The sequence below is a fragment of the Streptomyces sp. NPDC041068 genome (assembly GCF_040647455.1).
Lineage (GTDB): Bacteria > Actinomycetota > Actinomycetes > Streptomycetales > Streptomycetaceae > Streptomyces.
In genome coordinates this window covers 55317-286002 of the sequence record NZ_JBEZCG010000013.1, presented here as the reverse complement: position 1 = coordinate 286002, position 230686 = coordinate 55317, and the positions used below count along the sequence as shown (strand labels likewise).

Genomic DNA, 230686 nt, shown 5'->3' with positions numbered 1-230686 from the left:
GGCGCGGTGAGGCCGTTGGACGCGCCGTCGGAGTTGACCGCGGACCCGCGGAGCACGGCCAGGACCGGGTGACCTGCCCGCCGCGCGTCGGACAGCCGCTCCAGCAGGACGAGCCCCACACCCTCGGCCCAGGCCGTGCCGTCGGCGGCCGCCGAGAACGACTTGCAGCGCCCGTCCGGCGCAAGGCCGCGCTGGCGGCTGAAGGCGACGAAGGGCTTCGGCGTCGCCATCACCGTGACCCCGCCGGCCAGCGCCAGCGAGCATTCCCCGGAGCGCAGCGCCCGCGCCGCCCAGTGCAGCGCCACCAGCGAGGAGGAGCACGCGGTGTCGACCGTGATCGCGGGACCGCGCAGCCCGTACACGTACGAGATCCGGCCGGAGGCCACGCTGCCCGTCGAGCCCAGGCCCAGGTGCGCCTCCAGCTCGTGGCGGTCGGGCAGTCGGGTGGCGTAGTCGGCGTACATCATGCCGACGAACACGCCCGTGTCGCTCCCGCGCAGCGACGCCGGGACGATCCCTGCCCGCTCCCAGACCTCCCAGGACGTCTCCATGAGCAGCCGTTGTTGCGGGTCCATGGCGAGCGCCTCGCGCGGTGCGATGCCGAACGGGCTCGCGTCGAACTCCGCGGCCCGGTGCAGGAATCCGCCGTGCCGGGTGTACGAGGTACCGATCCGGTCGGGGTCGGGGTCGTACAGGGCGTCCAGGTCCCAGCCGCGGTCGGCCGGGAACTCCGTGACGGCTTCCCTGCCCTGCGACACCAACTCCCAAAGATCCTCGGGGGATTCGACATCACCGGGGTAGCGGCAGGCCATCGCGACGATCACCACGGGATCGTCGTCCTCGAGGGAACGGCCCGGCGCGCCGTGCGAGCGCGGGTACCCGGCCGGCTCGCCCTCGAAGAGCGTGACGCACAGATATCCGGCCACTGCGGCGGGCGACGGGTGGTCGAAGACCAGCGTCGCGGGCAGGCTCAGTCCGGTCAGGGTGGCGAGGCGGTCCACCAGCTCGACCGCGCCCACGGACGTCATGCCGAGATCGACGAACGGGCTGTCCGCGGCGGGTGGTTCGCCCGGCACGCGGCGGCAGATCTCCGCCGTCTCGGTGAGCACCGTCTCGCTCAGTGCGCGCTCCCGCTCGTCGGGCGCAAGGCCGAGGAGCCGCTCGCGCAGAGCGGTGCCGGTCGTGACCGGGGCGGCCGGGGCAGGGGCGACCAGCCGGTGCCGGGCGATCTTTCCCGAGGCGGTGCGCGGGACGGCGTCGATCTCGTGGATGCGGGTGGGTACTTTGTGGTCGGCCAGCCGGGTACGGCACTCGGCGAGCACCTGCCGCGCGTCGACCCCGTCCGGGCCCGGCACGACGAAGGCGACCGGCACCTCGCCGAGTACGTCGTGCGACGCACCCACGACCGCGGCGTCCGACACTCCGGGGCACTGCAGCAGCGCCTGTTCGATCTCCGCCGGGTGGATGTTCTCGCCGCCGCGGATGATCAGTTCACTGACGCGGCCGGTGAGCCGGAGATGGCCGTGCTCGACGAGGCGGCCGAGGTCACCGGTGCGGTACCAGCCGTCCCGCAGTGCGGCGGCCGTCGCGTCGGGTCGGTCGTGGTAGCCGGTCATCAGGTTCGGCCCGCGCACCCAGACCTCGCCCTCGGCCCCGTCGCGGACGTCCTCGCCGCTCTCCGGGGCGACGACGCGAACGTCCACGCCCGGCACGGACGGCCCGCAGGACCCCTCGACCCTCGGCCCCTCAAGGCGGTTCGTCGTGATCAGACCGCAGGTCTCGGTGCTGCCGTAGGCGTCGAGCAGCGGCGCCCCCAGGCTCTCCTCGACGGCCGTGCGCAGCGCGGGGCCACTGGGCGCACCGGCCACGAGACACATCCGCAGAGCGTGCGGCATCTCGCCAAGACGGTCGGGGGATTCGCGAGAGCCGAGGGCACCGGGGGAGCCGGAGGAGATGGGGGAGTTGGGGGAGTTGGGAGAGTTGGGGGAGTTGGGGGAGCCGACCAGCCGGTGGTACGTCGCGGGCACCCCGGCCAGCACGGTGAACGGCCCGCCGAGCCCCTCGTGCGCTGTGTGCAGCTCCCGCCGCAGGCCGCCCGGCGCCGGCAGATCGCCGGAGATCCACGCGCTCGCGCCCACGGCCGTGACGCCCAGGAGGGCGAGCGAGTGGCTGAAGCTGTGGAACAGCGGGAGAGGCCAGAGCAGCCGGTCGTCGGGGGAGAGGCCGAGGACCGGGGCGTAGCAGGCGGCCACGGACCACAGCGCGGCCCGCTGTGTGGACAGCACGCCTTTGGGCCGGTGCGTGGTGCCGGAGGTGTAGAGCATCCAGGCCGGTTCGTCCAGCCCGAGCAGGTCGATCTCGGCGGCGCTGCCGTCGCGCTCGGCCGCACTGTCGTCGCTCCTGGCCGCACTTTCGAAGAGTTGCGCGCCGTCCGGGGCGGGGCCTGCCCCGGTGACCAGCACGCCCCAACGGCCGAACGGTGTGCCCGGGCGCCGTAGTTGTGGGAGGTGCGCGGTGTCCGTGATGACGAAGGCGGCGCCGCTGTCCTGGAGGAAGTGGACCAGCTCGGCATCGGAGGACCGCGGATCGAGCGGGACGCCGACAAGACCGGCCCGCAGCACGCCGAGGCAACTCTCCACCGTCTCCACGCAGTTGCCGAGACGGATCGCTACCCGGTCGCCGCGGCGGAGCCCTGTCCGGGTGAGGTGCGCGGCCAGCGCGCGGGTGCGGCGCTCCAACTCGGCGTAGGTGACACGGCGCGAGGAGTCGGCGTAGGCGACCCGTTCCGGCGTGCGCTCGGCGTGGCCCTTCAGCAGCTCCGCCACCGGCCGGATCAGCTCGTCACGCCTCATGTTCCCGCCTTTCATGTCCCTTGCCATGCGCTGTGGTTGAGCCTACGTGGACGCGTGTCCGCTCCGTTCGTCCCGACGCCCTGGGTGACTCGTCCCGACGCCCTGGGTGACTCGTCCCGACGCCCTGGGCGGCTGGTCCCGACGCCCTGGGCGACGGTCGGGAATCGGCCATCCGGAAACGTCCCGTAGCGGACCTGATGTCCGCGTGCGTACAGATGTATGTAAGGAGGAGGGGACGGGGGAGGAGGTTGCCGACGCCGTGAAAGAGGGCGACCGGGCGCTGCCGGTGCACCTCGCCGATCTCGCTCTCGTCGACGAGACGGTCGAGTGTGTCAGGACCGCCCGAACCGATGCCGTGGTGAGCCGGTGCATGCCGGGGCTGACCCCGTCCGAGCGGGCCGGCCTGGTCCGGCACTGCGCCGTCGCCCATGCCGCCGTCCTCGTCGGCGCCCCCTCGACGGACGCGCTGCGCGATGCCCTGCGGGCGCGTGGGTTCGAGGCCGGGAAGGCGACACCGAGCGTGATCGTCCGGCGGCGGATCGCCGAACGCCACGGGCGCGCGCCGGACAGCCTGCGGGTGGACATCCTCCGTGTGCCCGTGACCGCCGAGGACGGCACCGCGCGGGCGGTGGAGATCTTCGTCCTCGCGGTGCCGCCGGGCTCGGGCCTCGACGCGGTGGCCGCACGCGAGCGGGCCGCGCGCCACGAGTCGCACCTCGCGTTCGAGGTGGCCGCACCCGACGGCGTGGTCATGGCCGGGCTGTGTACGACGCTGGTCGAGCGTGGAGCGATGGTTCCCGACGGGGGCGGCTACAACCCGCACGAGGACGCGACCGCGCTCTACTTCCGTACCGCGCCCGGCGGAGTCCGTACCGCGCTCGGCGGAGTCCCTACCGTGCCCGCCGGATCCCGCGCCGTGCCCGCCGGATCCCGCGCCGCGCCCGGCGGACCGGTCCCCGCGGGCGCCGCCCCCGCGCGGGCCGAACGCCTCGAACTGCACGCCCGCGGCGACCACCGCCAGGTGCTCGCCGCACACCTGGCGGCGGGACCGAGCCGGGATCCCGCCCGGCGCCTGCTCGAACTGTGCACCGGAGCCTGGACGACCCAGGCGCTCGCCGCCGCCGTACGTCTCGGTCTGCCCGACGCACTGCCGACCGGCGACGAACCCGCGGCGGACGCGGCCCAACTGGCGGCGCGGACCGGCACGGACCGGGACGGGGTGGGGCGCCTCCTGCGGTACCTGGCGAGCATCGGCGTCGTCGCGGCGGACGGCGACCGCTACCGGCTCGGCGACATCGGCGCCGTGCTGCGATCGGACGCGCCGCACTCCATGGCGCCCCTCGCCGAGCTCTACGGCGGCCCCTTCTTCGCCTCGTTCGGCGAGCTGGACCACGCGGTGCGCACCGGAGAGGACGCCTTCAAACACCTCCACGGCGAAGGGCACTTCGCCTACTTCGCCGCCCGCCCGGAACTCGGCACGCTCTTCCAGCGGGCGATGGCTGCGGGCGCCGCGATGTTCGGGCCCGTCGCGGCGGCGGTGTCGGAGTCGGGCGCGCGGGTGGTCGTCGACGTCGCCGGGGGCAACGGCGAACTGCTGGGCCAGGCACTGGCGGCAGGACCTGACCTGCGCGGGGTGCTGCTGGAGCGCGGTCACGTCCTCGACGCGGCGTGCGCACGGCTGACGGAGGCCGGAGTCGCCGACCGCTGCACCCTCGTGGCGGGCGACTTCACGGAGGCGGTGCCGCCCGGCGGCGACGTCTACCTGCTGTCCCGGATCCTGCACGACTGGGACGACGACGCATGCCTGACGATCCTGCGCCGCTGCACCGAGGCCATGCCGTCCGACGCCGAACTCATGCTGGTGGAAAGGCTCTTGCCGCGGGACGGGTGCCCCTCGCTGGCGACCGCGTGGGACCTCCACATGCTGTGCAACGTGGGCGGCAGGGAACGGACCGCGGAGCACTACGAACGACTGCTCGCGACGGCCGGTCTCGCCCTCTCCTCGGTCGTGCCCCTGCCCCTGGACGGGTTCCTGCTGCGGGCGCGGAAGGCCGACGGGCGAGAGGGGTGAGCCGGCGGCGAGCGCGGTGCGCGGGTCGGGCCGGCGCTGGGCGGAGCCGTCGGAGTCGGGCACTGGGCCCGGCCCATCGCGTCGCCCCACTCGTCGAGCATCTCGAACAACGCCTGGTTCAGGCGCGCTTCGCGGGACCGAACTGCCCTACCTCTTCGACGGCATCTCCCTGGAACAGCCTTCGCTAGGGCTTGTCGACGCCTCCGCAGGACGCACGGACCACGAGCGTGGGCCACAACTGCACGCGGTGGACGGGGCGTTCCGTGGGGTCGGCCATGCGGGCCAGGGCCATCTCGGCGGCCAGGGAGCCGAGTCGGCGTTTCTGCGGGCGCACCGCGGTGAGGGGCGGGTCGGAAGCGGCGGCGACGTCGGCGTCGTACGACACGACGGCCAGGTCTCCGGGCACGGTGAGCCCTTGGTCCCTGGCCCGCTCCACCAGGCCCATGGCCTCACTGTCGGAGTGGACGGACAAGGCGGTCGCGCCCGCGTCACGGCAGCGTCGCAGCACGGGGTCGTAGGCCTCGGCCCAGCCTGCCGATCCGTAAGGGGGCACCTCGAACTGGAGGTCGTCGTGGGCGGTGAGCGACAGGGAGTCGATCGTGTCCTGCCGGCCCTCGCGCAGCGCCTGCGTGGTCGGGCTGAAGCGCGCGGTGACGAACGCGATGCGATGGTGTCCGAGCGTGACCAGGTGACGCACCGCCAGTCCGGCACCCAGGCCGTGGGCGGTGGTGGCCGCGTCGAGCGCCAGGGTGGGCAGCGCCGGCGGCGGAAGACGCTGGACGAGTACGACGGGGACGGTCAGGGACCCGAGCCAGCGCAGCAGGTCGAGCCCTGCCTCTCCCGTGGTCGTCGGGGCGATGAGCAGGGTGCGCACTCCGCGGTCGAGGAGAGCGGACACCTGGTGCCGGTCCTCCTGCGCGTCGTAGGCGGAGGCGCGCAGCGCGAGCCTGCCGTCCGCGGCGGCCACGGCCGCTTGGGCGCCCTGGATGACGGCACCGGCCAGTAGAACTCGACGGTGGGCACGACCATGCCGACCAGGGCCTGACCGGGCGGCCGTCCGAAAGGTCGTCGACCTCGGTCCCGCGGTGGTTCAGTTCTCCCTCATGAGCGCGGTGCTCGTCGGCGACACGCTCTGCATCGGTTCGCGCAACCTGGACCCGGTGAAGATCATCGCCCTGCACATGCCGACCGGCAAGGTCGTGGCGCAGACCGCGCTGGGCACCGGGCACTCCGTCCAGGCCCTCGCGGCCGACCCGACCGGCCGGTACCTGTACGCCGGTCTGCTCCAGAAGTCGGAGAGCGCGGCGAACCTCTACCGGTGGGACCTCACGGCGCCCGGCACACCCGCCAAGGCCCTCGGCAGCATCGGGGACCGCGACATACGCGACCTCACCGTGGCGCCGGACGGGTCCGTCTTCGCGGTGGGCAGTGCGGGCGCGGGCGGCCGCGCCCGCACTGTGGGAGTACGACCCGGCGAAGGGCGAGATCGTCGGGCACGGGGTCCCGAGCGCGAACGCGACCACCGCCCAGGCCGTCGCGGCGACGGACACGACCGTCTTCTTCGGCGCGGGCAGCATCCTGCACGGCGGTGGCGGCAAGAGTAAGGCGGCTCTGTACGCGTACGACCGTTCATCCCGCGAGTTCACCCACGTCACGCCCAGTGAACTGCAGCGCGACGCGTCCATCCGTGAACTGGCCGTCGTCGACGACAAGTTGATCGTCGGCACGGCGGGCCACGCGGCCCTCGCGCAGCTGGCTGTCATGGACCTGTCCGATCTCACGGCGTACAGAGTGGCCGAGTCGGACACGGAAGGCGGCGGTTCGCTGTGGACCTACGACCCCCGCACCGAGCGCTTCCGGTGCTACGTCGATCCGATCGACGAAGGGCAGTGCGTCCGCGGCGTGGCCACCAAGGACGGCGTGGCCTACCTCGGCAGTGACAACAACACCGGCGCCGGGCCCAAGGCCACGGCCGTCGCCTTCGACCCGGTGGCGGGCAAGGAGCTGTGGCGCGTCGACCCGCAGCAGTCGGCGGGCGTCGCCGCGCTCGCGATACGAGGACGCCACGTCTACGGAGTCTCCCGCAAGGGCGGTCTCTTCGTCGTCGACATTCCCCGGCGCAAGCTGCTCCACCGGGCGGACATCAGTGCGGTCAGCAACGGCTACGCGGCCATGGTGACCGATCGGGGTGTGGTCTACGGCGTATCCGATACCACCGTCTTCCGCTTCCACCCCAGGACCTTCGCCGTCTCCACGGTCGTCGCCGACATCAACGGCGGTTGGTACAGCGGCTCCCGCCTCACCAACGACGAGTCCGGCCGCCTTTACACCATGCGCGGACGCAACCTCGTCCAGATCACCGACCGCCCAGAGTTCTGATCCCAGGCCTGTACAACTCACCCCCCCCACCCAAGGAGTTCCCCCCATGCGCAAGCCACTGGTCAAACTGTCCGCAGCAGTCTGCCTGGGCGGCACACTGCTGGTGACCGGATACCTCGCACAGGAATCGGGCGCCACGCAGGTGCAGTCCAAGGCCCAGGGAAAGAAGTGCAAGAGCCTGCTCGACGTCGACCACGAGAGCGGCACCCTCGACTCCGGGATCCCGGACCTGACCACCACCCACGCCACGGCGCCGGACGCGTCCGACGTGGTGGACGACGGCGGCTACGTCTCGGACGGGGCGCCGCGCAGCGAGAGCGCCACCGACAAGGTGGAAGCGGCCCGGTTCAACGTGGGCGACGTGCGTCGCTACGAGTTCAGCGTGCTGCTCAAGGACTGGGAGGCGTACGAGGAGGGCGATGCCCTCACGGGCGACATCCTCTTCCAGGGCAAGCCCGCCAACTCCAACCCGCCGTCGTTCTACTTCGGCGCCAAGCGCAACGAGATCATCTTTCGCTCACCGGGCCTGGACCTGCAGTGGCCCGTCGTCGCCGACTAACGCCCGTACATCAACAAGTGGTTGAGGTTCCGCGTCGACGTCCGCTGGGCGGACGACAACACCGGCTCCTACAAGCTCTCCGCCCGGCTTCCGGGACAGAAGGACTTCGAGCTGAAGAAGGCGTACGAGGACATACGGACCTGGCAGCCGAATAATCCGTCCGAGTTCGGATACGTCAAGTGGGGCCTGTACCGGCCCGACTCGACCACCGGGAAGGGCGGCGTGAAGACGCGGATCGCCTACCACGACGACATTCGCATCAGCGCGCTGCCGACGCGGCGGTGACGAACGTGGCGTGGGCCGCGATGACCTTCCAGCCCGTCCGGCCCCGGACCCAGGTCCGGGTGTAGCGGATCCGGGCGGCCAGCGGCTGCCCTCCGACGGAGCCCTCCAGCGTGCCGAGGAACCATGTGACGCCGGTGTACGCGGTGGCCAGCACCTGGAGGTCTTCTTCGTCGAGCCGGGTCAGCACCTGGTGCCCGGTCGCGTGTGCCCGAAGGTCGTCCTGCTTCGAGTGGAGGTTTCCGTCCGGCCCGGTGAACTGCCCCGCGTCGTCGATGAGTTCGTCCAGCACATTGACATCGGAAGCCAACTGTGCGGCTTGGAGGCGTCGTTCGGCCACGCTGAGGCCCGCGGCGTGTTCGTTCTTCGTCGTCATCCCCTCATTGTGAAGGTCGTGTGATCGTCGCGCCCCGGGCTCTGCTGACGGCAGAGCCCGGGGCGCACCCACCCGCTCGCGCCGCCTTCCTGCGCGCCCCGGGAATGTTGAACAGGCCCTGAATTCAGCCTAGTTAGCGGGACCGTACGACTTGAAACCGCCGGTGCCGAGAGCCTCGGGAAATTCCGTCATCACAGGTCACAAGGCATGTCTTCGCCGTCTAGGCAACGCGGGTCGGCATCATTTGGTTGAACCGACTTCAAACCTTGAGCACAAATTGAACACATCCCCTCTCCAGACCGGCCGCGATGGTCTAGATTGACCGTGCTTCGCTTCAGATGGTTGGACACGAGGCGACAAAAAGTGATCTATAGGTCCGGTGCCATGGGGAGCCATGAGTCGCGTCCCCGGTGCCGGACGTGGGGGTGATCAGTTCTCTGGAGCCCGGGAGGGGGCCTTGGGTGCGGGGAGCATCCGAGGATTCGACGGGTTCCCATGCACCTCAAGAGCCTGGCAGGGCATGCCCGTTCGCCGCTGCCAGGGTGAGGTGTGCTCAAACAGCGCTGAAACAGCGAGATGTCGTGCGCGGGAGGCGGGGGCCTCTCGAGGGGAGGAACAGCGCGGCGCGGGGGGCAGGGGAGCCTCCCGGTGGACAAACAGTGTGAGGCGAACTTTTGAACCACTGCCGACCTGGGGGGTCCTGTGCAGCAGGGGGAATTAGTCAACCCGTTTTCGTCGGCGCGTGGGCGCCTGGTGAACGGGACCATCAGCCAGCCCGCGGTCGACTGGGAGCAGCGCTACCGCCGTACCGTGGTCACCAGCGATACCGTGGCCACAGCTTTCGTGGTGGCGTCGATCGGCATCTTCTTCGGGGCCAGGGACGCGGCCAACTGGCATGAGAAGTGGGGAATTCTCGCATTCGGCACCGAGCTCCTGGTGCTGGCTTCGCTCGCGGTGAGCCGCGCCTGGGCTCCGGCCGTGCTCGGTCAGGGCGCCGAGGAGTTCCGTAGGCTCGGACGCTCGCTGTTCACGGCGGCCGTCGTACTTGCCCTCGGAGGGATCGCCCTCACCTCGCGCAACATCAAGCTCTGGATCTTCGTCGCGATACCGGCGATCGCGCTCATCACCATGACCGCGCGGTATCTGCTGCGCCTCTGGCTGCACAAACAGCGCAAGGAAGGACGGTGCTTGAGACCGGTACTCGCCGCCGGGAGCCCCACCACCGTGGTCGACCTGATCACCCGGTCCCGCAAGCTCCCGCACCTCGGCTGGCGAGTGGAGGCGGTGTGCACGGCGGACGGTTTCGGGCTCGACGGTGACCAACTGGACGGAGTGCCTGTCGTCGGCCAACTGGCGGACGTCGCGGGCCACGTCCGCCGCGACGGCTACCGTGTCGTCGCGGTCACCCCGGACCCGCACTGGTCACCGGACCGCTTGCAGCGCCTTGCCTGGAACCTCGAAGGCAGCGATGCCGAGATGGTGGTGGCCCCCGTGCTGATGGAGGTGGCAGGACCGCGGTTGCACGTGGACGCGGTGCTCGGCATCCCACTGCTGCGGGTCAGCATGCCGACCTTCACCGGGGGGCGCCGGGCGATCAAGGGGGTCGTCGACCGGTTGGGCGCGGCGTTCCTGTTGATCCTGTTCGCGCCGTTGATGGTGATCGTCGGGCTGCTCGTCCTCGCGGACAGCCGGGGCGGGGCGTTCTATCGCCAGCGCCGAGTCGGCAAGGACGGCCGCGAGTTCACCATCTTCAAGTTCCGCACCATGGTCGTCGGGGCCGACTTGGCACGTGCCGAGCTCGCCCACCGCAACGAGGGCGCGGGACTGCTGTTCAAGCTCCGCCGGGATCCGCGCGTGACCCGGGTGGGAGCAGTGCTGCGCCGGTACTCGATCGACGAGCTCCCGCAGCTGTTCAACGTACTCACCGGATCGATGTCGCTCGTCGGCCCGCGGCCTCCGCTGCCGGAGGAGTCCGCGGCGTACGGACCGGACATCCGACGGCGGTTGCTGGTCAAGCCGGGCCTCACCGGCCTGTGGCAGATCAGCGGACGCAGTGATCTGCCGTGGGAGGAGGCGGTCCGCCTCGACCTGCGGTACGTGGAGGACTGGTCGCTCGCCCTGGACACAGTGATCTTGTGGAAGACGCTGCGTGCGGTGCTCCAGGGGCAAGGGGCCTACTGAATGCAAGGGGCCCACTGAATGTGTGGGGGGCGTCGTCCGACCGGCGCACGGAAGGCAGGCCGGAAGGGCATGCCTGGGGGGAGGAACGGAATATGAGGGTCAGTGTTTTAGGGCTCGGCTATGTCGGCTGTGTGTCGGCCGCGTGCCTGGCGAGTCTGGGCCACGAGGTCATCGGCGTGGACGTGAACCAGGTGAAGGTCGACCTGGTCAACGACGGCAAGGCGCCGGTGGTCGAGGAGCGGATCGGCGAGCTCGTCGCCGAGGTCGTGCGCAGCGGAGCGCTGCGCGCCACCCGTGACGTCCGCGAGGCGATCATGAACAGCGAGGTGTCGCTGATCTGCGTGGGCACGCCGTCGGAGCCCAACGGCAGCCTGTGCACCACGTACTTGGAGCGGGTCACCGAGGAGATCGGCGCCGCGGTGGCCGAGCGGGGCGGGCGGCAGACCGTCGTGTTCCGCAGCACCATGCTCCCGGGCACCTGCCTGAACCTGCTCGTGCCGATCCTGGAGAAGTACGCGAGCGGCACGGCAGGGGTGGACTTCGGGGTCGCGGTCAACCCGGAGTTCCTGCGCGAGGGCACGAGCGTGCGGGACTTCTTCGACCCGCCCAAGACCGTCATCGGCGAGCTCGACCGGGAGAGCGGCGACGTGGTGGCGGCGCTCTACGAGGGCCTGCCCGGCGAGGTGTTCCGGGTGCCGGTGCCGGCGGCCGAGGCGATCAAGTACGCGGACAACGCGTTCCACGGCCTCAAGATCGGCTTCGCCAACGAACTGGGCGCGGTGTGCCAGGCGCTCGGCGTCGACTCGCACCAGGTGATGGACGTGTTCCTGGCCGACCGCAAGCTGAACATCAGCCCCGCCTATCTGCGGCCCGGCTTCGCCTTCGGCGGCTCCTGCCTGCCCAAGGACCTGCGCAGCCTGGTCCACGCGGCACAGCGGGCAGATGTCTCGGTGCCCATCCTCGCCCATGTGCTGCCCTCCAACGCCGACCACCTGCAGCGCGCGGTGGACCTGGTCGAGCGCACCGGCAAGCGCCGGGTGGGACTGTTCGGCCTGTCCTTCAAACCCGGCACCGACGACCTCCGCGAGAGCCCGCTCGTCGAGCTGGCCGAGCGGCTCTTCGGCAAGGGGTACGACCTGAAGATCTACGACGCCAACGTGAGCCTCTCCCGGCTGCTCGGCGCCAACCGCGAGTACATCGAGACCCGCCTTCCGCACCTCGGGCAGCTGCTCGCGGACTCCGTCGACGAGGTGCTCGACCACGCCGAGGTGTGCCTGGTCGGCACCAAGGATCCGGCCGTCCTCTCGGCGCTGCCCCATGGCGAAGAACCGGTGATCGTCGACCTCATCCGCCTTCCCGACGCCGAGGCGCGTCGGACCGAATCGGGGTACGTGGGCCTTGCTTGGTAACACATCGTTCGGTGACACAGCCGGCGGCGGCCGACGGGGCCGCCGCGCGCTGATCCTGGTGGAGAACCTGTCGGTGCCGTTCGACCGACGGGTGTGGCAGGAGTGCACGACGCTGCGCGACGGGGGCTGGGAGGTCCACGTCATCTGTCCCCGCGGGGAGAAGCGGGACACGGAGCCGGAAGCGGTGATCGACGGGGTGCGGATCCACCGCTACCCGTTGCGCGCGGCCACCGGAGGGCCCGCGGGCTATCTGCGGGAGTACGGATCGGCTCTGTGGCACACGGCCCGTCTCGTCCGCAAGGTCGGCCCGGTGCACGTGGTCCACGCCTGCAATCCGCCCGACCTGCTGTTCCTGCCCGCACGGTGGCTGACACGGCGCGGCGCGCGGTTCGTCTTCGACCAGCACGACCTGGTGCCCGAGCTGTACCTCTCCCGGTTCGACCGGGGCAAGGACCTGCTCTACCGCGCCGTGTGCGCGCTGGAACGGCGGACCTACCGGGCCGCGGACATCGTGCTCGCCACGAACGAGAGCTACCGGGACGTCGCGGTGCGACGCGGCGGCAAGCGGCCGGAGGACGTCTTCGTGGTGCGCAGCGCACCCGACATCGACCGGTTCCACCCGGTGCCGCCCGAGCCGGAGTTGAAGCGCGGCAAGCCCCATCTGCTGTGCTATCTCGGCGTGATGGGGCCGCAGGACGGCGTCGACTACGCCTTGCGGGCCCTCGCGAAGCTGCGCGACGAGGACGGGCGGACCGACTGGCACGCGGTGTTCGTCGGCGCGGGCGACGCCTTCGACGACATGGTGAAGCTGTCCCGGCAGCTCGGGCTCAGTGAGCAGGTGCAGTTCACCGGGCGCATCCCGGACGCCGACCTGGTGCGCTACCTGTCCACCGCGGACGTGTGCCTCTCGCCCGACCCGCGCAATCCGCTCAACGACGTGTCGACCATGAACAAGGTCCTCGAGTACATGGTGATGGGCCGGCCGATCGTCTCGTTCGACCTCCGGGAGGCAAGGGTCTCCGCAGGTGACGCCGCCGTCTACGCGCCCGCCAACGATGAGGCCGAATTCGCCGGTCTCATCGCGCGGTTGCTGGACGATCCTGAGGAGCGGGCCCGCATGGGCAAGGTGGGTCAGGAGCGGATCAGCGGTCAGCTCTCCTGGCGGAACTCGCAGGCGTCGCTGCTCGCTGCCTACGCCGCCGCCTGCCGTGACCGTGCTCGGGTGCCGGCAGGTGACCCGGTCCGGGCACAGAGGAGGCAGCGGCGTTGAGTGATGACGCAATACGCCTGGTCACGATCGGGCGGATCTTCCGTCGGCGCTGGCGGCTTCTCGCCATCGTCGCCGTGGTGGGGGCACTTGTGGGCTATGGAACCTCTCTGCTGTTCCCGCCGAGCTACACGACGTCGACCTCTGTACTCCTCGCGGGGCAGTGGGAGGAGCGCGAGCTGCTGACCCAGGCCGAGATCGCGGCCAGTTCGGCGGTGGTCGACCGCGCGGCCGACACGCTCGACTGGAGCGGTGTCAGCGGCAGCGAGCTGAAGGACAGAGTGAGCGCCGAGGCCGCGGACGGGAACATCATCAAGATCTCGGGGACGGCCGAGACCCCGGAGCGCGCGCAGCGGCTCTCGGACCAGGTGGCCGAGCAGTTCGTCACCTTCGCCGCGCGGATCGCGGGCGACAACCCCGACGCCGACGCGGCGGAGGGGCCCGAGGAGCTGCGGGAGAAGGTGGCGCAGACCAACCGTCGCATCAGCGACCTGGCCAAGGCGGCCGATCCGGGCCGGACCGTCGAGAGCGTGCAGGCCCGTACCGAGCTCGAGAAGCTGCGCACCGCGCTGCAGAGCGCCATGAAGAAGCTGGACGAGGCCGACCCGGCGAGCAACAAGGCCAACATGGTCGTCATGGGCCCCGCGGCCCGGCCGACCGGCGAGGCGCCGCCGACGCGGATGCAACTCGTCGTCGCCGGCGCGCTGTTGTTCTTCCTGTGCGCGGTCATCGGCCATCTCGCCACGGCACGGGCGAGCCGCCGGCTGCGGACCGAGCCGGAGATCGCCGCGGCGCTCGGCTCGACGCTCCTCGGCACGGTCGACGTGCCCGGGGAACGGCCCGGCTACCGGCCGAGGGGCCTCGGCCCGCGGGCCTGGCTCCGCCGGCTGCTCGGGCTCGACACCCGGTGGGACGTACCGACCCCGCGGATGTCGGGTGACGAGGCCGACACACGGATCCGCTACCGGCGGGTGTGTGCCCGCCTCCGGGCGAAGCTGCCGGCCCCCCGGCGCCTGCTCGTGGTCGTACCGGAGGGCGACGAGATCGCCCGCCGGGCCGCGGGGCAGCTCGTCGCCGAGGCCGAGAGCGACCCGCTGCTGCGGGTGGTGGGGGTCTCGGTGTGCCGGCCCCTGGTGCCGGACCGCGGCACCGAGTCGGGCGTCCTGGTCGTGCTCAGCGCGGGCAGTTGGACGGCGGGGGAGCTGGCCGGCATCGCCGAGGCGTGCGCGGACGGCAGACATGAGGTCGTCGGCATCGTCCTGGCCGGTGCGGTCCGGGCCCGTCCGACGCGGCACGCCGGTCAGCCGGCGCCGCACGCCACACCGGTTCTCGCGGTGGGCGACGACGCGAGGGGAGGTTCGCTGTGACGACGTACGAGACGACGGACAAGACGTCGGAGTCGTCGGGCGCCACCCCGCTCTTCGACCTGCACGCGCTGGTGGCGGCGGTGCGCAGGCGTCGCCGCCTGTGGTGCTCCCTGGCCCTCCTCGGATTCCTGGTCGGCGCCGCGGTGGCGGTCCTGATGCCGCCGCCGCCGAGCGCGGCCACCAAGATCCTTGTGGCGCACGAGGACGACCAGCCGAACGACACCGGAACGCTGATCCGCACCGACGTCGAGCTGCTCGGGACCACACGGATCGCCGAGAAGGCCCTGCAGTCCCTCAAGTCCCCGGAAAAGCCCGAGGACTTCATGCAGGACTACCGGGGCACCGGCCTGACCAACAACCTGCTGCAGATCGATGTGACGGCCGACAGCGAACAGGACGCGGTGGCCCGCGCCAAGGCGCTGGCCGACGCGTTCGTCGCGGACCACGTGAAGCGGATGCGGGATGCCGCGAAGGCCGAGGCCAAGGCCCTGGTCGACCAGCGCGACCGCATGCGGAAGGAACTCGCCGAGGTCAACAGGACGATCGGCGACCGCTCGCCGGAGACCAGCGACCCGAAGGAGTCGGCGAGCATCGAGACGCTCTTCGCCCGCCGGGCCGAACTCAACTCGCGGATCGCCGACTTCGACCAGCGCGCCGAGGAGGCGCGCATCGGCACGCCCAAGCTCATCGCGGGCACCCAGATCGTGGACGCCCCGCGGGCGGTGCGGCACTCCTTGCCCAAGACCGCGGGCACCAACGCCGGGATCGGTCTCGTCCTCGGCCTGGTCCTCGGGCTCGCGGTGGCCGCGGTCGGCGCGGTGGTGGCGGACCGCCCCGTGCTGCGCCGCGAGATCGCGGCGCACCTGGGCGCCTCGGTCATCGCGGAGCTGCGCCGTCTGCCCCGCAGGCCGATCCTGCCGTGGCGGCTGCGGCGGACCCGGGTGGCACGCGAACGGCTCACCACGACCCTGGTCCGCACCGTGCGCGGCTCATCGCAACCGGTGTCGCTGCTCGAACTGGGCTGTGCGCACAGCACGGGCGTGATCGCCCTGAACGTCGCGAGGGCGCTGGCGACGGAGGAGCCGGTCGTCGTCATCGACGGTCTGCCGGGACTCCGGCTCGCCGACCGCAGAAGTCCGGGAGACCCGGACGTGGTCAGCGGCGAGCGTGCCGCCGCCGTGCCGCGTCAGATGCGCAGGATCGGCGTCGGCTCGGTCGCGCCCGGCACGGCGTGGACCGACCTCCAGTACCTCGGTGGTCAGACCGTGCTCGTCGTGCGTGCCGGGCACGGCAGCGCCGCATGGCTGCACACCGTGGCGCGGCAGCTCGCGGACCAGCGCATTCCGGTGATCGGTGTGGTGCTGATCGACCCCGATCCGCGGGATCGGACCGACGGCACGCTGTGGGACGGGCTGCACATCGCGCTGCGGGGCCACAGCGAGCGCCTCGCCCGGCAGAACGAAGGGGGTACCTCCCACGTCGCTGAGGCAGTGGGGGAGGGCCAGCTGAGGACGGAGCGGCCGTCATGGGCCGTACGCGTCCCGGACACCGACCAGGAGGCACGGTAAGACGTGTGTGGCATCGCAGGCACCTACCGGTGGCCGGACGGGAAGGTCGTGACCGACCGGCTCACCGACACCCTCGCCCATCGTGGTCCGGACGGGGCGGGCCGGTACAGCCATCCCGCCGGTGACGGCGAAGTGCACCTGGGGCACCGCCGGTTGGCCATCATCGACCTGTCCGAGACCGGCGCCCAGCCGATGGTCTCGGGCGGCCTCTCCCTCACGTACAACGGCGAGCTGTACAACGCGCCCGAGCTGCGGGCCGAGTTGGCGGCCGCCGGAGTGCGCTTTCGCGGTACCTCGGACACCGAGGTGCTGCTGGAGGCCTGGCGGCGCTGGGGCACCGACTGTCTGCCCCGGCTGCGCGGCATGTTCGCGTTCGGGATCTTCGACGAGCGCACCGGTGAACTGGTGCTCGCCCGTGACCAGTTGGGCATCAAGCCGCTGTTCCTGCTCCGGCGGGGCGAGGGTCTGGTGTTCGCCTCCGAGCTCAAGGCGCTCGCCACCGCGACCGGCGGTCGTCTGGAGGTGGACCACGCGGCCCTGGTGGCCTCGCTCCTCTACTACTGGGTGCCGGACTCGCGGTGCGCCTTCCGCGAGGCGGAGAAGCTGCCGCCGGGGAGCTGGCTGCGGTGCAGGCCGGACGGCCGGGTGGAGCGCGGCCGGTACTGGAACCTCCGGGACGTCGCCCATGAGGCCCGGGGCGCCGAGCAGCCGGACCTGGCCGCCGTCGTCGAGGAGTCGACCCGGCAGCACCTCCTGTCCGACGTACCCGTGGCGACCTTTCTCTCCGGCGGCCTCGACTCCAGCTATCTGACCGCGCTCGCGGCCCGCCACCGGCCCGGGATCTCCGCTTACACGATCGGATTCCGCGCCGAGGACGCCAAGTTCGAGGCGATGCCGGACGACCTGCGCTATGCCCGGCAGGTGGCCGAGCGGTTCGGTGTCGACCTGCACGAGATCGAGATCGCGCCGAACGTGCTCGACCTGCTGCCGCAGATGACGTACAGCCTGGACGAGCCGATCGGCGACCCGGCGGCGATCAACACGTATCTGATCTGCCAGGCCGCCCGGGAGGCCGGGGTCAAGGTGATGCTCTCGGGGATGGGCGCCGACGAGCTGTTCGCCGGGTACCGCAAGCACCTGGCCAACCTGATCGCGCTGCGCTACCAGCGCGTTCCGCGGCCCCTGCGGCGCGGCATCGCGGCGACCGTGGACCGGCTGCCGGTGGCCTCGGCCCGCCGGGGGTACCGGTCGGTGCGCTTCGCGAAGCGGTTCCTGTCCTTCGCGGAGCTGCCGGAGGAGACCGCGTTCCGGCGCAGCTACACCATGTACGACCAGGAGGAACTGCTCGCCCTTGTCTCCCCGGACCTGGCCGGGGCGGTCGACGACGTGCTGGCCGAACACGCGGACGTCTACGAGGACAACGACCTCGACGACTTCGTGAACCGCATGTGCCTGGGCGACGCCCGGATGTTCCTTCCGGGTCTGAACCTCACGTACACGGACCGCTCCAGCATGGCCGCCTCGACCGAGGTGCGGGTGCCGTACGTGGACGTCGAGGTGGTGAAGGCGGCGTTCGCGGTGCCCGGCGATCGCAAGATCGTCGGACGGCAGGGCAAGGCCGTCCTCAAGGAGGCGGCCACCTCGATCCTGCCCAAGGAGATCGTGTACCGGCCCAAGGGCCTGTTCAGCGCCCCGCTGCGGGCCTGGATGAGCCGGGATCTCGCGCCACTGGTGCGCGAGGTGGTCAACGACGGCGTGCTCGTGAGTTCGGGGCTCCTGCGCCGCGACGCGCTGGCGCGCATGGTCGCGGAGGACGCCGCCGGGCAGCGGGACTTCTCCAAGCATCTGTGGCATGTGCTGACCCTTGAGTACTGGTATCGCGACGCGACCTCTGGGTCCGGTCAGAGCACTCGGTTAACGGCTTAGGAATTCAGAGGAGTTCGGGTGAAGCAGGTTGTACAGAACTACAAGAGCGGCGAGCTGGCGGTGCTCGACGTTCCGGTGCCGGGGTGCAAGCCGGGTGGTGTCCTCGTCAGGACCGCCTACTCGCTGATATCCACCGGGACCGAGCTCATGAAGGTGTCCGAGGCCGGGATGTCGATGGTGGGCAAGGCCCGCTCCCGCCCGGACCAGGTGGCCAAGGTCATGCAGAGCGTGGCCACCAACGGGGTGCCCGCCACCTACCGCAAGGTGATGGGCAAGCTGGACTCCTACACGCCGCTCGGCTATTCGCTGTGCGGGGTGGTCGAGCAGGTCGGCGCCGGGATCGAGGATGTCGCGGTCGGCGACCTCGTGGCCTGCGCGGGCAATGAGCACGCGTTGCACGCCGAGGTGAACTGGGTGCCGCAGAACCTCTACACCCCGGTGCCGGACGGTCTCGCGGCGCGGCACGCGGCCTTCGGCACCGTCGGGTCGATCGCGATGCAGGGGGTCCGCCAGGGCGAGCCCCAGCTCGGCGAGGTGGCCCTCGTCATCGGCCTCGGCCTGATCGGCCAGCTGGTGGTGCAGCTGCTCACCGCCTCGGGAGTCCGCGTCGTCGGCGTCGACCCCGACCCGGTGCGCTGCGAGCTCGCCGAGCGCCTGGGCGCCGTGGCCTGCGGTGATCCCGACTCCGCGGCCGTGGAGGCCTCCGTCGCCGAGCTCACCGGCGGCCACGGCGTGGACCAGGTGTACCTGGCCGCCGGCGGCGGCAGCAACCAACCCGTCGAGCTTGCGGCCAAGTTGAGCCGGGACCGCGGCCGGGTCGTCGACATCGGAAAGTGCCGCCTGGACCTGCCGTGGAACGCGTACTACGAGAAGGAGCTCGACGTCCGGTTCTCCCGCAGCTACGGCCCCGGGCGCTACGACCCGGAGTACGAGCTGGAGGGGCGCGACTACCCGATCGGCTACGTCCGCTGGACCGAGCGCCGCAACCTGGCGTGCTTCCTCGATCTCGTCGCCCGCGGCCGCGTCGACGTGGACCCCCTGATCTCCCACGTCGCCGACTTCGACGACGCCGTCAAGACGTACCAGAGCCTGAAGGACGGCGAGTTGAAGGCCGTCGCCGTGCTCTTCCGGTACCCCGAGCACACGGCCGGGGCCGAGGCCCCGGCCGTGGCCGTGCCCGCGGTGAACGTGCGGGCGTCCACTCCTGCCCGCTCCGTCACGTCGCCGGTGCGCCTCGCGTTCATCGGCGCGGGGAACTACGCGACGTCGATGCTGCTGCCGCACCTGGCGCAGCGCGACGGCGTCGAGTTGTCCACGGTCGTGACCACCACGGCGCTCTCCGGGGTCAACGCGAAGCGGAAGTTCGGCTTCGCCGAGGCCAGCACCGATCTGGACGCCGTGCTCGGCGACAAGTCCGTCGACGCGGTGTTCGTGGTCACCCGGCACAGCTCGCACGCCGAACTGACCCGCAAGGCGCTCCTCGCCGGCAAGGCGGTGTTCGTGGAGAAGCCCCTGGCCCTCACCGAGGACGAACTGGCGGGCGTGCTCGCGGCGGTGGAGGAGTCCGGCAACGACCGGCTTCAGGTGGGCTTCAACCGCCGGTTCGCTCCTCTGCTGCAGGACGCCAAGAAGCAGTTCGGCGCCCGGACCGGTCCGGCGAGCCTGCGCTACCTGGTCAACGCGGGCCGGCTGCAGCACGGCAGCTGGTACCTCCAACAGGGCACCGAGGGAACGCGGTTCGCCGGCGAGGGCGGGCACTTCATCGACACGGCGAGCTGGCTCCTGGGCGCCGACCCGGTCTCGGTGTACGCGGTCGCCGCACCCGGCAACGAGGACCTCCAGGTCCTGCTGCGCTACCCGGACGGGTCCACCGCCACCATCAGCTACGTCACCACCGGGTCGCCCGGCTTTCCCAAGGAGACGCTCGACCTGGTCGCGGACGGCAAGGTGCTGCGGCTCGACGACTTCGTGCGCGCTTCGGTGTACGGGCGCAAGAAGTGGGTCAGTTCGCGGCTGCCCAAGGCCAGGGACAAGGGCCAGAACGCCGAACTGGCCGCGTTCGTCAAGGCCGTGCGGACCGGCGGCCCCATGCCCGTGCCGCTGGACTCGCTGGTCGCCACCACCGCTGCCACGCTCGCCGTGCGGACCGGCCTGGCCGGCGGCGCGCCCGTGACGTTGGAGCGGGCGCGATGACCGTGAGCTCGGGGAGTGCGGGCTGGTACCTGCGGCGGTTGTCCCGGATGGGGCCGCAGGAGGTCGGCGGCCGGGTGGGCGACGCGGTGCGCAGGCGGCGTTGGCGGTCGGCGCCGCCGGACTGCCCGAGCGTGACCGGCGCCCGGTTCACCGCGGTGCTGTCCGCCGAGACGTTCGCGGCGGTGCCCGCGGACGCCGCGAAACGCCTGATCGCAGAGGCGGACCGGCTGATGGCCGGGCACGCCGAGTTCTTCGGGGTGGAACGCGACGACCTGGTCGACCCGGACTGGTGGTACGACCCGAAGACCGGGCGCAGGGCACCATGGGGCTACGCCTTCGACGTGCCGTACCGCAACGAGGACGCGGTCGGGGACATCAAGCAGATCTGGGAGCTGTCCCGGCACCAGTACCTCACCGTGCTCGCCGCCGCCTACGCGATCACCGGCCACGAGCGGTACGCCGAGCGCGTGGCCGAGCACCTGCGGCTGTGGTGGGCGGCCAACGCCCCGCTGCGCGGCGTGCACTGGACCAGCGGCATCGAGCTGGGGATCCGGCTCCTGTCCTGGGTGTGGATCCGCCGTCTCCTCGACGGCTGGCCGGGAGCGGCCGGTCTCTTCGAGGGCAACCCGGTGGCGCTGAACCAGATCTGGCACCACCAGCGCTGGCTCGCCGCCTTCCCCAGCCGGGGGTCCTCGGCGAACAACCACATCGTCGCCGAGGCGGCCGGGCAGTTCGCCGCGTCCTGCGCGTTCGGCTGGTTCCCCTCGTCCGCGCGCTGGCGGGCCGGTGCGCTCAAGTCGCTCGAGCGGCATCTGCGGAGCAACACCTTCGAGTCGGGCCTCAACCGCGAACTGGCCACCGAGTACCACGGACTCGTCCTCGAGCTCGGCCTGGCCGCGGTGGCCGAGGCGGACGCCGCGGGTGTGTCGGTCCCCGTGTCGATCCGGCGGGTGCTGCTGCGCATGACGGACGCGCTCGCGGCGATCGTGGACGACCGCTTGCGGCCGCCGCGCCAGGGGGATTCGGACGACGGGCACGGTCTGATCGTGGACGGTGCGGGCACCGACCGCTGGGCCTCGCTCCTCGCCACCGGGGACGCCGTGTTCGGCCGGCTCGACTGGTGGCCCGAGGTGACCGGCACCGACGTGCGCACCCCGCTGCTCGCCGCGCTCGTCCGGCCGTACGCGAAGCACGGCACCGCACCGGCCGTGTCCCGCCCGGCCAGCAGGCCGGGCCACTTCGCCGACGCGGGCATGACCATCCTGCGCGGCCCGGAGGGAATCTGGTGCCGCTGCGACGGCGGTCCGCACGGCTTCCTCTCCATCGCCGCGCACGCCCACGCGGACGCGCTGTCCGTCGAGGTCCGGCACGACGGGGTCGACGTGCTCGCCGACCCGGGTACGTACTGCTACCACGGGCAGCCCGAGTGGCGGCAGTACTTCCGGTCGACCCTCGGCCACAACACCCTGCAGTTGGACGGCGACGACCAGTCCGTCTCCGGCGGCCCGTTCCTGTGGACCCGGCACGCCCGCAGTCGCGTCCTGGTCGCGGACGCGGCCGACGTCTCCGACGGGGGGACGGCCCGCTGGTGCGCCGAGCACGACGGCTACCAGCGTTCCGTGCACCGCCGCCGGGTGGAGCTGACCGCCACGAACCAGGAGCTGCGCGTGGTCGACGAGGTGCGGGGCCCGCGCAGGGCCGTGCGCCTGGCGTTCCACCTCGGCCCCGCGATCGCCGCGGACCTGGTGGGGAACTGGGCGGTCCTCACCTGGACGCGGGACGGCGAGGACCGTTCCGCGGTGCTCGACCTGCCCGGGCAACTGTCCTGGCAGGCACATCGCGGCGAGAGCGACCCGCCGCTCGGCTGGTACTCCGCGGGCTTCGGGCGCAAGGAACCCGCCACCACGCTCGTCGGCACCGGTTTCGCCGACGGCGCGGAGGGGTTCACCACCGTACTCAGGTTCTGCGGCTAGGGAGGGCGTGTGGGGATCAAGTGGCGGCACTGGACGTTGCCGGCGGCACCGCTGGCGCTGGTCCTGCTGGCGGCGACCGGCTGTGACAGCGCGCCGGACGACGCGCGGCCGAAGTCGGACGCCGCGCCGTCCAGGTCCGTGGCCCGGGTGTGCGCCAAGCCGGCGGCCGGTCCCGCGAAGGCGCCGGAGGGTGCGGTGACGGTCGACCCGGCGGTGGTCGGCGACCTGGCCGCGAAGACCAAGAGCAACCCTGCGAACACCACGTTCTGGCTCCGTCCCGGCAAGCACAGGCTCGATCCGAACCGCTACTCCCAGGTCGTCCCCAAGAAGGGGAACCGCTACCTCGGCGCGCCCGGCGCGGTCTTCGACGGCGGGAAGAAGAACCAGTACGCGTTCGGCGGTGCCGCCCCCGACGTCACGATCAGCCACCTGACCGTGCAGCGTTTCGTCGCGCCGCACGACCAGGGCGTGGTCAACCACGACTCGGCCGACGGTTGGGTGATCGAGCACGCGACGATCCAGCACAACTCCGCCGCCGGGCTGATGGCCGGCGCTCGCCAGCGGGTCCGCGCCAACTGCCTGCGTGCCAACGGCCAGTACGGCATGAACGCGTACAAGGCCAAGGGCCGTATCCGCGACCTGGTGGTCGAGGGCAACGAGATCGTGGGCAACAACACCGGCGACTGGGAGCGCAAGCGGAAGGGCTGCGGCTGCACCGGAGGCATCAAGTTCTGGGCCGTCAACGGCGCCGACGTGCGCGGCAATTGGGTGCACGACAACCGCGGAACCGGGCTGTGGGCGGACACCAACAACAACGACTTCCGCATCGAGGGCAACCTGATCGAGGCCAACGACGGTGCCGCGCTGATCTACGAGACGAGCTACAACGCGGTCATCCGGAAGAACACGATCCGGAAGAACAACTGGGTCGAGGGCCGCAGGGAGGCCGAGAGCGGCGACAACTTCCCGTTCGCCACGATCTATCTGTCCGAGTCAGGCGGCGAACCGCGGATCCGCGCCCGCACGGACAAGATCGACGTCGACCGGAACGTCCTGGAGAACAACTGGTCCGGGATCACCCTGTGGGAGAACGCCGACCGGTTCTGCAACAGCCCGGCCAACACCTCGACCGGTGACTGCACATTGCTGGTGAAGAAGGCCGACCGCTGCGCGCGGCCGAAGATCGCCACCGCGCCGCTCTACGCCGACTGCCGGTGGAAGACCCAGCGGGTGGACATCCACGACAACCGCTTCGTCCTGGACAAGTCCGTCGTCGAGTGCACGTCGCGATGCGACCGCATGGCGGTCCTCGCCAACTACGGAACCTATCCGGAATGGTCGCCCTACCAGGGCGAGCGGGTGGCCGACGCGATCACCCGCAAGCAGGACAACCGCTGGCACGACAACGTCTACCTCGGCCCGTGGAAGTTCGTGGCCCACAACCCGAGCAAGGTGCTCGACTTCGGGGAGTGGCAGGGCACGCCGTACCGGCAGGACAAGGGCAGCACCTTCCGCGCACGGGACGGTGGCTGAGATGGGCGCGCACCGCACGTCGAAGATCGTCGGGACGGTCTGGGGGCTGCTCGTCCTCAACACGCTCGGCTCCGCCGGGGCGAAGACGATCATCCCGTTGCCCCGCTCGCTCATCCAGATGGTCACGATGGGCGCGCTGGTCGCCGCGTTCGCGCTGGCCCTCGCCGTCAATCTGCGGCTGCGCATCCGCCCCAGTGCCTTCGTGTTCCTGCTCACCCTGCTGATCGTGCCCAGCGTGATCGCCAGCGCGGGTCTGGAGTCCGGGTTGGGCGCGCTGTTCCGCTGCGGACGTCTCGCTCTCTTCGTCGCCACGCTGTGGCTGCTCAGCCGCTGGTGGGACGGCAGCCTGACGTTCGTCAGGCACCACATCCGGATGTACTTCGTGGTGCTCGGCTCTGTGGTCGCGGGCCTTGCCATCTCGCCGGGCGCCGCCAGGCCCGAGCTCTACGGCGGGCGTCTTGTCGGCGCGTTGTGGCCGCTCACCCCGCCGCAGATCGGGCAGTACGCCGCGGTGATCATCGGGCTCACCGTGCTGCTCGTCCTCGGCCGCAGGATCGACAGGGCCGGCGCGGCGGTGGTCATCGTGCCGTCCCTCGTCCTGCTCGCGCTGACCCATACCCGGACGGCCACGCTCGGTCTGCTCCTGGGCCTCGCGGTGGCGATCGGCTCGCTCGTCCTGACCAGCGCCGCCGCCCGCCGGTTCTTCGCCTGGGCGGTGCTGATCGCCACGGTGGCCGCGGTGGGGTTCGCCTCCGCGCTGCAGGCGTGGTTCCTGCGCGGACAGACCGAGGAAGGGCTGTCCAGCCTCACCGGTCGGGCCAAGGTATGGGACGCGCTGCTCACCGCTCCCCGGACGACTTCTGAGCAGGTGTTCGGCATGGGCCTGGGCGACAAGTCGTTCGGCGGTCTTCCGATCGACAACAGCTGGCTGGCCGTCTACCACGAGCAGGGCCTGATCGGCTCCGCCATCGTGGCGACGATCCTCCTCGTGCTCGGCGGCGTCGCGTTGCTGCGGCCGCCGTCGCTGCAGCGGGCCTGCGCGATCTTCCTGATCAGCTACTGCGCGATCGCCTCGTACACCGAGGCGGGTCTCGGCGACGCCTCGCCGTATCTGCTGCACCTGGCCGTGGCCGCCTCGCTCCTCGCGGTACCCGCCGCTGCGACCACCCCCGTCCCGACGCCCGAAGCCCCTCGACGACGTGTCCCGCGATGGGCCCGGAGATCGGAGATGACCTGAGCATGCACGTCCTCGTGGTGCACAACCGCTACGCGTCGGCGCAGCCGAGCGGGGAGAACAAGGTCGTCGACCAGGAGGTGGAGCTGCTGCGCGCGGCCGGCCACCGGGTCGAGGTGTTCGAGCGGCGCAGCGACTCCATCGCCGACCGGTCCCTGCCGGGAAAGGTCGCGGTGCCGCTGCTCGTGCCGTGGAACCCGGCGGTCCGCTCCGAACTCGCCACCCGGCTCCGCGCCGAGCGGCCGGACGTCGTCCACGTCCACAACGTCTTTCCGCTTCTGTCGCCCGCGGTCCTCGCCGCCTGCTCCGACGCCGACGTGCCCGTCGTCGCCACGCTGCACAACTACACCCAGGTCTGCCCGCCCGGCACGCTGCAGCGGGAAGGACGGCCGTGCACCGAGTGCGTCGGCAGGACACCGCTGCCCGCCGTCCGGCACGGCTGCTACCGGAACTCCCGCCTCGCGACCGTGCCGTTGGCGGTCAGCCTGCAGGTCAACCGGCGGCGGTGGTGGTCCGGAGTGGAGCGGTTCTTCTGCATCTCCGAGGCGCAGCGCGACGTCCTGGTGCGGTCCGGCATGCCGGCCGAACGCCTCGCGGTGAAACACAACTTCGTGCCGGAGCCGTGCGCCCGACGAGCGGGTGACGGCGAGCACGTGCTCTATCTCGGGCGGCTCGCGGAGGCCAAGGGCGTACGCCTGCTGATGGCCGCGTGGGACGAGCTCTCGGCGAGCGGCGGTGTGGGTGTGCCGCTCGTGATCGCGGGCACGGGGCCGCTGGAGCAGGAGGTGACCGCCTGGGCGGCGGGCCGGGACGACGTGCGTTACGTCGGCCTGTACGACACGGCTGAGTGCCAGAAGGCCATCGCCCGGTCGGTCGCCGTGGTGGCTCCCTCGACTTGGCTGGAGGCGTTCGGCCTGGTGGTCGTCGAGGCGATGGCGGCCGGGGTCCCGACCGTCGCCGCCGGTCACGGAGCCTTCGTCGAGCTCGTCGAGGACGGGGTGACCGGCCTTCTTCACCGGCCGGGTGACGCGGCCTCGCTCGCGTCCCGCATACGCCGGATCGCGGCCGAACCGGGCCTGGGCCGGGAGATGGGCCAGGCGGCCCGGTGCCGATACGAGCAGGGCTTCAGCCCGGCCGTCGGCCTGGAGCGCCTGTTGGAGGGGTACCGCACCGCGATCGCGGTGCGGTCAGGCGGCGGGGACAGCCCGCTGCCGTCAGGTAATGGAAACACCGGCTCACGACGGGACACCCGCGTGAGCAGGGGGGATGGGGAAAGTAAATGACAGGATGCCGACTCTGCGGTTCGGCGACGCTGGCGAGCGTCGTCGATCTGGGGGCCACCCCGCCGTGCGAGAGCTTTCTCGCCGCGGACCGACTGGACGAGCCGGAGCCCGCGTACCCGCTGCACCTGCGGGTCTGCACCGACTGCTGGCTCGCGCAGATCCCGCCGCTGATCACGCCGGAGGAGACGTTCAGCGAGTATGCGTACTTCTCCTCCTTCTCGACCTCCTGGGTGGAGCACGCGCGCGCGTTCGTCGCCGACGCGGTGGAGCGGGTGGGTCTCGGCTCCGAAGGCGCTGAGGGCACTGAGGGCGCTGAGGGCGCTGAGGGCTCCGGCTCCTTCGTGGTCGAAGTCGCCAGCAACGACGGGTACTTGCTGAAGCACGTGGTGGACCGGGGAATCCGCTGCCTGGGCATCGAGCCGTCGGTGAATGTCGGCGCGGCCGCACGGGACGCGGGCGTACCCACGCTCACGGAGTTCCTGTCCCCCGAGACCGGCGCGGCCGTCCGCGCCGAGCACGGCCCGGCGGACCTGGTCGTGGCCAACAACGTGTACGCGCACATCCCCGACGTGGTCGGCTTCACCCAGGGGCTGCGCGCCCTGGTCGCCGACGACGGCTGGGTCTCCATCGAGGTGCAGCACCTGCTGACCCTGATCGAGGAGAACCAGTACGACACGATCTACCACGAGCACTTCCAGTACTACACGGTCGCCTCCGCGATCCGGGCGCTCGCCAGCGGCGGACTCGCGCTCGTGGACGTCGAGTTGCTGCCCACGCACGGCGGCTCCATCAGGCTGTGGGCCCGGCCCGCCGAGGTGGCCGGTGAGCCGTCCCGGCAGGTGGCCGACGTGCTGGCCCGCGAGAAGGCCGCAGGTCTCCAGGAGCTGTCCGGGTACACGGAGTTCTCCGCCCGCGTCGCCAAGGTGCGCAGGGACCTCCTCAAGTTCCTGATCACAGCGGCCGAGCGCGGTGAGACGGTCGTCGGCTACGGCGCCCCGGGCAAGGGCAACACCCTGCTCAACCACTGCGGCATCCGGCCCGACCTGCTCGCGTACACGGTCGACCGCAACCCCTACAAGCACGGCAGGTTCACGCCGGGCACCCGCATCCCGATCCTGCCGCCGGAGCAGATCGCCGCCGACAAGCCGGACTACGTGCTCGTCCTGCCGTGGAACCTGCGCGCCGAACTGACCGAGCAGCTGTCCTTCGTCCACGAGTGGGGCGGTCGCCTGGTCTTTCCCATCCCGGAACTGAGCATTGTCGAGGGCACGTCTTTGAAAGAGGGCACAGCATGAAGGTCGTTCTGTTCTGCGGTGGTTACGGGATGCGGATGCGCAACGGCACCTCCGACGACGTGCCCAAGCCGATGGCGATGGTCGGCCCGCGGCCGCTGATCTGGCATGTCATGCGCTACTACGCGCACTACGGCCACAGGGACTTCATCCTGTGCCTCGGGTACGGCGCCCACCACATCAAGGACTTCTTCCTCAACTACGAGGAGACGACGTCCAACGACTTCGTGCTGCGGGGCGGGAAGACCGAGCTCCTGTCCACCGACATATCCGACTGGACGATCACGTTCGCGCAGACCGGCATCGAGTCGCCGATCGGTGAACGCCTCCGCCGGGTGCGGCACCACCTGGACGGCGACGAGATGTTCCTCGCCAACTACGCCGACGTGCTCACCGACGCCCCGCTGCCGGAGATGATCGAGAACTTCTCCCGGCGCGACGCCGGTGCCTCGATGATGGTGGTGCCGCCGCAGTCCTCGTTCCACTGCGTGGACCTGGGCGAGGACGGCCTGGTCGGGGGCATCACCGCGGTCAGTGACATGCCGCTGTGGGAGAACGGCGGCTACTTCGTGCTCCGCCAGGAGGTCTTCGACCACATCCCGGAGAACGGTGACCTGGTCGCCGACGGATGCGCCCAACTGGCCAAGCGCGGACGCCTGGTGGCGCACCAGCACCGCGGCTTCTGGAAGCCGACGGACACCGTGAAGGAACGGGCCGCGCTCGACGAGTCGTACGCCCGCGGCGACCGCCCGTGGGCCGTGTGGGAACGGGACCGCGTCGGAGCGAACGCGTGATCCGGCTCGGGGCCGGACCCCTGAACGGGATCGTCGCGGTGGGCGCACACTGCGACGACATCGCCATCGGCGCCGGCGGCACACTCCTGACGATGTGCCGCGCGCACCCCGGCATCCGCGTCGACGCGCTGGTGCTCTCCGGCGGCGGCAGCGACCGGGAGCAGGAGGAGCAGGCCGCGCTCGCCGCCTTCTGCCCGGGGGCCGACCTGCGCCTCACCGTGCACAAGCTGCCGGACGGCCGACTCCCCGCCCACTGGGAAGAGGCCAAGGCCGCGGTGGAGGAACTGCGCGCGCGGACCGAGCCGGATCTGGTCCTCGCGCCCCGTACCGAGGACGCGCACCAGGACCACCGCGGCCTGGCGCGGCTGATACCCACCGCGTTCCGCGATCACCTCGTACTCGGCTACGAGATCGTCAAGTGGGACGGCGATCTCGGCCGCCCCTCGGCGTACCAGCCGCTGTCGGACCGGATCGCCGAAGAGAAGGTGCGGCTGCTGCAGGAGCACTACCCCTCGCAGCGGCACCGCCCCTGGTACGACCGCGAGGCCTTCCTCGGCCTCGCGCGGATCCGCGGCATCGAATGCCACGCGCGCTACGCGGAGGCGTTCGATGCCGCCAAACTCACGCTCGATCTCGGCACTTTCACTCTGGGGGAATGAACCTTGCGCGTACTGCTGACCGGACACCAGGGCTACCTGGGCACCGTGATGGCCCCGGTCCTCAGCTCAGCCGGGCACGAAGTCGTCGGCCTCGACGCCGGCCTGTTCGCCGACTGCGTCCTCGGCCCGCCGCCCGCGGACCCGTCCGGGCACCGGGTGGACCTGCGTGACGTCACGGCCGAGCACGTGGCCGGGGTGGACGCCGTGATCCACCTGGCCGCGCTGTCCAACGACCCGCTGGGAGCGCTGGCGCCGGAACTCACCTACGACATCAATCACCACGCGTCCGTACGCCTGGCCCGCCTCGCCCGCGAGGCCGGTGCGCGGCGCTTCCTGTACGCGTCGACCTGCTCCGTCTACGGCGCCGCGGGCGGCGACGAGCTGGTGGCCGAGGACGCTCCACTGCGCCCGGTGACGCCCTACGCGGAGTCCAAGGTGCGGGTGGAGGACGACCTGCACGCGCTGGCCGACGCCGACTTCAGCCCGGTGTACATGCGCAACGCCACCGCCTTCGGCTACTCGCCCCGGCTGCGCGCCGACATCGTGCTGAACAACCTGGTGGGCCACGCGCTCCTGTCCGGCGAGGTGTTGGTGCTCTCGGACGGCACGCCCTGGCGGCCGCTGGTGCACGCGGCCGACATCGCGCGGGCGTTCACGGCCGCGCTGACCGCGCCGCGGGAAGCGGTGCACGACCGGGCGTTCAACATCGGCAGCGAGGTCAACAACGTCACGGTCGCCGAGATCGCCGAGCAGGTCGCCGACGCGGTGTCCGGTTCGAAGGTGGTGATCACCGGGGAGACCGGCGCCGATCCGCGGTCCTACCGGGTGGACTTCTCCCGCTTCCGCGACGCGATACCCGGCTTCGACTGCGAGTGGACGGTGAAGCAGGGCGCGCACGAACTCGCCGACGCCTACCGGGAGCACGGGCTGACCCGGGAGGACTTCGAGCAGCGCTTCACCCGCCTCGCCGTGCTGCGCGCGGAGTCCGAGGCCGGCACCGTCGACGACACCCTGCGGCGGCGCCGATGACCACGCCGGGCGAGCGGATGCACGCCCTGGTGGAGCGGCTGTATCCGCTCTGCCGGAGCATCACGGGCGACGGTGTCCGCGCCACCCTGGAGATCGTCGGTGAGTACGTCCCGCTGCAGGTGCGCGAGGTGCCGACCGGGACGCAGGTGCTCGACTGGACGGTGCCGCAGGAGTGGAACATCCGGGACGCGTACGTCGCCGACTCCGCGGGCAACCGTGTCATCGACTTCGCCGCGTCGAGCCTGCACGTGCTCGGCTACAGCGTGCCGGTGGCGCGGACCATGCCGCTGGCCGAGTTGCGACCGCATCTGCACACCCTGCCGGACCACCCGAACTGGGTGCCGTACCGCACCAGTTACTACAAGCCGGAGTGGGGGTTCTGCCTGGCTCAGGACACCTTGGACGCGCTGCCCGACGGCGACTACGAGGTGTGCGTCGACTCCACGCTCGAAGACGGTCACCTCACCTACGCCGAGCACGTGGTCCCGGGGCAGGTCCCGGACGAGGTGATCGTCTCCTGCCACGTCTGCCATCCGTCGCTGGCCAACGACAACCTGGCCGGCATCGCGGTGGCGACGTTCCTGGCCCAGGCCCTGGCGGAGCAAACTCCGTACTACACCTACCGGTTCATCTACGCGCCCGGCACCATCGGGGCGATCACCTGGCTGGCGCGCAACGCGGAGCGCGTCGAGCACGTCAAGCACGGCCTCGTGCTGGCCTGCGCCGGTGACCGGGGCCAACTGACGTACAAACAGAGCAGGCGAGGCGACGCGGAGATCGACCGGGTGATGCGGCACGTCCTTGCCGCATCCGAACGCCCGCACCGCGTCGACGAGTTCACCCCGTACGGATACGACGAGCGGCAGTACTGCTCGCCCGGGTTCGATCTCGGCGTGGGCTCGCTCAGCCGGACCCCGTACGCCGGGTACCCCGAGTACCACACCTCGGCGGACAACCCGGACTTCGTCTCCCCGGAGGCGATGGAGGACACGCTCGCCGTCTGCCGCGAGGCGTTCGCCGTGCTCGACCGCAACCGGCGGTACGTCAACCTCAGCCCGTACGGCGAACCCCAGCTGGGCAGGCGCGGGTTGTACGACTCGCTCGGCGGGCGCAGCGACGCCAAGGAGGCCCAGATGGCCATGCTCTGGGTGCTCAGCCTCTCCGACGGCGAGCACGGTCTCCTCGACGTCGCCGAGCGGTCGGGGCTGCCGTTCGAGGCCGTCGCCGCCGCGGCCGACGCCCTGCACGGCGCCGGGCTGATCAAGGCATGACGTCGATGGCCACCGAGGGGGAGAAGCGGACCGCCAAGCGGGCCATGGCGGGCCGGCTCTCCTGGGGCCTTGCCGACCAGGCGGTCTGCAGCCTGAACAACTTCGCGGTGGGCATCTACGTGGCACGGTCGCTGGGGCTGACCGCGTTCGGTGTGTTCAGCCTGGCCTGGGTGACCTACGGCGTGGTGCTCAACGTCTCCCGCGGCCTTGCCACCGATCCGCTCGTGGTGCGCTTCAGCGGTGTGTCGACCGAGTCCTGGCGCGCGGCGGCGGCCCGGTCGACGGGTACCGCGCTTGGCGTCGGCGGCGCCATCGGCGCGGTGTGTCTGGTGGCCGGGCTCGCTCTCGGCGGTCAGGTGGGGCCCGCCTTCGCCGCCCTCGGCGTCGTCCTGCCGGGGCTGCTCCTTCAGGACGCCTGGCGGTTCTCGTTCTTCGCCGCCGGCACCGGGCGCAAGGCGTTCACCAACGACGTCCTTGCGACCGTCGCGCTCGTCCCGGCCATGGTGGTGGCGGCGCGTGTGGACACCGTGGCCGCCTTCGTGCTCGCCTGGGGCGCGGCCGCCGCGGTGGCCGCGGGGTACGGCTGCCTCCAGTCCGGCATCCGGCCCCGGCTGACCGAAGCGCGCGCGTGGCTTCGTGAGCAGCGCGACCTCGGCTACCGGTACCTGGTCGAGAACGTCGGCGTCAGCGGCGCGGCCCAACTGCGGGCTTACGGCCTCGGCTTGATCGTCGGGGTCGGCGCGGTGGGTGTGGTCCGGGGTGCCGAGCTCCTGCTCGGCCCCTTCCTCGCCGTACTGATGGGTCTTTCGCTGGTCACCGTCCCGGAGGCGGCACGGGTGCTGCGGCAGGCCCCGCACCGCCTCGCGAGGTTCTGCCTGCTGCTCGGCGCCGGTCTCGCCGCCGGCGCGGTGCTCTGGGGCGCGGCGCTGCTGCTTGTGCCCGACAGGCTCGGCGAGTTCGTGCTCGGCGACGTCTGGAGCTCCGCCTCCGAGCTCATCGTTCCGGCGGCGCTCGGCGTCGCGGGCGCCGGGCTCGGCAGTGGCGCGGCGGCCGGGCTGCGCGCGCTCGCCGCCGCCCGGCGCAGCCTGCGCGTCCAACTGTTCGCCTCCGCCTGCTACGTCGGCGGCGGGCTCGGCGGTGCGGCCGTGGGCGGCGCCGTCGGCTCGGCCTGGGGTGTCGCCGCCGCGACCGCCTGTGGCTCGGCCGTCTGGTGGCTGCAACTGCGGGCCGCCCTGCGCGAGCGCCACCGCAATTCCCTTTCCGAAGTGAGGACCACATGACCGGTTTTGGACGCATTCCCCGGTTGAGCATCGGCCTGCCCGTGTACAACGGCGAGGAGTACCTCGCCGAGTCGCTCGACGCCCTGCTCGGCCAGACGTACGAGGACTTCGAGCTGGTCATCACCGACAACGCCTCGACCGACGGGACCCAGGACATCTGCCGCCGGTACGCCGCGAAGGACTCGCGTATCCGCTACCTCCGGCTGCCCCGGAACATCGGCGCCGCGCCGAACCACAACTACGTGTTCACCCAGTGCCGCGGCGAGCTGTTCAAGTGGGCCTCGCACGACGACCTGTACGCCAGGGACCTGCTGCGGCGTTGCGTGGAGGTTCTCGACGAGCGGCCGGACGTCGTCCTCGCGCACTCCGATCAGGCGGTCATCGACGGCGACGGCAAGGTGAAGGTCCCGTACGAGTACACCCTCGCCACCGACTCGCCGCGCGCGCCGGAGCGGTTCCGCAGCCTGTTGTTCGAGCCCGGCGGCGACGACTTCTACGGGGTGATGCGCGCCGACGTGCTGCGCCGGGTGAAGCCGCACGACAGCTACCACCACGCGGACCGCACGTTCGTCGCCGAGATCACTCTGCACGGGCGGTTCCACCAGGTGCCGGAACTGCTGTACTTCCGTCGCGACCACCCCACCCGCGCCGAGCGGGCGAACCCCTCCAAGCGCTCCCGGTGCGTCAACCTGGACCCGCGCAGGGCAGGGCTGCTGCACCCGACGCCCCGGCTGCTCGCCGAGTACGTCTGGGGCTTCGCGTCGGCGATCCAACGGGCGCCGCTGTCCTCGGCCGACCGGCGCGCGTGCTATCGGCACCTGCTCACATGGATGACGAGTCGCGCCCGGCCGGGCGCGGGGGAGCGGGTCGAGGACCGCGCGCCGGTCGACCCGGGACTGCTCAGCGTCTCCCTCGACGACCTCGTCGCCGGACGTGAGGGGCGACGGACATGAGGTCGACGAGCAACGCCCCTGTGCGTGTAGGGGTGTTCGGCCTGCTCGGCTCCGGCAATCTCGGCAACGACGGGTCGCTGGAGGCCGTGCTCGGCCACCTCCGCGCCGAGCACCCGCAGGCGGCCGTGGACGCGCTGTGCGGCGGGCCCGAGGTCGTCGCGGCCCGGTACGGCATCCCCGCGACGCGGCTGCACTGGTACCGAGGGGAGTACCGGACCGCATCGCGTGCGGGTGCCATCGCGGCCAAGGGGCTCGGCAAGGTCGTCGACGCCGTCCGCACCGCCGCCTGGGTGCGCCGCCACGACGTGGTGATCGTGCCGGGCATGGGCGTCCTGGAGGCCACGCTGCCGCTGCGGCCGTGGGGCTTCCCGTACGCGCTGTTCCTGCTCTGCGCGAGCGGCAGGCTGTCCGGCACGCGGGTCGCGCTGGTCGGCGTCGGCGCCGCACCGATCGGCAACCGGGCGACCCGGGCCCTGGTGCGCTGGTCGGCGCGGCTCGCCACGTACCGCTCGTACCGCGACGACCAGTCCCGCGACGCGATGCGGACGATGGGCGTGAACACCGCGCGCGACGAGGTCTATCCGGACCTCGCCTTCGCCCTGCCGACGCCGACGCCCGCGCCGACAGCGACAGCGACGCAGGCAGGCGAGCCCGCGGCACCGGCGGGCCCGGTCTGTGTCGGCGTCATGGCCTTCCACGGTGGTGACGACGACCGAGCCAGGGCCGACGAGATCCACCGGCGCTACCTCGACGGGACAACTCGCTTCGTACGCAAGCTGGTCGAGGAGGGGCGGCCGGTCCGGCTGCTCACCGGCGACGAGTGCGACGCGCCGGTGGTCGCCGCGATTCTCGACGCGGTGGACTCGCCGCTGGTCACCGAGGCCAAGACGGCCTCGCTGGCCGACCTCATGAAGGAGACCGCGGCGGCCGACACCGTGGTGGCGACCCGGTACCACAACCTGATCTGCGCGCTGAAGGTCGGCACGCCGACGCTCGCCCTCAGCTATGCGGCGAAGAGCGACGCGCTCATGGCGCAGATGGGCCTCGGCGCGTACCGCCACCCGGCTCGCGAGATCGACGCCGACCACCTCCTCGAGCAGTTCCGGGAGGTGGAGCGGCGGTCGGCCGAGCTGCGACAGATCCTGGCCGAGCGGAACCAGGTCGTCGCCCGGCGCCTGGAGCGTCAGTTCACCGCCCTGACCGCGGCCCTTTTCCCGACCGCCGACCGCACCCACGCCCGGCAGGAGAACCCATGAAAGCGACCGAAGTCCCGGAGATCGCCGGCGCGTTCCTCTTCGAGTCGACACCGTACGCCGACGAGCGCGGCTTCTTCTGCCGCACCTTCGACGCCGAGGTGGCCCGCTCGGTGGGCCTCGACCCGCACGCTTTCATCCAGGACAGCGTGTCCCGCTCGGCCCGCGGCGTGCTGCGCGGCCTGCACCTGCGCTCCGGTGCCGGCGAGGCCAAGCTCGTGCGGTGCTCGTACGGGAAGATCTTCGACGTCGTCGTGGACCTGCGCACGGACTCGCCGACGTACCGCAACGCGGCCTTCTTCGAACTGTCCGGCGAGACGCAGGTGACCCTGTACATCCCGGCCGGGTGCGCGCACGGCTTCCAGGCGCTGACCGAGACCGCCGACACCTCGTACCGGATCGACCGGTCGCACGATCCGGCCGAGGACGTGACGATCGCCTACGACGATCCGGAGCTCGCCATTCCGTGGCCGCTGCCGGTCACGTCGATGTCCCAGCGGGACCGGGAGGCGCCGAGCCTCGCCGAGGTCCTGAAGCAAGAAGAAGGGTGAAGTACCCGTGGACGGTGAAGTACCCGTGGACTCCGAAGAGTTCCTCCTGCCCCGGTCGCGCAAGGCGAATGAGCGGCTGCACGCCCTGATCCCCGGGGGCGCGCACACGTACGCCAAGGGCGACGACCAGTACCCCGAGAACCTGGCCCCCGTCATCAGCCACGGCCGCGGCGCCCACGTGTGGGACATCGACGGCAACCGCTACATCGAGTACGGATCGGGGCTGCGGTCGGTCAGCCTCGGCCACGCCCATCCACGCGTGACCGAGGCGGTGCGGCGGGAGATCGACCGAGGCAGCAACTTCGTGCGGCCGTCCGTCGTGGAGGTCGAGGCCGCGGAGCGCTTCCTGGCCACGGTGCCGACCGCAGAGATGGTGAAGTTCGCGAAGAACGGCTCCGACGCCACCACCGCCGCGGTGCGCCTCGCCCGCGCCGTCACCGGACGCCCGCGGGTGGCCCTCTGCGGCGACCATCCGTTCTTCTCCGTCGACGACTGGTTCATCGGTACGACGCCGATGTCCGCCGGTATTCCGGCGGCGATCAACGACCTCACCGTGGCGTTCCCTTACGGGGACTTGGCCGCCACGGAGGAGGTCCTGACCCGCCACCAGGGCGAGGTCGCCTGCCTGATCCTCGAACCCGCCACCCACACCGAGCCCCCGCCCGGCTACCTCGCGGGGCTGCGCGAACTGGCCGACCGGCACGGCTGCGTACTGATCTTCGACGAGATGATCACCGGGTTCCGCTGGTCGGAGGCGGGCGCCCAGGGTCTGTACGGCGTCGTCCCCGACCTCTCCACGTTCGGCAAGGCGCTGGGCAACGGGTTCGCCGTCTCCGCGCTCGCCGGGCGCCGCGAGCTGATGGAGCGGGGCGGCCTTCGTCACTCCGGCGAGCGGGTGTTCCTGCTGTCCACCACGCACGGTGCGGAAACGCACTCCCTGGCGGCCGCGATGGCGGTCCAGTCCACCTACGTCGAGGAGGGCATCACCGCGCGGCTGCACGCTCTTGGCGAGCGGTTGGCCGCGGGGGTCCGCGAGGCCGCGGCCGGCATGGGCGTCGGCGGCCACGTCGTCGTCCGGGGGCGGGCCAGCAACCTGGTCTTCGCCACGCTCGACGAGAGCGGGCAGCCGTCGCAGCGGTACCGCACGTTGTTCCTGCGCCGACTCCTGGCGGGCGGAGTCCTCGCCCCGTCGTTCGTGGTGAGCAGCGCGCTCGACGACGCCGACATCGACCGGACCGTCGACGTGGTGGGGGAGGCGTGTGCGGTGTACCGCAAGGCGCTGGACGCAGGGGACCCCACGCCCTGGCTGGCGGGGCGGCCGGTGAAACCGGTGTTCCGGCGCTTGGCGTGAGTCAGGTGGAGTGAGGTGAGGTGGGATGGGGCGAGGTGGGATGGGGCGAGGTGAGCTGACCTGAGCTGAGCTGAGGTGGTGTGAGCGGGCGTGGCGTGGCGTCAGCGGCTCTCCTGCCGACCGGCGTCCGCCATCCGATCGGTCAGCCGGTCGGCCGTCCGGTCGACCAGCCACGCGGTCGCCGGTACCACCGCCAGCGCGGTGCACCAGCCGCCGAGGACGTCGGTCGGGTAGTGCGCGCCCAGGGCCACCTGCGCCCAGCCCATGGCGGCACCGGCGGCCGGCGCCGCGGCGAGCACGAGGAGCGCCCCGGACGTCCGGCCGAGCCCGAGCCGCCCCGTCACGAGCAGCGCCACCACCAGGGCGAGCGCGGTGAGGAAGGCGGTGTGCCCGCTCGGGTAGGACAGGTTGTCGTCGCCGTGGATGGTGCGTCCCACCAGGTACTTGAGCAGCGTCGCCGTCACCACGGTCATGGCGGAGGCGGCGACGACGAGCACCGCCGCGCGAGGCTGCCGAAGGAACAGGCAGCCCGCCACAAGGCCCACGACCAACACCGCGGCTCCGGCGGGCTCCCCCAAGAAGTCGATGACCAGAGCGACGTTCCGCCATGGGGGCCGCACGCTGTCCGCGGTGGGGTCGATGACCCACCTGTCCACCGTGCCGGGCTCGCTGTGTCCTGCGTACAGGATCCCGATCACGACGACCACCGGCGCGGCGAGGACCGAGACGAGCCCGAGCCACGCGCGCAGAAGAGAGGGCAGCACCAGAGGCCTCGGTTCCTGTTCCGGTCCTGCTCCGGCCAGGCGATCCAACGCGAGCCCCCCCGTCGTGTCCGACCCATCCATCAATGACCACAACTGCCCGAGAAACTAGCAGAGTTGAAGGAGGCCGGGGAATATCCAACGAATTCCCCCTGCTATGGTGCGCCGATGTCATCGATCAAGCAGTTCCAAGTCACCTTCGACTGCGCGGAACCCGAGCGCGTCGCCCGCTTCTGGTGCGAAGTGTTGGGGTACGTCGTATCGCCTTCCGAGGATCAGGGTTCGTGGTCTGCCTGCAGCGATCCCACAGGCGTGGGCCCGCGGCTGTTCTTCCAGCGCGTTCCCGAGGGCAAGGTCGTCAAGAACCGGGTTCACCTCGACGTACGGGTCGGCACCGGCCTCGTGGGCGAGGAGCGCCTCGCCGCACTCGAGGCGGAATGCGCGCGCCTGATCCCGCTCGGCGCCGTACGCGTACGGCTGCTGCCTGCCGATGACGAGAACGAGTCCTGCATCGTCATGCAGGACATCGAGGGCAATGAGTTCTGCCTCGACTGAGCACCATTGCCGCTTCAGGTGTGCCGATACGGCAGTTTGGAGCGGCCATTGTTGCCCGGCCGTGGAATCGATGCGGAATTCCGCATGTGCCAGGCTGCGGAGCAACATGGGCTGGACATTCAAATTGCACGGTGGTGTCGCGGTCGTACTGGGCTTTGTGCTCCTGGTACTGACCGCGCTCAGTTGGCTGCCGGGAACCTTCTCGTTGGCCGGGGCCAGGTGGTTGGTGGTGGCGGGTTTCGCGCTGCTGCCTCCGGTCTTCCTTTCCGCCCTGGTGCGTGGATTCCTGGCGCGCACGGACCGCCAGTCGCTGTGGCTGGCCTTCCGATGCCTTCCTGGCCAGGTCCAAGTGGGGCTTGCGGCCTTGTTCGTGTCGGGCGCCGTGATGGCGGTCGTCACCATGGGAGGCGGGACGAACCTGCAGGCTGCGGAGATGAGGGAAGGCCGGTACTTCGCCCTCGACACCACTCCGCACGCGCGCGGCAGGGTCGAGGTCTCCCGGAGCCGGTACGAAGCTGTCCTGGCGAGCGACCGGCGCCCCATGCTCGTGATCCCGGGGATGCTGTTCATCGGTGCCGCGTTCGTCGTCCTGACAGCCGGAGAAGTACGCCGAGCGGATCATGCCGCCACGCTTCGCACGCGGTGAACGACGACCACGGTGTGGTGTGGGAGAGGCCCGCGGTCTGCTGGTCGGCGACATGACCGCCGGTCCCGGCTCACGCAGGCCCTGCCGATTGGTGCGACCTGTTTCGACCTGGTTCAACCGGTTCAACCAGGTCCGACCAGATCTCCCGCGCGCCCGGTGGCGTCCCGGCCGACGCCACCGGGCGTCCGCGTGATGTGTGGTCAGCTCTCTGCGCGGTCGGCTCTCATGGCGGTCAGCCGGGCCACCTGCCGGTCAGACCGCGGGCGGCGCTGGCGCCCGCGCGGTCGACGGTGGCCTTGACCGCCGCGAAGATCGCTCCCTGCAACGTGGCGGCGAGCAGCACTTCGTGCCAGCTGCGTTCCTCGTCGGTGGCGTCCGGGGCTTCCTCGCCGTGACCGAGCACCTTCCACGCCTTCTTGAACATCGCCGCGGCGATCATGCCGCTGACGGCTCCCAGCGCGAAGCCGACCGGCTTGTAGGCGATGGTCGATGCCTTCACGAGCGTCCTCCCCTCCCGCGGCGGGAGACCAGCCACAGCACGAGCGCTCCGGTGGTTGCCGCGACCAGGAGGGCGGTGCGGTGGTCCCGGGCGGTTCGCGCGCCTCGGGCGGCCTGGTGCCGTACGGGGTCGGGCAGGGTGTCCTGCACCTGGTGCGCCACGTCGGCGGCCTTGGCCCTGACCACGTCGGCCTTGGCCGCGGCCTGATCCTTCGCCTCCGCGGCCTTGACCTCCGTCTGCTGCCTGACCTGGGCGGCCTTGTCCTTCACCCGGGCCTTCACGTCGGCCTTGGCCGCGAGCGCCTCGATCGTCTCCCCGAGCTCGGAACGGGTCTGCTCCACCTGCTCGCGCAGTTCCTCGGGACCGGCGGCGGTGGGTTCGTCATGCGGCGGCTGGGTCATCGCCTGGCACTCTCCTTGATCGTGGCCACATCGGCCTTGACGCTGTCGATGGCCTGTTCAGGGGCGGGCGGGGCCGCCTGGCCGACCTGCTTCTTGCCGGTCGCCGCCAGCACCGCGGCGAGCACGCCGAGCACGGCGGTGACGATCAGCGCCGCGGCCCACACCGGAAGCGGCACGGCGAGAGCCGCGATCGCGGTCGCCACCAGTGCCTGCAGCATCAGGAACCCGACGACGCCGGCGCCGCCGAACAGACCGCCGCCCCTGCCGTAGCGTTTGCCCTTCTCCTTCATCTCCGCCTGCGCCAAACGCAGTTCACCGCGCACCAGCTCGGTCAGCTGCTGCGAGGCGCGCTGCACCAGTTCGCTCACCGGCTCATGACCGGGGCCCCGATCCCGACCGGTGTCCCGATCCTGTGCGGTGACATGTGACTTCGTGCCTGACACGGCGATCACCTCCCGTCCTTCTCGACGTACCGGCCGGGAGCGCATCGCAGGCTTCCCGGTCCTTACGGACGCGCGGGTACCCCGGACAGGGCGGCTCGGAACCAAGGCGGTGTGCGGTGCTTCAGCGTCGTACGGCTGCCTCGCGCTCGGCCTCCGGCAGGTCGGCGACGGCGGCCGGGGCGTCGCGGAACATCGAGGCCATATGCCGGTCCTGCATCCGTGCGCCGCGCGCCTCGAGCCGCCTCCGGCCTCCGGGCAGGACCCCGAGGACCCTGTACCGGACGGTGTTGCTCGCGAGGGAGAGGAGCAGCGCCCAGGGGATCCGGCGGCGCAGCCCCAGGTCGCGCATGCCGTCCTTCCCCATGAAGGCGGTGAGGAGGCTCGCCTGACGGGCCCTCTCGTAGCGCTGGTGGAGCCGTTCGAGGGCAGGGCCGCGGTGGCCGAAGCAGCGTTCGGCCTGGGCGTCCAGGGTCTGTCGCGCCAGGTCCCGGCCGGCCTGGGTCTGCCCGGCGGCGGCCAGCAGGATGTGGTGGTTCCAGCGATGCCGGACGCTCTCGTCGTCGGTCAGCCACTCCGGTGAGACGCCCATCAACCAGCCGATGCAGCGCCACAGGTGCATGAGGTCGTCGCGCTGCGCGCGGGTGAGCCGCACACCGAGTCCGAGGCAGCCGACGATCACTGTGCTGTCGAAGAGCCCGAGCGTGCCCGCCTGGTCGGCCTGGTTGATCGGATATCCCCAACGCCCGGTGTCCCAGCGGGGTTCGAAGCGCGCGTTCACCAGGGCGTGCATGGCGCGCACATGAACCGTCAGGCGCCAGCCCTCGGCGCCGGGGCGCAGGCCCCCGGCCCGGGTGACGGCATGGGACCACTTGGTCGTCTCGCCCAGGCGTCGCAGCGTCGTGCCGCCGGTCAGCCCTCCGGTGAGGACGAGCAGGTCGGACGGGCCGCCGAAGCGGTAGCCGCCGATGAGGGACAGGAGAGTGAGTACGTCACCGGAGTTGCGGCCGAGATAGCGGTAGGCCGCGGCGCCCCGCTCGACGCGGTCCCAGTCCACCCAGTCGGGCACGGTCGTCGCGTGGTCGAGGAGGGCCCGCAGCGCGGGCGGCAGTTCCCTGGGCACATCGGGGGCCGCGGACAGCGCCTCGCCGATCTGCGCGTGTGTGACGCGATCCGGATCACCGGCGGGCAGCCGCATCGCCTCGGCGAGGGCGGCGCCCAACTCGTCGCGTTCGAGGAGCGCGTTCCCCAGACGCTCCATCAGCGTCTCGTCGACGTCCTTGTCGATGTCGGCGAAGAGGAAGATCGCGCGGGCGATCCTGCGACCGCGGTCCTCGGCCTCCCGGAAGCGGCTCGGGAAGCGGCCTGTGTCACGGACCTCGCTGATCTGCGTCATGCGACCCGTTTTAACGCGAATATTTGCTCGCATACAATTCGCGTTATGCGGAAGGAGCCCCGGCAGGAGCGGTCCCGCCAGATGGTGGAGCGGATCGTCGCGGCAGGGCGGACGGTGCTGGCACGCGACGGTTACGCACGCTTCGTGACCACGCGGGTCGCGGACGAGGCGGGCATCAGTCCGGGCTCCCTCTACCAGTACTTTCGCAACAAGGACGAGTTGCTGACGGTCCTCATGGAGCGGTTCTGGGCGGAGACGGGCGACCGGGTGACGGCGTCGTTGGCCGACCGTTTCACCGATCCGCCGGAGCGGCTGATCCCCAACGCGGTGGAAGCGCTGCTGTCCGCGATGGAGCACGATTCGCAACTGCTTCGCGTTGTGACCGAGGAGGTTCCGCCGCGGTACAGCGAGGACCATCTGCACGCGCTGCGCCGCCGCATCCAGGACCTGGGCTCCGCCTACCTCGCGGGGCGGGCGCCGGGGGAGCGGGGCGGGACCACGCGCTCGTGGGTGATCGTGTCCGCGATGGAGGCGCTCAGCGTCCGCTGGGTCCTGGAACGCCCCGCGATCCGGCGTGAGGAACTGGTCGAGGAGCTCACGACGTTGGTGACCAACTATTTGACCGGGACGAAGACGGTCTGACCCCCGACCGGTCACGTGGCGTACGGCAATTCAGCCATGGCGCGCAGGTGGTCGTTGACCGTTCGAAGGCCGCGTGTGACCGTCGACGCGCCAGGAACGGCAGGGGAGTTCACGCAGTCAGGGGAGGGACAGGGATGACGGTACGTTCGCTCAGACTCTCGTCGGTGGCGCTGCTCGCCGCGGGGGTGATGACCGTGGTCGGCGCCGTGGGGACGGCGCAGGCGACGGAACCCGCGGCCGCTCGCGCGATCGGCACCGCGGTGACGCTCCAGAGCGACCCGACGCCGGAGGAACAGGAGCGGCTCCGCGAGATCGCGGGGTCGATCTGGACCCCGGAGCTGGCGGCGGGCTGGAACATGAACGCCGATGTGGCGAACGTCCTGTCGGAGGTGACCGGCGGAATCCTGAAGTGCTCCGAGGCCTTCGCGCTGGTCCCCAGGCCGCCCGCGTTCATGCCCGGTCTGAGCTATCTGCGCCAGTACTGGAAGCAGATCAGGGACTACTTCCTGGTCGTCAAGGAGAACCGTACGTACCGGGCTTGTGTGGTGTCCGCCGCGGCCCACTACCGCTCGATCATCGAGATGGCCTCGGCGGGGATCTAGCGCTGCGTGGCCTTGGCGTAGAGGGCGGCCGCTTCGGTGCCGAGGATCACGCTGTACGACACGTCGGGGGTGTCGCCGCCCCCGTGGTAGCCGCCGAGGACACCGATGAGGTGGCCGTCGGCGGTGACCCACGGACTCCCGCTGGTGCCGTTGCTGAAGCCGGGGCAGCCGATGCTCTGTTGGCCCGCGCGGAAGCGGTTCGTGGTGCTGGTGCAGGTGCGCGGGGCGTCCTCGTCGGAGGGGTAGCCGGTGACGGTGACGCGGTGGTCGGTGCCCGCCACGGTGTCCAGGGTGTTGGCCCCCGTCACGTCCTCGACCCGTCGGCCGTCCAGGGGTTCGAGGACGGCGAAGGCGAGGTCGTGGTCCTCGTCCCCGTCGTGGGTCCAGTGGTCGTCGGCGTAGACGCGGTCGATCGTCCACAGGCCGTAGGGCGCCTTGCCGTCGTGATAGCCGGGGGCGAAGGTGACGCCCTCGCCGTCGCTGAGGCAGTGGCCCGCGGTGACGATGAGATCGCGGTCCTTGCTGTGCACCACGGAAGCGGTGCAGAAGTGGCGGCCGTCCAGACCGCCGTCGAAGAGGGCGCCGACCCGTGCCGTGGCGGCGGGCGACACGGGGTGCGCGGCCGGGGTGACGGCGTGGGGCAGCGCGTTGGCGTTCGCGAGCGCGAGGCACGAGAACAGGGCGCCCACGGCGAGCAGCGCCCGCAGGCGCCTGCGCCTCGTCCGTACGCGCTTCGTCATCCGCCGCTCACCTCGCTCACTCGGCACCTCGCGCACCTCGCACTTCACTCACCTCACACCTCGCTCGCTTGCCGGGAAGCATGCCCGAGGAATCTGAGGATTCTCTGTGACGCCACGCACAAATGATCTCGATGAGCGATGAATGCCCGCAGGCCGCCGCGTGAACGGCCGGAGGCGGGCGCGGAGCCCTCCTTCATGGGCCACCGCAACTCCTGCTTTGCGTGCGCCGGTTGATGCGCCGGTGGCGGCCACGCGCCCATCGGGAGCGATCTCCCCACCGTCGCGTCGGCCACCCTCGTATGGCGGGCCACAAGCAATCAACTCCCGTGTGCCACAGTCGAGTTGGGCCGAATTGGCCGGACGTCGAGTCAAGCTGAGGCAAAATCTCGTCGAGTTGGTCCAGTCCTTTACGGGCGCGGGAGCGCGGCAGAGGCACCCGGCACCGTGAATTGGTACGGCCCGGGGGCCTCCCCACCCGCGTTGACATGCCCACGGGTGGTGGTTCCCTGAGAGGTCTGTACCGCAGGAAGCGCGTCCGACCCCCGCCCCATCGGACCCGTTCCCCCATCCACCACTGCCCTCGTACGCCGCAGGCAGCGGCGGACACACGGACGCGAACCGAAGGAGAGCGAGCCTCGGACGCCTCACCTCCCCCAAGGAGAGCCGTGTCCCCACTCAGATCCACAGCCAGACCCCGCGAGGCCCTGGCCTCGCCCCGACGCCTCGTCGCACTCCTCGCCGTGCTCGCACTGGCGCTGGCCGGACTCACCGCACGTGCGGCCCCCGCCCACGCGGCCGCCAAGCTCACCGCGACCTTCGTCAGCGAGGGCAGCGGTACGTCCTGGACCGGCAAGTTCGTCGTGAAGAACAGCGGCGACACCGCCGTCGACACCTGGTCCCTGGAGTTCGACCTGCCCGACGGCGTCACCATCAGCGACCACACCCACGGCACCGCCGAGGTCAAGGGCAAGCATGTGGTCGTGACGCCCGCGTACTACAACGCCCGCGTCCCCGCGGGCCGTGACACCGAGCCGTACAGCTACAGCTTCCGCGGCAGCGGCCAGCTCAAGCCTCCGACGGGCTGCCTCATCAACGGCGACAAGTGCGACGGCACCGCGGCCGTGCCCCCGAAGGCCCCCACCGGGGTGAGCGTCGCCGACACCACCGCCCGTACGGTCGGCCTGAAGTGGACGGCGGCCGCACAGGGCGACTTCCCCGTCGCCTCGTACGAGGTACTGCGCGGCACCACCGTCGTGGCGGGCAGCGCCACCACCCAGGCCACGGTGCGCGGCCTGGAACCCGCGACCGCCTACCAGTTCAGCGTCCGCGCCAAGGACTCGCGCGGCAACACCGGCGAGCCCAGCGCCCCCGTCACCGCGACCACCGTGGACCCGGCGACCGACACCGTGCCGCCCACCGCACCTCGTAACCTCCGTGCCAGTGACGTCACTTCGAGCACCGTGAAGCTCGCCTGGGACGCGGCCACCGACAACCAGCGCGTCGCCGCGTACGACGTCTACCGCGGCACGACCCTCGTGGAGAGCCTGCCCGCCGACACCCTCACCAGCACCGTGACCGGGCTGACGCCCGACACGCAGTACTCCTTCACCGTCAAGGCGCGGGACGCCGCCGACAACGCCTCGCCCGCGAGCAACACCCTGTCCGTCACCACCAAGGAGGCCGTCGGCCAGGGCGGCTACGCCAAGGTCGGCTACTTCGTGCAGTGGGGCATCTACGGCCGCCAGTACTTCGTGAGGGACCTGGAGACGTCCGGCGCCGCGGGCAAACTCGACGTCATCAACTACGCCTTCGCCAACATCGACCCCAAGAACCTCACCTGCCTCAACGGCGTCACCAAGGGCACCACGCCGAACCCTCAGGACCCCAACCAGGGTGACGGGGCCGGGGACGCCGAGGCCGACTACGGCAGGGCCTTCCCCGCCGGGCAGTCCGTGGACGGCGTCGCCGACGACGGCTGGGGCAAGCTGCGCGGCAACTTCAACCAGCTGAAGAAGCTCAAGGCCAAGCACCCGAACCTCAAGGTGCTCGTCTCGCTCGGCGGCTGGACCTACTCCAAGTACTTCTCCGACGTCGCCAAGACGGACGAATCGCGGAAGAAGTTCGTCAAGTCCTGCGTCGACATGTACATCAAGGGCAATCTGCCCGCGTACAACGGCGCGGGCGGTGACGGCGTCGCCGCCGGCATCTTCGACGGCTTCGACCTGGACTGGGAGTGGCCGGGCTCGCCGGACGGTCACCCCGGCAACCACTGGAGCACGGACGACAAGGCCAACAACACCGCCCTGATCGCCGAGTTCCGCAAGCAGCTCGACGCGCTCGGCGGCAACCACCGGCTCCTCACCGCCTTCACGCCGGCCGACCCCAAGAAGATCAACGACGGCTGGGACCTCAAGGAGATCTTCACGTACCTGGACTTCGCCAACGTCCAGGGCTACGACTTCCACGGCGCGGGCAGCGACAACTCCTGGGAACCGAACCGCACCGGCCACCAGGCCAACCTGTACAAGGACGCGCAGAGTCCGTACGCCAATGACTTCAGCATCGACGACGCCGTGAAGGCGTACACCGATCAGGGCGTCAAGCCGCGCAAGCTGACCATCGGCTTCCCGTTCTACGGGCGCGGCTGGCAGCAGGTCGCCGACGGCGGCGCGCACGGCGAGTGGCAGAGTGCCAACGGCGCCGCGCCGGGCCAGTTCCAGGAGGAGGCGGGCACCCGCGGCTACGACAACCTCGTCGCCGCCTTCCCGAACCTGACCGTCTACCACGACGAGCAGTCCGTCTCCACGTACGGCTACACCGGGGCGAACGGCCAGTGGTGGTCCTTCGACGACCCCTGGTCCATCGAGAAGAAGACCCAGTACATCAAGTCCAGGGGTCTGCTCGGCGGCATGATCTGGGAGATGTCGGGAGACACCTCGAACAACATCCTGTTCAACACGCTGGACCGCGGCCTGAAGTGACCACCGCGGCACAGCGGCCGGGGCCGCCTCGGAACCCCCTCCGAGGCGGCCCTTCGCATGCGCGGCGCCTTCCCGTACGCGCGAGCACTGACGCGGGAGCGCTACTTCTCCCAGCCCACCGTCTCCGGCAGCGGGCTGTAGAAGATGGTCGCGCCCACGTTCGCCAGGCCCTTCTTGACGCTGTACGTCGACGGGCCGCTGAACATCGGGAGCCGGGCGTAGTTCTGGAGGGCCTTCTGCTCGACCTTGTTCGCCGCCGCTGCCTGCTTGTCCAGGTCGGCGATGTCCGACGTGGCGCGGATCTCCTTGTCCAGCTCCGGGGACCCGGCCCCCGTGAGGTTGGAGTCACGGTCCGAGCAGTACAGCTCGCACAGGTAGCGGGCCCCGTAGGGATCCATGGAGCGGTTGCCCGAGAGGAACAGGTCGAACTTCCGCTCGTTCAGGATGTTGGCGAAGTCCGCCTGGTCGGCCTTCTTGATGTCGAGGCGGATGCCGACCGGCTTGAGCATCGCGGCGAGGGCGCCCGCGGTGGCCTTCTCCAGCGGTTCGTCGCCCAGAATCGTGTAGCCGATCTCCAGCCTCTTGCCGCCCTTCTCCCGGATCCCGTCGCTCCCCGGCTTCCAGCCCGCCGCGTCGAGGTCCTTCTTCGCCTGGTCGGGCCCGTACTTCAGGACGGCCGAGACGTTGTCCTCGTATCCCTTCTGGAAGCTGTAGAGCAGGCCCGAGCCGGGCAGCGGCTCCTTGTAGTCCAGGCCCTGGAACTGGATCTTGGCGATCTGGCTGCGGTCGATGCTCTCCTGGATCGCCTTGCGCACCGCCTTGTCCCCGAGGACCGACGACTTGGTGTTGAAGTTGATCGCGTACCCGAACGGGCTGCCACCGCTCCGGATCTCGGTGCCCTTGAGCCCCTTCACCTGCTTCAGGCTCTCGGCGTCGACCGCGGAGACGTAGTCGAGCTGACCGTTCTTGAAGGCGTTGACCGCCGCGGTCGGCTCCAGGTTCACGTAGACGCGCTTGTCGAGCTTGCCCTTCTTGCCCCACCACTTCGGGTTGCGGACGAAGGTGATGTTGCCCGAGTGGGTGTCCCACTTGCCGACCGTGTACGGGCCGGCGCCCCACTCGGGGTGCGCCTTCTTCACGTACGCCTTGTTGAAGTTGTCGACCTTCGCCGCCTTCGGGTGCAGGAACGTCGTGAACAGGCTCGGCCAGGAGGCGTTGGCGCCCTTGAAGGTGATGACGGCCTGCTTGTCGTCCTTGCCCCGCGCGACCTCGGTGATCTGGTCGTAGCCCTCCGCGGTCTGGGCCGCGTACGCCTTGTCGGAACCGTTGTTGGCCTTCCAGGTGGCCTTGATCGCGGTCCAGTCGATCGGCGTTCCGTCGTTGAAGGTGGCCTTCTTGTTGATCGTCAGGACGACCTTCTGGTTGCCGTCCTTCACGGACACCTTCACATCGCTGAAGTAGTCCGGGTTGTACTGCACTTCACCGGTGGGCGAGAAGGTGATCGCGTTCGCGTTGTACCAGGCCCACACCCGGGATGCCGTCAGCGTGGCATTGACGTTGAACGGGTTGCCCTGGTCGTCGAACGTCCCCGCCGTCGTGTAGGTCCCGCCGTCCTTGAGCTTGTCGTACGCCGTCGGGTTGTAGTCGGCGGCTCCGGAAGCGGCGGACGGGGTGTTCTTCGCGTCCGAGCCGGCAGCGTCGTCACCGGACGAGGACTGGCACGCGGTGGCGGTGACGGAGATGGCTGCGATGAGGGCGACGGGCAGGGCCAGTCTTGCGCGCATGGGAAAGCGTCCTTGAGTCGAAGGTGGGATGGGAGTGAGAGCGGGAGTGGGAGTGAGGGCGGGAGTCGGTTACGCGGCGTGGCAGGCGTACTCGTGCCCCGGCTGCCCCGACACCGACCTGGCCGCGGGGCGCTCCGTGCGGCAGCGCTCCCGGACGTCGTCGTCGGCGAGGCGGTACAGCGGGCAGCGGTCGATGAACACGCAGCCGCGCGGCAGGTTCGTCGCGTTCGGCTGCTCGCCCTTCAGGACGATCCGTTCGCGGGTGCGTTCGCGCTTCGGGTCGGGTACGGGGATCGCCGACAGGAGTGCCCGGGTGTAGGGGTGCTTCGGGTGGGAGAAGAGCGTCTCCGTGTCGCCGGTCTCGACGATGTGCCCGAGGTACATCACCGCGATGCGGTCGCAGATGTAGCGGACCACGGCGAGGTCGTGGGCGACCATGAGATACGCGAGTCCCAGCTCACGCTTGAGCCGGCCGAGCAGGTTGATCACCCCGGCCTGTACCGATACGTCCAGGGCGGAGAGCGGCTCGTCGAGGGCGAGCAGTTTCGGGTCCGTGGCCAGGGCGCGGGCGATGCCGACGCGTTGGCGCTGGCCTCCCGAGAGCGCGGCCGGGAAGCGGTCGCTCACCGAGGCGTCGAGGCCGACGAGCGTGAGCAGTTCGTGGACGCGGGAGCGGATCGCGTCGCTGTCACGGCCGATGGCCCGCAGGGGTTCGGCGAGCAGTTGGTAGACGGGAAGGCGCGGGTCCAGGGCGCCCATCGGGTCCTGCATGACGATCTGCACGTCGTGCCGCAGGGTGCGTGCGCGCCCGCCGGAACCGGCCGACGCGCCCTGGGCGACGGTGGTGCCGACCGCGGCATCGGCGTCCTTGCCTGCGGCCGCCCCGACCTCCTGCCCGGCGATCTCGATCCGGCCGCCCTCGGGTCGCCTGAGCCGCAGGATCTCCATCAGCGTCGTCGTCTTGCCGCTGCCCGACTCGCCGACCAGCCCCAGCGTCTCTCCGGTACGCAGCTCGAAGCTGACCTGGTTGACCGCGTGCAGCGTGCCGACCCGGCGCTTGATGAACGCGCCCTTGGTGACGGGGAAGGTCTTGACGAGGTCCTCGACGCGGAGCACCACGTCGCCGTGCCTTGTGCCCACCTCCTGGTCGACGGGCGCGGCACCCCCGGTGGGATCCAGCGTGCCCTCGGCTATCTCCGCCGCGCGCAGGCAGGCCACGTCCCCGTGCCCCGTGACATGACGCAGCTCCGGTTCTTCGGAGCGGCACGCGTCGAGTGCGACGGCGCACCGGCTCGCGAAGGGGCAGCCGACCGGCAGGCCCGACATGGCGGGGGGCTCTCCGCCGATCGGGACGAGGGGGCGGCGGACACCCTCGTCCACGGTCGGCACCGCGGCCAGGAGCCGGGCGGTGTACGGCATCGTGGGCCGGCGGAACAGCGCGTGCACGTCCGCCTTCTCCACGAAGCGGCCCCCGTACATGACGGCGACGTCGTCCGCGTGGCCGGCCACGACGCCGAGGTCGTGGGTGATCAGGACGAGGCCGGCACCGGTCTCCCGCTGTGCGAGGCGCAGTACGTCGAGAATCTGCGCCTGCACGGTGACGTCGAGCGCGGTGGTGGGTTCGTCGGCCACCAGCACACTCGGACGGTTGGCGATCGCCAGGGCGATGACCACGCGCTGGCGCATGCCGCCGGAGAACTCGTGGGGGAAGGCCGAGGCCCGGCCCCGCGGGTCGGGGATGCCGACGAGGTCGAGCAGTTCGACGGCCTTCTCCCAGGCCGCCTTCTTGGACAGGTCCTGGTGGACCCGCAGTGCGTCGGAGAGGAGTCTGCCCACGGAGAAGATGGGGGTGAGCGCGGACAGGGGGTCCTGGAAGACCATGCCGATGGACTTGCCCCGTATGCGCGACAGCGCCCGGTCGTCGAGGCCGATCAGGTCCTGACCGCCGAGCAGGACCTGGCCGCGCAGTTCGGCGGTGGGCGGCAGCAGGCCCATGACGCCCATCGCGGTCGCCGACTTGCCCGAGCCGGACTCGCCGACGATGCCGAGGGTGCGGCCCGGCAGCAGATCGAAGCTGACGCCGCGCACCGCTTCGACGGTCCCGGACTCGGAGGGGAAGGAGATCCGCAGGTCCCGTACGGAGAGCACGGAGGTGGCGTCTGCGGGGGAGACCGGGTGGTCGTGCAGGGGGGTGGTGAGTGTCATCGTCGGCCTCCCGCCGCGCCGGTCACAGAGGTGGGGTCGAGGGCGTCGCGCAGCCCGTCGCCGATGAAGGTCATCGACACGGTGAGCAGGACGACGAGGCCCGCGGGAAAGGCGAAGAGCCAGGGGGCGCTGGTGACGGTGGTCGCGCCGTCGGCGAGCATCGTGCCGAGGGAGACGTCCGGAGTCTGGACGCCGAACCCGAGGAACGACAGGGCGGTCTCGCTGAGCACGGTCGCGACGACGCCGAGCGTCAGGTTGACGATGAGCAGGGAGCCGAGGTTGGGGATGATGTGGCGCAGGATGATGCGCAGCGGGCTCACCCCCATGAACTCCGCCGCCGTCACGTAGTCCCGTTCGCGCAGCGAGGTCGACACGGACCAGATGACCCGGGCGGTGGACATCCAGCCGAACACGGTCAGCACGAGGATGAGGGCGCGCCAGTCACCGGCCAGGCGGTTGGAGACCAGGGCGAGGATGAGGAACGAGGGGACGATCAGGAGGAAGTGGATGACGGCGAGCGTCAGCTTCTCCACCCGGCCGCCGAAGTACGCGGCGCTGGAGCCGATGATCGCGGCGAGGATGATCGTCAGGACGGACACGCTCACGGCGATCACCAGCGAGCGCCGCAGTCCGTGCACCGCACTGGCGTAGATGTCGTTGCCGCCCTGGTTGGTGCCGAACCAGTGCACGTCGCTCGGCGGCTGGGTGAGGGCGGTGAAGTCGGCGTCGGTGTGGGTGTAGGACGTGAACAGGCCGCCGAAGGCGCTGAACAGCACGAGCAGCGCGAAGATCACGACGCCGGCGACGGCGAGGCGGTTGCGCAGGAAGCGTCGCAGGTAGAGCCGGCCGCGGCCGAGGTCTCTGCGCGCCTCGACGGTGTCGGTCGCTGTCGTCATGTCAGCTCACCCGCACTCTCGGGTCGAGGAAGACCGTGGCGATGTCCGCGAGGATCGCGCCGATCGCGGTGAGCACCGCGGCGAACGCGGCCGTCGCGACCGCGCCGTGCACGTCGTTCTTGCTGATGGTCTGGACGAAGTAGCGGCCCATGCCGTTCCAGCCGAAGATCGTCTCGGTGATGACGGCTCCGGTGAAGATGGCGGGCACGCTGAACGCCACGGAGGCCGCCGTCGGGATCAGCGCGGCCCGCAGCGCGTGCCTGCGGACGGCCTGGCTGCGGGTGAGGCCGGTGGCCTGGGCCGTGCGCACGAAGTCGGAGTTGATCGTGTCGAGCAGGAGTGAACGCTGCGTCAGGTGGTAGCCCACGTAGCCCATCAGCGTCAGGGTGAGCGTCGGCAGGATCAGGTGGAGGAGGCGGTCACCGATCGTCGGGAGCAGTCCCTCGACGTCGGGTGAGTTCTCCCCGGCGACGTAGAGGAAGTCGAGCCCGGCGTGCTGGTTGAGCCAGATGGCGACGAAGACCACGGCGAGCGCCGCGACGGACGTCGGGACGTTGAACACCGCGATGGATATGGCCTGCGAGACACGGTCGGCCAGGCCGTACTGGCGTGCGGCGGTGTAGACGGCGAGCGCGACACCGATCACGACGGACAGGACGGTCGCCGTGACGACCAACTGGGCGCTGACGAGCGCGCGGTAGCCCACTTCGCCGTTGACGGAGACGCCGGTGGGTGACGTGCCCCAGTCGAAGTCGAGGGTCACCGAGGTGAGCCAGTGCCACCACCGCTGCACCAGTGGCACCCCGGGGTCGAGGTTGTACGGGGCGAGGGCCTGGCTGATCTGCGCATCGCTGCGGACGGGCCGCAGCTCCCTGTAGTTCGATCGCGGGTCGAGGAAGTAACTGGCCAGGAAGTACGTGGCGTTGGTCGCGACCACGATCATCAGGAGCCAGCCGCCCGCCTTGCGCATCACATAGCGCACGGTGCGGACCGCCCCCTCACCACACACGTGGGACGCGCCGGGACGGCGCCGGAGAGACAGGTCGAGTACATGCGTGGTGGGGCTTTCTGGGGGCGTGCGGGTACGGAACGGTGCCGCGAAGGGGCGAATGTCAGCTTGGTCCGGACTAGATGGCCGCACCAGGTTTCGGCTGGTTTCGCCATGAGGCCGCAATGTTGCTGTAGTGGCTGAAATATCGCCGTAGCAAAACGATCTCCGATACGGCGCAAAACGGACCCTCGGCGGCTCGGCGTGATGGAGGGATCGAACAGCGTGGTGGTTCGTGGCGATCTTGGCGGATGGCGGCGGGCGGCGACATCCGGACACGAGGCCGCGGGGCCGGTGCGGAGAGCGCTCTCCTGCTCCGCGAGGTCGAGGGTCGCATTGGTGCGAAACGACTACTCGTTCCGGCCCTGCCGCAACCCCGGGAGAGGCGAGAGGTCGCTGCTGCCGTGACTGTGGGCGTTCGACGGCCCGGCCTTCTCGCTGCTCAAGAACGCGGTTTGCTCGTCGCCGGGTGCTCTCGGTCACCTGAAGTCACGGCGGCGATGGCTCCCTGGCTGGCCGAAACTTCAGGTGGAATCCGGCCCTGATGACCGTGATCAACCGCGGTCACCGGTCGAAGACCATGGCTCGATGCCACCCTTGACCTTGACGAAACGCCCCAGCGAGTCTGTTCGAGTACCAAAGACCCAGAAACGTACTCCAGTTTCTTGTTCCACTCGCGTATGGAGGTTTCATGGACATCGAGATGAGCACGGAGGTCGACGGCGACCTCGGTGAACTTGAGGTACTCGAGATGGACGAACTGCAGGTCAGCGGCTCGTCCACGGCCTACAACTACATCGCCAGGAACGCCGACCGTTCCTCGGACATCACGGCCTGACCGCACCGCTTGACGAGGAGCTCACAAGAAGGACACCCCTGCGAGCTCGCGGCAGGTCCACTTGTGGGCTCCTTCGGTTCTGTCCCCGCGTCCGGATCAGGACGGATGGCATGGATCTCTTGCTGCTCTTTCCGCCGCTGACGGAGGCAACTCTCTTTCCGTATCTGAGCCTGCCCTATCTCACCGGTCACGTCCGCCGGTTCGGCTACAGCGCACATCAGGTCGACCTGAGCATCGAACTGGTCCATCGGCTTCTGGACGGCCCGGCGCTCACGCGGCAGGCCCACGCCCTGGACGAGGCGCAGGATCTGCCCACCTGGTACCGAGCGGCGGTGGCTGATGCCTCCCTGCAGCATCTCGATGAGATACGGGACTTCGTCCTGACGAAGAGCCCGGCGCCCGACCTCGGGCCCGTGCGCGCGGTGCGACTGGCCCGGCAGGCCTCCCAACTGACGCTGCGGGAATCGGCGTTGTCGCAGGTGTGGGACGACTTCGACTCCCTCGACCAGGCGGTGCGTCGGCTGTCCCGGTCACCGGTCGGTTCTCTCGACCTGGCGACCCGGAAACTGCACGGTCTGCTGACGGAGGCTCTTGACGAGTCCGTGCCGCGGGCGGTCGGCATATCCGTCGCGTTCTTCAGCCAGTTGGCGCCGGCCCTGCTGATCGCCCACTGGATCCGGCAGCTCCACCCGGGCATGCCCATCTGTCTCGGCGGACAGCAGATCATGCTGCGCCACGACGAACTGGCCGCGTTGGCCTCCGTGCGTACGGCGGTGGACGCGCTCTGCGTCACGGCGGGCGAAGAGCCCCTGGAGCGCTGGCTGGCCCATCTCACCGGGAACGCGCCGAGCTCCGATGTGCCGGGGATGAGGTGGCTGAGCCCCGGAGACGTGACAGCTCCCAGCCGACCGCCCACTCTTCGCTTCAAGGACGTGGGCGCGCCCGACCACGACGGTCTGAAGGTGCACTCCTATCTCAATGACACCGTTGTCCTCTCCATGGTGTCCTGTGTGGGCTGTTACTGGGGGCGCTGCGTCTTCTGTTCCTACGGCAACCGGTCTCTCGAACGCGGGGCCTATCAGCAGGCTTCTCCGGGGCAACTCGCGGACACGGTGCGCCGGATCGTGGAGAGCACCGGAATCGACTTCGTCACCGTCGTCGACGAGAACACCAACCTGCGACTGCTCGCCCGAGCCATGCGCCTGGTGCGCGAGAGCGGTCTCCATGTCCGTTTCAACACGCGCAACCGACTGGAGCCGATCCTGCTCGATCCGGCCTTCTGCAAGGAACTGGCCGAACTCGGCTGTGAGGGAATGGCTGTCGGCTACGAGGGCGTCACCCAGCGACTGCTCGACACACTGGACAAGGGCGTCGATGCCGCGGACTTCCAGGTGATCCTCGACAACCTCGCCGCAGCGGATATCCGGGTCAACCTCTCGATCATGGGGGGCCTCTTGGACGAGACCGAGGAGGAGTCCGAGCAGTCGCTCCGCTTCCTCGAACGCAACCGCGAGAAGTTCGCCATTGACGCGTTCGAACTCATGGTGGTCGAGCCAGGAACCCGTCTCGCAGACGATCCGTACCCCTTCGGCGTGGTCCTCGACAGCTCCGGCTCGTTCGCCGACAACCGCGAACTCAACTACCTGGGCGGCAGGGTGGGCAGGCGACATGCGGTGATCGACGGCCCCGAGCGTCCCGAGATGCTGCAGCGGCTGAAGCACGGCATGCGCCGGATCTCCGCGATCGCCGCGGGACCCGCCGCAGCCGCGGCACAGCCCCCGGTGAAGCGCAATGCGCTGCGCCCGCATCCGTGGATCCGGTGGGCCCCGGCAAGGTTCTCCCCGCACGGCCCCGGCGGCGGTTCCTCCCTGTTGGCCGATCCGGTGCGAGAACAGGTGTATTCACTGCCGAAGAATCATGTGACCCGAAGCGCAAGGCCCGGTGGGCACTTGATCGCGACCAGTGCGCACGGCCGGTCTCTGCTCGGCGAACTCGCCGCCGCGGATGTCGGTGTCATGTACGACGAACCGATACCGGAAATCCGTCCGTCACGCTGAAGGAGTCACACGGTGCACATCACCCTGGTCAATATGCCCTGGGCCTCGATTGACTTCCCTTCCCTGGCCTTGGGGATTCTCAAGCGTCGCGTCGCGGACGAGTTCCCCGGCAGCCGCGTCGACGTCGTGAACGCCAATCTTGACTACCTCGACTGGATCACCGAGCGAGCAGGTCTTACGCGCGAGGAGTACAACTTCTGCTGGGACTCCTACTTCACCGGCTACAGCGAGTGGATCTTCTCCTCCGCTCTGTACGACGACCCGCACTGGCGCAACTCCGAATTCGCGGACCTCGTCGAGGGATCAGTGCCGGGGGACATGCTCAACAAGGGGCGACAACTGCACGCGCTCGCTCCCGAGTACATCGAATCCCTCGTCGGTAGAATTCTCGCCGACCGGCCCGACGTCGTCGGCTTCTCGACGACCTTCGCGCAGAACAGCGCCGTGCTCGCCGCGGCCAAGCTCATCAAGAGGACCGCACCCCACGTGTGTGTGGTGCTGGGCGGCGGGAACTGCGATGGCGAGCAGGGTGCCGCACTCCACCGCGGCTTCCCGTTCATCGACTATGTCAATCGCGGTGAGGGCGAGGTGTCGTTCACGCAGCTCCTCGCCTGCCTGCGCGACAAGTCGAACCCTGCGGACATTCCCGGACTGTGCTGGCGCGACGCAGACGGCACTTCGCATGCCAATGCGATGAGGGCGGCCCCGCTGCCGGCGTCGGCACTGGTCACACCGGACTACACGGACTACTTCGAGCAGCACGCCGCCTCCCGCGCCAGCGCCATGGCCGAGCCTCACATCGTGGCGGAGAGCTCACGCGGCTGCTGGTGGGGACAGAAACACCACTGCACCTTCTGCGGTCTCAACGGTTCGTTCATGGAATTCCGCAGCAAGAGCCCGGACCGGTTCGTCGACGAACTGCTCACGATGACAGAGCGCTACCAGGTGCTGAATGTCGCCGTCGCCGACAACATCCTGGACATGACCTATCTGCGCTCGGTGGTCCCGAGGCTCGCGGAGGCCGAATGCGACCTGCGCATCAGTTATGAGATCAAGTCCAACATGCGCCGCGAACAGCTCGCCTCCCTTGTCGCCGCGGGCATTCACTACGTACAGCCCGGCATCGAAAGCCTCAACGGCCGTGTTCTGAAGTTGATGGACAAGGGCGTGACGGGCTGTCAGAACGTCCGCATGATGCGGGACGCGGAGTCGGTGAGCCTCGGCGTCGTGTGGAACTACCTCTTCGGTTTTCCGGGCGAGACCGAGGAGGACTACGACGCGGTGATCGACCAGTTCCCGGCCATCCATCATCTCGCTCCGCCGAACGGCGTCACCCGCATCGCCATCGAACGCTTCAGCCCCTACTTCAACCGCCCGGAACTAGGATTCGGCGACCTGCGGCCCGCCGCTCACTATGCGGTGATCTACGACCTCCCGGAATCCGAACTCCGAGACATGGCCTATGTCTTCGACGCGGCGCACCAAGGCATCTCCACCACGCATGCGGAGCGGTTGGAGAAGGCCGTCGAGATCTGGCGTCACGAGTTCCCTCGAGGGCGGCTGACGCAGTGCGACCTGACTGACTCCATCGTCCTCACCAACACCCGGCCCGGCTTCGCGTGGCGGACTCTGAGCATCGATGAACCCTGGGAGATGGCGACCTTCCGGCTCCTGGAACAGCCGTGCACAGACGATGTACTGGTGAAAAAGCTCCGGGCAGACGATCACGACATCGCCGCGGAGGACGTGTCGGCCTTGCTCGCCCGCTGGCGCACGCGGGGACTGCTCTTCGAAGACGGTGGCCAGACCGTGCACGTCGTACCGTATGCCGCCAACCAGGACCTCATGCGCTGGGTGACCAACGACGGCAGTCCGGCGCTGGTGCCCGCCCTGCTCCAGGACTCAGCGGGCCGAATTCCGGAAGCGAGCGCGGCGACGGGGCTCCGGTGCTGGCGGGAACGCCACGAAGAGGCACGCGAGAGGGACGGCATTTACCTGGGAGAGAGCCGGTACGAGGACACCTCCGTGGAAACCGCGGCGGACCTGGTCGCGCGGGGCACCCGGCATGTCGCCCTCCCCGAGCCCGTGATCCTCGGCCGTGGGGACGGTGAAAGCGACCGTCAGGCGGTCCGCGGGCTTACGCACGTCAGGGAGTTGACAGGGCACGGCGTCTCCGTCGACTGGGATCTGGACCTTGGCGAGGAGACCGGACAATGGCGGCTGTTCAGCCATCTGTATCCCCCGCGTTCGGTGGCGGGCCCCGACGGTGACGCCGTCCTCGACCAGTGGCGCACCACCTTCCACATGAACAAGTGTGGCTACCGGCGTGGCAAGAGCTTCGTCGAAGTCACAGATCTGCGCCAAGGAACACAACGGCGCGTCCGCATGCGCAAAGTGCACAAAAGGAAGCTGGCGTCCCTGCTGGACGGTGCCCCTGTCTCAGATTTCCGGGGACAAGAAATAGAAGCGTTCATGAAGGCGGGTCTCGTTCACCGGGTCGGCTCCCTTCTGTGGTGGGTGCCCTCCCGCATCAGCCGCTGGCCGGTCGTGGGGTGACGGAAGGAGGCACAACGGCCGCGCACCGGACCGGAACACGGCACAGAGAGGAACCAAGGACCATGCTCCATGGCGAAGCCGCCTCGCCGCTGCGCTCCCTCAACGCGGCTGAATGGGACCGCACTTACGCCTCCACGAACGCCGGATGGGACGAGGAGCCGCCACCGGTCCTCGGCGAGCTCCTCGCCGAGCACGCTCCGCCGCCGGTCCACATCATGGATGTCGGCTGCGGGCTCGGCACCACCGCGCGGTGGCTCGCCGACCGCTCCTACACCGTGACGGCCTGCGACTTCTCCGCCCGGGCCATCACAGAGGCCCAGCGCCGTACACCGCCCGGTTCGGCAGTGCGGTACGAGGTCCTGGACGTCACCGACCCAACACCCCCGCCTCCGCACTCGTACTCGTACTCGTTCCCGGTGGTCCTCGACCGTGGTGTCCTGCACACCTGCCCCACGCACCGTGAACGCCGGACGTTCGCCGAGGCGATGGCCAGGATGTGCCGGCCCGACGGATTGTGGATCCACGTCGGAGCCGCCGCGCTCAGCGCAGAGGACGCCCTGGACCAGTCCAGCGGCCCGTCCTGGACCACCGAGGAGGCTTTCCTCGACGCGGTGACGGCGTGGTTCACCGTCCTCGACCTTCGGATCGCTGATTTCGGCCGACAGAAGGGGATCACGGACTGGCCGGCGCGGTACGCGGTGCTCCAGAGAAGGAAGAACTGAAAGGACCCTGGTGCGTGGGACACCGCGTCCAGGAGAGCCTGCTCCACCCCGGCCCCGGGGGCTGTTCCCATTCCTGGGGACGGGCAGGTGTCCATACCGTTCAACTCATGACACCTGGCTACGAAAGCAGATCACGTACGTATACGTACGTGCTGGTCCACGGCACGCACAGCCAAGGAGCCTACTGGCTGCCTGTCGCACGGGAGTTGACCTCGCGAGGCCACCGAGTCATCGCCGTTGACCTCCCGCTCCACGGCTCGCAGGCATTCGTGCCGGAGTCCTACCAACGGCAGGACCTCGCCGCCATGGCCACCGAGCCGTCCCCGGTCGCGGCACTGAGCCTGGACGACTACGAGCAACACGTCACCCATGTCGTACGCCGGGCGGCGGCGCACGGTCCCGTCGTCCTGGTCGGCCACAGCCTGGGCGGTGCCACGGTCAGCCGGGTCGGCAACGCGGTGCCCGATCTTCTCCACCACATCGGCTACATGGCGGCCTTCTGCCCCAGCCCCGCACTGCCGACCCCCGACGCCTGCACGGCAGCTCCGGAGAACGCGAACGCACTCATCCCGTACGACCAGATCGTCGGGAACCCCGCACAACTCGGCGTGATGCGGCTCAATCCCCGCACCAGCGCGACGAACGATCTCAAAGCACTACGGGAAATGATGTGCGCCGACTATCCGCACAACGCGTTCCGCCAACGCCTCGGCAGCATGCAGACGGACGAATCGACCACGGCCTACGCGGGACGGGCCGTAGGCCGCACGGAGACCTGGGGGCGTCTGCCGCGCACGTACCTCCGCTTCGGAAAGGACCGCACCATCGCCACGGAGCTGCAGGACCGGATGATCGCGGAAGCGGACGCCCGCACACCCCATAACCCCTTCCAGGTCCACGACTTCCCCACCGCGTCCCACCTCGGCCCGCTCGCCCCCACACCGGTCGCCAACGCACTGGCGACGCTTGCCGCGTAGGCTGCTTCGGCGATTGCGGCCTGGCTGGCGTTCTCCAGCGGGCCTTGCCCTTCCGCGGAGCGTTCGGGGCGTGGAGGGTGTCAGGGGAGTGGCGCGGGCTGCTGCACCACGTTGAGTGCGGTCCGGCTGAAGGCTTGGATCCGAGCTGTGGCGGCGTCAGCGAGCCACACCAGGCCCCACTCCACCGGCGCGGCATCCTCGATGAGCACGTACGCGACATCGGGGCGGGCGAAGTAGCGTCGGGCGTGAGCGCCGACGGTGGCGACGCCTTCGCCCGCGCTGACGAGCGTGAGTATCTCGGTGAAGGTCGCAGCCGAGAGGCCATGTGCGCTGGGCTGTCCGGCGGGGGTCCGGCGGGGCGCGCGATCATCGGGCAGTGAGTCGGGCAGTGAGTCGTGCAGCGTCTCGGGGGTCTGGAGGACGGTGACGCGGGCCAGGTCCGCCATGGAGACGGTGGTGCGGCGGGCGAAGGGATGGCCCGCCGGTACGGCGAGCATGCGTGCTTCGCGCACCAGGACCGGTCCGAAGGCGACATCCTTCTCGTCCATCGGATGGCAGGTCAGCGCGATGTCCACCTCCCCGTTGCGCAGCCATGGCAGGACTTCCCGCGGCCGTGCTTCACGGAGCTGGACGTCGCAGTCGGGGTGCCGGGAGCGGAATGCCTGTGCCGTCCCGAGCAGCAGCTGGCTCGCGGCCGGCCCGTCGAAGGCGACTCGTAGCAGTCCGGTCAGGCCGCGTCCGGTATCGACGGCCCGTGCGAACGCGTCGGCGATCTGGTCCCAGGCGGGTCGTGTGTCCTCGTACAACTGTCGTCCCACCGGCGAGAGTTCCACTCGGCGGCTGGTGCGATGGAACAGCACAACGCCGATGCGGCGCTCCAGCTTGGCGATCGTCTGACTGACCCGGGCGGTGGACACGTGCAGCCGCTCGGCGCTGCGGCCGAAGTGCAACTCCTCGGCGAGCGTCAGGAACGCCTCCAGCTCATGTCGCTCCAGCATCCCCGCGCCCCTCCATCGTCAACCGGGGCTTCACGGTCGTTGCGCAGGTGCGCATTGATGCCCCTTTCGGCCCGCAGCAGGATCAGAGGCGTTGGAGCACCATCTGACCCGCATCGGAGAACATCATGTACGTCACCGGCGAGAGCGCCCTGGCCGCCCCCTCCACCGACACCACCGCGGTCGTCGAGGAACTCAGGGACCGTACGGAGATCACCGACGCGCTCTACCGCTTCGGCCTCGGCCAGGACCTCAAGGACAAGGGGCTGTTCGCCTCGGCCTTCGCTGCCGACGCCGAACTCGACTTCCGCCCGGCCGCCGCCAAGTGGGGAGCCAGGCCGCCGCTGATGTCCGGACGCGACACCATCGTCACCACGATCCTGGACATGTTCACCGGCCGGGTGGACACCACCCACCAGGTCACCAACCCGCGTATCACCATCGACGGCGACACCGCTCACCTCACCGCCCTGGTGGAGGCTCAGCACTTGCTCACCGCCGACCCCACCAAGCGTGCGCTGCTGAAGAACCCCTACGACGTCGAGCTGGTCCGCGATCGTGACCGCTGGGTGATCCGCCGGCTCGTCATCGACAACACCTGGTTCGACGGCGAACCCACCGCCATCTTCGGCTGACCCCTGATCCCTGACCTCTGATCCCTGACCTCTGATCCCAGTTCCCAGTTCCCAGTTCCCAGTTCCCAGATCCCAGTTCCCTGATTCCTGGGCCCGCACGAGCGTGCGAGGTCCGTCCTGTCGACCGCCCCCATGCCCCTCGCCAACCCCACGAGCCCCTTTGCGGGCTGATGGCGCGAATCTCCCGCAGAGGAGATCGTCGCTCGGCCGGGTTGAGTTCGCGGCGGCCGAAGCGGTCCGCCTGCGTCCTGAGGACAGTCGCGTTCACTGGCCGCTACGACTTCGGCCGGGCCCATCGCAGGGCGGTGACGGCCGCGAACGCCAGGGTGGTCAGGCCCAGTAGTGCTCCAGCTGCCGGGGGGAGGTAGGCGGCGTGGGCGGAGTTGTAGGCGAGGTGGGCGAGCATCAGGGGCCAGATGGCTCCGGTGCGGCGGTAGACGTACAGCCAGCCCGCCATCCATACGGCCACCGTCACGGTGGCGCCGAGCCCGTAGTACATGTGGTGCGGCAGGCGCAGAACCACCAGGACGGCCAGCTGGACGGGCCAGGTCAGGCCCCGGCGGGCCATCACCGCCAGCGGCAGGGCGAACAGGACGGTCTCTTCCACCAGTGCGGCGTTGAGATTCCACACCAGTTCCCAGCCGCTGCTCTGGGGTGCGCCGTATGCGCCGTCGGGAGAGGGGAACAGGCCCAGGAACTGAAAGCCCGTCCAGGCGGCGGCGTAGCCGAGAGCTGCGGCGCCCGGCCAGCCTCCGGGGAGCGGGCGCGGTCGGGCCAGGCCCAGCTCGGCCGGTGACAGGCGCAGCAGTGCGACCGCGGCGGCGAGTTGGGCCGCGGCGACGGCGAACGCCGTCACCACGGTGACGGGGAGCGCCGCAGCCAGCGGCTTGGGCAGGGTCTCGGTGGTGCCGGTGAACAGGATCCAAGTGGCGATGGTGCTGGAGAGACCGAAGGCCAGCAGCCAGCCGCCGAGGAGGAGGGGTACGGCGGCGCGTGGGCGGGACGGTGGCCTGGTGGTGCAAGGGATGGGGGCGTGGTGCATGCGGGGTCGTCCGTCAGAGGTGGGAGGGCGGGTGTGGTGGAGTCCGGAGCGGACAGGCCTGCCGGTGGAGGGCCGGTCGGCGGCGTGAGGCGGGGGCGTGTGGCGGGGCCGGCTCTGTTCAGGGCGGGCATGGGGGAGTGGACGCGGTGCAGGTAGCTCCCCACGGCGCGTCTGAGGGCGGCTGCGATCTCATCAGCCCTGCGAGCGGGACCGCGGAGTCGTCCCTGCTGCCTGGCGGCAATGCCTGTGTCCTCTCCTGGCCCACTCCCAATCCATCGACGCGTTCAGTACTAATGTACCGTTAAGCGTCACGGTGGGTCCTGCCGCCGGATGGGCCGATGTCTAGGCCTATATAACGGTCCACCCGGCGGCGCGCCCTCTCCATCGATGTCCAGTATCTCCCTATTGCCGGATCTACTCTTTCGAGCTACTGTACATATGTCTCGTACGAATGAACTCATCGTCTCGTACGCCGCGCCGGACCTCTGATCTCCGGCGCCGGGCCTCCGGTCACCTCACCGGCTGCGGCCCGCTCCCCCCTCCTCGCTGCTCCAAGGAGTGATGTGCCATGAAGGCTCCCGCCATTTCCCCGTGCCTGGGTGTCCCGGACACCCAGGCTGCCGTCGACTTCTACGAGAAGCTGGGCTTCACCGCTCTGTCCGGCGGCGACGACCCCGACGACGACATCCGCATCCTGCTCTTCGAGGGCGAGTTCGCCCTGATGGTCTACCGCGAGGAGCACCTGCGCGCCTGGCTGCCGAACCTCAAGGACACCCCCGTCGGGGCGTTCGGCATGTTCTACCTGGCCGTCGACGACTTCGACGCCTACGTCGAGAAGGTCCGCCCGCTGGTGAACGTGCAGAAGGACGTCATGGAGCACCACGGGCAGAAGCTCTTCTACTTCACCGACCCCCACGGCTACGTCATCGCCGTCACGCAGAAGCAGACCTGGTGACGCCCGCCATGACCAGCACGAGCATCAACCCCGCCGCAGGCCACGAGGGGGCGGCCGCGCAGGCCCCCGCCCCCACAGGTGTGTTGCGCTGTGCGTCCTACGGCGGCCACGACGGCCATGCGCTCGCCCGGTTCTGGGCCGCTGCCCTGGGATGGCAGGTCACCAAGACCTACGGCAAGGACGCCGCGATGATCGGCGACGGCAGTACGTCGTACGTCTTCTACACCGCCAGGAACCACCGGGCACCCCACTGGCCGCAGGACGAACTGGTCTTCCACTTCGACCTCTCCTTCGACGATGTCGAAGCGGCCCAGGAACGGCTGCTCGAACTGGGCGCCACCAAGCCCGACCACCAGCCCAGCCAGTGGTGGACGGTGCTGCTGGACCCCTCCGGACAGCCGTTCTGCATCAGCCCCCACTCCAACTGGAACCACTAGCCCGCGCGCGTCGACGACAAGGAACACGATGAAGATCGCAGTGCTGGGCACCGGGACGGTGGGCCCGTGCGCACGCCGCCCAGCTGACCGCCCTCGGGCACCAGGTGACCGTCGGCACCCGCGACCCCGAGTCCACGCCGGCCTGCTCGGAGACGGACTTCATGGGCAACGAGCCCTTCGCCGCCTGGCAGGCGCGCCAGGCGGACATCCGCCTGGCCGGTTACGCGCAGGCCGCCGCGGAAGGCGAGCTGGTGATCAACGCCACCGCGGGCGGCGCCACCCTCGACGCACTCGGCGCCGCCGGTGCCGGGGCCCTGGCGGGCAAGGTCCTCATCGACACGGCCGTTCCGAACGACTTCACCGCTCCGCTCCGGCGTCCGATGCTCACCGCCTGGGGTGGCCCGGCGCCCCTGCTGAACCCGGTCGCCACCGACAGCCTCGCCGAACAGATCCAGCGCGCCTTTCCCGACTCCAGGGTCGTCAAAGCCCTCAACACCGTGTCCGCAGCCCTCATGGCCGCACCTGCCTCCCTGGAGGGCGTGGACCACACGGTCTTCCTCAGCAGCGACTTCGCCGACGCCGAAGAGCAGGTGGCCCACCTGCTGGCCGCCTACGGCCGGCAGGACATCGTCGACCTCGGCGACCTGGCCACCGCCCGCGCCACCGAGATGATCCAGCCCCTCTACCTCGCCCTGGCCCGCCCCTTGGGCCACGAGCACTTCAACCTCAAACTCGTCCGCTGACCCGCTGACCCGCTGACCCGCTGACCCGCTGACCCGCTGACCGGCTGACCGGCTGACCGGCTGACCGGCTGACCGGCTGACCCGCCGCGCCCTGCCCCGCCCCGGCGGCCTGCCCTCCCCGTGCCTCGTGGCGGGCCGCCCCCCCCCGTGCTGAAAGCTGCCTGATGTCCACCACCCCGCGTCGTATCACTCCCGCCGAACGCCGTGCCCGCCTCACTCGGCGGCATCTGCTGGCCTCGCCCGCCCGGGTGGGCGAGGCCGACCAGGTGGCGCGGGCGCTGATCGGCCTGCACGCCACCGACCCGGCCACCGTCTTCCTCAGCGCCGCGGCCCGGATGCGCACACCCACCCCGCATGACATCTCCCGGACTGTGTACGACCCGTCGGCCATGGCGCGCATCCGGTGCATGCGCCGCACCATGTTCGCCGTCCCGGCCGCTCTGGCACCCATGATCCAGGCCGCCGCCGTCAAGGATCTGCACCGGCACCGCCCCGAGGCCATGAAACGGCTGAGCGAGGCGGCCGACTGGGACGAGGCCCGCTACCGCGAGGCGGAGCGCGACCTGCTGGCCGCCCTCGCCCGCTGTGGCGAGGCGACCGCCGCCGAACTCGCCGCCGACGTAGCCGACTTGAGGGAGCAGATCATTACGTTTCCCGGCAAGCCGTACGAGTCCCGGCAGCGGGTGTGCGCGACCGTCCTGGGGGTCCTTGCCGCCGAGGGCCGCGTCCGCCGGGCCCGTCCAGCGGGCTCGTGGACCTCCGCCCAGTTCCGCTGGGCCCCGGCCGAGCCGCTGCCCGCGCTGCCCGCGGCGCAGGCCCAGGCCGAGCTGGCCCGCCACTACCTCGCCGCCTTCGGGCCCGCCACCGCCGAGGACCTCAAGTGGTGGACCGGCTGGAGCATGACCGTCACCCGCAAGGCGCTCGCCGCGGCCGACGCCGTGGAGGTCGCCCTGGACGAGGGCACCGGATACCTCCTGGCCGAGGACGCCGGCCCGGTCCGCGCGCTCGAGCCCGCCGCGACCCTCCTGCCCGGCCTGGACCCCACCCCCATGGGCTGGCGCCATCGCGACTTCTACCTGGAACTCGACCACACCAAGGCCCTGTTCGACCGCAACGGCAACATCGGCCCCACCATCTGGTGGGACGGCCGCGTCATCGGCGCCTGGGCCCAGCACCGCGACGGCCACATCAACCACCACCTGCTCACCGACCCCGGACGAGAGGCCCGCACCGCCATCACTGCCGAGATCGCCCGCCTGACCGCCTTTCTCGGCGCGACCCGCGTCACCCCCTGCTACCGCACCCCTCTTGAACGCGACCTCGCCGCCCAGCCATCCCGCACCACCCCCGACAACCGCACCTAGAATCTGTACAGACGTACCGCAAAGACTCCCTGAAACGAGAAGAGCACCCGCCGCAATGGCCGCCGACCAGCCCGCCCGCCGTCGCGACCCACAACGCAGGATCACGGAAATCACCGACGCCACCGAACGCGTCATCGCCGCCCGCGGCATCGAAGGGCTGACCCACCGGGCCGTCGCCGAGGAAGCCGGCGTCCCGCTGGGCGCGACCACCTATCACTTCGCCGCCAAGGACGACCTCATCCAGGCCGCCCTGAAGCGGGCCTACGAGCGCTACGCCGCGATGTTGCGCGACTGGGTCGCCCAGCGCCCCGAACTCACCGTCAACCAACTCGTCGTGCTCCTGGCCGATGCCCTCATGGGCTGCTTCGGGCCCACCCGCGACTACGAAGTCGTCGAGCTGGAGCTCTACCTCGCCGCTGTGCGCCGCCCTGCCCTGCGCCCCATCGCCGACCAGTACACCCAAGCCACCACCAACGCCCTGCTGCCGTACGTCGATCCATCCACGGCCCGCGCCGCCGTCGCGGCGATGAACGGTCTCACCCTGCGCGGCCTCGCCACCTCCGAGCCGCCCGGCCGAGCCGAGGTCGAGGACATCCTCGCCCGCATCCTCACCCCCAACCCGGCGCTGCCCGCGGCACCTCCCACCACCCGGCCCTGAACGGCCCGCCGTGCGCGGCCCCAACCTGAATCCAGCGGCGGGCGGACGCCTTTGGGCGGGCGTCATCACGGCGGGGCGCTCGCCGAGACGGCACAAGAGACCCAGAACTGTCCGTCATGAGGGGCTGGTAAGTGCATTATCGGCCCGAAATCCATGGCCAATGTTTGCGCGGTAATTTTCCCCTGGAAATATGAGGCGTGGACTGCGCGCCGCGCTCCGACGGTTCTGAGTGGTTGCCCGGTGAAATATCTGCGTGCCGCAATGCCGATACAGGATGCGCTGATTCCGCATCTCCGGCCCCGGTGGCGATTTGGCGTACTGATCCGTTGCAGGTCTCGTGGCTACGGGATGATCGGCTCAAGAGGTCAATTCTCGGACTGTTGACACTCCATGAGGTGCCGTGTATATCCCATGTGACTGCAATCGGCGCAGCGGGGTGATCGAAAGAGACTTGAGGTTTCAGAGTCTCGGGGGATACCGGCCGGGGCAGTAGATTCCCCGGCAGCCTGCTGCTGCAAAATCGAGGGGGCAAGAAAATGCTTCGCATCACGGCGGATATCTTCTCCGGCCGTCCCGATCCGGTCTCCGACGTCGTCGACGAGAACGAAGTTCGGGCGCTGCTGCGTGAGGTGGACAGCAACCGGAGTCTGTTCCTTGGTGACGCGCCGGCCGACGGCGGGCTCGGCGTCAGGGGATTCTGGATCGAACCGATCAGCGACGAAGTCGGGAGTGACTTCGGCACCGAGTCAAGGCTGTACCTGCCGGTCGGCACACAGTCACGCGGTAGCCGCGCGGCCGAAATCGGCGAGCGGCTCATCACCTTGATGGAGCGGGGGGAGCCTGCCGCCTCCGATGAAGCGGCACGGCCGCTGGACGCCTCGCTGCGCACCCTGCTGATTCCGCAACTGACGGCTTCCACGCGGCTCACCGTTCCTGACCGGGCCGCTCAGGCGGAACCGGAAGCGAAAGCGGAACAGGAATCGGAAGAAGCCGCCGCCGCGGTCACCTGCACGATCGAGCTCGGAGCATTCAATCCGGGATTCTGGAACAACGACTCGACCGTCCGGCTGAACAACAACTGCTACAACTACGCGAGCAACTGGCGGACGAACACGTTCGCCCAGCCGGGCCGTGGCTGCGGCAGCATGTACAAATCCATCACGTCTGCCGAAATGACGCGAGCGTCACTGTGCGACGGAATGCACCACCGGTTCGACTGCTTCCCCGACGCCGAGAAACCGCGCTACCTGGTGGCGCTGGTTATCGCCCCCGGCCCCGGCTTCGTCGACTTCCACTGGTACCGAAAGCACCAGGAAGGCTTCTGGGGCCACAAGCCCGGCGGTACGGCCGCCCGAAACATCGACAACAGCGGCAACGTCATCTACAACCCGGAGACCGCGAACCGTGGTCCGTACACGGTCTTCGTCGGATACTTCTACGGGTGTAATTCGCAGCGCCAGAGGATACGGTAGCGCGCACGGCGCCTTCCGGATTCGGGACCGAGGCGGCATCGCCAACGGGGAATGACCGGTATGGACATCGAGATCGATCTCTACAGCGGACGGCGGAATCCGGTGTTCAGCCTCACGCCGGAAGCCGGGCAGGACCTGCTGTCCAGGATCGCCGCTCTGCCGTCGGCACCTGCCGGGGCCGCTCCACTCGAAGGTCTCGGCTACCGGGGGCTGCGGATCACCGACCCGGCGGTCGACATCATGGAGATCGTGGTGTCCGGCGGAGTGGTCCTCGTCCGTGACCGGAACGGCGCGGAGCGAGTGCTCGAGGATGCGGGACGCTCACTGGAGCGCTCGCTCGCCGACCTCGCCGCCGCGAGCCTGGATCCGGCCGAAATGTCGGTGCTGCGCCACGAGTTGGAAGGCTGACCGACCGGCTGGTCGGCACCCGTGGTGGTCGGCGCACTTCCCCCGGGGCGTGCGCCGACCACCGCGGGCCGCTGCGCAGCCAGGGGAAACACCTCTCGTCCACGGCCTCGGACGTTCCGCGTCCACGGCTTCCTGAGGCCCCGGCCGACGCCCGCACCGCCGCCGACAGGGTGAGGTCGAGGTGCACACGTGCCCCCGGCCGCCGCTCCGGGGCGAGCTCGCCGACCTCGTGGGGTGCCGACCACACACCCCCTCTGCACGGCAGTTCCCAAACGAAACAAAGGACGTGACGTCATGTCATCAGAGAGTGGAGATCCGACGACCGGGACAGCCGACTTCTCAACCGATCCCTTGGCTGAGTCGAGCCCGGCGGAGGAGCAGGAACCCGTCGCGGCACGGGAAGCCGTCGCAGAGCAGTCCGAGGCGGAGCCCACCGCGACCAGCGGCGTACAAGAACAGCCGGAGCCGGCGCAGCAAGGGATGGCGGCGGCCGCAGCCCTGCCCTACCGCCCCGTGAGCGGCCGGTACCGCAGCAGCGGAGGCGGCTACCAACTCGAACTGCGCGTCGACGTCGACCGCATCCGAAGCGGGTCCAAGGTCCTGCGCCGACTCAGCGGGGATTTCTTCGCCACCAACGGGGGTACGACGACGTACTTCGGGTCGTTCACCGTGCACAGCCCGACCGTCACCTGGTCGGCCACCCGGGTCGTGGTCAAGGGGCTCGGCACCTACACCTGGCAGGCCGGCGCTCCGGTCGTGCAGGTGACCATCCCGCGGCGCAGGGTCAACCAGCCGACGGGCGACGCCACCGCACAGTTCCTCACGGCGGGCGGGCAACCCGGCGCGAGCTACACCTGCCCCTACATCTCCGCCTACTTCCGTGACATCCAATGGGAGCAGGACTCGGTGGTCGGCAAGATACCGTTCCTCTCCTACAACACCGGCTCGCTGCCGCAGCCGCCCGGCAGCCCCGCCCGTGTGCTGAGCGTGCCGGGTGCGTACGCCGAGGCAGGCATCCAGCTGCTGGTGTCCGGCGCCACGAACGTCATCGCCGACAGCTCAGGCGGCTGGACCGACTCCGAGCTGCATGGCGCCATGCAGACCAACTTCAGCCTGTGGAAGAACGTCCCGCAGTGGAGGGCGTGGCTGATGGTGGCCAGCGCCTACGAGGGCGTGTCAGGGGTGCGCGGCATCATGTTCGACGCCGCCGACTCCTTCCAGCGGCAGGGCTGCGCCGTCTTCTACGACCTGATCAAGGGTACGGACGCCGAATCGCAGCGCGCCCAACTCCGCACGTACGTGCACGAGATCGGGCACGCCTTCAACGTGCTGCACTCCTGGCAGAAGAATCTGGCTCGGCCGCCGGCCCCGCTCGGCCCCAAAGGCGGCTTCGGTGATCTGTCCTGGATGAACTACCCGCAGAACTACCAGTCTCCCTCCGGTACGAGCGGTACGGCCGCGTACTGGGGTGACTTCCCCTTCCAGTTCACCGACAACGAACTGGTCCACCTGCGGCACGGTTTCTACCGCAACGTGATCATGGGGGCCAGCCCCTTCGCCACCGGCGCAGCCGACATCGAGCCCGAACTCTTCGACGAGCCGATCGCCGACGAATCGGGGCTCCGCCTGGGCCTGCGGATCGCCAAGAGCGGCCTGGCGTTCGGCGAACCGGTCGTCGTGGAACTGAAGCTGGAAACCACAGATCTGCGCGGCCGCTTCACCCACGGACATCTCCACCCCGACGACGAGCTCGTCAACATCGCCATCCGGCAGCCCTCCGGGCGCACGGTCCTCTACCGGCCGCTGCGGCTGCGGTGCGTCGACCAGGACGAGACCGTACACCTGGACACCAACCGCCCGGCGATCTACTCCAGCGCCTACATCGGCTACGGCCGCGACGGACATTACTTCCAGCAGCCGGGCACCTATCAGCTGCGCGCGTCCTACCAGGCCTCCGACGGCTCTCGCATCGTCTCGCCGGTGCTGCGCCTGACCGTGCGGCATCCGGTCAGCGCCAGCGACACCCAGCTCGCCGAGCTGATGCTGGGTGAGGAGCAGGGCAAGCTGCTCGTGCTGCGCGGTTCCGACGCGCCGTCGCTGCGCTCCGGCAACGACGCGTTGCAAGAGGTCATCGAGCGGCACGCCAACCACCCCTTCGCGGTGTACGCGCGGCTGGCGAAGGGCCTCAACGCCGAGCACGAGTTCAAGGCCCTGAGCCCCGACCGGGCCGGGCTGACCGTGCGCGCGCCGGACACCAAGTCCGCGATCGAGCAGCTGGCCCCGGTCGTGAAGGTCTCCGAGCAGGGCAAGGGCGTCGACAACCTCACCTTGAACCTGGCCACGCGGCGGCTGGCGCGCGCGTATGCGCGCCAGGGGGACCTGGAGGAAGCCGGCGCCACCCTCGATCGCCTGGTGCGGCACTTCGACACCCCGGCGTTCAAACCGTATGTCGTGGAGGCCGTGCGCGCGCAGGCGGACACCACCAAGGCCGAGCTCATGAATGACTTCGGCTCGGGCTGAGCCACGGACGCGGGCTGCTCACGAGCTCCGCCCGGTCCTCGTTCTGAAGTGGTGATGCTGAAAGAGCTCCCGACGGCAAGAGGAACGCTGACGCGCGGGACGGTCATGCGAGGGCGTCTTTCGAAGGTCAGTGGTGGAAGGCCAGGAGCCTGGCGATGCCGTTGCGCTGGATCTCGGAGGTACCGGCGAGGACCCGGAACATACGGATCTTGCGGAACAGGTACTCGATCTCGTTGCCCTGGGTGAGCCCTTCCTTGCCGTGGATCTGCACGGCCTCGTCGAGGATGCGGAAGGCGGACTCGGCGACGAAGAGCTTGCACATGAACGCCTCGGCGTGGACCTCGCGGCCTTCGTCGAGGGCGGCGAGCGCCGCGTACGTCATGGAGCGTGCGGCGTAGAGCTCGGTGGCCATGTCGGCGATCTTGTGCTGGATCGCCTGGAGCATGAGCAGCGGCTGGCCCGCGACCTGGCGGTTCCGGGTCCGGTCCAGGGTCAGTTTGACGGCTCGGCGGGTGGCGCCGAGCACGGTGGGGCAGTGCAGGAGGCGGTTGGTGGTCACGCGGCCGAGCGCGATGCGCATGCCCTTGCCCTCCTCGCCGAGGAGGTTGGCGGCGGGGACGAAGCAGTCGTCGAGGACGATGTCGCTCTCGATGCGCTCGCCGGACATCGGGGTCGCCCCGTCCTCGACGCGGCAGCCGGGGCTGTCGAGGTCCACGAGGAAGGCGGAGAACTGCGGCTTGTCGCCCTCCTGTTCACCGGTCCCGGCCATCCGGGCGACGATGATCGCGAAGTCGGCGAAGGGGCCCCCGGAGAAGAACACCTTGTGTCCGGTCAGCCGGTAGCCGTCACCCTCGCGTACGGCGACGGTACGCATCGAGCGGACGTCGGAGCCGGCGTCCGTTTCGGTGAGGGAGAAGCAGCAGGCGCGCTCGCCGCGGATGAGCGGCAGCAGGTACTTGTCCAACTGGTGCTCGGTGGCGTGCTTGAGGATGTCCCCGGCACGCAGGGGACCGCCCATGTCGCCCAGGACGCAGTGCGACAGGACCCGCGGTGATCTCTTGTGGACCCGCGGCTACACGGACCCCGCCTGGATCCGCCGCTTCACGTCCGCCGGCCGCGAACTCTCCCCCAGCCGCCGGGTATGGCGGGGTCCGGAACCCGCCCGGGCCCTGCCCGACCGGCCCGCTGACCTCGACGCGCTCGACATCGAGCTCGGCGGCACCATGACCGAGCTGGAGGACTTGTTCACCACTGCCCGGACGGACGCGTTCCTCGTGATGCACCGCGGCTCCGTCGTCCACGAGACGTACCGGCACGGCGCCGAAGCGCACACCCCGCACTTCAACGCCTCGGCGGCCAAGTCCTACGTCGGCCTGATGGCGGCGACGCCGGCGCACCAAGGTCTCCTGGACCGGTCGGCGCGGGTCCACGCGTACGTCCCCGAACTCACCGGTACAGCCTTCGGCGACGCCACGGTCGAGGACCTGCTGCACATGGGCACCCAAGTCAGCTACGCGGGCCGGCCCTTCGACAAGGCGATCGAGGCCCAGCGCTACTACGCCGTCATCGCCCCCCAGCTCCGGCCGTTCGGCTACAACGGTCCCACCACCATCCGCGAACACCTGGCGACCGCCCGCGCCACCGGCCTGCCGGGCACCGGGTTCCGCTACGAGAACGGCAACGTCGAGGCCCTGGCCGAGGTCCTGCGCGGGGTCACGGGCCTCACCACCTCCGCGCTGCTCAGCGAGATGATCTGGTCGAAGATCGGAGCCGAGGAGGACGCCTACTACGTCCTCGACGGCGACGGCGTCGAGGCGGCGTGCGGCGGCTTCGGTGCCACGGCGCGTGACATCGCCCGGCTCGGCGAGATGCTCCGCTGCGGCGGGGCGGTCGGCGACCGGCAGGTCGTGCCCGAGGAGGTGGCGACGACGATCACCAGCGGCATCCACGGCCAGCGACTCCTGGTCTCGCCCGGCCTCGACCTCGTCGCCGTCCACTTCGGCTCCCAGGTCATCTCTCCGGACGTACCGGTCGTGCCGCTCGTCCAGGCGTTCCTGCGGATGGGGGAGCATCTCGGGGCGTCTCGGTAGAGCCCCTTCTCCTGGCGTCAGGGAGCGGGGGCAGGCCAACCGCCTGATCGAGCGGTCCACGCGGGGGAGCGCGCTCTCGTATTCGATTTGGGTACAGGTGGCCCTGGGATCCGCAGCGTCCCCGCATGGCCCGAATCAGACACCAAATTCCGGGACAAGCCGTCAGGAGAAGACGGCTCCCAAGGCGGGCATCGTGGCGCGGCCGTGCAGGAACGTGCCAGACAACTTGCTGCACTGTATGTAGGTGGCCGAAGGGTCGACGAATTGTCAAGCTGGTCGAGTGGTCACGCCACATGAAAACCTTATTTGACGGGGTTGCCAGTGACGCCTGAATTCGATCCGGAAAAAATAGGAACGGCCCTTTGTCGACGTAGTGTTGCTGGCTGGGGTCTTTCTCGGCAGGCCCCTGTGGCAATCGGTGTGCCATCGGCGGGCGCTGGGTCAAGTTGTGGCGAATAAGGCGTGAGTTCCCGGCTGTGGGCTGCACCCAGTCGGCATCGGATGGTGCCTAAATTCGCCATCCGAATTCCTCGGACTGTGCGTCGTATTCCGGTGAGTGGGGCGGGGTGGGGTCGAACCCCATCTCGATCTGGATGAGCCCGGTCCGAATCCGATCAGAATCGGCTCTGAATACAGCAGCAACGGAGGAAGAAGCCATGTCAGTCCCGCGAGTTCCCGTACTCATCGTCGGAGGCGCCTACACCGGGCTCACCACAGCTGTGAGCCTTGCCGCACGCGGTGTGCGCCCCCTGCTGGTGGAGCGTCGGCCGAGCGCTTCCACACTGCCGAAGGCGTGGGGGCTCAACACACGTTCTCAGGAGCTGCTCAACACGCTGCCCGGCGTGGCGCAGCGTCTCCGCACCGCCCTCGGGGATGTGCAGTGGCCCCGTATCAGCCATGGCACCTCGCTAGCCGATTCCGGGCGACGCTACCTCGACCCGCTGGAGGGGCAGCCTGACCCGCAGGAGCTCTCGTCGGTGCCGCCGCTGGCGTGGGTATCTCAGGCCCAGGTCGAGGAGATGCTCCGCACGAGCGCCGAGGAGGCCGGCGCGGAGGTGCGCCTCGGCACCGAGATGGTCTCCTTCATCCAGGACGACGAGAAGGTCACCGCGACGCTGCGTGACGTGTCCACCGGCCGCGAGCATGTGGTCGAGGCGGACTACATGGTGGCGGCCGACGGGAACACGAGTCCGATCCGGGAGATGCTCGGCATCCCCGTCGAGGGCAGTGGCGTGATCGGCCACATGTACATCCTCACCTTTGAGGCCGATCTGACGCGCTACGTGGAGAAGGGCGCGGTCGAGGTCATCGGGATGCCCGGCAGTGGTTCCAGCTTCATCCTGGACGGATCCGAGCGGCACACCCTGTGGGTCGACTACTTCCCCGAACGGGGCGAGACGCCTGAGGACTTCACCGAGGCCCGCTGCCTGGAGCGGATCCGCGACGCTATCGGTGACCCCGGGATCGACGTCACCTTCGTCAACGCACGCTTCTTCGCCATCAACCACAAAATGGCCGCACGGTTCCGCGAGGGCCGTGTCTTCCTGGCCGGCGACTCCGCGCACGCCTGCCCGCCGAACGGGGGCCAGGGCGGCAACCTCGCCATTCAGGACGCCTACGACCTGTCCTGGCGGCTCGCGCTGGTTCTCACCGGACAGGCCGGCCCCGGCCTGCTGAACACGTACGAGGCCGAGCGGCGCCCCCTCGTCAACATCACTCTGGAGCGCGAGGTCGAACTGGCGAAGATCTCTGAAGGCCGGGTGCCCGCCAGCTACAACCCGGCCGATCCCGATGCCCCCGTCCCCATGGCCAAGGAGTTTCTGGGTTTCCGGTGCCACTCCGTCGCGGTCCGCACCGAGGAAGACGACGACGGCAGCCTCCAGGAGGATCCGTGGCACCCCACCGGGCGTCCCGGGGGACGGGCTCCGCACGTCGTCCTCACCGACGGCCCGCGGACGTTCTCCACCCACGACCTGTTCGGCCGCGGGTTCGTGCTGCTGGCAGGGAACGAAGCCCCGGAGTGGGCCGCCGCCGCCGAGAACGTCGCCCGCCGACTCGGCATCACCCTGGCCGCGTACCGGCTCGGCGATCGCTTCGTCGACGACGACAACGCCTGGTGCGACCGTTACGGGGTCGAAGCGACCGGTGCCACGCTGATCCGCCCCGACGCCGTCGTGGCCTGGCGCGGCAGGAAGGCCGCGGACGATCCGGAGGGTGAGCTCACGACGGCCCTCGCCGGGATGCTCACACGCTGATCCGAACGTTGCCGCAGCCGTGGTTCGCTTCCGGATGCGGCAACGTTCTCCCGTTGCGTCGGCCGTGCTCCGTCACGTCATGCCGTGTTCGCCACGGGCCTCTCGGGGGCGGACACGAGCATGTGGTCGCGAATGATCCAACCGGCCTGGAACCGGCTCTGTGCTCCCAGATCCCCGAACATCTCGGCGATGTACTTCCGGCACGTCCGCACACCGATACCCAAGCGCCTGGCCACCACTTCGTCCTTGTAGCCGGCGGCGAGCAGCTGAACGATCGCGGTCTTCGTCTCCTGGGTCAGCCACTCCGGGATCCTGTTGTTGCCGCCCGTCCCCTGGAAGGCCACGCTGGTCGCCCAGGCGCTCACCACCGTGTGCAGGATGAACTCCACTAAGGCTTCGTGCTTCACCATGTGTGCCTTGCCCGTTTCCTCGCCGTCCAGCAGGAACACGACCGAGCGGTCGAAGGCGATCAGCGCGGGCAGGGACGCGGCGGTGGTCCGGACCTCGCCGCCCGACGCCGAGATCCGTTCGACGCAGTCGCGCACCTCCGCGTCGTAGCGCGACAGATGGGGGAGCAGCACGCGCACGTCGACCGCCGACGTCAGCAGTCCGGAGTCCGCGCAGAGCACGCTCTGGGCGAGAGCCGGGGCTCCCCGCCCCAGGGACTGCACGGCGAACACCTCTTCGGCGCACCGTGCCGCGCGGTCCTCGAGCGCGTCACGGATGTCGGACACCCCCTCGATCGTGACCACGGGGCCGGGGCCGCCCTCCGCGCCGTCAGCGCACAGGCCGGAGAGCATGTTGAGCTGCTCGCGGAGCCCGTCCAGCTGCGCCTGCCACGCGTCGATGACGCCTGAGAGGGGCTTGGCGTACTGGAGCCTGACTGTTTCCGGGTGCACGGCGATCCAGTCGTCGCGGCCCTCCGACCGGGACCGCGCCAGCTTCATCTTTCTGAGTCGGGACAGCACTCGCTCCGTCTGTGCCGGACCCCAGCCCAGACTCCTCGCCAGCCTCTCAAGGGTGGACCCGCCGGTTGTGACGAGGAACTGGTAAGCCGCCAGATCCTCATCACCCATCAGCGGAACGATCTGGGCGATATCCACAGTCTCCCCCTACCTCTCCGGCATGACTACGTCCCAAGAATAGACATGAAGCTATAGATGGACGCAAGTTCAAAAGTCTTGGCGCAGATTCAAGTTCCTGTCAGTGTGCATAAGGGGCGAAAGTTTCCAGAACGGTCGCCCGTCTCTTCCTGGGCCCAAGGTTTCGTCAAGCTCCGATGAAGCGAAGGTGAAAAATAGTCGCGAGTCTATTTTTGGATCCAGTTTCTGACGATCATCTGTGTCGCTGCCCGTGCCGTGAAGCTTGGAGTCGTGCGTGCGTACAGAACCGTCGAACATGTCCCCCGTCGCGATAGTCGGCATGGGGTGCCGGTTACCGGGGGCAGAGAGTGTCGATGAGCTGTGGGGCGTCATCGAGGCCAACGCCGACACGGTGCTCCCGGTCCCCGCGGACCGCTTCGACGTGGGCGATTGCTACGACTCCACTCCCATGACCCGCGGCCGAACCGTGTCCCGGCACGGCGGCTTCCTCGCCGACCCCTTCGGCTTCGACGCGGCGTTCTTCGGCATCTCACCCGTGGAAGCACGCGCCATGGATCCGCAGCAGCGACTGCTGCTGCACGTGGTGTGGGAAGCACTGGAGTCGGCCGGAATACGTCCCTCCCGGCTCGCGGGCAGCCGCGGCGGCGTGTTCGTCGGGCAAGCGACGTCGGAGTACGCGGAGGCCGACCCCCGGACCCACGACCCCGATGTCCGCAGCATGGTGGGCAGCCGACTGCGCGCTGTCACGGCCGGGCGCGTCTCCTACGCCCTCGACCTGCGCGGGCCGAGTGTCGTCCTGGACACCGCGTGTTCCTCGTCGCTGGTCGCTGTGCACGCCGCACGCCAGAGTCTGCTCACCGGTGAGAGCGACCTGTGCATCGCCGCGGGTGTCAACGTCATCCTGTCTCCGCACGACTTCGTCGCCTACTCCCAGGGAGACATGCTCTCCCCCGGTGGCCGCTGCAGGTTCGGCGACGCCCGCGCAGACGGATTCGTGCGCAGCGAAGGCGTGGGCGCGGTGGTGCTCAAGCGACTGGACGACGCGCTCCGGGACGGTGACCCCGTACACGCGGTACTGCTCGGCAGCGCGACCACCAACGACGGCGTGGCGAGCGGACTCCTGCTCCACCCTTCCGTGGAGGGCCAGGCGGCCATGGTGCGCGAGGCGTGCCGCAGCGCCGGCATCGAGCCCTCGGAACTCGACTACGTCGAGGCGCACGGCACCGGAACGCGCGTCGGAGACGGGGTGGAGCTCCAGGCGCTCGCCGAGGCGGCCGGCCCGGGGCGGCGGGCGGACCGGCCGCTCCTCACCGGCTCGGTCAAGACCAACCTCGGCCACGCCGAGGCCGCGGCGGGCATGGCCGGGCTGATCAAGGCGGTGCTGATGCTGCGGCACGGTGTCGTACCGGCGTCGCTCCACCTCGACGAGTCGCACCCCCTGCTGACCCAGGAGGACTTCCCGGTGCGCGTGGTGACACGCAATCAGCCCCTGGACCCGGCCGGTGCCCGTGCCCTGCTCGGTGTCAGCTCCTTCGGCCTGTCCGGTACGAACGCCCATCTGGTCGTCGGTGCCCATGCCCCCGAGGCTGCGTCCGGCATCCCTCGCACCGTCACCGGGGCCGAGCCCTGTCTGCTGGTGCTCAGCGCGCGCACGCCAGGCGCTCTGCGTCGTCTGGCCGAGAAGTACGCGGCTTACCTGGGCCCCGCCGGGCCTGGGCGCCGTTACCGCCTTGCCGACATCTGCGCCGCCGCGGCCACCCGGCGCGACGCCCACCCCCACCGGCTGTGGGTCGTGGGCCACGACCACGACTCCCTGGCGCGGCGGCTGCACGCCCTCGCCGCGGGCGAGACGATTCCGGACGGCGGAACGGCGGAGGCGGGCCTGTCCGGTGACAAGCGCCTCGTGTTCACCTTCTCCGGGCAGGGGTCGCAGTGGACGGGCATGGCCCGGTCCCTGTACGGCTCCTCGTCCGCCTTCCGGACGGCCCTCGACGCGTGCGACCAGGCCGTTTCCAAGGAACTCGGCTGGTCGGTTCTGGAGCTGCTGGCGTCCGACGATGCCGAGTTCCCCGAAGACGTGAGCGTCGTTCAACCCGTCCTGTGGGCCGTGCAGGTGGCGCTCGCCGCCGCCTGGCGTGAACGCGGCGTGACACCGGATCTGTGTATCGGGCACAGCATGGGAGAGATCGCGGCGGCCCACACCTTCGGTGCCCTGTCGCTCGGAGACGCGGCCGCGGTGATCTGCGGACGCAGTCGGCTGATGCAGCGCGAGGCGGGCCGGGGCGCCATGCTCGTCGTCGAACTGTCGGCCGCCGGGGCCCGGCAGTACACCGAGACCCATGAGGGGGCGGTGTGCGTGGCGGCCGAGAACTCACCCACCACCACCGTGCTCGCGGGTGATCCCGCGGCCCTGGCGCGTCTCCGGGCGGAGTTCGAGGAGCGCGGCATCCTGTGCCGCTCGGTGAAGGTGAACGTGGCCTCGCACTCGCCGCAGATGGACTCCCTGCGCGACGACCTGCTGCAGGAACTGGCCGAACTCGCCCCGGTGCCCGGCACGACAGAGATGGTCTCCACCGTGTACGGGTGCGAGGTCAAGGGCCCGGAGTTGACGGCCGTCTACTGGATGGACAACCTGCGCCGCCCCGTGCGGTTCGCCGACACCGTACGAGAGGTGGCTCTCGCGGCGGACAGCGTCTTTCTCGAACTCAGCCCGCATCCCGTCCTCGTCGCCGCCATGAACGAGACGCTGGGCGGCGACCACGGTGATGTCACGGTGGCCTCACTGCACGCGGGGCAGGACGAACCCGCCGAACTGGTCCGGGCCGCCGGACGGATCTTCGCCCTGGGCGGGCGGGTGGACTGGCGGCGGTGGTACGGCGGAGACCCGCGGCACGTGCCGTCGCTTCCCACCTACTCCTGGGACGTGGTGCAGTTCCGGCGTGAGTCGGCCGGCTCCGTGAGCGCTCAGCGGCCGGCCGCCTCCCAGGTCCGGCGGATCGACCTCGGGTCATGGGGTGGGACCGCCGACGGGTGCGACGGCGCGGCACTCCACGGAGTCGCACCCGTGCCGCCCGTCGTCTATCTCACGGCGATGCTCGAAACCGTGCAACAGGCCGACCGCACCACGCCGTTCGAACTGCGGGACGTGAAGCTGGGCGACGCACACGTACCTCTCGAAGCGGCCGGCGACACGACCCTTCAGGTGAGCCTGGACGGGCACCGAGGAGAAGCCGGCGAGACCCGCACCGTCACAGCACTGGCATCGCTCCAGGGCGCCCCCGACCCCGTCTTCTGCGCGTGGGGGAAGGCCGTCGGGGCGGACGGCGACGATGCCGGCCCCCTGCCCGCGGGCGCCCTCGACGCCGCGCTCGCACGCTGCCGGGAGTACCTGGGGGCGCAGGACTTCCAGCGGCTCGCGCAGCGCAACGGCTACGACTCCGGGAAGCCGTTCCGGGCCGTGGAGCATCTGTGGCGGCGCGACGGTGAGGCCGTGGCTCGTGTCCGGCTGACGCAGCCCCTGTCCCGCGTCGGCTGGGAGGCGGGCCTGCAGCCGCTCCTCGCCGCCCGGCCGGGGGCTGTGTCGGGCGACGCCGACTTCGCGTACGTACCCGTGTCCTTCGACTCGGTCCGGTTCTCCGCGGAACTGGAGCCGGAGTTCTGGAGCCTGATCGACCTGCGGTCCGAGGACGGGGGAGCCTCGCTGCGGGCCGACGTCCTCCTGATCGCGCCGGACCGTCGCGTCCTGGCGCGGTTCTCCGGAATCCACCTGCGGCGGCTGGCGCGGCCGTCCCGGGCGAGCGGTCCTCTGTCGCCCGTGCCCGCGCTCGTATCAGGCCTCACCGAGCAGTGCGCGACGTCGTTGGCCGACCTGGCCAAGAAGGTCGCGGGCCCCTGCGGCGGCTTCCTCACCGGCCTCCTGCGCTCCGTCGTGTCACCTCCTGCCGACCGGCGACGGGAGCCGGCGACAGCGCGAATCGCCGTTCCTGAGGCGTCCGCGAAGGAGGCCGGGGCCCTGCCGCCCGCTCGTGGAGGCGCTGCGGAGGCGCTTGTCGAGCACTCCGCGGCGTTGTTGGGCATGGCGGCGCCGGACATCGACGAGCGGCGGTCGTTGCGGGAGCTCGGGCTCGACTCCCTCATGGCCTCCCAGCTCCGGCAGCGCCTGCGCCGCAGTGCCGGCCTGGAGGTCACCGCCGGGCGCCTCCTGGGGCCGGAGAGCATCGCGAGCCTGGGCAAGAGCCTTGCCCGGCACGGCGCGCCACCGCGTTTCGGCCAGACATGCCAGCAGGAGCCGTAGCAAACTTGCACTACAGTATAAAAACATGCGATAGATTGACAGTGGCCGGTGTGCCCTGCTGCCCCCGACAGGTCGACTGATTCGGGCGTGCCCCTCGCCGTCGGCTCACGTCACTCAGCCATCGCGAGAGCCATGGTGAGCTCAGCACACACAGGAGGGACGGAATGGACTCGAGCGCGACAACGCCGCCGGTCAGTCGCCGGGAACGCAACAAGCAGCGAGTCCGGGAGCGGCTGTATTCAGCGGCAGTCGAGCTCATCGTGGAGAAGGGATACGACCACACCTCCATCGACGAGATCGCCGAGCGGGCCGATGTGGCGCGTGGGACCTTCTTCAACTACTTCCAGCGCAAGGAAGACATCATCGGCGCCTGGGGAGACAGGAGACGTGCCGCACTCGTGACGGGCCTCGACGCGGACAACGTGTTCATCTCCAGTTCGGTCGCCCAACTCCAGGCGTGCATGGCGGTTCTGGTCCGCATCAACCAGGAGGAACCGCGACTCACGACCGCCATGCTCACCGCCTGGGTGAAGGCGGGGCGGCCGATCCTGGAGGACCCGCATGTCGCGGAGGTGTTCGCCAGGATCGTGGAGAACGGTGTGCGCCAAGGAGAGCTGAGCCCGGCCATGTCGCCGATCGGCGTCGGCAACGTGCTGCGCGATGTCTACCTCGGCGCCCTGTACCGATGGGCCCACCAGGAGTCGAAGGAAACCGAACCGCTGGCCGAGGAGTTGCAGCAGATCCTGCAGCTCCTCCTCAACGGCATGACTGTGACGGCACCGCGCTAGACGCCCCGGCCGACGACGGCACGCGCTCGGTGCCGTCGTCGGCCGGGGAGGGGCTCAGGGCGTGCCGAGCGTGGCGACGTCGATGACATAGCGGTAGCGGACGCCGGACAGGTTCTCCCATGCCTCGGGGACCCGGTCGGCGGGGATCACCTCGACCTCCGAGGCGATGTGGTGCTTCGCGCAGAAGTCGAGCGTGTCCTGGGTCTCCCGTATGCCGCCGATGGACGACCCCGCGATGCCGCGGCGGGCGCTCAAGAGGGAGAACACGTTGTACGAGGCGACCGGGTCGCTCGGTGCGCCCACGTTGACGAGGGTTCCCCCGAGGCCGAGCAGGCCCAGATGGGTGTCCAGGTCGAGGGCGGCGGGCACGGTGTTGATGAGCAGGTCGAAGTGGCCCGCGAGGCCGGTGAGTTCCGCGTTCTCGCGGGTGTCCACGAACCGTGCTGCGCCGAAGCTCAGCGCGTCGTCCTTCTTCTTCGGCGACCGGCCGAGGAGTGTGACCTCCGCGCCCATGGCCGCGGCGATCTTCACGCCGAGATGCCCGAGGCCGCCCATGCCGAGCACGCCGACGTTCGTGCCCGGACCCGCCTGCCACCGGCGCAGGGGCGAGTAGACGGTGACGCCCGCGCACAACAGCGGGGCCGCACCGGCGAGTTCGAGGTCATCGGGGATGCGCAGGACGAAGCGGTCCGCGACGACGATGGACTGGCTGTAACCGCCGAGGGTCACCGTCCCGTCGTGGTCACGGGACGAGTACGTCTTGACGAAGCCCTCGGTGCAGTACTGCTCCTCGCCGGATGCGCAAGGGACGCACTGCCCGCAGGAGTTGACCATGCAGCCCACGCCCACCCGGTCACCCACCCCGAACTCGGTGACGGCGTCGCCGACTTCCGAGACCACGCCGGTGATCTCGTGTCCGGGGACGAGGGGGAAGAACGTCCCACCCCAGTCGTCGTGGCCGAAGTGCAGGTCGGTGTGGCAGATGCCGCAGAATCTGATGTCGATCCGGACGTCGTTGTCGCGCAGCGAGCGCCGTTCAATGGTGGTCGGCGTGAACGGCGCGCCCTTGGCGGGCAGCGACAGCGCGCGGGTGCTGGGCATGGTGATCCTGTTTCCCTTGGCTCGGATAGGACGGGCGGAACGCCGCTGCGTCGTTCCCCGATTCGTCCGACTCGACGCGTGAGCCGGGGCGTTCTCGGCGCATTAATCGGATGGAGACGCCGCAGGGTTTTCCTCCATCAGAACGACCCAGTCGAGCAATCACATGGCAACCAAGGAAATAAGCTTGCCTTTCTGGGCGAGCGGTCCGCCACCACTGCCTCGTGCAGGAAACTGTGGTGCAGCTTCCTGCACATATCCGCACACCAGGGCGGTTCAGGCCAGTATCGCGACGGCATGGCCAGGGAACGGCCGCAAGCCTGTCCGGCCGGTTCCGGCGCGTGGATGCCGGTCCGTGCGAACCGCTGCAGCAATGTGCGGCGCACGTTGCTGCAGCAGGCGAACGGTGGCGGACGACGGCCGAATTGACGAAGCTGGCAGCGTCGTTGACGGCGCCGTACCCGAGGCGCACGAGAATTCTCCCTTAACCACCGCAGTTCCTCAGATCTGCCGAAGGGTGGTCCAGCCATGCCAAAATCCAGCTCCAAGACCGCAGGCAGCGGCCTGACTCTTGCTTATGTCGAGTTCTATGTACGTGACGCAGTCGCCACCGCATCAGATTTCCAGCACAAGTACGGGTTCGAGATATGCGCAACAGCCGGTACCGACAGTTCCGGAAGTGACCGCTACTCACTCGCCCTTCGGCAGGGAAGCATCACCCTGGTCGTCACCCAGGGAGAAGCGGCGAACGCCTACGTGGAACGGCACGGTGACGGTGTCGCAGACATCGCCTTCACGGTGGACGATGTCCGGTCGGCCTTCGCCGCTGCCGTGCGGGTGGGCGCCCGGTCTGTCCGTGAACCCGGGGATTCGGGCGATGCCGGCGCCGCGATCGCGGTGTTCGGTGACATCACCCATACGCTGCTGGACCGTGCGATGTCCCTTCCTCCGGAGTTCTCGGAGTTCTCGGCGGGCTCGGCGGGCTCGGAGTTCTCGGACCGCTCTGTCGACGCCACGGCGCGCACCGGCGGATTCGAGGAGCTGGATCACTTCGCGGTCTGCGTCGAGGCGGGAGAGCTCGGCGGTCTGGTGGAGTTCTGGCAGCGCGCGTTCGGATTCCGTTCCGTGTTCAAGGAGCACATTTCCGTCGGGGCCCAGGCCATGAACTCCGAGGTGGTCCAGAACGCCGAGGGGGATGTCACGTTCACCATCATCGAGCCTGATCTCCAGGCGTCTCCGGGGCAGATCGACGAATTCCTCCAGGCGCACCACGGCCCCGGGATCCAGCATCTCGCGCTGAGCACACGGAACATCGTCGAGACGCTGGACCGGCTGAGCACACAGGGCGTGGAGACCCTCAACGTGCCGGACATCTACTATGACGCGCTGCCCGAGCGCGTCACCGTGACCGAATACGCCGTCGACGTCCTCAGGAAGTCCCGGATCCTGGTGGACGAGGACCACAACGGCCGCTTGTTCCAGGTCTTCACCCGGTCCGTCCACCCGCGCAAGACCTTCTTCTTCGAAGTGCTTGAGCGGTGCGGAGCCGAGACGTTCGGGAGCAACAACATCCACGCGCTCTATACGGCTGTCGAGTCCGAGCGCCTCGCCTCCGCCCCGAAGGCCGCGGAGGAGGATGAACCGCCGGCCGCTCCGATGGTCTGCCTGGACGACCTGGAACAGTCGGCCGCCGCCCAATTGCCCGCGGGCGTATGGGACTTCATCGCGGGTGGCAGCGGCCGGGAGACGACGCTCGCCCACAACCGCGCCGCCCTGGACAGCGTCCGCCTCATTCCGCGCGTGCTGGCCGATGTGTCCCGCCCCCGCACAGCCACGCGCCTGCTCGGCGTCGAGGCCGCCATGCCGGTGGCGGTGGCCCCCATGGCGTATCACGCTCTCGTACACCCGCAGGGGGAGCCGGCAACGGCGCGGGCGGCCGCGGCCGCAGGGGTGCCCCTGGTGGCCGGCATGCTCAGCAGCCGCCCACTGGAGCAGATCGCGCAGGCGGGCGGGCCGCCATTGCTCCAGCTGTACTGGCTCCGTGACCGCGCCCAACTGCTGCGTCTGGTACGCCGAGCCGAGGAGATCGGCTGCCCGGGGCTGATGCTGACGGTCGACGTACCGCGCATGGCACGGCGGTTGCGGGACCTGCGCAGGCGGTTCGTGCTGCCCTCGCACATCAGGCCGGTCAATCTCGATGAGGACCTGTGGCCCGGCACCGGCCGCGCCGCGACCGTCGCGGAGCACACCGACGCCGCCTTCGACGCGTCCCTCGGCTGGCCGGACCTGGAGTGGCTCCGCGCACAGACCACGTTGCCGCTGATCCTCAAGGGCGTCCTCGACCCTGCTGATGCCGTCCGGGCGGCATCAGCAGGCGTCGACGCGGTCGTGGTGTCCAACCACGGCGGCCGCCAACTCGACGGCGCCATCGCCGCTGTCGGTGCTCTCCCCGCGGTGCGCGCGGCCGTCGGAGACGCCTGCGACGTCCTGCTCGACAGCGGCATCCGAAGTGGCACCGACGTACTGCGGGCGCTCGCTCTGGGCGCCACGGGCGTCCTGCTCGGCAGGCCGGTCCTGTGGGGTCTCGCCGTCGGTGGTGAGCGTGGAGTGGCTGATGTGTTCTCCCTGCTCAAGCAGGAGATCGAGGACGCCATGGTGCTCGCGGGCTGCCCGGTCCCGGAGGCCGCCCGCGGCCTTGCGACCGTTCTGGACGGATCCGTCATGAAGGAGGTGGCGCGCGCATGAAGGGCACCACGGTCGCCCGCCACGACCGTCGGCCGCAGGGCTGCGAGCTGCGCCTCGACGACCTGCACACCGCGTTGGCGGATCCCGTACTGGAATCGATGAACTTCCTGAACGAGATCTCGGGCACCTATCCCGACGCCGTCTCGTTCGCCGCGGGTCGGCCTTGCGACGACCTGCTCGAGACGGCGTCGGTCCAGCGTTGCCTGGACCGCTACATCCGGTATCTGGCCGAGGAGCAGGGCCGGTCCGCCGAGCGGATCCGCGAGACCCTGCTCCAGTACGGCCCCACGAAGGGCGTGATCGGCGAGCTCATCGCACGGAACCTGGCCGTCGACGAGGGCATCGACGTCCCCGTCGACTCCGTCGTCGTCACCGTGGGGTGTCAGGAAGCGCTCTTCCTTGTGCTGCGGGCGTTGTGCACGACAGGACGGGACGCCGTGCTGGCCGTGTCACCGACGTACATGGGGCTCACCGGAGCGGCCCGTCTCGTGGGCATGCCCGTCCTGCCCGTCGCGAGCGGGGCGGGCGGGGTCGACTTCGCGGATCTGCGCGCGGTCCTGGACCAGGCGCGCCGCACCGGCCTGCACCCCCGGGCCTGTTACGTCGTTCCGGACTTCGCCAATCCCACGGGGCTGAGTCTGAGCGTCGAGGACCGGCAGCGGCTGCTCCGCATCGCCGAAGAGGAAGACCTGCTCCTCCTCGAGGACAATCCGTACGGCCTGTTCCACGACGGCGGAGCACCGACACCCACGCTCAAGGCGCTCGACACCCGCCGCCGTGTCGTGTACTTGGGGTCGTTCGCCAAGACGGCCCTGCCAGGAGCGCGGGTCGGGTTCGTCGTCGCGGACCAGCGAGTCGCCGACGCCGCCAGCGGCCCGCTCCTCTTCGCGGACCACCTCGCCAGGATCAAGAGCATGGTGACGGTGAACACGTCGCCGATCGCCCAGGCGGTGATCGGCGGAAAGCTCCTGGAATCCGGGTGCAGTCTGCGGGCCGCGAACGCGCGCGCGATCGCGCACTACCGCCGCAATCGCCGGATCCTCCTCGCAGGCCTGGAGCGCCGCTTCGGCGGGACGGCGGCTTCCGGCATCCACTGGAACTCCCCGGCGGGCGGCTTCTTCGTGGTGCTCACCGTGCCCTTCGCCGTGGACGACCGGCTTCTGGAGAGGTCGGCCCAGGAGTTCGGGGTGCTGTGGACCCCCATGCGCCACTTCCACGACGGCGCCGATGCCCGCCGCCGGCTCCGGCTGTCCTGCAGCGCCCTGACACCCGAGCGGATCGAGGAGGGCCTCGACCGGCTCGCCGCGCTGGTCGCGGAGCGCATCACGACCCGTTCCGAATCCCGGGAGGAAGCATCGTGCACGGCGACCTACTGATCATCGGGGCAGGGGCCACGGGCGTGAGCGCCTTCGTCAACGCGGTGCGCACGGCACGTCATCGGTCCATCCGGATCGTCGACCCCCGCGACGTGGGCCGGGGCATGGCGTTCGGCGAGTCCCACCCCGACCTGTTGACCAACAGTTCGTGCGAGGCCAACTCCCTTGTGCCGGACGAGCCGTACGATTTCGTGGACTATCTGCGCGGCCGCGGCCTGTCCTGCGCTCCGCACGACGTCGTGCCGCGCGGCCTCCTCGGTGAGTACGTCGCCCAGCGCTTCGAGGAGTACTCCGCCCTGGCCGTCGCCCGGGGCATCCAGGTCGAGCGGACCCGTGCCAGGGCGCGGTGCGTCGGCAAGGGCACGGGCGGATACCGCGTGGAGCTGAGCGACGGCACCGCGGTGCGGGCCTCGGACGTGGTGGTCGCCGCGGGGCTCGAAAAGCCGCGCGTTCCGGAGCTCATGCGCGCCCATCAGGACGATCCGGCCTTCCTGCCGAGCCCGTTCCCCGCCGATCGCCTCTCGCGCCGCGTGCCGCCGGGGTCCCGAGTGCTCGTACTGGGATCGCGCCAGTCCGCCGTCGACGCGGCACTGCTGCTGTGCGGGGACGGCAGCCGCGTCACCATGGCCTCGCCCTCCGGGCAACTGCCCGCGGTCCGCACGGCGACGCCGCTGCTTCCCGCGTCGGTCACCGCGGCCAAGGGCATCGCGTCCCTCGATCCGTCGGACCCCCGCCTGGCGTCGAAACTCACGAGGATCATCGTCGAGTCCGTCCGCCAGCGCGACGCTCGTCCGCTGCGCGAACAGATCACGGGCGCGACCGATCCCGTCCACCGGCTCAGGGCGGAGATCGCCCTGGCCGAGAGCGGGGCCTGTGCGTGGCAGGACGTCGCCGTGGGCGTGAGCGCGGAGCTCGCCGCGTGGCTGCCGACACTGCCGCCGCCGGCGCGGTCGAGCGTCCTGAGGGCCTTCCACACCGTCGGCCGCAGATACGCCACGGCCTTGATCCTGCCCAATGCCAGAAAGCTGCTCGGGCACATCGATCGCGGAGCGCTGTGCCTGGCGCGGGACTACCCGGTGCGCGTACGGCGCTGCGGCCCGGTGTGGTCGGTGCAGTGGCCGGACGGAGACTCGAGCACCGTCGACCGTGTCGTCAGCGCGTGCGGCTACGAACCGCCCGCTCTGTGGCACGACCCCACGGACGACAGCATCCACCTGGAACACGCTCCGCTTCATGCCCTCCCGGTCGACCGGCTCGCGGCCGACCTGCGCATCCGCACGTCTGAGGAGGCGCCTCCCGAGAACATCTGGGTCGTCGGTGCCGCCACCCACGTCCGCGTCCTCTTCTTCGCGACGCTCCTCTACATCGCCGCGCACCAGGCCAAGGACGTCGCGCTCCAGCTCGGCGCCTCGCCGATGCCGGCCCTTCACGAACTCGCCGAGCTGAGCCACTGACGCACACGAAGAGACCGAAGAGACCGAAGAGACCGAAGAGAACGGAGTCGGGCCGTCATGCCCACCCACCCCCCAGCCCCTGCCCCCTCTTTACCCCAGGCGTTCCGCGCCCAGGCCGCGCGCACGCCTCATGCCGTGGCGGTCCGCTCACCCGAAACCCGGCTCACCTACCGTGAGTTGGACGAGCTGTCGGACCGTCTTGCGCGGGCGCTGCTGCGTACCGGTACCGGCACCGAGACTCCGGTGGCCGTGCTCCAAGGGCACACGCCCCTCCTCGTGGCCTCCCTCCTCGCGATCCTCAAGGCCGGTTGCGCGTACGTGCCGTTGCACCCCGGCTATCCGGTCGACCGCATGGGCACAGTGCTCGCAGAGAGCGGGACCGGCCGGCTGCTCGTGGACTCCCGGCACCGAGGGCTCCTCGCCTCCGACGGTCTGTATGTCATCGACGTGGACTCGGACGGTTGGCGGTCCGCGCCTGCGGATGCCCCCGATCTGCCGTTCACCGGCGACGAGTTGGCGTACGTGATGTACACGAGCGGTTCGACCGGCGAGCCCAAGGGAATCGAGGTGACCCACCAAAACGTCCTCGACCTGGCGCTCGACACGTGCTGGCACGGTGACGCCCACCGCAAGGTGCTGTTCCACGCGCCCTACGCCTTCGACATCTCCACCTACGAGGTGTGGGTGCCCTTGTTGACCGGCGGTGAAATCGTGCTGCCGCCCGGCGGACGGGTGGACGGCGGGCGCCTGCCTCAGCTGATCATGGAGTCCGGTGCCGACGCGGTCCATCTGACCGCGGGCCTGTTCCGGGTGATCGCGGAGGAGACGCCTTCCTGTCTGAAGGGCGTCCAGGAGGTGTTGACCGGGGGCGACGTCGTCGCCGCCGATGCCGTCCGCCGCGTACTCGAGGCGTGTCCGGGCATCACGGTGCGTGTGCTGTACGGGCCCACCGAGGTGACCCTGTGCGCCCTGCAGCACGAGATTCGGTCGCCCGCCGACATCGGGGAAGTCGTGCCCCTGGGGCGGCCCTTGGACGGTACGGATGTCCATGTGCTGGATGCCGATCTGCGGCCGGTGTCCGAAGGCGAGACGGGCGAGCTGTGCGTCTCCGGGGCGGGCGTGGCGCGCGGCTATGCCGGCCGCCCCGGCGAAACGGCCGCAGCGTTCGTGCAGGACCCGTTCGGTCCGCCAGGCACCCGTATGTACCGCACGGGCGACCTGGCACGCCGGGAGGCGGACGGCCGGATCGTGTTCGCGGGGCGCGCGGACGAGCAGGTGAAGGTGCGCGGCTTCCGGGTCGAACCCGGGGAGATCGAAGCCGCTTTGACGTCCCTCCCCGAGGTCATGGACTGCGTCGTCGTGGCCCTCGACGGCCCTGGCGGCAAGCGTCTCGTCGCCTACGTGGTCACCGCGGGCGGCACCGCGTTGTCGCCGGACGTCGTACGCGCGCATCTGGCGACGTCGTTGCCCGACTACATGATTCCCGCGGACGTCGTCTCCATCGACCGGTTGCCCCTGACGCCCAACGGCAAGATCGACCGCGGACGACTGCCCGAAGTCCGCGTCCGGTCCACTGCAGCGGGCGAGTCCGTCTCTCCCACGAGTCATCCGATCGGCGACCTCGTCGCCCAGGTGCTCGGTCTGGAGAACGTGGGTGCGCACGAGGACTTCTTCGACCTCGGCGGCACCTCCCTCCTCGCCATCCAACTGCTGACACGCATCCGTGCGGTGTTCGGCATCGAACTGGAGCTGTCCGCGATGTTCACCCGGCCCACCGCCGACGGGCTTGCCCGACTCGTCGACTCCCACACCGACGACGGCGGTCGCGAGAGCCCCGGCACCCTCCTGCCCATCCGTCCGGGCGGGACACAGGCCCCGCTGTTCTGCGTGCATCCCGGCTTCGGCCTGAGCTGGTGCTACTTCGCCCTCTCCCGCCACCTCGGCGTGGACCAGCCGATCTACGGATTCCAGGCGCGCGGGACGGCCGACCAGGTCACGCTGCCGTCCAGCGTCCGGGACATGGCCGCCGACTACGTGCACCTGCTGCGCGCCGCCCGGCCCGTCGGCCCCTACCGTCTCCTCGGCTGGTCCTTCGGCGCCGTCGTGGCCCAGGAGATGGCCGTCCAGCTGCAAGAGCTCGGCGCAGAGGTCGAGTTCCTCGCCCTGCTCGACGGCTACCCGCCGCAGGGCCGGGCGCCGTACGCGGGGGACGAACAGGAGATCGTCAGAAGCCTGTTGGCCGATCTGGGCGTCGACACCGGCGACCTGCCGGAGGGGGACATCTCGCCCGAGGCTTTCGCCGAGCGCCTGCGCGACGCCGACAACGGCGGCGTGCTGGGCGGGAGCGACCCCGGGGCACTCCTGCGGGTCTTCGGCAACAACCAACGGCTCGTGCGTGAGCACACGCCCCGCGCCTTCGACGGTCGGATCCTGTTCTTCACCGCCGTACGGAGCTGGCCTGCCGACGGCGACGAGGCCAGGTTCCGGTCCTGGCTGCCCTACGCGCGACAAGGCATCGACCACCACGGAGTGGACTGCCTGCACAAGGACATGCTGCGCCCGCTGCCGCTGCGGCGGATCTCGGCAGTCGTCCGGGAACACACCCTGCACCTCTACGAATCCCGCACCCCCTCCACGTCTGGAGCATCCTGATGACCGCACCGGAGCACGAGAACTTCGACGTCGTGGTGGTGGGCGGTGGGCCCGCGGGATCCACGGTCGCCACTCTTGTCGCGAACCAGGGACACCGCGTCCTGCTCATCGACAAGGAGACGTTCCCCCGCTACCAGATCGGCGAGTCGCTGCTGCCCTCGACCATCCACGGCATCTGTGCGCTCCTCGGCGTCTCCGACGAGATAGCCGAGGCCGGATTCATGCGGAAGCACGGGGGCACATTCCGGTGGGGCGCGAGTCCGGAGCCGTGGTCCTTCTCGTTCGCCGTCTCTCCGCGCATCGCCGGGCCGACGTCCCACGCGTACCAGGTCGAGCGGATGAAGTTCGACGAGATCCTCCTCAACAACGCCCGCAGGAAGGGGGTCGAGGTCCGGGAAGGCTGCTCGGCCGTCGAGGTGATCGACGGCGGACAGCGCGTCAAGGGCCTCGTGTACACGGACCGGGACGGCATCCGCCGTGTAGTGCACGCTGCCTTCGTCGTCGACGCGTCCGGCAACAAGAGCCGTATCCACCAGGGTGTCGGCGGTTCCCGCACTTACTCGGACTTCTTCCAGAACGTCGCCCTCTTCGGCTACTTCACCGGCGGCGACCGGCTGCCCGAACCGAGCGCGGGCAACATCTTCTGTGCCGCGTTCGACGAGGGCTGGTTCTGGTACATCCCGCTCAGCGATGAACTCACCAGTGTGGGAGCGGTCGTGAACCGCGACTCGGCCGCGGAGGTCCAGGGAGACCCCCGGCAGGCGCTGGCCCGGCTCGTCGACAAGTGCGCACCGATCCGCGACATGCTGAAGAACGCGGCTCCGGTGACCGAGGGACCCTACGGCCAGGTGCGCGTCCGCAAGGACTACTCGTACCTCAACACCCGCTTCTGGCGCGAGGGGATGGTGCTCGTCGGCGACGCCGCGTGCTTCGTCGACCCCGTCTTCTCCTCGGGCGTCCACCTCGCCACCTACAGCGCGATGCTGGCCGCCCGGTCCATCAACACCGTTCTGGACGGCCTCGTCGACGAGGAGCGCAGCTTCCAGGAGTACGAGGCCCGCTACCGGCGCGAGTACGGGCTCTTCTACGAGTTCCTCATGTCCTTCTACGACATGAACGCGGACGACGCGTCGTACTACTGGCAGGCCAAGAAGGTGACCAGGTGCGCCGACTCCGAACTCGAGTCGTTCGTCGGGCTCGTCGGCGGTGTCGCCTCCGGCGAGAGTGCCGTCCTCGGCGCCGAGTCGGTGCGGGGGAAGGTGGCCACCGCGTCGGAGGAGCTCGCGCGCTCCGCGGCCGCGGTCGGCGCGGCCGGGTCCGCGGACGACGCGACGCCGCTGTTCCAGTCGTCGATCGTCTCGGACGTGATGCGCGAAGGCTCCCGGACACAGGCACAGGCGCTGTTCGGTGAAGCGCTCGGCGACACCGCCCCGATGTTTCCCGGCGGCCTGGTGCCTACGGCCGACGGATCGCGCTGGGTCGTTCCCGAAGGGTGAGACACCCGCTGTCAGGGGTCGGGGGCCGGTGTCCGCACCGGTCCCCGACCCCTGCGCGGGCCCTCGCCCACCAGCTCCTGTCCGAACCAGCAAAGGGAGTCTCCATCTTGGCTGCCGATACGTCCGGTCACGCGCCGGGGCGGCGCTACCGCATGGCGGCCGCGGTCGCCTGGGCCGTGGTCGTTCCACTGGCTCTCATCGGCTTCCTCGTCGTACACGTCATGTCCGATGGTGCCGGGGAGCCCCTGCCGCAGGCTCGCACGCCCCACCGGGAGGACCTCACGGGTCACTTCCTGCTCGCGGCCGCCGTGGTTCTGGTGGCATGCCGCCTCGGCGGGACCCTCATGCGCAGGCTCCGGCAGCCTGCTGTCATGGGCGAAATCTGCGCCGGTCTGGCCCTGGGTCCCTCACTGCTGGGGCAGGCAGCTCCCGACGCCGCGCACTGGCTGTTTCCCGCCTCCTCGCTGCCCCTCCTCGACGGCCTTGCCCAACTCGGCCTGGTGCTCTTCATGTTCGAGGTGGGACGGGAACTCGCCCATGTCCGGATGCGGGGCGGCACACTCACCCGGGCCGTCCTGGTGAGCCACGCGTCGTTGCTGATCCCTTTCGCCGGGGGCGCCGCAGCGGCCGTGGCGCTCTGGGCGACGGGCTTCGGCACCGGCGACGTCCTGCCTGTCGTCTTCGTCCTGTTCGTGGGTTGTGCCTGCAGCGTCACCGCCTTCCCGGTGCTCGCCAGGATCCTCGCCGACCTGGGCAGGACGCGGACGGAGCCCGGCCGGCTCAGTCTCTTCGCCGCGGCGGTCGGCGACGGGGCCGGCTGGCTGGTGCTCGCCGCCCTGCTCGCCGGGGCCGGGGGCAGTGGCGCTCCGGGACGCCTCCTCTTCAACGCGCTCAGCTGCCTTGCTCTCGTCGCTCTGTTCCTGGGACCGATACGTCGTCTGCTCGCGTGCCTGCCCGCCCTCAACGACGGCCGCTCCGCGGACATCGGTACGACCACCGGGCTCGTCGCCGGGATCGCCGCGACGTCCGCTCTCACTGCCGCGCTCGGGGTGCATCAGCTGATCGGCGCCATGCTGGTGGGGCTCGCCTGGCCCGTGCGCGGCCGGCCGGCCGGTCCGGTCGCCCGGCGTCTGGGACGCTCGGCGACGTCGACGCTGCTGCCGTTCTTCTTCTTCGAGTTCGGTCTGCACACGGACCTGAGCACCCTGCGCTGGGACAGGCGGACCGTCCTGGTCCTCCTCGGTCTGACGTGTCTGGCCACGGTCACCAAGGTCGTCGGGCCCGCGGTGGCCGCACGCCTGACCGGGATGTCCTGGCGCTCCGCCTGCACGCTGGGAGTCCTGCTGAACGCCCGCGGCCTGACCGAACTCGTCGTCCTGCAGGCCGGCTACCAGGCAGGCATCATCGACGAGCGGCTCCTCGGCATCCTCACCCTGGTCGCTCTGGTCACCACGGCGATGACGAGTGTGCTGCTGCGCTGTGGCCCAGCGGCCTCGCGGCACGAGCACCGCAAGCTCCGCGGGCAGCGAGAACAGCATGCGTCAGTCGGTGACGAGGGCATGCGCACCGGCCAACCTGTCTGACGGCTCCGGCGGTGGACGACACGCGGCGCAGCCCGGCGCACAGTGCACCGGGCTGCGCCGCGACAGCTCACTTGTCCAACGTGATGCGGTACGTCTCCTTCGGAGTCTGGATGTCGTTGCACGTCAGCTCGCCGGTGGCACCGCGGTAGGCGCCGGTGCCACCGGTGATGGCCATCCGCACCGTGTCGCTGCCCTTCACCCACAAGGACTGCGCGGTGATCTGCCCCTTCGGCAGTCGCACCGACAGCACACAGTTGGTGGTGATTTTCGAGCCCTCCAGCTCGGTCACCTGGCAGGAGCTGCCGTCCTTGCCGATCTGCCGGCCGCCCTGGGACAGCTTGTCCGCGTACACGAACTCGTCCCCGACGCTCAGACCGGGGGTGCCGACATCGGTGTGCACGACTCCGTTGTTGCCCACGGCCAGGTCGATGACCTCCTTGGACGATGCCTGTGCCGGAACGGTGAGCGCGGCGGACATGCCCAGGGCCAGCAGCCCGCTCGCCGCACATCCGAACACGGCGCACGTCTTCTTCTTCAACACGCGTTTCAACCTCCTCAGTGACGCACCGCGCTCACCGCGGTGCTGCTCTCGTGATGCCGAATCGCCGCCCTTCCCCGGACGTCATCCGCGCGGCGTGAGGCCGGCGAGTTCCCGGCCCTCGGCGAAGTCCTCGTCCCCGAGCCCCGCGGCGCGCCGCAGGGCTCCGGTCTCGATCAGGCCGATCACGGCCTCGATGTCCTGGTCGAGGCGGCGGTCGTGCGTGACGAAGGCGCTGTGCTCCCTGATGAGCTCGTGGACCGCCCGGACGGCGGGCGACGCCTTGTCGATGCCGCGCTGCTCGACGGCCTGGGCGAGGGCGAGCAGATGGATGGCCGCCACTTCGCGCACCAGACCGTTGACGGTGCGCGCGTCACGGGCCGAGATGGTGCCCATGCTGACGATGTCCTGGTTGTGCGCCTCCGTGGAGCGCGAGAACACCGAGACCGGACCTGTCTGTTTGAGGGCTTCGGCCGTGATGGCCGAAGCCGCTATCTGCATGCCCTTGAAGCCGTGGTGCAGCCCCGCCTCGGGGTCGTCCGAGCGGCGTGCGGCGACCAGGTTGGGCGGCAGCCCTTCGTTGAACTTCTCGTCCACGACGAGCGCGAGCTGACGGTCGAGCAGGTTGGCCAGGCCCGCCACCGCGGTCTTCAGGCTGTCCATGGACTGCCCGACATGGCCCGCGTAGAAGTTCCCGCCGAGATGCAGCCCGGACCCGTCGACGTCGAACAGGGGGTTGTCGGTGGCGGAGTTGATCTCGGTGCCGAGCCAGCTCTCCGTCCAGTCGAGCGTGTCCCGGACGATGCCGATGATCTGCGGGGCGCAACGCACCGAGTACTTGTCCTGGATCCTCTCGTTCAGCCGGAGGTAACCGCGCCCGGCCAGCCTTTCGCGGCGCACCAGGATGTCGTCGAAGGACGTGGCGAGGCGCGACCCCGTCAGCAGGGTCCTGATGGCCCCGGCGGACTGGACCTGGCCCTGGTGCGGCTTGTTCTCGTGGACGAAGGGATGCAGCGCGGACGCATTGCCGTGCAGCGCCTCCAGCGTCATGGCCGTCGCGAGTTCGGCGACGAAGACGAGCTCCCTGGCGTCCGCGGCGGCGAGGACCGCGTACGCGGCGGCGAAGGAGGTTCCGTTGATCAGCGCGATTCCTTCCTTGGGGGCGAGCCGCAGCGGCTCGATGCCCTCGTCGCGCAGGGCCGCGAGCGCCGGGCGCACGGTGCCGCGGTGCAGGACCTGCCCTTCGCCGATCAGCGCCGCGGCCAAGTAGCAGAGCGGCACCAGATCGCCGCTCGCGCCGACCGACCCGCGTTCGGGGATCAGCGGCAGAATGTCCCGGCTCAGGCACTCGATGAGGGTCGTCACCGCCTGCGGCCGGATCGCCGAAACCCCCTTGGCCAGCGCGTTGGCCCGGATGAGCATCGTTGCCCTGGCGACCTCCGGCACGGCTTTCGGCCCCACCCCGTTGAGGTGGTAGAGCACCAGGTTGCGCTGGAGTTCGTGCGCCTTGTCCGGTGAGATCTGCCGTACGCAGCTGTCTCCGAAGCCCGTCGTCACGGCGTAGATGGGAACTTCCTGGGCAAGCAGCGCCTCCTTGAGGTCCACGGAGGCGTGCATCTGTTTGACGGCGGTGGGAGTGAGCGTGACCCGGGTGTCGCGGCCGCCGCGGCGCGCGGCCGCGGCGACCGCGCGGGGCGTGAGGCCGGTTCCGTCGAGTTCCAGGTGTGAGGCCGAGGTCATGGTCAGTAGACGCCCTCGATCATCTTCTGGCCGTCCACCTCGGCGACCGGATGGATGTTCCGCAGGGAGTCCCCGGCGCCCGTGGGGCTGGGTACCCGCGTGGCCAGGTCACGTTCGAGGCTGTTGGGCACGAGGCCGTACTTGGTGAGGTAGTTCATGACGACGGCTCCCTCCGACCCGAACTCGACCGGCCGGCCGGAGGAGGGGTCGACCACGCGGTAGATGACGAAGGGGGCGTACGAGTCGAAGACCGTGTCACCCGTGCCCTCCGGGTCGGGGCGCTGGACCGTGCCGCTGAGGACGGAGGTGCTGCCGTACGACCCCCGGAACCGCGTCTTGGGGAAGAGCTCCGTGGACAGGTAGTCGAGGGTGTCGGGGTCCATGTGCGCCCCCGTCCAGATCACCAGGCGCACCTTCTCCTGGATCAGGGCGCGGGCAAAGGCCCGTTCGGCGAGCCGGGCGAGGAGCGGCGGCGTGGTGATCAGGAAGGCGATGTCCTGTGACTGCAGGACCAGTTCGGCCTGGTCGACGAGGTGGTCGACGTAGGCGCCGGCGCCGGCCGTGTCACCGGCGGCGAGGAGACGCTTCACCCAGCGCGGATCCAGGTCGATGGAGAAGCGGATGCCGCCCCTGGCCTCCGCGATCCGCTTCGAGTACTCGCCGAGCATGTGGGGGCCGCTGGGCGCGACGGCCAGGGCGTGCCCTTCACCGTCGTCGGGGTACTGGGAGTTCTCCCACGCCATGTACTGGTCGAACCAGTTCTCGAACATGACGAAGCGCTTGGGGGCCCCGGTGGTGCCGCCGCTCTCGTACACGGCGAAGACCTTCTCCGCGGCGTTCAGGCCGCGGGGGATCAGGTGCTCGACCGGAACGTCCCGGAGCTCGTCCACCAGGTTGGGGAACCTCAGCAGGTCGTCGACGCACCGCACGTCCTCGACGGGGTCGAATCCCAGCCGGTCGCGGCGGTCCAGCCAGTACCGGGAGCCCGTGGCCGGGTCGAAGTGCCAGCGCATCATGGCTCGGACGTGCGCGTCGGCCTGTTCGCGGGCGTTCATCGCGTGTCACCGTGCTTTCTTGTGCGGGGGATCGGGGGATCGGGGGATCGGGGGAGGAGGGGATAAGGGGGAGGAGAGGGAGGAGAGGCGGCGGGCGGAGCCACGGGCGTGCTCAAACGCCGTGGTGCGAGCCGCCGTTGATCTGGAGGATCTGCGAGGTGACGTAGCCTCCGGGCGGCGAGCAGAGATAGAAGCCGAGTTCGGCGGCCTCGGCCGGATCTCCGGCGCGTCGAAGGGCGGTCTGCCGGACGAGCATGGCTTCCCGCGCGGCGGGGAGGCCGCCGCCGAAGAGGTCGGTGCCGGCGATGTACCCGGGTGCGATGGCGTTCGCGCTGATCCCGCGTGGGCCCAGGCGCGTCGCGAGGGCGTGGACGTACGAGTGGAGGGCCGCCTTCGCGGCGCCGTACCCGCCCGTCCCGCGGGATCCCCGGTAGGCGGCGATGGAGCTGTAGAGCACGATGCTGCCGCCGTCGGCCATGAAGGGGAGCAGGCATTCCACGGCGATGACCGAGGTCAGGACGTTCGCCTCGTAGGCCTCCTGCCATTCCGTCAGGACCGTTCGTACGTCCTTCTCTTCAGGCGCGTCTTCGGACCGCGGGACCGAACCGGCGCAGCACACAAGGCTGTTGACGGGCAGTCCGGTCGATCTGATGTGGTTCTGGAGGGTCTTTGCCGACCCGGTGTCGGACATGTCGAGGGCGAGCGGTTCGAGGTCCGCTCCGGGGACGCTCGACTCGATCTCCTCGACCGCTTGCGTGAGCCGGTTGTGCCCCCTGGCTATCAGCAGCACCTTGTCCTTGTTCTCGGCGAACCGCTTCGCCGTGGCCTTGCCGATGCCGGCGCTCGCACCGGTCACCACGATCAACCTGGGCACGATTGAGTTTCCTTCGACGAACCTTGGGGAGGGGCGGACAGGGCTCGGGCGGCGGTCAGAGCGTCGCCAAAAGGGCCCTGCGATCTGGTTTTCCGGTGGGTGTCCTCGGTATGTCCGTCAACTCGACGATCCTCGACGGGCTCGGGAAATCCTGGAGAGCCGCTCGGATGTCCGCGACGCCCGTTCCCCTGTCCGGGCAGGACCAGAAGACGGCGTATCCCTCTCCGGCGAGCGAGTCGTCGGGCAGGGGCAGCACGGCGCATTCCGTCTGCGGCAGACGGGCGTTCAACCGCTCGTCGACCCTGGCGAGATGCACTTTGATTCCGTTGACCTTGAGCAGGGAGTTGCTGCGGCCGATGAGCCGGAAAGTTCGGGGGCCGGTGAATTCCACCAGGTCGCCGGTGGCCCACTGGTCGGGCGGCCGCGTCCCGTGCTCCGGGCGGGCCAGGCGCGGGCCACGGACCACCAGTTCCTCCGCCCGTCCCACCAGTGCGTCGGAGGCACGGACGAACATCACGTCGGGGAAGGCCCGCCACGGTTCGGCGTCGCCGCCCCCGGGGGACAGCGGCCGGTGGCCGATGCCCCCGGTCTCGGTCGACCCCAGGATCTCGTGGGCCCGGAGCAGCGGAGCGGCACGGCGGACGAGCTCGTGGGCGGCGCGCGGCGGGGCCGCGGAGCTGTGCAGGGCGACGATCGAGCCCGCGCGCTCCAGCGCGGGCCAGGCGCGGCGCAGCAGCTCCCAGGCCATCGGGATGCAGACGACCAGGACCCGTTCACCGGGGGAGACCGCCGGGGGCTCGAACGGGTCGGCCCAGGCCTGATGGACACGGACGTTCGCCATGTGCGGCAGCCACTGTCCGAACAGGGCGCCGAACAGGTGCTGCGGCGGGGCGTAGGTGACGACGCGGTCGACCGGGCCGACGAGGTGCGTGCCGATCAGCTCGACCTCGCGCTCCATCTGGTGCGGGAGCCGGAACCAGCGACGCGCGTCTCCCGTGCTGCCGGACGTGTCCAGGCGGATCTCCTCGCGGCCCTCGGCCAGGGCCCGCGCCGTACGAGTCACCGTCTCTGTCATGCCGCCTGATCCTCGACGCGCTCGCGCACGTACTCGGCGGTCCGGAGGAGCGTGCTGAACCAGTAGCGCACGTCGTCGCCGACGAAGTCGACCTCGAAGCCGAACTCGCCCTCGACGGCCGTGACGTACTCGAGGGCCGCCAGGCTGTCGAAGCCCGGCAGCGCGTCGGACAGGTCGGCGTCCTGGGCCAGCGAGCGGGCGGCGTCGCCGAAGCGCTTCTCGAGGAGGGTCAGGAGGCGGGTGGTGATCTCGGTCTGGTCAGCTGTGTGCATGGTGCGAACCTTTCGCTTGGCTGTGGCCGACGGGTAGCGGGCGGCCGTTCGTCATCGACCCCGATTCCAGGTAGAGCACCCGGTCGGGCTGGGTGGCTTCGAACCGGACCATCAGGTGGGCGGTGTCCGCGGCGAGGCCGAGGGACTCCCTGATCTCCTCGGCCAGCTCCGCCCGGTAGGTGTGGTCGCGGTCGGGATGGATGTGGCACACGACGGACGCCCAGCGGGCGTGCCTGTCCTCGCCCGTGCCGTCCTCGTACTTCGTCAGCGGCATCCCCCCGGCGAAGTACGTCATGGGCTCCGCGGTACGGAAGGACACCACGGCGTGCGCGGGGTCGGAACCGTGCGCGGCCAGCCACCGAGTGAGACGGAGAGCGGCCTTGAGCCGCGCGGAGGGGGTCAGCGGGGTGCTGGTCACATCGACGGTCGGCAAGACTCCGTGCCTTTCAGGAGAGGGCCAGGGGCGGCAGGGCGTGGTGTCCGGGCGAGAGGCGCAGCTCAAGCCGCCGTCCCAGGCAGTCGGCGAGCGGGCCGCCGCTCGTGGCCATCAGGGGGGTCCAGGCGAACCCGGCGTCCGCCGTGCGCACGCTGTCGAGGAATTTCGTCAGATGGCCGGCGTCCCATTCGAGGCCGAACGTGTCCGCCGCCACCACGGCTTCGTAGGTGCTCAGCAGGTCGGGGACCCGGTTGCCCTCGTTCGCGAATCCGCCGCCGCGGACCCGGTGTCGGGCGAGCACGTCGCCGACGCGGGCGCCGTCGGCCCCGATGGCTCGGTGCAGCGCCCTGAGCGCCTGCAGGGTGGCGCGCAGCGTGGGGCGGCCACCGGGCACGTTGGCGTACCGGCCGGGTGCCGTTTCGCAGGTGGCCACGTACTCGGCGATGCCCTGCAGGGAGGGGGTGGTGGAGCTCCGGCCGGTCCGGTGGAGGATCTCCGCGGCCGCGCCCGTCGACACCATGTCCGACGCGCGGCCCTCCCAGTAGCCGAACCCGCCGTCGGGGTTCTGGATGGAGGTGGCGAGCCAGTCCGCGATCCGGGCGCGGGCCGGGCCGTCGTCCTGGAACGCTCCCGCCGACAGGGCCCAGAGCGTGCACCGCACCTCACTTCCCCGGCCGGGCATGTACATGATGCCGTTCTCGTTGGGCAGTACGCAGCTCTCCATCCACCGCAGGGCGTTGCGTTCCCCGGTGTCCGCGAAGCGGCCGGCCAGCAGGTGGGCGGAGGTGGTGAGCACGTCCGACGCGAGGCCGGGGGTGCGGTAGGTGAATCCGCCCTGGTCGGTCCGGAAGGACAACACCGCTTCGACCACCCGGTCCGCGATGTCCGCCAGGCCGGCGCCCAGTTCCCGCAGTGCGCCGACCCCGCAGAACGCGGCCCACACGTCCGGCAGGGGATAGCCGGGCCACCGGGTGAACGACCCGTCCGGCCGCAGCCGGTCCCGGATCCAGGCGACGCAGCCTTCGGGGTCCCGCGGGGTCTCGTCCAGGCGCCGCAACGCGCTGGTGGCGCGGAACGTCGCCCACAGACAGTCCGTCTCGTCGCCCTCCTGGAAGGTGAATCCGCCGGCCGTGCCCTGTCGGTCCTTGAGCCAGTTCGTGAGCCGCTCACGGTCCCACGGCAGCGGGCCCCGGCCACCGGTGGCCGTGCTCCAGGCGGTGATGGCGTAATAGCAGGCCCGTACGTCGGAGGAGCCGTCCTTCGCGTGGGCCGGGCTCCAGGACAGTCCGCCGTCCTTGGCCTGCAGCGCCGCCAGCCAGTCGGACAGTGCCTCCGGCGGCCGCTCGCCACAGATCTCCACCAGGGTGCGTACGGCGTAATAGGTGGCCCACACGTCCGACGCCTGACCGGGCATCATCGCGAAGCCGCCGTCCTCGTGCGCGGCACTCCACACCCACGCGGAACTCGGCCTGCCGACGGCGCCGCGACTGCTGTCCGGCAGGTCGGCCATCGCCTGTGTGCAGTAGTACGTGGCCCAGGCGTCGGAGCTCATGCCTGCCGACCACGCGTAACCGTTGTCGGAGTTCTGACGGGAGGCGAGGAAGCCGCCGACGGTCTCGGGGGAGGGCAGGTCACCGATGCGGCCGAGCCACGTGAGGGTCCGCACGGCCGCGTAGGTGCACCACAGGTCGGACTCCCCGGAGACGACACCGGACGAGCTCCGCAGCGTGTCGTACGTCATGCCGGTACCACCTCGTCGACGACGCGGAAGTTGGAGCGCTTCCAGCTCTTCTGTGAGCCGCCGCTCTTCGTGGTCACCGGCAGTCGGTTGACGAACCGGACCTCGTCCCAGCGGAAGCCGAGGCGTTCGTCCGTGCGCCGCTGGACGAGGCCGCTCTTCGTGGGCTCGGCTTCCCGGTCGGTGCTCGGGTCCCGTTCGAGGAGCAGCCTGGCCCAGGTGCCGCCCTGGTCGACCTCGATCAGGTAGCCCATCACGTCGCTCTCCGCATAGACGATGCCTTCGAGGTCGCGGGTGCGCACACGGCTGCCCTTGATCTCGGTTCCGTCGCTTCCTCGGCCGTGGACCGTCACCACCGGGGCGGCCGCGCCGCAGGGACAGCCGTCGGTCAGGGACACCTCGTCGCCCATGTCGAGGCGGAGGAGGGGGCGGGCGTCGTTGTTGAGCGGAGTGACGACGAGCCTGCCCTCGCGCCCCGGTTCGGCGGGCACGATGCCGTCGTCGTTCGCGATCTCGAAGTAGTTGGCTCCGCGCAGCAGGTGCAGCCGGTCCCGCGCGCAGCACGCGGCCAGGGTGCCGCTCTCCGTACTGCCGTAACTCGCGTCGTAGGCACGCGCGTCCCACCACTGTCCGGCCATGGCGCGCAGCTCGGGGGTGCTCACCTCCCCGAGCAGCATGAGGAGTTCGACGGACGGGCGCAGCCGGTCGAGGAGGCCGCGCCTCTTGATGACCTGGGAGAATTCGAGGAGCACACCGGGCGCGACGAAGAGGACGGTCGGCCGGAACACCTCCCACAGGCCGATGATGCGGTCCCAGTCGGAGATCCCGGTGGTGTACGGGTACGCCTTGACGTGGGGTATCCCGAGGAACTCGCAGACGCCGACCATCAGATCGGCCACCGGCACGATGTCCGAGGGCAGCAGGATCAGCGCACGCTGTCCGCCGTCCGCGAGCATCGGGCGCCACGCCTCGGCGACGGACACGGTGTTGGCGATCATGTCCTTGGCCGTGCGAGGCGTGGGCGTGGGGACGCCCGTCGTCCCTGTCGTCTGGTAGTACTTCAGACCCGCCTCGACCGGTACCCGAAGGAAGTCGAGAGGCCGGGCCTTGAGATCGTCCTTGGACGTCGCGCGCAGATCCAGGAACGCCCGCGTCGAGAACGTGCCGAGCGAGGCGTAGGCGGAGGTCTGTTCCGCACGGTGCCAGACCTCGGCCAGCTTCGATGCGTACGCGGTCTCATCGGAACGGACCGTGTCGCGGTGAGCGGTCACTTCCTGCTGTATCCGCTCCATGAAGGCGAGGTCACCCCTGGAGTTGATCTTCACTTGCCACTCCTTTGCGTTGAGTGCGGACCGGCTGCTCACCGGTCGCCGTGGGCCAGCCCCTTGGCCCGCATCAGGAACTCCCCGAGGAACCCGTCGTGCGGCACGTCCGGATGGACCCAGGAGGTCGGCTTGCTCCGGTACACGTTGGAGACCGCCGTGAGCTCCGTGGCCTCGGCGACCAGGGCCATGTCGTCGGTGTGCAGCGAAAGGACCAAGGAGTCGTCGAGGACGTCCACGGCACCCCGGTCGAAGGGGGCGACCCACACGCAGGGGAAGGGCACCTCGTACGAGAGGAGCGGGTTCCTCGGGGACTCCAGCTCTACGACCGCGGGTGTCACGGTCGCCAGGGAACCCTCGCCACCGAGCTGTTCCACTCTCGGGGCCAGGTGCACGACCGCGTCCTTGGTCCGGTTCAGGACCGCCGCCGCGAGGCGTTCCGCGTCGGCCTTCGGCAGGCACGGCAGGAGGGCAGCGTCATCCAGGGGTCGGGCGGGTGCCACCTGGTGCAGCACGGCCGCCAGTTCACCGGCGAACCCCGTCGGATCCTGTTCGACGAGGACGCCCGTGGTCGCGGTGCACGCGGTTCCCGCGTGATAGAGCGTGCCCGTCCGGGCGAGGTCGAGCCCGGTGCCCCGGTCCGCGTCGGCGGCCACGACCAGTTTCGAGCGGCCCGGTCCCTGCAGCCGGACGTCGCCGCGGTTGTGGTACGTGTCCACGACGTCCTGACCGCCGTACACCAGGGCTCGGTCCGAGCGCTCGATGATCAGGTCCGCCGTAGCATGGTCGCAGGGCGCCACGACCAGCTGCGTCGATGGCACTCCTGCCCGTCGAAGCGCGGTGACGAGGCGGAAGGGAGTGAGCGGGTCCCGGGTTGAGGGGCGGACGACGACCCGGTAGCCGAGCGAGAGGGCCTCCAGCCACATGGCGTGCACTCCGGGGCTGTTGCCCGCCGCGTGCACGGCGAAGACGTCCCCGGTGCGGCACCAGGCGGCGCCTGCCGACGGCGCGCCGGGCGCGCCGGTGCCGACCGGGGCGCAGCCCGTGGGCCGTGCCGCCGACGGCGCCCGTCCCACGTCGCGCAGGGTCGCCGTGATGAGCCGGTCGCACTCGCGCACGACCGTGAGGGGAGTGCCCGTCAGCGCCGCCGTCCGCCGCTCGTGGGCGTCCAGGTCGTCTCCCAGGACCTCCTGGGTTTCGAAGACGTCGGCCGCCTTCCTGAGCACTTCCGCTGTCTCCGCTACGGGCAGGGGAGTGCTTGCGCGCAGTTGATCGATCCAGTGGGAGACGACCAGGCCGGGGACTGCTGCCAGCTCGAGGGCCGGGCTGCCCGAAGCGTCTGGCACGGTGGTGCGGTTCCGCGTCCGGTAGGGCCCGGTCGGGCCCAGCGCGGGGATGTCCAGCATGCTCTCCTTGTTCCTTCCGGCGAGTCACGGGCGACCGTGATGAGGGGTTCAGCGTGTTGTGGCCGTCACGTCGCGGCGCTGACGGTTCGCGGCCGCGAGGCCGTGGAGCACGTCCACGGTGGCGTCCCAGCCCATGCAGGCATCGGTGACGCTCTGGCCGAACACGGGCTCGTCGAAGTCGAGTTCCTGGCGCCCGGGGATGAGGAAACCCTCCAGCATGACGCCGCGGATGTCCGTGTTGCCGGCCGCGACCTGTGCCCCGATCTCCCGTGCGACCACGGCCTGTTGCTCGTGGTCCTTGCCGCTGTTGCCGTGACTGGCGTCGATGACCAGGCCTGTCGGCAGCGCGGCCGCCGACAGGAGCCGCGCGGCCTCGCGCACGTTCTCGGGGTGGTAGTTGGGCCGGCCCGACGCGCCCCGGAGTACCACATGGCAGTCGGGGTTCCCGCTCGTCCGCAGCGTGACCGCCCTGCCGTCCCGGTCGACGCCGAGGTAGGCGTGGGGCGCGGCCGCGGACCGGATCGCGTCGACGGCGACCCCCACGGAGCCGGTGCTGCCGTTCTTCATGCCCACGGGCATGGAGAGGCCGCTCGCCAGCTGCCGGTGCACCTGGCTCTCCACGGTCCGCGCGCCGATGGCTCCCCAGGAGATCAGGTCGGCCAGGTACACCGGAGCCGACGGGCTCAGCCACTCCGTCGCGATGGGCAGCCCCAGCTCGGCGATCTCCAGCATGAGCGCCCGTGCGGTGCGCAGCCCGCGGTTGACATCCAGGCTCCCGTCGAGGGCCGGGTCGGTGAGCAGCCCGGTCCAACCGACCGTGGTCCGGGGCTTCTCGACGTACACCCGCATGACGACCGCGAGGTCGTCGGCGAGGTCGGCGGCCAGTTCACCGAGTGACTTCGCGTACGCCAGGCCGGCGTTCACGTCGTGGATCGAGCACGGCCCGACCACGGCGAGCAGACGGTCGTCGTCACCGCTCAGCACGCGGCGCGTCAGCAGGCGGCCGTCGCTCACCGAACGGGCCGCGGCCTCGGTCAGCGGCAGCTCGCTCATGAGCCCGTGGGGGGTGGTCGCCGCGTGCGTACGGTATCGCCCACCGATGTCACCCGGTGAAAGTTCGACCACGGAATCGGTCTTTACCTCGGCAAGCATGTCAAGACTCTGCATCATTCCTCAATTCGTTCTACTCAGCGCAGCATTTATGCGTCAGCAACGAATCATTCGGGCGGATCTCCGATCTCCCGAGTACCCGTCCTGAATGGCAGATCGGAGTGGTGAAGGTGATGGAGATGCCCCGGCACAACCGTCCGGCAGGCACGCGAATAACCGTGCCTCATCAGCGAGTTGGCCCGCTACCCGGACCGCGTGCAGCAAGCTGTTGTGCACCTAGCTGCACAGCGACGGCGCGCCGCGCTCCGTCAATGGCGCGGCGGCAGACATTGCTGAATTGCATCGCTCCGGCATGCACGCCGACACGTTCCTTCAATTCCGCATTCCCGCGAAGACCGCATGGGTCCTTGGCTTCTTCGTGTCACTTGCGGAAAAAGAATCCGCCCGTCCGGCCAGGAGGTAAACCTCCTGGCCGGACGGGCGGATCGTGCTCGGGTGAGGGCGGTCGCGGTCCCTACCGCTCGGCTCCCTCGGGGAGCGCCGCCTCCGAGGGACTCGCCATGTCGAGGAGCAGCATCGCATCGTGGTCCGGGGTGCCGGGCCGAGCCTGGTAGGTGACGAGGCGCTGGCCGTCCGTGCGGGAGATCATCATCACCTCGAAGGAGAGGCAGAGCGAGCCGACCTCCGGGTGCCGGAAGTGCTTCTCGCCGCCGCCGCGCTCCTGTACGTCGTACCGCTCCCACAGCCGGGCGAACTCCGGGCTCTTCACCACGAGTTCGCCGACGAGCTGGGCCAGCTCCGGCATGTCCGGGTCGGCGCCCGCCACCGCCCGCAGGTGGCCCGCGCTGTGCGCCGCCATCTCCTCCCAGTCGCGGTACAGCTTGCGGCCCATGGGGTGCAGGAACATGTAGCGCGTGATGTTGCGGCGCTCCCACGGCCAGTCCGTGATGCCGGAGAAGAGACGCAGACCGGGTCGGTTGGCCGCCAGCACGTCGTTGGTGCGGCTGACGACATACGCCGGTGCGGGGCGCACCGTCTCCAGCAGGTCGCGCACCGAATCCCGCACCGTACGCGCCGGACCCGGGGACGGCGCCGGCTGCTGGCCCGCGGCGAGTGCCACCAACTCGTGCAGCCGGTGCAGCGCGCCCTCGGAGAGCTGGAGCGCCTCGCCGAGCGCGGCGACGACGGCGAGTGAGGGCCGGGTCTCGCGGCCGCGCTCAAGGCGCGTGTAGTAGTCGACGCTGACCCCGGCCAGGGTGGCCAACTCCTCGCGGCGCAGCCCCGGAGTGCGGCGGACGCCTGTGCCGGCCCGCAGGCCCACGTCCTGCGGGCGTACCTGCTCGCGGCGGGCGCGGAGGAAGCGGCCCAGTTCCGTACCTTCGCTCATCCGTTCATTCTCGCAAAGAATGTCGCGCGCAGGGGGGCCGTATCAGGGCCAGGCACAGCGCTCCCCCGCACAGCTCGGCCTGTCTCGGGGCGCAAGCGCAGGGCACGCTTCTTGCCGTAATCCACAGCGACAGCGCGGTGAGGAGCAGTGCACTATGAGTACGACGCGGTCGGGCGCGGACACGGCAACTGAGGCGAGCGGATCCGCCGGGGAAGTGCCGGGGCAGCCGGGTTCCGCCCGTGCGGCTCTGGTCGCCGCCGTCCTCGGCTTCTTCGTGATCACGATCGATGTCTCCGGCGTCAACGTCGCACTGCCCGCCATGCGGGGCGAACTCGGCGGCTCGATGTCCGGTCTCCAGTGGGTCGTTGACAGCTACACGCTGATGTTCGCGGCGCTGATGCTCTCCGCAGGCGCGCTCTCGGACGCGGTGGGTGCGCGACGCGCCTACGGCTGGGGGCTCGGCGTCTTCACGCTCGCCTCGCTGGCCTGTGGGGCGGCGCCGACGCTCGGGGTGCTGATCGCGGCCCGCGTGGTGCAGGGGAGTGCGGCGGCGGTGATGGTGCCGTCCTCGCTGGCGCTCATCCGGCAGGCGTTCTCCGATCCGGAGGAGCGGGCGCGTGGCATCGCCCTGTGGACGGTCGGCGGGGCGGTGGCCATCGCCGCGGGTCCCGTCCTGGGCGGGCTGCTCACCACGGAGTGGAGCTGGCGCGCCGTGTTCTGCCTCAACGTGCCCACCGGGATCGTCGGATTCCTGGCACTGATGCGGGCGACGCGCTCCCCGCGCCACTCCGTCGCGTTCGACTTGCCGGGACAGCTGACGGCCGTACTGACGCTGGCCGCACTGACTTTCGCCGTGATCGAGGGCGGGCACGACGGGTTCACCGGCACCGTCCTCGCCGCGGCCGTGATCGCGGTGTTGTCCGCGGCCGGCTTCGTGGCCATCGAGGCGAGGCGGCGCAACCCGATGCTGCCGCTGGAGCTGTTCCGGCTGCGCGGCGTCACGGTGCCGGTCATCTCGGGCTTCGCCCTCAACGCCGCCTTCTACGGCGGGGTGTTCGTGCTGAGCCTCTTCTTCCAGGAGCAGCGGGGGCAGTCGGCGCTCTCGGCCGGGCTGATGTTCGTGCCGATGGCGCTGATCACCGCCAACGTCAACTACCTCTCGCCGCGGGCGGTCACCCGCTTCGGCCGGCGGCCGGTGGTCGTCGCCGGACTGCTGATCGTCGCGCTGGGCTGTGGCGTGCTGCTCCCCGTCGACCCCGGCACGCCCCCGTGGGTGACCGCTCTGCTGATGATCCCGCTGGGCATCGGCGGTTCCCTCGCCATGCCCGCGCTGACGTCCCTGATGCTCGACAGCGTCGCCGCCGAGCGGGCAGGGACGGCGGCGGCACTGCTCAACACCAGCCGCCAGACGGGCGGAGCGGTGAGCATCGCCGCCTTCGGCGCGCTCCTCGCCGGGGACTTCACGCCGGGGATGAGGGAGAGCCTGCTGAGCGCCGCCTGCCTGCTGGTGGTCATGGCCCTTGGCGCGGGGGCGCTGCTGCCGCGGCGCTGAGGACGACCGCGGTGGCGACGCCCGCTGTCGCCGATGTCTCCCAGCGGTCGGACTCCCCCGGCCGGCCGCTGGGTCTCTCGCAGGGGACTGCGCCGGGCCGCTCAACGGGCGGCTCGGCGCGCGTGTGGCCCGGCGCATGCGTGGCCTGGCGTACGTGTGGCCCGGCGCATGCGTGGCCCGGCGCGCGCGGCCCTTGCCGGGACATCTGCCGGATGCCGGATCATCGAACTCCTGGACACATCAGCGTAGGGGGGAGTGGCGCCACGGACGCCTTTGCCATCAGGTTCGGATGGGTGTCACTCGGGCTCGGCCTGCGCGACCAAATCGATGAGTTTCGGTGCCGCGCTGTGGACCTGGTGGACCCATGGGCGGGCCCACGTCGGGTAACTCTCAGACGACGGGCGTCCGTTGACGACGGGCGTCCGTTGACGATCTGATGCCGGGACGCAGCCTGCGCAACTGAATCACCCGTGCCGACCGATTCGGGTACACGGGACGGATCCTTCCGGCGCACCGGCTCCTGGCCGACGGAGCCGAGTTGAGGATGGTGGCGGCACCTTTCGAGGGCACGGGAGAGCAGGCGAGGCTACTGATGCGGTGAACGCGAAAGGGGCGGAGTCCGTTTCGGACGCCGCCCCTTGAGGGACTGACCGGGAGCTACTTGACGTTGACGCCGGTCCAGGCGGCGGCCACGCGCTTGTACTCGGTGGAATTCGCGCCGTACAGGTCCTTCGCGGCGCGCAGCGTGCCCTTGCGGGCCGCCTTGTAGTCGGTGGTCGACGTGAAGTATGTCGTCAGGGCCTTGAACCAGATCTTCTCGGCCTTGCCGCGTCCGATGCCCAGCACCTTGGAGCCGTCGGCGGTCGGCGAGTTGTACTGGACGCCGTTGATCCGCTTCTTACCGCTGCCCTCGGACAGCAGGTAGAAGAAGTGGTTGGCGATGCCCGAGGAGTAGTGGACGTCGACATTGCCGGCGTTGGCGTTCCACTTGTCCAGGGAGGCGCCGTCCTTGCTCGGCTTGTCCATGTAACGCAGCGGAGTACCGTCGCCGTTGATGTCGATCTTCTCGCCGATGAGGTAGTCGCCGACGTCCTTGGGGTTCTTGGCCTTGAACTCCACGGCAGTGGCGAAGATGTCCGATGTGGCCTCGTTGAGACCGCCGGACTCGCCGCTGTACTCCATGTTGCCGGTCGCCGAGGTGACGCCGTGCGTCATCTCGTGGGCGGCCACGTCGATGGAGGTGAGGGGCTTCTTGTTGCCCTCGCCGTCGCCGTACGTCATGCAGAAGCAGCTGTCGTCCCAGAAGGCATTGACGTAGTTGTTGCTGAAGTGGACCCGCGAAGTCGCACCCTTGCCATCACCGTTGATCCCGCTGCGGCCGTGCACCGACTTGTAGTAGTCCCAGGTGAGCTGGGCGCCGTAGGCGGCATCGACGGCGGCGGTCTGCGCGTTCGTGGGCTTGCCGTTGCCCCAGATGTCGTTGGCGTCCTTGAACAGCTTGCCGGAGCCGCTCTCCGCGTGCTTCAGGTCGAAGGTGCGGTGACCGCCTCGGGCCTTGTCGGTCAACTCGTAGCCGCTCGTGCCCTTCTTGGAGCCGACCGTGACCTTGCCGCTGTACTGGCTGTTGCCCGTGCCGTTCTCGATGGCCTGGTACTGGTACAGCTTCTTCCCGCTCGCGGCGTCCGTGATGACGTGGAGCCTGCTGGGCGTGCCGTCCTTCTGTACACCGGTGACGACCGTCTCGTAGGCGAGGACGGGCTTGCCGGAGGCGGCCCAGATCACCTTGCGCGGAGCCTGCGCGTCGGCCTGCGAGGTCTTCGCCTTGGCGGCGGTCGACTCGGCCGACTCGGCGACCGAGGACTTGCCGAGCTTCGCGTCGGTGGAGGCGACCTTCACCGTGGCCTCGGTCGCCTTGGTGACGCCCTTCAGTTCACCGCTCTTGGCGGTGTGCACGACGAGGTCGCCGCCGAGGACGGGCAGGCCGTCGTAGGTGCGCTCGTAGCGGGTGTGCGTGGTGCCGTCGGCGTCCTTGACGACGTCACGGACAATCAGCTTCTCCTTGGCGCCGAGGCCGATCCGCTCGGCGGTCGCCGACCTCTCGACACTCGCGTCCTGGAGGAGGTCCGCACGGGCCGACACCGAGAGGGCGACGGGAGAGCCGGACAGCGCGTTGTCCTTGTCCGGCTGGGCGGAGGCGCCGGTGGTCAGTCCGGCGGTGAGCAGCGCTCCGGCGGCGACGGCGGTGGCGATCGCGAGGGTGGAACGCTTACGGGATATGTCAGAGGTCACGCGGGCTCCATCTGTGGGGGTCCGGGAGGCATCGAGGGCCGCCCGGAGCAGAAAAAGGACGCGATGCGGGCGTGCGGCGTGTTGCCGTACGTGCAGCGTGTTGCGGGGAAGAGTGTCATCGAGCCAGGTACATGTCAGCATTTTGGCTGGATGTTGGCCGGATATTGTCCGTTGAGTGATGGTCGACATACGAAATGCGAACAATTCATGAACGCGGGCGGCATCGGCAACGCGCTTTGCACGTGGAAGAGTTGATCGACCGCTGTGGCGATCCGCCTCGGCGAGGGCGCTGTCCAGGGAGGCTTACGGCTGGGGCACCTCTCAGCTGTTGATGCAGCCTGTGTCCTGCGCGGTCCTGTCCCGCACCTTCAACTTCCAGGTTTCGTTGGTGGCTTGGGCGAAGGCGTTGACCGTATGGACCTCCTCGACGTTGTCCGCGGAGCCCGAACCGCAGGTCGGCTTCAGCGGGTGGACCCGCCGTCCGGGCTCATCGAGGTCGAGGTCGAGGCCGAGGGCGGGAGCGATGACGGTGCCGTCGGTCATGGCGGAGAGGAGAGCGACGAGGTGCCCGCGTCGATCCCCTCGCGATCGACGAACTCGGCTACATGGAACTGGGCCGCCGCGGTGCTGAACTGCTGTTCCAGGTTTTAACCGAGGGGGTGCCGCTGCTCCCGGTCGTGTGAGCGATCCGCCATCCGGTCCGGCAAGTGGCACGGGGGCGGTACTCGACCTGGACCGCGCCCTGCCCGAGTCGCGAGAAGTTCCGCACCGAGATCGGAACGCCCGCCGGTGCCAACGACGTACGCACCGCCTACCAGGTCACGAGTGTCGCCGCCGCCAGCTGCTAGCGGCTAACTTGGGGTCCCCGTGGACGAGAGGAGAGGTGCATATGGCGGCTCACACGCCGGCCGAGGGTGCCCTGGCTCGCTCCCACACCACCGATGACGGCACGGTCAGATTCAACATCACCGACCTGACGGTAGAACACGAACCGGGCCGCAGCGCCACGTTGACCTATCGGCTCATCGTCGAGCGCAAGGGGCATGCCGACGAGTGCTGGGTGGTCGACGTGCCCTGGGGCGACAAGTCCTTTGTGGACGTGCTCACCTCGTCTGCTCCTGACCCTGAACGTCTTCGCCAACTGGTTCAGCTGGTGCGCAGCCTCTTGGAAGAGTGGTGGGCTACCAAGGGGCATGATCGCCGGTCGGCGAAGATGGGACGCCGATGCTGAACTGCCGCTCCAGGCTGTAGCCGGGTGGCCGGAGTCCATTGCTGGACTCCGGCCCCCTCGGAACCGGACGTGCACCTTTCTGCGGATCTGGCTCGAGCAAGCCTGGGTGCTTCGCAGGTCGGCAGGGCCGTGTGGCCACCCTCACCTGACCGGCAGCTCCGGAGCTCTGAAGCGAGGGGCTACGGCTGCATATGGCCGGCCGTCGACGGCTGCCCGTTGACAGCCGATCCACCTCTCCCACGACGTCCCAGATGTCGGTGACGACGGCCTGGCAGGGGCCGACGGTACTCCTGCCTCCGGCGCTGATGATGCCCTTGGCGATCACGTATCCGTCATCCACGGTGCAGACAGGGCCGCCCGAGTCTCCGTCGTCGAGGCGGTCGCCGAACTTCAGGCGCCCCTGTTCGCGTTGCGGATGGTGGCGCCGCTGCCGTAGCGGAAGTCGTCGCGGACGTCGACGATTCGCCACCGGCACATCTCGCCCGAAGCCATCCCACCGGTGCAGAAGCGATGCCCGAAGCCGATGTACTCGCCGTCGATGCTGGCGACGGGGGGCGGACTCGGAGGAGTCACTGCCCCCTACGGAGATGCGTCCTGCTGTGGTGCGTCCTTCGTTGGGCCCGACGATGGCGAGGTCGCCGCGGTATTCGGTGTCGCCGCTGCAGGTGCCGCTCTCGCCTGCCGGCGCCAGGTTGAGAGCCCCGCCGTAGTAGGGCTCCTGATTGTTTTGCCGCCCCACGGGAGCTGCTGCGGCATCGCGGGCTTCGGAAGGCTTCTTGTCACGAACCGGCGGCTCGATCTTGGGTTCACCGCGCTCGTCCATCACCGCGATCCGCTGTGCGCCATAGCGTTTCCCGAGGGCAGATACGAGCGCATCGGTGACCTGTCGGGCGCCGATGACGAATCGGTTGGTCGGGCGCTGATGACGACTCGGTCGTTGGCGATGTCCGGGGAGGTGCGCACGATCGTCTCGCCGCCCGGCACGTCACGGGAGGTGAGCTCGATGGCATCGTGCTTGATGCGCTCGAGTTCGGCGAAGGAGCTTGAGGTGCTCTCGAGCTGCAGCGCGGATGAGTCGGCCGCCAACTTCTGCGCCAGCGAGCGTCCTTCGGCGCTTGCCACATGCGGGACGATCCTTCCGGAGGCCATGTCCAGGCCCGTGTGGCCGAAGCCGTTGGGGTGCTGCATGGCCAGCCGCTGCGCGGCATCGGCCGTGCGCGAGGTGCTCTTGGACGGGGCGGGGGCGGACAGCTGTTCCATGAGTTTGGGCAGGTCGTTTTCCATGACCTCGACACCGGCCACGAAAGAGGTGCCGGAGGCGGCGGGTGTCTGGGCGGCTGATGACTGGCCGCCCGTCAGACCCAGTCGGAGCACCATCGCTGTGGCGGCGGCCGTTGCGCATCATCCGGCTCTGCGTCTGGTCATCGCACCCTCCGAGAAAGTGGCATGTCACCGACACGAGTGTCGTCAGGCTCAACGGGCGGCCCACGAAAGGCAAGGGACCCCTCGGTTCAGGGAGGGAGAATCCGCCGCCCCGGTGCCTGAAATCCCCCTGGTCGCCTGGGACGTCAATCGGCTCCGCAGACTGCGACTTTCCCGTGGTTGACTCGAAACCGCCCGGCATCGAAGCTTCCTGACGGTCCTCCTGCTGGCTCTGGAGAGTCGCCCCGCTCACCGAACCCGTTGGATGCTCTGGGCGGCGTGCTGATCGGCTGTGAGTGATTCAGGGAAGAAGTTCCGCCGGACCTGCTGGGCGGAGGAGGTCGCGCGGAAGCGTGCGCGGTACGCCGCGGGCGGTGCCCCGAGTACGCGCAGGAACACCCGACGCATTGTCTCGTCCGTGCCGAACCCGCAGGTGCGGGCGATGGTACTCACACCGGCGTCGCAGGATTCGAGCATCGCCTGCGCGGCCTCCACGCGGACGCGTTCCACGTACTGCCCAGGGGTGCCGCCGACGTCGCGACGGAAGAGCCGGGTGAGGTGGCGTTCGCTGACAGCGAGCCGCTCGGCCATGGCGGCGAGGGTGTGGTTCGCGCCGGGGTCGGCCACCACGGCATCCAGTACCCGCCGCAGCCCGGCGTTGCGGGGCGGGGTCACCGCGCTCCGCACGCTGAACTGCGACTGGCCGCCGGGGCGTTGGAGGAAGACGACGAGGTGTTTGGCCGCGGTGCGCGCCACGTCGGGTCCGTGGTCCTCCTCGACCAGCGCCAGCGCCAGGTCGATGCCCGCCGTCACCCCGGCGGAGGTGATGACGGGCCCGTCACGCACGTAGATGGAGTCGGGCTCCACCCGCACCCGCGGGAAACGCCTCGCGAGTGTCTCGCACTCGGCCCAGTGCGTCGTGGCCCGCCTGCCGTCCAGCAGCCCGGCCTCCGCGAGGAGATACGCGCCGGTGCAGGCCGACGTCGTACGCCGCGCGCCCGCGCCGAGGCGGCGTATGTGCGCGATCAGCTCCGGTGGATGCCCGTGGCCGTTCACCGTCCGATAGCCCGGCACCATCACTGTGTCCACGGTCCCGGGGACGTCCTCCAGTGCCAGTTCGACCCCCAGCGGGATCCCCGTGTCGCTCACCACCGCGCGTCCGCGGGGCGAGGCGAGCCGGACCCGGTAGCCGGTGCCGTGCAGCACCTGCACCGGACCGGCCACATCGAGCAGCACCACACCATCACCTACGACCACGACCACATCGCCCTTGGTCTTCATGGTCCTCAGTCTCAGCGCCCGGCCGACAGGTCCTCAAGGACGAGCAGCCCACACATCCGGACATCCTCTTCCACGCGCCTCAGGGCTGAGGGGACAGTCATCTGGCCCGCGTTCCGCAGCTCGGAACCAGCGCATTGCTGACGCCGACCAACTCAGTGCGTCACTCCTCCTTCCCCGACCGACCCAAGGAGCACACGACATGCAGCGCCGACACCTTCTCCGTACGGGCGCCGCGGCCACGGCCGCAACCGCGCTGGGCCTCGGCCCCTCCTCCGCCGTCGCCTCCGCAGCCACCCCCGCCGCCGAGCCGCAGAGCGAACGCACCCGCGAACTGCGCGTGCACACGGTCCTGTTCGACGACGTCGAGGAGCAGGACTTCGCGGGCCCCATCGAGGTGCTCGGCATCCTCGCGAACGCCGCCAAGTGCCGGATCAAGCAGAGCTTCGTCACCGCCGACGGCCCCCGCACCGTACGGACGTCGGCAGGCATGTACCTCGACGTACGCGACCGTTGGGCCCCGGAGGAGGCGGACGTCCTGCTCGTGCCGGGCGGGGGCTACGGGAGAGGGTCCGGGGTCGATGACGAGATCAGGCGCGGCGTACTGCCGCGCGCACTGGCCAAGGCCGAGCGGCCGGGACTGATCATGGGCGGGATATGCACCGGCGTCATGGTCCTGTCGGCGGCGAAGATCACCCGCGGCCGACCGTGCACGACGCACTTCGCGGCCCGCGAGGACCTCGCCGAGCAGGGTGGGAAGCTCACGTACGGGCGCGTGGTGGACGACGGGGACCTGATCACCTGCGGCGGTGTCACGTCGGGCCTCGACCTGGCCCTCTGGCTCGCCGAGCGCCTCTACGGCCCGGAGACCGCGTTGCGTGCCGAGATGGTCCTGGAGTACGAACGCCGGGGCACCGTCTGGCGCGCGAAGAGCTGACCGCAGCGGGGCCCATGGGCTTCCCGCTGCAGCCGACCCCGCCGCTTGAAGATCAAGTACAGACTCACGCAGACCACGGCCATCAGCAGAATCACGAACGGATACCCGAACGCCCCGTTCGGCCTGACCTGTGTGTTCTTCCTTGAAGGTGGCTCTGGCCTGCGCAGGCTGGTCTTTCAAGTGCTTTCAGGATGCTGCAGTCTTATGCAGCCGGTTCTCCCCGCGCGCTCCCCAGTAGCCCTCGAACTCCCCGGATTCTCCCCAGGCTGGAGGGCCTGGATTGCTGCAAATTCCGCGCTCTGCGCGCTGGCTGCGCTGGATGGCGTGGACCGCGCTGGCCCTGGCCGCGACACTGGCGGGGAATGCGCGCCGGCTACTGACGCCGGTGCGGTGCGACTTCGCCCGATGCGCTCTGCGGCAGCCGAGGAACCGCGGAGGCAGGGGCGGGCACAGGCCCCGGATGAGGCGTCCGCGTTGCTGACAGCCCGCTTGCAGGGTCGCCTGGTCGAGTCCTTTCCGAACGCACGGAGTTCGCCCATGGCAAGCCAAACCTCGGACGGGAGCATGCCGCGGTGGGCCTGGCTCTGCGCGAACTGGCCCCCGGTGCCGATCAGGTCGGTCACCCGGGTCAGCAGGCCGTCTTGGAGGTCGAGGACTGTGCCGAGGATTTCGGCTGCCTGGTGCGGAGTGACCTGGTAGAGGTGATCGCCCAGGGTCTTGATCGGACTGGCGGCGTGCTCGGCGAGACGCACGGAGTAGGACGAGAAGTCGGTCATGGGCCTCCTGTGGGCACGGGCGAGGGAAGGCCAGTTACGTCGGCTGAGACAGCGGGATTCGCTGAGGGCGGCCTCTGGTAGGGCGCCGGTCGGAGCGAGGCGATGTTCGCGGCTGCCGACGGTGACGGCGCGCAGGTAGTGACGGAACAGGGCCGCGGCCAGGCGCGGGCTCCCACTGGCAGTGATGGGCGGGGCGTGCGGTGGGCTGCGGGGGTCCAGGGTCAGGATTGGGTCGATGCTGAGGAATTGGCCAATACCTGGGGCGTATTCGCGGGCGCCAATGTGGGTGAGGCCGGTGGCAGTGTCGGCGGGCATTCCGAGGAAGGCTTTGTCATTGGGCCAGTTAGCAATCTTTCGGGCTCGCCGACAGCAGGCGTTCAAAGGTGATGACGGCGGCGCGTGACGGTGAGCCTTTCGACCGACACACAGGTCTGCCGGCGTCCGAGCTGCGAGCTGTCGAGCAACGGACGACGTGGTACGACCTTGCCCACGAATACCTCGACCGAAGGTGGGACCGTAGACCGGGCAACACCCGCCGCGCTCTGGCCGACGCTTTCGCCACCATCACACCTGCCTTGGTGCACCCTGGCGCAACATATCCTGAGCCGCGGGTGCTGTGGCGTGCGTTGTACTCGTGGGCATTCAACAAGAACGCATGGGCCGACGAGCCGACCGAGGAGTGGCGGAAGGCCCTGGACTGGTTGAAGCGGAACTCACTGCCCGTCAGCGCACTCGCGGAAGCCGATGTGCTGCGACAGGCGCTGGACGCACCGTGCCGCAAGCTGGTCGGAAGACAGCTGCGGCCAAGACGGCACGGCGTAAGAAGGCCGCCTTCAATGAGGTGCTCAACACTGCAGTCGGAAAGGGGTACTTCGCAGAGAATCCGCTCAACGGGCTCAGGTGGAACGCTCCGGCGGTCAACGAGGAGGTGACCTGGGCCGCGGTTCCCAACCCCGGCCCAGGTCGCCCGGCTGCTCGCGGCGGAGGGATGCCCAAACTGTCGGGCGGTATCGTCCCCGCGGGAAAGGAATGGACGGACGACGGCGCGGTACACGAGATCCACTCGCTCAAGCGTCGTGCGGCTACCGCGACCCGCCCCGTGCCCATCCCGCCGCAGTTCGTGCGCATCCTTCTGCGTCACATCGAACGGTTCGGCGTGGCGCCGGATGGTCGGCTGTTCCGGAACCAGGTGGGCAACTACGTGGACGCAGCTGCCTATGGCACGACGTGGGCGCGGGCGCGGAAGGAAGAACGTCCTGCCCCGGACGGAGCTTGCCTCCGGGCTGGCCAAGCGTCCCTACGATCTTTGGCACGCCGGGATCTCGTTCTGGCTGTACTCCGGTGTGGACCCGGCCGAATGTGCTCGTCGGGCGGGCCAGAGCGTCGAGGTCCTCTTCCGGCACTACGCCAAGTTCCTGGACAGCGTCCGCGAGCAGGCCAACCGTCTCATCGAGCAGTCCATGGAGGAGTGGAACCGTGTCAGCCAAGGCATGGCATCCGCTGGGTGAGTGGGGGCCTTGGTCCGTGACTGGTCCGGAAACGATGGTCACGAGCGGGATAGCGATGGGAGGAACGGGGAGCCACAGCAAAATCCGGGCCTCGCTGTGAGCGGGTCGAGGGGAAGGCACCTGACAGGTAAAAGACCAGGTCAGGCGCCCTTTTGTGTATCCTTAGAAGAAGCCGAGCTTCTTCGGTGAGTACGAAACGAGACGGTTCTTCGTCTGCTGGTGATACCTCATCTTCACCCATGCTGACCAGGAAAAAGCAGTCAGCAACGCCTACGGCTGAACCGACGTCATCGACTTCGGCCTCTGGTCGCACTGGTCGGCGATCCCGGAGCGGTTCAGTCACGGTCGACTGACGATTCGGTGCCTGGGCAGGGCGGTGGAGCCCTCTCAGTGCCACACTGATCCCCTGCATGCTTGTGCAGTCATCGACCCGGGACCCGGGGGCGCTCCATGGCAGAGACTGATCCGGTGGAGACTGCCTGGCGGATACACGGCGTGCTCGTCGAATGGACGGGCAAGGTGGACGCGAAGGCCAGCTTCGCGCTCACCCTGGAGTCGGCGGCGCTGGGCGCGGTCCTTGCGCTCTCCGGTTCCGGACATCGCTTGACGGAGTTGGACGACGCGCTTCCGCGAACCCTGTTCTGGCTGGGCGCGTCGCTGCTCGGGCTGTCGGCGCTCGCCTCCGTCTCCGTGGTCGCCCCGCGTCTGCGGAGCGGGCCCGGACATAGCCGGGAGAACCACTTCGTCTACTTCGGTGACCTCCGGTGCTGGGAATCGGAGCGCCCCGCCGAGAGGCTGCGCCAGACCTCCCCGCTGGAGAGCCTGACCCATCAGCTGGTGACCATGAGTCAGGTCGTGTGGGTCAAGAACAAGCGGATACGGCAGTCGTTGACACTCGCCGTCATAGGGTCAGTGTCCATCGTCCTCGCCTGGCTGCTGAGTTGACCATGACGGCCAGCCGCCCCACCACTTTTTGGGAGGCTCTCGCTCCTGCGGACCGGACCGCGCTGCGTCGGGTGGGGGCCCAGATCTCGGTGCCGACCGACGAACAGCTTCTGGCTCAAGGCGACGACTCCGACCATCTGATCGTGGTCCTGTGCGGCTGGGTCAAGGTCGTCACCTACTCCCACGCTGGCTACCGGGCTTTGCTCGCGTTGCGCGGTGCCGGTGAACTTCTCGGCGAGCAGGCCGGGCTGGAGGGTCGTCGCCGATCCGCGTCGCTGTACACCGCCAGCCCGGTAGACCTGATACACCTGCCCGCTCACCGCTTCCACGCGATCACCCGCGGCAACGCCAACGTTGCCGCGGCGTTGGAACAGACGCTGTCCCGGCGCTTGCGTGAGGCCGACCTTCAGCGCACCAGCATCACCGAACCTGTCCATGCCCGACTCGCGGCCCTCCTCCTCGACCTGGCCGAACGCTGTGGTCACACCGAGCCCGGCGGCGCCGGTCGGCGCCTTACCCTGTCCCTGTCCCAGGACGACTTGGCCGGCCTGGTGCTCAGCTCCCGACGCACGGTCAGCCGCGTACTGGAGCAATGGCGGCGGCAGGGCGTGATTGTGACGGGGCGACAGTCCCTGCTCATCCGCTCCGTGGACCAGCTGAAGACGCAGGCTTTTGGCGACTGAGCACGACGACTCGACCGGGCTCGATCAGACAACATCGACACTGATCCAGGACAGGTCCGGCTTGCCGCCGGCGAGTGCCCGTTCGAGCGGCACCATCCATTCGGCTAACTCCGGCCGTTCGCCCGGCTCCGCGGTGACACTGCGCTGCGCAAGCACCTCTAGTTCGGCCGATTGCTGTCCGAGGGCGGCACTGTCCGTGCTGTTCTGGTCCCGGTTGAACAACCGCAATGCGACCAGCCCGAACTTGTACCTGTCTGAATTCGGTGTGGCCTTCTCGCGCTCAGGTACATCCCAGCCCTCCGTCACCGCTTGGGGCAGCACGTCCTGCCCTCTGAACCGCATTGAATCGCAGTCGAGGAACAGACAGCGCGGCCAGACGTCCAGGCGGAACAGGATGTTCCTCGGTGAGAGGTCACCAACAATGATTCCGTTGTGGTGGAGTATGCGTAGAGTATTTGCCAAGTCCTTGAGCAGCCGCAGACGCTGCTCATCGTTCACGGACAGTCCCAGGCGGTTGAGGTTCACATCAGGGTTCAGTAGGAACTCTAAATGCAGCGACGTGATCACGCCCAGATGCGGGATGTTCAGGGTGTACTCCGGGGGGATCCTTCGCATGACGAATCCGCAGGGCTGGCCATTCCGGTGGCTCAGTCGCAGCGGCCAGGCCAGCCGGGACTCCAGAAGGGCGTGGTCGGCCGGTGAGTGCCGCTCCAGGTCCCATAGGAACCGCACCATCTCATCCAGCACACCGGCGTCTTGCAGCACCCCAGGCTTGTAGTCCTTGTAGGCGAGCGGACCGTGCAGCCCTGGCACCTCGCGCACCACCGCGTACACCGTGCCCTGCCCTCCGTCACCGAGGCGGAAGTCCGGGTGAATGAGCGGGCCGGAGATCCCCGGCACCGGCTGTCCTTCCGGTTCGGCGCGATGACCGCCGGGATCGGTTCGTGGCGACGATTCGTCTTGTGCGGCCACGACTCGGGGCGCCCAGCGCGGCGGACCCGCCCTGCGTGGAACGGTCACCCAGCCTACGAGGCTCCGGTCGTCGGTCGTGGCCGCGATCGTTATGGGCGCGTAGTCGTGGGCGCGAATACCCGGGTACCCGCTCAGCACGACGCTCTGATGGACGGTGTTCGAGAGTACGAGCACCAACCCGGAGCCCCCGCGCGGGGGTTGCTCCGGCGTGGCCTCCACAAGCGTGGTGAGCTCATGGATAGCCCGGCTCGACCAGTGTCCTCTGCGCACGGCTACCAGTCCATGGTGCATGCCCACCCGCACCGACAGGTGGTGAGATCTATTGAAGGCCTCGTCGTGTCCGCTCAGACAGTCGTCGAGGGAACGGACGAAGTCGCGCAGCAGACGGGGGGCCGAGGGCGCCGAGGAGGGAACCAGGACGGCGAGGCCGGTGTCCCGATCGCGTAGCCGGCAGTCCTTGACTCGTACACGTGCGTCCGCCAGAGCCCACCGCACGTATCCGTCCAGCGTCTCTCTCAGCTTCGTCTGGACCGCCTCCGGACGCCCGGAGAGCTCGTCCACGTGGATCAACAGGATCCAATACGCGAATGGTTCGCCGCCCGACTCAGCATGGAGCATGGCTCGCGCCTTCGCTGGGCGCTTTAAGGATGCGGTAGCCCTTCGTGTGGGTGAGCTGGTAGGTCACCGTCCAGTCGGTGCAGGTGTCGTCAGGGTTCGAAGGCGGTCCGTAGCCGATGTCCTGGTGGCTGCGGAAACTCACGGTGGCGAGCGTGTACGAGCCGGACGTGGAAAGGGCGCTTAGGACAATGCTGCTGTCCTTAGTGGTGCTCATGGCGCGCGCCCAGCCCTTGCGGCTGGAGTCGGAGTTGAGGTCGATGATCTTTGTCCTGGGATCGTAGTACCTCAGGGCCTTGTCGTAGTCCCGTAGATTGATAGCCCCGTAGAAGCGAGCGAACACAACACTGACCTCGTCCGCCTCCGCCTCGTCGGCCACTCGCGTGTAGTTGACGCTCGCCCCAGGAGCCGTTGCCTTTTCGGGGGATCCGCTGTCCTTTGGCGGGAAGCTGAGGAGGGTTTCGCTCTTGAGGTCGGAGGCCGGCGCCGATGAGGAGTCGCTGTTGGAATCCGGGGAGTTCACCGCGACTAGCACGGCGACCACAATGATCGCCAACAACACCACGACGATGGTTATCAGACACCCGCTCCACGAGGCAGACGTCGTCTGGTGAGGCGTGACGGGAAGTGCGGCGGATGGCGTGGCGGCGGCTTGCCGCGCGGCGGCCCGGCCTGTGCCGGGCTGCGGCGGTATCGCGGCCCAGGGCATGGGCGGCGTCGGTTGCTGGAAAGGAGGCGGGAAGGGCAGTGGACCGGCGGGCCGGGAGCGGGGGCGAGATGGCTGCGGTCGCGGGTTCGGCTGCGGTCGAGGGTTCGTCTGTGATGTTGTGCGTTGGGGGTTTGGCTGCAACGAATTCGCCCGCCCACGGGTCTGTTCCAGTGCCTGGAGCCACTCCGCGAGCTCGGGCCGGCCGCGGGGATCAGAGCTCCTGCTGCGCTCCGCCAGGTTCGCCAGACCTGTCGAGACGCTCCGAAGGCCGCTGAGGTCCGTGCTGTGCTGGTGCCGGTTGAAGAGCCTGGTGGCGAACAGGCCGAACTTGAACGTATCCGTGGCGGCTGTGGCCCTCGCCTTCTCCGGCGTCTCCCACCCCGGCGTCTCCACCTGCGGCAGCGTGTCCCTGCCCAGGAGACACATCGAGTCGCAGTCGATCAACAGGCATCCGGGCCCCGGCGGGGCAAGGGTGAACAGGATGTTTTTCGGGGAAAGGTCACCGACGGTCACTCCGTGCCGGTGCAGCCGGGTGAGTATCGCAGACAGATCGATGAGCACCCGTAGCCGGGCCGGGTCGTCGACGGGCGCCCCCAACATCCTCTGGGTATATCTGTCGTCGTTGAGCAGGAATTCCGTCGCCCGCAGCTTCACATCCCCCAGCAGGCTGAACTCGTACATTTTGTCTGCTCGTGCCATCAGGAACCCCAGCACGTGCGTGCCGGAATTGACGGAGGGCGGCAGCTCGGTCGGCGGGCTGCCCTCGTAGACCATCACCAGCGGCCAGGTCAGCCGCTGCGCCAGAAAAGTGTGGTCAGGCAGGTGGGACCGTTGAAGTTCGTCGAAGAAGACGATCATGTTGTGGAGCGCGTCGCTGTCGCTCCCCACTGCCGGTTTGTATTTCTTGTAGACGAGATTTTGGCCGGCCAGCCTTCCCGGCGGGTCGGGCACTGCGTAAACGACTCCCTGACCACCCTCGCCCAGGTGGTGAGCCGGGTAGTCGCCCAATTGGTCGGGCCGAACCCAGAACACCATCACGGCACCTCGGTTGCGCGTGGCCACAGGGCGATCAGCGTGCGATCGTCGTCGAAGGTCTCCCGCGAGAAGTCCAGCAGGTGAGCGAAGCTCAGTGGTGGTATGGGACTGCGCAGCCTGTCGTAGAACAGCCGGGCCACGGCTCCTGTTCCGTCGCCCAGCGGGTCACCGAAGCCGTCCGTGCCGACCAGCAGGACCGTGCCCTGCTCCAACCCGAAGGAGAGCGGGCGGATCACGCTGGACGGCAGGAAGGGCAGCGGGTCCACCGCGCAGGAGATCAAGCCGTCCGCCCCGGCCGACTTCCCGCCCACCAACCGGTAGAACCTCTCGTGTTGGATCTGCCAGGCCCCGGAGTCCCCGACCGAGATCAGCTGGATGTCGACGCCGCGTCCGGTGGGCGTCGCTGTCCCGGCCACAAGGGTGGTGGCCAGTAGCTCAGCTGTGTCCTTCGGCCCCGCGTCCGGATGGCGCAGGATGCGCCGGGCCTGCTCAAGCAGCTGCCAGTGCACCGTGGACAACACCTTGTCCCAGTCGGGAACGTAACCGCCGCCGTCTCCTTGTACCTGGGCCAGCATTTCGTCGACCGCGCTGCGGCAAGCCAACTGCGAACCGATGTGCGGCTGCCGCGCGCCGGAGACGCCGTCGGCGACGGCGAACACCACGGTCCGGGTCATGCTGTCGCAGGCAGCCGCCACGTCGTCCTCGCGAGGACGACCGTCGAAACGGTGCTGGAGACCGCGTACGGAGGCCAGACGCAGGTGGAGTGCCTCCGTCGACCAGCCGTCGCACACGGTATCCGGGCGGTAAGACAGACCCGAGGGCGGCTTCGGCTCGAAGACAGGCGCCGGTGTACCCACCTTCATTGGGCGCCACTGTTTGGCGAGGTCGCCCGGCACAGGGGCCGGAGCAAGCTCGGGAGTGGCATCCGAGGCGGGCTTGGTGATCTCAGCGGGCGGGCTTCCGTCGGCCATGGTGTCGTAGGGGGGATCCACCGAGGTCCGGAATGCGTGCGGTGTCGGATCCGGGGACTCCTGCATGGGGTGTCGCTCCTTCGGCTGCTTCCGCTTCTGCTTCTGCGGCGGCGTTCGCGGGTCCTCTGCGACGCGCTTGCATGGCCACCACACCTCAGATCACGTCGATCGCGACAGTGAAACCTTCCGGCTTGTCGACCACCAACTGTGGAGCGGCAGACCCGAGCGACTGGCCCGAGGCGATCACGCTTTTGGTGAGCGCGGTGCAGAACTTGGCGATGGCCCGGCCGACGTCGACGCCCTTGTCGGCGACGAATCCGAACTCCGGCTGAGTGGCGACCTGATTGATGATCTCCGCGTCGGCGTTTGAGAACCCGCAGGCGATGATGTTCGGTGCCCCCAGGGTCAAGGCGTGGTCGGTGAGCCGGCGGTGAGGGCCCTGCCAGTCCTCGTTGCTGTTGGGTATGCCGTCACTGAAGAGGAACACGGCGGGCCGGTGCACCAGGTATCCCTCCGCCTTGAGGCTCTTGACCTCGACGGGAATACGGTTGATCAGGTCCTCGAAGGCCGCCGCATAACTCGTCATGCCGCGCGTGCTCAGGAGCGGGAACTCGTCGGCGCTGCGCAGGTCCACCAGATGGACCCGCTCGACCACGTCATCCGAGAAACCCAGTACGGAGAAGCGCACCTTGGCCGCGGCCATCGGCTCGCCGAGCAGTGCCTGGTGCAGAGACCTCAGTCCGTCGTTCAGGTCGTCGATATGAGTCATCATCGAACCTGATTCGTCGGCGAGGACGTAGATGGGGAGCAAGTGCCCCCTGTTGCTTTCCACCATCGTCGCTTGTCCTTGTCCTTGTCCGTTCACGGTCGCTGTCTTCAGATATGAAACGTCAGTTGTGGGAACGTCAGAGCGCGTCCTCGGCCGCACGGAAACCGTCCGGAGCGACGAGCGAGAACTGCGGGTCTCCGGAGCTCAAGCGCTGCCCGTAGGCGACGATCGTGTTCCGCAGGAACGCGGCGCAGCTGTGCGCGGCGGATGCCGCGTCCTGGTGGGGCGCGGCCATGAATCCGAACTCGGGACGGGTCGCCACGACCCGGACCGCTCGTGCCTCCGCGCGACCGAGGCCGAGCGCGATCACGTGCGGTGCTACTGGATTGCCGTCCTGGTCGACCAGGTCTTGGTAGGCGGCGTGCCACGCGAAGCCCTCGCCGGGGACTCCGCCCGTGACGAAGAACCCGATCGGTCGCAGCACCTGCGTGCGCTGGGTCTTGACCAAAGCGACGTCCTGCCTCAGCAGCGCGTGCAGGGTACGGAAGGCGTGTTCGTACGACAGCCCCTGTCGCTCGGTGAGGATGGGGGTCCGGGTGCTGGGCAGCACCGTGTCCAGGGGCAGTCGCAGCTCCGTACCGGCGGCCATGCCCAGCACGCACAGGCGCAGGGCGGCGGAGGCGGCGGGTGCGCTGGAGAGCGCGGTGTGCAGGGTGGCGAGGCCTCGGTTGAGTTCGTCCAGGCAGCCGCGGTCCAGCGACTCGTCGATGATCAGGTAGATGAGTGCGGCGCCGGAGAAGGAGGCGGGCGCGGCCGATGGTGCCCCGGGGGTGGTCGGTGCAATCGTCGTGGTCGATGCAGGCGCGGGCGGTACGGTCGGCACCACTACAGTCGGCGTAGGGGTGGCGGCGGTCGACGCGGCAGTGAGCTGGGCTGGCGGATCCCATGGGCGTGTACTGGGGAGCTGGGGCGGCGCGGTAGGCGAGTGCGGGACGTGGCCGCCCGTGGCCTGGCCGACCTGGCCCGTGAGCTGCTGGCGCAGCAGGTCCAGGTCGCCGGCCTGGATCAGGCCCTTCTCCGCCATCACCTGGAACAGGCCCAGTGCACGCTGGTTCTGCAGCTCGGCGGTGTTGGCGCGGGCCTCCTCCAGCTGGCGGCTCATGTCGAACGCCCCGGCGGCATCATGCGGATGGGTGTTGAGGTAGTGCTGGATCAGTCCCTCGCTGTTCATGAGCATTCCGGAGAACGCAGCGCTCTGCCGCTGGGCGGCCTGGATCTCGTAGGTCTGTTTGATCGACGCGACCTCACCCTCGCGCTGGGCGGCACCGACATTCGGTACGTGCTCGGCGGCGCCGGTCTGCTCCTTCCAACCGGCCTCGACCAGAGTCTCCAGGTGGGCCAGTGACTTGGCGTCCGGACGCACCGTCACGCGGCAGCCATCCACTAGCAGCCCCGATGTCAGAAGCGCCGGTGCGGCGCAGAGCTGGTTGAGGTGGCCTTGGAGGTCGATGGACTGCTCGATACCGAAGTGCTGTCCTGCCGCGTGGAACTGGCTGATCAGGTGCCTGTGCACCACGGGAAGTGGGTCCTGCAGACCGGAGCGCACCCAGTCCTCGGCGCCCTTCCAGCCGTCGACGCGGAACGTGAACGTGATGGTCGCCTCGAATGCGTGCACGCTGTCCCGGGAGATCAGCGGATTGTTGCCGAGCACGGCGGTGCGGCTCTGTGGGCGCATGTCGACCTCGTACCGCATGCGGTACTTGGAGAGGAACTGTTGCCCGGGACGTAATGGACGGCCGTCGAAGCACACCACCTCCCCGGCAGCGGTGGCGTAGACAACGGCCAGATGAGGCTCCCTCGCTTTGGTCGGGCCCATGACGACGCGAGGCACTGACGACTGACTGACGATCAACGACACCGGCTGGTTCACCGGGAACCTCCTGGCTGAGCGGGAAAACCGGGCGGGGCCGAGCGCAAAGCGCTGCCGAGAACCGCCGCGGAGCGGGGCAGAGGACGGAAACAGTCGCGCTCGTTCCAACGCGAGACGTGACGCTGCAGGATCAGGTTCACTCGGTGACTGCGCGCGGCTACGTCCTCCACGAGGGTGCGGACCAGGTCGTCGAGGAGCAGTGGTTCGCTTTCGGCCTGGGACGCCCAGCGCTGAAGCACGTCCGCGGCCTCCTCGCCGAACAGCTCGCCGCCAATCACCTCCGCCCACAAGTAGCCAAGTAGCCGCCGCAGTTCACCGCCGGGCGGCTCCCGCGCGGCCAGGTGCAGCAAGGTGGGGCGGCTGCGCGGCTGCCCGGTGCCGGCGACCGCATCCTCGGTGACCAGGCCGTCGGCGAGGATCAGAAAGACGAGGTGGCCACAGGCGCGGCTCCGCGGTTCGTGCACCATCTCCGCGATGGCGCGCAGTACTACCGGGGCGTGCGCCGACACGTCCTCCGCCACCAGGTCGGCGAAGCCGTCGCCGATCGCGATGGCCACGTCGATGTGGTTGACCGTGCCGAGCCGGGTGAGAGCCGCGACGGCAGTGCCCAGGTCGGCACCGCCCAGGCACAGCCCGTAGGCGCGGGCAGCCGCCGCTTGCAGTTGCCAGCCGCCGTTCAAATACCAGCCGTTGACGAGATTGTGCACGCCTGCTCGCAGCGCGGGGTCGCGGGTACAGACCTTCAGTGCGTAGGCGATGGCCTCGCGACGCAGCGGTCCGCTGTCCTCGTCCAAGGCCCAGTGGTCGAAGATCCGGGTGCCGATGAACTCGAAAGACTCGGCGGCGATCAGTCCGAGCGCCGTTCCCGCGAAACTGCGCACGGGCAGCGACGAGGAGTCGATCAACTCGCCCAGCCAGCCGATGAGGTCGTGTTGAACTCGGTACTCCGACCAGACGTGCCGGATGATCCTGGCCGGGTAGTCGGAGATGCGGTACTCGGCGATGGTGCACGGCAGCCAGCCGTAGTTCCCCTGGGTCACCGAGCTCACGGTCCTGGAGCGCAGTTGCTCGGCGAACAGGCGGCGGGACTGCGCGAAGGGGTCCTGGCGCAGCGGGACGGGGCCCTGTTGCACGCTGGGCGCGAGAACACCGCGCTCACTGCGGAAACGCTCCACCAGGGCGGTCGCGGCGAGCGCCACTTCCTCCTGAGGCAGCCCGCCGAGCACGGCGAGAGCGACGGCCTGGGCGCGCAGCACGGTGTCGCTCAGCCCCTCGAACCACTCCTCGGGCCCCTCGCCGCCGGTCTGATCCATGCGGGCCCGGACGCGGTCCAGATCGAGGTCCAGTTCCTGGTGCGCTCCGAGGGCATCGGGGCCGTACTCATGGGCCAGCACCTCCGCGAGCCGGGCCGCGTCACGGCAGGCCGCGTCCCCCAGCAGCTCGTCGGCCAGTTCGGCGACCCCGGCCGCGGCGAGTACGCGCTCGGCCTCCTCCTCGCCCAAGTGGTGCGCCAAGTGGGCGTCCAGCACGGTGTAAAGCCTATTCGGACGGACGATCCGCTGTACGTACTCGGCGACGCCGCGGCCCAGTTCGTCCTCGGGACCGGCGATCAGGACCAGGCGGGCGTCGGCCCGGTACAGCAGATCCTCCAGACTTTCGAGCAGCGAACCTCGCAACCCTCCCAGGTCGGGGGGCCGGTCGAGCATCAGGCCGGCACCACTGCCGAGCTGCTTCAGCTCCGTCAGGCGGGCCAGGTCGTCGACGGAGTCGAGCCGGTACCAGGTCTTCACATTGGCGGCGATGAGCAGCCGCACCGCAGCCGCGGTCTTGCCCGCGCCGCCGGGCCCCCGCAGCACGACGGAACGGCGCCGCCACGCGTCGGCGCTTATCTCGTCCCAGCGTGGCGGATCCTGGAAGGCGCGGCGGACAGTCTCCACCGTGCTCGCGGAGAGAGTGCGCAGCACGACGCCGCGTTCGCCGACGGTCTGGACGATGATCTTATTGCCCTGGACCCGGTCCCCGCCGATGTGCGTCCATGCCTCGCGGAGCAGGCCGGCGCGCAGACTGCCTTGCCCGGTACGGGCGGTGGCCTTCTGGGCGTTCGTACCGGTGCCGACGTTGTCGCTACCGCTCTCAGTGCCCTGTGGCTGCAGGGTCCCGCCATCAGCAGGCTGCTGCGCCCCGTCCCCGCCGTCTCCGCCCGGCGGGGATGTGCCGCTTCCGGACCCCCCACCACTCGGGCCGTTGGCGGCAGCGGGCGGTGCGGGCGATGGAGGGGAAGAGGGAGGCGGGGATCCGTTGGCGGTCGGCCCGGGGCCGGGCGTGCTCATGACTCGTCCAATGACTTGTTCAACGAGATGTCGTGTTGGGTCACGTGCTTGTCACCGTGCACGTTGTCGCCCCCGAAGTAGTCACCATCTACGCGCAACGCGTCGCCGCCGCCCGTCGCTATCGCGCTGCCCGTCACATCGTGGATGACGCCCGTGGATGGTGAGACTGAACTTGTCGTGCCCGCCGGTCCGCCCCCTCCTTCCACGTGGCTGCCCGGGCACGGAGTTTGATCTGCTCCGCCGGGTGGCGCCGGTGGACCCGCGGGAAGTCCGGGCGGCGCCGAGTAGCCGGGCACGGTGACCCAGCCCCGGCGTTGCTCGCCGTGCTTGGTGATGAAGTCGGCGGGCAGATAGGCCGCCGGGTCGATCCCCGCGTAGTGGCCCAGCACGACCGACGTGTGAACGCTCTCGGAGACCACCAGTACCAACTGGGCCCGCCGCGCTCGCGTGAGTACGTCCTTCACCGGACCGGCATCCACCAGCCGTGCCAGGTCGTTGATGGCGGTACCGGTCCAGCGCACGCCCTGCCGAATCACGAGCCCCTGGTTGAGGCCGACTCGCAGCCGCATGCGGTGGCTCTCGTTGTACTTCTCCTTGTGCTCCTGCAGCGCGTCTTCCAGGCCGCGCGACAACTCCCGCAGCAGCTTGGTCGGGCTGGTTCCTGTCGGGACCAGGATCAGCATCCCGTCCCCGCGGTCCTGAACCGGGCACTCGGCAAGGCTGAGCCCGGCCCGGACGAGTGCAAACTCGACCACTTCGTACAACTCGCCGTGCAGCGTCGCCTGGGCGACTTCCGGGCGCAGGCTGAAGTCCTCGATATCGAGCAGCACGATCCAGTAGCCGTGCGGATCCGGCGACACCATATCCGTCCTCCAGCGCTCGGGCAGGGGCCACGAGCGCCCCCGGCGACTTCATACAACGGCTTGGAAGAGGCCATGTCTGCGCCAAGTGGCGCACAAGACAGGATGTTTGACGCAACATCAGTCGCCATGACAGGATATAAAGCGAGTATGAGCAAAAGCCATCAAATCTTTTTGTGTTCCAATGATAAAAACTGTTGATTCTTGACAATTTGCTCTGGTGTGTTGGGTTTTCGCTCGGCCACTCCACGGTGACTGCGCCATCCTGTGGTGCGCTGGCAGACGAATCTTGTCGAACTGAGGACGATCGCCATCTCGCTGTCGCCAGGCATGCGCCATCGCTGAGCGACGGAGGTCCTTCCGTGCGGTGCGGACGACGCCGGTATTTTGCTCGCCTCGTCGGCACGGATGCCCGGGGAAGCGGCAACCCAAATGGGTGTGGGGCAGGCCGCGGTAGCGGGACCGGCGCAGGTTCACGGGTGGGCAACAGGGACAGTGCCCGGGGACGGGGCGGAAGCAGTGCAATCGGAGCGGACCGGACAGGCCAGGCAGACGGTCTTGTCGAAGACCGCTTGGATGTAGCCGTGACCGCTGATCCGCAGCGGTCACCAGTGTCGGCTCACCTCTCCTTGCGGGCAGGTGACCTGCTCGTGCTCCCAGCCCACGGCGAAGGCGGACTTGTCGAAGCCGCCGCCGTGCTTGGCCTGGTGGCTGTGGTCGGACACGACCGGGGAGGAGGCTGGAGTATCGCGCTGGCCCGAGCCGGAATACTGGACTGCCGCCTCAGCGCGGACATTTCGGCAACGCTGCGCCGCACTGTGCGGCCCCAAGAGCGCCCCGGCGTCGTCTGCGGGACCGGACCTACCGAGTGGCAGCACTGGTACAGGGAGCCGGGCGATAGTGCATCAGGACTGCTCGGCCTGTGGGCAGAGGTCCGTGCGGGGGCCGGGGGATTCCGTGTCCCCCTGCTACACGGCACGCGTCGACGGACACCGCCCGCTGGTGTTTCCGGGAGCGGGGGAGGAGCCGGACTTGGTGCTGCTCGATGGCCCCGCCTATGTGCAGGAGGCGACGCCCGAAGGGTTCGAGTGCCGTGTGCCGCTCCTCTTGTACGCGGGCGATTTTGCCCTTCTCTCCTCTGTGTTGCTCGACAGGGCCAGTCGAGAGTGGCGTCACCTGGTGCGCGGTCAAGGAGTGGGCCATGCCGGAGCCGTCCGCATACCGCTATCTGAACCGTGAGGGCCGCTGGCTAGGCATGGAACGCAGCGGTCTCGAAACCGGACCCGACGGAGGACTGCGACTGGAGTCGCTGCCCGCCGTCGACGACCCGCTTCCGCCCGAGGGGGGGCGACACGATGCCCGAAGGGCCGGCCGGTGTCGCCGCCCTGCCTGACGGCGACGTCTTCTTCACCTACCCCACTACGGACCGGCTCCTGCTCGCCCGTGCCTGCGACCCCGATAGGTAGGTGACCGTGTGCCTGGGCGGCTGGCTCGGGGCCCACGGACTGCATACCCCTCGAGGCGTGCTCCACCTTCCGCGACGCCATGCCCTGCTGATCGCCGGCAGCGGCAACTCGCGGATCCTCCTTCTGGACCTCCGGTCCCTTCAACTCCGCGACATCTGGCACCAGTTCACGTCGCCCACCTCTCTCGCTGCCGGTCCGGCCGGTGAGGTGTACGTCGTCGACGCCGGCCGAATCAGGGCCTGCTACCGGTGGGGTCGGCCGCTCGCCGGCTTCTGGCACACCGTTCCGGCCGAGGCCGCCGATGTCACCGTGGCGGACTCGGGGGATCAACCCCTGTTGCTCGTGCGGAACCCCAGCGGCCACATCCATGTCCTCGCTGCCGACGGCCGCCTCTGTGGAACTGGGCGACCGATCTGGAACAGACCATGGGCCTTACTGTTGCGGGCACCACCGCGTACCTTGGCGACAATGCCGACCAGCCCGGATTTTCGAGGTGATGCAGGCTCAGATCGGTGATCTGCCTTCTGGAAACGGCCTGTTGGGCGAGCTGATCCGCAGTCCGGAGCCGCTGCGGCTGACCGAGTCGTCCGAGCACCCGACGTCGTCCGGCTTCCCCGTGCACCACCCGCCGATGCACTCGTTCCTGGGGGTGCCGATCCGGGCGCGGGGCGAGGCGCCTAGTTGATTACGGACTTCTGTATCCGGTTGCCTGTGCCGCAATGGTACTTCCAGGCAAACGACTTGAGGCTCGAGAAGAACCCAAGTTTCTTCGGACTGTATGAAACAAGAACGTTCTTCGTCTGCTGGTGGTACACGCCATCCAGCGGGGCCGGCCTGTCATTTCGTCGCCGACTACCGCGTTCGGCGACTTGTTGGACCGTGAATGGTCCGGATCTTGGTGATGAGCAACCAAGGCCCGCACGGGCGCGGGCCATGTCACGGCGCGAGCGACGGCCCGATGTACGTCGCACCGTGAGGCGACCGTCGACCCGGCGGACACGTTTCAGCAGGTTTTGAACCGACCGATGCGAAACGGTAGATGGGCGGACTCCTGCGCAAGTGGCTGAAATGGTGCCGGATTCACATAACGTTGGCGGCATGTCACGCTGAGTGGCCGGGCGCTCCCCGAGCGGGGGCCGTGTCCCGGCTCGCGGCCGCTGGCCATGCGGCCGCTTCCTCACTCTCAGGAGGTTGTGCTCATGGGCGGGTTTGGAGCCCTGTTCGAGGCGTTGGAGCACTACCTCTGCGGCGTGGGGGGACTGGACCCGGCGGAGATCCGGCCGGCACACGGCCACGACCTCGCCGAGGGCCCGCTGGGCCGCGACATCGCCGTCCACCTCCTGGGCCAGGCGCCGGACCAGCCGCTGGGATGCCTGCCGTACCGGTCACTCACCGGCGAACCAGACGCGTACGTTCCCCTCTTCCTGTCCATGCTTCCTGTCCATGCCCGAATACCTGGGGGCGGCGGGAGCGCGGGCCCGCCGGGAAGCCGGTGACACCTATGACTACTGTGCGGTCGGCCGTTACTCGGTCAACAACGGCTGGGCTGCCGGCGCCGATCCGGTGGAAGCCGCCGTACAGGCGATCAACGAGCTGATCGAGAGGGACGCGCTCTCCCCGCTGCTGATCGGCCAGTTCCTCCGAGAGCGGCCCGGGCGCCTGGCCGTCGTGGACCCGACGACGCTGCCGGGCGACGTGGCCGCGCTCCTCGCCTTCGCCGCGGCACGCACGGACCGACAGCTCCACCTGATCGACATGACCACCGACCTCGGTGTCCCGGCGTACATGGCCTACCTGCCCGCCCCTCGGGGGCGGCCGGCCCGGATCTGCGGGTGGGGAGCCTCGCTGTCGCGCCGGTACGCCATCACTCGCGCCGTGAGCGAACTCGTACAGGTCCACTGCACGATGGGTCTGCGCGAGCAGTACGCACACTCGCTGCCCGAGCAGCGCGACGACACCGGTCCGTACCCGAAGCTGCACGCCTGCTACCTGTCGGACTTCACCGCCGCCCTGCCTTCGGCCGAACTCAGGGCGTACGAGGACACGGTGGCTCCGGACGCGCCTCAGGGGCATCTCGACCAGCTCATCGCCGTCCTGCGCAGCCACGGCTTTACCGCCTACCGGCGTGACCACTACGTCACCGCGGACCTCGCCGTCGTCAATGTGTTCGTGCCGGGACTGGAGCGGTTCATGCTCGTCACCGACGGGCAAGTCGTCGTACCCGGCCCGTGGGATGGCGGCCCGCAGCCGTGGCTGAAGCGCCGTGGCGCCCGCTCGCCCTCACCGACGCCCCTCGGGTGGCGGCACTGCTCACCACATGCGAAGCGGCCGACGGGATCGGAGTGGTCGTCCGGGGCGCGGAAGGCGTCCGCGAGGACCTGAGTGCTCCAGGCGTCGACCTGGAGGGCGGCACCACATCTGTCTGGTCCGGCGGCGAGGCGGTGGCGTACGCGGCCACGCGCGTCCAGGAACACGCCGATCCTGTCCACCAGTTGACCCTCGACATCGCGATGCACCCCGCGCACCCCACTGCGTCCATGATCGGCCAACTCCTCGCCTGGTGCCGGAGCACTGGTGCCCGACGCCACCACGAGCTGTACGACGGCACCCCGTTGGAGCTGCATGTCCGCATCCACCACGGCCAGCGCTGGCTCGCCGAGGCATTGGACGCCGCCGGGTACCGGCGCGAGCGCAGTTAGTGGGGCATGCGGCTGGAGCTGGATCTGGCCAACCACCGGCCCATCGGTGCACCGGCGATGCCGACCGGCACCGAGATCGTGCCCTTCGACGACGCGTTCGACGCGAAGCTGCTGGCGGCCCGCAACGCAATCTTCACCGACAACTGGGGCAGCGCTCCGATGACGGCGCGGACGTGGCGCCACACGATCACCGCAAGCCCCTGCTACAGGCCCGAGTCCTCGTTCCTCCTCCTCTCGGAGCGCAACCAGGAGACCCTCTGCTACCTGCTGTGCACCGAGCTGACGGACACGTGCACCGACCGCGTCTACCTTGCCAACGCCGGTACGCAGCCCGCCCTGCACGGCAAGGGCTTGTACCGCGCCGTCTTCACCCACACCCTCGCCCGGGCGAGGGAACAGGGCTACCGATGGGCTGTCCTGGACGTCGACGCGACGAACCCCATGGCGGCCGGAGGCTTCTACGAGCGCATGGGACTGCGGAGGTTCCGGACCTGGACCACGCACGTACTGAGTGACGTCCGGTGACGCAGACCGGACGCGGGGGCTTCCGAGGCCGAGGTCTGGATAGGGCGAATTCTCGGCGCACAAGGACTCCCGTCCCCTCACGTGTCTGTTCCGCTCAATGCGACTGGTCGGTCCCCTCGACCGTCCTCAGGCCATGAATCAGCCGCAGAGGGAAGTGTGTTGAGCAGTGCGTCTCGCCTGCGCGCCCCCTATCTCAATGAGGGAGACTGCCGGTGGCTGGGACACGCACGTCTCGACCGGGGGCGACGTTTACTTGCGCGCGGACAATAGCCGCGCCGTGAATTCACCGGTCGAAAATGGCCACCCGCCACATCCCTTGTGTCACTGTGTACTCAACGACCTCACACGTGTCATGGAGTGTCGATACGGTACTCGACACCGTTCTGCAGGCATGGGATAGTTGTTCAAATTTACCTTGTTGAACAGAATTTTTCACAGAAGTGCGCGTCCAGGAAATTGAAAACACCCCCTGGTGTTAAGGAGCGCGAGTTGCCCATTTTCAGGCGCTTAATCTCGCCCGAGGGGCACATCTGGGAGACAGGCGAAATCGCGTCCCGTGTATTCGGCGTCGTCGAGCTTCTCGAGCGCCGCGGAATCGAACCGGGTTCGCGAGTGATGATGAGTGGGGCCAACTCCCCAGAATGGGTCGTCAATTTGCTCGCGCTCATTCACCTCGACGCTTCGGTGGTCTTGGCCGATCATCGAGCCACCCCGTCGCAGCGATCGCAGATTCGCACTCAGGCGCGCGTGGTGCTCGAGATCAGCGACGCCACGGACGACACCGCGGCGCCAGGGCCCGCTTCGAACACGGCGTCCGCGCCCGACGTCGCGGCCTGGGCGCGGCGCCAGGACGCCGCGATCTCGTGGTCGTCGGGTACGACAGGCAGCCCCAAAGGAGTTGTCCGCTCCGGTCGCTCGATTCTGGACAACCTCGCACTCAGCGCGGAACGCATGGGGTACCGGCCTGACGACGTCTTCCTGCCCGTCCTGCCGTACGCCCACCAGTACGGCCTGTCGCTGGTCCTGTGCTGGTGGCTGGGCGGAGGCACGCTCGTGGTCTACGGGACAACCACGCGCCTGGACCGTGCGCTTGCGCTGGGCGTGGACCACGGCCTCTCCATCGTCGACGGGGCGCCGTCCACCTATTACAGCCTGCTCAACTTGCTCGACCGTCGTCCCGCTCTCGCAGACGCGTTGGAGATGGTACGCGCCTGGTGCGTGGGCGGCGCGCCGCTGGGGCGCAACCTGGCGGCCCGGTTCCACGCCCGCACAGGTCGGCACCTGCTCGACGGCTACGGAGCCACCGAGGTGGGAAACATCGCGCTGGCGCCCCCTGGTGATGCGGTCGGATGCGGCACACCCCTGCCCGGCGTGGTCGTCGAAGTCCACGACGACTACGGCAGGCCGCTTCCCAACGGTCGGCTCGGTGAGCTCGTCGTACGCAGTGACGGCCTGATGACCGGTTATCTGGGCGATGACGGCGAGATCGTTCCGGTCTCGGGTCCCGTTCACCGCACCGGCGACATCGGCCTGCTCGACGACGCCGACCGGGTCTTCCCGGTCGGACGCAAGCACGCCGTGCACCGTGACGGCCACACGCTCTATCCCGACCACCTCGCCGAGCGGGCCGAGTCCGCCGGCGCACAGACGGAGGTTGTCGCCGTTCCCGACGAGCGCCTGGGCTGCCGTCTGGTGTTCGTGATCGCGGACCCGGACGATCACGAGCCTGCGCACTGGAAACGCGTGCTGCGCTCCGTGCTCGCCCGCTACGAGCAGCCCGACCACATCGTCGTGCTTCCCGTGCTGCCTCTGACGAGCACAGGGAAGCCCGACCTGGCCGTTCTGGAGAAGATCGCCATGACCTCGCTGTCCGCGTCGCGCCACACGACCATCGGCGCAACCGTGTCCGACTCGCCCGTCGGTGCGACCGACTATCAAATCCCCTTCGCGAACCGTGTCGACGCGCTGCGCGCAGTGCGCCGGTACGTGGCCGGCAACGTAGACGCGGTGCTGAGGATTCTCACCGAAATCTCGCCCCACCACACCGCCAGCGCGGAGGTTCGTTCGTTCCTCGCCACCCTCGATGGAGCCGAGGAAGAGATTCGCCGGGTCCGGCCCGGCAGCGTGCCTCACGCCGCGGTCTTCATGCCCTCCAACATCCCGCTCTATTCCTACGCGCTTCACATGCTCGTGGCGTCCCTTTACAGCGACAGCATCACCTTTCGGCCGTCCTCTCAGAACAAAAGCCAGATGCAGCGCTTGCACGCCCTGCTGGCGCCGGTTCACGGATTACCCATCCAGCTCTTCGAACTCAGCCAGCGCAAGTTCGTGACGGGACCGGTACGCCAGGCGGACCTCATCGTATTCACCGGCAGTTACTCCAATGCTGAGACTGTCCGCGAAGGTTTGGCGGAAGACCAACTCTTCCTCTTCTTCGGTCGCGGCATCAACCCCTTCGTGATCGCACCCGACGCCGATCTTTCGCGCGCCGTACACGATGTCACGAATATCCGGCTCTACAACTCGGGCCAAGACTGTTTCGGTCCCGACGTCGTGTTCGCGCCGAAAGGCCGCACTGAGGAATTCGTCGAGCTCTTGTCCGCCGAACTTGCTTCGCTGCGTTTCGGGCAGAACAGCGACCCTGCCGTCGACTACGGTCCGATCTATTACGACTCGGCGCTGGTGGATTGCTCGGACTACCTGGTGCGGCACGTGAGTCGCATCCGGCACGGCGGGCACATCGATCTGCCGTCCCGCAGGATCGAGCCGACCGTGCTGCTGTGGGGCTTCGACGACAAGATCCCCCTTGACGAGATGTTCGCCCCGGTGTTCAACATCGTGGCCTATCCCAGCGCGAGGCGGTTGCGTGAACGGTTGTCGACCCCCTACTTCAGCGAACGTGCGCTGGGAGCGATGGTCTACGGAAACGATCCGGAGACGGTGAAAGTTCTGTCCAAGCGCCACCACACCTGTGTCAATCAGACACTGCTCGACGTCGACGACGGCAACCGCCCCTTCGGCGGCTTCGGGATGAGGGCGAACTACATCTCCTACGGCGGCGAGCGGCACGCCGAACCCCTGCTCATGTCGCAGGCCGTGGCGCAGAATCTCCCGGCGGCTGCCCCCGTCACGGTGGGTGGGAAGTGACCCAGGTGCGCAAGCGGTACGCCGACGCGTGGTCCGCGATCGTCGACTTGCTGGTGGCGAACGAGGTGGACACCTGCTTCGGGTTGCCCGGCGATGATCTGGAGTTGCTTCGCGCCCTCGACGCTGCCGGCCTGGACCTCGTGCCGTGCCGTGACCAGCGCAACGCGATGTACATGGCGACCGGCTACGCGCTGCAGTCCGGCCGGCTCGCCGTCTGCGCACTGGGCAAAGGGCCAGCTGTCACGCATGCGGCAACGGGGCTGCTCGAGGCGCGGGAGTCCGGCGCACCTGTCCTCGTGCTGGCCGCCGGCGTGCCCGAACGGCGCCGGGGCAGCGGCGGATTCCAGGAACTCGACCAGGTCGCCGCGACAGCGCCCCTCATACGGTGGGCGCACCGGGTGGGCCATCCCGACCGGGTCGTCCCCGCGACGGTGACGGCGCTGACCCGAGCTGTGGGGCCGCCGCCCGGACCCGTGTACCTGGAGGTACCCGATGACGTCCGTACGGCGGAGATCCTCGTCACCGGACCGCAGCCAACGCTGCCCGAACCACTGGTGCTTGAGTCTGTTCCCGTGGTGGCGGGACCGGCACTGGCAGCGCTCCGCGCGAGCCGGCGTCCGGTGGTCCTTGTGGGCGGCGGAATGCGGCACCGCAACGACGACGGTGTGATCGAGCGCTTCGTCGAACGCCTCGGCGCGGCTCTCTTCGCCACCGCGTCCGGACGCGGTGCCGTCGACGAGCACCACCCGTTGTTCTGCGGTGTGGCCGGGCTCTACGCCGCGGCCCCCACCCGTGAGCTGTGGTCATCCTGTGACCTGGTGGTGTCGCTCGCCGGGCGACTCGAGGAGACAGTCGTCGACGGCGGAACGCCGTGGCCCTCGGTCGCGGTGGTGCAGGTCAACGTTGATCCGGCCGGGCTTTCGGCCGAGTTCGCGGGCCCGCGCGTGCTCGGAGACGCCCGGCATGCCGTGCTCGGCTGGTCGCGGGCGCTGGACGGAGACCGTAAGGCCGAGCACGCGGACGCGACCGGGGTGTGGGCGAACAAGATCGCCGTCGCCCGTAAGGCCATGTCTCTCGAGGTGGAAGCGGAATTGGTCCGCGCGGCGACGTTGCCGGGGATCCGCATCGCTGAGCTGCTCGCCGCGCTCGACGCCACCGCCGGCGAGCCCCGCGTCCTGGTCCAGGAGAACGGCCTGCAGGACATGTGGTCCTACTGCTTCCCTTTCCACGTCGGCGGCGGGTCCGTCGTGCCGTCGGAGCAAACCCCCTTGGGCTTCGGAGCGGCCGCGGCCATCGGCGTCAAGCGGGCCGCCCCGGACCATGAGGTCACCGCGTTCATCGGGGACGGAGCGTTCCTCGCGGCCCGCGCGGACATCGCCGTCACCGCTCCGGCCCACGGCGGCGTTCTGTACGTGGTCTTGTGCAACGGCGGCTACGGCTGGCTGGACGCCCAACGCGCCCGCCTCGGCCTCGACGCCGAACGCTACCCCTTCACCCGCCCGGGAGCGGCGCCGCCCGTGGTGGACGGGTCGGACATCCACTATCGCGTGCTGCGCGACAAGACCGCGCTGACCGACGAGATTCTTGCCGCGCGACGGGTCTGCTCACGGGGAGGCACAGCCGTACTCATGGTGCAGGTCGCTCCCGACGACATCCCTCCGCCCCTCCGCGACGCCGGGGTGGTTCCCCAGTGACAGACGCGAGAGAACCAGGTGACGCCAGGCACAGCCGGGCCCGGCGCCAGGTGATGGTCACCGGGTACGGGGCAGTGACGCCGCTGGGCCACAGTGTCGACGAGACATGGGCGGCGATGCTGGCCGGGCGCAGCGGCATCGCCACCGTGGACGCGATCGACGTGACCGGTCTCGAAGTCCGGATCGGCGGCCAGGTCCGCGGATTCACCCCCAGCCGCTACATGCCCCCGATGATCAGCCGTCGCGCCGACCCGTACGCGCAGTACGCCCTCGCCGCGGCACTGGAGGCTTGCGAGCACGCCGGACTCGTCGTCGACGACGGCCTGGCGCCGCGGGTCGCCGTGATCATCGGCAGTGGCTACGGCCCAGTGGGGTCGATCTACCGGGCGGCGAACACGCTGCGCGACAAAGGGCCACGGGCCATCGGCCCCTTCACCCAGGTCACGACCGCCATGGACAGCGCTGTCGGCGAGATCAGCATGCGTCTGGGGACACAGGGGCCCAGCCGTGCCCAGAGCACGGCGTGTGCCAGCGGCGCCGACGCGGTGGGCGCGGGGATGCGCATGATCAGCAATGGGGAGGCCGACATCGTCCTCGTCGGCGGCGCCGACGCCTGCGTCACCGCCGTCGACCTCGCGGGCAGCGGCAACGCCCGCGCGCTCTCCAGACGCAACGACGACCCGACTGCGGCATGCCGGCCGTTCGATGTGCATCGCGACGGGTTCGTGATGAGTGAGGGAGCCGCTGTTGTGGTGTTGGAGGCAGCCGAGGTGGCCGACAGGCGAGGGGCGACGGCCTTGGCCGAACTCACGGGTTACGGAGCGAGTTCCGACGCTCATCACTGGACCGCCCCGCATCCGGAGGGACGGGGTGCGTGTCTTGCCGTCGCGGCAGCGCTGCGCGACGCGGGGATATCGGGGGCAGACGTGGACTACGTCAACGCGCACGGCACCGGAACGCTGCTGAACGACGCCACCGAGACGGCCGTCCTGCGCAAGGTTCTTGGCCATCGTGTCACCCGGATCCCGGTCAGCTCCACCAAGTCGATGACCGGGCACATGATCGGTGCCGCCGGAGTGGTCGAGCTCGTGGCCTCGATTCAGGCCCTCCGCACGGGTGACGTCCCGCCGACGATCAACTGCGACGAGCCGATCGACCCGGACATCAACTTCGTGGCGCACCGGACGCAGCACCACGAGGGCATGCGGATCGCTCTGAGCAACTCGTTCGGCTTCGGTGGCCACAATGCCGCTCTCGTGGTCCGAGCGGTATGAGGTCCCGGCCCGTGAATCACCTTCCGGAACTGACCCCGAGTCCCGCCACTGTCATCCGCAGCGGGCCGCTGACCTGGGTGCAGGAGTGGCACTGGTTCGAGCGCACCATTCCCGCACCACGGCGGGTGAACCCGACGCCGCTCGCCGACTACTGCCACGTACCGGCCCCGGCAACCGTCGCCGACGTGCTCGTGGCGCTCGCATCCTTGACCGACCGTCACGAGGCGCTGCGCACCACTGTCGACCCGCTTCGCCCGGTACAACACGTCCACCGTGCGGACTGGGCCGCGCTGCCGGTCGATTGCGTCGACGTCCCCGCCGCTGATGCCGGCGCTCTGGAGGCTGCCACAGCAGCGCTGGCTGCCCGCCCGATCGATCCCGAGCGAACTCCACCCTGGCTCGCCAGGGTGCTGCTCGAGGCAGGGAAGCCGCGTGCGGTCTTGATGGCCGTCCATCATGTAGTGATCGACGGGTGGGGGTTGGCGGTACTGCTCAACCAGCTGCACGATCAACTGCGTGGCGACGACGCGTCGGCGGAGGCAGTCATGCACCCGCTCGACGCGATCGACACACAGCACCTGGATCGCTCTCGCGCGGCGGAGCGTGAGTGGCTCATGCGCCTGGAGAGCAACCCGACCGGCGTGCTGGCCCCGTTCGGCGGGACCGACAACGGCGAAGGGCGCCACCGCCTCCAGCACCGCTCGGTGCGTGCGTACGACGACCTGGAGCGCGTCGCCCGGCGATATCGGACCAGCCCGGAGGTCGTTGTGCTCGCGGCGCTGGCTCACGACGTCGCCGCCCGCACCGGCGAACACCGATTCCTCGCGTCAGTGGTGGTCTCCAACCGAGCCCGGGCAGCTCTGCGGAACAGCATCGGCGTCCGGGCCCTGACGGTTCCGGTACAGATCGCTCTCCGCCCGGGCGCGGCGTTCGGCGAGGTGGTCGCCTCCGTCGCCGCTGCCTCCGCCGCGGCCTACCGGCACGGCCAGTGGCGCCCCGCGGAGCTGGTCGCCGCCCAGGCCCGCATGGACCGTCACCGCGGTGCCGTGACCGTGCCCACCATCGAGTACAACTGCTACTCGTGGCCACGCGACTATCTGGTCCCCGTCCAGAACACCCCGCCGGACGGGGCCGCCACCTGGATCAGCAGCGCGCCCGACGAACCCTGCGACACGCTCTACGTCGACCTCGCCCGTGACGAGGGCATCGTCACCCTCGATGTCACCGTCGGGGATCACCTGCTCGACGCCGGGCAGGCCATGGCGTTGCCCGTCCGGTTGTGTGGTCTCCTGCGCGAGCTCGCCGAGGGTGCCGTGTGCCCGGTTCCGGCACGCTCGCTCACACCGGCCGCCCCCGGATGGTGGCGCGCCCCGCAGGGGTGGGCGTGCTTGGCCAAGGTCGAAGACGTGTTACGCGGCCATCCCGGAGTGCTCGACGTGACGGTGGCCCCCAGCGGGGACGCGGCGGCGGAAGGCGACGAACCGTACCTCGTCGCGAACGCCCGCACCGACCCTGCTGTCACCCCTGACGACTTGCACCGCCATGTCCTGGACCACCTCGACGAAGTGCCCGGCATAGTGGCCCCGGGCCGCTACGTCCTGTCCCCGGCCTGCCTCGAATCCGGCCGTCTGTCCGACGGGGCCGCCATCGCCACCGGCGACACGGGAACCCTGCGGTCCTCGCCGCGCCCGCCCGCGACGCACGCCGAACGGGCTCTGGCCGCCGCCGTGGCCGCTGTCCGACCCGACGGCCGGTCGGCCGGTCCGTTCGACACGCCTGATGCCGTGAGCATGAACCATTGCCTCGCCGACCACGGAGTCACCCTGGTCGCCGTCCCTCGCCTACTGGCGTTGCTCCAGCAGTCCGGCTTTACCGGGATCGCGTCGGACGAGCTGGCCGGAACAGCGTCGCTCGGCCACCTTGCCGCAGCCCTGGAGCCCTTACCGCCCCGCGCCCATCATGGAGGAGAAACCTCACCATGACCGCGTCCCACCCTCGCGCACCGTCCGCGGACCGCCTGGCCCCGTGGGCCTTCGCCGCTTTCGTCGAGGCAAACACTCACGAAACGGCATACCGCCCGCCGGTGGTGGACGGTCCCGTCGGGCCGACCATCGTCCGCAACGGCCGCGAACTGGTGAACTTCGCCAGTATCAGCTTCCTCGATCTGGAGCGCCACGTCCCGGTACGACTTCTCTTCGCAGAGGGGGCCCTCGCCCACGGCTTGAGCACCAGTGGATCCCGGATGACCCAGGGGATTTGCCGCCCGCACCAAGTGCTTGAGGAGACGATCGCCCACCATACCGGCAAGGAACGAGCCATCAGCTTCGCCACGGGGCTCTTGGCCAACATCGGGTTCGTCCACGCCATGAGCAGTTCCGCGCACTTCGACGCCGGGATCGAGGTCCGTAACCACGACACCGTTTTCGTCGTCGACCGTGACGTCCACTGGAGCATCTGGAAGGGACTCGAGGGACTCGGCTACGGCCGCAACGTCCACGCGTTCCGGCACAACGACGCCTCCGACCTGGCACGCATCCTGGACCGGGTCCGGCCCGGCAAGACCGTGGTGATCGCCGAGAGCATCTACTCGGCCGACGGCACCATGGGACCGATCGTGGAGATCCTCGATGAGTGTGACCGGCACGGCGCCATCAGCATGATCGACGATGCGAACGGCTTCATGGTCTACGGGCCCGAGAACCGTCCGTACGCCCGGGAAGCGGCCGCGATCCGGGAACGCGCCGACTTCGTCATGGTGTCACTGTCGAAAGCCATCGGTCTGGAAGGCGGTGCGATCGCCGGGCCGGCAGAGGCCATCGACGCCTTCGAACTGCTCTCCGGCACCTCGATGTTCACGGCCGCCATCCAGCCACCCACCGCCCACACCGCCAAGCACACGATCGACGTCCTCGCCGGCAATCCGGGGATCGTCGACGACTACTTGGGCCATGCCGCCCGCCTTCGCCGACAGATGCACGAGGCCGGCACACTGACGACGCCGACCGATTCGTACATGCTCTCGGTGCCGATCGGGAACGACGCCGCCGCTCTGCAGATGCGGGAGTGGTTCGTCGAGGACGGCTACCTCGTACCCGTCTTCTCCTACCCGGCCGTCTCACGCAACCAGGCGCTCCTGCGCCTGTTCCCGCACGCGGGCCACACCGAGGAGCAGATGGACGGCTTCCTGCGCACCCTCCTCACCTACCGACGGCGCCTCGGGCTCTGACGTGCCCAGAAGGAGGAACCCATGCTGAACAACACCGACATTCTCAACACCATTGCCAAGATTGTCGAAGAGGTCGTCGGCGTCGAGCCTTCCGAGGTCACCACCGAGAAGTCTTTCACCGACGATCTCGACATCGACTCCCTGTCGATGGTGGAGATCACCGTGGTGGTCGAGGACAGGTTCGGGGTGAAGATCCCCGACGACCAGGTCGCGGAGCTGAGGACCGTCGGCGACGCGGTGAGCTACATCGCCAAGCACCAGTGACTGCTGCCGTACGGCCTGGACTTGGCACCGTTCGGCTTGTCCCGGCCGTCGTCGGCCGGTCACCTGTCCTGGCCAACCGAACAAGACTCACTTCGGGAGACGTGCCGTGCACAGAATGGTTCCCCATGGGGTCAGGCGGCCATGAGCGTCCTCGATCGCTTCCGGCTCGACGATCGTGTCGCCGTGGTCACCGGCGCCTCCTCCGGGCTGGGTATCGCCTTCGCCACCGCGGTAGCCGAAGCCGGCGCCGATGTCGTGCTCGGAGCGCGGCGCACCGAGAGGCTGGAGGCGGTGCGCACGGCCGTCGAGAAGCTCGGCCGCCGGGCCGTCGCTGTGCGTACCGACGTTGCCAGGCCCGAGGACTGCCACGCGCTGATCGACGCAGCCGTGCACGCATTCGGACGTGTGGACATCCTCGTCAACAACGCCGGGATCAGCAGTGAACAACCCGCGACGGAAGAGACACCGGAGCAGTTCCGCGAGGTCATCGACATCAATCTCAACGGCTCCTACTGGATGGCCCAGGCCGCAGGCGCGGTGATGCTCCCCGGCAGTGCCATCGTCAACGTCTCGAGCATCCTCGCGCTGGTGACGGGCGGTCTGCCGCAGGCCGCCTACTCGGCGTCGAAGGCCGGGATCCTCGGGCTCACCCGAGACCTCGCCCAGCAGTGGACCCCCAGCAAGGGCATCCGCGTGAACGCCCTCGCACCGGGCCTCTTCACCTCCGCGATGACCGACGGCTACGCCGAGGGCTACGTAGAGGCAATGATGCCGCGGGTGCTCTCGGGCCGCATCGGGCAGCCCGAGGAGCTCGCTGCGGCTCTGGTCTTCCTCGTCTCCGACGCGTCGTCCTACATCACCGGCACCACGCTGACGGTCGACGGGGGCACGCACATCGCGTAGTGACACGCAGCGCGGACCGGCACCACAGCTCCTGAGCAGCGCGCCCCACCGGAACCTGCGAGCGGACGTATTCATGTTGTTGATCAGTGAGCGATGCGGTCATGACCGTCTCGGCGCGACCAGGCGGGACCACGATGGCGGTGACGTTGCAGGTGAGGTTGGTGTCCTCAACAGCGCGCCGACATGGCGGGCGCGGTCACCGAGCGACGCCGGACATCGGCGAAGTGAGCGTGTCGCCTACCACCGCCACGCTGCCGTTGCGGACTTGGGCGGCGGCCGCAGGCACATCGGAAGGTCAAGCCCGCTACATGGTTCGGAGTTGAATCCGGCGAGCCTTCCACGTGGGACCGATCCACTCGGCGTCCCGGGGAGCCGGCAATGACGACGGAGCCGACTGCCCGTTCTCTTCCGCGCGAACCGCTCGGCGATCCGCACCTGCGCCGCCTGGTCGTGGGCGAAGGATTGGCTGCCGTGGTCGATGCGCTGTTCCTCATATGGCTCACGCTCTTCGTGCTCGAACTGTCGGAACCCGGAATCGCCACGGGGTTGGTTCTTGTGGCCGTAGCGCTGCCGCGAGCGGTACTCCTGCTTCCTGCGGGAGTACTGGTCGACCGCCTCGGTCCCGCCCGTGTCGTGGCCAGCGCCTCCTGGCTCCGGGTCGCCGTCCTGCTCGCCCTCGGCGCCTTGGTCACATTCACGTCGCCATCGGTGACGACGGTGGCGCTGCTCGCCGGGCTCCTCGGCGTCGCCGACGCCGCATACTTCCCGGCGGCCCTGGCGTTGCTGCCCGCCGTCGCACCGACCGAGAAGCTCTCCCGGGTCAACGCGCTGGTGCAGGGCGCGGAGTCGGGGGGCGATCTGGTCGGCCCGGCGGTGGCTGCCGGAGTCATCGCCGCAGTCGGCTTCGATGCCGCGCTCGGGGTGATCGTGGCGATGGCCGCGTTGGCCGCCGTCGCCCTCAGCACGCTCGTCCGCGTGGTACGACGTGGCGAAGGCGTCGGGGACGACGCCGGTCCGGACGTCATCGACGGTGGGCAGTTCAGCAGTGCACATGCCCTCGGCGCGGGCTTGAGATACGCCTGGCACGAGCCGTTGGTGCGAGGAATGCTGGCGGCGATCGCCCTGATCAACATTGCCGTCGTGGGCCCCGTGCTCGTGGGCGGTGCGGTGCTCGCCGATCAACGCCTCGGTGGCGCGGGATCTCTGGGCGTCGTGCTCTCCGGTTTCGGTGCCGGCTCACTGGCCGGCGCACTGATGGCCGGGTGGCGGCCGCCCGGCCGGCGCGGCTGGACCGTGGTCGGCGGGGTCGCGGCGATCGGCGCAGGCACGTCCGGACTCGCCGCCGTCACCCATGTCGTCGCCGCAACGGCGGTCGTCGCACTCGTCGGCATCGGGTCCGCGTTCCTCGGAGTGGTCATCGTGGCCACTCTGCAAGAGCGAGTGCCTGAGCAACTCCTGGGCCGAGTGATGAGCCTCGTCGTTCTGGCCACTGTGGCGTTCGACCCGTTCTCCTACGTGGTCGCCGGCGTCCTGCTCCCGTACGGCACGACGACGCTGTTTCTGGTCTGTGGCAGCGCCGTCTTGGCGTGCGCCGGCCTGGTCGCTGCGAGCCCAGTGATCCGCTCTCTGCATTGACCGTGTCGATCGCCGGTCATCTGCCGACCACCGGGCCCAGCAAGGGTGCTGTGACACCTGCGTCCCCGGACAGCAGGTATGCACTTCACGAGGTGCTGCCTGCGCCCCCGGCACAGGCTGTCGGTGCCCATGAGCCCGGGAGCCAGTGGGCGGGTGGCTCAGATGGTCGGGTGGAGGTAGAAGGTTTCGTCGGCCACGGGGTACTGGCCGCTCTGGTCGGGCCATTGGATGACCCAGGTGCCGTCGCCGGTGCGGCCGCCGTCGATGTTGGCGTACAGCCCGGTGGCGTCGTTGCGGAGCATCGTCACGTGGCTGCCGTTGTTGCCCTGCCCCTCGTAGACGTTAGGACGCGGGTGTCAGTGTTTTCCGGGTGGATGGTCAACTCCCGCGGCTCGGCGGCGCCGCGCATCGAGCCGAAGCGGACGGGCCAGTGGTCACTGCCCGCGTTGGCACCGACGGTGCCCTGCCAGTTGTCCGTCCGCACGTTGGCGACCATGTAGTCGAGTTCGTTGCCGCTGTGCTGAGTGGCCTGGCCCGGGTTGTAGATGTACGAGCCCGCCGGTATGCCGGAGATGCTCAGCCCGCCCGGGGAGCGGTTGAAGTCGCCGAGGACAGCCCAGCTGGGATACACCTCGTTGTACGCGGCCTGCGCGACCCGTCGTACCAAGGACGCGGCGTCGGAGCCGCCGTTGGCGGAGGCGTGGACGGAGGCGAAGAGCACGCCGTCGGTATCGGTGCCCACCGCTAGGGCGGACCGGTAGACACCAGGTACCTCAAGGACGTCGTCGGGCCACCAGGACGTGATGATCCCCAGGTTCTGGGACTGCTGGTCCAGGACGTGCAGGTAGCGCACCGGGTCGCGGCCGGACGGCTGCCTCCGGTAGACGCGGGCGCCGCCGCGCATGCCCAGGTACGTGGAGCCTGCGGGCTGGACATCGGGGACCTCCTGGAGCGCGACCGCGGAGCTTGTACATGCTTCAGCAGGCGGTACCGCGTGCGGCGGGACGGACACCGGCGGGGCTGCCCGCGCGAGGCGCATCGGGCCTGAGCCGCAATCCCTGTGGGGGCGGCGGAGGGCGGAGGCGGCGGCGCGCGTGATCGTGCCGCGGTGGACGCCTGCTCCGATACGCGGGGGCGCCCTGGGGCGCGACAACCAAGGGATGCTGCCGGGGACCGGGGCGGCACCGCGCACGCTAGCCCCCGCCACATACCCTGAACAGGTCGCCAGCAGCCAGCCCTATAGGCGGTGCAGGAAGGCAGCAGAGGAAGGACGTGGGCTGGCGCACCCCGCGGCTCGGTTCCCGCCGACGGGGCGAGCCGGGCGGTTACAACCGCAGGAGGACTGGACGGCGGGCGGCGAGCAGCTTGCCGGGACATGACCGAGGACGCCGAGGACAACGTCCGCACACCCCGCGATGAGACGGCGCTGGAGCGGGCCGACCGGAACTACGGCGAGCTGCTGCAGGAACTGAGGATCATTCAAACCGGGGTCCAGATCCTGTTCGCGTTCCTGCTGACGCTGGCCTTCCCCCCCGCTTTCCCGAACTGGATACGGCCCAGCGCGCGATGTACCTCACCACGCTGATGCTCGCGGTGCTGACCGCGGCCCTGTTCGCCACCCCGGCCGCGCTGCATCGCACGCTGTTCCAGCGTGGGGCCGAGCCCGAGATCGTGTCGGCCTCGTCGCGGGTGGCGGGGACGGGTCTGAGCGTTCTGATGCTGGCTCTCACCGGTTCCGTCCTGCTCGTCGTCGACGTGGTGCTCGGCCGCTTGGAGGGCGCCCTCGCGGGCAGTGCGACGCTGCTCGTGTGTATGGGGCTGTGGGGGCTGCTGCCACAGCTCGTCAGGCAACATGCCGCCAGAACCGAGGCCCGCCCGACCCGGCGGACGCCACATGGGGTGGACCGCGTGGGGCCGGATCCCCACGAGTAGACCGACGCGCGGGAACAGCCCACCGGGATCCGTCGGGCCGGGCGTATCCACTGCCTCTTGACAGGACTACGCTGCGAAGCGAGGCCCCAGTCCCCGGCAGCGATCCGTTCCGCCTGGGGAGGCCCACGGTGATCGTCTTGTTCGCCATCCTGATCGTGGCCCTGTTCGGCCTCGGCTTCCTCAATCCCCTCTGGTGGGCCCTCGCGGCCGTGCTGATCTTCGTGGCCGTGCGCCACGGCCGGGGGCGTGCGGGCAGCCGGGGACAGAGCGGAAGTTTCGAGTACCGCGACTACCGGGACCACAGAGACCGCGAGAACCGATGGGACCGCCGCTACCGGCGACAGCGCCAGGGACTCTGGAGGCGCCAGGACCGTCGGGACGAGCAGCACCATCGGTGACCGATGCGGATTCCGGTGCCCACGCGTCCCGCGCCGACTCTGTCGGGCGGGCGCATTCAGTGCGTGGTGAGGCAGGTGTCATGGAGCAGAAACTCAGGATCCAGGAAGACCGGTGGATGATGGCAGCCGAGATGGCCTGGGGCGATGCGGCCCTGGACTCGGCCGTCGTCGAACTGCGCGCCGAGGTCGCCCGGTTGCACCGGGCCCTGGGCGGCCGGGCGGTGATCGACCAGGCCCTCGGGATGATGATGGCCTTGGTTCCGTGCCCCCGCAGGGAGGCCGGCACCCTGTTGACGGACGTCGCGCGGCACTGCGATCTCTCACGTCGAGAGGTGGCCGCCGCTCTCGTCGCCACCTCTGAGGGAAGCCCGTTCCCCAAGCACCTGGACCAGGCGCTACGCGGCGCGCTGCGGCGCCTGCACGCGGCAGACCGGACATGACGACCCGCGCCGAGCACACGTCACCCAGCGGATGAACCCAGACGGGAGAAGACCATGATCCAGTCAGCCGATGTCCGTGAGTGGCGCGGCCTCGACGTGGTGGACGCGGACTCGCGCAAGATCGGTGTCCTCGAATCGATCTATGTGGACACCACCACCGACGAACCGGCCATGGCCACCGTGAGGACCGGGCTGCCCACCCGGCACCAGCTGATCTTCGTCCCCCTCGACGACGCGATCACCGGACCGGGCTACCTCAAGGTCGCCTATGCCAAAGCACTGGTGAAGACGGCCCCCTCGATCGGCACCGATGACGTTCTGCCCGCCGAGGACGAGGCGGGGATCTTCAAGCACTACGGGCTGCCCTACGAGCCCGGTGCGGCCGGTGAGCGGCAACTCGCCCGCCGCTGACCGTTTGTGTAGCCCCAGGAAGGCATGCATAGGCCATGGCTCCGGTCACTGCGTTGTGAGGTAGGCACCATGCGTCGAGCGACCATGCCCCGTGCCGCACAGCAGGTGACGGCTGCGGCTTCGGCAGCGGATGCGTCTCTGGTGGCCGAGGTCATCAAACTGCGCGCGGAGAACGATCAGTTGGCCAGGGCGCTGTCGAGCCGTGCGGTGATCGACCAGGCGCGCGGCATGCTGATGGCCCTGGCTCCGTGTTCCAGTGAGCGGGCCTGGAGCCTGCTGGTGGACGTGTCGCAGCACTGCAACGTCAAGCTCCGTGACGTGGCGGCGGCTCTGGTTGCCACGACGCGAGAGGAGGAGCTCCCCGAGCAGATGCGGCGGGAACTGCGCCGTGCGCTCAGGCGCCGCCATGACCGCAGGTGACGGCTCGGGTGTTCAGCGGGCGGCACCGGGAGCTGTGACCTCAACTCTCCGGTGCCTTCGTCCCGGCCGATCGGCGGACGCCCTCATCGGGTGGCCCTGCGCATGGATCCCAAACCTTTGCGGGGAGAGGCACGCTGGTGTGGGCGGTGCCCGATGCGCCGGAGGGCGCCCTGGCCGGTGTCGTCGAGCTCGCGCTCAGGGCGAGGAGCGCGACGTCGTCGGCGGGACCGGTGGGGAAGGTGGCGAGGAGCCCGGTGAGGTCGTCGATGATCGCGGAGGCGCCGAGAGCCCGGTTGGTGGCGGCGTGGTGGGTGAGGTGGGCGGCAAGTCCGGCTTCACCGAACCGGGCGCCCCTGGAGGTGAGGGCCTCGATGATTCCGTCGCTGTAGAGGAAAAGTGCCTCGCCGGGCAGGAGTTGTACGGTCCGGGAGGCGAAGTCGGCCTGGTGCAGGGCGCCGACGAGCATGCCTCCGGGCAGGCTCACGGGCTCGGCTCGGGCGACGGCTCGGTCGGGCCCGTTGCGGCGGGCCGGATACAGCGAGTAGGCCGGAAGGTGGCCGCCACCGGCCAGGGTGACGGCGAAGCCGCCCGCGGAGTCGGGGGCGAGGGTGCCGAAGACCAGCGTGCAGAAGCGGCTGCCGTCCGCATGGGCGGACAGCAGGGTGGAGTTCAGCACCCGAAGTACGGCACACGGGTCCGGCTCCAGCAGGGCGGTGGTGCGCAGCGTGTAGCGGATCAGTGAGGTCAGAGCGGCGGCGGGGGCGCCCCGGCCGCTGACGTCGCCGAGGAAGAACGCCCACCGCCCGGCGCTGAGCGGAAAGACGTCGTAGAAGTCGCCGCCGACGTCGTGGACCGATGCGGTGGTGTAGTGGCAGGCCGCTTCCAGGCCCGGCACCTCCGGCAGCGCGGGCGGCAGCAGGGTGCGCTGCAGGGTGGAGGCATAGGCGGCGATCTCCGACCGGTCCCGCTCGGCCCGCTCGCGCGCCGCGTGTTCGGCCACCATCAGCTCCCGCTCCACTCGGAGCATCCGCAGCGCGGACAGTCGCAGTTCCAGTGCGTCCATCACCAGCGCGGCCAGGTCGGCCAGGGCGTCGGCCTGCTCAGACGTGATCCGGCGTGGCACGGTGTCCAGCACGTCGACGGTGCCCAGGCGGTGACCGTCGTGGGTGACGATCGGGGCGGCTGCGTAGAAGCGTGCCCGCGTCGGCCCCGTGACCAGTTCGTGGGTGCGGGCGAGCGGATCCTGGAGCGTGTCGGGGATGACCAGAGGGCCGTCGGTGAGGATGGCCGAGGTGCACAGGCCCGGGTCCCGGCCGACTTGGGTGACCCCCGTCAGGCCGTACGCGGCCTTGAACCAGACCCGGTCGGTGTCCACGATCGCCACTGTCGCGGCCGGGGCGTCGAAGAGGCGAGCGGCAAGGGCGGCAATTCTGTCGAATGCTCCGTCGGGCGGGGTGTCCAGTACGTCGTAACGGCGCACCGCCGCGATCCGTAGTGCCTCCTGCTCCGGAGCCGGCTCCACACGATCCTCCCCGCCTCCACGAGCTCTGACCGCCAACGCTGCCGACTATTCGGAGCGTTGGGTCCGGGCATTGTGGGCGAGGCCGTCCGGATGCTCCGCTGTGCGCTGCCCGAGCGGAAGGACCAGAGCGCGTAGCACTGTTGGGCCGGGCAAGCTGCGACGGACCTGCCCGACCTCTTGCCAGCCCCACGCCTCGAAGGCCGCGCGGGCCGCGCCGTGGGACGGATCCACCAAAGTGACGCCGAGGGACGATTCGTGGTCGGCGAGCAGGCGTTCCTGCAGGTGGCGCGCGAGTCCGCGGGTCTGCTCGTGGGGATGTACGAGGGTTTCGGCGATCGCGAAGAGATGTCCGGACGCGGTGAGTTGCTCGATGTTCTGCGGCAACGGCCCGTCGAACCCCTGCCACCAGGAGCCGTCTCGCGGCACGGGGAATCCGTAGGCACACCCGGCCAGGGCTTCTGTTTCCGCGATCAGCATGTCGAACCCCGGCAGGCGTACGTCGTCGGCCAGGCGGCGCAGGAACTCCTCGCGCCCGCGGAACTCCTCGCCCGGCGCGGCTACGGAGGACTCGACGAAGAGGTCCGCCAGATCCTCACCCAGGTCCTCGGCCTGCCAGCGGTTCAGCCGGCGCAGACGCACGGCGTCCATGGCGGACGGCTCTGAGCCGTCGGGTTCGTGTGAGTGCTGCGGCGTGTGCATGGGGCGCCTCGGTTCAGGAGACCGGAAGACGTGCGGGACAGGCATCGTGCCCAACTGGCAGTGCGTGGCCGGGGTCTGGGGCGTCTGCTGTGCAGCATAGCCCCGGACGGCGCCGCGTTGCCGTGCGCCGATGACACGGGATCACCGGGGAGCGGGCAAGTAGACGGTGAGGGCGCGGCTCCTCTTGTCGAGGACGAGGGTGTCGGTGGCGGGGCTCACTTCGCCGTCCCGGGTGTAGTCGCCTGCCTTGCTCACACCGTCGATGCGCAGGCAGGTGGCGGTGGTTTCCCGGTAGACGCGGGAGCGGGCGAGGGTGCCGGTGAGGAAGGCCGCGACGAGGCGGGTGCGGGCCAAGGGGTGCTTTGCGTCGACGATGCGCAGGTCGAGGAGTCCGTCGTCCAGGGTGGGGCGGTAGGAGGGGGCGAAGCCGGGTGGGTCGTAGCGGCTGTTGCCGGCGAACAGCAGCCACAGCCGTCGGGGCTGTCCGTCGAGGGTGATGTCGATGGGGGTGCCGTCGGCCAGGACGCGGAGCAGGCCGATGGCGAGGGCGGGCCATTTGCCGAGGGCCGTCTCGCGGGCTTCGCGGGCCCGGACGAGTTCGGGGTAGACGCCGATGCTGAAGGTGTTGAGGAAATAGGTGCAGGTGCCGTCGCCGGTGATCCGTCCGAGGTCGACGGTTCCGCCGCGGCCCTCCTCCACGGCGTCGGCGGCCTCTTGCAAGGTCGGCAGTCCGAGGTCGGCGGCGAAGTGATTGAGGGTGCCGCCGGGGAACACCGCGAGCGGCAGCCGGTTGTCGACGGCCAGTACAGCCGCCGCGTTGACCGTACCGTCGCCCCCGACCACGCCGAGCGCGCCGCCGCGCGCCTGTACCTGCGCGGCGGCCTGCCGCAGCACGGTGTGCAGGTCCTCGCCGGCCGCACAGACCCGCAGGTCCGCTTTGGGCAGCAGGGTGCGCAGTTCGACTTCGGCCGGGACCTCGCCGCCGGCGTCGCTGTTGACGACGACGACAAGACCCTCGCCGGACGGTAGAGCGGGAACCGGGAGCTTGGGCCGGGCGCTGTCTGCGGGCTCGTCGCGGTGCAGCGGCCACCAGCGGCAGGTCGCCACGGCAATGCTCACGCCGAACGCGACGTCCACCAGAACGCGGCCGGGAGCGTGCGCTCCCGCGCGAAGGCGGGAGACGGCGATGCCCACGGCGACGGGAAGGAGGGCGGCCCCCAGCCGGGGTGTCTCCAAGGCGGCGGCCGTCGCGAAGGCGGCGGCACCGGCCGTTCGGCGGGAGGACGCCGCCCCGCTCGGCGGATGCCGCAGCGGTCGGCGCTTGTCGAGCACCTTGGTGGCGGCCTGGATGGCGGCGCAGGCCAGGGCCAGCGAGCCGGTGCCGCGCAGGGCGGCCCGGCGCGCGCTGCGGTTGCCGGTCAGGCCCTTCGCGGCCAAGGAGGCGAGCTTCCCGCGTTCACCGGGACGCGGTTCATGGGTTCGCATACCGGCCGAGTACCCCTGCCAACGGTGAACAGGCTGCTGCGAGTACGGCATCACGTCGCCTTCCGGGGGGGCTCAAGGGCCAGGACGCGCCTCGCGCGCCCGTGGCTGTGGGGAGGACCTCGTGACGTCGTCTCAAGCACAGGACAGAGGTGGGGGCGCAGGTTCTGCCGCCCACGCCGCCAAGGAGGAGACACTGACCGCCGCGGGCCGGGCGGGTTCTATGGCGCGTGGTGTCGTGTACGTCCTCATCGGTGCCCTGGCGATCCGGCTGGCTGGGGAGCGGCGGGGAGTCGGCGCATCGCCAAGGAGCGCTGGACCAGGTCGCGGAGCAGCCCTTCGGGAAGGTGATGCTGTGGCTGCTGGCCGTGGGCTTCGGCTGCATGGCGCTGTGGCGGGGATCCCGCGCGGTGCTCAGCAGGGGGCCCGAGCGGAAGGCCGCCTCGCGGCCTCTGGACGGCGGGCGGGCAGTCTTCCACGCGTCGGTCTGCTGGGCGACCGCGGTGTTCGCCGCCGGTGGTGGCCAGGGTTCCAGCGGCAATGCGAAGTCGAAGGACTGGACCGCGTCGGTGCTGAAGCTGTCGTACGGTCAAGTCTTTGTGGGGGCCGCCGGCTGCCTCCTGATCGGCATCGGTGTCGTGCTTGCGGTACGGGCGGCGATGCGCAAGTTCCTGCGACAGCTGGACGTGGGCGCGATGAGTCACCGTACGCGGCAGATCGTGACCGGCCTGGGGGTGGGCGGGGGCGTGGCCCGCGGCACGGTGCTCGCGGCGGCCGGCATCTTCATCCTGATCGCGGCCGTCCAGTTCGACGCGGACGAGGCCAAGGGGGTGGACGCCACGCTGCGCAGTTTCACGCAGACCCCGGCGGGGCCCTGGCTCCTGGTCGCCGTGGCGATCGGGCTGGTCCTCTTCGGAGCCTTCTCCTTCGCCTCGGCCCGCTGGCGCCGCCTGTGAGCAAGGACCACCACGGCCCCCCGCTCTACGACGAGCGTTGCTGGACCTGACCGTCGAACTCAGGGCGCGGCTCGGGACCGCAACCGATGCGGCTGCCCAGTCTCATCGAGCCAGGCGTCATTCTCCTGTGCGGGGTGGACGCTGGATGTGAGCGAGCCCGGCCACGGCCGCCCTCCTCCGGCGCTCGCGGTCGGGCTCACCTCGACCATGGACGCCGGTGACGCGAGAGTACATCGGCACCCATGGGAGCCCTCTGTCCCGAGATGGGCCGGTGCGGCGTTCGCTGCAGAAGGCCGCACCGGGGCCGGGAGACAGATCCATCCACGCCCGTCACCGGCGGCAAGGAGCAGCCCGCCCTGGCTCCTTCGGGAGGGCCGGACCCGGATCCCGTGCTCCCGGCACAGAGAATGCCCGCGGCAGCGAAGCTCTTCGTGGCATGGGTCAGGACACCAGCCCAGCCAGGGGCTCGCTGTCGTCTATGAGGGCGCGGGCAACGTCGGACAGACGGCGGTTGTGGGCGCGGGCGTAGCGGCGTAGAGCGGTGAATGCCTGTTCCATGTCGACGCCCTGACGTTCGGCAAGTTTGCCCTTGGCCTGCTCGATCAGTACGCGGCTGTTCAGCGCGGTCTGCAACTGCTCGTTGAGGACCGTGCTGCGCTGGGTGGACCGTTGTTGCAGCAGGCTGATGGTGGCGACATCGGCCAGGGCCTGGGCGATGGACGTGCCGACCGGGTCGAAGGGGCCGGGAGCGGACCGGAAGAGATTCAGTGCGCCGACGACCTCGTCGCGCAACCGCATGGGCAGGGCCTGGACCGCGCCGAAACCGCGGAGCTGGGCCTGGGCGGCGAAGCGAGGCCAGCGGGCGGCCTCCCTCCGTAGATCGGGGCGGACACCGGGGCGCCCGTGCGGAAGCAGTCCAGGCAGGGGCCCTCGTCGTTCTGCAGCTGGAAGAGTTCAAGGAGGCGCACCTGTTCGTCGGAGGCGGCCATCACGCGCAATTCGCCGTCCCGGTCCGCGAGCAGCACTCCGGCGGCGCTCGCACCGAGTATCCCCACGCAGCGGTCGGTCAGCAGGCGCAGGAAGTCGACCAGGTCGAAGTCGGCGACCAGATTGTCCGCCAACTCGACGAAGGTCCTGGCCAGGAGCCGTTCATTCATCGTCAACACCCTTTCCGGAAACTGGTCCTGCCGGAATGGGGCGGGAAGTGCGGCGCGTCATGCGCTCCCCGGACCGGGCGAGGGCATCAGGTGTCCTCGCCCGGTCCGGGTCGGCTCCGCGCCCGCGGGGAAGCGGAGCCGGCGGGCCACCACGTCGGCGGCCACGTCGGTGAGCCGGTGCCCCCGGGCATAGGCGTAGGCGCGCAGTCGGACGAAGGCTTCGTCCATGCCGACGCCGAGCTGGACGGTGAGCATGCCGGTGGCCTGGGAGATCTCCGCCCGGTAGCCGCCCAGGTCCTCGATGTGCCTATTGGTTGCGTCGTCGGGTGGTGCGCCCGTCGCGTCGATCCGGGCGTCGAGCAGGACCAGCGTCGCGAACTCGGCGAAGGCCAGTGCGTCGGCCAGTTCCTCCGCGTTCAGCCGGACCGGGACCTGTGCGTAGAGATCCAGGACGCCGGAACTGATCGCTCCTATCTGCAGAGGGAGCGCGAAGACCGCACGTGCTCCGGCTTCCAGAGCCGCCTCGGCGAACACGGGCCAGCTGTCCTGCAGTTCACCGGTCCGCAGGTCGGGCGTCAGGACGGCTTCGCCGTGTGTGAACGCGTCCACGCACGGCCCCTTGCCCAGGGTGAGCTGCAGCTCCTCCAGCCGTTCGCTGATGTCGTCGGTACCGCACAGCGGATGGCTTGCCGTAATCCGGGACATCGCCGGCATCCCGGCCCCGCCGACCGGCAGCGAGGTCACCGCCGCGGTGCACACATCCATCACGCCGACCCGGGCACCGCGTCGGGCTGCCTGTTCGGCGACCAGTACGCGGATCCGGGACGACCGGCGGTTGGGTGTCAACCCGGCCACCGGGTCCAGGCGTGATGGCCCAGTCCCTCCAGCCGCTCCACGGTTCGCTCTCCGAGGGGAAGCACCAGCACGCGGAACATCGTGGGCAGGCCCGGCCGCCAGATCTCTCCGATGTCCTGCCATCCCCAGGACCGGAAGGCATTCAGGGTTGGGTGATCGGCCGGATCCACCAAGGTCGTCCCGAGCGACGCCTGATGGCCGGCCAGCAGCCGCTCCTGCAGACGGCGTGCCAGGTCATCTTCCTGCGGATGCGGGCGGACCAGGATGTTGGTGACCGCGAAAACTCCATCGGACTCTGTGAGTTGCTCGCTACTGTGAGGCAACGCACCGTCGAAGCCGTGCCACCAGGAGCCGTCACCGCGGACCGGGAATCCGAAGGCACAGCCCACCAGGCCGTCCGTCTCCGCGATCACCATGGCGAACCCCGGCCGACGGATGTCACCGGTGAGGCGGCTCAGGAACTCTTCCCGGCCGCGACTGCGGTACTCCTCCTCGGGCTCGGTCTCGCAGGAAGCCGTGTACAGATCCGCCAGATCCTGGCGCATGTCCTCTGTCAGCCAGCGGTTCACCCGCCGCAGTCGCACCCCGGCCATGTCGGACGACTCGTCGCCAACGGGCGCCCGTGAAGGATCCCGCCGGGGCCAGGCCATCACAGCACACCTCCCGAAACAGCGGGGACGGCCGGAACCAGCCGACGCGACGTCTCGAAGCCCGCTACGGCAAGCGGGACCGGTGCGGTGGCGAAGGGGGCAGCAGGGCGAGAAACCGGGCCTGGCACGGCCGAAGGACCCTGGAGCAAGAAGCCGGCACCGGCGAGCTCGATCATCCTGGCCAGCATGGGCGGCGGGTGGTGCAGACACAGCGTCCCACCGGCCACGGTGGTGTGCACGAACATCTCGATGAAGGCGTTGAGACCGCTGCAGTCGCAGAAGGTGACAGGGGTGAGGTCGACGTCGATGGTGCGCACGCCGTCGCGCAGACACCGCTCAAGGGTCGTACGCATCAGCGGCACCGTCCCCAGGTCGATCTCGCCCGCGAGGGTGATCAGAGCCCGGGTCCTTCTGTCGTGCCGGTAGATGTTCAACGGGGGCAGGGGCATGACGTCTCGTTCCAGAGACTTGCCGGCAGAGCCATGGGATGTGGCCGGACCACCGGCTCCTCCACGGGTGCTCCCGGCAAGGGAATGCATTCGGCGGAGGCCACGAACGGACGGTCCGGCCATCTGTCCAGGGGGACAGAGAGCCCGCCCCGTTCCCTCCAGGGGATGCGCCAGGTGATCGGACGAAGGGGTCCGTTCCCCGCAGCCATCTGTGTCGAGCAACAACAGGTCCGCCGGGGTCCAGGACGTCCGTACCTCAGGATAGCCCCCATCCCGCACCAGCAGGCGGCCGGAAGCCATCCGTCCTCAAGGGCTGGACGGCGGCCGGGTTCAGCGGTACCTGGATTTCATATCCGTTGTGCCACAAGGCACTTGGAGACTGGTACGACATGCGGCGACCGACGGTCGCCTGCGTAGGGAAGTCCGTGAACCCCCAAGTAGGTGGCTTCGCGTGACGGAGCCGATCAGCCGGACGCAGCGGAAGTCCCAACCCGATGAGCCCCACGCCACCGGCGGCGCGAAGCCGCAGACCGGAGCGAGGGAGCAGGTGGCGACCCGCGGCAAGACGGCCATCGCGGACGGAGTCGTGGAGAAGATCGCCGGGATCGCCACACGCGAGGTGCCCGGCATCCACGCGCTGGGAGGCGGATTCAGCCGCACCATGGGCGCGGTGCGCGACCGCGTCCCTGGCGCGCGTTCCAGTGCGGGACGCGGCGTCAAGGCCGAGGTCGGCGAGAAGCAGACCGCCATCGACCTGGAGGTGGTCGTGGAATACGGCGTCAGCATTACCGAGGTCGCCGCGGACGTACGCGAAAACGTGATCGCGGCCGTGGAACGGATGGCAGGGCTCGAAGTCGTCGAAGTCAATATCTCCGTCAACGACGTGCACCTGCCCGAAGAGGACACACCAGAGACCAGCGAGGGCCGGGTGCAGTAGCGCCACGCTCCAGCAGGCGTGTGCGGTGGCCCGGATTCACCGGTTTCAGCGGACGCGCCGCGCGCGTGCCGGACGACGACGGGCGATGCGGGGCCTTGCTACGCGTTCGACAGGTCAGTCGGGGCCTGAGAACGCTCAGCGCCGACGACCTCGTCCCCGGGGAGACCACCCGGACCCCACGCCGCCCGAGTGCACGGCGAGGAGAGCAAGCCCGACGAGCATGAGACTCGTCGGGCTGAAGACCGCCTCGGCCGACGTCTCAGTTGCGTGGATGACGAAGGCGATGACGAAGAACACGGCCGCCACGAATGCCAGCATCCGTCTTCTCCTGCCGATGAACGGCGAACCACAGGCGATTCCGGTGGCTACGCCGATCCTCGACGAGTTCGCCACTCAACACTGATCACGCGTGCGCAGTGCCTACTCATGGATGATGCGGGAGGATTACGCGCGGCTCCGGCTTCTCGTGCTGGGACTTCGCCAGCTGTGCCCGGCTACTGTCGCTCTCGGTGTGACCACGGGGCTGACCTCGTGAAGCTGGGCGCTGAGGCGTGTCAGACCTTCTCTGCGATCGCGTGTGGGTGGTCGGTGGTGAGCGTCTGGACGGCTTCCGTGTCGGTCGAGGCGGAGGGCCTTCTGCGCCGGTCGGGAACGTGCGTCAAGAGATCGCACATAGCGCCCACAGTGCACGCAATGCACAGTGCCTCTGGTTCGGCTTGCTCCCGACATGTCGCTGACCTGCGATATTTGACGTACGAGCGACGCACGTGACGCACGTATGAAGCAAGCCAGACGCATCTTCTGGCGGGGCCGTCACAACACCGTGGCGCGTCTCCGTCGTACGGCCGAGGAGCGGAATCTGGCGCGGTCGCGGAGGAGGCGGAAAGCCGGCTGACCACTGAGTCGTTGAACGCCCTTGCGGCCCGCCGGATTCACTTGAGGGCCACGAGGGTAAGGCGATTTCGGACAGTGTTGAGGCCAGTCAGCAAGGGCCCAGGCATTGAGTTCCGCGAGCCTGCGAGCCTGACGTGCTGCGCCGTCCGAGTGTGCGTTACGTGCGTATCTTGACGCATGTCTGACGCACGTGACGCACGAACGGCACGGTTCCTGACGGGTCATCATGCGGCCGTCCTTGGCTGACGGCGAGACGCGGGCCGATCGTCCGTGGGCCAGATCTCATGGCCCGCCGTCCTGCGCGAACGCCAGGTCCACGGTGAAACTCTTCCTTGCCCCTGTCGCTACAGCGGCGTGGTCTCGGACAGGCGGACAGATAACGCTTGCCGACCCGCTCGCCGACCGGCTGCGGATGCCGGCGGTCAGGGGACGGAGAGGCCTTTGCCGGGGCCGTTGCCGGGGGGAGTCGCCCGTCAGATACGTGCCGTGCGTCAGGTGCGGTGTTCGCCCTGTTCTTCGGAAGACAGCAAGTCCTTGGCCCGGCGTTCCATGCGGACTGGCAGGTAGGTACGCACGCGTGCATACCTGAGTTCTTCGTACGCTGTCTGCACCGATCCCCGCACCAGGTCGACGTCCAGGTGAGCGTGCGCCTTCGCCAGCCGCTCGGCTACGGCGCGAATGGTCTGGGCATCCTCCTTGGATTCCGGCATCCGACACCTCGTCCTTCGTTCGGGGGTATGTCTCTTCAGTTTCGGGGGGGGCTCGGTCGGGAAGTCGATCTTCCGTCGCCATGCGGAGCCGGACTATGTCCATGGCAGGCCGGAACCTGTCGTACTCGTTCCGGCGGTTGGTGGTGATCGCGTACCGCGCGTCGCGGCATTCGGTGCTCGGCCGCTACCTGCGCGAGATGATCGCGCACCCCGTCGATGCACTGCGGCGTGGGCCTGTTCCGGCGATTTCGGATGCGGGGATGGGCCTGTGGGTGAGTTCACGGCGTGGCTGTTGGGGCACGTGACGGACCAGGACGGGGTCGGGGAACTCGCCAGGCTGGCTGCTGCTGATCCGGACTGGCCCGAAGGGCCCGACCGGCTGCAGACCTTCACGGATTACTTGGAGGGCAGCGGTGTCACTCGGGCGACGCTGCAGAGCCTCACAGGCGCGTGGGTGCGCTATGCCTCCGAATAGCAGTCGGCCGGCCGAGTGGTCATCAGGCCGTGGGCGGGATCGTGTCCGGGGGCGCGTCCGGTGGGGTGCGTGACGAGTCCTGGATCCGGTGGCGCCGCCATTCGCGTGGTGTGACGCCGTAGGCGGCGCGGAACCGGCGGGTGAAATGACTGGGGCTGGTGAATCCGCAGCGGGCCGCCACGGCCGACACGGGGAGGCCGGCGTGCCGCGGGTAGGTCAGCAGGCGGCATGCCGCTTCGAGTCGCTCGGAGATCACCCACTGCTCCAGCCTGATGCCGGCCCGGCCGAGGACCGCGTAGAGCTGGCGTCTGGAGATGGCGTGTGCGTGCGCTATGCGGTCCGGAGAAAGTTCGGGGTCGGTGAGGTGGCGGCGTGCGTAGGCCATGATCCGGTGGGTCAGGGAGTCGTCCATGACCGCGAGGACACGCCGGTCCTCCGCGTCGTGCGCCGCCGAGGTCAGCAGGGCCCGGACCAGGTCGGTCGTGGCGGTGCCGAGGGCGGCGGCGCCCGGGTCCTTCTCCAGGCCACCGGGGTCTCGCCTCAGGGCGCGCAGATGTGCCAGGACCAGGCCGTGGACCGGGCTGCTCCGCAGCCGTACGGAGGCCCTCGCGACCGTGTCCACCGGCACCCCGAGGTCCTCCACGTCGATGGTGACGGCCCAGGAGGCCGCCTCGCCGGACCACCCGTACCGGCGAGGAGCGAGCTCGTGGAAGATGCCGATGTCGTCCGGGCCCAGGACGTACCGCTCGCCCGCGTTCTCGGCCCGGTGGACGCCCATGGTCTGGAGCGAGACCGAGACCACGGGACGCTCGCGGTGCCGGTGCACGTGCCGTGCTGTCCGCCGGACCTCGAACCCCGTGCTCCGGACGTCGAAGAGGTCCAGAGAGCCCACCCGCCACGTTTCGAACCGGGCGAGGATCCCCGTTCCAGGTGATTCGTGCACAACATCGTTCGGTACCGACGTGTCGTTCATCGCGTGGTGGAACGCGTCCACCCGGTCCTTAGGCGCGAAGGCGTCCAAGTCCAGCAGCAGCACGAAATCCCGTCCCTCCCACATCCGTTGCTCGTCCCACAGGCCATTGTCGGGCAGGCGGCGACCGCCTGCGGCAGACTCTGCACGCAGAGGCCAGATCCGTGCACCCAGGGGCGACCTGCCCCGTTCGATCGCGTCTAGCTTTCGGAACGGCTGCCGCAGTTCCGGTGCGGAAGCCGTGTCAGGCGGCGTACTCGCCGCAGACACGCCCGTCCCGAGTGAGAGGCCGGATCATGACCGACCAGTTCCCGTACACCCCCGTCCCCCCGGTCCTGGAGCCCGCCGCGGCCGAGTTCGCCCAGGCCACCGCCAAGCCGCCGTTCCTGTTCCAGATCCCGCCGGCCGAGGGCCGCAAAGCCGTCGACGAGGTGCAGTCCGGCCCGGTCGACCTGCCCGCGGTGGACGAGGAGTGGGTGACCGTACCCGGCGGGCCCACCGGAGAGGTCCGGGCCCGCATCGTCCGCCCCGCCGGCGCCGCCGGGCGGCTCCCGGTCGTCGTCTACATTCACGGTGCGGGCTGGGTGTTCGGCAATGCCCACACCCATGACCGCCTCGTGCGCGAACTCGCCGTCGGGACCGGCGCGGCCGTGGTCTTCCCCGAGTACGACCTGGCCCCCGAACACCGCTACCCGGTGGCCATCGAGCAGAACTGGACGGTCGCCCGCTGGATCGTCACCGACGGCGCCGACCACGGCCTGGACGCCTCCCGTATCGCGGTGGCCGGCGACTCGGTCGGCGGGAACATGAGCGCCGCACTGACCCTGATGGCGAAGGAGCGCGGCGGTCTGCCGCTGGTCCAGCAGGTGCTCTTCTACCCGGTCACCGACGCCTCCTTCGACACCGGCTCGTACCGGCAGTTCGCCGAGGGGTACTTCCTGCGCCGCGACGGCATGCAGTGGTTCTGGGACCAGTACACGACCGACGAGAACGAACGCACCCAGGTCACCGCCTCCCCGCTGCGGGCCACCACCGGGCAGCTGGCCGGCCTGCCCCCGGCCCTGGTCGTCACAGCCGAGGCCGACGTGCTGCGTGACGAGGGCGAGGCGTACGCCAACAAGCTGCGCGCCGCCGGGGTACCCGTCACCGCCGTCCGCTACCAAGGAATCATCCACGACTTCGTGATGCTCAACCCCCTGCGCGGCACTCACGCCGCCCAGGCGGCCATCGACCTCGCCGTCGGCACGCTCCGGCGAACACTGGCCGATGCCTGAGCCGACGACGGGGGCGGCCGGCGAGGGTGATCCGCCCGGTGCCGCTCGGCGCTTCGAGCCCGATCTGCGCGGGATGACGCGGATCAACCTGCGGCCGATCGCCTCCCCGATGCCGCTCGGCTTCTACACCGTGGCCATCGGGTCGGTGATCGTCGGCTGCTTCCAGCTGGGCGTCTTCGAGGACGGCGCCCGCCGGGCCGTGGGCCTGACGATTCTGCCCGCCTTCGTACTCCAACTGCTCGTGGCCGTCTTGGCCTTCGGCGCCCGTGACGTGGTGGCGGCAACCCTGATGGCCTGCTTCTCCGGCCTGTGGCTGGCGACCTCGCTGACCCTGGTGACGGATCCGCCGGACGGAATCCGGGTGCTGGGCGTCCTCAACGCCGTCTTCGCTGTGTTCGCCCTGCTGATGGCGTCAGTGGCGGGCCGCAAGCGGGCTCTGTGGCTCGTCCTGGGCACGGCCGTGCCCAGGTTCGCCGTCGCGGCAGTCGCCAACCTCACCGGCGCCGACTGGGCCGGTGTCCTCTCCGGACTGCTCGGGCTACTGCTCGCGGTTGTCGCCCTGTACACGGCGTTCGCGCTGATGCTCGAGGACATGCGCGGCGAGCAGGTCCTGCCGATCGGCCGCAGCGGCCCGGCCCACCACGCCGTCGAGGGCGACCTGTCCGTACAGCTGCGCGACCTCGAACGCCAGGCCGGTGTCCGGCGCACCCTCTGACCGGTGGACGTCCGGCCGCTCACATCCCGCCCCGTACGCCCGCACTCCGGCCCCTGACGTCGCCACGCATCGAAAGTGAGCACCATGACCAGCATGCCCGTCGGCGGGATCACCCCCGCCCACGGATCACCCGACGGGGGACACGCCGACCTCGTCCTGCGCAACGGAAAGATACACACCCAAGACCCCGCCCGGCCGTCCGCGACGGCGCTCGCCGTCCGCGACGGCCGGATCACCGCCCTGGGCGACGACGGGGACATCGCCGGTCTGGTCGGACCGGGCACCCGGGTCGTGGACGCGCTCGGCCGCCGGGTCGTCCCCGGGCTCAACGACTCCCACCTGCACGTCATCCGCGGCGGCCTGAACTACGTACTGGAGCTGCGCTGGGACGGCGTACCGTCGCTGGGGCAGGCCCTTGCCATGCTCCGTGAGCAGGCCGGCCGTACTCCGCGGGGCCAGTGGATCCGGGTCGTGGGCGGCTGGACCGCGGACCAGTTCGCCGAACGGCGGATGCCGACCCCGACCGAACTGACCGCTGCCGCACCGGACACACCCGTGTTCGTGCTGCACCTCTACCAGTCCGCGATCCTCAACCGCGCCGCCGTCCGGGCCGCCGGGTTCACCCGGGACACCCCCGACCCCAAGGGCGGTCAGATCGTCCGGGACCGGGCCGGAGAGCCAAACGGCCTGCTGCTGGCCGCGCCCAGCGCACTCATCCTCTACTCCACGCTGGCCAAGGCACCCGCCCTCGACGAGACCGACAAGCGGACCTCGACCCGGCACTTCCTGCGTGAGCTGAACCGCTTCGGCCTGACCTCGGCCGTCGACGCCGCCGGCGGGTTCCAGAACTTCCCGGAGAACTACGCCACGGTCACCGAACTGGCCCGGGCCGGCGAGCTCAGCGTCCGCATCGGATACCACCTCTTCCCGCAGACCGCCGGTCAGGAGCTGGCCGACCTGCGCCGCTGGACCGAGACCGTCCGCCCCGGCGACGGCGACGAGTGGCTGCGCCTCAACGGCGCGGGGGAGAACCTGACCTGGGCGGCCGCCGACTTCGAGAACTTCTCCGAACCGCGGCCGGAACTCACGGACGGCTACGAGGGCGAGTTCGAGCAGGCGGTTCGGCTGCTGACCGAGCACGGCTGGGGCTTCAGGCTGCACGCCACCTACGACGACACCATCCGCCGGGACCTGGCCGTCTTCGAGAAGCTCGCCGCCGAAGGGCTGTTCCCGGCGGGCAGGCGTTGGCTGTTCGACCATGCCGAGACCGTCTCGCCGCACAGCCTGGAACGGATCTCCGCCCTCGGCGGCGGCATCTCGGTCCAGAACCGGATGTCCTTCCAGGGCCGAGCCTTCGCCGAACGGTACGGGACGCAGGCCGCCGGTACTGCCCCGCCGATCGCGGACATGCTGCGCTCCGGGATCCCCCTCGCCGCCGGCACCGACGCCACCCGCGTCTCCTCGTACAACCCCTGGGTGGCACTGCACTGGTTGGTCACCGGCCGCACCGTCGGCAACCTGGCCCTTCGTCCCGCCGAGCAGCTCGTCTCCCGTGAACAGGCCCTGGAGCTGTACACAGCCGGCGGGGCGCGGCTCACCGGGGAGGAGGCGGACAAGGGGGGCCTCGCAGAGGGCCGGTTCGCGGACTTCGCGGTCCTCTCGCACGACTACCTCACCGTCCCGGCCGAGGGCATCCCGCACATCGAGTCCGTCCTGACGGTGACCGGCGGGCGGATCGTCTACGCCGCGGATACCTACGAGGGCCTGGACGAAGCGCTGCCGCCCGTCAGCCCGGCCTGGAGCCCGGTCGCCCACTACGGCGGCTACCAGGGGACGCTCCCACCGTCGGCCACAGGGGCCCGCCAGGCAGACCTGCTGGCCGAGGCCGCCGCCGAATCGGAGCGGCACCGCCAGTGGCGGGTCGTACGCGGGTTCGCTCCCGAGGAGCCGTCGCGGGCCTTCGACCCCTGCTTCGTGCTCTGACCCGAGATCTTCCCTCCGCCTTTGTCGATCACCATCGAAAGGAATCCCTCATGACCGACTTCGCCCTCGACCTCGCTTCCGTCCAGGCCGGCCCGAGCCCGGACCTGATCACCCCCGACAACGCGATGATGCTGTTCGTCGACCACCAGCCGCAAATGTTCTTCGGGGCCGGGAGCAGCGATCGGGTCTCCGTCATCAACGCCACCGTCGGACTGGCCAAGGCCGCGAAGTCCTTCGACGTCCCCGTCGTGCTGTCCACCGTCGCGGCCGAGTCCTTCTCCGGCCCGATCCTGCCCCAGCTGCGCGAGGTCTTCCCCAAGCACGAGATAGTCGACCGGACCTCCATGAACGCCTGGGAGGACCCGGCTCTCGTCGAGGCCGTCAAGGCCACCGGCCGCAGCAAGATCATCCTGTCCGGGTTGTGGACCGAGGTCTGCCTGGTCCTGCCCGCCCTGTCGGCGCTGAACCAGGGGTACGAGGTCTACGTCGTCGCCGACGCCTCGGCGGGCGTCACGCCGGCCGCCCACGAGCACGCCATGCAGCGGATGACGGCCGCCGGCGCCGTGCCCGTCACCTGGCTCCAGGTGCTGCTGGAGCTCCAGCGCGACTGGGCCCGCACCGAGACGTACGCCGCGACCACCGACGTGGTCAAGGAACACGGCGGCGCCTACGGCCTGGGCGTCGTCTACGCCCACGCCATGATCGACCCGCACGCCGCCGGCTGAGCGACGGGAACGAGAACCCATGGACACGGGACTGCTCATCCTGCGCCTGGTGGCGGGACTACTGATCGCCGGACGGCGTCCAGAAGATCAGCTTCCGTCTCGGTGGCAGCGGGCTGGCCGGCGGGATCGAGGAGTTCCGGCACGACGGCTTCCGCGGCGGGGCGCTCACCGCCCTCGCCGCGGGCGTCGGCCAGGTCGGCTCCGGCCTCCTGATGGCCGCTGGAGCCCTCACCCCGCTGGCCTCCGCCGGCGCGATCGGCGTGACGACCGTCGCCCCCACCGTGAAATGGCCCAACGGCCTCTGGGCGCAGAAGGACGGCTATGAGTACCCGCTGGTCCTCATCGTCACCGCCGCCGCCCTTGCCCTCACCGGCCCCGGCCGCCACTCCGTCGACCAGGCCCTGGGACTGCTGTCCTGGCCGGCTTGGTGGTCCGTGACCGCCGCGGCCGCAGGGGTGGCCAGCGGACTGGCCACCCGGGCCCTGCTGCACCGCCCCGCCCAGCTCGCCCCCGCGATCCCCTCCGAAGGAGACCGTTCCCGATGACCACACGCTCCGTCCTCTCCCGGCGTACCGCCCTGGCCGCCGCGGCCGCAGGTGCCGCCGGGCTGGCCGTGGGCACGGCCGCCCCCTCGGCGTACGCGGAGACCGCGCGTACCTCCGAGCAGAGGGGTTTGCAGCCGACGATTGTCCTCGTACACGGTGCCTTCGCCGACGCCTCCACCTGGAACCCGGTCACCGAGCGCCTCCAGCGCGGCGGCCACCAGGTGATCGCCGCGTCCAACCCGCTGCGCGGCCTGGCACACGACGCCGCCCGGGTTGCCGCCCGGCTCGCCGCCGTCGCCGGACCGGTCGTCCTGGCCGGACACTCGTACGGCGGGGCGGTCGTCACCCAGGCCGCGGCGACGGCAGCCAACGTCAAAGCCCTGGTCTACATTGCGGCGTTCATGCCCGACGCCGGGGAAGTCCTGGGCGAGCTCGCCAGCCGGTTCCCCGGCTCCCAGCTGGAACCGGCCCTGACCTCGGTCCCCGCCCCCGACGGCAGCCCGGCAGCCGACCTGTACATTCGGCCCGACCGCTTCCACGACGTCTTCGCCCAGGACGTACCGCGCTCCGTCGCCCGCCTCCTGGGCGCAGGTCAACGCCCGCTCAACGCGACCGTGTTCACCGACCGCTGCACCGCTGCCGCCTGGCGCACCCTGCCCTCCTGGGCCCTGATCTCCGGCCAGGACCGGGGGATCGTGCCGGAACTCCAGCGCTTCCAGGCCCGGCGGGCGGGTTCGCGTACGACCGAGGTCTCCGCCTCCCACCTGCCGATGTACAGCCGGCCCGATGCCGTCGTCTCGTTGATCCGGGCCGCCGCCCACACCATCTGACACCGATCCGCCACGCAGAGGAGCCATCATGAGCACGTCGTCGTCCAGGCCGTCCTACGCCCGCGATCTCGCCGAGATCGAACGGGCCAACACCACCGGCCGCATCCCGGTGGTGTTCATCCACGGGCTGTGGTTGCTGCCCACCAGCTGGGAGCGGTGGGCTGCCGTCTTCGAGGAGGCCGGCTTCGCGCCCCTCCTGCCTGGCTGGCCGGACGACCCGGAGACGGTCGGCGAGGCCAACGCACACCCCGAGGTGTTCGCCGGCAAGAGCGTCGGACAGGTCGCCGACCACTTCTGCGACCTGATCGGGAAGCTGGAACGGCCCCCTGTCGTCGTCGGCCACTCCTTCGGCGGCCTCATCACCCAGATCGCCGCCGGACGAGGTCTGTCCCAGGCTTCGGTCGCCATCGACCCGGCTCCCTTCCGCGGCGTACTGCCGCTGCCCCTGTCCTCGCTGCGCGCCGCGAGCGCCGTCCTCGGCAACCCGGCCAACTACCACCGGGCCGTCCCTCTGACCTACGAGCAGTTCCGCTACTCCTTCGCCAACGCCGTCAGCGAGGAGGAGGCCCGTGAGCTGTACGACACTTTCGCCGTCCCAGCCTCCGGCGGGCCCCTGTTCCAAGCTGCCGCCGCCAACGTCAATCCCTGGACCGAGGTCAAGGTCGACACCACCGCCGCAGATCGCGGCCCCCTCCTGATCATCTCCGGGGAGAAGGACCACACCGTCCCCTGGGCCATCGCCAACGCCTCCTACAAGAAGCAGGCCCACAACGCGCACGCGATCACCGAGATCACCGAGATCCCCGGCCGCGGCCACGCCCTCATCATCGACCACGGCTGGCGCGAAGTCGCCGACACCGCCCTCACCTTCATCCGGCGGTTCGTCGACCCCGCCGCCTAGCACCACCCACGACACTCCATGGCCATGCCACAGGGTGCCGTCGTCGAACGCCCCTCAACCGGAGTCACGGCGGGGCAATCAGTGGAACGACAAGGAGCTCCGCGTGCTCAACGCGAATCTGTACCAACGAAGTGCCCGGCGTGTTGCCGGCCTCCTCGTGGCGCTCGCCATGTCGGTAGGTGTGCTGGGCGTAGCGGCGCCCGCCGCCCATGCCGATCCGGACCGGCCGCTCACGGTCGTCGACTGGGACATCAGCGGTCTCGAGCACGGCGGCCAGGGCCAGCACGACCGGTACTGGAACATGATCGACCAGGTGCACCGGATCAGCGGTCACGACTTCTACCAGGTGCTGGACGAGACCACGACCACTCTTAACCGGCTGATCCAGATCAGGGTGAGTTACTCCGGGCAGCATGCGGTCTCCCTGTACTACTGGGCCAACACCCTCTATCTCGCAGGGTTCTACCAGCCCGGGCAGCCCAACGGCACCGGCAACCAGCACTACGTGTTCCCCGACGGCTATCCCGACGCGTTCAACCGTGTCCTGGGTGTACGGGCCGATCGCCTCCCCTGGAACGGAAGCTACGCCAACCTGCCCAGCGGCAGTTCCCGCGGGGAGCGGCAGCTCACCCCGCAGAACCTCCAGAACGCGCTGCTGACGCTGCGCAACACGGAGCAGCTCCTCGGTACGCAAGCCGGCCAGCGGACCGTCGGTTCCTACCTCGTGGACATCATCGGCGCGACCGCCGAGGCGGCCCGTTTCGGGTACATCTTCGACGTGGTACGGCAGAACATCAGGAACCGCACGTCGACCCCGATCGGTCGGTTCGGTGCGGACCTCGAGACCACCTGGACTCACCTCTCCACCTGGGTGTACGCGCAACTCCGCAACCCCGCCGGGGAGGGTTTCACCGTCGGCGCCCCGGGCTACAGCAGGTACTACCCGACGGTCGCGGCGCTCATCGCGAACCTGGGGTACATCCAGCTCAACGGGCACAAGCGCAACAGCTGACGCCGGGCGCCGGCGAGCAGAGCACCGCCTTGGCCAGGCCTTCGCCGTCCGGGATGAGCGCGCCGCTCACGCAACTCCCTTTCAAGACCCAGGGTTCCTCAGGGTGATCAGCGTGATCGCCGCTCCCTCCGTCGGGAGTGACATTGCGTGCGTCACGCCCCGGGGCAGTATCGACCGGTTCGGAAATAGATCGGCGTAGACGGCAGGAGGGCATTGGGCGCGGATGCGGGCGATCCGCTTGTGGGCGGACGCATTCATCCACGTGATGGCCCGGCTGGCGCCAGCTCGCTGTCCCTGTGCGCCGTGGGAGAGTGAGGCGGCGCGGATGCCATATGGCGATCCCCCCGCCGGAGGTCCGGTGCCCTGCTTTAGGCGTGCGTCAGAGGTGCACATAGCGCACACGAAGCACATTGAGCCCTTTTCCAGTTGGCGACGTTGACCACGTGTTGGACGGGCTGACTGAACGAGGAAGCTCCTGGTAGACGGTGTCACAACCAAGATCCACCGTGCTGCCAGGAGCTTCGAGTGCTTGTGTACCCGTCGACGATCGACCTGTCCAGCCGTACCTTGCGCTACCTGACAGGGCAACTGGCCGCGCGGCGGCGCGAGATCGGCACTCGATGGCGACGTCTGGCAGCCGGGCGCCAGGCCCTGCTCGTCCTGGCTCATCTGCGGTGCGGTGACACTTACGCCCGGCTCGCCGCCGGGTTCGGGATCGGTATCGCGACGGTCTACCGCTACATACGCGAGGCCGTCGACCTCCTGTCCGCCCGCGCTCCCACCCTGGCTGAGGCCATGGACACGGCCAGGAAGAAGGCATTCGTGATCCTGGACGGCACCCTCCTGCCGATCGACCGGATCGCCGCCGACACTCCGTACTACTCCGGGAAACATTAAACGCCACGGCATGAACGTCCAGGTCCTGACCGATCCTTTCGGCCGTCTGCTGTGGGCCTCGCCCGCCCTGCCCGGCTCGATCCACGACCTGACGGCAGCCCGACGCCACGGAATCGTCGACGCGCTCGCGGCCGAGGGGCTCAAGTGCTGGGAAGACAAGGCGTACCAAGGCGCTGGACATCGCGTCTGCGTACCGTTCCGAGGCCGCCGGCTCAAGCGGTGGAGGCGACGCCACAACACCACCCACGCAAAGATCCGCTGCATCGGCGAGCAAGCCATGGCCATCCTGAAGGGCTGGCGCGCCACGGGGAGGAGATGGCGGCATTCCACTGCTGGAGCTCGGCCGGATCGTCGTTCGGGGGCACGCCGCCATCGTCTGTCTTCACCTGCGGGGGCGGCCAGCGAAGCAGGGCCGAACGGGGTCGTCCAGAAAGATCGACAGGCTCACGTGGTCTTCGGCGGCACCGGGCCTGTAGGGCCGGGTGTGGTCAGGAGCGCCGTATCGGTCGTCCTTTGTGGCCAGGAGGGAGGGGGCGGCTGGTGCCGCGTTTCCGCTGCTGTTGTTGCCGTTGGCGGCGTTGACGCCGCCGGGGCTGTGGTTGTGGCTGTGTACGTTGTTGCTGTTGCCTACGATGATGTGATCGCCCGTCAGGTTGCCGTCTCCGCTGATGTAGTAGACGTTGACGTGGTCCGCGATGATGACCGGGGGCGGGCCGTCGCAGGCGGTGGCAGGGGCGGCCACCCAGAGCCCGACAGTGACGGCGGCGGCCGTGGCTGTGCACAGCCACGGCCGTGCGCTTGTGGCGAGAGGCACCCTGAGACTCCTGGCTACGTGGCGGGGACTCAGTTGTAGGCGCAACAAGAGGGATGCGAAGTCCATTGCCCCTTTCAGGGGCCTGTCGCAGGGTGGGAAGAGAAGGTGGTGCTGCGGGACGGTCTGTGGTGGTGCCCCGCGGCGCGGGTGTCGTGCGGGGCTCAGCGGGTGGTGTAGCCGCCGTTGAGGAAGAGGGTCTGGCCGTTGGCCCACCAGCCGTCGGTGAGCAGATGCCGCACCCACGGCACGATGTCCTCGATCTTGGTGAGGTCGCCGTTCATGGCGGAGGACTTGTGGTAGGCGATGGAGTCGTCGTCCTCGGCCGGGTAGAAGAACCCGGTGTCCATCGGGCCCGGGGCGATGTTGTTGACCGAGATGTTCCGGCCGAACAGTTCCTTGGACAGGGCTCTGGTGAAGTGTTCGACGGGAGCCTTGCTTCCCGCGTAGGTGGAGTACAGGCCGGTGTAGGCGGCCAGCAGCGACGTGACGATGGTGATGATCTTCCCGCCGTCCTCGACGCGGCGGGCGGCCTCGCGCATCACGAAGAACGCGGCCTTGGAGTTGACCGCGAACATGCGGTCGTACTCCTCCTCGCTGATCTCGGTGAGCGGCTTCTTCAGCACCATGCCAGCGGTGTTGACGCTGTAGTCCAGCTTCCCGAACCGGCTCACGGTCTCGTCGAAGATCCGCTCCACTTCGGCGACCTTCGTCAGGTCGGCCTGGATCGCGAACGCCTCACCGGGACCGGCGTTGATCTGCGCGACGACCTCTTCGGCCTTCGCCTTGGAGGCGTCGCTGTTGTAGTGCACGGCCACACGTGCGCCCTCCGCGCCGAGGGTGGTGCTGATGAGTCCGCCGAGGTTGCGGGACGCGCCTCCGACGAAGGCAACCTTGCCGTTGAGCGTCTTGTCCGGGGTGCTGGCCATGACGGCCTCCTGTGTGTGCCGGTCGGGGGACGGCAGGGCTCCGGCCCGTACCGGGGCCACGCCATTTCTCCTAGCCTCAGCCAGATCATCCGCTGACGCGACCGGAGCCAGCACCGACCCGGTCTTCACCCGACAGACGATCTTGAGCACAGGCAGCCGCCCGCGACCAGCACGAGCCTCTAGAAGAAGCCGAGCTTCTTCGGCGAGTACGACACGAGAAGGTTCTTCGTCTGCTGGTAGTGCTCCAGCATCATCTTGTGGGTCTCGCGGCCGATCCCGGACTGCTTGTAGCCGCCGAACGCCGCGTGCGCCGGGTAGGCGTGGTAGCAGTTCGTCCAGACGCGGCCCGCCTGGATCGAACGGCCCGCGCGGTAGGCGGTGTTGATGTCCCGGGTCCACACGCCCGCGCCCAGCCCGTACAGGCTGTCGTTGGCGATCTTGATGGCGTCGTCGAAGTCGTTGAACGACGCGACCGAGACGACCGGGCCGAAGATCTCCTCCTGGAAGATCCGCATGCGGTTGTCGCCCTCGAAGATCGTCGGTTGGACGTAGTAGCCGCCAGCCAACTCCCCGTCGTACTCGATGCGCTGACCGCCGGTGAGGACCTTGGCGCCCTCCTGCTGGCCGATGTCCACGTAGGAGAGGATCTTCTCCAGCTGGTCGTTGGAGGCCTGTGCGCCGATCATGGTCTCGGTGTCCAGGGGGTGCCCGGCCTTGATCTGTTCGGTGCGGGCGATGGCCGCCTCGAGAAACTCGCTGTAGTGACCGCGCTGCACCAGCGCCCGCGACGGACAGGTGCAGACCTCACCCTGGTTGAGGGCGAACATCGTGAAACCCTCGAGGGCCTTGTCCCGGAAGTCGTCGTCGGCCGACCACACGTCGTCGAAGAAGATGTTCGGCGACTTGCCGCCCAGCTCCAACGTCACCGGCTTGATGTTCTCGGAGGCGTACTGCATGATCAGCCGCCCCGTGGTGGTCTCACCGGTGAACGCGACCTTGGCGACGCGCGGACTCGAGGCCAGCGGCTTGCCCGCCTCGACCCCGAAGCCGTTGACGATGTTGACGACCCCCGGCGGAAGCAGGTCGGCGACCAGACTCATCCAGTAGTGGATGGAGGCAGGGGTCTGCTCGGCGGGCTTGAGGACGACGGCGTTCCCGGCGGCGAGCGCCGGCGCCAGCTTCCACGCGGCCATGAGGACCGGGAAGTTCCACGGAATGATCTGCGCGACGACGCCGAGCGGCTCATGGAAGTGGTACGCGATGGTGTCCTCGTCGACCTCGCTCAGCGACCCCTCCTGCGCGCGGACGACGCCCGAGAAGTACCGGAAGTGGTCGATGGCGAGCGGGATGTCGGCGGCCAGCGTCTCGCGGACCGGCTTGCCGTTCTCCCAGCTCTCGGCGACCGCGAGCTGTTCGAGATTGGCCTCCATCCGGTCGGCGATCTTCCGCAGCACGTCCGCGCGCTCCGTGATGGAGGTACGCCCCCACGCGGGCGCTGCCGAGTGCGCCGCGTCGAGCGCGCGCTCGACGTCCTCGGCCGTGCCCCGGGCGATCTCGGTGAAGGGCCGGCCGTTGACCGGGCTCGGGTTCTCGAAGTACTGGCCACGGGCGGGAGCCACGTACTCGCCGCCGATGAAGTGGTCGTATCGCGACTGGTAGGAGACGATCGCGCCCTCGGTGCCGGGCGCTGCGTAACGGGTCATCTTTGACTGGCCTCCCGTGGACGGCTGCCCGCGCTGGGCAGCTCTCGCCGGGAGGCTAGAAGCGCGGACGTTGCATGAACGTTGCGGCCTTGCGTCGCGCGTACCCTCGCTTCTGCTCCCTTCCTACGTGCGCTCATGTTCCTGTCTGCGTGTGCCCGCGCCCCTGCCTACGTGTGCCCGTCCCCCTGCCCGGTCAAGGCCAGTTCGGCATCGAGCCGGCGCAGGCGGGCGAGGACGGGAGCCGTCGGGCGCAGCGCGGCCAGTGCCCGCCAGGCCACAAGGTCGTCCTCGCCCCAGGGAGCGTGCGCCCAGTCCGCCAGCAGATCGGGGTCGTTGCGGTCGACGAGCGCCGCTCGAAGCTGGTCGGCCAGTCTGCGGCGGAGCCGGACCACCGCGGGCGCCTGCGACTGCGGAAGCAGCGGACCGGCATACGCGGCGGCCGCCGCCATCACGGCCCCGGCTCCCAACCGGCGCTCGACCGTGTCGACGTCGCACTCGACGGGGGCCGCCAGGCGGTACGGCCGCGACCGCAGCAGCCCCACCCCGAGCACCCGCCGCAGCCGCGCCATCTCGGCCCGCAGGGTCACCTGCGGCACCGACTCGTCCTCGTACAGCGCGTACAACAGCTCGTCCCCGGTCAGCCCCTCCGGATGGCGGGCCAGCAGCAGGACGATCTCGCTGTGCCGACGGCTGAGCCGCACCTTGCGCCCGCCTACGAGCAGCAACGCCTCGTCACGCCCCAACGCCGACAGCTCGACCGAGGTCCCGGCACCCATCGGCGGGGCGAGCAACGCCAGTTGCGACTCCGCCGCCCGCGCGACCGCCTGCACGAAGGCGAGGCTGTGCGGGTGTGCGAGACCGTCCCCGCCGGTGATGTCGACCGCGCCTATCAGCCGACCCGTTCGCGGATCGTGCACGGGAGCCGCCGCGCACGTCCACGGCTGGACGCGTCGCATGAAGTGCTCGGTGGCGAAGACCTGCACCGGCCGGTCCACGGCGACCGCCGTCCCCGGGGCGTTCGTCCCCATGGCGGACTCCGCCCACCGGGCACCCGGCACGAAGTTCATTCGCCCCGCCCGCTGCCGCGTCACCGGGTGGCCCTCTACCCACAGCAGCCTGCCCTGCGCGTCGCACACCGCGAGAAGATGCTCCCCGTCCGTCGCGAAGGAGCCCATCAACTCGCGGAACAGCGGCATCACGCGTGCCAGCGGGTGCTCCGCCCGGTAGGCGCCGAGGTCCCCGTCCGTCAGCTCCACCGCCGCTCCGGTGCCCTCCGGACTGACCCTCGCCCTGGCCGACCTGCGCCATGACTCGGCCACCACCGAACGCACGGGACGGGCCACCGTCCCGCCGGCGGTGAACCTCTCGTGGGCCTGCCGCAACTGTCGCGCCCGCTCGGCAGGATCGGCACCCGGCTCCAGGGCCACCCATGGATCGGTCAACTCGGCCTCCCGGGACGGCGGTGCGGTGGTGCCATCGTCACCCCGGGAACGGAAGCCGACAAGAACGCGGAACGGTCCGGTACGTCATGCCGCGGGCACGACGCCACCGCGGTCGTCCTCAGACGAAGTTGACCATGCGTATGTAACGCGACCAGTCCCAGTACGGACCGGGATCCGTGTGGTCCGAGCCGGGAACCTGGTGGTGACCGATGATGTGTTCACGGTCCTTGGGGATGCCGTACTTCGTACAGATGGCAGCGGTCAGCGCGGCCGACTGCTCGTACATCGCGTCGGTGAAGTACTCGGGTTTGTCGACCCACCCTTCGTGCTCGATGCCGATGCTGCGCGTGTTGTAGGTCCAATTGCCCGCGTGCCAGCCGACGTTGCGCTCGCGGACGCACTGGGCGATGTGACCGTCCTTGGAGCGCACCACGTAGTGGGCCGAGACCTTCTTCGCGGGGTTCTGGAAGATGGCGAGCGTGTCCGCGTACGTCTCCTGCGTGACGTGGATGATCACGTAGTCGACGGGATACGTGCTGGGGCGGTTGGAGGCCGTGTAGTTGGAGGTGCTGGCCGGGACCCACTCGGCCAGGGGGTAGTCGACCGCCTGGGCTCGGGCGCTCGCGTGGGTGGCGGGCAGGAGGGCGGTGGGCAGCGCGGCGGCGACTGCGCCCTGCAGCAGTAGGCGCCTGCTAGGGAAGAGTCCTGCTCGATCCATGACTGACCTGCCTCTCGGTGGGGGGATCGTCCGGACTGGCGCTGTACTTGAGGGATTCACCTCGGAAGGTCGCTGCGCACCACGTTCTGTCAGTAACGGGTTCTGTCGTAATGGGTTGTGTCAGGAACGGGTTGTGTCAGCGGGGGAGTGAGGCAGCTGTCTCGCGCAGCCGCGCGTGCAGTCCGCGGTGCGTCTCGCGCGTCGGCAGCCATTCCTTTCGGATCTTGGCCACGCACGTGTAGTTGGTGTCACAGACATTGGCGAGCGGCGACTCGACGGTCTGCGTCGCGAACTGATAGGCGTCCAGCTCGCTGAAGCCATAGTCACGCACCAGCCATTGCACCAGGTCGAGTTGGGATATTCGGAAGGCGTCCTCGAGCGGTCGTGCCGACCCGGTCGAGATGATGTGCGTATCGGACTCCAGGCGCGGCCAGGGAGTGGTCACCCCCTTGAGGAGCTCGACGATCACCACGGTGTTCATGGCGCACTCGACGGCCACGCCGCATGTCTCGCCCTCGCCCTGTCGCGCGTGTCCGTCGCCCAGGCTCAACAGGGCGCCTTCGACGTTCACCCCGAGATAGCAGGTGACCCCGGCCCGCATCTCGGGCGTATCCATGTTGCCGCCGTGGGCGTCGGGGACGAGGGCCGAGCGCACCTCCAGATTCGACGGCGCCACACCGATGGTGCCGTGCATGGGGTCCATGGGCAGTTCGACCGTGAATTCGCTGTCCCGCGCGCTGAACTGCGCGGTGCGACGGGCCCGGTCGAGCTGCCAGATCCACACGGCTTCGGGCAGCGGCGGCTGGAGCGAGGCGGTGGAATGCGTCGACGTGAGGGCGCCGAACAGGGGGACCGTGGTGGAGGCCGCCCAGTCGCGGGCCGGTTCGATCGACACGAAGTGCACGGCGACCGTGTCACCCGGCTCCGCGCCCTCCACATAGAAGGGGCCTGTCTGCGGATTGAGGAACGGGAATTCGCAGACCTCGGAGACAAGATCCTTCTCCGAACGTACGTTTCCGGCGAAGCAGTCCTCCGTGAACAGATCCAGCACCGTGCCCGGCGCGATGCGTGCCACGGGCGCGGCTCCGCCGAACGTCCAGGCGTACTCGCCTGCTTCGGGCCGCACGGTCAGGATCCGGGGGTCACTCATTGCTGTACCGCTCCACTCTGGCCGAACGGGCCGTCGATCCGGCCGTCGGGGCCGATCCGATCACTTTGCATTCTTCGGTTGCTCGTATTGCTCGTGTTGCTTGTTGCTTGTTGCTTGTTGCTTGTATTGCTCGTGTTGCCTGTGTTGCTCGTGTCGCTCAGGGCGGGAAGCAGCGCTGGGATGGCAGGCGCCGACATGGAAAAGGACATTGAGGAGGCCGATGCACCGCGGCGCAGCCCTGAAATGGTTTCCCCCGACACCTGAATCCCCCGATCCACTGAACCCCCGACTCGCGGGACCGCCACCGTCACCTGGGCAGCGGCGCCTCGCGTGAATTACGGTACGGCGCTTGCTGGCTGAGGTGGAAGGGCGCGGCTCGCATCTGTGCACAGCGGCGTGACTGTGGATATCTCGGCCGCCCGATCGAGGGATGGGGCGGCGCCCGAAGGACCCGCGGAGAGGGCTTCGCCTACCCCGCCCGCTCCGCTCCGCCGGCTCCCACCGGATCATCCAGCACCGCCCGCGCAACCGAGTGCGCTGCGCCCAGCAGCGGCCCGTCCGGGCCCAGGCCAGAGACTGTCACCTTGCAGGACCGGCCCGCCGTGCGCTGCGTCAACTCGCCTTCCAGGGCAGGCAACAGCCACGGAGCAAGACGCGACAGGGCCCCGCCGAGCACCACGGCCCGTGGGTCCAGCAGATTGACGGCGCCGGTGAGCGCGATGCCCAATGCCGTCCCGGCGCCCCGCAGCGCCTTCCGTACCTCCTTGTCGCCCGCGGCGGCCCGCTCGGCGAGAAGCGCCACCCGGTCCTCGCCGGGATCCAGGCCCGCCGCTCGCAGCACCGCCTCCTCGCCCGCGTACTGCTCCAGGCAGCCGCGGCCGCCGCACGGGCAGGCAGGCCCTTCCGGGCGTACCGGCACGTGCCCCAACTCGCCCGCGAATCCGTGCGTCCCGCGCAGCAGCCGTCCGTCGACGACGAGAGCCGCACCGATACCGATCTCCGCCGAGACATGGAGGAAGTCCTCGGGCGACTCCCCCTCGAGCCACAGCTCTGCGAGCGCGCCGAAGTTGGCTTCGTTGTCCACGGTGAGCGGCAGCGCCGTACGCAGAAGCGGGCCGAGATCGACGTCGTGCCAGCCGAGGTTGGGCGCCCGGACGACCGTGTGCGTGTTGCGGGCGACAAGGCCGGGCACGGCCACGGCGAGACCGGCGGGGGGCAGACCCGACCGGCGGACCTCGTCGCTCACCCGCTCCACCAGGACGGCGAGTTCCTCCAGGACGGGCACGGGGGAGCGGCCGCGGTTGCGGGCCGGTCGCACGATGCGCGCACGTGTCTCGCCGCGCAGATCGACCGCGCACACCGCCAGGTGGTCGACGCCCACTTCGGCGCCGATGCCGACGGGGCCCCGCGCGCTGACCGCGAGGGCGGAGCCGGGACGGCCCACGCGTCCGGGGCGCTCCGGCCCCAGTTCGTCCAGGAGCCCGGACCGGATCAACTCGTCGACCAGCGTGGAGACGGCGGCCCGCGTCAGCCCGATGCGGGAGGCCACGGCGGCACGGGACAGCGGACCGTGCGCGGCCACGGTGTGCATCACCCGGGAGAGGTTGCGGCGGCGCATGCCCTGCTGGGTGTCGGGCAGTCGCGCGTCGGACGTCGCCCGGCGCGCTTCGTGCAGCGGTGCGGTCATGCCTCGGTCAGCCCTCACTCCCCATGGGGCGCCCTGTCCAGGAGCGGCGCCGCGTCGGAGAGTACCCCGGAGATCCGCGACAACGTCGCCTCGTCCCGCTCCACGGGGTCGAGCACGGGCCCCTGGGCCGTGCCCCACCGCCGTGCGATCGCGCTCGGATCGTCGCCGGTCAGGACGCCCGCTGCCTGAGCGGCGGCGCCGAGTGCGACCAACTCCTGCACCTGCGGGATCTGAACGGGGCGTCCGGAGAGGCGACGTACGGTGTGCTGCCAGGCCGCACCGCGTGCTCCGCCGCCGATGAGCAGAAGGGGAGACGAGGGGTCGGCGTCCGCGTCCAGGACCAAGTCGAGCGCGCCGAGCAGCGAGTGCACGGCCCCGTCGTACGCGGCCTGCAGCAACTGCCCGGGTGTCGTGTCGTGCCGCAGACCGTGCAACAGCCCCGAGGAGTGCGGCAGGTTCGGGGTGCGCTCGCCGTCCAGGTAGGGCAGGAAGGCGACGGAGCCGCCCGGTTCCACCGCCTCGCGCTCCAGGCCCAGTAGCGCGGCCACCCGGTCCACGGCCAGCGTGCAGTTGAGGGTGCACGCCAACGGCAGCCACGCGCCGTGCGCGTCGGCGAAGCCCGCGACGGTGCCGGTGGGGTCTGCGGGGCGGTGCCGCGAGACCGCGTACACCGTGCCCGATGTGCCGAGGCTCAGCACTGGCGTGCCGGGGTGCAGGCCGAGTCCCAGGGCGGCCGCCGCGTTGTCGCCGGTGCCCGGAGCGACCAGGGTCCCCTTGGAGAAGGGCAGTTCACCGCTGTGGCGGACCGTGCCGACAACCTCTCCGGGGCGTGCCACTCGGGGAAGCAGTGCCGGGTCGAGGCCCACCATGCCGAGGATTTCCTCGTCGTACGTCTCCGAGGCCGACGCCCACCATCCCGTACCGGAGACGTCGCCGCGGTCGGTGGTGCCGAGCCCGGTGAGGCGCTCCGTGAGGTAGTCGTGGGGCAGGCGCACGGCCGCCGTGGTGCGGGCGGCTCCGGGCTCGTGCTCGGCGAACCAGGCCCACTTCGTCACGGTGAAGGAGGGCCCCGGCACGCTGCCGACACGGTCGGCCCACGCCTTGGGGCCGCCGAGCCGGTCGACGAGGCCGCGGGCCTGCGGGGCCGACCGCACGTCGTTCCAGAGCAAGGCCGGTCGCACCGGGCGGCCTTCCTTGTCGAGCGCGACGAGGCCGTGCTGTTGGCCTCCGATGGAGATCGCCGTCGCTTCGCGTGCGGCTCCGCCGCACTGCTGGAGGGCCGCGCACAGGGCGTCCCACCACTCCTGGGGATCGCTCTCGCGGTACTCGCCCGTGCTGACGCGATGGGGAGCTTGCCCGTCGGCCACGACCTGGCCGGTGGCGACGTCGACGACCAGGGCCTTGGTGGACTGCGTGGAACTGTCCACGCCGACGACGAGGGGGCCCTGCGCTGTGGGCGCTGATGACATGGCGGTCTCCGTTTCTGCGGCTCGCCCTGGGGGATGCTCCGGAGTTTCCTCCCCGACCTTCCCAGAAGGGTCCTCGGATACTAATTTGTAAAGCGCCATGACGAAATAGGCGAGGGAGCCGCACATGAACTACAAGCCCACTCCTGCGGACAAGTTCAGCTTCGGCCTGTGGACCGTCGGCTGGCAGGGCAGAGACCCGTTCGGGGACGCGACCAGGGCCGCAATCGACCCGGCCGACTCGGTGCGGCACCTCGCCGAACTGGGTGCCTACGGAGTGACGTTCCATGACGACGACCTGATCCCGTTCGGGTCGTCCGACACGGAACGGGAGGGGCACATCAAGCGCTTCCGGCAGGCGCTGGACGCGACCGGTCTCGTCGTGCCGATGGCCACCACGAACCTCTTCACCCATCCCGTCTTCAAGGACGGCGCCTTCACCGCCAACGACCGTGACGTACGCCGTTACGCGCTGCGCAAGACGATCCGCAACATCGACCTGGCGGTGGAGCTGGGTGCGCGTACCTACGTCGCCTGGGGCGGCAGGGAAGGCGCGGAGTCCGGTGCCGCGAAGGACGTGCGCGACGCACTCGACCGCATGAAGGAGGCCTTCGACCTGCTCGGCGAGTACGTGACGGCGCAGGGCTACGACCTGCGCTTCGCGATCGAGCCGAAGCCGAACGAGCCGCGCGGCGACATCCTGCTGCCCACCGTCGGCCACGCACTCGCGTTCATCGACCGCCTGGAGCGCCCCGAACTGTTCGGCGTCAACCCCGAAGTGGGCCACGAGCAGATGGCGGGGCTCAACTTCCCGCACTCCATCGCCCAGGCACTGTGGGCGGGCAAGCTCTTCCACATCGACCTCAATGGCCAGACCGGCATCAAGTACGACCAGGATCTGCGCTTCGGCGCGGGCGACCTGCGCAGCGCCTTCTGGCTGGTGGACCTCCTGGAGAGGGGCGGTTACGAGGGGCCCCGGCACTTCGACTTCAAGCCGCCGCGTACGGAGGATGCCGAGGGCGTGTGGGATTCGGCCGCGGGCTGCATGCGCAACTACCTGATCCTCCGGGAACGTGCGCGGGCCTTCCGCTCCGACCCGGAGGTCCACGAGGCGCTGCGTGCCGCGCGCCTGGACGAACTGGCGCTTCCCACCGCCGATGACGGGCTGGCGGGACTGCTCGCCGACAGGGGCGCGTACGAGGCGTTCGACGTGGAGGCGGCCGCCGCGCGCGGGATGGCCTTCGAGCGGCTCGACCAACTGGCGATGGACCACCTTCTGGGAGCCCGGGGCTGATCCCCGACCGAGCGCCACGCGCCATCAACTTCCGCACAGGGGTCGCCTCATGACCGATTCGAGGCGACTCTGGATGGTATGGCCATGCCGCCCGTACCGCCGCAACCACCTCCGCCGCCGCCCAGTGGTCCGCCGCCCCCGGGCGGTGGCGGGTTCGGCCCACCCCCAGGGGGCGGGTACGGGCCACCTCCCGCAGACGGCGGGTGGCCACCCGGGCCGCCTCCTGGCGGGCCCCCGGGGAGGCGCACGGGGCTGCTGGTCCTGCTCGCGGTGATCGTGGCCGTGGGCGCCGTCGCCGCGGTGGTGTTGCTGGTCACCGGAGACGACGGCGAGGGCAAGAAGGGGCCCGCGGAGTCCAGTACTGCAACCGCGTCCGAGCCCACTCCGTCACTGAGCATCGCGTCGCAGATCCCGAGCGAGCTGCCCACCGACCTGCCCACCGGATTGCCGAGCGGACTCCCGTCCGTGCCCACCGGTTTCCCGAGCGACCTCGACTCGTTGCTGCCTACGGTTGCGGGTGACGCGGTCCCGTACTACCTGCTGGGGACCGGCGACTGCTTCGACATCGACGACAGCAGGCCGGGCCGGGCGGCGAAGAGGTCCTGCAACGAACCGCACGACGCCGAAGTCGTCGAACTCGCCGAACTGAAGGGCTCCTTCACGACGGACGCCGCCCTCAAGAAGGCGGCGGCCGCTTTGTGCGAACGGCCACTGGAGCGCAAGGCGCGAAGTCAGCCCTCGGGCACGGTGCGCGGCACTCTGGTGCAGTACCCGGACGCCTCCGGATACAAGTACGGCATCGACGACGTCGCGTGCAGCCTGGCCGGGGACAGCGGCTCGGGGAGGCACAAGCTCACCAAGCCGCTGTCTTGACGAAGCGGTGTCTCCGAAGACGGCCCCTTGGGGGGGGCGAAGCGGCTGCTGAACTCAGTACTTCCGAGGAAGCCGTACATAGGTGACCGTGGTCTCCACGCCGCTGTCGACCAACCGCCCGTCCTTGTCGAAGGCCTCCGTCCCGTCCGTCATCCCGAAGTCGTTGTCGTTGATGACGGCGAGCGTGCGGCTGTCGACCCTGGCGGCGCCCTCGATCTTGCCCGGGACGCCGTCCACGGTGCCCAGGTCGACGACCAGTCGCTTGCCGAGGACGGGCACTCCGGAGGATGCGGGATCGTCGAGCTCCTCCAGGGCGGGCCGCGTGGTGCCCTTGTCCCACTTGCCGCCGAGGATGTTCGCCTTGCGGGTGAGCGTGACCGTCTGGAGCCGCGCCGCCTTGTCGGTGCGCTCCTGGACCAGGAGCCGGTCCCGACCGACGGCGACCACGGAGGAGATCTTGAGTTCGGACGTGTCGTCCTCGCCGGGGTCGACGACGCCCACGGGATCGAATCGGTAGGCGTACTCGCCGGTGACGGCCTGCTTCTTCGGCGAAAAGCGCACCAGCCGTGTCGTGCGCGAGCCGTCCCCCGCGTCCGCGTTCGGAAGTGACAGGGGGCTCTGCAACGCCATCACCAGGTCGCCACCGGGCAGTTGGGCGAGCCCTTCGAAGCCGCGGTTCGTCTTGCGGTGCAGCAGAATGTCCGGCAGAGCTTCGACCACGGGGTAGTCGGCGCCACGCAGCTTCAGCCCACGGGGAACGTAACGCTTGAGCACCTTCCCGCGCGCGGAGACGTGGATCAGCGAGGGACCGTACTCGTCGACCAGCCAGAAGGTGCCGTCGGCGGCGCGCACGATGCCCTCCGTGTCCAGGCCGTTCGGGTCGTAGGAGACGGGCCTCTTCGCGTCGTACGTGTACGGGGCCTCGTCACGGCCTTCCTGGTTGGGCAGCCCGGTGACGGGCCTCCCGGAGGAGGTGGTGAGCGGCAGCGCGGACACCACCTCCACCTTCTCCCCAAAGACGCGGATCTTCACGATCGCCGGATCGAATCCGGGAACCGGGAACGTGCGGCGCTTCTTGCCGGCCACCTTGATCTGGCCGTTGGGGCCCCGATCGGTCACCGTCCAGAACTCGCCCTTGCGGCCCGCCGGATAGAGGTCGCTCCCGATGCCGCCGAGATCCACACCGCGGTCGTCGTCCACGGTGCCCGGAAGCAGCGCATTGCTGAACGTGCCGAGAGGAATGTCCCCGAGCGTCGCCGTGCCGGTGACGCGTGCCTCCTGCCGGCCCCCGCCCGCCTGGTGACCGGTCGCGGTGCCGGCCACCACGAGTGCGGAGGCGACGGCGAGCGGCACGCCTACGGCTACGGAACGGCGGACACGGCCCTTGCGGGCGGCGTGCGGGGACATCGGGGCCTCCTGGGGCACGGGTTCGGCGACAGCGGCCAGACTTCGCCGCCGTCACGAACACGAGGAAGCTTCCGGGTGAACATCGGGGGACGCGCCGACGGCGCCTCCCGCGAGGGGCAGGAGGCGCCGTCGTCAACCACCGGTCCGATCAGTAGCCGTGGGGCGGAATGCCCTGGTCGTCCCCCCTTCGGATAGGCCACGCCGACAGAGCTGACGAGCCCGGTGCCCCCGCTGTTGAGCCTTGGGCGGCTCTTGCGGTCAGACCTCCCTGAACCGACGTGATCCACGCTCGCCGATGTCATGGCCGCGCTCAATCGCTGGGCAGGGGGAGTGCGTGCGCCGGTGTTCCCGGCGCACGGGCGCCCCGCGGGGACGCGCCGGTGGGCGCCGTGTGCCTTTCGGCCATGCGCCATGTCTCGCGCCTGCGCGCTCTCACGCCGGGCTCGTGGGCCGCGCGCCACGCTCCGGGGCCGGCGTCCCACGGCTGAGTCAGTCGCCCCCGCCGGCCACGGCCAGCGCCGTCGCCGGGTCCTGGGCCACAGGCCCCGCGGGGGTCCAACGGCCGCGCTCCTTGCGGTAGGGCCACCAGCGACCGTCACGCCCATGACGCAGCTGAGCGTCCGCGCCGACGACGGTCCAGCGGTTGCGGGTCTCCCGCAGCTGCGGGCGCTCGCCCTCGTCCCAGGCCGCGTCCAGCGCGGCACGCGCGCGTGCCAGGGCCTCCTCCTTCGGCGTCCACTCCTCCTCGAGCACGTGGAGCGCGGCCCGGCCGCCGAACCGCCAGGCCCGCACAGCGAGCGCGAGACCGTCCCGGCCGCGGTCCGACACCTCCGCGAGACGTCCCTCCATCGCCCCGCCGGGGCCCGCGGCAGCCAGGCGTACGGCATCCTCGCTGGCGGTCAACCCGCCTTCCACCGGAAGACGTTCGTGCTCAGGAGCGAGAGCCTCGGCCAGCAACCGGTACGCCTCGACGGCCGCCTGCGCGGCGAGGAACTCGACCGCTGCCACATCGAGCCCCGGCGCGGGCTCCGCCTCCGTGTCCAGCGCCGGCGGCAGACCCGGCGTCTCGGGCAGCGGAGGCAGGTCGGGCAGCGGCGGCAGGATGGCGCCGTCCGCGTACGCCTCCGCGGCGCCCACGCCCTCCTGGGCGGCCTCCTCACCCTCCTCGGAGGGTTCCTCCGCGTCGGCTCGCGCGATGCTGCGCACCTGCAACTCGTTCAGCAGCTCCCGCTCCCCGCGTCCCCGCATCAGCAGGAGCACGAAGGGGTCCTGGTCGAGCAGCCGCGCCATCTGGTAGCAGAGCGCGGCCGTGTGGCCGCAGTGGTCCCAGGCGTCGCAGTCGCACTCCGGTTCCAGGTCGCCGATGCCCGGCAGGAGTTCGACGCCCGCCGCCGCGGAGTCCTCCACCAGGTGGGGCGGCATCTCACGGTCGAGGAGGGCCGCGATGTGGCCGGCCCGCTCGATGGCCATCTCCAGGAAGCGATCCCACTCCTCAGTGCTCATCTCCTGCAGGAGCACGTCGGAACGGTGTGTCGCGCCGTCGCGGTCCCGCACGACCGCGGTGATCCTGCCGGGCCGTACGGAGACCGCGCCCACCGCACCCGCGCGTGCGAGTCTGCGCCCCGTCTTCAGCTGCTGGGTGTCCAGCGCCGTGTCCTCCAGCGCCTTGAGCCAGGCCTGGCCCCACCAGGTCTGTGCGAAGCCCCGGCCGTGCGCGGGCGGCAGCGCCGCAAATGTGCGCTCGCCCGACGGCACACCCGCGCGCGGGTCCTCGTCGGCCGCACCGTATGTCTCGTCATGGATGTCACTCATCGCGTGCCCCCTCGCAGCTCGACCAGATCGGACAGTTCGGCATCGGTCAGCTCGGTGAGAGCGACCTCGCCGGAGCCGAGGACGGAATCCGCCAACTCCCGCTTGCGCAGCAGCATGTCGGCGATGCGGTCCTCGATCGTCCCCTCCGCGATCAGCCGGTGCACCTGCACCGGCTGCGTCTGCCCGATGCGGTACGCACGGTCGGTGGCCTGTGCCTCGACGGCGGGGTTCCACCAGCGGTCGTAGTGCACGACGTGCTCGGCACGCGTCAGGTTCAGCCCGGTGCCCGCCGCCTTGAGGGACAGCAGGAACACCGGGACCTCGCCGTCCTGGAAGCGCTGCACCATCGCCTCTCGCTCCGCGACGGGCGTGCCGCCGTGCAGGAACTGCGAGGGGACACCACGGGCCGCCAGATGCCGCTCGATGAGCCGCGCCATCTGCACGTACTGCGTGAAGACGAGCACGCTCGCGTCCTCGGCGAGGATCGTGTCGAGCAACTCGTCGAGCAGCTCCAGCTTTCCGGAGCGGCCCGGGATGCGGGGCTTGTCCTCCTTGAGGTACTGCGCCGGGTGGTTGCAGATCTGCTTGAGGCCGGTGAGGAGCTTGACGATCAGCCCTCGGCGTTCGAAGCCGTCGGCCCCGGAGATCTCCGCGAGGGTCTCCCGCACCACTGCTTCGTAGAGGCCCGCTTGTTCCGCGCTGAGTGAGACGGCGCGATCTGTCTCCGTCTTCGGCGGCAGCTCGGGCGCGATGCCTGGATCCGACTTGCGACGGCGCAGCAGGAACGGACGCACGAGCTGCCCGAGCCGCTCGGCGGCTGCCGGGTCCGTGCCGCCTTCCACGGCCTTGGCGTAGCGCGTACGGAAGGTGCCGAGCTTGCCGAGCAGACCGGGCGTCGTCCAGTCGAGGATGGCCCACAGCTCGGAGAGGTTGTTCTCCACGGGAGTACCGGTGAGCGCCACGCGCGCGCGTGCCCCGATGGCGCGCAGCCGCTTGGCCGTCGCCGAGTACGGGTTCTTGACGTGCTGTGCCTCGTCGGCGACGACCATTCCCCAGGAGACCTGCCCGAGCTTGTCCGCGTCGAGTCGCATGGTGCCGTAGGTGGTGAGGACGAACTCGCCGTCCGCCAGATCCTCCAGGCCGCGCTGAGCGCTGTGGAAGCGGCGTACGCGCGTGCCGGGCGCGAACTTCTCGATCTCGCGCTGCCAGTTGCCCATCAGCGACGTCGGACAGACCACCAGCGTGGGCCCCGCGGACTCCTCGTCGGTCTGGCGGTGCAGATGCAGGGAGATCAGTGTGATCGTCTTGCCGAGGCCCATGTCGTCGGCGAGACAGCCGCCGAGACCGAGCGACGTCATCCGGGCCAGCCAGTTCAGGCCGCGCAGCTGGTAGTCGCGCAACTCGGCCGCGAGCGCCTCGGGCTGCCCGACGGGCTCCATGCCCTCCGGGTCGGCGAGTCGCTCGCGCAGGGTGGCGAGCCACCCCGTGGGCTGTACGTCGACACGCTGACCCTCGACTTCGGCGGTACCGGTCAGGGCGGCGCTGAGGGCATCGATCGGGGTGACCTTGCGGTCGTGCCTGTCGCGGGCGCGCCGTGCCTCCTCGGGGTCGACGAGCACCCACTGGTCGCGCAGACGGACGACGGGGCGGTTCGCCTCGGCGAGCCGGTCCAGTTCTTCACGGGTCAGCTGCTGATCGCCCAGCGCGAAGCGCCAGTTGAAGGCCAGCAGTGCGTCGGCGGAGAGGAAGGACGGCATGTCCGCGGAGAGCTTTTCGGGCCCCCGCTCCTGGTCGTCCCGCTCGTCGTCCGGCGGGCCGATGACCGCACGCGCGGTGAGGCTGCGCGCCAGCTCCTTGGGCCAGTGCACATCGACACCTGCGACCGCCAGCATCCGGGCGCCCTCGCCCAGGAGTTCGGCGACGTCCTCGTCCGCCAGCTCGATGGCGTCGGGCACGGAGGCCGAGAGGAGCGGTGCGAGGGGCGGCCACGCGCGCGTGGCACGACGCAGCGCGAGGAGGGCGTCCATCCGTGCGCGCGGTCCGAAGGCCTGCGCCGCAGCCCCGGACCCGGCCCACACCTCCGCGGCGTCCGCGACGAGCGTGGGATCGCTGACGCTGTGCAGCTGCAGGACGGTGCGGAAGGGCAGTCGGGTGCCGTCCTCGGTCACCGTGGCCAGGCCGGGGATCTCCACGCGCAGCGAGATCCGTACGCCCGCGTCGTGCCCGGAAGCCACGTCCAGGGCCCAGGCGCGCTGATCGGGTACGTGCTGGGGCTCGGGCGCGGCGAAGACGGGCCCGCCCGCGGCCGACGCCGCGGCGGGGGAGCGCGGCAGGGTGTCGGCCACGGCGTCGAGGAACTGGCGCAGCAGACGCTCGGGTTCGGGCAGCCGCAGCGGTTCGCCCTCGTCCAGGGGCAGTGCGTGGGCTTCGGGCGGCATCGCGGCGGACAGCTCACGCAGCCGTTGCAGGTCGTCGGAGCCCAGCGGTCCGGCACGCCAGGCGTCGTGGTCGTTGAGGGTCAGTCCGGGCAGCAGCAGCCCACGGGCGGCCAGTTGCAGGGCGAGCACGCCGGCCGTCCCCCAGAAGGCGGCCGTCGGATGGGTCCCTGACACGGCACGCGCGCGCGTGAGGATCGGCAGCGCGGCGCGGACAGGGAACAGCGTGGCGGGCACGCGGACGAGCTCGACCCCGTCCTCGGCCGGAACCACGACGGTCATGACTTCGCGGACGCCCGCAGCGCTGGAAGGAGGCTCGGCGCCGTCGGGGCGCCAGAAGGCGACCTGACCCCCACGCGCGGGGTCGGCAGGCATGAACAGGACCGAACAGCGTGACAGTTCGGAGATCTCGGAGGGTGACACGACAGGGAGCCTGTGCACAGCGATGGCGCATTCCTCAAATTTGACTACTGAGACCGGAGCGGCCGAGAGTACCTCACGTCGCGGGATTCACGGGAATGATCGCGCGGTGATCCCGGTCACCTCGCGTCGTGGGGTGTAGCCAGCACCACCATCCGGCGGTGCTGGCCCCCGAGTGGACACGGGTGGTGGCGCCATGGTTGCCCATGGTCACTGATCCGTACGTTCTATCAGGTCAACCCGTTGTCATGAAGACCGGAGACCCACCATGTCCCAGGCCGCCTCGGCAGTCGCGGATCGTCCCTCAGCCGACGCCGGCAGGCAAGCCGCCGGAAGTGATTTCGCACCACTCCTGCGTACCGTCAAGGGGCAGGGACTCCTGGAGCGTCGCGTCGGCTGGTACACGCGCACCATCGTGATCAACACCCTCGCGCTGGTGGCTGTGGGCGTCGGGATGTTCGCCCTCGGGGGCTCGTGGTGGGTGCTGTTGCTCGCTCCCGTCCTGTCGATCCTCTGCGCCCGCACGGCATTCATCGGCCATGACGCGGGCCATTCCCAGATAACCAACAACCGGTCCGCCGCCCATGCCATCGGCCTCGTGCACGCCAACCTCCTGCTCGGGATGAGCTCGTCCTGGTGGAACGACAAGCACAACCGGCACCACGCCAACCCCAACCACCTCGAGAAGGATCCCGACGTCGCTCCGGACGTCCTTGTGTGGACCAGCAAGCAGGCCAAGGTCCGTGTGGGCTTCCGGCGTTGGCTCACCCGCAACCAGGCCTGGCTCTTCTTCCCGCTGACGCTCCTCCAGGGCATCGCCATGAAGGTCTACGGCTTCCAGGACCTGCGTCGGCAGTCTCCGCGCGAGCGCCTGGTGGAAGGGCCCCTGCTGGTCGCTCACCTCATCGGCTACGTGACACTGCTGCTCGCCGCCATGCCCCTCGGCCACGCGATCGCCTTCGCCGCCCTGCACCAGGCACTCTTCGGCCTGCACCTCGGACTGGCCTTCGCGCCCAACCACAAGGGCATGGAAATGCCCGACTCGAACGGTGAGCGCTGGGGCCATCTGCGCCGCCAGGTGGTCACGTCCCGCAACATCCGCGGCGGCGTCGTGACCGACTGGTTCCTCGGCGGCCTCAACTACCAGATCGAGCACCATCTGTTCCCCAGCATGCCCCGCCCTCACCTGCGACTGGCCCAGCCCGTCGTGCGCGCCCACTGCGCCGCCGTGGGCATGCCTTACACCGAGGCCGGATTCGTGGACTCGTACCGTCAGGTGCTGCGCCACATGTACGAAGTCGGTGAGCCCCTGCGGGTCGAGTAGCGGGAGGATGGAAGGAGACCACCGGGAGGATGGAAGGAGACCACTAAGGGGCGCGGCTCAGGGATCTCTCAGGGTCGCGGTGAGGAACCGTGGGAGGCCCCACCCCGTTTTCCAGGACAGAGAGCGGCAGAGGCCGCGAAGGAGGCGACGCACATGTCGAAGAACGCGAAGATCGCCGCAGGAGGTGTGGCGGCCGGCATCATCCTGTTGATCTGGCTGCCGTGGTGGGCGGCACTTCTGATCGTGCTCGGAGTCCCCGCGGCCGCTTACCTGGCGCTGGACTCCGGTCAGCGGCACAGGCTGCGTCGCGTCAGCCGCAAGGAGCTCGGCCGCTGAGGCCCCGGCGCGGCGCCCCGGAGAGACCGTCCGCTTCGCGGCCTGCCGATGCGGTTCCGCGGGCGGAAGGGAGCCGTACATGGACGCACGCGCGCCACGTGCGCGTGCAGCATTGCTCGCAGCGGTCCGCCTGCTCCGTGAACGCGGCACCCCGACATCGGGGGAGACGGCGCTGGCACTGGTGGTGATCGGCGGCCGGGGAAGCTCCTGGGACGAGGTCTGGCGCAGCGAACTGGCGGCGCTGCGCGACCATGAGGACCACGACACGGCCATGGCCGCGCTCCTCGTCGACCCCGAAGCGGGCAACTAGCGGGCAACTGACGGGTCTCCCGGGCGAAGCGCGGAGCACGTTCAGGCGGGGCGGACCGCCATCTTGTCGAGGGCCTCCAGGAGCGCGGGGAGTTCGGGCCCGCGCCCGACGGGCAGCACTTCTCCGGGCTCCTCGTCCAGGAGCACGAACGCGATGTCGTCGGTCCTCGCGACCAAGGACCAGCCGGGACCGTCGGCACGCAGGGTGCGGGCGTCCCCCGAGGCGAAGGAGGACCGCACCCTGCCCAGGGGCGGAGGCGTGTCCACGTACGCACGGGCTTCGGCGAGGACACGCTGGACACCGGTCAGCGGCACGTCCTCGGACTTCTTCGAGGAGTCCTCCGCAGAGGTGCCCTCCGCTGAGGTGCCCTCCGCGGAGCCGTCCGTCGTGAAGTCGGCGTCGTCGATCTGTTCCCGCCAGGACGCCCACTGGAGCGCTATCTCATCGGCGCCCAGGCGTCGTTGCGCAGGGCCCCAGGTGTCGGACTGCGGCGGCACGAGCGGCAGTCGGTCCGCGTCGTCAGGGCCCGGCTCGGGGTCGTGCGGAGCCGGCACGCCGGGAGCCGCGACGGCGACCGCGAGCGGCCAGCCTGGCAGCGCTGTGACCACCGTGTGCTCCTCGGGCGACAGGTCGTACTCCATGCCGCAGTCCCAGGAGGCGATCGCCACGGCCACCAGTGACACATCGTCGACGACCACGGTCCAGCGTGCACCCTCGCCGTCCTGGCCGAGTACCAGGCCGTATCCTGCGGCGAGCGGCGCGAGACCGAGTGCCGCGCACGCCTCGGGGTAGTCGTCGCCCAGCACGCTGGGGAACTTCGCGGGTGTCAGCAGCACCGCCGTGAGCACGTACAGCGCGTCGTCCTCGGCGGCGACAGCGTCGTCCGTCCCGGCCATGCCAGCCTCCCCATCGCTTGTCCGTCGGCGCACCCTAACCACTCGCCCCGGAGATCGTCGAGGGTGGATGACCAGGAAATTCACCGACGGACCGCCTGGTTGGACCGCTGCGGTGGGGCGCGGCTCAGGCTGCGGGCAGGCCCAGGAGTGAACGGGCCACGTCCCGCGGCGACTCGTCGCGCTCTCGCGCGAGGGCGATCACAGCCCGGCACGCGAGCTCGCTGACGCCGAACGACAGTGCCTCCGGGGAGACCCATTCCGTGGCCTCGTCCATCTCTTCCTGGTCGTCCTCGGCGCACGCCGCGACATAGACGGCGGCAGCTTCGAAGAGGTTGTGCGTGCGCTTCTGCGGGGCGGGGTCGTGCGCACGCTCGTCCTCGTCGCGCGACGGCTTGTTGGTGCGCCAGAACTTGCGGAGTCCGTCGAACATGTCGGCTGCCTTCCCCCGGGGTGCGATTGTCACCGCTGATCGCTCATCTGCCGTTCACCAACGTAGAGTTAGTGTTCCGGTGACAGAAGGGGGACCGCGCGGTGAAGCGATTCGAGCGGCTCGAGCAGATCAGGCGCCTCGACCCGGAGCGGGACTTCCTCCAGATCTACCGGCTCACCGCGACATTCGAGTTCCCGTGGGACTATACGCGCGCACTCGAACTCGCGCTCTATCGCACCTATGCGGTCCCCAGCATCGGCCGACTCCTCGCGCAGACAGCCGAACTGACGGACCGTACGCAGAAGAGGTACGACGACACGGCCCTGCTGCTCGACACTGTCGTGGAGCACGGCTTCGGCAGTGACGAAGGCCGCACGGCCATCCGCCGCATCAACCAGATGCACCGCAGCTACGACATCAGCAACGAAGACATGCGCTACGTACTGTGCACGTTCGTGGTGGTGCCGAAGCGGTGGATCGACGCCTACGGCTGGCGCAGGCTCTCGCGCCACGAGACCACGGCCGCCGCCGTGTACTACCGCACCCTCGGGCAGCACATGGGCATCAAGGGGATCCCGGACTCTTACGAAGAGTTCGAGAAGTGCCTCGACGACTACGAAGAGGCCAACTTCGGCTGGGACCAAGGGGCGTGCGAGGTGTCGGACGCGACACTCGACCTGATGGCGTCGTGGTACCCGCGTCCCCTGGCGCCCTTGGTGCGCAACGCGACGCGCGCACTGCTCGATGACTCCTTGCTGAGGGCCTTCCGTTACGAGCGGCCCGGTGCGGTGACCCGCTCGCTGGTCCGGAGTGTGGTACGGCTGCGGGGGCGCGCGGTACGTCTCATGCCGCCGCGCAAGGCGCCGCACTATGCGCGGCAGAACTGGGAGATCAAGGGCTACCCCGACGGATACGAGGTCGCCGAGCTCGGTTCGTTCCCCGTGCCGGGCGTCCGAGGGTGCCCGGTGCCGCACAAGGGTGGGTCAGCGGGTGCTGCCGTCGAGTGATGTCAAGGTGGTGCGCAGCCAGGCGAGTTCAGCGCGGCTCGTCGCGCGGGCGATCGTGAGAATGCCGCGCCGGAAGGGGTCGTCGAGCTCCTCCGCGCGCAGGGGCCTTTCGCCCTCGTAGAAGAAGCTGGCGGGTTCCTCGAGGAAGGCCAGGCGCTGCCGCAGCACCACCGCCTGCGCCGCGTCGTCGTCCAGATGACGGAGGAAGGCGAGGAGCGTGAACCAGCGGTTCTCGTCGGTGATGTCCCCTCGCGCCGGCTCCGCGAGCCGCCTGCGCAGTTCCTGCCTGCCCTGCGAAGTGAGGCTCAGGACGTGGCGAGGTGCCGCCACGGCTCCGGGCCGCGTCTCGCGGGCGAGCAGCCCCGCCTTCTCCAGCCGCTTGATGGCGGGGTACAGCGTGCTCTCCGCGACGGGCCGTACGTGCCCGGTCAGTGCCGTGATGCGCTTGCGCAGCTCATAGCCGTGAAGGGAGGTGTCGTAGAGGAATCCGAGGATGGCCAGTTCGAGCATGGCCCGCATTCTGCCGCACGCGGTGTCTGCGCACGGAGTACATCTGGTGCGTAATACATCGGTGCCGATGTATGGTCCCTTCGGGCGCTCGTGAAGGGCGAGGCAGGGGCACACGAGAACGGGGCACGACCATGCGTGAGGCACGGTTCGACGCACAGGGCAGCAGGGTGCGGTGGACGGAAGCCGCTGGGGCCGAACCGGCGCGGGTGTACGTCCACGGCCTCGGCGCGGCATCGACCGTCTACCACGCGCACGTGGCCGCCAGGCCCGAACTGGCGGGTCGACGTTCCCTGTTCGTGGATCTGCCGGGGCACGGGATCAGCGACCGTCCCGCTGACTTCGGCTACACCCTGGAGGACCACGCCGACGCACTGGCCGCGGCATTGGACGAGGCCCGCGTTGCCGGCGCGGAGATCGTCGCGCACAGCATGGGCGGAGCCGTCGCGATCGTGCTCGCGCACCGACGGCCCGACCTGGTGTCGAGGCTGGTCCTCACGGAGGCCAACCTCGACCCGAATCCTCCCGCGACGGCGGGCAGCAGCGGCATCGCCACGTACACGGAGGAGGACTTCGTCGACGGCGGTGGCCACGCGCGCGTGCTGGAGACGGTCGGCCCCTCTTGGTCGGCCACCATGCGCCTGGCCGATCCCCGGGCGCTGCACCGCAGCGCGACCGGATTGGTCGCAGGTACGCGGCCCACGATGCGCCGGATGCTCATGGCGCTGGCCGTGGACCGCGTCTACGTTCAGGGCGCGTCGAGCGGCGAACTCGCGGGGCAGGACGAGCTGGTGGCGTCCGGCGTGCAAGTGGTCGTGGTGCCGGAAGCGGGGCACAACGTCATGTTCGACAACGCGGACGCGTTCGTCGCCGCGGTCGCCGGGCGCCCCTGACCGCCCCCGCTCTCGAAGCCGGGGCCACTCAGTCTTCGCGCTCCGCCAGAGCCAGGAACCGGGCGTCCTCGTCGACGTACGACGTCATGCGCCAGCCGGAGGCGGCGAGGAGCGGCCCCAGGTTGCCCTCGGCGCGCAGATCGCCCGGAGTGATCCGGCGTCCCTGCCGGGCCGCGAGAGCCGCCCTGCCGATGGGGTGGAACAGGGCGAGGAGGCCGCCGGGCCGTGTCACCCGCCGCAACTCCCGCAAGTTCTCGGCGGGATCGGGCAGGTGTGAGATCAGGCCGGCACCGAATACGGCGTCGAGTGACTCCGTGCGCAGCGGCAGGCCCGTGACGTCGGCGAGCAGGAGCTGCCCGTCACGGGCCCTGCCCGCACGTGTCGCGGCCTCCAGCATGGCCGGCGTCAGATCGGCGCCCAGCACCACGCCCGACGGCCCTACGGCCTCCCTGAGGGCGGGAAGCGCTCGTCCCGTCCCGCAGCCGGCGTCTAGCACACGAGAGCCGGGGCGGAGCCCGAGCTCGGCGACAGCGGCCCGGTAGGCCGGACCGTCATCGGGGAAGCGGGTGTCCCAGTCGGCCGCGCGGGCCGTGAAGAAATCCTGGACCTGTGTGGGGTCGTCGCTCATACGCGCCATGATCCCGCATGGAGTCGCACGCGCGTTGGGTGCACTCGTTCGAGCGTGACGCGATCGTTCAGGACCCTCTCTCTGTCACATTCCATCAGCTTTCGAAATGCGCCCCCGTTGTGCGCCCCGGGCCGGACTAGCGTCCCTGGGCCATGGGACACCTGGACCACGCCACCTTCGGCTGGCTGACCCCCGTGCTGTCGTACGCGATGGCCTGCATCGGCGCCGCCCTCGGACTGCGCTGCACCGTCCGCGCGCTGGGCGCCTCGGGCCGCTCGCGCCGGAACTGGCTCATCACCGCCGCCTCCGCCCTCGGCACCGGCATCTGGACGATGCACTTCGTCGCCATGCTCGGCTTCGGAGTCACCGGCACCGAGATCCACTACAACGTCCCGCTGACCATCCTCAGCCTCCTGGTCGCGATGGCCGTCGTGGGCGCCGGCGTCTTCGCCGTGGGGTACGGCCGCGACCGCGGGCGCGCGCTCGTGCTCGGCGGCCTCACCACGGGCCTGGGCGTCGCGAGCATGCACTACCTGGGCATGGCGGCCCTGCGTCTGCACGGTGACGTGCGGTACGACCCTGTGCTGGTCGGCCTCTCCGTAGCGATCGCTGTCGTCGCGGCGACCGCTGCGCTCTGGGCCGGGCTGAACATCAAGTCGCCGCTCGCCGTCGCGGTGGCATCGCTGGTGATGGGCGGGGCGGTGAGCAGCATGCACTACACCGGAATGCTCGCGGTGAGCGTGCGCGTCGCTCCCTCCGAAGCCGCACTGCCCGGCGCCACGACGATGCAGTTCATCTTCCCCCTGGCCGTAGGACTCGGCTCCTATCTCTTCCTGACCTCGGCGTTCGTCGCGCTGTCCCCGACCGCGGGCGAGCGCGAGGCCTCCGTGTCGGCCCAGCGGCCGGTCGGGAGCGCGGCCCTGTAGAGGCAGTCCTTGGGCCGGTGACGGCCGAGGGACACGCCCCGAACCCATCCGAGCGAGGAGGCCATGCGTACACCCCGTAGCACGCCTGATCCGGCCGCAAGTGCCGCGCCGTCACATCCGGTGCCCCCTGCGCGCGGGCGCCGTGCCCACGCCGGCCCGCCCGCCGATGAACGCCAGGACCCGGAGGACCAGTTCACCGAAACCCCGTCGGAACGGGTACCCACGCGCGCGGGACGGTGGCGACTGCGGCCGCGCACCGTGCGCGCCAAGATCGTGTGCCTGCTGATGGTGCCCGTGGTCTCGCTGCTCGCCCTCTGGGGGTACGCGACCGTCACGACCGCACAAGACGTGGCGCGTCTGCGGCAGTTGCGGTCCGTGCAGAGCGCCGTGCACGACCCCATCGAGGCGGCCATCACCTCGCTCCAGGCAGAACGGGTCGCCGCCGTGCGCTACGCGACCGAACCCGGCGCCGACCGCGGCGCCGCACTGGAGAGGCAGGCCGCCACGACCGACCGGGCCGTGGCCGAACTGCGCCTGGGCGAGCACCGGACCGTCGCCGACGGAGCGGGCCTGCCCGACGGAGTGGCGGACCGGCTGGAAGCGTTCGTCACCGGTGCGGAGGCGCTGCGCTCCCTGCGCAGCGACGTGCTGGACCGCAGCACGGGCTGGGACGCGACGTACGGCCAGTACACAAAGACGATCTCGCAGGCCTTCGGGGTGGGCGGTGCGCTCACCGGCATGCAGGACACCGCACCGGGTTCCGACGCGCGCGTGCTGCTCGAATTCTCCAGGTCGGGCGAAATGCTGGCCCGCGAGGAGGCCGTCCTCGCAAGTGCCCGGCTCGACGGCTCTCTGGGCGGGGAGCGGCTGCGGCTGTTCACCGGTGCCGTCGACACCCGCCGGACCCTGACCGACACGGCTGTCGCCGATCTGCGCGGGCCCCAACGGGCAGCCTGGCACGAGCTGGAGAAGGGACGCGCGTACGGGGACGTCCGCGCCGCCGAGGACAAGGTGCTCGTGTCCGAGCCCGGCACGAAGGCGCTCGCCGCGGCCCCGGCGAAGACCTGGGACAACGCCTACGCGACCGTGCGGGACGAGCTCCACGCCATCGAGGACGGCGCGGACCGCAGTGCCGCCGACCGCGCCGACCCGTTCACCCACGGCGTGCTCACCCCGGCCGGTGCCGCAGTCCTCTTCGGGCTCGCCGCCGTCGCCGCCTCGCTCGTGATCTCCGTACGCATCGGGCGAGGCCTTGTCGTCGAACTGGTCAGTCTGCGCAACAGCGCCCTGGAGATCGCCCGGCGCAAACTCCCGCACGCCATGCGGCGACTGCGCGCGGGGGAGGAGATCGACATCCACGTCGAGGCCCCCACCGGACCGCCCGCGGAGGACGAGACGGGGCAGGTCTCCGAAGCGCTCGGCACCGTCCACAGGGCGGCCCTGCACGCGGCCATCGAACGCGCGGAGCTCGCCAGCGGTATCTCCGGAGTGTTCGTCAATCTGGCCCGCAGGAGCCAAGTCCTCGTCCACCGTCAGCTCGGCCTCCTCGACACCATGGAGCGAAGGGCCGACGACCCCAACGAACTCAGCGACCTCTTCCGGCTCGACCATCTGACGACCCGGATGCGGCGCCATGCGGAGAGCCTGATCATCCTCTCCGGAGCAGCACCGGGCCGAGCCTGGCGGATGCCCGTCTCCCTGACGAACGTGGTCCGCGCGGCAGTGTCCGAAGTCGAGGACTACGCGCGCGTGGAGGTGCGCCAACTCCCCGCGGCCTCGGTCCTCGGCACGGCCGTCGCCGACCTCACCCACCTGCTGGCCGAACTCGTCGAGAACGCCGCCCAGTTCTCGCCGCCGCACACCAAGGTGCGGGTCAGCGGCGAACCGGTCGGCAACGGCTACGCCCTGGAGATCGAGGACCGCGGGCTCGGCATGGGCGCCGAGGTACTGGCCGAGGCCAACCGGCGCATCGAACAGTCCGAGGCCCTCGACCTGTTCGACAGCGATCAACTCGGACTCTTCGTGGTCAGCAGGCTCGCCGCACGGCACAGCGTCAAAGTGCACCTGTGCACATCCCCCTACGGCGGGACCACCGCGGTCGTGCTGCTCCCCACCGCACTCCTGCACAGCGGTACGGCGGAGAGCGCGGAGGCCCACTCAGTGGAGCGTGGAACCATCATGGACAAAGAGCACGCGCGCGTGCAGGGAACACCGCAACAGCACGTGAACGGCACTTCCGTGCCTGCCGCGGAGGCTCGCCCTGCTCTGGCCGCTGCCGTGGATGCGCCCTCGCCGCCCGGCGTCACCACGCTGCGGCCGCACAGGGACCGCGACACACACGACACCCCGGACCGGGCCCCCACCACTGGCAAGGGACCGCTGGACGTCGCGAGCGCCGACGCCCAGGACGTGGCGGGTGAACTGCCGCGCCGGGTACGGCAGGCGAGCCTCGCGCCCCAACTGCGCGAACGCCACCCCGCAGACGGCGCGGGCGCGATGGTCACCGAGGGAGAGGACGAGCGCAGCCCCGAGCAGGTGCGCGACCGCATGACCGCTTACCGCGACGGTTGGGTACGCGGCGGCGGCCCGCTCCCCGGCGTCGTCGGCTCGGTCCCCGGCACTTCAGGGCCCGTACCGGGCAGTGACAGCAGCGAAGGAGATCTCAGATGATCCAGGATCAGCGCATACCCGCCGGGCGGACCGGCGAACTGGACTGGCTGCTGGACGACTTGGTGCTGCGGGTCGGCGAGGTACGGCACGCGGTGGTCCTGTCCAACGACGGGCTGCCGGTCGGCGCGTCGACCGCTCTGACCCGTGAGGACGCCGAGCACCTGGCTGCCGTGGCCTCGGGCTTCCACAGCCTCGCCAAGGGAGCGGGCCGGCACTTCGGAGCCGGGGGAGTGCGCCAGACCATGGTCGAGATGGACGACGCCTTCCTGTTTGTGGCGGCCGCGGGCGACGGGTCCTGCCTCACCGTCCTCAGCTCCGTGACAGCCGACATCGGCCTTGTCGCGTACGAGATGGCGCGGCTGGTCAAGCGGGTGGGCGAGCATCTGCACACCCCGGCGCGCTTCGCCGCGCGACCACCCGCTGCCGGATGACCGAGGGCGGTCGCCGGTCATGACCGAGGAGACGAGCGGCTGCCCGGGCCGACCGGGCAGCCAGTGGTACGACAACGAAGCCGGGCCCCTGGTCAGGCCCTACGCGATGACGGGCGGGCGCACCAGGCCAGGGCCGAGCGGCGTCCGCTTCGACCTGATCGCACTGGTCACGCTCGCCGACGGCGCCCCAAGGCCGGGGGAGGACACGGCTCTTGGCCCCGAGCACCGGACGCTGATCGAGCTCTGCCGTGTCGAGACGCAGTCGGTGGCGGAGCTCGCCGCCGACGCCGATCTGCCCGTGGGCGTGGTCCGAGTGCTCCTCGGTGACCTGCTGGAAATGGGCTGCGTCAAGGTCAGCCGACCGGTGCCGCCCGCACAGCTTCCCGACGAAAAGATCCTCCGAGAGGTGATCGATGGGCTCCGAGCACTCTGACGCCACCGGCGGCGAGACCGCTGCCATGGCACTGAAGATTCTGGTCGCCGGCGGATTCGGGGTGGGCAAGACCACCCTGGTCGGCGCGGTCAGCGAGATCCGCCCGCTGCGCACCGAAGAACTGCTCAGCGAAGCGGGCGAGTCGGTGGACGACACCGAGGGCGTCGACCGGAAGACCACGACGACCGTGGCCATGGACTTCGGCCGCATCACCATCCGGTCGGGCCTGTCGCTGTACCTGTTCGGTACTCCGGGCCAGGACCGGTTCTGGTTCCTGTGGGACGAGCTCTCCCAGGGCGCCCTCGGTGCCGTCGTCCTCGCGGACACCCGACGGCTCGAGGACTGCTTCCCCGCCGTGGACTACTTCGAGCACCGACGCATCCCGTTCGTCGTGGCGGTGAACTGCTTCGCGAACGCGCGTACGTACGGGGCGCACGAAGTGTCACGAGCCCTGGACCTCGATCGCGGGACCCCCGTGGTGCTGTGCGACGCACGGGACCGCGATTCAGGGAAGGAGGTGCTGATACGGCTGGTCGAGTACGCCGGGCGAATGCACACCGCCCGGCTGCTCGACTCGGTGGGCTGACCCCTCAGTCGGAGACCCCGGCGACCGCGAGCACCTTGTCGATCCTCACGCGGACCAGGAGTTCCCCCGGGACGCCGTTGCGCTTGCCGAACTCCTCGGCCCGGTCCTCGCCCATGTAGCGTGCGCCGATACGGGCCGCCCAGTGCTGGAGCTGCTCGATGTCCTCGATGAGTTCTGCCCGGCCCTGCAGGACCACGAAGGCGAACGGCGGCTGATCGTCGTCGACGCACAGGGCCACGCGCCCGTCGCGGGCGAGGTTCCGCCCCTTGACGGACTCCTTTCCGGTGTTGAACACCAGGTCGTCACCGTCGATCAGGAACCAGATCGGTGCGATGTGCGGGCTGCCGTCCGCCCTGACGGTCGAGAGCTTTCCGGTTCGGGTGCCGTGCGAGACGAAGGCCCGCCATTGGTCATCGGTCATCTTCTGTGCCATGTCCTCATCATGCTTGCCGGGGCGCCGGTCGTGGGGAAGGCTGGCAGATCAGATCCTCCAGCCAGGGGGAGCGGATTCGGGGAGACGGGAACATGGGGCAGAGCACGGGACTCGGCTGGCTGCTTGACGACCTGACCCAGCGGATGGAGCACGTACGACACGCACTGGTGCTGTCCAACGACGGGCTGGTGACCGGCGCGAGTTCCGATCTGAAGCGCGAGGACGCGGAGCACCTGGCCGCGGTGTCGTCGGGACTGCACAGCCTCGCCAAGGGATCGGGACGCCATTTCCACGCGGGCAACGTGCGCCAGACGATGATCGAGTTCGACGACGCGGTCCTCTTCGTCACGGCGGCGGGCGAAGGAAGTTGCCTCTGCGTCCTGAGCGCGGCGGAGGCCGACATCGGACAGGTCGCGTACGAGATGACACTGCTCGTGAACCGCGTAGGCGAGCACCTGGGCGTGGGCGCCCGGCACCCGGAACGCACCCCTGTCGTGGACCTCTGACCTGCGCTGACGTTGCCACGTCAAGAGTTATCCACAGGCTCAGCGAGGATCGCCGGGATCGGGCTACGGTTTTTCCCGAGAGCAATCAGATCTCACGGGGGAGAACCACCATGACCGGTGACACCATCACGCAGCCCACCGCCGCCGCAATCGTCCAGCCGACGGTCGCACCGAGCCGTGCCGCGAAGGAACTCGACCTGAAACGCGGCGAGTTCGACTTGGCCGTGATGCTCGGGCGTATCCGTACCGTCGGAGACATGGCGGGCGGCCAGCGCCGCATCAGCCGCGCGGAGATCGATCGCGTGCGCGGTAGCGAAGGCTTCCCGGAGGCGCTTCGCGAGAGCATCAGAGCGGTGGGCACCACGGAGGGCGCGGGGCTCATGGAGATCACCACGGCCCGCTTCACCCGCCTCGCCCGCGCAGGCGTCCTGACGCCCGTGAAGTTCTACCTCAATCGGTACCGAGCCGTGGTCTGGCTCTATCTTGCCCAAGAGCTACGGCAGTTCGCCGAGGCCGAGGCCAATGGCGAACTGCTCACAGGCCGCATGCCGGGGTCGATGCGTGAGCGGCTCGACGAAGGCCAGGACCTGCGGGCGCGGAATTGGCGGGGTCGATACGCGGGATGCCTGCTGCAGCAGTCCGTGGATCCCTGGGAGCGTGCTGCCGCCGTGGCCTCCTTGCTCGACCCCGTGCAGATCGCGGAGATCGTCAGGGATCCGTATGAACGCGCCTATCTCAACCGGCTCAAGCCGGTGCCCCGCACCCATGGAGCCCCGGACTCGCCCGTGGCTCGGATCGTCGAGAGAATCACGACTGCGGACGACCCGGACGAAATCCGCTGGCTGCGCTCCAGCCTGTTGATCGGCCTCGTCCAGGCCCGCGCGCAGCGCCCGGCGCCTCGCCCGGTGCCCCGGCCCACACCGGGGAACGTCCCCGAACCGGCCGTCCACGCCCCGGAATCGGAGCCGCTGAGCGATGTCGCGGTCGAGCCTTCGATGGAGGAATCGCGCGGCCTGATGAAGTGGCTGCGCCGCAGGCGGACCTAGCGGGCAAGGGGTGCGGGGTAGGCGCCACTACATGGTCGCGTCCAGGTCCTTGGCGTACTCCTCGATGGCGGGGCGGTAGCCGGCGATCTCCGGGTCGTTGGTCGTGGTGACGAGCAGCGTCAGGAGGATCTCCATGGCGTCATGGGTTCGGCCGGTGTTGTACAGCGCCATGGCCAGGAACGTCTTGAGCCCGCCGTCGTCGGGGAATTCTGCCGCCGCCTCACCGAGGGTGGCGGCGGCCTCCTCGTAGCGCCCCAGGATCCGATAGGTGCTGCCCAGACCCAGGAGGGCGCCGCGGCGATCATCCCTCGACAGGCCCGTGCCGTCGAGCGCGCGCTCGTAGTACGGCACCGCTTCGGCCTCCAGGCCGAGCGTGTCGTGGACCCATGCCGTCTGGTACGCCACCTGAACGTCGTGCGGAAGCTCGGCGGCCAGGGAGACGAGGATCTCCCTTGCCTCCTCGCGTCGCTCTTCCTCGCGGAGCCGTACCGCCTCCGCGAGTCGCCGGTCCCTGTCCTCGCCCGGATTCCCGCTCAATTCCCCATCCCCTTCGTTGTGTTGCTCATCGAGCCGTCCGCTTTGCCCACGCCGAAATCCCTCCCGAACGGAGGCAAAGATGCCTGTCGTGCCCCGCCGGTCCGCGTTGCGTTCCTCAACCGGCCAGTTCCTCCTCGAGCCAGGTGCGGCCCCGCGCGCGAGCGGTGAGTCGTACGCCGTCCAGGCGCGGGGCGAGGCGCTCGGCCTCGGCCTGGACCGCGCTGCGTGCGTCCGCGCCGACGTCTTCGAGGAACTTGCAGACGATCTCTCCGCTGCCGTCCTGGGCCCAGCCTCCGACGATGCGGCCGTTCCACCACACGGACGGGCCGATGTTGCCGTTCCTGTCGAAGACGCGCGGGCCGTGCTCTGCGAGGAACCAGCCGCGGTTCTGCCAGCCCATCGGCGTGGAGTCGAGGGCCGGCAGCAGGGCGGCCCATGGCTCGGGGTGGGCGGTCTCCTCCAGGTCGTCGGGGAGCAGCAGCCCGGTCGTTCCGTCCAAGTCGACTTCGACAGGGCGCAGTTGAGTCAGGGCCCGTGTCGTCTGCGTCTTGGTCCACCCGGCCCACCACCGCAGATCGTCCGCCGTGGCCGGGCCGAACGTCCGCAGCCATCGCCGCGCGAGTTCCGTCTCGGCCTCCTGGGTGTCCCAGTCGGCGAGGCCGCCGGGGAACCACTCCGCCAGCGGTGCCCAGCGGTACTGGTGGGAGGTCCATGTGCCCCGCGGACGTCCCCGCACCACGTGTCCCTCGGCAGCGAGCAGCAGCAGAAGCCGACTGGCCAGCTTCTGGCGGCCCTCGTAGCTCTTGCCGCGCGACATGACCAGTTCGGTGCTGAGGCGAGGATCGTCGCTCGCGATGTCCGCCGCCGTCGCCTCGCCCCGCTCCTTGAGGGACCGCAGCGCCACTTCCTCGGTCTTCGCCAGCCACGCCGCCACTCCGGCCGTATCGTCGGCGACCCCGGCTTCCGTCAGCATCTTCAGGACGAGGCGGCGCTCCCGCGCGGCGACCGCCCGCGAGCAGGCGGCCTGCAGCACGGGAGCCACGTCCAGGGGCGAGACGAAGACGGTGCGGCGCATCCCCATGAACCGGATCAGCGACCGGTCCTCGTACAGGGCACGCTCCACGTCCGCCACCCGGCCGTCGCGCATGCGGGCCCAGGCGCCGACGTAGACCGACGACGGGTCGGTGCCGTGCAGGGCCAGCAACGACCGTGCCACCTCGACGGGGTCGTCGGTCCGGGTGTCCGTCGTCAGGCGGTGGCGCAGGGCCAGGCGCGCCCGCCGTTCCGCTGCGTCGATCCGTCGCACCATGCCTCCCGTAGGGGTCTTCCGTTGCTCACGCGCCTGCTGTCGGACCGTCCATGTGGCGTTCCCCGTACGGCCGGAACAGCCCCTCCTGCACCACCGACACCAGAAGTCGGCCCTCGGTGTCGTAGATACGACCACGGGCGAGGCCGCGGCCCCCCACGGCGATGGGGGACTCCTGGTCGTACAGGAACCACTCGTCCGCGCGGAAGGGGCGGTGGAACCACATGGCGTGGTCGAGGGATGCCATGTCGAAGCCGCGGGGGCCCCAGAGCGGCTCGACCGGGATGCGGACGGCGTCGAGGAGCGTCATGTCGCTGGCGTAGGTCAGCGCGCAGGTGTGCACGAGCGGATCGTCGCCCAGCGGGCCGACGGCGCGCATCCACACCGCGCTGCGCGGCTCGGCGTCCTTGACCTCCTCGGCGGTCCAGCGCAGCCGGTCCACATAGCGGATGTCGAAGGGCTGACGCCGGGCCATGCGCTCCAACTGCTCGGGGAGCGCGCCGAGGTGCTCCTTGATCTCTTCGGCGACCGTCGGCAGTGACTCCGGGTCGGGAGCCGCGATGCGCGGCGGCAGCTGATGTTCGAACGCGCCCTGCTCGGGCTGATGGAAGGAGGCGGTGAGGTTGAAGATGGTGCGGCCCTGCTGGACGGCGGTGACACGGCGCGTGGTGAAGGAGCGCCCGTCCCTGACCCGTTCGACCTGGTACACGATGGGCACCCCGGGCCGACCCGGGCGCAGGAAGTACGCGTGCAGCGAGTGCACCGGGCGGTCGCCCTCGGTGGTGCGCCCCGCCGCCACCAGCGCCTGCCCGGCGACCTGCCCGCCGAACACGCGCTGCAGGGACTCCTGCGGGCTGCGGCCCCGGAAGATGTTGACCTCGATCTGCTCCAGGTCCAGCAGATCGACCAGCCGGTCGGCGGGATTGTTCATGACAGTTCCTCGACTCCTGTCCGGGACACGCGGATGCTCGGGACGCTCAGAGCTGGCCGACGTCCGTGACCCGGACGACGGCGCGGCCCTCCTCGTCGGAGGCCGCGAGATCGACCTCCGCGCTGATGCCCCAGTCATGGTCGCCGTTCGGGTCGGCGAACGTCTGCCGGACGCGCCACAGACCGTGCTCGGGATCCTCCTCGATGAGCAACAGCTTGGGACCGCGCGCGTCGGGACCGGTGCCGAGATCTTCGTACTCGTCCCAGTACTTGTCCATGGCCTCGCCCCACGCGTCCGCGTCCCAGCCGGACTCGGCGTCGAGCTCGCCCAGCTCCTCGACGTGGTCGAGGGCGGCCAGCTCGACCCTGCGGAAGAGCGCGTTGCGCACCAGGACGCGGAAGGCGCGGGCGTTGGCCGTGACCGGCTTGACCTGGTCGGCCTTCTCCTGGGCCTCCTCCGCCGTCATGACCTCGGGGTTGGCCAGCTGCTCCCACTCGTCGAGGAGGCTGGAGTCGACCTGGCGGACCATCTCGCCGAGCCAGGCGATCAGGTCTTCGAGGTCCTCGGACTTCAGGTCGTCCGGGATGGTGTGCTCCAGGGCCTTGTACGCGCTCGCGAGGTAGCGCAGCACGATCCCCTCGGTACGGGCGAGTTCGTAGAAGGAGGTGAACTCGGTGAAGGACAGCGCCCGTTCGTACATGTCGCGGATGACGGACTTCGGGGACAGCGGGTGGTCGCCGACCCACGGGTGGCTGGTGCGGTACGTGTTGTAGGCGTGGAAGAGCAGCTCTTCCAGGGGCTTGGGGTACGTGATGTCCTGCAGCCGCTCCATCCGGTCCTCGTACTCGACCCCGTCGGCCTTCATGAGGGCCACGGCCTCGCCGCGCGCCTTGTTCTGCTGGGCGGCGAGGATCTGGCGCGGGTCGTCGAGGGTGGACTCGACGACGGACACCATGTCGAGGGCGTACGAGGGCGATTCGGGGTCGAGCACCTCGAAGGCGGCGAGGGCGAACGTCGACAGCGGCTGGTTGAGGGCGAAGTCCTGTTGCAGGTCGACCGTCAGGCGCACGATGCGGCCCGTGGCGTCCGGCGCGTCGAGCTTCTCCACGACGCCGCCGTCGAGCAGGGAGCGGTAGATCGCGATGGCCCGGCGGATGTGCCGCAGCTGCTGCTTGCGCGGCTCGTGGTTGTCCTCGAGGAGGCGGCGCATCGCCTCGAAGGCGTTGCCGGGACGGGCGATCACGGACAGCAGCATGGTGTGCGTGACGCGGAAGCGGGAGGTCAGCGGCTCGGGCTCGGAGGCGATGAGTTTCTCGAAGGTCGTCTCGCTCCAGGCGACGAAGCCCTCGGGAGCCTTCTTGCGGACCACCTTGCGGCGCTTCTTCGCGTCGTCGCCGGCCTTGGCGAGTGCCTTCTCGTTCTCGATGACGTGCTCGGGTGCCTGCGCGACCACGAAGCCCGCCGTGTCGAAGCCCGCGCGCCCGGCGCGCCCGGCGATCTGGTGGAACTCCCGCGCGCGCAGCGTGCGGACGCGGTTGCCGTCGTACTTGGTGAGGGCGGTGAACAGCACCGTGCGGATCGGGACGTTGACGCCGACGCCCAGGGTGTCCGTGCCGCAGATGACCTTGAGGAGGCCGGCCTGTGCGAGCTTCTCCACCAGGCGGCGGTACTTGGGCAGCATGCCGGCGTGGTGGACGCCGATGCCGTGGCGCACGTAGCGCGAGAGGTTGCGGCCGAACTTGGTGGTGAAGCGGAAGTTGCCGATCAGGTCGGCGATCTTGTCCTTCTCCTCGCGCGTGCACATGTTGATGCTCATCAACGACTGCGCACGCTCGACGGCCTGGGCCTGTGTGAAGTGCACGATGTAGACCGGCGCCTGCTTGGTCTCCAGGAGCTCGGTGAGCGTCTCGGTGATGGGCGTCAGGCGGTACTCGTACGACAGGGGGACCGGTCGCGTCGCGGAGCGGACGACCGAGGTGGGGCGGCCCGTGCGGCGCGTCAGGTCCTTCTCGAACATGCTGACGTCGCCGAGCGTCGCCGACATGAGGATGAACTGGGCTTGGGGCAGTTCGAGCAGCGGGATCTGCCAGGCCCAGCCGCGGTCCGGCTCGGCGTAGAAGTGGAACTCGTCCATCACGACCTGGCCGATGTCGGCGTCCTTGCCGTCCCGCAACGCGATCGAGGCGAGGACCTCGGCCGTGCAGCAGATGACGGGGGCGTCGGCGTTCACCGACGCGTCGCCGGTCAGCATGCCGACGTTCTCGGTGCCGAAGAGCTTGCACAGGTCGAAGAACTTCTCCGACACCAGGGCCTTGATGGGCGCCGTGTAGAAGGTGACCTTGTCCTGGGCCAGCGCCGTGAAGTGCGCCCCCGCCGCGACCAGGCTCTTGCCGGAGCCGGTCGGCGTGGACAAGATCACGTTCGCCCCGGAGACCACCTCGATCAGCGCCTCCTCCTGGGCCGGGTAGAGAGTGATGCCCTGGTCCTCGGCCCACGACGAGAAGGCTTCGAAGAGGGCATCGGGGTCGGCGTCCGGCGGCAGCTGATCAATAAGGGTCACACCCCCATCTTGCCTTCCTTCTCACCAGATCAGGGAACCGGAGGTTCTTACGAAGATCACGAACGCTACGCTGTGTCGCCAACGGGGCGTCAGAACAATGGAAATGGGGCGGGCAACAGCAATGATGGGACCGGCACACTCACTCTCGGGGGCGGCGGCCTGGCTCGGGGTCGGTGCGGCCGCGGCGGCCGCGGGGCACACGATGCCCTGGCCGGTCCTCCTCGTAGGAGCGCTGATCTGCGCCGGAGCGGCCCTCGCGCCCGACCTCGACCACAAGTCGGCGACCATCTCGCGCGCCTTCGGCCCGCTCTCGCGGGGCCTGTGCGAGATCGTCGACAAGCTCTCCTACGCCGTCTACAAGGCGACCCGCAAGCAGGGGGACCCGCGCCGTTCCGGCGGTCACCGCACGCTCACGCACACCTGGCTGTGGGCGGTGCTGATAGGAGCGGGCACCTCGGCGCTCGCGATCTTCGGTGGGCGCTGGGCGGTGCTCGCGATCCTCTTCGTCCACATGGTGCTCGCCATCGAAGGCCTGCTGTGGCGTGCCGCCCGCGGATCGAGCAGCGACGTGCTGGTGTGGCTGCTCGCCGCGACGAGCGCCTGGATCCTGGCCGGTGTCCTCGACAAGCCCGGCAACGGCTCGGACTGGCTGTTCACCGCGCCGGGCCAGGAGTACCTGTGGCTGGGGCTGCCGATCGTGCTCGGCGCGCTGGTGCACGACTTCGGGGACGCCCTCACCGTCTCCGGGTGCCCGATCCTGTGGCCCATTCCCATCGGCCGCAAGCGCTGGTATCCGATCGGGCCGCCGAAGGCACTGCGGTTCCGGGCCGGCAGCTGGATCGAGCTCAAGGTGCTGATGCCGGTGTTCATGCTGCTCGGGGGAGTGGGCGGCGCGGCCGCGCTCAACTTCATCTGAGGGAGGCCCGCCGACACGCCTGCCCTCGCTCAGGGGGCGGGCGGGTGCTCGCCGTGCCAGGAGTGCCAGAGCGCGGCGTAGGCCCCGTCGGCCGTCACGAGCTCGTCGTGGGTACCGAGCTCGGTCAGCAGCCCGTCCTCCATGACGGCGACACGGTCCGCGTCGTGTGCCGTCTGCAGACGGTGGGCGATGGCGATGACGGTGCGCCCTCGGAGGACGGCGGCCAGGGCGCGTTCCGTGTGGCGTGCCGTGGTCGGATCCAGGAGCGCGGTGGCCTCGTCGAGGATCAGCGTGTGCGGATCGGCGAGGACGACGCGGGCCAGCGACAGCTGCTGGGCCTGCGCCCCGTGCAGGCGGTGGCCTCCTGCGCCCAGCTCGGTGTCCAGACCGTCCGGCAGGTCGTCCGCCCAGTCGGCACCGACCGCGGCGAGAGCGGCGCGCAGCTCGGTGTCCGTCGCGGACTCCGCCGCGATGAGCAGGTTGTCCCGGAGGCTGCCGAGGAATATGTGGTGTTCCTGCGTGACCAGGACGACCTGACGGCGCAGCCGGTCGGGGTCGAGGTCGGAGATCGGGACCCCGCCGACGGTGACCGTGCCCTCGCCCGGTGCGTCCATACCCGCGAGGAGCTTGCTCAAGGTGGTCTTGCCCGCTCCGGAGGGGCCGACGATCGCGAGGCGCTCGCCGGGGCGTACGGACAGGTCGACGCCGCGCAAAACGTCGTCGCCGTTGCCGTAGGCGAAGCGCACGCCCTGGACGTCGATGCGGTCGTCCTCGGGGACGCGGTCGGCAGAGGCGGGGTCCGCCGCCGCGGCCGGGAGGCCGGTCGGGTCCGACGGGGCAGTGGCCAGGCCCTCGACCCGGGCGAAGGAGGCGCCACTGCTCTGCACCTGTTCGATCTGCTGCAGGATCGTGTCCAGCGGCTGGGAGAGCTGGCGCAGGTACAGGGCCGACGCGACCACCGTTCCCAGGCTCACCGTGCCCTGCTCGTGCAAGGCGCTGCCGATGAGCAGCACGGCGACGACCGGAACGAAGTACGAGATGTCGACGGACGGGAACAGGACGGTGCGCAGGAACAGCGTCCGGTCGCGGGCGACGACGCACCGCGCGATCTCCTCCTCGCTGTCCGCGATGCGACGCTCGCGCAGCCCGAAGGCCTCGATGGTGCGCGCCCCGGTGGCGGTGGCGGCGAGTTCCTCGGCCAGCGCGGAGTGGGCCGCTCCCTGGTCGAGGTAGGCGGAGCGGGCCCGGCGCAGGTACCAGCGGGTGGCGAACCAGATGCCGGTGAGGCCGAGCACGCCGCAGGCGCCGAGCAGCGGATCGAGCAGGAAGACCGCACCGAGGATGAACAGCGCCTGGACGACCGCGACGAAGATGTCGGGGCCGGTGTCGCGCAGCGTCTGCCCGGCCGTCGCGACATCGGTGGTGCCGCGCGCCGTGAGATCGCCGGCACCCGCGCGCTCCACGACCGATGCGGGCAGGGCGAGCGCACGGTCGACGAACTGTTCGCGGATGCGGGCCAGGGTGCGTTCGCCGAAACGATGCCCGAGGTGGCGGGCGTGGCGGGCCAGGAGGAGCTGGGCGACGGCGCCGGCGAGGATGCCCAGGGCGAGACGGTCCACCGCGGCGACGTCCCCGCCGTCCTTGACGGTGTTGATGATGTGCCCGAGGAGCCAGGGACCGACGAGGCCCGCGGCCGCGGCGAGCGCGTTGAACACGATCATGGCGGTGAACAGGCGGGTGTCCAGCCGGATCAGGTGGAGGGCGGCGCGGCGGACCTGGCGGGGGTCGGCCACCGGAAGGTGACCGGGCTCGGCGGCGGGCGTCTCGCCGCTACGGGGCGGCGTCACCGGAGGGCCTCATGAGTGGGCTCGGTGGATGTGGGGGACTGCGCGGACCCGGTGGCCGGGCGCGAGCTCACGCGGCCTGTTGGTGTACCGGTTTCCTGCACTTCGTCCTCGATTTCTTCATCGGTGCCGCGCGACACCAGGCGCCGGTATCCAGGGTGCCCGGCCAGCAGGTCGGCGTGGCGGCCGATGGCGGCCACACGGCCGTCGACCAGGTAGTACACGGTGTCCGCCTGGTCGAGGACGAGAGGGGATGTGGTGGTGACGAGCGTCGTGCGGTCCTTGCGGGCGGCGCGGAGCCGGGCCGCCATCCTGGCCTCGGTATGGGCGTCGACCGCCGAGGTGGGGTCGACCGCGAGGAGGACCTCGGGATCGGCGAGCAGGGCTCGGGCCAGGCGTATGCGCTGACGCTGGCCACCGGAGAGATTGCGGCCGTAGGCGTCGAGGGGGGCGTCGAGTCCGTCGGGCAGGCCCTGCACGATGTCCCGGGCCGCGGCGGCGTCGACGGCACGGTCGAGAGCGTCTTCGTCCGGCGTGTGCCGGCCGGAGATCGCCGTGCGCAACGTACCCGCGAAGAGGTCGGCTTCGTTGTCCGCGACGAGGATCCGCGCACGGACCTGATCCGGCGCGACGGCGTCGAGGCGGACCGGACCCCAGGTGGCCGGGGAAGGAGCGAAGCGGCCGAGGCGGTCGACGACATCCGTGCCGTCCGACACGTCGGCTGCGGCGAGTGCGGTGAGGACGCCGGGTGCGACCTCCACACCGGACAGCGGATCACGCAGCACGCAGGGGCCCTCGGGGCCGTCGACCGGCTCCGCGGCGGCGTGGCCTGCCTCGCGCCTGCGCTCCGCCTGAGCGTCCTCGGGCTCCAGGCTCAAGAAGTTCACGACCCTCCGTGCCGCGACGAGGCCGCGGCCGATGTCGTAGCCGCTCTCGATGAAGGAACCGACCGGCACGACGAGGACGGCGACGTAGCCGTAGACGGCCACCAACTCGCCCACGGTGATGGTGCCCTGCGCGGCCATGCGCGCGGCGAGCCATGTCACGGCGGCCAGGAACAGGGTGGGCAGGCCGAGGCCGAAAGCCTGGATCCAGCTCATCGTCGAGCCGACCCGGTGGCCCTCGTCCCGAAGCTTGCGCGAGCCTTCGCGGTAGCGGGCCGCGAACACCCCCTTGCCGCCCAGGCCGTTGAGGACGCGGAGGCCGCCCGCGAGGTCGTCGAGCAGCGCGGCGAGCGTGCCCTGCCGTTCCCGGTAGGCGGTCTCGGCGCCGTGGAGCCTGCTGAGGAGCGGACCGATCAGCAGGGCGAGCACGGGTACGCCGATCAGTACGACCAGGGCGAGCAGCACGGAGACGGACAGCAGCAGGGCGGCCACCACGATGTAGGCCAGCACCGCGCCCACACCCGGGCCCGTGACGGTGAGGGTCTGGCCGATCACGCCCACGTCGGAATGGCCGATCGTGACGACCTCGCCGGCCGAGACCCGGCGGGGCAGCGCGGCGCCGAGCCGGGTCGTGTGGTCGACCACGACGCGGACCGTGCGGAAGTAGGCGTCGAGCCGGATGCGGGTCATCGTCCGGTGCCGCATGATCGCCAGCCAGGCCTGGAGGACGCCGATGCCGAACAGCGCCGCGGCCCAACCGAGCAGTGTGGCGCGATCTCCCGGGCGCAGTCCGTCGTCGATGGCGCGCGACAGGATGTAGGGAGGGAGGGTCAGGCAGATCATCCACGCGCTGCCCAACAAGGCTCCGAGAGCGATCCGTTGCCGTTGGCTGGCAGTCACCCACCAGAGGTAGCGGGCAGGGCCGCGCCGATCGGGGATGCCGGGGTCCGTGGATATCGCAGCCATCTGCGTACCTTAACCACACCTGCCTGGGCAAACGGAGGGCGGCAGGCGGCGTCGGCCGAGCGGGACCCGGTCTCTGGGCCCGGCCCGGCCACCGTGCGCCGTCCCGCCTCCGAGTGCCCTGTGGACCCCGGGCAGCCTCCGCTCCCGAAACGTCCCCTACCCGTGCCAGGACCGCCACAGCGCCGCGTACGCTCCGTCCGCCGCCACCAGTTGGTCGTGGCTGCCCAGTTCGCTGATGCGGCCGCTCTCGACCACCGCGATGACGTCCGCGTCGTGCGCGGTGTGGAGGCGGTGGGCGATCGCCACCACCGTGCGGCCGTCGAGGACGCGGGCGAGCGAGCGCTCCAAGTGCCGTGCCGCGCGCGGGTCGAGGAGCGATGTCGCCTCGTCCAGGACCAGGGTGTGCGGGTCGGCGAGGACCAGACGTGCGAGTGCGATCTGCTGCGCCTGGGCGGGAGTCAGCGCGAAGCCGCCCGAGCCGACCTCGGTGTCCAGTCCTTCGTCGAGGGCGCGGGCCCAGTCGGCCGCGTCGACCGCGCCGAGCGCCGCCCACAGTTCGGCGTCCTGCGCCCCCGTCCTGGCGAGGAGGAGGTTGTCACGCAGGGACCCCACGAAGACGTGGTGCTCCTGGTTGACGAGGGCCACATGGGCGCGTACCTCCTCCGCGGGCATCGCCGACAACTCCGCGTTGCCCAAGGTCACCTGGCCTGTGCGCGGGCCGTAGATCCCGGCAAGCAGCCTGCCCAGGGTCGACTTGCCCGCGCCGGACGGGCCGACGAGGGCGACGCGCGAGCCGGGTTCGACGGCGAGGGACACCTCGCGGAGCACGTCGACGCCCGGACGGTAGCCGAAGTGCACGTCGTCGGCGAGCACATGGCGGCCGTCCGGAGTCACGGAGGCGTCGCCCGCATCCGGTTCGATGTCGCGGACGCCGACGAGACGGGCCAGCGACACCTGGGCGACCTGCAGTTCGTCGTACCAGCGCAGGATGATCCCCAGCGGGTCGACGAGCATCTGCGCGATGAGTACGCCCGTGGTCAGCTGGCCCACGTCGATCCAGCCCTGGAGGACGAAGACGCCGCCGATCATCAGCGTCGAGCAGAGCACGGTCGTGTGGGTGAAGTTGATCACCGGGAAGAGGACCGACCGCAGGTAGAGGGTGTAGCGCTCCCAGGCGGTCCACTCCTTGATGCGGCGTTCCGACAGTTCGATGCGGCGCTCGCCGAGGCGATGGGCCTCCACGGTGCGCCCCGCGTCCACGGTCTCGGCGAGGGCGCCGGCCACGGCGGCGTACCCGGCGGCCTCGGAACGGTACGCGGCGGGCGCCCGCTTGAAGTACCACCGGCAGCCCACCACGAGCAGCGGCACCGCGACGAGCACGGCGGGCGCCAGCGGCGGTGCGGTCACGACGAGTCCGCCGAGCAGCAGCGCCACCCACACCACACCGATGGCGAGCTGCGGAACGGCCTCGCGCATGGCATTGGCGAGGCGGTCGATGTCCGTGGTGATCCGCGAGAGCAGATCACCGGTGCCGGCTCGCTCCAGGACGCCGGGCGGCAGCCCGACGGAGCGCACGAGGAAGTCCTCGCGCAGGTCCGCCAGCATCCGCTCGCCGAGCATCGCGCCGCGCAGTCGCACTTCACGTACGAAGAGGGCCTGTACGAGGAGCGCGAGCGCGAACAGGCCGATGGTGAGCTCCAGATGGAGGTCACCGGCACCGTCCGAGACCTTCTCGACCAGGTCGCCGAGCAGATAGGGACCGACCATCGAGGCGACCACCGCGACGGTGTTCACGCCGATCAGCAGCAGGAAGGCCCCCCGGTGGCGTTGGAACAGCTCGCGCACATAGGTCCGTACGGTCGCTGCCGAGCCGATGGGCAGGGTCTCCGCCGTGGTGGGGGCCGCCGGGTCGTACTCCGGTGGCGCCAGGCCGATCATGCCGTCTCCTCGATGTTGAAGTCCGTGTCGAAGTTGGTGTCGAAGTCCGTGCCGACATCCCTCTTGGCTTCCGCGGCGACCAGCTCCGCCTCGGTCTCGCGGGTCACGACCGCGCGGTACCGCGGTTCGGTGTGCACCAGTTCGCGGTGCGCGCCCACTGCCGCGACCTCGCCGTCGGCCAGGAAGACGACACGTTCGGCGCGGTCCAGGAGCAGCGGCGAGGAGGTGAGGACCACCGTGGTGCGGTTGTGGCGCAGTCGCCGGATGCCGTCGGCGACCCGGGCCTCGGTGTGCGAGTCGACGGCGGACGTCGGCTCGTCGAGCACCAGGGCCTCGGGGTCGGTGACCAACGACCGGGCCAGGGCGAGGCGTTGGCGCTGGCCTCCGGAAAGGGAGCGGCCGCGTTCGGTGAGGTGGGCGGCCATCGGGTCGTCGTCCACCGACGTCTGCGCCAGCGCGTCCAGGACGTCCGCGCACTGCGCTGCCTCCAGCGCCTCCTCGGCGCTGACGGCTCCCGACGCGGGCACGTCGAGGAGCGCGCTGAGCGTTCCCGAGAGCAGGATCGGATCCTTGTCCTGGACCAGGACGGCGGTGCGGGCTGTGGACAGCGGCAGATCGTCGAGCGGTACGTCCCCGAGGCGTACGGACGGCAGGTCCGCGGCCTCGTCGAACGCCGGGTGCCCGCCGAGTCGTTCGGCGAGACGGCCCGCCTCGTCCGGGTCGCCGCACACCACCGCGGTGAGCCGTCCGGCCGGGGCGAGCAGCCCGGTCGCGGGGTCGTACAGGTCACCGGCCGGTACGTGGGAAGCCACCCCCGCGTCCGTGGCCACCCCGGTATCCGTGGCCGCCCTCGCGTCCGAAGCCGCCCTCGCGTCCGTGGCCACCCCGGTATCCGTGGCCACCCCCGCGCCCGAAGCCGCCCTCGTGTCCGTGGCCGCCCTCGTGTCCGTGGCCGCCCTCGTGTCCGTGGCCGCCCTCGTGTCCGTGGCCACCCCCGTATCCGTAGCTGCACCCGCGCCCGTATCCGAAGCCGCACCTGCGTGCGAAGCCACGTCCGCCGTTCCGGACCCCGCCCCCTCCACCGCCCGCTCCAACGACAGCACCCGCGCCGCCCGCTTCGCGGAAGGGCGCGAGAAGGAGTACGCCATGGCGATCTCCTCGAAGTGCCGCAGCGGATAGTTCAGCATCATGACGGCGCTGTAGACGGTGACGAGTTCGCCCACCGTGATGCGGCCCTCACGGGCGAGGTGCACGCCGTGCCAGACGACCGCGATCAGCAGCAGCCCCGGCATCAGGACCTGGATCGCCGAGATCACCGCCCACATGCGGGCGCTGCGCACCGCGGCCGTGCGGACCTCCTGCGAGGCGCGGCGGTAGCGGTCGAGGAAGAGTTCCTCGCCGCCGATGCCGCGCAGCACGCGCAGTCCGGCGACGGTGTCCGACGCCAGTTCGGTGGCGCGCCCCGCCTTCTCGCGCTGGAAGTCCGCCCGGCGCGTGGCGCGGGGCAGCAGCGGGAGCACGGCGATGGCGAGTACGGGGATGCCCACCGCGACGACGACGCCGAGCGCGGGCTGGTACACGAGGAGGCCGACGCAGACCAGCACGACTGTGAGCGCGGCCGCCGCGAACCGCGACAGGGCCTCCACGAACCAGCCGATCTTCTCGACGTCGCCCGTGGAGACCGCGACGACCTCACCGGCGGCGACGCGTCGGGTGAGCGCGGAGCCGAGCAGGGCGGTCTTGCGGGCGAGGAGTTGCTGGACGCGGGCCGCAGCCGTGATCCAGTTGGTGACGGCGGTGCGGTGCAGCATCGTGTCCCCCACCGCGATGGCGACGCCGAGGAGGCCGATCAGCGCGCCCGCGAGGGCGAGCCGCCCGCCGGAGCGGTCGAGCACGGCCTCGACGGCGATGCCGACCATGTAGGGCAGGCCCGCGATGGAGGTGAAGTGCAGCAGGCCCCAGGCAAGGGACTTGAGCTGCCCGCCGAGCTGGTTGCGGCCCAGCCACAGCAGGAAGCGCGGCCCCGACCGGGCATCCGGCACGCCGGGGTCGGTATACGGAAGATCGCGAATCTGCATGACGTCCCAGAACTCGGTGCGGCGCCCGTCGGCCCCGGTGAAGCGCATGAGGAGCGGACGGCGGTAACAAACCGTGAAAGGTTCGCCTCGTACGGTGGTCCGAAGCAAACGGTTTTCCGCCCCGCGGTAAAGAATCGGTCCCCTTCTTCCGGTGGGCCGCGGTCCCGGCCGAGGGCGTCGGGACCGGGTGCGACCATGGACCGATGCGAATAGCCGGTGCGGTGCGAGCGGTGGTCGCGGCAGCGGCCTGCGGTGTCCTTGTGACGTCCGTGACGTCCTGCGCGAGCGGGAGCGAGGACGCGTCGAAGAAGGACGACCGCGGCGCGGGGAACGGCGGGAGCGCGGAGGGCGGGGCGAACGCGCGCGCGGCCGACCTCAGGCGCATCCCCGATGTCGGCGACCGTCTGCAGTCCAAGATCCCCAAGAACTCACGCCAGGTCGTGGCGGTGTACGGCGACGGTGTGAACTGGGCGAAGTCGACCGTCGTCCTGTACACGAAGTCGGATAGCTCGGACGACACCTGGGAGAAGGTCCGCAGCTGGCCAGGGCACAACGGAAAGAAGGGCTGGACCACCGGCCACCGCGAGAACGACAAGCGCAGCCCGGTCGGCGTGTTCACGCTCACCGACGCGGGCGGCGTCCTCGCCGACCCGGGCGCCAAGTTGCCGTACACGCAGTCGTCGTCGATGCAGGCCCCGCACTACTGGCCCAAGACGCATTGGCGCGACTTCGACTACGTCATCGCCATCGACTACAACCGCGCCAAGGGCACCCCGCCGAACGATCCGACGCGGCCGCAGGGCCAGTCCAAGGGCGGCAGTATCTGGCTGCACATGGACCACGGCAGCGGTACGTCGGGGTGTGTGAGTCTGTCCAAGTCGGGCATGGAGTACCTCCTTCGTACGCTCGATCCGAAGCAGCACCCGGTCGTGGTGATGGGGGACAGGATGAACCTCAAGGCGTGAACGGCCGGGTGCCATGAGCCGGTGCTCGCCGGGCGTGACCGTTGCGGTGATCGCCGAGTGCCCATAGAAATCCCCCATGAGAAGACGCGTCATGTCCATGCTCGCCGGGGTCACCCTCGCGGCGAGCACCCTCTTCAGTGCGGGTCCGGCCGCGGCCGACACGCCCCCTCCGGAGTTCGGCACCGACTGGCACGACCCGGTCACCGCCGCGCCCCCGGTCCCGAAACCGCACACCAAGTCCTGTGAAGTGACCGTCGCCGAGGCGCAGTTCAAGGACTTCACGCCCTACAAAGGTGACTACGCGCCGCCCGAGAAGTGCGGCCGAGGCCACTGGGGCAAGGTGGTCCTGCGCCTCGACGGAAAGGTGAAGGGCAGGCAGTACGACCGGCTCGGCTACCTCCGCATGGGCGGCGTAGAAGTATTCCGTACGTCCACTCCGGAGCCGTCGGAGGACGGCATCACCTGGTCCGTCGAAAAGGACGTCACCCGCTACAGCGAAACGCTGAGCCATGACCAGCAGGTCGAGATGCTCATCGGGAACGTCGTCAACGACACGTACACCGGGATCATCGACGTCAGGGTCACGCTGACCTTCTACGAGCCGGAGCAGCGCGCCCCTGCGTCGAAGCCGAAGCCGAAGCCGAAGCCGAAGCCGAAGCCGCAGACGCACACCACGCCTGACCGCGTCATCCCCCTCGGCGACGGCTCCACCGGAACCACCCTCTCCACACCCCGCAACAGCGAACGCATCGTCGCCGAGGTCTACGCCACCGGCTCCGGCGGCGGCTGCGAGGAGTACTGGTACCTGACGGTGCCCGACGCCGCGCCCTACTCCTGCAAGGCGGACAAGGGCCCCTACCGCGAGGTGCAGGTCAAGGTCGACGGCAAACTGGCGGGCATCGCCGCGCCGTTCCCGACGGTGTGGACCGGCGGCTGGTCCAACCCCTTCCTCTGGTACGTGATCCCGGGCCCCCGAGCCTTCGACATCAAGCCCATCGAGTACGACCTGACGCCGTTCACGGGCACCCTCAACGACGGCCGTCCGCACCGGGTGGAGGTATCCGTCGTCGGCGTGCCGAAGGCGCAGACCGGCTGGAGCACCCCGGTCAACGTCCTGGTCTGGCAGGACGAGAAGAGTGACCGCGTCACGGGCAGGCTCACCCGCCACGAGGAGGGCGACCTCGCCGACAAGGCGACGTACACGCCCGGTTCGCCCACGACCGAACACCGTCTCGACACCGAGGGTGGCCACCGGCTCGGCGTCTCCGGCTACGTGAACACCTCGCACGGGCGCGTCACGACGACCGTGGACCGCGCCCTCACGAACACCTCCGTCCACCGCTGGACCGAGGGTGAGGCGATGGACGCGCTGAAGGCCGCCTGGACCGACCGCGAGACGGTCACCACGGGCGGCCGCTCCGTGCGCACCGACCGGACGTACACGATGGACGGCACCACGACCCTCGGGGCCGGCGACCGGCTGCGTACCGAGATCTCCCTCGGCGACCGTGCCGAGAGCGTCACGAAGCGCGGCGACCGGCGCACCAACTGGTCGGTGCTCGACGACCGTTACGACGGCGACGCGACGTACACGGCGAACGTCCCGCGCGACCAGCGGCACGCCGTCGGCACCTCGCGCGAGCGTTACCGGCTGATCGGTGACGCGGGTTGCCACGACCGCACGCTGGCCACGGCCCAGGGAACCCTGACGGAGGACAGGCTGCGCTGCTGATCGCCCCGGGGCATTTGGAGCAAGATCCAAGATTTACCCCGATGTGACACCGGGGCCTTCTGCGGAGGCGGGCACTCCGCAATAGTGGCGGCTCGCGGAAGGTGGAAGTCAACTTCCGTATCCCAAAAGTCGCTTACGCCTCTCCACAGGAGTGCCCGTGCCGCAGTCCGTACCGTCCCTGCCGCGACGCGTCGCACGCACATTGCGTACCTCCCTCTTCGCGCAGGTCGCCTGCGCCCTGGTGATCGGAGTCGTCGTCGGACGGCTGTGGCCCCACGCGGGCTCGGCCGTCCAACCGCTCGGCGACGGCTTCGTACGCCTGATCAAGGCCATGATCGCGCCGCTCGTCTTCTGCGTGGTCGTCGCCGGAATCACCAAGGCCGGAGACCTCAAGGCCTTCGGCCGCATCGGTCTCAAGGCCCTCATATGGTTCGAGGTCGCGACGACGGTCGCGCTCGTCGTGGGCCTGCTCGCGGGCAACCTCGGGGGCCCCGGCATCGGCATGAACGTCGACCCCGACAAACTCGACGCCTCCGCCGTCGACGAGAAGACCGGCGGCGGCGAACTCCCCTCGACCAGCGAGTTCATCCTGCATTCGCTGCCCGACAGCGCGGTCGGCGCCTTCGCCGAGAACTCCCTCCTCCAAGTCCTCGTGCTGTCCTGCCTGGTGGGCGCCGCGCTGCTGCACCTCGGCCACACCAAGGTGCCCGCGATCCTGCCCGCCATCGAGCAGGCCCAGGAAGTCGTCTTCGCCGTCGTCGGCTTCATCATGAAGCTCGCGCCGCTCGCCGTGTTCGGGGCCACCGCGCATCTGGTGGGGGAGTACGGCCTGGGTGCCCTGTCGACGTACGGCAAGCTCATCGGGATCTGTTACGCGGTGGCGCTGCTCTTCCTCGTCCTGCTCGGACTCGCCCTCAAGGCGCTGACCGGCCTGAGCCTGTGGAAGTTCGTGCGCTACACCCGCGAGGAGATGCTGCTCGCGCTCGGCACCGCGTCCAGTGAGACCGTGATGCCGCGCATGATGCAGAAGCTGCGCCAGGCCGGCTGCCGCGACGACGCCGTCGGCCTCGTCCTGCCGACCGGGTACTCCTTCAACCTCGACGGCGCCTCGATCTATCTCTCCGTCGGTACGTTGTTCATCGCGCAGGCCGTCGGCGTGGACCTGACCATCGGCCAGCAGATCACCGTCGTCCTGGTTCTCATGCTGACCAGCAAGGGCATGGCGGGCGTGCCGGGTTCGGCCTTCCTCGCGCTGTCCGCGACGGCCTCCGCGCTCGGTGTCATCCCGGCCGGGGCGGTCGCGCTGCTGCTCGGCGTGGACCGCATCATGGACGCGATGCGCGTCGCCACGAACCTGCTCGGCAACTGCGTGGCCGTCTTCGTGGTCTCCCGCTGGGAGGGTGCCCTGGACACGGCGCGGGCGAAGAAGGTCCTCGGCGGCGAGATCGCGTTCGTGCCGGAACAGGCGGAGGAGCCCGGCGGCGCGGAGATGAGCGCCGCCGGGCCCAAGTCCCTTGCCCCGGCCGCTGACCCGGCTACGCCTTCGGCTTCTCCGAGTCGATTCCCGGACGCGCCTTCTTCCACAGCCCGCGAGTGAAGTCCGGGATCGCTTGAGGCGCCCCCTTCGCCTTGATCGACAGATGACTCAGCGGCACGGGCGCCGTCCACGTCGCCGCGTCGTACACGTCGAAGTCCGGGACGAGGCCGAGCTGCATGGTCTGCATCAGACGGAAGATCATGATGTAGTCCATGCCGCCGTGCCCGCCCGGCGGGTTGGAGTGCTCCTTCCACAGCCAGTGGTCGAACTCGGCGGCGTACTTGCCGAAGTCTCCCCATTCGTCGTTCGTGTGGTCAGGCTCGATGTAGATGCGCTCGGGGTAGTCCTCGAAGACACCCCTCGTGCCGCCGAGGCTGTTGATGCGGCTGTAGGGGTGCGGAGTCGAGACGTCGTGCTCCAGCCGGATGACCCGCCCCTTCGCCGTCTGGACCAGGCTGATGGTGCGGTCGCTCTCGATGTACGTCTCCTTCCAGCTCGGGTCGCCCGGCGGCATGTGCTCCTTGCGGTACTCGGCGAGGCCGAGCGCGGGCGTGCCGAAGCTGGAGATGTGCGTGACGCGGTCACCGCGGTTGACGTCCATGTAGTTGGCCGTCGGGCCGAAGCCGTGGTTGGGGTAGAGGTCGCCGCGCAGCCGCGTGTGCCACAGGCGGCGCCACGGCCCTTCGTAGTAGTCGGGGTCGAACATCAGGCCGCGCAGATCGTGGTTGTAGGCACCGGCGGCGTGCAGCAGGTCGCCGAACTTGCCCGCGTGCGCCATCCGCAGCACGCGCATCTCGTTCTTGCCGTAACAGCAGTTCTCCAGCTGCATGCAGTGTCTGCGGGTCCGCTCCGAGAGGTCGACCAGTTCCCACAGTTCGTCCAGGCGCATCGCGATGGGACACTCCACGCCGACGTGCTTGCCGTTCAGCATCGCCGACTTGGCCATCTCGAAGTGGAAGTCCCAGGGCGTCGCCACGTACACGAAGTCGATGTCGCCGCGCTTGCACAGGTTCTCGTAGTCGTGCTCGCCCTTGGTGTACGTCGCCGGGGCCGGCTGGCCCGCGGCCGTGACCTTCTTCGCGGCGGCCGCGGTCTTCTCCTTGACCGGGTCGCAGAGCGCGACCACGCGCACGCCGGGTATCGCGAGGAACAGGTCGATCATGGACCCACCGCGGTTGCCGAGCCCGATGATCCCGACGCGCACCGTGGAGCGCCGGTCGAACGGTACGCCGATCATGGTGTCGCCCTTGCGTGCGGGAGCCTTGGCCGTGTCCTTGGCCGTGTCCGCGGCCGTGCCCGAGGCCGTGCCCGAGGCGGCGCCGACCGCCGGAGCGTCGGCGTGCGCCGTGCCGCCCGCGAAGGCGCCGAGGCCGAGCCCCGCGCCCGCGATGCCCGCCGTGCGGAGCACCGCCCGACGCGAGTGGCCGTCTCCTGTCATGCCCTCGGTGTCGTGCTCGGGGGTGGTGCCGTCAGGGGTCGGTGTCGCGTTCTCGTCGTGCATCGGACCTCCGTCGTCGTGGTCTCTACCACTGGGCGGAAGCCACCTTGATGGCGGTGCGGGCGAGAAGCAAGAGGCTGTAGTGATCGAGAAGTTGGACTTATCGGGGAGCCGGACGTCTCGTGTCAGGGGCGGGTCGCGCGCTCCAGCTCCAGAAGCACGGAGTAGTAGCCGCGGCCCGTCGCGTGGTCCATGCCGACCTCGCACATGCGGTTCGCCGACAGATGCGCGTCGAAGGGGCGGGCGGTGACCTCCACCGCCTCCTTCGCGGTGGCCGACTCCGTGAGCTCCTTGTGGAGCATGCCGCGGTCGCCCGCGAAGGCGCAGCACCCGGCGTCGTCCGGGACGACCACGTCGTCCGCGCACGCCTCGGCCACCGTGCGCAGCTGCGCCTCGTCGCCGAGGTGCCGCATCGAGCAGGTGGGGTGCAGCACGGCGGAGCCGATCGTGCGGCGCACGGTGAGGTGGGGGAGCAGCTCGTCGGCGGCCCAGACGATCGAGTCGACGATCGTCAGTTCCCGGTGCAACGCGCGGTTGTCGGCGGTCAGATAGGGCACCACCTCGTGCGCGATGCCGAGCGTGCACGACGAGGCGTCGACGACCAGCGGCAGGCGGCCGCCCGCGGTCCAGCCCCAGGCCGCCTCGACGATGCGATTGGCCATGACCCTGTTGCCCTCGTCGTACCCCTTGGAGTGCCAGATCGTCGCGCAGCACGTCCCCGCGACATCGTCCGGAATCCAAACGGGCTTCCCCGCGCGCGTGGAGACGGCGACGACGGCCTCGGCCAGGGAGCGGTCACCGGGCCCGCCGAAGATGCGGTTGACGCATGCCGGGTAGTAGACGGCCGATGCGCCCACGCGCGCGGTGCGCGGCAGTCGGCGCGCCGCGGCCCCGGGGATCCGGGGCAGCCACTCCGGTACGAGGTCGGGGCGGACGGCCCTGCGCGCGGTGCGGGTCACCGCGGTGAGCAGCCGGTCGCTGATCCTGTCGGCAGCGGCCACCGCGAGCCGCGCGGACGCCTCGACGGCCTTGAAGTTCTTGGCCGTGAGGGCGGCGATCCGCTCCTCGCGCGGCGAGTGACGGGCGTGCCGGAAGTCCTTCATCAGGGCGCCGGTGTCGATGCCGACCGGGCAGGCCAGCTTGCACGTCGAGTCGCCCGCGCAGGTGTCCACGGCGTCGTAGCCGTACGCGTCGACGAGGCCGTCCTCGACGGGGGAACCCGCGGGCTGGCGCATCATCTCGCGGCGCAGCACGATGCGCTGGCGCGGGGTCGTGGTCAAGTCCTCGCTGGGGCAGGTCGGTTCGCAGAAGCCGCATTCGATGCACGGGTCCGCGATCAGCTCCACCTTGGGGATGGTCTTGAGGCCGCGCAGATGGGCCTTGGGGTCGCGGTCGAGGACGATGCGCGGCGCGAGGACTCCGTCCGGGTCGATGACCTGCTTCGTGCGCCACATCAACTCCGTGGCCTGCGGCCCCCATTCGAGCTCCAGGAAGGGTGCGATGTTGCGGCCTGTGGCGTGCTCGGCCTTGAGGGAGCCGTCGAAGCGCTCCACGGTCAGGCGGCAGAAGTCGTCCATGAAGGCGGCGTACCGCGCCACGTCGGCGGGGACCGCCGCGTCGAAGGCGAGCAGGAAGTGCAGGTTGCCGTGGGCCGCGTGGCCCGCGACGGCGGCGTCGAAGCCGTGCCGCGTCTGCAGGTCGAGCAGGGCCTCGCAGGCCTCGGAGAGCTTTCCCGGAGGCACCGCGAAGTCCTCGGTGATCAGCGTCGTCCCCGAGGGGCGGGAGCCGCCGACGGCGGTGACGAAGGCCTTGCGCGCCTTCCAGTAGCCGCCGATCGTCTTCGCGTCGCGCGTGAACGCATTGGTCACCGAGGCGACGGGCGCGACCAGTTCGAGCCCTTCGAGCGCCTTGGCCGCGGCCGCTTCGTACGCCTCCTGCGTGGCCTCGTCCGGGGCGCGGAACTCCACCAGGAGCGCGGCCGTCGACTTCGGGAGCCCGGCCCAGTCCGCGGGCACCCCCTGGACGCTGACCGAGGCGCGCAGCGTGTTGCCGTCCATCAGCTCGACGGCGAGCGCGCCCGCCGCGTTGAACACCGGCACGGCCGCGGCCGCCGCGGGCAGCGAGGGGAAGAAGAGCAGGGCGGTACTGGTGTGCCGGTCCAACGGCAGGGTGTCGAAGACGACTTCGGAGATGAATCCGAAGGTGCCCTCGGAGCCGACCATCAGGCCGCGCAGGATCTCCACGGGTGTCGCCCCGTCGAGGAAGGCGTCCAGGCGATAGCCGTTGGTGTTCTTGATCTGGTACTTGGCGCGGATGCGGGCGACCAGCTCGGGGTCCGCCTCGATCTCCCGCTTGATGGCAAGGAGGCCCTGGCACAGGGCGGGTTCGGCGTGCGCGAGCCGGTCGTCCGCGTCCGGCTCGGCCGTGTCCACGACCGTCCCCGAGGGCAGGACGAACGTCAGCGAGGCGACCGTGCGGTAGGAGTTGCGGGTGGTGCCCGCCGTCATGCCGGACGCGTTGTTCGCGACGACACCGCCGATGGTGCAGGCGATGGCGCTCGCCGGGTCGGGGCCGAGGACCCGGCCGTGGCGGGAGAGCGTGGCGTTGGCGCGCAGCACCGTCGTCCCGGGTCCGATGCGGGCCCGCTCGCCGTCCCCGAGCACCTCGATGCCCGACCAGTGCTTGCGCACGTCCACGAGGATGTCCTCGCCCTGGGCCTGGCCGTTCAGGGACGTCCCCGCCGCGCGGAAGACGACCTCGCGGCCCTTGCCGTGCGCGTACGACAGGACGGTCGAGACGTCGTCGATGTCCTCGGCGACGATCACGACCTGGGGCACGAAGCGGTAGGGGCTCGCGTCGGAGGCGTACCGCACCAGGTCGGAGACCTTCGTCAGGACCTTGTCCGCACCGAGGAGCGCGGTCAGCTCGGAGCGCAGGGGCTCCGGGGTGCCCGTGGCCAGCCGGTCGGGCACACGGTCGGGCGCGGGAGCCCGGTCGGGCGACGTGGGGCGCAGGGCGTCCGGATCGGGCTCCAGCAACGGCATGGGCTCTCCCTCGGCGGTGTCAGCAGCGGTCGCCCGGGTCGTCGACCAGGGCGGACAGCAGGCCGCCGAGCACCTCGCGCTGTTCGGCGGTCAGTGGAGCCAGGATGTCCTCTGCGGCGGCCCGGCGCGCGCTGCGCAGCTTCTTCAGGGCGTCCTGCCCCGCATCCGTCAGTTCGATCCGGATGACGCGGCGATTGCTCGGATCCGGCGCACGGCGCACCAGGCCGCCCGACTCCAGGCCGTCGACCAGGCTCGTCACGGCGCGCGGGACCACTTCGAGGCGCTGCGCGAGGTCGGCCATGCGCGGCGGCGCGTCGTAGTGCGCGAGGGTGCGCAGCAGCCGGGACTGGGCAGGGGTGACTCCCACCGGCTCCAGATGGCGCTTCTGGATGCGGTGCAGCCTGCGGGTGAGCCGCAGCAGCTGTTCGGCGAGAGGGCCGTCGGTGTCCGGGGTGCTCATGACGGGAACATTATCAGGACCTTGTGCATTGTGAGCGTAGGTAACAGTGAGCTATGCTCCATGAAGTCTTTCTCCGTGGGTCCCCGATCTCCCCAGTTCCCGATGTCCCCCAGTTCCCGATGTCCCCGCATCCCGTAGGAGCCCATGCGTCACGACGAACCGACCTGGACGCCGCCGCCCCAGGCCCCCGGCCAGGAGCCGCCGCGCCAGATGCGCCGCATCCTTCGCCTCTTCCGTCCCTACCGAGGCCGCCTCGCGATCGTGGGCCTGCTGGTCTGCGCCGCGTCCCTCGTCTCGGTCACCACCCCCTTCCTCCTCAAGGAGATCCTCGACACCGCCCTGCCGCAGGGCCGCACGGGCCTGCTGAGCCTGCTCGCGCTCGGCATGATCCTCGGCGCGGTCGTCACGAGCGTCTTCGGCGTCCTGCAGACGCTGATCAGCACCTCCGTGGGGCAGCGGGTCATGCACGACCTGCGCACCGCCGTCTACGGCCGGCTGCAGAGCATGTCCCTGGCCTTCTTCACCCGCACCCGCACGGGCGAGGTCCAGTCCCGTATCGCCAACGACATCGGCGGCATGCAGGCGACCGTCACCTCCACCGCCACGTCCCTCGTCTCCAACCTCACGAGCGTGATCGCGACGGTCGTCGCCATGCTCGCTCTGGACTGGCGCCTGACCGTCGTCTCGCTGCTCCTGCTGCCGGTGTTCGTGTGGATCAGCCGCCGCGTGGGCCGTGAGCGCAAGAAGATCGCCACGCAGCGCCAGAAGCAGATGGCCGCCATGGCGGCGACCGTGACCGAGTCGCTCTCGGTCAGCGGCATCGTCCTCGGCCGCACGATGGGCCGCGCCGACTCCCTCACCCGGTCCTTCGCCGACGAGTCGGAGCGCCTCGTCGACCTGGAGGTGCGCTCGAACATGGCGGGTCGCTGGCGCATGGCGGTCATCACGATCGTCATGGCCGCCATGCCCGCCGTCATCTACTGGGCCGCGGGCATCGCCTTCCGGATGGGCGGCCCCACCGTCTCGGTCGGCACGCTCGTCGCCTTCGTCTCGCTCCAGCAGGGCCTGTTCCGGCCGACCGTGAGCCTGCTCTCCACCGGCGTGCAGATCCAGACCTCGCTCGCGCTCTTCCAGCGCATCTTCGAGTACCTCGACCTGCCCGTCGACATCACCGAGCCCGAGAACCCGGTGCGCCTGGACAAGGTCAAGGGCGAGGTCCGCTTCGAGGGCGTCGAGTTCCGCTACGACGAGAAGTCCGGACCCACGCTCCAGGGCATCGACCTCGCGATACCCGCCGGCGGCAGCCTCGCCGTGGTCGGCCCCACGGGATCCGGCAAGTCGACCCTCAGTCACCTGGTGCCCCGGCTCTACGACGTCACCGGCGGCCGCGTCACCCTCGACGGCGTCGACGTGCGCGACCTCGACTTCGACACCCTCGCCCGCGCCGTCGGCGTGGTCTCCCAGGAGACCTACCTCTTCCACGCCTCGGTCGCGGACAACCTCCGCTTCGCCAAGCCCGACGCCACCGACGAGGAGCTCGTCGCCGCGGCCCGCGCCGCCCAGATCCACGACCACATAGCGTCCCTGCCCGACGGGTACGACACGGTCGTCGGCGAGCGCGGCCACCGCTTCTCCGGCGGCGAGAAGCAGCGCCTTGCCATCGCCCGCACCATCCTGCGCGACCCGCCGGTCCTCATCCTCGACGAGGCGACCAGCGCCCTGGACACCCGCACCGAGCGGGCCGTGCAGGAGGCCATCGACGCCCTGTCCGCGGACCGGACCACCCTCACCATCGCCCACCGGCTCTCCACCGTCCGCGGCGCCGACCAGATCGTGGTGCTGGACGCGGGCCGCACCGCCGAGCGTGGCACCCACGAGGAGCTCATGGAGCGCGACGGCCGGTACGCCGCCCTCGTCCGCAGGGACGCCCAGCTGGAGCCGACCGCATGACGGCCGGGGCCGACCGCGTGACGAGAGCGCAGCCGACCGCATGACGAGCGGAGCCGACTGCATGACGATATGCCGGGAATGCCCGCACCTGCGGGTTACCGTGCCCGCATGCAGACCAAGACTCCGCGACGGGGCACGATTCGACTGACGCGGCGGGGCAGGATCGCCCTGATCGCGACCGGAGCCGTCGCGGCGGCCACCGCCGTGGCGGTGCCGCTGCTGCTCCCGGACGACAACGCACGGCCCGAGTCGCTGACCATTCCCGAGGGCTGGCGCTCGGGCCAGGTGTACGAGGCCGTGGACAAGGCCCTCAAGGTGCCCTCGGGCACGACGAAGAAGGCCCTTCCCGAGGCCGACCTCGAACTCCCCAGCGACGCCGGGGGCAACCCCGAGGGGTACCTCTTCCCGGCGACGTACCCGATCAGTTCCCAGTCGACGCCGGCGTCCGTGCTGTCGTACATGGTGAACACGGCGAACAAGAAGTTCAGCGGCGGACACGTCACGGCGGGGGCCGACCGCAACGCCGTGAACGTCTACCAGACCGTCACCATCGCGAGCATGGTCGAGGCCGAGGCGGGCTCGAAGGAGGACATGGGCAAGGTCGCCCGGGTCATCTACAACCGGCTCGACCAGGGCATGCCGCTGCAGATGGACTCCACCATCAACTACGCCCTCAACCGCTCCACGCTGGCCACCAGCGACCGCGACACGAAGATCAGCAGCCCCTACAACACCTACGCGCGCATGGGCCTGCCGCCCACGCCCATCGGCAACCCCGGTGAGGAGGCGATGCGGGCGGCGACCAGTCCGACCGCGGGGGACTGGCTGTACTTCGTGACCGTGAAGCCGGGGGACACGCGCTTCACGTCGAGCTTCGAGCAACACCAGAAGCACGTCGCGGAGTTCAACAAGAACCAGGCGAAATAGCCCCGTTCGCCTGCCGCGCCCCTCCAGACCTGTTCCACCTCGACCTGCTCCGCCCCGACCGGCACCGCCTTGACCTCAACCGCGGTTCAGGTATGACGCTTTCCTCCGCCCGCGTCACCGCAGTGCCAGGAGGAGCCGACCATGCCCGCACCGATCCCCGCAGCCTTCCCCGACGTCCGGCGCGCGGACGCAGGGGCGATCCTCGTCAGCTCCTGGATCGTGCCCGCGCCGGACGTCCAGCGGCAGGCCGCGGACCTCGTCATCGAGGGGTGGCAGGACGAGGAGCGCCCGGACGCGATGCTCTCGATCACCACGTTCCTGGGCGAGGACGGCACCCAGGTCCTCAACTACGCGCAGTGGACGGACGACGACGCGCACCTCGCCTGGGCACGGGCCCGCCGCGCCCAGGGCGTCAGCAAGGTAGACCGGATCGTCCCCGGCATCCGACGCCCCGGCCTGCTGCGCTACGCGCTCCACGGCAGCTACGCCCCCGAGGAGAACGTGGGCCGCACCCCCAAAGCCCTGGTCACCCCCGCGTTCGAGACCGACGGTCCCAAGAGCCAGCGCGCCCTCGGCGACACCGTCATCGCGATGCTGGAACGGTTGCGCCCGGCCGGGCTGCTCGCGGCCCACATCCACGCCAGCAAGGACGGCCGCAGGGTGCTCGACCACGCGGAGTGGGAGGACCTGGCGGCCTGGCGGAGCTTCGCCGAGCAGGGCGGTGCCGATGAACTGGCGGCGGCCATCGCACAGTTGGAGGGCGTCACCCCGGCCCACCCGAGGCTCGCCGAGCCCCGCTACCTCCCGCACAAGAGCCTGGTGAACGTGGCCGCGTCCTGAGCGGCGTACGCGACGAGTGAAAAGGGGCTGCCGGTCGGTGCGTTCCGGCCTCTTGTGCCGCGCCGGGCGGCGCGAGAGGCTGGCGTGCGCTCCGCGCCGCACCACCGGCAACGACCGCACCGAGCACCGCACATGACCCGACCCCACCCCTGGTCAACGAAAGGTTCAGGTGCACCGGGAATGAGAATGCCCTCCCGTCGGCGGCCGGCAGCGGTGCTGCTGTCCGCCGCGCTCATGGCCGCCGGACTCCAGCTCGGCGTCGCCCCTTCCGTCACCCACGCGGCTTCCGGCGGCTCCGCCGGGGACGTACGGCTCGCGAGCGGCTCCGAGACCGCCGTGCCGGACGGCTGGATCGTCGTACTGAAGGGCGAGCGCTCGGCAGCGGCCGCCGACGCCGTGCCCTCCGTGGCGCGCGAGCTCGTCGGCCGGGCCGAAGGAGCGCGGCTCGGGCACGTGTACCGGGCGGCGCTGTACGGCTTCTCCGCCCGGATGGGCCGGGCGCAGGCCGAGCGCCTCGCCGCGGATCCCCGTGTCGCGTACGTCCGTCAGGACACCCGCGTCAGGATCGACGCCCCGCGCTCCGTGCGGCCCGCGGCCGACACCACGCAGCCCAACGCGCCCTGGGGCCTCGACCGCATCGACCAGCGCCGCCTCCCGCTGTCGACCACGTACACGTACCGCACCACCGCTCCCGGCGTGAGCGTGTACGTCATCGACACCGGACTGCGCACCACGCACGCGGAGTTCGGCGGCCGTGCCTCGGTCGGGATCGACACCGTGGGCGACGGCCGGAACGGCAACGACTGCCACGGCCACGGCACCCACGTGGGCGGCGTCGCCGCGGGCAAGACCTACGGAGTGGCCAAGCAGGCCAAGCTGGTGGCGGTGCGCGTCCTGGACTGCCAGGGCTCGGGCACCACTTCGGGGGTCGTCGCCGGCGTCGACTGGGTGACGAAGAACGCGAAGCGGCCCGCCGTCGCGAACATGAGCCTCGGCGGCGGGGCGAGCCAGGTCCTCGACACGGCGGTGCGCAACTCGATCGGCTCCGGCGTCACCTACACCGTGTCGGCGGGCAGCGCCGGTCAGTCCGGCGGCGCCTGCGGCACCTCGCCCTCGCGGGTGCCGGAGACGATCGGTGTCGGCGCCAGTGACAGCGGCGACCGCCGGGCTTCGTCGTCCAACTACGGTGCGTGCGTCTCCTTGTTCGCGCCCGGTGTGCTGATCCCGTCCGCCTGGAAGGACAGCGACACCTCCAGCACGACGCTGAGCGGCACGTCCATGGCCACGGCGCACGTGGCCGGTGCGGCCGCGCTTCACCTCGCTTTCCGGCCGAAGGACACTCCGGCGCAGGTGAAGAAGGGGCTCGTCGACAACGCCACCACGGGAGCGCTGCAGGGCAGCCCGCCGGTCACACCCGACAAACTGCTCTACACGTTGTACCTGCCCTAGAGCTCCCCGGGGGCGCCGTCACACCGTGACCGGCGCCCCCGCGAGCAGCCCCTGAATGTCACGTACCGCCGCACGGCCCGCGCGGTTGGCGCCGATCGTGCTGGCCGAGGGCCCGTACCCCACCAGGTGGATGCGAGGGTCGGCGGCGGCGCGGGTGCCCTCCATCCGGATGCCGCCGCCCGT

At 69.9% G+C, this 230686-nt stretch carries 190 protein-coding genes and 7 pseudogenes (2 of these 197 only partly in view); 115 read left to right on the top strand and 82 right to left on the bottom strand.

Annotated elements, in window-relative coordinates:
- Positions 1–2852: the start of a type I polyketide synthase gene (locus AB0B50_RS29470; RefSeq protein ID WP_362338467.1), read on the bottom strand. 5623 nt of this gene lie to the left of the window's left edge; the window shows 2852 of its 8475 coding nt (coding positions 1–2852); it begins with the start codon at positions 2850–2852; the stop codon falls past the left edge of the window.
- A gap of 259 nt (positions 2853–3111) precedes the next feature.
- Here AB0B50_RS29470 and AB0B50_RS29465 point away from each other — a divergent pair, with 259 nt between their 5' ends.
- On the top strand, positions 3112–4923 hold the full coding sequence (locus AB0B50_RS29465) for a methyltransferase (protein ID WP_362338464.1): 1812 nt from the start codon (positions 3112–3114) through the stop codon (positions 4921–4923).
- Between the two features lie 184 nt (positions 4924–5107).
- Here AB0B50_RS29465 and AB0B50_RS29460 read toward each other — a convergent pair whose 3' ends face one another.
- Positions 5108–5890 (bottom strand): substrate-binding domain-containing protein, encoded by a 783-nt coding sequence (locus AB0B50_RS29460; RefSeq protein WP_362338461.1) that lies wholly within the window; start codon positions 5888–5890, stop codon positions 5108–5110.
- A 461-nt stretch (positions 5891–6351) separates the two neighbouring features.
- On the opposite strand from AB0B50_RS29460, the gene AB0B50_RS29455 reads away from it, so the two are divergent.
- The 3 genes from AB0B50_RS29455 to AB0B50_RS29445 are packed head-to-tail and all read left to right on the top strand — an operon-like array spanning position 6352 to position 8146.
- Positions 6352–7302: a hypothetical protein gene (locus tag AB0B50_RS29455; RefSeq protein WP_362338459.1), complete on the top strand. Its 951-nt coding sequence runs from the start codon at positions 6352–6354 to the stop codon at positions 7300–7302.
- A 46-nt stretch (positions 7303–7348) separates the two neighbouring features.
- Positions 7349–7861, top strand: a complete 513-nt coding sequence (locus AB0B50_RS29450; protein WP_362338456.1) for a hypothetical protein — start codon at positions 7349–7351, stop codon at positions 7859–7861.
- 21 nt (positions 7862–7882) lie between these two features.
- Entirely contained in the window at positions 7883–8146 is a 264-nt protein-coding gene (locus tag AB0B50_RS29445) for a hypothetical protein (RefSeq protein WP_362338453.1), read from the top strand.
- Here the strand turns inward: AB0B50_RS29445 and AB0B50_RS29440 are convergent.
- Positions 8121–8519: a nuclear transport factor 2 family protein gene (locus tag AB0B50_RS29440; protein ID WP_362338451.1), complete on the bottom strand. Its 399-nt coding sequence runs from the start codon at positions 8517–8519 to the stop codon at positions 8121–8123. The genes AB0B50_RS29445 and AB0B50_RS29440 overlap by 26 nt on opposite strands.
- Before the next feature lie 702 nt (positions 8520–9221).
- Here AB0B50_RS29440 and AB0B50_RS29435 point away from each other — a divergent pair.
- The 21 genes from AB0B50_RS29435 (at position 9222) to AB0B50_RS29335 (ending at position 36886) form a co-directional block, all read left to right on the top strand.
- Positions 9222–10700, top strand: a complete 1479-nt coding sequence (locus tag AB0B50_RS29435) for a sugar transferase (protein WP_362338448.1) — start codon at positions 9222–9224, stop codon at positions 10698–10700.
- A gap of 92 nt (positions 10701–10792) precedes the next feature.
- Entirely contained in the window at positions 10793–12109 is a 1317-nt protein-coding gene (locus AB0B50_RS29430; protein ID WP_362338445.1) for a nucleotide sugar dehydrogenase, read from the top strand.
- Positions 12099–13379: a glycosyltransferase family 4 protein gene (locus AB0B50_RS29425; protein WP_362338442.1), complete on the top strand. Its 1281-nt coding sequence runs from the start codon at positions 12099–12101 to the stop codon at positions 13377–13379. The genes AB0B50_RS29430 and AB0B50_RS29425 overlap by 11 nt, the downstream gene beginning before the upstream one ends.
- The gene (locus AB0B50_RS29420) at positions 13376–14743 is read left to right on the top strand and encodes a Wzz/FepE/Etk N-terminal domain-containing protein (RefSeq protein ID WP_362338439.1); all 1368 of its coding nucleotides are present in this window, start codon (positions 13376–13378) and stop codon (positions 14741–14743) included. The genes AB0B50_RS29425 and AB0B50_RS29420 overlap by 4 nt, the downstream gene beginning before the upstream one ends.
- Entirely contained in the window at positions 14740–16311 is a 1572-nt protein-coding gene (locus tag AB0B50_RS29415; RefSeq protein WP_362338436.1) for a Wzz/FepE/Etk N-terminal domain-containing protein, read from the top strand. The genes AB0B50_RS29420 and AB0B50_RS29415 overlap by 4 nt, the downstream gene beginning before the upstream one ends.
- Positions 16312–16314: 3 nt before the next feature.
- On the top strand, positions 16315–18237 hold the full coding sequence (gene asnB, locus AB0B50_RS29410; RefSeq protein WP_362338433.1) for an asparagine synthase (glutamine-hydrolyzing): 1923 nt from the start codon (positions 16315–16317) through the stop codon (positions 18235–18237).
- Positions 18238–18255: 18 nt separating this feature from the next.
- Entirely contained in the window at positions 18256–20430 is a 2175-nt protein-coding gene (locus tag AB0B50_RS29405) for a bi-domain-containing oxidoreductase (RefSeq protein ID WP_362338430.1), read from the top strand.
- The gene (locus AB0B50_RS29400) at positions 20427–22403 is read left to right on the top strand and encodes an alginate lyase family protein (RefSeq protein WP_362338427.1); all 1977 of its coding nucleotides are present in this window, start codon (positions 20427–20429) and stop codon (positions 22401–22403) included. Before AB0B50_RS29405 ends, AB0B50_RS29400 begins: the two co-directional genes overlap by 4 nt.
- A gap of 9 nt (positions 22404–22412) precedes the next feature.
- A complete protein-coding gene (locus tag AB0B50_RS29395; protein ID WP_362338425.1) occupies positions 22413–23936 on the top strand; it encodes a right-handed parallel beta-helix repeat-containing protein in 1524 nt (507 codons plus the stop codon).
- A gap of 1 nt (position 23937) precedes the next feature.
- Positions 23938–25173, top strand: a complete 1236-nt coding sequence (locus AB0B50_RS29390) for an O-antigen ligase domain-containing protein (RefSeq protein ID WP_362338422.1) — start codon at positions 23938–23940, stop codon at positions 25171–25173.
- A 2-nt stretch (positions 25174–25175) separates the two neighbouring features.
- Positions 25176–26453, top strand: a complete 1278-nt coding sequence (locus AB0B50_RS29385) for a glycosyltransferase (protein WP_362338419.1) — start codon at positions 25176–25178, stop codon at positions 26451–26453.
- On the top strand, positions 26450–27748 hold the full coding sequence (locus AB0B50_RS29380) for a class I SAM-dependent methyltransferase (RefSeq protein ID WP_362338416.1): 1299 nt from the start codon (positions 26450–26452) through the stop codon (positions 27746–27748). Before AB0B50_RS29385 ends, AB0B50_RS29380 begins: the two co-directional genes overlap by 4 nt.
- Complete coding sequence (locus tag AB0B50_RS29375; RefSeq protein WP_362338413.1) at positions 27745–28539, top strand: glucose-1-phosphate cytidylyltransferase; 795 nt, start codon at positions 27745–27747, stop codon at positions 28537–28539. The genes AB0B50_RS29380 and AB0B50_RS29375 overlap by 4 nt, the downstream gene beginning before the upstream one ends.
- Positions 28536–29198 carry a PIG-L family deacetylase gene (locus tag AB0B50_RS29370; RefSeq protein ID WP_362338410.1) on the top strand — a complete coding sequence of 221 codons (663 nt, stop codon included), beginning with the start codon at positions 28536–28538 and terminating at the stop codon, positions 29196–29198. The genes AB0B50_RS29375 and AB0B50_RS29370 overlap by 4 nt, the downstream gene beginning before the upstream one ends.
- A 3-nt stretch (positions 29199–29201) precedes the next feature.
- On the top strand, positions 29202–30227 hold the full coding sequence (locus AB0B50_RS29365; protein WP_362338407.1) for an NAD-dependent epimerase/dehydratase: 1026 nt from the start codon (positions 29202–29204) through the stop codon (positions 30225–30227).
- Positions 30224–31498: a DUF4910 domain-containing protein gene (locus tag AB0B50_RS29360; RefSeq protein WP_362338404.1), complete on the top strand. Its 1275-nt coding sequence runs from the start codon at positions 30224–30226 to the stop codon at positions 31496–31498. Before AB0B50_RS29365 ends, AB0B50_RS29360 begins: the two co-directional genes overlap by 4 nt.
- On the top strand, positions 31495–32778 hold the full coding sequence (locus AB0B50_RS29355; RefSeq protein ID WP_362338401.1) for a hypothetical protein: 1284 nt from the start codon (positions 31495–31497) through the stop codon (positions 32776–32778). The genes AB0B50_RS29360 and AB0B50_RS29355 overlap by 4 nt, the downstream gene beginning before the upstream one ends.
- On the top strand, positions 32775–33731 hold the full coding sequence (locus tag AB0B50_RS29350) for a glycosyltransferase family 2 protein (protein WP_362338398.1): 957 nt from the start codon (positions 32775–32777) through the stop codon (positions 33729–33731). Before AB0B50_RS29355 ends, AB0B50_RS29350 begins: the two co-directional genes overlap by 4 nt.
- Entirely contained in the window at positions 33728–34987 is a 1260-nt protein-coding gene (locus tag AB0B50_RS29345; protein WP_362338395.1) for a polysaccharide pyruvyl transferase family protein, read from the top strand. Before AB0B50_RS29350 ends, AB0B50_RS29345 begins: the two co-directional genes overlap by 4 nt.
- The gene (gene rfbC, locus AB0B50_RS29340) at positions 34984–35535 is read left to right on the top strand and encodes a dTDP-4-dehydrorhamnose 3,5-epimerase (protein ID WP_362338392.1); all 552 of its coding nucleotides are present in this window, start codon (positions 34984–34986) and stop codon (positions 35533–35535) included. Before AB0B50_RS29345 ends, rfbC begins: the two co-directional genes overlap by 4 nt.
- 25 nt (positions 35536–35560) lie before the next feature.
- On the top strand, positions 35561–36886 hold the full coding sequence (locus tag AB0B50_RS29335) for a glutamate-1-semialdehyde 2,1-aminomutase (protein ID WP_362338598.1): 1326 nt from the start codon (positions 35561–35563) through the stop codon (positions 36884–36886).
- A gap of 101 nt (positions 36887–36987) precedes the next feature.
- Here AB0B50_RS29335 and AB0B50_RS29330 read toward each other — a convergent pair whose 3' ends face one another.
- Positions 36988–37650, bottom strand: coding sequence for a phosphatase PAP2 family protein (locus AB0B50_RS29330; protein WP_362338390.1), 663 nt, complete (start codon positions 37648–37650; stop codon positions 36988–36990).
- 165 nt (positions 37651–37815) lie between these two features.
- Here AB0B50_RS29330 and AB0B50_RS29325 point away from each other — a divergent pair, with 165 nt between their 5' ends.
- Together AB0B50_RS29325 and AB0B50_RS29320 are read left to right on the top strand one after the other, a co-directional pair.
- Positions 37816–38202, top strand: a complete 387-nt coding sequence (locus AB0B50_RS29325) for a VOC family protein (RefSeq protein WP_362338387.1) — start codon at positions 37816–37818, stop codon at positions 38200–38202.
- Positions 38203–38272: 70 nt separating this feature from the next.
- Positions 38273–38848, top strand: coding sequence for a hypothetical protein (locus tag AB0B50_RS29320; protein WP_362338595.1), 576 nt, complete (start codon positions 38273–38275; stop codon positions 38846–38848).
- A gap of 232 nt (positions 38849–39080) precedes the next feature.
- On the opposite strand, the gene AB0B50_RS29315 is transcribed toward AB0B50_RS29320, so the two are convergent.
- The 4 genes from AB0B50_RS29315 to AB0B50_RS29300 form a co-directional block, all read right to left on the bottom strand.
- Positions 39081–39347, bottom strand: a complete 267-nt coding sequence (locus AB0B50_RS29315; RefSeq protein ID WP_362338384.1) for a DUF4235 domain-containing protein — start codon at positions 39345–39347, stop codon at positions 39081–39083.
- A complete protein-coding gene (locus AB0B50_RS29310; RefSeq protein ID WP_362338382.1) occupies positions 39344–39748 on the bottom strand; it encodes a DUF3618 domain-containing protein in 405 nt (134 codons plus the stop codon). The genes AB0B50_RS29315 and AB0B50_RS29310 overlap by 4 nt, the downstream gene beginning before the upstream one ends.
- The gene (locus AB0B50_RS29305; RefSeq protein ID WP_362338379.1) at positions 39745–40116 is read right to left on the bottom strand and encodes a phage holin family protein; all 372 of its coding nucleotides are present in this window, start codon (positions 40114–40116) and stop codon (positions 39745–39747) included. The genes AB0B50_RS29310 and AB0B50_RS29305 overlap by 4 nt, the downstream gene beginning before the upstream one ends.
- Positions 40117–40312: 196 nt before the next feature.
- On the bottom strand, positions 40313–41584 hold the full coding sequence (locus AB0B50_RS29300) for an oxygenase MpaB family protein (RefSeq protein WP_362338376.1): 1272 nt from the start codon (positions 41582–41584) through the stop codon (positions 40313–40315).
- A gap of 45 nt (positions 41585–41629) precedes the next feature.
- Here AB0B50_RS29300 and AB0B50_RS29295 point away from each other — a divergent pair, with 45 nt between their 5' ends.
- Positions 41630–42226 carry a TetR/AcrR family transcriptional regulator gene (locus AB0B50_RS29295; RefSeq protein ID WP_362338373.1) on the top strand — a complete coding sequence of 199 codons (597 nt, stop codon included), beginning with the start codon at positions 41630–41632 and terminating at the stop codon, positions 42224–42226.
- Between the two features lie 134 nt (positions 42227–42360).
- On the top strand, positions 42361–42828 hold the full coding sequence (locus tag AB0B50_RS29290) for a hypothetical protein (RefSeq protein ID WP_362338370.1): 468 nt from the start codon (positions 42361–42363) through the stop codon (positions 42826–42828).
- Here AB0B50_RS29290 and AB0B50_RS29285 read toward each other — a convergent pair.
- The gene (locus tag AB0B50_RS29285) at positions 42825–43568 is read right to left on the bottom strand and encodes a trypsin-like peptidase domain-containing protein (protein ID WP_362338368.1); all 744 of its coding nucleotides are present in this window, start codon (positions 43566–43568) and stop codon (positions 42825–42827) included. The genes AB0B50_RS29290 and AB0B50_RS29285 overlap by 4 nt on opposite strands.
- 704 nt (positions 43569–44272) lie before the next feature.
- Here AB0B50_RS29285 and AB0B50_RS29280 point away from each other — a divergent pair.
- Positions 44273–46549: a glycosyl hydrolase family 18 protein gene (locus AB0B50_RS29280; RefSeq protein WP_362338592.1), complete on the top strand. Its 2277-nt coding sequence runs from the start codon at positions 44273–44275 to the stop codon at positions 46547–46549.
- A gap of 101 nt (positions 46550–46650) precedes the next feature.
- Here the strand turns inward: AB0B50_RS29280 and AB0B50_RS29275 are convergent, their stop codons facing one another.
- The 4 genes from AB0B50_RS29275 to AB0B50_RS29260 form a co-directional block, all read right to left on the bottom strand.
- Positions 46651–48333: an ABC transporter family substrate-binding protein gene (locus tag AB0B50_RS29275; RefSeq protein WP_362338365.1), complete on the bottom strand. Its 1683-nt coding sequence runs from the start codon at positions 48331–48333 to the stop codon at positions 46651–46653.
- Between the two features lie 69 nt (positions 48334–48402).
- On the bottom strand, positions 48403–50538 hold the full coding sequence (locus AB0B50_RS29270) for an ABC transporter ATP-binding protein (protein ID WP_362338361.1): 2136 nt from the start codon (positions 50536–50538) through the stop codon (positions 48403–48405).
- Complete coding sequence (locus AB0B50_RS29265) at positions 50535–51434, bottom strand: ABC transporter permease (RefSeq protein ID WP_362338358.1); 900 nt, start codon at positions 51432–51434, stop codon at positions 50535–50537. Before AB0B50_RS29265 ends, AB0B50_RS29270 begins: the two co-directional genes overlap by 4 nt.
- Position 51435: 1 nt before the next feature.
- On the bottom strand, positions 51436–52404 hold the full coding sequence (locus AB0B50_RS29260) for an ABC transporter permease (RefSeq protein WP_362338589.1): 969 nt from the start codon (positions 52402–52404) through the stop codon (positions 51436–51438).
- Between the two features lie 769 nt (positions 52405–53173).
- On the opposite strand from AB0B50_RS29260, the gene AB0B50_RS29255 reads away from it, so the two are divergent.
- The 5 genes from AB0B50_RS29255 (at position 53174) to AB0B50_RS29235 (ending at position 59632) form a co-directional block, all read left to right on the top strand.
- Positions 53174–53320: a hypothetical protein gene (locus AB0B50_RS29255; protein ID WP_362338355.1), complete on the top strand. Its 147-nt coding sequence runs from the start codon at positions 53174–53176 to the stop codon at positions 53318–53320.
- Positions 53321–53430: 110 nt separating this feature from the next.
- Positions 53431–55377, top strand: a complete 1947-nt coding sequence (locus AB0B50_RS29250) for a radical SAM protein (RefSeq protein WP_362338352.1) — start codon at positions 53431–53433, stop codon at positions 55375–55377.
- Positions 55378–55389: 12 nt separating this feature from the next.
- The gene (locus tag AB0B50_RS29245; RefSeq protein ID WP_362338349.1) at positions 55390–57933 is read left to right on the top strand and encodes a RiPP maturation radical SAM C-methyltransferase; all 2544 of its coding nucleotides are present in this window, start codon (positions 55390–55392) and stop codon (positions 57931–57933) included.
- 62 nt (positions 57934–57995) lie between these two features.
- A complete protein-coding gene (locus AB0B50_RS29240; RefSeq protein WP_362338347.1) occupies positions 57996–58655 on the top strand; it encodes a class I SAM-dependent methyltransferase in 660 nt (219 codons plus the stop codon).
- 107 nt (positions 58656–58762) lie between these two features.
- A complete protein-coding gene (locus AB0B50_RS29235; RefSeq protein ID WP_362338344.1) occupies positions 58763–59632 on the top strand; it encodes an alpha/beta hydrolase in 870 nt (289 codons plus the stop codon).
- An 80-nt stretch (positions 59633–59712) separates the two neighbouring features.
- On the opposite strand, the gene AB0B50_RS29230 is transcribed toward AB0B50_RS29235, so the two are convergent.
- Positions 59713–60630, bottom strand: a complete 918-nt coding sequence (locus AB0B50_RS29230) for a LysR family transcriptional regulator (protein ID WP_362338341.1) — start codon at positions 60628–60630, stop codon at positions 59713–59715.
- A 125-nt stretch (positions 60631–60755) separates the two neighbouring features.
- Here AB0B50_RS29230 and AB0B50_RS29225 point away from each other — a divergent pair, with 125 nt between their 5' ends.
- The gene (locus AB0B50_RS29225; RefSeq protein ID WP_362338337.1) at positions 60756–61262 is read left to right on the top strand and encodes a nuclear transport factor 2 family protein; all 507 of its coding nucleotides are present in this window, start codon (positions 60756–60758) and stop codon (positions 61260–61262) included.
- 274 nt (positions 61263–61536) lie between these two features.
- Here AB0B50_RS29225 and AB0B50_RS29220 read toward each other — a convergent pair whose 3' ends face one another.
- Positions 61537–62304, bottom strand: coding sequence for a CPBP family glutamic-type intramembrane protease (locus tag AB0B50_RS29220; protein WP_362338334.1), 768 nt, complete (start codon positions 62302–62304; stop codon positions 61537–61539).
- A gap of 568 nt (positions 62305–62872) precedes the next feature.
- On the opposite strand from AB0B50_RS29220, the gene AB0B50_RS29215 reads away from it, so the two are divergent.
- The 8 genes from AB0B50_RS29215 (at position 62873) to AB0B50_RS29180 (ending at position 70861) form a co-directional block, all read left to right on the top strand.
- Complete coding sequence (locus tag AB0B50_RS29215) at positions 62873–63259, top strand: VOC family protein (RefSeq protein ID WP_362338331.1); 387 nt, start codon at positions 62873–62875, stop codon at positions 63257–63259.
- Between the two features lie 8 nt (positions 63260–63267).
- Positions 63268–63696 (top strand): VOC family protein, encoded by a 429-nt coding sequence (locus tag AB0B50_RS29210; RefSeq protein ID WP_362338328.1) that lies wholly within the window; start codon positions 63268–63270, stop codon positions 63694–63696.
- A gap of 104 nt (positions 63697–63800) precedes the next feature.
- Positions 63801–64439: an NADP oxidoreductase gene (locus AB0B50_RS29205; protein ID WP_362338325.1), complete on the top strand. Its 639-nt coding sequence runs from the start codon at positions 63801–63803 to the stop codon at positions 64437–64439.
- Positions 64440–64603: 164 nt separating this feature from the next.
- Positions 64604–65803, top strand: a complete 1200-nt coding sequence (locus AB0B50_RS29200; protein WP_362338322.1) for a winged helix DNA-binding domain-containing protein — start codon at positions 64604–64606, stop codon at positions 65801–65803.
- A gap of 55 nt (positions 65804–65858) precedes the next feature.
- Positions 65859–66461 carry a TetR family transcriptional regulator gene (locus AB0B50_RS29195; protein WP_362338319.1) on the top strand — a complete coding sequence of 201 codons (603 nt, stop codon included), beginning with the start codon at positions 65859–65861 and terminating at the stop codon, positions 66459–66461.
- Positions 66462–66997: 536 nt separating this feature from the next.
- Positions 66998–67933, top strand: coding sequence for a hypothetical protein (locus AB0B50_RS29190; protein WP_362338316.1), 936 nt, complete (start codon positions 66998–67000; stop codon positions 67931–67933).
- A gap of 60 nt (positions 67934–67993) precedes the next feature.
- Positions 67994–68341 (top strand): hypothetical protein, encoded by a 348-nt coding sequence (locus AB0B50_RS29185; protein WP_362338313.1) that lies wholly within the window; start codon positions 67994–67996, stop codon positions 68339–68341.
- A 351-nt stretch (positions 68342–68692) separates the two neighbouring features.
- The gene (locus tag AB0B50_RS29180) at positions 68693–70861 is read left to right on the top strand and encodes a hypothetical protein (RefSeq protein ID WP_362338310.1); all 2169 of its coding nucleotides are present in this window, start codon (positions 68693–68695) and stop codon (positions 70859–70861) included.
- 127 nt (positions 70862–70988) lie between these two features.
- Here AB0B50_RS29180 and AB0B50_RS29175 read toward each other — a convergent pair whose 3' ends face one another.
- Complete coding sequence (locus AB0B50_RS29175) at positions 70989–71879, bottom strand: acyl-CoA dehydrogenase (protein ID WP_362338307.1); 891 nt, start codon at positions 71877–71879, stop codon at positions 70989–70991.
- Here AB0B50_RS29175 and AB0B50_RS29170 point away from each other — a divergent pair.
- Positions 71878–72951 carry a serine hydrolase gene (locus AB0B50_RS29170; RefSeq protein ID WP_362338305.1) on the top strand — a complete coding sequence of 358 codons (1074 nt, stop codon included), beginning with the start codon at positions 71878–71880 and terminating at the stop codon, positions 72949–72951. The genes AB0B50_RS29175 and AB0B50_RS29170 overlap by 2 nt on opposite strands.
- A gap of 656 nt (positions 72952–73607) precedes the next feature.
- A complete protein-coding gene (locus AB0B50_RS29165; protein WP_362338302.1) occupies positions 73608–75206 on the top strand; it encodes an FAD-dependent monooxygenase in 1599 nt (532 codons plus the stop codon).
- A 77-nt stretch (positions 75207–75283) separates the two neighbouring features.
- Here the strand turns inward: AB0B50_RS29165 and AB0B50_RS29160 are convergent, their stop codons facing one another.
- Positions 75284–76153: a hypothetical protein gene (locus AB0B50_RS29160; protein WP_362338299.1), complete on the bottom strand. Its 870-nt coding sequence runs from the start codon at positions 76151–76153 to the stop codon at positions 75284–75286.
- A gap of 430 nt (positions 76154–76583) precedes the next feature.
- On the opposite strand from AB0B50_RS29160, the gene AB0B50_RS29155 reads away from it, so the two are divergent.
- Positions 76584–80603, top strand: coding sequence for a beta-ketoacyl synthase N-terminal-like domain-containing protein (locus tag AB0B50_RS29155; RefSeq protein ID WP_362338297.1), 4020 nt, complete (start codon positions 76584–76586; stop codon positions 80601–80603).
- 164 nt (positions 80604–80767) lie between these two features.
- On the top strand, positions 80768–81391 hold the full coding sequence (locus AB0B50_RS29150) for a TetR/AcrR family transcriptional regulator (RefSeq protein WP_362338294.1): 624 nt from the start codon (positions 80768–80770) through the stop codon (positions 81389–81391).
- A 54-nt stretch (positions 81392–81445) separates the two neighbouring features.
- Here the strand turns inward: AB0B50_RS29150 and AB0B50_RS29145 are convergent, their stop codons facing one another.
- Complete coding sequence (locus tag AB0B50_RS29145; RefSeq protein WP_362338291.1) at positions 81446–82492, bottom strand: NAD(P)-dependent alcohol dehydrogenase; 1047 nt, start codon at positions 82490–82492, stop codon at positions 81446–81448.
- A 525-nt stretch (positions 82493–83017) separates the two neighbouring features.
- Between AB0B50_RS29145 and hppD the strand changes: the two genes are divergently transcribed.
- The 6 genes from hppD to AB0B50_RS29115 all read left to right on the top strand — a co-directional run bounded on the left by hppD (position 83018) and on the right by AB0B50_RS29115 (position 93795).
- Complete coding sequence (gene hppD / locus AB0B50_RS29140) at positions 83018–85234, top strand: 4-hydroxyphenylpyruvate dioxygenase (RefSeq protein ID WP_362338288.1); 2217 nt, start codon at positions 83018–83020, stop codon at positions 85232–85234.
- Positions 85231–86610 carry a PLP-dependent aminotransferase family protein gene (locus tag AB0B50_RS29135; protein WP_362338285.1) on the top strand — a complete coding sequence of 460 codons (1380 nt, stop codon included), beginning with the start codon at positions 85231–85233 and terminating at the stop codon, positions 86608–86610. The genes hppD and AB0B50_RS29135 overlap by 4 nt, the downstream gene beginning before the upstream one ends.
- Positions 86592–88064 carry an FAD/NAD(P)-binding protein gene (locus AB0B50_RS29130; RefSeq protein ID WP_362338282.1) on the top strand — a complete coding sequence of 491 codons (1473 nt, stop codon included), beginning with the start codon at positions 86592–86594 and terminating at the stop codon, positions 88062–88064. Before AB0B50_RS29135 ends, AB0B50_RS29130 begins: the two co-directional genes overlap by 19 nt.
- A gap of 57 nt (positions 88065–88121) precedes the next feature.
- Positions 88122–90716 (top strand): amino acid adenylation domain-containing protein, encoded by a 2595-nt coding sequence (locus AB0B50_RS29125; protein WP_362338280.1) that lies wholly within the window; start codon positions 88122–88124, stop codon positions 90714–90716.
- Positions 90716–92212, top strand: a complete 1497-nt coding sequence (locus tag AB0B50_RS29120) for a tryptophan 7-halogenase (protein WP_362338277.1) — start codon at positions 90716–90718, stop codon at positions 92210–92212. The genes AB0B50_RS29125 and AB0B50_RS29120 overlap by 1 nt, the downstream gene beginning before the upstream one ends.
- A gap of 107 nt (positions 92213–92319) precedes the next feature.
- The gene (locus tag AB0B50_RS29115) at positions 92320–93795 is read left to right on the top strand and encodes a cation:proton antiporter (RefSeq protein WP_362338274.1); all 1476 of its coding nucleotides are present in this window, start codon (positions 92320–92322) and stop codon (positions 93793–93795) included.
- A gap of 67 nt (positions 93796–93862) precedes the next feature.
- On the opposite strand, the gene AB0B50_RS29110 is transcribed toward AB0B50_RS29115, so the two are convergent.
- The 12 genes from AB0B50_RS29110 to AB0B50_RS29055 form a co-directional block, all read right to left on the bottom strand.
- Positions 93863–94336: a hypothetical protein gene (locus AB0B50_RS29110; RefSeq protein WP_362338271.1), complete on the bottom strand. Its 474-nt coding sequence runs from the start codon at positions 94334–94336 to the stop codon at positions 93863–93865.
- An 81-nt stretch (positions 94337–94417) separates the two neighbouring features.
- Positions 94418–96073, bottom strand: a complete 1656-nt coding sequence (locus AB0B50_RS29105; RefSeq protein ID WP_362338268.1) for an aromatic amino acid ammonia-lyase — start codon at positions 96071–96073, stop codon at positions 94418–94420.
- A 2-nt stretch (positions 96074–96075) separates the two neighbouring features.
- Positions 96076–97128, bottom strand: a complete 1053-nt coding sequence (locus AB0B50_RS29100) for a phenazine antibiotic biosynthesis protein (protein WP_362338265.1) — start codon at positions 97126–97128, stop codon at positions 96076–96078.
- A 112-nt stretch (positions 97129–97240) separates the two neighbouring features.
- Positions 97241–98002: an SDR family oxidoreductase gene (locus AB0B50_RS29095; RefSeq protein WP_362338262.1), complete on the bottom strand. Its 762-nt coding sequence runs from the start codon at positions 98000–98002 to the stop codon at positions 97241–97243.
- A gap of 55 nt (positions 98003–98057) precedes the next feature.
- Entirely contained in the window at positions 98058–99077 is a 1020-nt protein-coding gene (locus AB0B50_RS29090) for an acyl-CoA synthetase (protein WP_362338259.1), read from the bottom strand.
- A complete protein-coding gene (locus tag AB0B50_RS29085; protein WP_362338256.1) occupies positions 99074–99349 on the bottom strand; it encodes an acyl carrier protein in 276 nt (91 codons plus the stop codon). Before AB0B50_RS29085 ends, AB0B50_RS29090 begins: the two co-directional genes overlap by 4 nt.
- Entirely contained in the window at positions 99336–99782 is a 447-nt protein-coding gene (locus AB0B50_RS29080; protein ID WP_362338253.1) for a hypothetical protein, read from the bottom strand. The genes AB0B50_RS29085 and AB0B50_RS29080 overlap by 14 nt, the downstream gene beginning before the upstream one ends.
- A gap of 13 nt (positions 99783–99795) precedes the next feature.
- Positions 99796–101526 (bottom strand): prenyltransferase/squalene oxidase repeat-containing protein, encoded by a 1731-nt coding sequence (locus AB0B50_RS29075; protein ID WP_362338250.1) that lies wholly within the window; start codon positions 101524–101526, stop codon positions 99796–99798.
- Positions 101523–102848 (bottom strand): phenylacetate--CoA ligase family protein, encoded by a 1326-nt coding sequence (locus AB0B50_RS29070; RefSeq protein WP_362338247.1) that lies wholly within the window; start codon positions 102846–102848, stop codon positions 101523–101525. The genes AB0B50_RS29075 and AB0B50_RS29070 overlap by 4 nt, the downstream gene beginning before the upstream one ends.
- A gap of 35 nt (positions 102849–102883) precedes the next feature.
- Entirely contained in the window at positions 102884–104251 is a 1368-nt protein-coding gene (locus AB0B50_RS29065; RefSeq protein WP_362338244.1) for an aldehyde dehydrogenase family protein, read from the bottom strand.
- A 48-nt stretch (positions 104252–104299) separates the two neighbouring features.
- Entirely contained in the window at positions 104300–105403 is a 1104-nt protein-coding gene (locus AB0B50_RS29060; RefSeq protein ID WP_362338242.1) for a 3-deoxy-7-phosphoheptulonate synthase, read from the bottom strand.
- Between the two features lie 472 nt (positions 105404–105875).
- The gene (locus AB0B50_RS29055; protein ID WP_362338239.1) at positions 105876–106748 is read right to left on the bottom strand and encodes a helix-turn-helix transcriptional regulator; all 873 of its coding nucleotides are present in this window, start codon (positions 106746–106748) and stop codon (positions 105876–105878) included.
- A 154-nt stretch (positions 106749–106902) separates the two neighbouring features.
- Here AB0B50_RS29055 and AB0B50_RS29050 point away from each other — a divergent pair, with 154 nt between their 5' ends.
- A complete protein-coding gene (locus AB0B50_RS29050) occupies positions 106903–108300 on the top strand; it encodes an MFS transporter (RefSeq protein WP_362338236.1) in 1398 nt (465 codons plus the stop codon).
- Between the two features lie 657 nt (positions 108301–108957).
- On the opposite strand, the gene AB0B50_RS29045 is transcribed toward AB0B50_RS29050, so the two are convergent.
- Both AB0B50_RS29045 and AB0B50_RS29040 read right to left on the bottom strand, forming a co-directional pair.
- Entirely contained in the window at positions 108958–110589 is a 1632-nt protein-coding gene (locus AB0B50_RS29045; protein ID WP_362338233.1) for a M4 family metallopeptidase, read from the bottom strand.
- A 321-nt stretch (positions 110590–110910) separates the two neighbouring features.
- Positions 110911–111132 carry a hypothetical protein gene (locus AB0B50_RS29040; protein ID WP_362338230.1) on the bottom strand — a complete coding sequence of 74 codons (222 nt, stop codon included), beginning with the start codon at positions 111130–111132 and terminating at the stop codon, positions 110911–110913.
- Between the two features lie 26 nt (positions 111133–111158).
- Between AB0B50_RS29040 and AB0B50_RS29035 the strand changes: the two are divergent.
- The 3 genes and pseudogenes from AB0B50_RS29035 to AB0B50_RS29025 form a co-directional block, all read left to right on the top strand.
- A pseudogene (locus tag AB0B50_RS29035) lies at positions 111159–111245 on the top strand (AAA family ATPase); the annotation flags it as partial.
- Between the two features lie 51 nt (positions 111246–111296).
- Positions 111297–111437 carry a hypothetical protein gene (locus tag AB0B50_RS29030; RefSeq protein WP_362338227.1) on the top strand — a complete coding sequence of 47 codons (141 nt, stop codon included), beginning with the start codon at positions 111297–111299 and terminating at the stop codon, positions 111435–111437.
- 41 nt (positions 111438–111478) lie between these two features.
- Positions 111479–111820 carry a hypothetical protein gene (locus AB0B50_RS29025; protein ID WP_362338224.1) on the top strand — a complete coding sequence of 114 codons (342 nt, stop codon included), beginning with the start codon at positions 111479–111481 and terminating at the stop codon, positions 111818–111820.
- 390 nt (positions 111821–112210) lie between these two features.
- Here AB0B50_RS29025 and AB0B50_RS29020 read toward each other — a convergent pair whose 3' ends face one another.
- The 3 genes from AB0B50_RS29020 to AB0B50_RS29010 all read right to left on the bottom strand — a co-directional run bounded on the left by AB0B50_RS29020 (position 112211) and on the right by AB0B50_RS29010 (position 114523).
- Positions 112211–112393, bottom strand: a complete 183-nt coding sequence (locus AB0B50_RS29020; protein WP_362338221.1) for a hypothetical protein — start codon at positions 112391–112393, stop codon at positions 112211–112213.
- A gap of 249 nt (positions 112394–112642) precedes the next feature.
- Positions 112643–113197 carry a hypothetical protein gene (locus AB0B50_RS29015; RefSeq protein ID WP_362338218.1) on the bottom strand — a complete coding sequence of 185 codons (555 nt, stop codon included), beginning with the start codon at positions 113195–113197 and terminating at the stop codon, positions 112643–112645.
- 294 nt (positions 113198–113491) lie between these two features.
- Complete coding sequence (locus AB0B50_RS29010; RefSeq protein ID WP_362338215.1) at positions 113492–114523, bottom strand: DJ-1/PfpI family protein; 1032 nt, start codon at positions 114521–114523, stop codon at positions 113492–113494.
- A gap of 199 nt (positions 114524–114722) precedes the next feature.
- Here AB0B50_RS29010 and AB0B50_RS29005 point away from each other — a divergent pair, with 199 nt between their 5' ends.
- Positions 114723–115457 (top strand): DJ-1/PfpI family protein, encoded by a 735-nt coding sequence (locus tag AB0B50_RS29005; RefSeq protein WP_362338212.1) that lies wholly within the window; start codon positions 114723–114725, stop codon positions 115455–115457.
- Positions 115458–115486: 29 nt separating this feature from the next.
- Here the strand turns inward: AB0B50_RS29005 and AB0B50_RS29000 are convergent.
- Positions 115487–115567: pseudogene (locus tag AB0B50_RS29000) on the bottom strand (Loki-CTERM sorting domain-containing protein); the annotation flags it as partial.
- Between the two features lie 1883 nt (positions 115568–117450).
- Here AB0B50_RS29000 and AB0B50_RS28995 point away from each other — a divergent pair.
- From AB0B50_RS28995 to AB0B50_RS28985, 3 genes are all read left to right on the top strand, one after another.
- The gene (locus AB0B50_RS28995) at positions 117451–117741 is read left to right on the top strand and encodes a hypothetical protein (protein ID WP_362338209.1); all 291 of its coding nucleotides are present in this window, start codon (positions 117451–117453) and stop codon (positions 117739–117741) included.
- A gap of 450 nt (positions 117742–118191) precedes the next feature.
- Positions 118192–118686: a Pycsar system effector family protein gene (locus AB0B50_RS28990; protein ID WP_362338206.1), complete on the top strand. Its 495-nt coding sequence runs from the start codon at positions 118192–118194 to the stop codon at positions 118684–118686.
- Positions 118687–118688: 2 nt separating this feature from the next.
- Positions 118689–119369 (top strand): Crp/Fnr family transcriptional regulator, encoded by a 681-nt coding sequence (locus tag AB0B50_RS28985; RefSeq protein ID WP_362338203.1) that lies wholly within the window; start codon positions 118689–118691, stop codon positions 119367–119369.
- 24 nt (positions 119370–119393) lie between these two features.
- On the opposite strand, the gene AB0B50_RS28980 is transcribed toward AB0B50_RS28985, so the two are convergent.
- From AB0B50_RS28980 to AB0B50_RS28950, 7 genes are all read right to left on the bottom strand, one after another.
- Positions 119394–120959 carry a hypothetical protein gene (locus AB0B50_RS28980; RefSeq protein ID WP_362338200.1) on the bottom strand — a complete coding sequence of 522 codons (1566 nt, stop codon included), beginning with the start codon at positions 120957–120959 and terminating at the stop codon, positions 119394–119396.
- Positions 120946–122727, bottom strand: coding sequence for a hypothetical protein (locus AB0B50_RS28975; protein ID WP_362338197.1), 1782 nt, complete (start codon positions 122725–122727; stop codon positions 120946–120948). The genes AB0B50_RS28980 and AB0B50_RS28975 overlap by 14 nt, the downstream gene beginning before the upstream one ends.
- Complete coding sequence (locus tag AB0B50_RS28970) at positions 122700–123737, bottom strand: protein phosphatase 2C domain-containing protein (protein ID WP_362338194.1); 1038 nt, start codon at positions 123735–123737, stop codon at positions 122700–122702. The genes AB0B50_RS28975 and AB0B50_RS28970 overlap by 28 nt, the downstream gene beginning before the upstream one ends.
- An 88-nt stretch (positions 123738–123825) precedes the next feature.
- Entirely contained in the window at positions 123826–124506 is a 681-nt protein-coding gene (locus AB0B50_RS28965; protein ID WP_362338191.1) for a hypothetical protein, read from the bottom strand.
- Positions 124507–124576: 70 nt separating this feature from the next.
- Positions 124577–126370: a hypothetical protein gene (locus tag AB0B50_RS28960; protein WP_362338189.1), complete on the bottom strand. Its 1794-nt coding sequence runs from the start codon at positions 126368–126370 to the stop codon at positions 124577–124579.
- A complete protein-coding gene (locus AB0B50_RS28955) occupies positions 126367–128334 on the bottom strand; it encodes a hypothetical protein (RefSeq protein WP_362338186.1) in 1968 nt (655 codons plus the stop codon). Before AB0B50_RS28955 ends, AB0B50_RS28960 begins: the two co-directional genes overlap by 4 nt.
- 362 nt (positions 128335–128696) lie before the next feature.
- On the bottom strand, positions 128697–129563 hold the full coding sequence (locus tag AB0B50_RS28950) for a hypothetical protein (protein WP_362338183.1): 867 nt from the start codon (positions 129561–129563) through the stop codon (positions 128697–128699).
- Positions 129564–131522: 1959 nt separating this feature from the next.
- Between AB0B50_RS28950 and AB0B50_RS28945 the strand changes: the two genes are divergently transcribed.
- From AB0B50_RS28945 to AB0B50_RS28885, 13 genes are all read left to right on the top strand, one after another.
- Positions 131523–131711, top strand: coding sequence for a GAF domain-containing protein (locus tag AB0B50_RS28945; RefSeq protein ID WP_362338610.1), 189 nt, complete (start codon positions 131523–131525; stop codon positions 131709–131711).
- Between the two features lie 514 nt (positions 131712–132225).
- Entirely contained in the window at positions 132226–132522 is a 297-nt protein-coding gene (locus AB0B50_RS28940) for a hypothetical protein (RefSeq protein WP_362338180.1), read from the top strand.
- Positions 132470–133408, top strand: a complete 939-nt coding sequence (locus AB0B50_RS28935) for a YcaO-like family protein (protein ID WP_362338178.1) — start codon at positions 132470–132472, stop codon at positions 133406–133408. Before AB0B50_RS28940 ends, AB0B50_RS28935 begins: the two co-directional genes overlap by 53 nt.
- Positions 133369–133725, top strand: coding sequence for a hypothetical protein (locus AB0B50_RS28930; RefSeq protein WP_362338175.1), 357 nt, complete (start codon positions 133369–133371; stop codon positions 133723–133725). The genes AB0B50_RS28935 and AB0B50_RS28930 overlap by 40 nt, the downstream gene beginning before the upstream one ends.
- 6 nt (positions 133726–133731) lie before the next feature.
- Positions 133732–134250 (top strand): GNAT family N-acetyltransferase, encoded by a 519-nt coding sequence (locus AB0B50_RS28925; RefSeq protein WP_362338173.1) that lies wholly within the window; start codon positions 133732–133734, stop codon positions 134248–134250.
- A 489-nt stretch (positions 134251–134739) separates the two neighbouring features.
- Positions 134740–137397, top strand: a complete 2658-nt coding sequence (locus AB0B50_RS28920; RefSeq protein WP_362338170.1) for an aldehyde dehydrogenase family protein — start codon at positions 134740–134742, stop codon at positions 137395–137397.
- A complete protein-coding gene (locus AB0B50_RS28915) occupies positions 137394–139091 on the top strand; it encodes a thiamine pyrophosphate-binding protein (RefSeq protein WP_362338167.1) in 1698 nt (565 codons plus the stop codon). The genes AB0B50_RS28920 and AB0B50_RS28915 overlap by 4 nt, the downstream gene beginning before the upstream one ends.
- Entirely contained in the window at positions 139088–140365 is a 1278-nt protein-coding gene (locus AB0B50_RS28910; RefSeq protein ID WP_362338164.1) for a beta-ketoacyl-ACP synthase II, read from the top strand. The genes AB0B50_RS28915 and AB0B50_RS28910 overlap by 4 nt, the downstream gene beginning before the upstream one ends.
- 11 nt (positions 140366–140376) lie before the next feature.
- Positions 140377–142347: a condensation domain-containing protein gene (locus AB0B50_RS28905; RefSeq protein WP_362338161.1), complete on the top strand. Its 1971-nt coding sequence runs from the start codon at positions 140377–140379 to the stop codon at positions 142345–142347.
- Complete coding sequence (locus tag AB0B50_RS28900) at positions 142344–143591, top strand: aminotransferase class I/II-fold pyridoxal phosphate-dependent enzyme (RefSeq protein WP_362338158.1); 1248 nt, start codon at positions 142344–142346, stop codon at positions 143589–143591. Before AB0B50_RS28905 ends, AB0B50_RS28900 begins: the two co-directional genes overlap by 4 nt.
- A 21-nt stretch (positions 143592–143612) precedes the next feature.
- On the top strand, positions 143613–143855 hold the full coding sequence (locus AB0B50_RS28895; protein WP_362338155.1) for an acyl carrier protein: 243 nt from the start codon (positions 143613–143615) through the stop codon (positions 143853–143855).
- Positions 143856–143996: 141 nt separating this feature from the next.
- Positions 143997–144758: a glucose 1-dehydrogenase gene (locus AB0B50_RS28890; RefSeq protein WP_362338152.1), complete on the top strand. Its 762-nt coding sequence runs from the start codon at positions 143997–143999 to the stop codon at positions 144756–144758.
- Positions 144759–145136: 378 nt separating this feature from the next.
- Complete coding sequence (locus tag AB0B50_RS28885) at positions 145137–146393, top strand: MFS transporter (RefSeq protein ID WP_362338149.1); 1257 nt, start codon at positions 145137–145139, stop codon at positions 146391–146393.
- 158 nt (positions 146394–146551) lie between these two features.
- On the opposite strand, the gene AB0B50_RS28880 is transcribed toward AB0B50_RS28885, so the two are convergent.
- Positions 146552–146695: a hypothetical protein gene (locus tag AB0B50_RS28880; RefSeq protein ID WP_362338146.1), complete on the bottom strand. Its 144-nt coding sequence runs from the start codon at positions 146693–146695 to the stop codon at positions 146552–146554.
- Between the two features lie 2 nt (positions 146696–146697).
- Positions 146698–147297 (bottom strand): hypothetical protein, encoded by a 600-nt coding sequence (locus AB0B50_RS28875; RefSeq protein ID WP_362338143.1) that lies wholly within the window; start codon positions 147295–147297, stop codon positions 146698–146700.
- 471 nt (positions 147298–147768) lie between these two features.
- Here AB0B50_RS28875 and AB0B50_RS28870 point away from each other — a divergent pair.
- The 5 genes and pseudogenes from AB0B50_RS28870 to AB0B50_RS28850 all read left to right on the top strand — a co-directional run bounded on the left by AB0B50_RS28870 (position 147769) and on the right by AB0B50_RS28850 (position 149994).
- Positions 147769–148325 (top strand): annotated as a pseudogene (locus tag AB0B50_RS28870) (DUF6328 family protein).
- A gap of 128 nt (positions 148326–148453) precedes the next feature.
- Positions 148454–148723 carry a hypothetical protein gene (locus tag AB0B50_RS28865; protein ID WP_362338140.1) on the top strand — a complete coding sequence of 90 codons (270 nt, stop codon included), beginning with the start codon at positions 148454–148456 and terminating at the stop codon, positions 148721–148723.
- A gap of 80 nt (positions 148724–148803) precedes the next feature.
- Positions 148804–149163, top strand: coding sequence for an ANTAR domain-containing protein (locus AB0B50_RS28860; protein WP_362338137.1), 360 nt, complete (start codon positions 148804–148806; stop codon positions 149161–149163).
- A gap of 54 nt (positions 149164–149217) precedes the next feature.
- Positions 149218–149574 (top strand): PRC-barrel domain-containing protein, encoded by a 357-nt coding sequence (locus AB0B50_RS28855; RefSeq protein WP_362338134.1) that lies wholly within the window; start codon positions 149218–149220, stop codon positions 149572–149574.
- A 69-nt stretch (positions 149575–149643) separates the two neighbouring features.
- Entirely contained in the window at positions 149644–149994 is a 351-nt protein-coding gene (locus tag AB0B50_RS28850; RefSeq protein ID WP_362338131.1) for an ANTAR domain-containing protein, read from the top strand.
- A gap of 40 nt (positions 149995–150034) precedes the next feature.
- Here AB0B50_RS28850 and AB0B50_RS28845 read toward each other — a convergent pair whose 3' ends face one another.
- From AB0B50_RS28845 to AB0B50_RS28835, 3 genes are all read right to left on the bottom strand, one after another.
- The gene (locus tag AB0B50_RS28845) at positions 150035–151516 is read right to left on the bottom strand and encodes a GAF domain-containing SpoIIE family protein phosphatase (RefSeq protein WP_362338129.1); all 1482 of its coding nucleotides are present in this window, start codon (positions 151514–151516) and stop codon (positions 150035–150037) included.
- A gap of 45 nt (positions 151517–151561) precedes the next feature.
- Positions 151562–152164, bottom strand: a complete 603-nt coding sequence (locus AB0B50_RS28840) for a hypothetical protein (RefSeq protein WP_362338127.1) — start codon at positions 152162–152164, stop codon at positions 151562–151564.
- A gap of 192 nt (positions 152165–152356) precedes the next feature.
- Positions 152357–153700 carry a diacylglycerol kinase family protein gene (locus tag AB0B50_RS28835; RefSeq protein ID WP_362338124.1) on the bottom strand — a complete coding sequence of 448 codons (1344 nt, stop codon included), beginning with the start codon at positions 153698–153700 and terminating at the stop codon, positions 152357–152359.
- Positions 153701–153821: 121 nt separating this feature from the next.
- On the opposite strand from AB0B50_RS28835, the pseudogene AB0B50_RS28830 reads away from it, so the two are divergent.
- A pseudogene (locus tag AB0B50_RS28830) lies at positions 153822–154653 on the top strand (DUF1206 domain-containing protein).
- 441 nt (positions 154654–155094) lie between these two features.
- On the opposite strand, the pseudogene AB0B50_RS28825 reads toward AB0B50_RS28830, so the two are convergent.
- From AB0B50_RS28825 to AB0B50_RS28810, 4 genes and pseudogenes are all read right to left on the bottom strand, one after another.
- A pseudogene (locus tag AB0B50_RS28825) lies at positions 155095–155810 on the bottom strand (GAF and ANTAR domain-containing protein).
- Positions 155811–155867: 57 nt separating this feature from the next.
- Positions 155868–156656, bottom strand: a complete 789-nt coding sequence (locus AB0B50_RS28820; protein ID WP_362338121.1) for a GAF and ANTAR domain-containing protein — start codon at positions 156654–156656, stop codon at positions 155868–155870.
- The gene (locus AB0B50_RS28815) at positions 156653–157315 is read right to left on the bottom strand and encodes a hypothetical protein (protein WP_362338118.1); all 663 of its coding nucleotides are present in this window, start codon (positions 157313–157315) and stop codon (positions 156653–156655) included. The genes AB0B50_RS28820 and AB0B50_RS28815 overlap by 4 nt, the downstream gene beginning before the upstream one ends.
- Entirely contained in the window at positions 157315–157764 is a 450-nt protein-coding gene (locus AB0B50_RS28810) for an STAS domain-containing protein (RefSeq protein WP_362338115.1), read from the bottom strand. Before AB0B50_RS28810 ends, AB0B50_RS28815 begins: the two co-directional genes overlap by 1 nt.
- 463 nt (positions 157765–158227) lie before the next feature.
- Here AB0B50_RS28810 and AB0B50_RS28805 point away from each other — a divergent pair, with 463 nt between their 5' ends.
- Together AB0B50_RS28805 and AB0B50_RS28800 are read left to right on the top strand one after the other, a co-directional pair.
- A complete protein-coding gene (locus AB0B50_RS28805; protein WP_362338586.1) occupies positions 158228–158701 on the top strand; it encodes an Asp23/Gls24 family envelope stress response protein in 474 nt (157 codons plus the stop codon).
- Positions 158702–158921: 220 nt separating this feature from the next.
- A complete protein-coding gene (locus tag AB0B50_RS28800; protein WP_362338607.1) occupies positions 158922–159104 on the top strand; it encodes a hypothetical protein in 183 nt (60 codons plus the stop codon).
- A gap of 982 nt (positions 159105–160086) precedes the next feature.
- Here the strand turns inward: AB0B50_RS28800 and AB0B50_RS28795 are convergent.
- A complete protein-coding gene (locus AB0B50_RS28795) occupies positions 160087–160305 on the bottom strand; it encodes a three-helix bundle dimerization domain-containing protein (protein ID WP_362338112.1) in 219 nt (72 codons plus the stop codon).
- A 268-nt stretch (positions 160306–160573) separates the two neighbouring features.
- Between AB0B50_RS28795 and AB0B50_RS28790 the strand changes: the two genes are divergently transcribed.
- Complete coding sequence (locus AB0B50_RS28790) at positions 160574–160780, top strand: YozE family protein (RefSeq protein WP_362338109.1); 207 nt, start codon at positions 160574–160576, stop codon at positions 160778–160780.
- Between the two features lie 22 nt (positions 160781–160802).
- On the opposite strand, the gene AB0B50_RS28785 is transcribed toward AB0B50_RS28790, so the two are convergent.
- Positions 160803–161816, bottom strand: a complete 1014-nt coding sequence (locus tag AB0B50_RS28785; RefSeq protein ID WP_362338106.1) for an AraC family transcriptional regulator — start codon at positions 161814–161816, stop codon at positions 160803–160805.
- A 230-nt stretch (positions 161817–162046) separates the two neighbouring features.
- On the opposite strand from AB0B50_RS28785, the gene AB0B50_RS28780 reads away from it, so the two are divergent.
- From AB0B50_RS28780 to AB0B50_RS28740, 9 genes and pseudogenes are all read left to right on the top strand, one after another.
- Positions 162047–163024 (top strand): alpha/beta hydrolase, encoded by a 978-nt coding sequence (locus AB0B50_RS28780; protein WP_362338103.1) that lies wholly within the window; start codon positions 162047–162049, stop codon positions 163022–163024.
- Positions 163017–163739: a GPR1/FUN34/YaaH family transporter gene (locus tag AB0B50_RS28775; protein ID WP_362338100.1), complete on the top strand. Its 723-nt coding sequence runs from the start codon at positions 163017–163019 to the stop codon at positions 163737–163739. Before AB0B50_RS28780 ends, AB0B50_RS28775 begins: the two co-directional genes overlap by 8 nt.
- 84 nt (positions 163740–163823) lie before the next feature.
- Entirely contained in the window at positions 163824–165722 is a 1899-nt protein-coding gene (locus AB0B50_RS28770) for an amidohydrolase (protein ID WP_362338097.1), read from the top strand.
- Positions 165723–165772: 50 nt separating this feature from the next.
- A complete protein-coding gene (locus AB0B50_RS28765) occupies positions 165773–166447 on the top strand; it encodes a hydrolase (RefSeq protein ID WP_362338094.1) in 675 nt (224 codons plus the stop codon).
- A gap of 19 nt (positions 166448–166466) precedes the next feature.
- Positions 166467–166992: pseudogene (locus AB0B50_RS28760) on the top strand (DoxX family protein).
- Positions 166989–167822, top strand: a complete 834-nt coding sequence (locus tag AB0B50_RS28755; protein WP_362338091.1) for an alpha/beta hydrolase — start codon at positions 166989–166991, stop codon at positions 167820–167822. The pseudogene AB0B50_RS28760 and the gene AB0B50_RS28755 overlap by 4 nt, the downstream one beginning before the upstream one ends.
- 28 nt (positions 167823–167850) lie before the next feature.
- On the top strand, positions 167851–168723 hold the full coding sequence (locus AB0B50_RS28750; RefSeq protein ID WP_362338088.1) for an alpha/beta hydrolase: 873 nt from the start codon (positions 167851–167853) through the stop codon (positions 168721–168723).
- A gap of 103 nt (positions 168724–168826) precedes the next feature.
- Positions 168827–169735, top strand: coding sequence for a ribosome-inactivating family protein (locus AB0B50_RS28745; protein WP_362338085.1), 909 nt, complete (start codon positions 168827–168829; stop codon positions 169733–169735).
- Between the two features lie 525 nt (positions 169736–170260).
- A pseudogene (locus tag AB0B50_RS28740) lies at positions 170261–170963 on the top strand (transposase family protein); the annotation flags it as partial.
- Positions 170964–171014: 51 nt separating this feature from the next.
- On the opposite strand, the gene AB0B50_RS28735 reads toward AB0B50_RS28740, so the two are convergent.
- The 8 genes from AB0B50_RS28735 to xylB form a co-directional block, all read right to left on the bottom strand.
- Positions 171015–171446, bottom strand: a complete 432-nt coding sequence (locus AB0B50_RS28735) for a hypothetical protein (protein ID WP_362338604.1) — start codon at positions 171444–171446, stop codon at positions 171015–171017.
- Between the two features lie 161 nt (positions 171447–171607).
- Positions 171608–172372, bottom strand: a complete 765-nt coding sequence (locus tag AB0B50_RS28730) for an SDR family oxidoreductase (protein WP_362338082.1) — start codon at positions 172370–172372, stop codon at positions 171608–171610.
- A 179-nt stretch (positions 172373–172551) separates the two neighbouring features.
- Positions 172552–174075: an aldehyde dehydrogenase family protein gene (locus AB0B50_RS28725; protein WP_362338079.1), complete on the bottom strand. Its 1524-nt coding sequence runs from the start codon at positions 174073–174075 to the stop codon at positions 172552–172554.
- A 167-nt stretch (positions 174076–174242) separates the two neighbouring features.
- Positions 174243–175517, bottom strand: coding sequence for a GAF domain-containing protein (locus AB0B50_RS28720; protein ID WP_362338076.1), 1275 nt, complete (start codon positions 175515–175517; stop codon positions 174243–174245).
- Positions 175518–175635: 118 nt separating this feature from the next.
- On the bottom strand, positions 175636–176235 hold the full coding sequence (locus AB0B50_RS28715) for a peptidoglycan recognition family protein (protein ID WP_362338073.1): 600 nt from the start codon (positions 176233–176235) through the stop codon (positions 175636–175638).
- Positions 176236–176371: 136 nt separating this feature from the next.
- Positions 176372–177385 (bottom strand): acetamidase/formamidase family protein, encoded by a 1014-nt coding sequence (locus AB0B50_RS28710; protein WP_362338070.1) that lies wholly within the window; start codon positions 177383–177385, stop codon positions 176372–176374.
- Positions 177386–177854: 469 nt separating this feature from the next.
- Positions 177855–179072 carry an ROK family transcriptional regulator gene (locus AB0B50_RS28705; RefSeq protein ID WP_362338067.1) on the bottom strand — a complete coding sequence of 406 codons (1218 nt, stop codon included), beginning with the start codon at positions 179070–179072 and terminating at the stop codon, positions 177855–177857.
- A 14-nt stretch (positions 179073–179086) separates the two neighbouring features.
- Positions 179087–180541 (bottom strand): xylulokinase, encoded by a 1455-nt coding sequence (gene xylB, locus AB0B50_RS28700; protein ID WP_362338064.1) that lies wholly within the window; start codon positions 180539–180541, stop codon positions 179087–179089.
- Between the two features lie 124 nt (positions 180542–180665).
- On the opposite strand from xylB, the gene xylA reads away from it, so the two are divergent.
- Together xylA and AB0B50_RS28690 are read left to right on the top strand one after the other, a co-directional pair.
- On the top strand, positions 180666–181832 hold the full coding sequence (xylA, locus tag AB0B50_RS28695; RefSeq protein WP_362338061.1) for a xylose isomerase: 1167 nt from the start codon (positions 180666–180668) through the stop codon (positions 181830–181832).
- Positions 181833–182102: 270 nt separating this feature from the next.
- On the top strand, positions 182103–182705 hold the full coding sequence (locus AB0B50_RS28690; protein WP_362338058.1) for a hypothetical protein: 603 nt from the start codon (positions 182103–182105) through the stop codon (positions 182703–182705).
- A 54-nt stretch (positions 182706–182759) separates the two neighbouring features.
- Here AB0B50_RS28690 and AB0B50_RS28685 read toward each other — a convergent pair whose 3' ends face one another.
- The 3 genes from AB0B50_RS28685 to AB0B50_RS28675 all read right to left on the bottom strand — a co-directional run bounded on the left by AB0B50_RS28685 (position 182760) and on the right by AB0B50_RS28675 (position 188800).
- Positions 182760–184112, bottom strand: a complete 1353-nt coding sequence (locus tag AB0B50_RS28685; RefSeq protein WP_362338056.1) for an esterase-like activity of phytase family protein — start codon at positions 184110–184112, stop codon at positions 182760–182762.
- Between the two features lie 489 nt (positions 184113–184601).
- A complete protein-coding gene (locus tag AB0B50_RS28680) occupies positions 184602–185924 on the bottom strand; it encodes an SWF or SNF family helicase (protein WP_362338054.1) in 1323 nt (440 codons plus the stop codon).
- A complete protein-coding gene (locus AB0B50_RS28675) occupies positions 185921–188800 on the bottom strand; it encodes a DEAD/DEAH box helicase (protein ID WP_362338051.1) in 2880 nt (959 codons plus the stop codon). Before AB0B50_RS28675 ends, AB0B50_RS28680 begins: the two co-directional genes overlap by 4 nt.
- Before the next feature lie 247 nt (positions 188801–189047).
- Between AB0B50_RS28675 and AB0B50_RS28670 the strand changes: the two genes are divergently transcribed.
- The 3 genes from AB0B50_RS28670 to AB0B50_RS28660 all read left to right on the top strand — a co-directional run bounded on the left by AB0B50_RS28670 (position 189048) and on the right by AB0B50_RS28660 (position 190749).
- On the top strand, positions 189048–190103 hold the full coding sequence (locus AB0B50_RS28670) for an acyl-CoA desaturase (protein WP_362338048.1): 1056 nt from the start codon (positions 189048–189050) through the stop codon (positions 190101–190103).
- 153 nt (positions 190104–190256) lie between these two features.
- Positions 190257–190439, top strand: coding sequence for a hypothetical protein (locus tag AB0B50_RS28665; RefSeq protein WP_362338045.1), 183 nt, complete (start codon positions 190257–190259; stop codon positions 190437–190439).
- A 79-nt stretch (positions 190440–190518) separates the two neighbouring features.
- Complete coding sequence (locus tag AB0B50_RS28660; protein WP_362338042.1) at positions 190519–190749, top strand: hypothetical protein; 231 nt, start codon at positions 190519–190521, stop codon at positions 190747–190749.
- A gap of 41 nt (positions 190750–190790) precedes the next feature.
- Here the strand turns inward: AB0B50_RS28660 and AB0B50_RS28655 are convergent, their stop codons facing one another.
- Positions 190791–191645 carry a hypothetical protein gene (locus AB0B50_RS28655; protein ID WP_362338039.1) on the bottom strand — a complete coding sequence of 285 codons (855 nt, stop codon included), beginning with the start codon at positions 191643–191645 and terminating at the stop codon, positions 190791–190793.
- 124 nt (positions 191646–191769) lie between these two features.
- On the bottom strand, positions 191770–192075 hold the full coding sequence (locus AB0B50_RS28650; protein ID WP_362338036.1) for a hypothetical protein: 306 nt from the start codon (positions 192073–192075) through the stop codon (positions 191770–191772).
- 101 nt (positions 192076–192176) lie between these two features.
- On the opposite strand from AB0B50_RS28650, the gene AB0B50_RS28645 reads away from it, so the two are divergent.
- Entirely contained in the window at positions 192177–193082 is a 906-nt protein-coding gene (locus tag AB0B50_RS28645; protein WP_362338033.1) for an oxygenase MpaB family protein, read from the top strand.
- On the opposite strand, the gene AB0B50_RS28640 is transcribed toward AB0B50_RS28645, so the two are convergent.
- A complete protein-coding gene (locus AB0B50_RS28640; protein ID WP_362338031.1) occupies positions 193059–193592 on the bottom strand; it encodes a PadR family transcriptional regulator in 534 nt (177 codons plus the stop codon). The two genes, AB0B50_RS28645 and AB0B50_RS28640, sit on opposite strands and share 24 nt — an antisense overlap.
- Before the next feature lie 131 nt (positions 193593–193723).
- Between AB0B50_RS28640 and AB0B50_RS28635 the strand changes: the two genes are divergently transcribed.
- Positions 193724–194482 carry an alpha/beta hydrolase gene (locus AB0B50_RS28635; RefSeq protein ID WP_362338028.1) on the top strand — a complete coding sequence of 253 codons (759 nt, stop codon included), beginning with the start codon at positions 193724–193726 and terminating at the stop codon, positions 194480–194482.
- A gap of 28 nt (positions 194483–194510) precedes the next feature.
- Here AB0B50_RS28635 and AB0B50_RS28630 read toward each other — a convergent pair whose 3' ends face one another.
- Entirely contained in the window at positions 194511–195110 is a 600-nt protein-coding gene (locus tag AB0B50_RS28630) for a methyltransferase domain-containing protein (protein WP_362338025.1), read from the bottom strand.
- Between the two features lie 152 nt (positions 195111–195262).
- Here AB0B50_RS28630 and AB0B50_RS28625 point away from each other — a divergent pair, with 152 nt between their 5' ends.
- The 5 genes from AB0B50_RS28625 (at position 195263) to AB0B50_RS28605 (ending at position 200156) form a co-directional block, all read left to right on the top strand.
- Positions 195263–196036, top strand: a complete 774-nt coding sequence (locus AB0B50_RS28625) for an MHYT domain-containing protein (protein WP_362338022.1) — start codon at positions 195263–195265, stop codon at positions 196034–196036.
- A gap of 63 nt (positions 196037–196099) precedes the next feature.
- Positions 196100–198706, top strand: a complete 2607-nt coding sequence (locus AB0B50_RS28620; RefSeq protein WP_362338019.1) for a nitrate- and nitrite sensing domain-containing protein — start codon at positions 196100–196102, stop codon at positions 198704–198706.
- Positions 198703–199137, top strand: a complete 435-nt coding sequence (locus AB0B50_RS28615; protein ID WP_362338016.1) for a roadblock/LC7 domain-containing protein — start codon at positions 198703–198705, stop codon at positions 199135–199137. Before AB0B50_RS28620 ends, AB0B50_RS28615 begins: the two co-directional genes overlap by 4 nt.
- Positions 199138–199156: 19 nt before the next feature.
- Positions 199157–199570 carry a DUF742 domain-containing protein gene (locus AB0B50_RS28610; protein WP_362338014.1) on the top strand — a complete coding sequence of 138 codons (414 nt, stop codon included), beginning with the start codon at positions 199157–199159 and terminating at the stop codon, positions 199568–199570.
- Positions 199551–200156, top strand: a complete 606-nt coding sequence (locus tag AB0B50_RS28605; protein ID WP_362338011.1) for an ATP/GTP-binding protein — start codon at positions 199551–199553, stop codon at positions 200154–200156. Before AB0B50_RS28610 ends, AB0B50_RS28605 begins: the two co-directional genes overlap by 20 nt.
- A gap of 4 nt (positions 200157–200160) precedes the next feature.
- Here the strand turns inward: AB0B50_RS28605 and AB0B50_RS28600 are convergent, their stop codons facing one another.
- The gene (locus tag AB0B50_RS28600; protein ID WP_362338008.1) at positions 200161–200589 is read right to left on the bottom strand and encodes a PPOX class F420-dependent oxidoreductase; all 429 of its coding nucleotides are present in this window, start codon (positions 200587–200589) and stop codon (positions 200161–200163) included.
- 92 nt (positions 200590–200681) lie between these two features.
- Here AB0B50_RS28600 and AB0B50_RS28595 point away from each other — a divergent pair, with 92 nt between their 5' ends.
- Positions 200682–201095, top strand: a complete 414-nt coding sequence (locus AB0B50_RS28595; RefSeq protein WP_362338005.1) for a roadblock/LC7 domain-containing protein — start codon at positions 200682–200684, stop codon at positions 201093–201095.
- A gap of 110 nt (positions 201096–201205) precedes the next feature.
- Positions 201206–202141, top strand: coding sequence for a DUF6397 family protein (locus AB0B50_RS28590; protein WP_362338002.1), 936 nt, complete (start codon positions 201206–201208; stop codon positions 202139–202141).
- A 27-nt stretch (positions 202142–202168) separates the two neighbouring features.
- On the opposite strand, the gene AB0B50_RS28585 is transcribed toward AB0B50_RS28590, so the two are convergent.
- The 4 genes from AB0B50_RS28585 to AB0B50_RS28570 form a co-directional block, all read right to left on the bottom strand.
- The gene (locus tag AB0B50_RS28585) at positions 202169–202678 is read right to left on the bottom strand and encodes a tetratricopeptide repeat protein (RefSeq protein WP_362337999.1); all 510 of its coding nucleotides are present in this window, start codon (positions 202676–202678) and stop codon (positions 202169–202171) included.
- A 115-nt stretch (positions 202679–202793) separates the two neighbouring features.
- On the bottom strand, positions 202794–203987 hold the full coding sequence (locus AB0B50_RS28580) for a winged helix DNA-binding domain-containing protein (RefSeq protein WP_362337996.1): 1194 nt from the start codon (positions 203985–203987) through the stop codon (positions 202794–202796).
- Positions 203988–204012: 25 nt separating this feature from the next.
- Positions 204013–204915: an acyl-CoA thioesterase II gene (locus AB0B50_RS28575; protein ID WP_362337993.1), complete on the bottom strand. Its 903-nt coding sequence runs from the start codon at positions 204913–204915 to the stop codon at positions 204013–204015.
- 46 nt (positions 204916–204961) lie between these two features.
- Positions 204962–207475 (bottom strand): DUF3516 domain-containing protein, encoded by a 2514-nt coding sequence (locus tag AB0B50_RS28570; RefSeq protein ID WP_362337989.1) that lies wholly within the window; start codon positions 207473–207475, stop codon positions 204962–204964.
- A 121-nt stretch (positions 207476–207596) separates the two neighbouring features.
- On the opposite strand from AB0B50_RS28570, the gene AB0B50_RS28565 reads away from it, so the two are divergent.
- Complete coding sequence (locus AB0B50_RS28565; protein WP_362337987.1) at positions 207597–208391, top strand: metal-dependent hydrolase; 795 nt, start codon at positions 207597–207599, stop codon at positions 208389–208391.
- 29 nt (positions 208392–208420) lie between these two features.
- Here AB0B50_RS28565 and AB0B50_RS28560 read toward each other — a convergent pair whose 3' ends face one another.
- The 4 genes from AB0B50_RS28560 to AB0B50_RS28545 form a co-directional block, all read right to left on the bottom strand.
- On the bottom strand, positions 208421–210112 hold the full coding sequence (locus AB0B50_RS28560) for an ABC transporter ATP-binding protein (protein ID WP_362338583.1): 1692 nt from the start codon (positions 210110–210112) through the stop codon (positions 208421–208423).
- A gap of 122 nt (positions 210113–210234) precedes the next feature.
- The gene (locus AB0B50_RS28555) at positions 210235–212085 is read right to left on the bottom strand and encodes an ABC transporter ATP-binding protein (RefSeq protein WP_362337984.1); all 1851 of its coding nucleotides are present in this window, start codon (positions 212083–212085) and stop codon (positions 210235–210237) included.
- Positions 212086–212241: 156 nt separating this feature from the next.
- Positions 212242–214023, bottom strand: coding sequence for an ABC transporter ATP-binding protein (locus tag AB0B50_RS28550; protein WP_362337981.1), 1782 nt, complete (start codon positions 214021–214023; stop codon positions 212242–212244).
- Positions 214020–216101 carry an ABC transporter ATP-binding protein gene (locus tag AB0B50_RS28545; RefSeq protein ID WP_362338580.1) on the bottom strand — a complete coding sequence of 694 codons (2082 nt, stop codon included), beginning with the start codon at positions 216099–216101 and terminating at the stop codon, positions 214020–214022. Before AB0B50_RS28545 ends, AB0B50_RS28550 begins: the two co-directional genes overlap by 4 nt.
- Positions 216102–216304: 203 nt before the next feature.
- Here AB0B50_RS28545 and AB0B50_RS28540 point away from each other — a divergent pair, with 203 nt between their 5' ends.
- The 3 genes from AB0B50_RS28540 to AB0B50_RS28530 all read left to right on the top strand — a co-directional run bounded on the left by AB0B50_RS28540 (position 216305) and on the right by AB0B50_RS28530 (position 220395).
- Positions 216305–217066 carry a L,D-transpeptidase family protein gene (locus AB0B50_RS28540; protein ID WP_362337978.1) on the top strand — a complete coding sequence of 254 codons (762 nt, stop codon included), beginning with the start codon at positions 216305–216307 and terminating at the stop codon, positions 217064–217066.
- A 76-nt stretch (positions 217067–217142) separates the two neighbouring features.
- Positions 217143–218798, top strand: coding sequence for a peptide-N4-asparagine amidase (locus AB0B50_RS28535; protein WP_362337975.1), 1656 nt, complete (start codon positions 217143–217145; stop codon positions 218796–218798).
- A gap of 157 nt (positions 218799–218955) precedes the next feature.
- Positions 218956–220395, top strand: coding sequence for a cation:dicarboxylase symporter family transporter (locus AB0B50_RS28530; RefSeq protein WP_362337972.1), 1440 nt, complete (start codon positions 218956–218958; stop codon positions 220393–220395).
- Here the strand turns inward: AB0B50_RS28530 and AB0B50_RS28525 are convergent.
- The 3 genes from AB0B50_RS28525 to AB0B50_RS28515 all read right to left on the bottom strand — a co-directional run bounded on the left by AB0B50_RS28525 (position 220334) and on the right by AB0B50_RS28515 (position 225337).
- Entirely contained in the window at positions 220334–221773 is a 1440-nt protein-coding gene (locus tag AB0B50_RS28525; RefSeq protein WP_362338577.1) for a Gfo/Idh/MocA family oxidoreductase, read from the bottom strand. The genes AB0B50_RS28530 and AB0B50_RS28525 overlap by 62 nt on opposite strands.
- A gap of 185 nt (positions 221774–221958) precedes the next feature.
- A complete protein-coding gene (locus tag AB0B50_RS28520; protein WP_362337970.1) occupies positions 221959–224877 on the bottom strand; it encodes an FAD-binding and (Fe-S)-binding domain-containing protein in 2919 nt (972 codons plus the stop codon).
- 19 nt (positions 224878–224896) lie between these two features.
- On the bottom strand, positions 224897–225337 hold the full coding sequence (locus tag AB0B50_RS28515) for a MarR family transcriptional regulator (protein ID WP_362337968.1): 441 nt from the start codon (positions 225335–225337) through the stop codon (positions 224897–224899).
- A 144-nt stretch (positions 225338–225481) separates the two neighbouring features.
- Between AB0B50_RS28515 and AB0B50_RS28510 the strand changes: the two genes are divergently transcribed.
- The 4 genes from AB0B50_RS28510 (at position 225482) to AB0B50_RS28495 (ending at position 230503) form a co-directional block, all read left to right on the top strand.
- Positions 225482–227287, top strand: a complete 1806-nt coding sequence (locus AB0B50_RS28510) for an ABC transporter ATP-binding protein (RefSeq protein ID WP_362337965.1) — start codon at positions 225482–225484, stop codon at positions 227285–227287.
- A 108-nt stretch (positions 227288–227395) separates the two neighbouring features.
- Positions 227396–228214 (top strand): endolytic transglycosylase MltG, encoded by an 819-nt coding sequence (gene mltG, locus AB0B50_RS28505; RefSeq protein ID WP_362337962.1) that lies wholly within the window; start codon positions 227396–227398, stop codon positions 228212–228214.
- A 141-nt stretch (positions 228215–228355) separates the two neighbouring features.
- Complete coding sequence (locus AB0B50_RS28500; protein ID WP_362337959.1) at positions 228356–229054, top strand: antibiotic biosynthesis monooxygenase; 699 nt, start codon at positions 228356–228358, stop codon at positions 229052–229054.
- A gap of 180 nt (positions 229055–229234) precedes the next feature.
- On the top strand, positions 229235–230503 hold the full coding sequence (locus tag AB0B50_RS28495; protein ID WP_362337956.1) for a S8 family peptidase: 1269 nt from the start codon (positions 229235–229237) through the stop codon (positions 230501–230503).
- A gap of 18 nt (positions 230504–230521) precedes the next feature.
- Here AB0B50_RS28495 and AB0B50_RS28490 read toward each other — a convergent pair whose 3' ends face one another.
- Positions 230522–230686, bottom strand: the 3' portion of a protein-coding gene (locus AB0B50_RS28490; RefSeq protein WP_362337953.1) for an NAD(P)-binding domain-containing protein. It continues 945 nt past the right edge of the window; only the last 165 of its 1110 coding nucleotides appear in the window; its start codon lies off the right edge, out of view; it ends in the stop codon at positions 230522–230524.

What these genes read in the sequence shown, in the direction of transcription:
- AB0B50_RS29450 (WP_362338456.1), top strand. Translation starts at nt 7,349, where the DNA reads ATGCGCAAGCCACTGGTCAAACTGTCCGCAGCAGTCTGCCTGGGCGGC.
- AB0B50_RS29440 (WP_362338451.1), bottom strand. Translation starts at nt 8,519, where the DNA reads ATGACGACGAAGAACGAACACGCCGCGGGCCTCAGCGTGGCCGAACGA.
- AB0B50_RS29430 (WP_362338445.1), top strand. Translation starts at nt 10,793, where the DNA reads ATGAGGGTCAGTGTTTTAGGGCTCGGCTATGTCGGCTGTGTGTCGGCC.
- AB0B50_RS29400 (WP_362338427.1), top strand. Translation starts at nt 20,427, where the DNA reads ATGACCGTGAGCTCGGGGAGTGCGGGCTGGTACCTGCGGCGGTTGTCC.
- AB0B50_RS29390 (WP_362338422.1), top strand. Translation starts at nt 23,938, where the DNA reads ATGGGCGCGCACCGCACGTCGAAGATCGTCGGGACGGTCTGGGGGCTG.
- AB0B50_RS29385 (WP_362338419.1), top strand. Translation starts at nt 25,176, where the DNA reads ATGCACGTCCTCGTGGTGCACAACCGCTACGCGTCGGCGCAGCCGAGC.
- AB0B50_RS29380 (WP_362338416.1), top strand. Translation starts at nt 26,450, where the DNA reads ATGACAGGATGCCGACTCTGCGGTTCGGCGACGCTGGCGAGCGTCGTC.
- AB0B50_RS29375 (WP_362338413.1), top strand. Translation starts at nt 27,745, where the DNA reads ATGAAGGTCGTTCTGTTCTGCGGTGGTTACGGGATGCGGATGCGCAAC.
- AB0B50_RS29360 (WP_362338404.1), top strand. Translation starts at nt 30,224, where the DNA reads ATGACCACGCCGGGCGAGCGGATGCACGCCCTGGTGGAGCGGCTGTAT.
- AB0B50_RS29355 (WP_362338401.1), top strand. Translation starts at nt 31,495, where the DNA reads ATGACGTCGATGGCCACCGAGGGGGAGAAGCGGACCGCCAAGCGGGCC.
- AB0B50_RS29350 (WP_362338398.1), top strand. Translation starts at nt 32,775, where the DNA reads ATGACCGGTTTTGGACGCATTCCCCGGTTGAGCATCGGCCTGCCCGTG.
- AB0B50_RS29345 (WP_362338395.1), top strand. Translation starts at nt 33,728, where the DNA reads ATGAGGTCGACGAGCAACGCCCCTGTGCGTGTAGGGGTGTTCGGCCTG.
- rfbC (WP_362338392.1), top strand. Translation starts at nt 34,984, where the DNA reads ATGAAAGCGACCGAAGTCCCGGAGATCGCCGGCGCGTTCCTCTTCGAG.
- AB0B50_RS29325 (WP_362338387.1), top strand. Translation starts at nt 37,816, where the DNA reads ATGTCATCGATCAAGCAGTTCCAAGTCACCTTCGACTGCGCGGAACCC.
- AB0B50_RS29320 (WP_362338595.1), top strand. Translation starts at nt 38,273, where the DNA reads ATGCGGAATTCCGCATGTGCCAGGCTGCGGAGCAACATGGGCTGGACA.
- AB0B50_RS29310 (WP_362338382.1), bottom strand. Translation starts at nt 39,748, where the DNA reads ATGACCCAGCCGCCGCATGACGAACCCACCGCCGCCGGTCCCGAGGAA.
- AB0B50_RS29300 (WP_362338376.1), bottom strand. Translation starts at nt 41,584, where the DNA reads ATGACGCAGATCAGCGAGGTCCGTGACACAGGCCGCTTCCCGAGCCGC.
- AB0B50_RS29295 (WP_362338373.1), top strand. Translation starts at nt 41,630, where the DNA reads ATGCGGAAGGAGCCCCGGCAGGAGCGGTCCCGCCAGATGGTGGAGCGG.
- AB0B50_RS29290 (WP_362338370.1), top strand. Translation starts at nt 42,361, where the DNA reads ATGACGGTACGTTCGCTCAGACTCTCGTCGGTGGCGCTGCTCGCCGCG.
- AB0B50_RS29285 (WP_362338368.1), bottom strand. Translation starts at nt 43,568, where the DNA reads ATGACGAAGCGCGTACGGACGAGGCGCAGGCGCCTGCGGGCGCTGCTC.
- AB0B50_RS29275 (WP_362338365.1), bottom strand. Translation starts at nt 48,333, where the DNA reads ATGCGCGCAAGACTGGCCCTGCCCGTCGCCCTCATCGCAGCCATCTCC.
- AB0B50_RS29270 (WP_362338361.1), bottom strand. Translation starts at nt 50,538, where the DNA reads ATGACACTCACCACCCCCCTGCACGACCACCCGGTCTCCCCCGCAGAC.
- AB0B50_RS29265 (WP_362338358.1), bottom strand. Translation starts at nt 51,434, where the DNA reads ATGACGACAGCGACCGACACCGTCGAGGCGCGCAGAGACCTCGGCCGC.
- AB0B50_RS29260 (WP_362338589.1), bottom strand. Translation starts at nt 52,404, where the DNA reads ATGCGCAAGGCGGGCGGCTGGCTCCTGATGATCGTGGTCGCGACCAAC.
- AB0B50_RS29255 (WP_362338355.1), top strand. Translation starts at nt 53,174, where the DNA reads ATGGACATCGAGATGAGCACGGAGGTCGACGGCGACCTCGGTGAACTT.
- AB0B50_RS29250 (WP_362338352.1), top strand. Translation starts at nt 53,431, where the DNA reads ATGGATCTCTTGCTGCTCTTTCCGCCGCTGACGGAGGCAACTCTCTTT.
- AB0B50_RS29240 (WP_362338347.1), top strand. Translation starts at nt 57,996, where the DNA reads ATGCTCCATGGCGAAGCCGCCTCGCCGCTGCGCTCCCTCAACGCGGCT.
- AB0B50_RS29235 (WP_362338344.1), top strand. Translation starts at nt 58,763, where the DNA reads ATGACACCTGGCTACGAAAGCAGATCACGTACGTATACGTACGTGCTG.
- AB0B50_RS29230 (WP_362338341.1), bottom strand. Translation starts at nt 60,630, where the DNA reads ATGCTGGAGCGACATGAGCTGGAGGCGTTCCTGACGCTCGCCGAGGAG.
- AB0B50_RS29225 (WP_362338337.1), top strand. Translation starts at nt 60,756, where the DNA reads ATGTACGTCACCGGCGAGAGCGCCCTGGCCGCCCCCTCCACCGACACC.
- AB0B50_RS29220 (WP_362338334.1), bottom strand. Translation starts at nt 62,304, where the DNA reads ATGCACCACGCCCCCATCCCTTGCACCACCAGGCCACCGTCCCGCCCA.
- AB0B50_RS29215 (WP_362338331.1), top strand. Translation starts at nt 62,873, where the DNA reads ATGAAGGCTCCCGCCATTTCCCCGTGCCTGGGTGTCCCGGACACCCAG.
- AB0B50_RS29210 (WP_362338328.1), top strand. Translation starts at nt 63,268, where the DNA reads ATGACCAGCACGAGCATCAACCCCGCCGCAGGCCACGAGGGGGCGGCC.
- AB0B50_RS29200 (WP_362338322.1), top strand. Translation starts at nt 64,604, where the DNA reads ATGTCCACCACCCCGCGTCGTATCACTCCCGCCGAACGCCGTGCCCGC.
- AB0B50_RS29195 (WP_362338319.1), top strand. Translation starts at nt 65,859, where the DNA reads ATGGCCGCCGACCAGCCCGCCCGCCGTCGCGACCCACAACGCAGGATC.
- AB0B50_RS29190 (WP_362338316.1), top strand. Translation starts at nt 66,998, where the DNA reads ATGCTTCGCATCACGGCGGATATCTTCTCCGGCCGTCCCGATCCGGTC.
- AB0B50_RS29185 (WP_362338313.1), top strand. Translation starts at nt 67,994, where the DNA reads ATGGACATCGAGATCGATCTCTACAGCGGACGGCGGAATCCGGTGTTC.
- AB0B50_RS29170 (WP_362338305.1), top strand. Translation starts at nt 71,878, where the DNA reads ATGTCGCCCAGGACGCAGTGCGACAGGACCCGCGGTGATCTCTTGTGG.
- AB0B50_RS29175 (WP_362338307.1), bottom strand. Translation starts at nt 71,879, where the DNA reads ATGGGCGGTCCCCTGCGTGCCGGGGACATCCTCAAGCACGCCACCGAG.
- AB0B50_RS29165 (WP_362338302.1), top strand. Translation starts at nt 73,608, where the DNA reads ATGTCAGTCCCGCGAGTTCCCGTACTCATCGTCGGAGGCGCCTACACC.
- AB0B50_RS29160 (WP_362338299.1), bottom strand. Translation starts at nt 76,153, where the DNA reads ATGAAGCTGGCGCGGTCCCGGTCGGAGGGCCGCGACGACTGGATCGCC.
- AB0B50_RS29150 (WP_362338294.1), top strand. Translation starts at nt 80,768, where the DNA reads ATGGACTCGAGCGCGACAACGCCGCCGGTCAGTCGCCGGGAACGCAAC.
- AB0B50_RS29145 (WP_362338291.1), bottom strand. Translation starts at nt 82,492, where the DNA reads ATGCCCAGCACCCGCGCGCTGTCGCTGCCCGCCAAGGGCGCGCCGTTC.
- hppD (WP_362338288.1), top strand. Translation starts at nt 83,018, where the DNA reads ATGCCAAAATCCAGCTCCAAGACCGCAGGCAGCGGCCTGACTCTTGCT.
- AB0B50_RS29135 (WP_362338285.1), top strand. Translation starts at nt 85,231, where the DNA reads ATGAAGGGCACCACGGTCGCCCGCCACGACCGTCGGCCGCAGGGCTGC.
- AB0B50_RS29125 (WP_362338280.1), top strand. Translation starts at nt 88,122, where the DNA reads ATGCCCACCCACCCCCCAGCCCCTGCCCCCTCTTTACCCCAGGCGTTC.
- AB0B50_RS29120 (WP_362338277.1), top strand. Translation starts at nt 90,716, where the DNA reads ATGACCGCACCGGAGCACGAGAACTTCGACGTCGTGGTGGTGGGCGGT.
- AB0B50_RS29105 (WP_362338268.1), bottom strand. Translation starts at nt 96,073, where the DNA reads ATGACCTCGGCCTCACACCTGGAACTCGACGGAACCGGCCTCACGCCC.
- AB0B50_RS29100 (WP_362338265.1), bottom strand. Translation starts at nt 97,128, where the DNA reads ATGAACGCCCGCGAACAGGCCGACGCGCACGTCCGAGCCATGATGCGC.
- AB0B50_RS29090 (WP_362338259.1), bottom strand. Translation starts at nt 99,077, where the DNA reads ATGACAGAGACGGTGACTCGTACGGCGCGGGCCCTGGCCGAGGGCCGC.
- AB0B50_RS29085 (WP_362338256.1), bottom strand. Translation starts at nt 99,349, where the DNA reads ATGCACACAGCTGACCAGACCGAGATCACCACCCGCCTCCTGACCCTC.
- AB0B50_RS29075 (WP_362338250.1), bottom strand. Translation starts at nt 101,526, where the DNA reads ATGACGTACGACACGCTGCGGAGCTCGTCCGGTGTCGTCTCCGGGGAG.
- AB0B50_RS29065 (WP_362338244.1), bottom strand. Translation starts at nt 104,251, where the DNA reads ATGCTGGACATCCCCGCGCTGGGCCCGACCGGGCCCTACCGGACGCGG.
- AB0B50_RS29060 (WP_362338242.1), bottom strand. Translation starts at nt 105,403, where the DNA reads ATGCTTGCCGAGGTAAAGACCGATTCCGTGGTCGAACTTTCACCGGGT.
- AB0B50_RS29055 (WP_362338239.1), bottom strand. Translation starts at nt 106,748, where the DNA reads ATGAGCGAAGGTACGGAACTGGGCCGCTTCCTCCGCGCCCGCCGCGAG.
- AB0B50_RS29050 (WP_362338236.1), top strand. Translation starts at nt 106,903, where the DNA reads ATGAGTACGACGCGGTCGGGCGCGGACACGGCAACTGAGGCGAGCGGA.
- AB0B50_RS29040 (WP_362338230.1), bottom strand. Translation starts at nt 111,132, where the DNA reads ATGACCGACGGCACCGTCATCGCTCCCGCCCTCGGCCTCGACCTCGAC.
- AB0B50_RS29025 (WP_362338224.1), top strand. Translation starts at nt 111,479, where the DNA reads ATGGCGGCTCACACGCCGGCCGAGGGTGCCCTGGCTCGCTCCCACACC.
- AB0B50_RS29015 (WP_362338218.1), bottom strand. Translation starts at nt 113,197, where the DNA reads ATGGTGCTCCGACTGGGTCTGACGGGCGGCCAGTCATCAGCCGCCCAG.
- AB0B50_RS29010 (WP_362338215.1), bottom strand. Translation starts at nt 114,523, where the DNA reads ATGAAGACCAAGGGCGATGTGGTCGTGGTCGTAGGTGATGGTGTGGTG.
- AB0B50_RS29005 (WP_362338212.1), top strand. Translation starts at nt 114,723, where the DNA reads ATGCAGCGCCGACACCTTCTCCGTACGGGCGCCGCGGCCACGGCCGCA.
- AB0B50_RS28995 (WP_362338209.1), top strand. Translation starts at nt 117,451, where the DNA reads ATGGCACGACGTGGGCGCGGGCGCGGAAGGAAGAACGTCCTGCCCCGG.
- AB0B50_RS28990 (WP_362338206.1), top strand. Translation starts at nt 118,192, where the DNA reads ATGGCAGAGACTGATCCGGTGGAGACTGCCTGGCGGATACACGGCGTG.
- AB0B50_RS28985 (WP_362338203.1), top strand. Translation starts at nt 118,689, where the DNA reads ATGACGGCCAGCCGCCCCACCACTTTTTGGGAGGCTCTCGCTCCTGCG.
- AB0B50_RS28980 (WP_362338200.1), bottom strand. Translation starts at nt 120,959, where the DNA reads ATGCTCCATGCTGAGTCGGGCGGCGAACCATTCGCGTATTGGATCCTG.
- AB0B50_RS28970 (WP_362338194.1), bottom strand. Translation starts at nt 123,737, where the DNA reads ATGCAGGAGTCCCCGGATCCGACACCGCACGCATTCCGGACCTCGGTG.
- AB0B50_RS28965 (WP_362338191.1), bottom strand. Translation starts at nt 124,506, where the DNA reads ATGGTGGAAAGCAACAGGGGGCACTTGCTCCCCATCTACGTCCTCGCC.
- AB0B50_RS28950 (WP_362338183.1), bottom strand. Translation starts at nt 129,563, where the DNA reads ATGGTGTCGCCGGATCCGCACGGCTACTGGATCGTGCTGCTCGATATC.
- AB0B50_RS28945 (WP_362338610.1), top strand. Translation starts at nt 131,523, where the DNA reads ATGCAGGCTCAGATCGGTGATCTGCCTTCTGGAAACGGCCTGTTGGGC.
- AB0B50_RS28940 (WP_362338180.1), top strand. Translation starts at nt 132,226, where the DNA reads ATGGGCGGGTTTGGAGCCCTGTTCGAGGCGTTGGAGCACTACCTCTGC.
- AB0B50_RS28935 (WP_362338178.1), top strand. Translation starts at nt 132,470, where the DNA reads ATGCCCGAATACCTGGGGGCGGCGGGAGCGCGGGCCCGCCGGGAAGCC.
- AB0B50_RS28925 (WP_362338173.1), top strand. Translation starts at nt 133,732, where the DNA reads ATGCGGCTGGAGCTGGATCTGGCCAACCACCGGCCCATCGGTGCACCG.
- AB0B50_RS28900 (WP_362338158.1), top strand. Translation starts at nt 142,344, where the DNA reads ATGACCGCGTCCCACCCTCGCGCACCGTCCGCGGACCGCCTGGCCCCG.
- AB0B50_RS28895 (WP_362338155.1), top strand. Translation starts at nt 143,613, where the DNA reads ATGCTGAACAACACCGACATTCTCAACACCATTGCCAAGATTGTCGAA.
- AB0B50_RS28890 (WP_362338152.1), top strand. Translation starts at nt 143,997, where the DNA reads ATGAGCGTCCTCGATCGCTTCCGGCTCGACGATCGTGTCGCCGTGGTC.
- AB0B50_RS28885 (WP_362338149.1), top strand. Translation starts at nt 145,137, where the DNA reads ATGACGACGGAGCCGACTGCCCGTTCTCTTCCGCGCGAACCGCTCGGC.
- AB0B50_RS28880 (WP_362338146.1), bottom strand. Translation starts at nt 146,695, where the DNA reads ATGCTCCGCAACGACGCCACCGGGCTGTACGCCAACATCGACGGCGGC.
- AB0B50_RS28875 (WP_362338143.1), bottom strand. Translation starts at nt 147,297, where the DNA reads ATGCGCGGCGGCGCCCGCGTCTACCGGAGGCAGCCGTCCGGCCGCGAC.
- AB0B50_RS28860 (WP_362338137.1), top strand. Translation starts at nt 148,804, where the DNA reads ATGGAGCAGAAACTCAGGATCCAGGAAGACCGGTGGATGATGGCAGCC.
- AB0B50_RS28855 (WP_362338134.1), top strand. Translation starts at nt 149,218, where the DNA reads ATGATCCAGTCAGCCGATGTCCGTGAGTGGCGCGGCCTCGACGTGGTG.
- AB0B50_RS28850 (WP_362338131.1), top strand. Translation starts at nt 149,644, where the DNA reads ATGCGTCGAGCGACCATGCCCCGTGCCGCACAGCAGGTGACGGCTGCG.
- AB0B50_RS28840 (WP_362338127.1), bottom strand. Translation starts at nt 152,164, where the DNA reads ATGGACGCCGTGCGTCTGCGCCGGCTGAACCGCTGGCAGGCCGAGGAC.
- AB0B50_RS28835 (WP_362338124.1), bottom strand. Translation starts at nt 153,700, where the DNA reads ATGCGAACCCATGAACCGCGTCCCGGTGAACGCGGGAAGCTCGCCTCC.
- AB0B50_RS28815 (WP_362338118.1), bottom strand. Translation starts at nt 157,315, where the DNA reads ATGGCCTGGCCCCGGCGGGATCCTTCACGGGCGCCCGTTGGCGACGAG.
- AB0B50_RS28810 (WP_362338115.1), bottom strand. Translation starts at nt 157,764, where the DNA reads ATGCCCCTGCCCCCGTTGAACATCTACCGGCACGACAGAAGGACCCGG.
- AB0B50_RS28800 (WP_362338607.1), top strand. Translation starts at nt 158,922, where the DNA reads ATGAGACTCGTCGGGCTGAAGACCGCCTCGGCCGACGTCTCAGTTGCG.
- AB0B50_RS28795 (WP_362338112.1), bottom strand. Translation starts at nt 160,305, where the DNA reads ATGCCGGAATCCAAGGAGGATGCCCAGACCATTCGCGCCGTAGCCGAG.
- AB0B50_RS28780 (WP_362338103.1), top strand. Translation starts at nt 162,047, where the DNA reads ATGACCGACCAGTTCCCGTACACCCCCGTCCCCCCGGTCCTGGAGCCC.
- AB0B50_RS28775 (WP_362338100.1), top strand. Translation starts at nt 163,017, where the DNA reads ATGCCTGAGCCGACGACGGGGGCGGCCGGCGAGGGTGATCCGCCCGGT.
- AB0B50_RS28770 (WP_362338097.1), top strand. Translation starts at nt 163,824, where the DNA reads ATGACCAGCATGCCCGTCGGCGGGATCACCCCCGCCCACGGATCACCC.
- AB0B50_RS28765 (WP_362338094.1), top strand. Translation starts at nt 165,773, where the DNA reads ATGACCGACTTCGCCCTCGACCTCGCTTCCGTCCAGGCCGGCCCGAGC.
- AB0B50_RS28755 (WP_362338091.1), top strand. Translation starts at nt 166,989, where the DNA reads ATGACCACACGCTCCGTCCTCTCCCGGCGTACCGCCCTGGCCGCCGCG.
- AB0B50_RS28750 (WP_362338088.1), top strand. Translation starts at nt 167,851, where the DNA reads ATGAGCACGTCGTCGTCCAGGCCGTCCTACGCCCGCGATCTCGCCGAG.
- AB0B50_RS28730 (WP_362338082.1), bottom strand. Translation starts at nt 172,372, where the DNA reads ATGGCCAGCACCCCGGACAAGACGCTCAACGGCAAGGTTGCCTTCGTC.
- AB0B50_RS28725 (WP_362338079.1), bottom strand. Translation starts at nt 174,075, where the DNA reads ATGACCCGTTACGCAGCGCCCGGCACCGAGGGCGCGATCGTCTCCTAC.
- AB0B50_RS28715 (WP_362338073.1), bottom strand. Translation starts at nt 176,235, where the DNA reads ATGGATCGAGCAGGACTCTTCCCTAGCAGGCGCCTACTGCTGCAGGGC.
- AB0B50_RS28710 (WP_362338070.1), bottom strand. Translation starts at nt 177,385, where the DNA reads ATGAGTGACCCCCGGATCCTGACCGTGCGGCCCGAAGCAGGCGAGTAC.
- AB0B50_RS28705 (WP_362338067.1), bottom strand. Translation starts at nt 179,072, where the DNA reads ATGACCGCACCGCTGCACGAAGCGCGCCGGGCGACGTCCGACGCGCGA.
- xylB (WP_362338064.1), bottom strand. Translation starts at nt 180,541, where the DNA reads ATGTCATCAGCGCCCACAGCGCAGGGCCCCCTCGTCGTCGGCGTGGAC.
- xylA (WP_362338061.1), top strand. Translation starts at nt 180,666, where the DNA reads ATGAACTACAAGCCCACTCCTGCGGACAAGTTCAGCTTCGGCCTGTGG.
- AB0B50_RS28685 (WP_362338056.1), bottom strand. Translation starts at nt 184,112, where the DNA reads ATGTCCCCGCACGCCGCCCGCAAGGGCCGTGTCCGCCGTTCCGTAGCC.
- AB0B50_RS28680 (WP_362338054.1), bottom strand. Translation starts at nt 185,924, where the DNA reads ATGAGTGACATCCATGACGAGACATACGGTGCGGCCGACGAGGACCCG.
- AB0B50_RS28670 (WP_362338048.1), top strand. Translation starts at nt 189,048, where the DNA reads ATGTCCCAGGCCGCCTCGGCAGTCGCGGATCGTCCCTCAGCCGACGCC.
- AB0B50_RS28665 (WP_362338045.1), top strand. Translation starts at nt 190,257, where the DNA reads ATGTCGAAGAACGCGAAGATCGCCGCAGGAGGTGTGGCGGCCGGCATC.
- AB0B50_RS28660 (WP_362338042.1), top strand. Translation starts at nt 190,519, where the DNA reads ATGGACGCACGCGCGCCACGTGCGCGTGCAGCATTGCTCGCAGCGGTC.
- AB0B50_RS28655 (WP_362338039.1), bottom strand. Translation starts at nt 191,645, where the DNA reads ATGGCCGGGACGGACGACGCTGTCGCCGCCGAGGACGACGCGCTGTAC.
- AB0B50_RS28650 (WP_362338036.1), bottom strand. Translation starts at nt 192,075, where the DNA reads ATGTTCGACGGACTCCGCAAGTTCTGGCGCACCAACAAGCCGTCGCGC.
- AB0B50_RS28640 (WP_362338031.1), bottom strand. Translation starts at nt 193,592, where the DNA reads ATGCTCGAACTGGCCATCCTCGGATTCCTCTACGACACCTCCCTTCAC.
- AB0B50_RS28635 (WP_362338028.1), top strand. Translation starts at nt 193,724, where the DNA reads ATGCGTGAGGCACGGTTCGACGCACAGGGCAGCAGGGTGCGGTGGACG.
- AB0B50_RS28630 (WP_362338025.1), bottom strand. Translation starts at nt 195,110, where the DNA reads ATGAGCGACGACCCCACACAGGTCCAGGATTTCTTCACGGCCCGCGCG.
- AB0B50_RS28625 (WP_362338022.1), top strand. Translation starts at nt 195,263, where the DNA reads ATGGGACACCTGGACCACGCCACCTTCGGCTGGCTGACCCCCGTGCTG.
- AB0B50_RS28620 (WP_362338019.1), top strand. Translation starts at nt 196,100, where the DNA reads ATGCGTACACCCCGTAGCACGCCTGATCCGGCCGCAAGTGCCGCGCCG.
- AB0B50_RS28615 (WP_362338016.1), top strand. Translation starts at nt 198,703, where the DNA reads ATGATCCAGGATCAGCGCATACCCGCCGGGCGGACCGGCGAACTGGAC.
- AB0B50_RS28610 (WP_362338014.1), top strand. Translation starts at nt 199,157, where the DNA reads ATGACCGAGGAGACGAGCGGCTGCCCGGGCCGACCGGGCAGCCAGTGG.
- AB0B50_RS28605 (WP_362338011.1), top strand. Translation starts at nt 199,551, where the DNA reads ATGGGCTCCGAGCACTCTGACGCCACCGGCGGCGAGACCGCTGCCATG.
- AB0B50_RS28600 (WP_362338008.1), bottom strand. Translation starts at nt 200,589, where the DNA reads ATGGCACAGAAGATGACCGATGACCAATGGCGGGCCTTCGTCTCGCAC.
- AB0B50_RS28595 (WP_362338005.1), top strand. Translation starts at nt 200,682, where the DNA reads ATGGGGCAGAGCACGGGACTCGGCTGGCTGCTTGACGACCTGACCCAG.
- AB0B50_RS28590 (WP_362338002.1), top strand. Translation starts at nt 201,206, where the DNA reads ATGACCGGTGACACCATCACGCAGCCCACCGCCGCCGCAATCGTCCAG.
- AB0B50_RS28580 (WP_362337996.1), bottom strand. Translation starts at nt 203,987, where the DNA reads ATGGTGCGACGGATCGACGCAGCGGAACGGCGGGCGCGCCTGGCCCTG.
- AB0B50_RS28575 (WP_362337993.1), bottom strand. Translation starts at nt 204,915, where the DNA reads ATGAACAATCCCGCCGACCGGCTGGTCGATCTGCTGGACCTGGAGCAG.
- AB0B50_RS28565 (WP_362337987.1), top strand. Translation starts at nt 207,597, where the DNA reads ATGATGGGACCGGCACACTCACTCTCGGGGGCGGCGGCCTGGCTCGGG.
- AB0B50_RS28560 (WP_362338583.1), bottom strand. Translation starts at nt 210,112, where the DNA reads ATGATCGTGTTCAACGCGCTCGCCGCGGCCGCGGGCCTCGTCGGTCCC.
- AB0B50_RS28555 (WP_362337984.1), bottom strand. Translation starts at nt 212,085, where the DNA reads ATGGCTGCGATATCCACGGACCCCGGCATCCCCGATCGGCGCGGCCCT.
- AB0B50_RS28550 (WP_362337981.1), bottom strand. Translation starts at nt 214,023, where the DNA reads ATGATCGGCCTGGCGCCACCGGAGTACGACCCGGCGGCCCCCACCACG.
- AB0B50_RS28545 (WP_362338580.1), bottom strand. Translation starts at nt 216,101, where the DNA reads ATGCAGATTCGCGATCTTCCGTATACCGACCCCGGCGTGCCGGATGCC.
- AB0B50_RS28540 (WP_362337978.1), top strand. Translation starts at nt 216,305, where the DNA reads ATGCGAATAGCCGGTGCGGTGCGAGCGGTGGTCGCGGCAGCGGCCTGC.
- AB0B50_RS28535 (WP_362337975.1), top strand. Translation starts at nt 217,143, where the DNA reads ATGAGAAGACGCGTCATGTCCATGCTCGCCGGGGTCACCCTCGCGGCG.
- AB0B50_RS28525 (WP_362338577.1), bottom strand. Translation starts at nt 221,773, where the DNA reads ATGACAGGAGACGGCCACTCGCGTCGGGCGGTGCTCCGCACGGCGGGC.
- AB0B50_RS28520 (WP_362337970.1), bottom strand. Translation starts at nt 224,877, where the DNA reads ATGCCGTTGCTGGAGCCCGATCCGGACGCCCTGCGCCCCACGTCGCCC.
- AB0B50_RS28515 (WP_362337968.1), bottom strand. Translation starts at nt 225,337, where the DNA reads ATGAGCACCCCGGACACCGACGGCCCTCTCGCCGAACAGCTGCTGCGG.
- AB0B50_RS28510 (WP_362337965.1), top strand. Translation starts at nt 225,482, where the DNA reads ATGCGTCACGACGAACCGACCTGGACGCCGCCGCCCCAGGCCCCCGGC.
- mltG (WP_362337962.1), top strand. Translation starts at nt 227,396, where the DNA reads ATGCAGACCAAGACTCCGCGACGGGGCACGATTCGACTGACGCGGCGG.
- AB0B50_RS28500 (WP_362337959.1), top strand. Translation starts at nt 228,356, where the DNA reads ATGCCCGCACCGATCCCCGCAGCCTTCCCCGACGTCCGGCGCGCGGAC.
- AB0B50_RS28495 (WP_362337956.1), top strand. Translation starts at nt 229,235, where the DNA reads ATGAGAATGCCCTCCCGTCGGCGGCCGGCAGCGGTGCTGCTGTCCGCC.